Source organism: Micromonospora tulbaghiae, assembly GCF_900091605.1.
GTDB classification, from domain to species: Bacteria; Actinomycetota; Actinomycetes; order Mycobacteriales; family Micromonosporaceae; genus Micromonospora; species Micromonospora tulbaghiae.
In genome coordinates this window covers 226,050-447,965 of record NZ_FMCQ01000001.1, presented here as the reverse complement: position 1 = coordinate 447,965, position 221,916 = coordinate 226,050, and the positions used below count along the sequence as shown (strand labels likewise).

Here is a 221,916-nt window from a genome sequence, read left to right as displayed (position 1 = left end):
GCGAAGTTGTGGCAGCCGCCGAGGTAGTAGTCGTACATCCGGGCGACATTGGGTCGGTTCTCAGCCTCCGTCACCCCTCGATGTCTAGCACTCTGGGCGACACACCGCTGACCCGTCGTGTCGACGATCCGGCCGATCCCGGTCTTCACCTGGTACGACGGTGGGACACGCCGTCGCGAGGAGGTACCGATGACAGGTGGACGGGAGACCGTGGAGGTCGAGCCGGTGGTGTTCCGCGCCGTCTACGACTCGCCCGCGTCACTGCCCGGACGGCACCGGTGGACCACCCCGGAGGCGGACGTGCGACGGCTGGAGAAACTGCTGAACATGCCGGCGCGCAGCATCGGCGCGCCGCTGTGGGTCAGCGGCGACGAGCCGGACTGCCCGAAGTGCGGGCGGCGGGTCACCTGGTACGACATCGTCGCGTCCGCGCTGCACGGCGTGCACGACCACACGATGATCGCGCGGGTGATCCTCGGCGAGCGCAAGTACGTGAACACCGAGGTGCCGGACGCGATCCCCGGTGTCCACTGTGCCGACTGCCGCACCCCGATCACCGGGCTGCGCAGCTTCAAGTGCCACAACTGGGCGTACGCGTTCGAGGCGCTGGAGGAGGTCGTCGCCCGGATGTCCGGCCTGCCGGTTCAGTCGTCGCCGCCGGCCGCCTCCTGAGCGCGCCGTTCGGGACGGCGGCCGGGTGGGGCCTGCGGCTCGGGGCCGGGGTCGGGCACCGGCGGCATCGGCCGGGTGACCGGCCCGTCGCCGGTGACCCGGAGCTGATCGCCGTGGTGCCACAGCTCCACCGCGTCGTCCGGCCCGGCGTCCGGCAGCTCGTAGCGGGCCTCCCGCCCGGTGAGCGTGACCCGCAGGCGGTGCCCGTGCCGGCGCAGGTGGAACACCAGCCGGGTGATCGGCCGGGGTAGGCGCGGCTCGAACGCGAGCACGCCCCGGTCGTCGCGCAGCCCGCCGAAGCCCTGCGCCACCACCAGCCAGGCGCCGGCCAGGGACGCCAGGTGCAGCCCGTCGGCGGTCTTGTCGCCCAGGTCGGCGAGATCCTGGAACGCCGTCTCGGCGAACAGGTCGTACGCCAGGTCGAGATGCCCGACCTCGGCGGCGAGGATCGCCTGCGCGGACGCCGACAGCGACGAGTCCCGGACGGTCCGCGCCTCGTAGTAGGCGACGTTGCGCGTCTTCTCCTCGGCGGTGAACTCCCCCGGGCAGCGCAGCATGGCCAGCACCAGGTCGGCCTGCTTGACCACCTGCTTGCGGTACAGCTCCAGGTAGGGGAAGTGCAGCAGCAGCGGGTAGTCGTCCTCGCCGGTGCCGGCGAAGTCCCACTCCGGCTGCGCGGTGAAACCGGCCGACTGCTCGTGCACGCCGCGCTTGCCGTCGTACGGGACGAACATCGCGTCGGCGGCGGCCCGCCAGCCGGCCACCTCGGCGGCGTCGACGCCGAGCCGCGCGGCCACCTCCGGGCACTGTTCCACGGCGTCGGCGGCGCCGCGCAGGTTGCGCCGGGCCATCAGGTTGGTGAAGACGTTGTCGTCGACGAGCGCGGAGTACTCGTCCGGGCCGGTGACGCCGGTCAGGTGGAACGCGCCGCCGTCGTCGAAGTGGCCGTAGCCGCGCCACAGCCGGGCGGTCTCGATCAGCACCTCGGCGCCGCTCTCGGCGAGGAACGCGGTGTCGCCGGTGGTCGCCACGTACCGCAGCACCGCGTCGGCGATGTCGGCGTTGACGTGCAGGCCCGCGCTGCCGGCCGGCCAGTAGCCGGAGCACTCCCGGCCGCTGAGCGTCCGCCACGGGTAGGTGGCGCCGGTCAGGCGCAGCTCGGCCGCGCGCTCGCGGGCCTCGGGCAGGTGGGCGTGCCGCCAGCGCAGCGCCGAGCGGGCCAGCTCCGGCGCCAGGTACGTCAGCACCGGCAGCACGTAGCCCTCGGTGTCCCAGAGCACGTGCCCGTCGTAGCCGTTGCCGGTCAGCCCCTTCGCCGGGATGGTCCGGTCGCCGTCGGCGCGGCCGGACTGCAGCAGGTGGAACACCGAGAACCGCACCGCGAGTTGCAGCTCCGGGTCGCCGTCCAGCTCGACGTCGGCGGTGGCCCACGCCGCGTCGAGCGCGGCGCGCTGCTCGGCGAGCAGGGCGTCGAACCCGTCGGCCCGGGCCGCGTCCGCCTCCGCGACGACCAGGTCGGCCAGCTCACCGGCCGGGGTGCCGTCGACGTCGGCGCACTCGTACGCGGCGAACCGGGTGACCCGGATCCGCTCGCCGGGGCGTACCTGACCGGACAGCGCCAGCCGGAACCGGTCGGCGGTCACTTCGGTGCCGGTGGCGATCTCGTCGGGCGCTTCGACCCGGTGCGCGACGGCGACGGCGACCCGCTGGCCGCTGCGCCCGGTCCGGTGCACGAGCACACCGTCGAGGCCGTCGTCGCGGCGGATCTCGCCGGTGAGCGGGTCGTGGATCACCGAGGCGGCCCGGGGGTCATCGGCGCGTTCCGGCACCCGCTGGTTGGCGAGCAGATCGGCGCCGACCCGCAGCCGGACCGGCTCGTCCAGCGGCTCGGCCACCCAGTCGACGGCGGCGACCGGACGTCGGGTCAGCGAGACCAGGCGGGTGCTGCGGATGCGTACGCCCCGGCCGCCCGGCGAGATCCACTCGGTCTCCCGGTGGACCACCCCGGCACGCAGGTCAAGTTCCTGGTGGTGCCGCCGGATCGTGCCGGTCCGCAGGTCCAGCGGCTCGTCGTCGACCCAGAGCCGGATCAGTGCGGCGTTCGGCGCGCTGATCACGGTGTCGCTGCGTTCCGGGAACGCGTACCCGCTCTCCGGGTAGGTCAGCTCGTGCTGCTCGTGGAACCCGTTGAGGTAGCTGCCCGGCATCCCGCAGGGTTCGCCCTCGTCGAGCGTCCCGCGCCAGCCCACCCAGCCGTTGGCGAGCGCGAAGACGGACTCGGTCTCGCCCAGCCGGTCCAGGTCCGCGCTCGTGCGCCGGATCCGCCAACCGTCGTCGCCGTGCGGCACGTGCCCTCCCGAGTCCGAAGCCTGGACCGCCACCGAACCAGACCCGGCTGGGAGGTGGCTGGGACTCCGATACCCTTGGCTACGCCTGCCCGCACCTGCGGGTGGCCGATCACACGGTGACGAGCACCAGCGCGGCGGCGGTGCCGAGCACCAGGAACGGCCCGAACGGCAGATGCCCGGACCAGCGGACCCGCCGGGCGGCGAGCAGCACGACCCCGGCCAGCCCGGCGAGGACGAGCGCGAGCACCAGCCCGGCCACGAGCACCGGCCAGCCGTACCAGCCGAGCAGCGCGCCCGCGCCGAGCGCAAGCTTGGCGTCGCCGAGGCCGAAGCCACGCCGCCCGAACAGCAGCGTGGTCGCGGCGAATCCGCCGCCGAGCACCAGCCCGGCCAGGACCGCGCGGATCCACGGGTCCGCGCCCGGACCGGTCAGCGCGGCCACCCCGAGCAGCGCCCACGCACCGGCGGCGGCCGGCCAGGTGAGCCGGTCGGGCAGCCGGTGCGCCATCGCGTCCACGATCGTCATCGGCACCGCCCAGACGAGCCACCAGGCCAGTGCCAGCCGCGCGGCGGTTGCGCCGCCGGCGAACAGCGGCACCGCCACCGCGAACAGCAGTGCCACCTCCACCACTGCGGGCGCCGCGCCGACCCGGGCCCGGCAGGCCGGGCAGCGGGCGGCGGGGCCGAGCGCCGGCAGCGGCCGGTCCAGCCCGATCGGGGCGCCGCAGCCGTCGCACCCCGTCCGGTCCGGAGACCCCGGCGGTACGGCGTAGCGCGCCACCGCCAGCCGGAGCAGGGGTACGACCGTCAGGGCGGCGATGAGCCGGGCGCTCGGAGGTCGGGCATCGGTCACCCGTCCGGTACGCCGTACCCGTTCAGCCGTCATGCCGGATCCCCCGTCCGGTCGCCGCGCGTTCCATCGTGGAGCACGCAGAGTGATTTGTCGCTCGCGCAGATGTGACGGCCGGGGCGTACCGGGGCGTCTGATGCGACTCGGCGGCGGCGGGGGCAGGTCGTGGCGTGAGCCCCGGCGAACGGGCGGGACGGATCGGACGAGCGGCATGCTCCCCACCCATACCGGCGGCACCGCGGCGGCTCGCCGCCGCCGTCGCGGCGCGTACGGGTGAGCACACGCCCGCCGGCTCGGAGCCCTGCGGAAGCCTGCTCGTCATCGTGACGACACACACCGGCCACCACCTCCCGTCTTCACTCACCGTGTTCACGTGAATTACCTCTGTTGCATCGGCGGACGTGAGCCTATGCTCGCCCCTTGGGTACGACGCAACCCCCGATCAATTGGCGTCGGAGGCACCAGGGCACGGAATCCGCAGCGATCAGTACAGGTCAATACAAGTGGCGGCGACGGGGGCCCGGAGTGACAGTTCCGGGCGCGCTTCCGCATGCCCGGAGCGGGTCGGCGTGATCGCCCCGGGCCGGCACCGAGGAGGGATCGGCGTTGCGCACACGGCAATCCCGCCGATGGGAAATCTTCCTGCTCAGCGTTGTGCTGGTGGTCGGCTCGGCCGGCTGCGGCACCGAGCCGGAGGCGGCCACCCGTCCGCTGACCGGCCGTGCCGCCGCACCCGCCGCCCATTCCAGCGCCGAGGAGGACGCGGCCGGAAAAGCGGCCCTGGCCGCCTATTCCGGCTATCTCGACGCGTCCCGGGCAGCCAGTGCGCGCAGCGATCCGTCCCATCCCGCTCTGACCCGTTTTCTGGCTGATCCGTTGCTGACTCGGGTGCGAATGGCGATTCTCGACGCGAAGGAGCACGGCGCGATGCGTACCGGGAAACTGCTCTCCGACCCCGAGGTCGTGTCGGTCGACCTGACCGCCCGCCCGCCCACTGTCGAGATCCAGGACTGCCTGGACGCGAGCGGCTACCGGCTCGTCTACGCCAAGGACCGCAAGGCCGTACCCGGCACCCGCGGCGGGCGCTACCTGGCGACTGCCACAGCGGTCCGTTTCCCGGACGGCCGGTGGCTGGTCAACGGCGGCGCCGCGCACCAGGACCAGCCGTGCTGACCTGGGGAGGAAGGGGTGTCCCGGCCCACCCGACCCGGGCCGGGACGCCCCGCCGGCTGCTGCTCGCCGCCGGCCTGGCCGCGCTGCTGACGCTCACCGGCGCACCCGCCCGCGCCGCCGACCCCGGCGGCTCCTGCCCGCCGGAACAGACCGACTGCGACGTCTGGGACGACGACCCCGGCACGCCGGGCGGCCCGGGCGGGCCGGGTGGCGGCGGGGACAACGGCGGCGGGGGCGGCAACGGCGGCGGCACGCCGAAGTGCCAGTGGAACGGCCGGGCCATCCCCTGCTATCACGAGGTCCTCGGCTGGTTCAACAACGCCGACGGCTGCTACTACAAGCTCGCCGAGCCGCAGGACGAGGCGCCTCCCGGCAAGCAGTGGTACCAGCTCACCTGCAACGGCGGCGACATCGGCAGCCTGCGTCGGGAACTCCTCGAGGCCCCGCCGCCCGGATACGGCGCGCCGCCGGACCCGGAGGAACTGGCCCGCCGCGCGCTGGCCTCGATCTCGCTGCTCCCGCCGCGGGCCGCCGTGGCGCCCCGGCGCAGCCAGGGCCCCGGCCTGGTCGGGCTGCCCGTCTGGATGTGGGCCAGCCCGGGCACGGCGTACTTCGGGCCGCTGTCCGCGTCCGCCTCCGACCGAGGGCTGACCGTGGAGATCACCGCGAAGGTGGACCGGATCGTCTGGCACATGTCCGACGACATCGACGTCACCTGCGACGGGCCGGGCACGCCGTACCGGGCGAACGGGCCGAGGGCCGGCTCCACCTCGCCCGACTGCGGCCTCGACCAGGGCTACCCGGAGGCCGGCACCTACGAGGTGAGCGCCACGACGTTCTGGACCGTCGAGTGGTCCGGCGGCGGGGAGAGCGGCGTGATCGCCCAGAGCCGGTCCAGCGGCGTCGTCCAGGTACAGATCAACGAGCTTCAGGTGGTGACCCGATGAGTGTCGTGGCAGCCCGCAACGGAACTCCGGTGGAGGCACCCGTCGCGCCGCCGAAGGTGGTCCGGCAACGACGCGTCCGCCCCGGCCTGCTCGGCCTGGCGGTCCTGCTGATCGCGCTCGGCGGGCTGGGCGCGGCGTTCGCGGTCACGTCGGTGCGCTCCACCGGCACGTACCTGGCCGTGGCCCGGCCGGTCGACGTGGGACAGCAGCTCACCGCCGACGACCTGGTGCCGGTACGCGTATCCGGCGGACGGGAACTCCAGCCGGTGTCCGCCGACCGGATGGACGAGGTACTCGAGCTGCGGGCGGCCGTCCGGCTCACCCCGGGCACGCTGCTCACCCCGGCGCAGCTCACCGAGGCCCCGCTTCTCGGCGCCGGCCAGCAGCAGATCGCGCTGGGGCTGGAACCCGAGCAGGTGCCGGCCCGCAAGCTGCACCCCGGCGACAAGGTGCTGCTGGTCAGCACGCCCTCGAACGCGACCGGCGGCGGCTCGGAGGCGTCCCGTGGCGGCGGTACCCGGTTCGAGGGCACCGTGATCGACACCGCCACGCCGCAGAACGGTGACGTGGTGGTCTACCTGGCGCTGGCCGTACGGGACGTGCCGGCCGTCGTGGCGCTCGCCGCCGACGACCGGATCGCGCTCGTGCTCACCGAGGCCGCCTGATGGCGATCATCGCCCTGGTCTCGGCGAAGGGGTCGCCGGGCGTCACCACCGCCGCGCTCGCCGCCGCGCTGAGCTGGCACCGGCGGCTCGTGCTGGCCGAGTGCGACCCGGCGGGCGGCTCGATCCTCGCCGGTTACCTCGGCGGGGCGCTGGACGGGCCGCGCGGCATCGGCGAGCTGGCGGTGGGTGAGCTGCGCGACGGCAGCCTGGAGCACGCGTTCTGGTCCCAGCTGGTCGACCTGGACGCGCCCCGCCGCGAACGGCTGCTGCTGCCCGGTGTGGTGGACCCGGCCCAGGCCGGCAGCGTGATCCCGCTCTGGCAGCGCTTCGCCGACTACTTCACCGGGCTGGAACGGGGCGAACCGCCGTACGACGTACTGGTCGACTGCGGCCGGCTCGCGGTCGGCGGTCCACCGTGGCCGCTGCTGCGGGCCGCCGCGGTGGTGCTGCTGGTCACGCGCGCGCACCTGCCCGACCTCTCCGCCACCCGGGCCACCGCCCGCGCCGTCGAGCGGGATCTCACCGAGCACCGCGTACCGCCGGGCACGCTGCGACTGCTCGTGGTCGGGGACGGGCACGGCACCAGCGAGATCAGCAAGGCGCTGCGGCTGCCGGTGATCGCCCGCCTGCCGCACGACCCGCGTACCGCCGAGGTGCTCGCCCACGGCGGCACCGTACGGGCCAACCGGCCGCTGATGCGCGCGGCCGGCGCCCTGGAGGTGCCGGTCCGGGCGCTGCTGGACCGGCGGCGCGCCCGGCTGGCCTGGCCCGGGACGACCACACCGCGCGCGGTGACCGCGCCGAGCGTGCCGGGGGTGTCCGGTGCGGTTTGAGCCGGTCTCCCACGACCCACGCGCGCAGCAGCCGGGCGTCGTCTCCACGGTCCCGCCACTGGCCCCGCCGAACGGGCGGCACCACGTCCCCGGGGCGGTGCCCGCCGCGCCACCGGCGCCACCGCCGCGCCCCCGTGTCGACTTCGCGGTGGTCCGCGAGCTGCGCCGGGAGCTGAGCGAACGGCTCACCCACTGGCAGCGCGGACGCGAGTTCGACGCCGACGCCGAGGAGGTCGAGCGCGCCCGGCTGGCGGTCGCTGTGGTGTCCGCGTACGCCGACTCGGTACGCCGGGCCGGCACACCGATGGCCGCCGAGTCGGAACGGATGCTGCTCGACCAGGTCACGGCCGAACTCGTCGGGCTGGGCCGCCTCCAGACGCTGCTCGTCGACGACAGCATTGAGGAGGTGCACATCCTCGGCTGCGACCAGGTACGCATCACCCGGCACGGCGGCGGCGTCGACTGGGCCGAGCCGATCGCCGAGACCGACGACGAGCTGGTGGAGATCCTCCAGGCGGCGGCCCGCCGGGCCGGGGCCACCGAACGGTCGCTGTCCACCTCGAAGCCCACGCTCGACCTGCAACTGCCCGACGGCAGCCGGCTCGCCGCCGTGTTCCTGGTCAGCCACCGCCCGTACGCGGTGATCCGCAAGCACAACACGCTCGAGGTGAGCCTGGAGGACATCGCGGGCGGCCGGCCCGACCTGGACGAGATGATCGACCCGCTGCTGCGCGACTTCCTCCGCGCGTCCATGCGGGCCGGACTGAACATCATGGTCGCCGGGCTAGCCGGGGCCGGGAAGACCACAGTCATCCGCGCGCTGATGGACGAGATCCCGGCCGACGAGCCGTACGTGCTGCTGGAGGAGAGCCGGGAACTCCTGCCGGCCCGGCGCGGGCACAAACACCGGGCGGTGATGAGCTTCGAGTCCCGGGAGGGGCACGGCGAGCGCGGCGCGGACGGGCGGCCGGCGGGTGAGGTCAGCATCGCCGACCTGATCCCGGTGTCGCTGCGGATGGGCGTGCTGCGGATCATCGTCGGCGAGGTGCGGTCCCGGGAGATCGTGCCGATGCTCCAGGCGATGACCACGAGCCGCGGGTCGATGTGCACCATTCACGCGCGTACCCCCTCGGGGGTGAGCGAACGCATCATCGAGCTGGCGCTGTCGCACGGCCGGGAGATGACAGTCGACCAGGCCCGCCGGATGGCCGGCAACGCGCTCGACCTGATCGTCTACGTCACGGTCGAGGACGAGACCGCGATCGGCGGCCGCAAGCACCGCTTCGTCTCGCACGTCGAGGAGGTCATCGGCGTCGGCGAGGGCAACCGGATCACCACGACCAGCGTCTTCGGTCCGGGGCCGGACGGCCGCGCGGTCCCCCGCCACCTGCCCGAACGCATCCGCGACCAACTGCTGCGCGTCGGCTACGACGCCCGCCTGCTCACCCGGTTCGTCGAGGCCGGTGTGGGCGCGTGGCGGCGACCCCGGCACACCCGCCTCGGGGCGCGGCCGAGCGGAGGCCCGGCGTGACGCAGATCGAACTGATCGCCCTGGTCTCCGGCGCCGCCTGCGTGGCCGGGCTGGTGCTGACCGTCGTCGCGCTCGTCGGCACCCGCCGCCCGCCCGGTCCGGCAGCAGGCGCCGGGCCGGGCCTGAGCCGCCTCTGGACCGGTTCCGGCGCGAGCCGCGCCGACCAGCGCCGCTACCAGCTCCTGCTCGGCGCCGCAGTGGTCGCCGGTGCGGTGGCGTTCCTGCTCACCGGGCTGCCGGTGGTCGGCCTGCTGGTGGCGCTGGCGGTGCCGGGCGTGCCGTGGCTGTTCGCGGTCGGCCGGGCCGAGCAGCGGGCCATCGCCCGGGTCGAAGCCGTAGGCGAGTGGACCCGCCGACTCAAGGACATCTCGGCCACCGGCCAGGGACTCCAGCAGGCGATCATCGGCACCATCGCCACCGCTCCGGAGGAGATCCAGGAGGAGGTACGCACGCTCGCGGCCCGCCTCCAGGCCGGCTGGCTGGCCCGCTCGGCGCTGCTCGCCTTCGCCGACGAGATCGCCGACCCGGTCGCCGACCAGGTGGTGGCCGCGCTGATCCTGCACCTCACCGACCGGGGTGAGCGCCTCGGCGACGTGCTCGGGTCGATCGCCACCGCCGCCTCGGCCGAGGTCGCGACCCGGCGCGAGGTCGAGGCGAAGCGCACCCAGCCCCGGTTCGCGGTCCGTTTCCTCACCGGCATGACGCTGGCGACGCTCGCGTACGGGCTGGTGAACAGCGACTACATCCGTCCCTACGGGACGGTGACCGGTCAGCTCGTGATGGCGGTGCTCGGCGCGGCGTTCGTCGGGCTGCTGGTCTGGGTGCGCTCGATGAGCCAGCCGCCCCGGCCCGCGCGCTTCCTGCCGGCGCCCGACCCGGAGGAGGCGATCGCGTGAGCGCACTCAACTGGCAGATGGCGATCGCGGTGCTCGGCGGGTGCGCGGTAGGGCTCGGACTGTTCATGGTGGTCCGCGAGGCCCTGCCGGCCACCCCGGCGCTCGGCCCGGCGCTGCGCCGGCTGCACCAGCCACCCGGCCAGGCCCCGGCCGCCGGCGCCGGGCCGGACTGGCTCGACGGATTCGCCCGCTGGCTGCGCCCGCCGCACCGGCAGCTCGCCCTGCTCGACCGCACCCCGGAGCAGTACGCCCTCTCCGTGCTGCTCTCCGCGCTCGTCGGGTTCGCCACCCCGGCGGTCGCCTCGGCGGTGCTCTTCGTCGGCGGGGTGGCGCTGCCGGTGGCCGTACCGGTGGTGGCCAGTCTGGGCCTGGCGCTCGGCGCCGGTCTGCTCGCGCACCGCGCGGTCCTGGCCAAGGCGGACGCCGCCCGGGACGAGTTCCGCCAGGCGGTCTGCACCTATCTCGACCTGGTGGCATTGCAGCTGTCCGCCGCGCACGGCCCGGTGCAGTCGCTGGAGCGCGCGGCGGCGGTCTGCGACGGCTGGGTCTTCGACCGGATCCGGGAGGCGCTGCGGCTCGCCCAGCTCCAGATGCACTCGCCCTGGGACGAGCTGCAGGAGCTGGCCGAGCGGATCGGCATCCCGGAACTGGGCGACGTGGGCGCCATCATGCGCTCCTCGGGCAGCGAGGGCGCCCAGGTGCACGAGACGTTGCGGTCCCGCGCCGACTCGCTGCGCGACCAGATCCGCACCGACAACCTGGCTCGGGCCGAGGGGGTCACCAGCAAGTTGGACATCCCCGGCTCGCTGCTGGTGTTCGTCCTGCTCGGCTTCGCCGTCTATCCGTTCCTCGCCCGTCTGTGAACCCCCTTCGAGAAGGAGACGACCATGCACCTCTACGCCTACCTGTACGTGGCGGTGAGCACCCGCCTCGCCGAGCTGCGCCGGGACTCCGAGCGCGGCGACAGCCCGGTGCCGACCGCGGTGATCATCTTCGGCCTGGTGGCGGTGGCCATGGCGGTCACCGGGCTCGCCCTGGCCAAGGCGAACAACTGGATGAACGCCATCCCGAACAACACGGCGCCGCAGGCCCCGTGATGCCCCGCCCCGCCCGTACGGTCCGGAGCCGGCCGGCGTCTGCCGGCCGGCCCGCCGGCCCGCCCGGTCCGGGGCGGTTCGCCGCTGCCCTGCGTGCCCGCCTGGCCGAGGGCGAGCGGGGCGCCAACCCGGTCGAGCTGGCCGTGGTGATGCCGGTGATCCTGGTGATGCTGTTCGGCTCGATCCAGGTCGCCGTCTGGTTCGTGGCCCGGTCCACCGCGCTGAACGCCGCGCAGACCGCTGTGAACGCCCAGCGCACGATCGACGCCGGGCCGGACGCCGGACGGCAGCGGGCGATCAGCTTCCTGCAGCAGGCCGGGGACTGGCTGGTCGGCTGGGAGCAGACCGGCCCGACCTGCGTCGAGACCGCCACCGGCGTCACCTGCACGGTGCAGGGACGCTCCCTGTCGGTCATCCCGGGCGTCTCGTTCGAGGTCACGCAGACCGCGCACGGCCCGGCCGAACGCTGGACCACCGGATGAGCGCCGGGCCACGACGGGACCGGGGTTCCGTCTCGATCGAGGTGGCGGTGCTCGCGCCCGCCTTCATCGGGCTGATGGTGCTGGCCGGGGTCGCCGGGCGGACCGCGATCGCGGACGAGGCGGTGGAGTCGGCCGCCCACGACGCCGCCCGGGCCGCCTCGCTGGCCCGCAACGCCGACGACGGTGCGGAGGCCGCCGAGGAGGCGGCCCATGACCAGCTCGGCTGGGCGGGGCTGAACTGCACCGGCCCACCCCAGATCGATCTCGCGGGCTCGGTGGCCGGGACGACGACGAGCTTCGCCGCCGCGTACCAGAGCGCCGCAGGCGTGCCGGCGACCGTGACGGTCACGGTGACCTGCACCGTCTCCTTCGACGACCTGAGCGCGCCCGGCCTGCCCGGCGTGCCCGGCGGCAAGACCGTCTCGGCGAGGTTCACCTCGCCGCTGGACACCTACCGGAGCCGCGGATGACCGGGCGGGGCGAGGCGGAGAACGGCCGGGTGAGCCTGTTCCTGGCCGTGGCGATGACCGGCGTACTGGCGATCATCGGCCTGGCCTACGACGGCGCGGGTCAACTGCGCACGCTCCAGCGCGCGGACAACCTGGCCGCCGAGGCGGCCCGCGCCGGCGGCCAGATGATCGACCGCGCGCGGGCCATCGAGGGCGGCCCGAAGCAGATCGACCAGGTCGCCGCCCGCGCCGCGGTCGCCGCCTACCTCGGCGCCGCCGGCGGCGTCCAGGACCACGAGGTCGACTTTCCCGTGGTCGGCACCGAGACCCAGATCCGGGTGAGCGTGCAGATCACCTACAGCCGGGACCTGCTGAGTCTGTTCGGCGCACAGAAGACCGCCACCGTCACCGGTGAGGCCACCGCTCGGGCGCTCACCGGCCCACCGTAGGAAGGGAAGGCCGCCATGGGCGCACCCCGACGCTCCCCCGTCCGCCGCGCCGGCCAGGTTCTCACCGGCCTCGGCGCCCTCGTCGTGCTCGTCGGCGTGCTGGCCGGCGGGCCGGTCGCGTTGCTGGCGTTCGCCGGCAACCCGCTGCCGGATCATCTGCCCACGCTGGCCGAGGTCGGTACGGCGTTGACCAGCCGTGACGACGGTCAACTGTTCCTGCGCGCGCTGGCGGTGGTGGGCTGGTTCGGCTGGGCCACGTTCGCGTTCTCCGTCGTGGTGGAGCTGCTCGCGGCGGCGGTACGCCGGCCGGCGCCGAAGCTGCCCGGGATGCACCGCCAGCAGAAGGCGGCCGCCGCGCTCGTCGGTTCGGTCGCGCTGATCCTGGTCGCGAGCCCGGCCGCGGCGAGCGCCCCCGCACTGACCGCCCCGCAACCGGTGGTCGCGGCCTCGACGGTCGCAGCTCCGGCGTTCACCGCTCCGGCGGCGGCGCCGGGTGTCGCGTCACCGGCGGTGCCGGTCGCGGCGGAGACGAGCGAACCGGCCGTGTACCGGGTCGCCAAGGGCGACTACCTGGGCGAGGTGGCCGACCGTTACCTGGACGACTTCGACAGATACAAGGAGCTGGCCCGGCTGAACCGGCTCGCCGACCCGGACCGGATCCGCCCGGGTCAGCTCATCACGCTGCCGGACGGCGCGACGGATTCGGGTGCCCGGCGGCACGCCACCGGACGGATCGTGGTCACCAAGCCGGCCGAGACGGCACCCGTCAAACCCGGTGGCGGCGGTGCCTCCTCGACCACCCCGAAGGCGAAGCCCAAGCCGACGCCGCGGGACGCGACGCCCACCGTGGAGGCGCCTGTCGGTCAGCCGCCGGCCATGTCGGCGGGCGCGTCCCGGGCCACCGCGGAGGAAGGCATCAACCGTCCGCTCGCCATCTCGGCGGTGCTGGCCGTGGCGAGCATCGTGGGTGCGCAGATCGGCGCGCTGCTCGGGTTGCGCAAGCGGCCGGTGCCCGCCCGCGCGCTGTCGAGCGGACGGCACCGGCGGGACTGACTCAGGGCAGCCGGGCCTCGACCTGGCCGGACACCACGCGGCTGGGGAGCACGATCTGGTCGTTGGCGGCCGGACCGTGCACCACCTCGCCGCCGTCGAGCCGGAACGCGCTGCCGTGCCAGGGGCAGACCACGCAGGCGTGGCCGTCGATCTGCTCCACCTTGCCCTCGCCGAGCGGGCCGCTCTGGTGGGGGCAGCGCTCCAGCATCACGCTGACGTCGTCGCCGTCCCGGTAGAGGATCACCGGGACGTCGTCGATCTTCTTGGTGACCAGCTCGTGCCGGGGCAGGCTGCCCAGGTCGCCGACCCGGTGCCACCCGTCGCTGATCAGGTGCATCTCGGAGACGCTCTGGCTGGCCTGGGCGCCCTGCTTGTACGCGAGGTGCCCACCCAGGTAAGCCCCACCGCTCGCGGCGGACAGCCCCAGATAGGACAGCGTCCGGCCGAGTCCGTGGCGCCCGTTGAGCCGGGCCGCCAACGAGCCGGCGTACAGCGCCAGGCCGACCGTGTTGGCGGCGGCGTGCACCAGCCCGATCCGGCGCTGGTCGCGGGTGAGCGTGGCCCAGTCGTTGAGCCCGGCGACCGCCGCGGGCACCGCGCTGACCGTACCGAGGCCCACCAGCGCGGTGGCGGCACGGCGCTGGCCGGGCAGCAGGTCCACCACGGCGGCGGAGATCCAGGCGCCGACCGGCACCTGCACCATCGCGGGGTGCAGCGGATGGCCGAGCCACACCCCGTGCAGCGCGTCGCGCACCCGTTGCGAGCGCAGCGTGCCCTCAACGGCGCGCTGCAACCGGTCACCCACCCGGTCGAGACCGGTGGCCTGTTCGATCTTCGTCAGTAGTTCGCGCACCCGTTCCGACTTCCCGGCAGGAGAGCCCCCAAACCGGACGCCCCGGAATTCCCTCGCAGGTGCGTCGCGGGCATGCTTTGCCCATGGGGGTACGCGTCGAGCACGCCGGTGCCGTGACCACTGTGATCCTGGACCGGCCCGAGGCCCGTAACGCCGTGGACGGGCCCACCGCACGAGCGCTGGCCGACGCGTTCCGCGCGTTCGACGTCGACCCGGACGCGGCGGTCGCGGTGCTCTGGGGCGCGGGCGGCACATTCTGCTCGGGTGCCGACCTCAAGGCCGTCGGCACGCCGCGCGGCAACCGCGTCGAGCCCGACGGGGACGGACCGATGGGCCCGACCCGGATGCGACTGTCCAAGCCGGTGATCGCCGCGATCTCCGGGTACGCGGTGGCGGGCGGGCTGGAGCTGGCGCTCTGGTGCGATCTGCGGGTCGCCGAGTCGGCCGCGACGCTCGGCGTGTTCTGCCGACGCTGGGGCGTACCGCTGATCGACGGCGGGACGGTCCGGCTGCCCCGGCTGATCGGCGAGAGCCGCGCGATGGACCTGATCCTCACCGGCCGTCCGGTGCGCGCCGACGAGGCGTACGCGATGGGTCTGGTCAACCGGCTTGTCGCGCCGGGCGAGGCCCGCGCGGCGGCCGAGGAGCTGGCCGCCGGAATCGCCCGGTCCCCGCAGACGTGCCTGCGCAACGACCGGGCGGCGGTGCTGGCCGGCGCGGGGCTGCCCGAGCCGGAGGCGATGGCGGCCGAGCTGGCCTACGGCCTGGAGTCGCTCGCGGTGGACGGGGTGCGCGGCGCCGGCCGGTTCGCCGACGGTGCCGGCCGGCACGGCGCGCCGGCCGGCTGAGGCGTCACTTCAGCGCGCGCAACGCGTCCTCGATGGCGCGGTGGAACGTCGGGTACGCGTAGATCATGTGCCGGAGCTGGCTGATCGGCACCGCCGCGTGCACCGCCACGACGAGCGCGGAGAGCACCTCGCCACCGGCCGGTCCGGCCGACGTGGCGCCGACGAGGACGCCCTGGTCGGCGTCGGCGATCAGCTTGATGAACCCGGCGTTGCCGGTCTTGTGGATCCAGCCCCGGGCCGACGAGGTGAGGTCGGCGTACCCGACCTGGACGTTGACGCCGCGCTCGCGGGCCTGCTGCTCGGTGAGGCCGACCGCGCCGACCTCGGGGTCGGTGAACGTGACCCGGGGCAGCGCCCGGTAGTCGGCCACCGGGACACTGCCCGGCGCGGCAGTCGATCCGCCCGCGCTCATCGCGCCGCCGACCGCGCTGACCACGCCGGCCGCGCCGCCGACCACACTCGCGGTGCCGCTGGCGTCCGGGCCACCCTTGGTACGCCGCATGTGGTCGAGCAGGTCCGCCACCACGATGCCGGCCTGGTACATGGCGATGTGGGTGAACGCGCCCTCGCCGGTGAGGTCGCCGACCGCCCAGATCCCCCGGGTGACGTGCATCCGGTCGTTCACCGGCAGGTAGCGCTGACCGGCGTCCACCCCGACGGTGTCCAGGCCCAGTTCATCCAGGTGCGCCTTGCGGCCGGTCACCACGAGCAGCTTCTCGCCGGTGAACTCGGCGCCGTCGGCGTGCACGGTGAACGTGTCGCCGTCGTGGCCGACCCGGCCGGCCTTGACGCCGGTGTGGATCTCCACCCCGTCGGCGCGCAGCGCGTCGGCGGCGAGCGCGGACGCCTCCGGCTCCTCGGCGGCGAGCACCCGGTCGGCCGCCTCGATCACCGTCACCCGCACGCCGAACCGGGCGAAGACCTGGGCGAGTTCGAGCCCGATCGCGCCGCCGCCGAGCACCAGCAGCGACGCGGGCAGTTCCTCGACCTCGATGGCCTGGTGGTTCGTCCAGTACGGCGTGTCGGCCAGCCCGTCGATCGGCGGGACCGAGGGCCGGGTGCCGGTGCCGAGGACCACGCCGTAGCGGGCCTGGAACACCTGGTCGCCGACGTGTACCCGGTTCGGGCCGTCGAGCCGCCCGCTGCCCCGGACGAACCGGCCGCCCTTGCCGGTGAACCGGTCCACCGCCACCTTGTCGTCCCAGGTGTCGGTGGCCTCGGCCCGGATCCGCTTCGCCACCGGCGCCCAGTCGGGCTGCACCTGGGCGGACCCGGCCAGCTCGTTGACCCGGTGCGCCTCGGCCAGCGCGTTGGCCGCCCGGATCATCATCTTGCTCGGCACGCACCCCCAGTAGGGGCACTCGCCACCGACCAGGTCCCGTTCGATGCCGACCACGGTGAGGCCGGCCTCGGCGAGCCGCCCGGCCACCTCCTCGCCGCCGACGCCGAGCCCGACCACGACCACGTCCACCAGTTCCGGCTCCGCCATTCCGCAAGCATTCCGCACCTCCGGGGCACCGGCCACCGCACCGGCCCGGAATTCCCGCGCCGGTAAGAACGCGACCGCCTACCGTGGCCGCATGCACGCGCGCTTCGCCCCGGTCCGGGACTGCTTCCACGACCTGTTCGCCACCGGCCGCGAGACCGGCGCGTCGCTTTCGGTGTGGCACGACGGCGTACCGGTGATCGATCTGGTGGGCGGCACCACCGCCGCGGTTCCACCCGGCACTGTCGTACCGGCCGCCGGGGCGGACCGGCCGTGGCTGCCGGGCACGCTCGTCGACGTCTACTCGGTCGGCAAGCCGGTGGTCGCGCTCTGCCTGCTTCTGCTCGTCGACCGGGGCCGGGTCGACCTGGACGCGCCGGTCTCGGCGTACTGGCCGGGGTTCCGCGCGTCGGCCACCGTACGGCAGGTGCTCGCCCACACCGCCGGGCTGCCCGCCTTCCCGGTGCCCCGGCCCGCCGCCGCCGTCGCCGACTGGGATCTGCTCTGCGCCGACCTGGCCGCGGCCGAGCCCGAGTGGACGCCGGGCGCCGTCGCGGGCGAGCACGCCTGGACGTACGGGCACCTGGTGGGCGAGTTGGTCCGCCGGGTGGACGGGCGGCCGGTGGGCCACTTCCTGGCCGAGGAGATCGCCGGACCGTGGCGCCTGGACCTGGCCTTCGGGCTGGGTGAGGCCGACCGGCGGCGGTGCGCCGACGTGTCGTACGCCGATCCGGCCTGGCCGGACGCGATGCGCGGCGAGCCGGGCTCGTTGCGGGCGCGGGCGCTGGACAACCCGCCGGGCGGGCGCGACGTCGCGATGGTGAACAGTGACCTGTGGCGCGCCGCCGAGATCCCGGCGGTGAACCTGCACGCCACCGCCGCCGGGCTCGCCCGGCTGTACGCGGGCCTGCTCGCTGGCGGCACCCTGGACGGGGTGCGGCTGTTCAGCCCGGAGCTGGTCGCGGAGGCGACGCGGGTGCAGTACTCCGGCCCGGACCTGCTGCTGGACCGGCCGGTGGACTGGACGCTCGGCATGCAGTGGGAGCCGGACGGCAGTTGGGGCATGGGCGGGATCGGCGGCAGCAGCGCCTGGGCGGACCCGGAGCGCGGCTACACCTTCGCGTACGCGACCGCGCGGCTGGCCGACCACGACCGGGTGGAGGAGCTGGTGGAGGCGTTGCACTCCTGCCTCTGACCTCCCGTCACGTTCCGTGATTCCGGGGTGTCGTCACGCAGCGCATTCGGACGGCCGAGCAGCGGCGTCTTCCCTTTTCCGACTTTGCTCTGCAGCCATCGGCGCAGCACTGCGCTGAGCAGGGATTTCCTCGCAGGTCCGAAAACCGCACGAGGCCGGTGAGGTCACTTTCCGCAACCAATGCGGATATGGCTGCAGAGCAAAGGGGACGAGAGGCGGAAGGCCGCGGCGGGTAGGGAATGACTGAGCGTGACCCCGGCGGGCAGCGGGCCGCGACCGGGCAGCGGGCGGCGAGCAGCGAGCGGCGAGCGGCGTCAGCGGAGCCAGACCGGGTCGGTGCCGGGCACCTCCAGCGGCGGCGGGTAGTCGAGTGTGCGGCGTACCTCGTCGGGCAGCCGCCACGGCTGGTGGACCGCCTTGCCCGCCACCGACGCCAGCTCGGGCACCCAGCGCCGCACGTACGCACCGTCGGGGTCGTAGCGCTCGGCCTGCCGCACCGGGTTGAAGCCCCGGTACGGCCGGGTGTCGTTGCCGGTGCCGGCCACCCACTGCCAGTTGCCCGAGTTGTTGACCCGGTCGCCGTCGAGCAGCCGGCGGAAGAAGACCTCCAGGCCGGGCCGCCAGTCCAGCCCGAGGTGCTTGGTCAGGTAGCCGGCGGTGATCAGCCGGGCCCGGTTGTGCATCCAGCCCTCGGCGCGCAGCTGGCGCATGCCGGCGTCCACGATCGGCATGCCGGTCCGCCCCTCGGCCCAGGCGTCGAGCGCGTGCGGGTCGTCGCGCCAGCCCTCGCGCGCGCCGCGCCGGTAGGCGACCGTGGACAGGTCGGGGAAACCGGCGACCACCTGGTGGTAGAAGTCGCGCCAGCAGAGCTGCCTGACGAACGGTCCGTCCCGGTCGCCCGCCCGGTTCGCCACGGCCAGCGGCGACACGCACCCGAAGCGCAGGTACGGGCTGAGCCGCGAGGTCTCGTCGCCGGCCATGTCGTCGTGGATGTCGTCGTACCTGTCGAGGGTGGGCAGCCAGGCGGTGAGCCGGCGCGTGGCGACGGTCTCGCCCCCGGCGGCGGCATCCGGGCTGTCGCCCTTCGGTGGGTCGGGCAGTCGGCCCGGGTCGACGCCGTCGGGCAGCCGGACCCGCTTCGGTGCGGCCAGCTCGTCCCGCCACCGCACGCCCTGCCAGGCCCGGAAGTAGGGGCTGAAGACGCGGTAGTGGTCGCCGCCACCGGGGCGCAGCGCACCGGGCTCGACGATCGTCAGCCCGGGGAACACGCGCAGGAACATCCGGTGCCTGTCGCACTCGGCACGCAGGCGTCGTTCCCGGCGGTGCGCGTAGCGGCTCACGTCGGCGGAGAGGCCGATGCCCTCGGCGCCCACCTTCCGCGCCAGTGCGACCGTCTCGGCCACCGGGTCGCCGCGCCTGATCACCAGGTCGCCGCCGCGCTTGCGCAGCGCCTCGCGCAGGTCGGCCAGGCTCTGGTGCAGGAATCGGATGCGATTGGGTGAGAGCTTCTGCAACGCCGGGTCGAGCACGTAGAGCGGCACCACCCGGTCGAACGCGGCGCAGGCGGCGGCGAGCGCCGGGTGGTCGTGCACCCGCAGGTCGCGGGTGAACAGCACCACCGCCGTCCGGCCGGTCATCCGGCCAGGGCCGGTTCCAGTGCCGGGCCGGGCACCCGCACCGGCGTGCCCGACGGGGTGAGCAGCGCCCGCGCGGCCACCGCCATCCGGCGCCGCCGCGGCACCAGGGCACGGCGGACGAAGACGTCGTAGTCCTGCGCGGCCACCTCGTCGAGGATGCCGCCGTAGAGCGCGTACGCGGTGCGCATGCACGCCTGCGAGGCCGGGTCGAGCAGCGGGATGCCCGGCGCGGCGGCCACGTAGTGGGCTTGGGCGCGGGTCACCTCGTACTCGATCAGCTCGCGGATGCGCGGCGTGGTGCGGCCGGCGGCCTTGGCCGCGAGCAGGTCTTCGCGGGTGACGTCGAACTTGGCCATGTCCTCGTCGGGCAGGTAGGTCCGGCCCCGGTCGAGGTCCTCGGCGACGTCCCGGATGAAGTTGGTGAGCTGGAACGCGAAGCCGAGCTGACGGGCGGGCTCGCGGGCGGCGGCCGGGTCGGAGCTGCCCAGGATCGGCAGCATCATGGTGCCGATGACCGCGGCCGAGCCCTCCATGTAGTCGAGCAGGTCGTCGTAGGTCGGGTACGACATGACCGTCAGGTCCATCGCCATGCTGCGCAGGAACGACGCGAAGTCGCCGCGGTCCAGGTCGAACACGGCGATGGTGTGCAGCACCGCGGGGAGCAGCGGGTCGGCGACCGACGCACCGTGCAGCCCGGCGACGAATCGATCCGACCACTCGCGCAGCCGGGCCGCGCGCTCGGCGGGCGGCAGGTCCTCGGTGCGGTCGACGATTTCGTCCGCGTACCGGGTGAATCCATACAAGGCGTGCACATGCCGCCGTTTCCAGGCGGGGAGCAGCCGGGTGGCGAGATAGTAGGTACGGCCGTGACGCCGGTGCAGCTCGCGGCAACGGTCATAGGCAGCGGTCAGATCCGTGTCCATCGGCCCTCCTCAGTTTCGACGCAGCAATCGACGCAACTCGTAACCCTAGGGTACGCTCGCCCACATGGCCAACGACGCAGTTGCGGGTAATGCGCTCCGCGTCGCGCCGGCTCAGCCCGGGGCGACGGACGATCCGGTCCGCGGCGTACTGGCCGCGTTCACCAAGGACCTGATCAAGGGAGTCGACGAGACGCTGGCGGCGTTCCTGGCCGCGGAGGTCGACTCGCTCAGCGAGATCGACGCAGCGATGGGTGGTTTCGCCGCGACAGCACGCGACTGCGTGATGGCCGGCGGCAAACGCGTCCGCCCCACGTTCGCGTACTGGGGATGGCGAGGTGTGGTGGGCGGGGAGGAGCCGCTGTGCTCGGTGCTCCCGGCTCTGTCCGCGCTCGAACTGCTGCACACGTTCGCGCTGGTGCACGACGACGTGATGGACGCATCCGACACCCGGCGAGGGCTGCCGACCGCGCACCGGGCCGCCGCCGCCCGCCACCGCGCCGCCGGCCACACGGGCGACCCCGACCGGTACGGCGAAGCCGTGGCCGTACTCATCGGTGATCTCTGCATGGTGTGGGCCGACCGGCTGATGGCGCATGCGGCGGTGCCGGCGGAGCGGCTGCTCGACGTGCGGCGCTGCTACGACCAGATGCGGGTCGAGACTGTCGCCGGGCAGTTCCTGGACGTGCTCGGAGAGAACGACTCGGCGAACTGGACCGTCGACCGGGCGCTGCGTGTGGCCCGGTACAAGACCGCCAGCTACACCGTCCAGCGTCCGCTGCTGTTCGGTGCCTGCCTGGCCGGCGCCGACGCGGACGACCCGCTCATCGCCGCGTACACCCGGTACGGGCTGGCCGTCGGCGAGGCGTTCCAGCTCCGCGACGACCTGCTGGGCGTGTACGGCGACCCGGAGACCACCGGCAAGCCGGCCGGGGACGACCTGCGGACCGGCAAGCCGACCGCGCTGCTGATGCTGGCCCGGCAGCTCGCCGACCCGGCGCAGCGCCGGGTTCTGGAGCGGGCCGGCTCGGTCACCTCGGGAGACGAGGTGGACCGGCTGGCCGACGTGGTCCGGGACACCGGGGCCACGGGCCGGGTGGAGCGGATGATCTCCGACCGGGTGACCGAGGCGCTCGCCGCGCTCGGCACCGCACCGATCGACGAGACCGCGCGCACAGCGCTGACCGGGCTCGCCACCGCCGCCACGGCGCGGCGGGCATGATGAGCAACTTCGCGAGCAAGGGGGCCGGAATGCGTACCGTCAAGGGACGGACCGACCGGGTGGTCGTGGTCGGCGCCGGGCTGGGTGGGCTGGCCTGCGCGCTGCACCTGGCCGGCAGCGGCCGGCAGGTGACAGTGCTGGAACGCGAGCCGGTGCCGGGCGGGCGCGCCGGGCGGCTCAGCGTCGACGGGTACGAGTTCGACACCGGCCCGACGGTCCTCACCATGCCCGACCTGATCGCCGAGGCGCTCGGCGCGGTGGGTGAGGAGCTGACCGACTGGCTCGACCTGACCCCGCTCGACCCGGCGTACCGCGCCTACTACCCGGACGGGTCGACGCTCGACGTCATCACCGACACCACCCGGATGGCCGCCGAGATCGCCCGCGTCTGCGGCCCCCGGGAGGCGGACGGCTACCTGCGTTTCGTCGACTACGCCCGCAACCTCTGGCAGTGGGAACGGGCCGACTTCATCGAGCGCAACCTCGACGCGCCGACCGACCTGCTCACCGGCAACCTGTTGAAGCTGTTCGCCAACGGCGCCTTCCGGCGACTCCAGACGAAGATCAACCAGTTCTTCCGCGACCCGCGTACCCAGCGGATCTTCTCCTTCCAGGCCATGTACGCGGGCCTGTCGCCGCACGACGCGCTGGCGATCTACACGGTCATCGCGTACCTCGACTCGGTGGCCGGGGTGTGCTTCCCGCGCGGCGGCATCCACGCGGTCTCGCGCGGCATGGCCGGCGCGGCCGAGAAGCACGGCGTGCAGTTCCGGTACGGCACCACGGTGACCCGGGTGGAGACCGCCAACGGCCGCGCCACCGGCGTGATCACCGCGGACGGCGACTTCATCCCCGCCGACACGGTGGTGCTCAACCCCGACCTGCCGGTCGCCTACGAGGACCTGCTCCCGCCCAGCCGGCAGCGCAAGCTCACCTACTCGCCGTCCTGCGTGGTGCTGCACATCGGTTCGACGCAGGGCTATGGCAAGATCGCCCACCACAACATTCACTTCGGGCGCTCCTGGAAGGGGACGTTCGACGAGGTGATCCGCCGAGGCGAGCTGATGACCGACCCGTCGCTGCTGGTGACGAACCCGAGCCGCACCGACCCGTCGGTGGCGCCGCCCGGAAAGCACACCTACTACGTGCTCGCGCCGGTGCCGAACCTCGAACGCGCGCCGTTCGACTGGACGGGCGACCTCACCCAGCGGTACGCCGAGCAGCTCGTGACCACGCTCGAGGAGCGCGGCTACGTCGGCTTCGGCGACGGCATCGAGGTGATGGAGGCCGTCACCCCGGCCGACTGGGCCGCGCAGGGCATGGCCGCCGGTACCCCGTTCGCCGCCGCGCACAGCCTCTTCCAGACCGGGCCGTTCCGCCCGTCCAACCTGCACCGGAAGCTGGACAACGTGGTCTTCGTCGGCTCCGGCACGCAGCCGGGCGTCGGGGTGCCGATGGTGCTGATCAGCGGCAAGCTCGCCGCCGCCCGGATCACCGGGGCGATGTCGTGAGCGAGCGGGAGACCCATCTGGTCGAGCTGGTCGACGACGACGGCCGGGTGCTCGGCGAGACCACCGTGGCGACCGCCCACCAGCCACCCGGGCGGCTGCACCGCGCCTTCTCGGTGCTCCTCGTCGATCCGCAGGGGCGGGTGCTGTTGCAGCAGCGGGCCGCGGTGAAGACGCGGTTCCCGCTGCGCTGGGCGAACTCCTGCTGCGGCCACCCGCTGCCCGGCCAGTCGCCGGCCGAGGCCGCCAACCGGCGGCTCGCCGAGGAACTCGGCGTCGACCCGGTCGACCTCACCGAGGTGGGCGTCTACCTCTACTACGCCGAGGACCCGGCGACCGGACGCGTCGAGTTCGAGTACGACCACGTCCTGCGCGCCGACGTACCGGCCGACCTGGTCACGCGGCCCGACCCGGACGAGGTGGCCGACCTGCGCTGGGTCGACCCCGGCGCGGTGGTGGCCGACCTGGACGCCCACCCCCGCGAGTACGCCCCGTGGCTGGGCGGTGTGGTCAACCGGCTGTTGCACCCGACCGACGCGTCCCGGCCGGGCGTACCCGCCACCGAGGCACCGGAGCGGTCGGGTGGCCGATGAGGCGCTGAGCGCGGGGGCCGTCGCACGCCGACTGGGCGTGGCGGTCACCACGCTGCGTACCTGGCACCAGCGCTACGGTCTCGGTCCCAGCGAGCACGTACCGGGCCACCACAGGCGTTACACGCCGGCCGATCTCGCACGGCTGGAGATCATGCGTCGGCTGACCGCCGAGGGGGTCGCGCCCGCGGAGGCCGCCCGCTGGGCCCGGCAGACGCCGGCCGTGCTGCCTCCGGAGCGGCTCGGCCTCAAGGCAAGGGCCTCGACGGTACGCGACGGCGGCGGCGCCGCCATCCCGGTCGGCCGGGCCGGGCCTGCGGCGCGCGGCCTGGCCCGTGCCGCGATGCGTCTGGACTCGGTGACCATCGGCCGGACCATCACTGACGCGCTCGCCACCGACGGGGTGGTGGCGACCTGGGAAGGGCTGCTGCGGCCGGTGCTCGCCGGCATCGGGGAGCGGCATGCCGCCACCTCCGCGCTGATCGAGGTGGAACACCTCATGTCTCGGTGCGTCTCGGTGGCGTTCGCCACGGTGGCCCGGGCCCACCCGACCACGGGGCCGCCCCGGATCCTGCTCTCCTGCGCCGACGAGGAGCAGCACTCGCTGCCGCTGGAGGCGCTCGCCGCCGCACTGGCCGAGGCCGGTGTGAGTTATCGCATGCTCGGGGCCCGGGTGCCGGTGCCCGCCCTGGTGGAGGCGGTCAACCGGACCGGTCCGGCGGCCGTGGTGCTCTGGTCGCACACCCGCGCCACAGCCGACCCGTGCCAGCTCACCGCGCTGCTGACCGTCCCGCGCCGGCCGCTTCTGGTGCTTGCGGCCGGGCCCGGCTGGCGGGCCGACTCGCTGCCGGCCGGGGTGGTCCGGCCGGTGGATCTGGCCGAGGCGTTGTCGCTGGCCGTGGCGGTACGGGACTCGCTGGACCAGTCGACGACGAGCTGAACCCCTCTCCCGTTCCGGGTCGGCGTCCACTACGGTCGGAAAGTCCGTCTGACCCCGACCCCTCCGGGAGCGACGAATGCGTCCACGCGCCCTGTCGGTGCTCGCCCTGGGCCTGGTGCTCCTCGTCACCGGCTGCGGCGAAGCCGGCAAGTCACCCGAAAAGGCCGCCGCACCGCCGTCGGCCTCGGCGTCACCCTCACCGACGCCGGTGACGAAGCCCTCACCGACCCACACCACTCCCGCGAAGCCGAAGCTGCGCCCGGTGCCGAAGAAGCTGCCGGCGGGCCTGCACCGGGCCAGCGGGAGCGGCGGCGTGGCGCTCACCTTCGACGACGGACCGGATCCCCGCTACACCCCGCAGATCCTGGCCCAGCTCCGGGCAGCCCGCGTGAAGGCCACTTTCTGCGTCGTCGGCCAGCAGGCCAAGCGCTACCCGGAGCTGGTCGCCCGGATCGTCCGCGAAGGTCACCAGCTCTGCAACCACAGCTGGCACCACGACGTGAACCTCGGCCGGCGGTCCGCCGCCGAGATCCGGGCCGACCTGGAACGGACGAACGAGGCCATCCACGCCGCCGCGCCCAAGGCGCCGATCACCTGGTTCCGCCAGCCCGGCGGCCGCTGGACGGCCGAGGAGGTCACGATCGCCAGGCAGATGGGCCTGCGCCCGCTGCACTGGAGCGTCGACCCGCAGGACTGGGACCACCCACCGGCGAAGACGATCATCAAGCGGGTGAAGGGCGCCACCCGGCACGGCTCGGTCGTGCTGATGCACGACGCGGGCGGCGACCGGGCCCAGACGATGGCTGCCTGCCGGCACCTGATTCCGGACCTGAAGCGGAGGTTCGGCATCGCCCTACCGCGCTGACCTGCGGTTTTTCCCGGCCCGGCGGTCATGCCGATACCGGTTTGGTCGTCCGCGCAGGCATGACATATGCTTCTCCTGCCTCCGGCGGGGCCGGATGGGAGCAAGTCCGCTTGAAGTTGCGAGTGTGCAATGATGGCGGGGCCGCCCTCATCGTCTAGCGGCCCAGGACGTCGCCCTTTCAAGGCGGTAGCACGGGTTCGAATCCCGTTGGGGGCACGGTCCGGCTCGCGCCGGATGCAACACCAGCCAGGTCCTGTGGAGCAGTTGGAGTGCTCGCCGCCCTGTCAAGGCGGAGGTCGCGGGTTCAAGTCCCGTCAGGACCGCAAGCGCTGACGCCGCGCAGCTCCATGCGCGGCGTTCTGCGTATCGGCCCGTGCGGTAGCATGTGCCGAGCAGCACGGCCAGGTAGCTCAGTTGGTACGAGCGTCCGACTGAAAATCGGAAGGTCGGCGGTTCGACCCCGCCCCTGGCCACATAGCCTTTCGCCGGGCTACAGGAACGCCGACCAGCGGAGACGCAGGTCGGCGTTCTGCTTTTCACCCCGGCAAGCCCGTCTGTCCGGTCCGGTCGCGGCTGACGTGAGGTGATCAGCCCAGACGAGCCGCCTCCGCCCGCAGATGCTCGACAAATTGCGTGACCGCCGGCGGCGACGTCCTGCCCCGCACGGTTGCCGCGAATACCTGCCGTACCGACTCGTCGTCGGGATGCAGGCGTAGCAGGGCGATGTCCGGCGGGGTTCCGCGTACCGCCAGGGCCGGAACCAGAGCCACCCCCAGCCCGGCGGCGACGCATCCCAGCTTGCCGGTCCACTCGGCCGCGACGATGTCGATGCGCGGCGAGAAGCCGCTGGGCAGGCTTGCGCGGAGCAGGCTGTTCTCCGCGGTGGCCGAGCCCACGACGAACGCGTCCTGGGCGAGGTCCGCCAGGCGCACCGAGCGGCGGCGTGCGAGCCGGTGGTCACGGGCGACCGCGACCAGGAGCCGCTCGTCGAGCAGATGTCGCAGTTCGAATCGTTCGCGGTCCAGCTCGCCCGTGGGCGAGGTGCTGACCACTGCCACATCCGCCTCCTCCGTGAGCAGGCGCTCCAGCAGCCGCGGCGTCACGCCCTCGACCAGCGACAGCGAGATCTCGGGGTAGGCCGAGCGGAACGACGCCATCGCCCGGGGTACGAGAGCCGCGACAGCGGTCGGGAAGGCACCTACGCGCAGCCGCCCTCGGCCGAGCCCGCGCAGGCCGTCGAGGTCACGCCGGGCCGCGGCGAGCCGGTCGAGGACCGCCTCGGCGTGCGGGAGCAACTCTCGTCCCTCCTCGGTGAGGGCGACGCCGCGGGGCAGCCGGTCGAAGAGCCGAGCGCCGATGTCGGCCTCGAGCGCGGCGATCTGCCGGGAGACAGCCGACTGGGTGAAGCTGAGGGCGCGGGCGGCGGTCGTGATCGAGCCGTGCCGCGCGACGGTGCGGAACACCTCCAGCAGCTGAGTCTCCATGGCAGGCATGGTAATCGCGCATGGCAGGCATGCGAGACATTCGTTGGTCGCATTGCTTTCATCGGCCTAGCGTTACGACGTGAAGATCATCGCGGTCCTCGGGACAGGACACATGGGTACGTCGATCGCGCACCGCCTCCTGGCCGGTGGCAACCGGGTCCGAGTGTGGAATCGCAGCCCGGAGCGTTCGGAGCCGCTCGCCGCGGTCGGCGCCACGGTGGCCGCGAGCCCGTCCGCCGCGGTCGACGGGGCCGACGTCGTCGTCGTCATGCTCGCCGACGCCGACGCGGTCGAGACGGCGCTGTTCGGGCCGGACGGCGCCGCCACCGCGCTCCGACCCGGGACGGTCGTGGTGCAGATGTCGACGATCGGGCCGGACGAAGTCCGAGCAGTGGCGGGCCGGCTTCCGGCGGGCGTCTCACTCCTCGACGCCCCCGTCGGCGGCAGCGTCGACGCCGCCCGGGCCGGCACGCTGGCGATCTTCGCGGGCGGCTCCGCCGATGCCGTGGAGAGGGCGGCTCCGGTGCTCGAACAACTCGGTTCGGTCCGTCACTGCGGTCCGATCGGCGTAGGCGCCGCCGTCAAACTCGTCGCGAACACGGGCCTGGTCACGGCTGTCGCCGCGCTGCACGACGCGCTCACTGTCGCCGCGGCGCTCGGTGTCGACAGGCAGACCGCCCTCGACGTGCTCGGCCGTGGGGCCCTTGCCGGCGCGGTCGGGCGGGTCACCGCCCCGGGCGCCTCGTTCGCAGTCGCGTTGGCGGCGAAGGATGCGCGGCTGGCGCTGCGCCGCCCGGTGCCGGCTCCCGTGCTCGCGGCCGCCCTCGACCTGATGCAGGCCGCGCCGGACCAGGACGCGGATCTCTCCTCCCTCGTCTCAGCCGAACACCTGAAGGGATGCTGATGCGCCTCACCCTGGACAACCCCGCATCCGTCGCGGCCCCGTTCGGCGACCGCTTCGCGCACGTCGCCCGGATCGATGTCGGCGGCGGCGCGCTGCTGATGCTCGCCGGACAGGTCGCCGTCGACGACGACGGCGAGGTGGTGGCCCCCGGAGACCCCGGCGCCCAGGCCGAACGGATCTTCGAGATCGTGGGCGGCGTGCTCGCGGCGCACGGCGCGAGCTTCGACGACGTGCTGCACATCCGCACGTTCATGACGGACCTGGCCGACCTTCCGGCGTACGCGGCCGTCCGGCGCCGCCTCTTCCCGGGGACACCACCGCCGGCGAGCACGACTGTCGAGATCAGCAAGCTCTTCCTGCCGGGCGCTGTGCTCGAGGTCGAGGTCACGGCCGTGGTCCGGTCCCGCCAGGGGCTCGACACTCGCGCGGCGTAGCTGAACCGGCGGGCAGGATCCCCACCGGCGGACACGCCGATGGGGATCCTTGCCGTATCCGGGTCAGACGGTGGCGGGCTGCGCCGCCGTGTCCGAGGCGCAGCAGGCGCTCTCGGTCACCTTCTCCAGCTGCGGCGAGTCGGCCTTGACCGTGTAGACCTCCCACGGCTCGTCGCCGGGGCCGCGTACCCAGACCTTGTCCTGGAGCGCGTAGCAGCACTCGGTGTCGTTCTCCTCCAGGGTGATCAGGCCGGACTCGGTGAGCCGGCCGGTCGCGGCGTTGACCTCCTCGGTGGTGGACACCTCGACCCCGAGGTGGTCCATCACCGTCGGCAGGCCGGGCTCACCTTCGAGGAGTACGAGCTTCAGCGGCGGGTTCTCCACCGCGAAGTTGGCGTAGCCGGGGCGACGCTTGGCCGGCTCGACGCCGAACAGCTTGCTGTAGAAGGCCACGGAGCCTTCGAGGTCGGACACGCGCAGGGCGAGCTGGACGCGGGACATGTGAGCTCCCTGTCTAGATGCTTGTCGAATCAGGACCAACTTTGCCTTCTGTTTTGACGTCTGTCAACCTAGAGAACTGTCGAAACAAGCGCTGCCGCTTGCGTTGTTAGGTTTGCGATGCAAACCTATTTGGGTCACAGCGCATCGGCTGCCGGGAGGAACCATGCCGTCCGAGTCACCCCGCGAGGACAGTGCTCAGGAACTGCTCGCTTCGATGACCACACTCCGCCGACAGGCCCGGGCGGCTCGTCAGGCGTACTGGCTTCCGCTCCTGCTCTTCGGGGTGCTCATTGCGGCGGCCGCGCCGCTGTACGTCGAGTCGGTGGAGCCACCCCCGCTGCGCGCCGGGTCCGACGGCCCCGCACTGACCGGTCTCGGCGGCGGCTTCCTGGAGAAGTCGGCCGCTCTGGGCTGGTACTGGCTGGTCGCGCTCGTCGGCGGCTATCTGGCCGGCCTGGCCTGGTACCGCTGGCACGGCCGGCGAGCCGGCGTCCAGACCCCGACCCGGGCGTACGTCGTCGCCGGCATCGCGGGCACGCTCGTCGGCCTCGCCCTTCCGATCGTCCTGGAGTTCCTGCTGTTGAACACCAGCGCACCCCTGTCGAGCGGCACCAGTTGGCTGACCGGTCCGCTGCTCGGCCTCGCCAACCGGGGCATGCTGCCGCACCTCGTGATCGCCGTGGGTCTGGCGGTTCTCGCCCACCTCGAACGCAGCCGCAGCCTGTGGGTGGTGGTCGGTCTCTACACCGTCGTACTCGTCGCCGTGAACGCCTGGTTCCAGATCTCCGACCTGCAAAGCGGCGATCTGACCCGGTTCAGCTTCATGCTCGCCGCCATGCTCCCGGCACCGATCCTGCTGATCGGCGGGGGTCTGGCGCTCGCCGCCGCGAAGAAGCAGCACAATCGGTAACCGTGAGCACCGTGGACGATCCTCGCGCGAGCGGGCCATTCCCGACGAACGGCCTCGACGACACGGTCCACCAACGGCACCGGCTCGGCATCCTGACCATCGCCGCCGAAGGCGAGCGGGTGGAGGTGGCCTATCTCCGGGAGGCCCTCGAACTCACCGCGGGCAACCTGTCCCGGCACCTCACTGTGCTGGAAGAGGCACGCCTGATCGAGGTGGAGAAGGGTTACCACGGACGTCGTCCACGGACGTGGATCCGGATCACCCGGGAGGGACGCCAGGCCCTGCACTCCGAGATCGCCGCCCTCCAGGAGCTGCTCCGCCGCCACCAGCAGACGGCACCGACCTCCACCTCGGCCGGTCCGGACGACCGCCCACTTACGTGACGCTCTCCCCTGCTCGACCGCCCCGCCTCGGTGATCAAGGAGTTTGTGTCATCGGGAGCCGGTGAACCGGACACAAACTCCTTGATCAACGGAGTGCGGGTGGGGCGGGGCGAGGGCCGGGCCGGGGCGAGGGCCGGGCGGCGAGCGGTCAGGGTTTGGGAGGGCGGCGGTTCTGGCCGGGGCTGCCCTGGATCGCCTCCCAGACGCTTCGGCCCGCCTGCCGGAGTGCCTGTCCGGCCTGCCCCGCCAGCTGTGCCGCCTCGGCGGCGGCGCTCGCCGGCTGGCCGGTTCGCTCCGAGCCGCGCTTCTTCTCCCCGGACCGGTCGGCCGACGAGCCCTCGCCGGCGTCCGGCCCCGATCCGGCGGCACGCTCGGACTGCGCCTTCCCCTCCCGCCCGGCGCCGGACGACGGTGACGGCTCCGCCCGTCCGGCACTGGGCGGCTCGGTCCGCCCGGCATTGGGCGACGGCTCGGTCCGCCCGGCACCGGGCGCCGGTGACGGCTTCGGCCGATCGCCGCTGGACGACGGTGGCGTTGCCGGGCGCCGGGTGCCGGCTGCCGGCGAGGGCTTCTCGCGATCGCCACCGGCCGCCGGTGGCGACTCCGTCCGGGCCGGGCGCTGGGGCGGTTCGGGTGCCTCGATCGGGCCGGACACCGCAGGGCCAGCCCGGTCGACCACCTCACCGGCCGCCGGCGCCGCCCGGTCGACCACCGCCGGAGCGGTGCGCCCGACCACCTCGCCGGCCGCGGCCACCGTACGTCCGGTCTGGTCCACCACCGGCGCGGCGACACGGTGCACGTCCTCCAGGGCGACCCCGGCCGAGCGGGCCAGCGCGTCGATCAGCTGCGGGTTGCGGTCGATGGTGGTCAGCGCCCGGTCCAGGATCTGCACCAGCTTCTCCAGCCGCACCTTGAGCAGCGCCTCGGCGCGCACCCCGGTGATGTCCAGCTCGACGCCCTCCAGGTGCACCCGGACGCCGGCGTCGAGCTGGAGCAGGTTGGCCAGCCGGGCGCGCAGCGACAGGTCGGCGTCGAGCCCGTCGACCGTGAGCCGGATCTCGTCGACGGTCAGCTCCGGCACGTCGAGCAGGACGTCCGGCTCCGGGTCGCCGCCGGCCGGCGAGGTGGGCGGCTCGTAGCCGGGGTCCGGCACTGGTTCGGTGGCTCGGCTGTCGGTCATGCTCCCCGCTCTCCCATCGGTCCGGTCGGCGGCGCTTACCCGCTTTCCGGTACGGCATCCGTCGCGTCCGGCCATCGACGACACCCGTCCCGGCCGCACCTCCCGCGACCGCTGATCCCGCCGGATGCCGCTGTCGGGAACCGGAGTTCCCGGTGTCCGGAAGCGGGCGGTACGGAAGCTGCACACCGAGACATGAGCCGGTATGGTCCGGACCTATGGGACAGGAGATGGCCGATCCGGATGAGGTCCGGCAGGAATCCGACCGCTTCTCCCTCCGCAGCAGCCTGCTCGTCCCGGCGTCCGCCGAGCGGGCGTACGCCGTCTTCACCGGCGCGCTCGCCGACTGGTGGGTGCGTGAATACACCTGGTCCGGCCCGGATGCGCTCGCCGCGATCGGCATCGAGCCGCGGGCCGGCGGCATGCTCTACGAGATCGGCCCGTACGGCTTCCGCAACGACTGGGGCCGCGTGCTGACCTGGGATCCGCCTCGGCGCCTGGTCTTCACCTGGCAGATCGGCCCGGACCGGGTGCCGGTGCCGGATCCGGCGCGGGCCAGCGAGGTGGAGGTCCTGTTCCACGCCGACGGTCCGGAGCGGACCCGGGTGGACGTCGAGCACCGCTACTTCGACCGGCACGGCAGCGCGGCCGAGGGCTACCGCGAGGCGCTCACCGCGGGCTGGCACGAACTGCTCTGCCGCTATCTCGCAACGGTCGCCCGCACCGCCTGAGATCGGTCAGCCGGCGATACCGGGTGCCGCGCCGCCACCGGCCACGCCGGTGCCGCCCAGGTCGGCCCGGCGGCCGGCGTCCGCGCCGGAACCGAAGCCACCGCCCGCCAGCCGCCGTCGCGGGGCGGTGCGCAACCGGGGGTACGCCTCGGCGACGCGGCGCTGGACGCGATCGGAGCGGTCGGCGAGCACCAGTGCCGTCGAGGGCCCACCCGCCTCCGCCACCGCTTTGCTCTCGGCCGCGCGCAGTCGTTCCGCCACGACGTACGCGAACCCGGCCAGCCAGGTACGCCGGAACGCCGCCGGGTGGTCCCCGGCCGGTACGACGGCACCCGCCAGCCCGTGCGCGGCCTGCACCAGCAGCGAGGTGAACAGCAGCTCGACCCGTTCCAGGTCGCTGGCGAAGCCGAACAGGTGCATGACGAAGCCGTTGCCCTGCCGGCGGCGTACGCATCGGCAGCGCAGCGGTTCGGCGACCGCCGCGAGCAGGCCGGCCTTGTCCCGGGCGTACGGCGCGACCACCTCGACGGTCCGGTCACCGACCGGGTCGGCGGCCGGGTCGCGGGCGGCGAGCAGCGCCCGGTCGACGCCGTAGCGGGCGATCAGCTCGGTGGCCTTGGCCATGAAGGCGGCCGACTCGGCGGGTGTGCAGGCCGGGTCCTCTGCTTGGGCGAGCAGCTTGCGCACTTTGCTGAGCATCGCCTCGGACATGCACCCAGAGCTACCACAGGCGGGGTGCCGGGCCGCGCGCCGGGCTCAGTCCGAGCGGCTGCGCAGCGTGGCGATGGTCGAGCCGGCGAGCGTGAGGAGACAGTCGGGCAGCAACCCGTCGGCCGCGGCCGCCCCGAACAGCGCCTCGCCGGTGTCCGCGTCGTCGTTGGCGCAGGCGCTGACGAAGCGGGCCACCCAGCGGGTGTCGTAGTCGGCCTGGTCGATGCCGGGGAAGTCGAGGGCGGCGCCGCCGCCCGGGGTGTCGTCGCCGAGCATGGTGGCGGCGAGGCACCACGCCACTCCGTACGCCCCGGCGAGGCCGGAGCGGTCCACCACCGCGTCGAACGTGCCCACCACGCCGGCGCCGTCACCGGCGAGGGCGGAACGGAGCACGGCGGTCGCGTCGTCGTGCGTCTGCTGTGCTTCGTCGTTCACTCGCGGAACAGTATCGCCGGAGGTCAAGCGGTGACCAGGAAACGGCCCGTCGACCACGCAGAGTGATACCCGCAGTCGGGGTGCCGACGGAGCCGACTCCACAGTCCCGCATGCTGCGCGAGCACGCTAAGGTGCGCAGCGGACCTTCGCCGGAGGAAGGACGACCATGCTGAGAACACGCACGTCGCGCGCGGCCCTGTCCATGGCCTGCGCGGCGCTCCTGCTCGCCACGAGCGCCTGCGGGAGCGACGAGCCGGAGGAAACGCCTGCCACCCAGGTACGCCTCTACGGCACCGACGGCAACATGCTCAATTCGTACGCCACGGAACTCAAGGACCGGGCGGACCTGGTGAACGGGATGAAGGGCACCACGCCCCTCACTCCGCTGGCCGAGAGCTTCAAGGAACGACTACTCGCCGTAGACCCGAAGCTGGGTGACTTCCTCTACTCCGCCGAGTCGTACGACGCCGTCGTGATCAGCGCGCTGGCCGCCCAGCTCGCCGGTTCCACGGCGCCGGCCGAGATCGCCGAGCAGATCGTCGGGGTGACCACCGGCGGCGAGCGCTGCGACGAGGTGGCGGCCTGCCTCCAGCTCGCCCGCGCGGGCCGGGACATCGAGTACCGGGGTGTGTCGCTCACCCGTGCCGGGTTCACCGACAACGGCGAGCCGGCGACCGCGAGCTACGGCACCATGCACTTCGACAACCAGAAGATCGACGACAGCAAGACCGAGTTCGTCGGCGCCGGTGAGGAGTCCGGGGCGAGCACCAAGACGCCGCCGCGTGGTCGCAAGCTCCGGGACGGGAAGGCGAAGGACGCCCCGCTGGTCCTCGGCGGCCTGCTGCCGAAGACCGGTGACCTGGCGCTGGCGTACCCGCCGCTGGCCGCCGGCGCCGCGCTGGCGCTCCGGGAGGTCAACGCCGCCGGTGGGGTGCTCGGCGAGCCGGTGAAGTGGATCGAGGGCGACGACGGCACCAATCCGGAGGTCGCCAAGGCCACCGTCGCCTCGCACGTCACCAAGGGCGTCCAGGTCATCATCGGCGCGGGCGGCTCCGGCATCTCGCGGGCCGTGCTGCCGGACGTGGTGGCCGCCGGGCGGATCCTGTTCTCCCCGTCGAACACCGACGCGGGGCTGAGCGCTGTGGAGGACAAGGGCCTCTACTTCCGTACCGCCCCGCCGGACAGCCTCCAGGGTCGCGCGCTGGCCGACGTGATGCTCCGGGACGGGCCGCGCAAGATCGCGATCCTGGCCCGTAAGGACTCCTATGGCGAGGGCCTCCAGGAGAACGTCCGCTCGGAGTTGGAGAAGGCCGGTATCGGCGCGGACCGGATCAAGCTGCTGACCTACGAGCCGCCGGCCGACCCGAAGACGCCTGTCGACTTCACCGGCACCGCCAAGGAGATCAAGGCGTTCGGACCGGAGGCGCTGCTGCTCATCGGCTTCGCCGAGTCCGCGCCGGCGATCACCGCGCTCGACGACGCGGGAGTCGACATCAAGCGCTGAGCCGCACCGACGCGAAGGGCCGCACCGGAAGACACCGGTGCGGCCCTCGTCGTCTCTCGCGGGCTCAGCGCGCCCGGCGCCGGTCCAGGAACTCGGTCATCCGCCGGTGCTTCTCCTCGTCCTCGAAGAGCACCGCCTGGCTGAGCAGGTCGAGCTGCGGGTGCGCGGCCGCCGGGGCGTCCACCGCCATCTTGGTCAGCCGCAGCGCCAGCGCGGACCCCTTGGCCATCTCGTCGAGCAGGCCGTGCGCGGTGGGCAGCAGTTCGGCCGGATCGGCCACCACCCGGTTCACCAGCCCGATCCGCAGCGCCTCCTCGGCGTCCACCCGCCGGCCGGTGAACAGCAGTTCCTTGGCCCGGGCCTCACCGATCAGCGCCGGCAGCCGGTAGGTCGCGCCGGCGCCGGCCAGGATGCCCAGCCGCACCTCGGGCTGGCCGAACACCGCGCGGTCGGTGCACACCCGAAGATCGCAGGCGTACGCCAGCTCGGCGCCGCCACCCAGCGCCGGCCCGTCGACGGCGGCGACAGTGGGCATCGGCAGCGCCCGGATTCGGGCGAAGACGCCCTGGTTGATGGCGGCCAGCGCGTCCAGCCGGCCACGCTCGCGGAGCTGGGCGATGTCGGCGCCCCCGGCGAAGATGCCCGCCGTCCCGCCGGTGAGCAGCAGCAGCCGGGGACGCGCCTCCAGGTCGGCGCAGACCGCGTGCAGCTCGTCCACCAGGTCGGCGTCGATGGCGTTGCGCTTCTCCGGCCGGTCCAGCGTGACCACGAGCCGGTCGGGCGTCTCCTCGATCCGCAGCCCACTCATTTCTTCCGGCCGTCCTTCCACGTGTAGAAGCCCTGCCCCGACTTCTTGCCCAGCTTCCCGGCGGCCACCATCTCGACGAGCAGCGGCGGCGGCGCGAAACGGTCCCCGTACGCGGCCTGGAGCGTGCGCGCGATGTCGAGCCGCACGTCCAGCCCGACCAGGTCGGTCAGCTCCAGCGGGCCGATCGGGTGGCGGTAGCCGAGCACCATCGCCTTGTCGATGTCGGCCGGGCTCGCGACCTGGTCGGCCACCATCCGGATCGCCTCCAGGCCGAGCGTGACGCCGAGCCGGGAGGTGGCGAAGCCGGGCATGTCGCGTACGACGACGGGGTCCTTGCCCAGCCGGGCGGCGAGCGCGACGGCCGCCTCGGTGGTCTGCGGCGCGGTGGCCGGGCCGACCACGACCTCGAGCAGCGCCATCGCCCACACCGGATTGAAGAAGTGCAACCCGACGAAGTCGGCGGGACGGTCCAGCCCGGCGGCCAGTTCGGCGATCGGGATGCTGGACGTGTTGCTGCCCAGCAGCACCGGCCGGCGGCTCTCCGCCTCGCGCAGCACACCGCGCTTGAGGTCGAGCCGCTCGGGCACCGCCTCCACGATCACGTCGGCGCCCTCGGCCACCTCGACGAGACCGGCCCGCAGCGTGACGCGGGCCCGGTTGGCGGTGGCGGCCTCCTCGGTCAGCTTGCCGCGCTGCACGCCGCGGTCCCACAGCTCGCCGAGCCGGCGGACGGCCTCGGCGCCCCGGGCGGGGTCGACCTCGACCAGTTCGACCGCGTACCCGGCGCCGGCCGCCACGTACGCGATGCCGAGGCCCATGGTGCCGGCCCCGACGACCACAAAACGACCACTCATCGATGTCCCCTCGCCGCGGCGGGGGCGCGCGGGGTCTCCGCCGCCGGGCCCGTCCGCTCGCTCGTTCCTGCATGCGACCCTATGCATGGCCGGGCCGCCGGGGATGCGTGGGGGCGGAGCGGACGGGGTAAGGACGGCCGTCAACGCCGAAGGAAGGAACGAGATGAGCCAGGCACCGGAGAGCGCGGAGAGCACCGAGACGGTCGAGACCCGCGGCGACGAGCGGGTGGACCTGCTCCGTGCGGACACCAACAACGACGGCAAGACCGACGTCTGGGTGGTGGACACCGACGGCGACGGCAAGGCCGACCTGTTCCAGTTCGACACCGACGGTGACGGCAAGGTGGACATCACCATGGTGGACATCGACGAGGACGGCACGCCGGACGAGGTGGTCGACGGCGACGGCGGGCTGCCCCCGGAGCAGACCACCCCCACCGTCCAGGTCTGAGTGGCGCGGGGGAGCCGCCGGATCCCGGCGGCTCCCCCGCTCACCGCAGGGTCAGCGTGGCGAGGTAGTAGGGGTGGTCGGTGTCGTCCACGTCGGTCAGTCGCCACTGTGAGCCGTGAATCAGCTCGGCGAACTCTTCGGGCGAGCAGACCAGGTAGTCGAACCACTCGGTGCCGAGCAGCCGGTAGCGCAGCCGCAGCCGCAGTTGCCCGCCGATCCGGCCCCGCCGGCGGTTGCGCTCGTGGTAGGCGGTGTGCACCGGGTCGGTGGTGCCGTACGGGTCGGTGCCGTGGGCGATCACCTGGGCGCCGGGGCGGGCGAGCGCGGCGAGCGCGGCGAGCATCGCCGGGGCGCGTTCCCGCCCCTCGAACAGTCCCAGGTTGTTGCCGAGCAGCAGGAACGTGTCGTACCGGCGGCCGTCGGCGGCGTGCTCGTCGACGGTGCCGTGCACCAGGTCGCGTACGCCCCGGTGGCGGCTGACCCGCAGCGCGCCGAGCGAGGTGTCCAGCCCGGTTACCGGCACGCCGCGGTCCTGGAGGTGCAGCGCGATCCGGCCGGCGCCGACGCCGACGTCGAGCACGTGCCCGCGTACCCGGTCCACGGCCCGGTGGTCGTGCGGCTGCCACCGCTGCGGCGGGTCCAGGTAGTGCCCCGCGGGCGCGCCGTTCACCAGCCCGTCGTCGCGCTCGATGATCTCGATGACCGGGCGGGGCAGGCGACCGCCGGCCATCGGGCGCGGTCCGATCCCGGTGGCGACCGCGTACGCGTCGCGGATCATCTCGCCGAACACGTCGCCGATCTCGGGTTCCCCGGTCATGTCCGCAACGCTATCCGGGGGTCGGCGGCGCCGTCGCCGCCGTATCCTTGGCGGCGTGACCGACCTGGACCGCCTGGCTGCGGAGAAGTACGTCCTGCTCACCACGTTCCGCAAGGACGGCCGGGAGGTGCCGACTCCGGTGTGGGCGGTACGCGACGGCGACGGGCTGGCGGTGTGGACGGTGGCCGACTCCGGCAAGGTGAAGCGCATCCGGCGCGACGGCCGGGTCACTGTGGCGCCGTGCGACGTGCGCGGCCGGCCGCACGGCGAGGCGGTGCCGGGCCACGCGACGATCGCCGACCCGGAGAGCACGAACCGGGTCCGGGGGCTGCTCAAGCAGAAGTACCGGCTGATCGGGCGGCTGAGCCTGCTGGGCAGCCGGCTGCGCCGGGGTGAGGGCGGCACCGTGGGTCTGCGGATCGTGCTGGACGGACCGACCCCCGGACGCGATTAAGGGCGGCGCCGCGACGGCACCGCCCCTGATCGGAACGCCGGAGAACGCCGGTTCGTCAGTCTCCCTGGCGCTGCTGAGGGATCTGCCCCTGCAGCAGGGCCCGAACCTCCGACTCGCGGTAGCGGCGGTGGCCGCCCAGGGTCCGGATGGCACTGAGCTTGCCAGCCTTCGCCCACCGGGTCACCGTCTTCGGGTCGACACGGAACATCGACGCCACCTCGGCCGGTGTGAGTAGCGGCTCAGGTTCGTGCGTTCGCGATGCCATCGGGGTCACTCCTCCACATGTATAGACATCGGCCGGGGTCCCGCCGGCCGACGCGTCTCCCATGGTCCGGCTAGTCCCCGATGTCCGACATGGGCCGAACGGCTGAAGGTCGCTAGACGGACGGATGAACCATGCCCGATTTTTACGACTTTTATGCCGCAGAAAGTACCTTATTCGGACTCATGATCACGGTTCGTGACGCATCAGCTACGAGACACTCTCGTGTCCAAGACCACTTAGCGGGGCAAACCGGGCGTCAGTTGCAGCGCTCCAGCAGCTGCACCGCGCGCCAGCGGGCGACCAGCTTGTCGTACGCGGCGGACGCCTCCTCGGCCTCACCCCGGCCCAGTCCGGACAGTCCGGTGGCCACCAGGTCGGTCGAGTCGTCGGCTTCGAGCGTCTCGTCCGGCAGCAGTTGCACCAGGCCGCCGTAGTCCAGCTCGACCACCGAACGCGGGTGGAACTCCTCCAGCCACCGGGCCGCCTCCTCGACCGCCTCGGTGATCGGCGCCTCGCCGATCGACTTGCGCAGCACCGACAGCGCCCGGGACGCCCGGCGGCGCGCCTTGGAGATCTCGGTGCGGTAGCGCAGCGCCCGCCGCTCCGGCTCGGTCACCAGGTGCCGCTCGCCGGCCTCGAACAGCACGAACCAGCGCAGCGGCACGCCCCAGGTGGCGATCTGCTCGTGCACCCGGGGCACCCCGTGCTCCAGCACCCGGGCACCGCTGCGCCAGTCCTCCACCACGGCCTTCGCCTGCCCGGCGAGCACCGGCGGCACGAACGCGTCGGCCAGCACCGGGGGCACGCCGTCACGGGCGCTCAGCGCCGCCTCGGCGACCCGGATACGGAGGTTCCAGGGACAGACCAGCAGCGCGTCGTCGGACTCCAGGACGTACGCCTCGTCGGGCAGGTCGGGCAGCCGGGTCCAGCCGGCGCCGAGTGCCTCGATCACCGCGGTCCGCTGTCGTACCGGCCCCTCCAGCGGAGCGACGGCGCGCCCCTCGCTGATGTACCGGCGCCAGTACGACTGCCGATCCCGGTCGAAGGCGGTGAGCGGCTCGTACACGCGCAGGTATGAAGCGAAGAGCGACGGCACGGCGCGATCCTCCCACGAGACGGGACCGCCCGTCGCCGCCCTCGGGCCCGTGGCGTGACATGCGCGACAGTACGGTTCGGGCCGATATTAGGCTCAACGACACCGGCAGCATCCCGCCGGCGTGCCACCAGGTTCCGCGCCCCACAAGGACGCACACCGACACAGGAGTCAGCCATGGGCGTATTCGCCAGTACCGACGACCCCGTCTCCACAGGGCATGAGCAGGTCGTGTTCTGCCAGGACAAGCAGTCCGGCCTGAAGGCGATCATCGGGATCTACTCCACCGCGCTGGGTCCTGCGCTCGGCGGAACCCGGTTCTACCCGTACGCCAGCGAGGCCGAGGCCGTCGCCGACGTGCTCGACCTCTCGCGCGGCATGGCCTACAAGAACGCCCTGGCGAACCTCGACCTCGGTGGCGGCAAGGCGGTCATCTGGGGTGACCCCGAGCAGCTCAAGAGCGAGGCGCTGCTGCGCGCGTACGGCCGCTTCGTCGAGTCGCTCAACGGCCGCTACTACACCGCCTGCGACGTGGGCACCTACGTGGCGGACATGGACGTGATCGCCCGTGAGACCCGCTACGTGACCGGCCGCAGCGTGGAGCACGGCGGCGCGGGCGACTCCTCGATCCTCACCGCCTGGGGTGTGTTCCAGGGCATGCGGGCCGCGGCCGAGCACGTCTGGGGCAGCCCGACGCTGGCCGGCCGCCGGGTCGGCGTGGCCGGGCTGGGCAAGGTCGGCAAGTACCTGACCGCCCACCTGCTCGACGACGGCGCCGAGGTCGTGGCGACCGACGTCAACCCGCGCGCCCGGGAGTGGGCGCGAACCACCCACCCGCAGGTCACCCTGGTCGACGACACCGAGGCGCTGGTGGCCTCCGACATCGACGTGTACGCCCCGTGCGCGCTCGGCGGCGCGCTGAACGACGACAGCGTGCCGGTGCTGCGGGCGAAGGTGGTCACCGGAGCGGCGAACAACCAGCTCGCCCACCCGGGCATCGAGAAGGTGCTCGCCGACCGGGGCATCCTCTACACGCCGGACTACGTGGTCAACGCCGGTGGCGTGATCCAGGTCGCCGACGAGATCGAGGGCTTCAACTTCGACCGCGCCAAGCTGCGCGCGACCCGGATCTTCGACACCACCCGGCAGATCCTCCAGCTCGCCGACGACGAGGGCGTCCCCCCGGCGGTCGCTGCGGACCGGCTCGCCGAGCGGCGGATGGCCGAGGTCGGCCGGCTGCGCACGATTCATCTGCGGTGAAGCTCACCTCCGGGGGCGGGGTGGCGGCTCCACCCCCGGAGGCGGTGCGCGTTAAGCTGAGTTGCGGACTCTTTCGTGCCGGTATGTCCGGTGTCACGGCCAGCCCCGGGGCTTACCCCTTACCCGGTACACTTTGTGACGGCTGGACCACTGCGACGCGCAGGTCCGGTCGACGGTGACCCGAGGTGCCGAACGCTGGCATCCCCATGTACCGTAAGAGCCACGAGAGATGCCTGACGTCATCGGGGCCCGCCTTCGGGCTGCCCCGCATTCTGTGCGAGGGGGTCGAGCCATGGGGCGCGGCCGTGCTAAGGCCAAGCAGACGAAGGTGGCCCGGGAGTTGAAGTACCACTCCCCGAACACCGACCTAACCGCCTTGCAGCGCGAACTGGCGGGTAGTGGAAAGTCTGAGCACAACTTCGACGACGACTACAAAGAGTATGTCGACGACGATGACGAGGACCACGCGGACGACGACCCGGACACCTGGGCTCGTCCGGCCCGCTGACCTCCGGTCACATCTGAGCACGCGGTAACCCCCGCGTGCTCACGCATGTGCTCTGCTGAGCCGGCGTACGACCGACGATCAGGGACCTGCCGGCGCCCCGGGGTGCATGCTCCGACGCGCCGGCAGGTCCTTGATCGCGGAACCGGCCCTCAGCGCGGCCGGTTGTTCCAGTTGTAGAACGTCGGGATGTTCTCGAAGTGGTTCCACGCGCACACCGCGTTGGCGCCGTCGCCGCCCGACACCTCCGCCCGCAGCAGCCGTGCCGCCTCCGCCTCCCGAAGCAGAGCGGTAAGCCCCGCAGCCGCGTCCCGCACCCGGTCGGCGACCGCCTCCCGGTCGGTGTCACTGATGGTCTCGGGCATGCTCCAACACTCCCTCCAGTAGGCGGATCTTGCTGTTACGGCAGTGCTCGGTCTCCGTACCGTCGAAACGCCCCAGCTCGAAGTAGCGGTTGGCGGCGTGCCCGCCGCCACAGAACCCGAAGTACGCGCAGGACGCCCGGCACGCCTCCACGCCGGTGAGGAACTCGCCCACCCACGGCGTACCGGCCGCGCCGACGAGGATGTCGCGCAGTGGCGTGGTGAGCACGTTTCCGCTGGCGAAGTCGCCGTACCGGGCGTCGGTGAAGCCGGCCAGCTCCGGCGAGAGCACCACCACCGAGCCGTCGTGCCCGACCGTCGGGATCGGGTCGAGGCTCCGGGGCAGCAGGTCGTCGGCGGTGCCGGCCAGCACCGCGCCCGCGTACCGCAGCGACCACTCCACCTCACGCAGGTGGATCCGGGGATCCCGGCGCCACGCCGCCACCAGCTCCGCCCAGAACCCGGTGACAGCGCCCTCGTCGCGGGCGTTCGTCCGGGTGTTGACGCCCTCGGTCTCCTCGATGTTGACGCCGAGCACGTCGCAGCCCAGGTCGAGGAAGTAGTCGTACAGCTCGGTCGCCAGGCCGGGCTCCGGCCGCGAGACCACCGCGAGCGCCGAGAACGGCAGGTTGTGACGGCGCAGCGCCGCCACACCGGCCACGATCCGGTCGTACGCGGGACGCCCACCCCGCGTGACCCGCTCGCCGTTGCGCGCCCGCGGCCCGTCCACGCTGACGCTGACCCGGACCCGGTGCTCGGTGAAGAACGCGCACCAGGCGTCGTCGATCAGCGTGGCGTTGGTCTGCACGTGGTGCTCGACGTCGGGGCCGAACGGCGCCAGCAGCGCGGCCAGGTGCTCCCGGCCGGCCGCGAGCGGCTCCCCGCCGTGCCAGACCACCGAGAAGCGACCGCCCGCCGCCCACTGGTTCACCGACGCCGCCACCGCCTCGGCGACGGCCACCGGCATCCGCCTGTCCACCGCCCGGAAAGGGAGGTAGCAGTATGCGCAGTCGAGGTTGCACAGCGTCGTGGGCTGCATCACCACGTACGACGGGACGGCGGCGATGCCCCGCATCCCTTCGGGCGTGCGCGCAGCCATCAGCACCTCCCCCGCCTGCCTGAAAACCGAACCTCCAGGCTAGGCCGCGGCGACCGTCCGGGTGAACCCCCGGTCATGTGCCCGGCCGATCGGCGCAGGGTGATCAGCCTCGGGTGTGCTGCCCGACCATCTGCACGTTGCCGGACCCCTCGATGATCTCGCCGGCCTGCCAGGCCTCCACGCCCCGGCCGGTCAGAGTGGCGAGCGCGCGGTCGGCGTCCTCGGCGGAGACGATCGCGAACATGCCGACGCCCATGTTGAACGTCGCCTCCATCTCCGGGTCCTCGATCCGGCCCTTGGACTGGATCAGGTCGAAGATCGGCTGCGGCTTCCAGGTGGAGCGGTTCACCACGGCGTCGACGGTCTCCGGCAGCACCCGGACCAGGTTGCCGGGGATGCCGCCGCCGGTGACGTGGGCCAGCGCCCGCACCTCGGCCTCGGCGATCAGCTTCAGGCAGTCCTGCGCGTAGATCTTGGTCGGGGTGAGCAGCTCCTCGCCGAGCGTCCGCTGGCGGCCGAAGTCGTCGATCACCACGTCCAGCCGCATCCGGCCGGCGCCGAGCAGCACGTGCCGGACCAGGGAGTAGCCGTTGGAGTGCAGGCCGGACGAGCGCATGGCGATCACCACGTCGCCCACCTCGACCCGCTCCGGGCTGAGGATCTCGCTCTCCTCCACCACGCCGACGCCGGTGGCGGAGATGTCGTACTCGTCCGGGCGCAGCACGCCCGGGTGCTCGGCGGTCTCGCCACCCAGCAGGGCGCAGCCGGCGTACCGGCAGCCGTCCGCGATGCCGGCGCCGATCTCGGCGACCTTGTCCGGCACGACCTCGCCGGTGGCGATGTAGTCGAGCAGGAACAGCGGCTCGGCGCCGCAGGCCACCAGGTCGTCGACGACCATGGCGACCAGGTCGATGCCGACCGTGTCGTGGATGTCGAGCTGCTGGGCGATCACCAGCTTGGTGCCCACGCCGTCGGTCGAGGAGGCCAGGATCGGGTTCTTGTACTTCTTCGTGTCCAGCCGGAACAGGCCGGCGAAGCCGCCCAGGTCACCCATGACCTCGGGGCGCCGGGTCTCCTTGACCTTGGACTTGAGCAGCTCGACCGCGCGGTCGCCCGCCTCGATCGACACCCCGGCGTCGGCGTACGAGACCGAGCGTTTGCGCTGCGTCCGGCCGGACCCCGCCGACCAGGGCTGGCGGTCGCCGCCGGCGCCCGTCGGGCTGGATCCTGCGCCGCTGCGCTCGGACACGTGCGTCACGGTTCTCCCCTTTGTGGTTCCCGCGGGCCCGGAGCGGCCGGACCCGCGTCGGTGGTGCTACGGGTGGTGGGTCGGTGTGGCGACGAGCGGACCGGTCGGCCCGGCCGCCTCGGCGGCGACCCGGCGTCCCACTCCTTCGAGCACGTGCTTGCCGATCAGGTTCCCGGCCGGCAGTTCGATCGGGTACTCCCCATCGAAGCACGCCCGGCAGAGCCGGCTCTTCGGCTGCTCGGTCGCGGCGATGAGACCGGGCAGCGATACGTAACCGAGCGAGTCGGCGCCGATGGACCGCCGGATGCCCTCGTTGTCGAGCCCGTTCGCGAGCAGTTCGGCGCGGGTGGCGAAGTCGATGCCGTAGAAGCAGGGCCAGCTCACCGGCGGCGAGGAGATCCGGACGTGGACCTCCAGCGCGCCCGCCTCGCGCAGCAGCCGGACGATCGCCCGCTGGGTGGTGCCCCGCACGATCGAGTCGTCCACCACCACCAGGCGCTTGCCGCGTACGTTCTGCCGCAGCGGGTTCAGCTTCAGCCGGACACCGAGCGCGCGCAGCGTCTGCGAGGGCTGGATGAACGTGCGCCCGACGTACGGGTTCTTCATCAGGCCCTGGCCGTAGGTGATGCCTGATTCCTCGGCGTAGCCGATCGCGGCCGGCGTGCCGGACTCCGGCACCGGGATCACCAGGTCGGCCTCGACCGGGTGCTCCTTGGCGAGCTGGCGGCCGATCTGCACCCGCGCGGCGTGCACGTTGCGGCCCGCGATGGTGGCGTCCGGCCGGGCGATGTACACGTACTCGAAGAGACAGCCCTTGGGCTCGGGCGAGGCGAACCGGCTGGAACGCAGCCCGTTCTCGTCGATGGCGATCAGCTCGCCCGGCTCGACCTCGCGGACCACGCTCGCGCCGACGATGTCCAGCGCGGCGGTCTCGCTCGCCACCACCCAGCCGCGTTCGAGCCGGCCGAGCACCAGCGGGCGTACGCCGTGCGCGTCACGCGCCGCGTAGAGGGTCGACTCGTCCATGAAGACGAAGCTGAACGCGCCGCGCAGCTGCGGCAGCACCTCCAGCGCGGCCGCCTCGACCGACAGGTCGGGCCGGCTGGCCAGCAGCATGGTGACCAGCGAGGTGTCGTTCGTCGAGCCGTCGGAGTCGAGCCCTCGCACCGCGGCCTCGCGCTGCAACTCGGCGGTGTTGACCAGGTTGCCGTTGTGCGCCAGCGCGATGGTGGTGCCGGCGCTCGTGGCCCGGATGGTCGGCTGGGCGTTCTCCCAGGTCGAGCCGCCGGTGGTCGAGTAGCGCGCGTGCCCGATCGCGACGTGCCCGCGCAGGCTCGCCAGTGTCGGCTCGTCGAACACCTGGGCGACCAGGCCGAGATCCTTGTAGACCACGACACCGGAGCCGTCGCTCACCGCGATGCCCGCGGCCTCCTGACCGCGGTGCTGGAGGGCGTAGAGCCCGAAGTAGGTGAGGTTCGCGACCTCTTCACCCGGCGCCCAGACGCCGAAGACGCCGCACGCGTCCTGGGGGCCGGGTCGCTGGGGGTCAAGGTCGTGGCTCAGCCGGCCATCGCCTCGGGGCACCTGCCGCTCCCTCGCAGTGGGGTCTGGACTGGCCTGGCGGAGTCAGGGGGGCAGCTCCGCACGCATGGGCCGGGACCGTCGTCGGCTCTCAGTGTACGCGACCAGCAGTCGACACCGACAGTCACGAAGCGTTCGCTCCGGGTGAGAAGAGTTTGCGCTGCTTGACGCCTAAATCGGGAGGTACGGGGAGAGGTCAGCCCGGTTTCCGGAAACCCGGATGCGACCCTCAGTGACCGTTTCCGCCCACCCCTGGCGCCCGGTGGCGACCGCCAGCCAGGTCGGCGGATCCATCTCCACCACGTTCGGCGGCGTGCCGCGGGTGTGTCGTGGACCACTCACGCACTGGACCGCACCGTAGGGTGGTACGCGCACCTCCACCGATCGGCCGGGGGCGCGGTCCGCGAGGGCAGCCAAGAGCGTCCGGACCGCCTCCCGGAGCACCGGCCGTTCGGGCGTACGCCCCTCGTCCAGCGCCACCAGCGCGGCGAGTACCGCTTCGGAATAAGCGTGCGGAGAGGACACGACGGGACGATACGACCCGGCAGAAGGCCGCCTGACGGCGGCCCTGGGTAGAGATGATCCGGTCAGACAAGGCATAGTTGCCGACGGCGTTATTCGTACCGTGAGTGATCAACCTCGGCCTAGCGGCCGGCGGGGAGATCAGACCCGGAAGGCGGTGGACGTGTCAACACACCGACGTGCCTGGAAGCAGCGGGCCGGTGTGGTCGTAGCGCTGGTCTTCGGCGCCCTGCTCACCGTCCCCGCAGCTCCCGCCTTCGCCGCCAACATCATCACGGCGGACAACTCGGTCACGATCGACGCCGGTCGGAGTGGCAGTGTCAACGTGCTCGTCCGCCTCGGCGCGGACGAGACGTCTGCCGACATCGACGTGACCGGCCTGCCAGACGGGGTCACCTGCGGAAATTGCGGTCCTATCGACTTCGGGGGCCAGCAGACGAAGGCAGTGAGTCTCAGCCTGTCGGCAGCCCCCAATGCGCCGGCCGCGAACGGTTCGCAGGCGAGAATCACGGTAACTGGTGACGGCGGCCGTCAACTGCGTGTCACCGTCCGGGCTGCTGCCCCGCCCACGCCGCAGCAGCCGCAGACCGTCAAGACGGTGTCCGGCAAGGTGGTCAACGCCGAGGGCGAGCCGATCTCCGGCGCCCTCGTCATGCTCCGCGACAGCGCGGGCAAGGAACGCCGCGCCAACACCAGCGGCAACGGCAACTTCAGCTTCAGCGGCTCCGAGTCCAACCCGATCGCGCCCGGCCGGATCGACCTCGGCGCCTCCACCGACGGCGCCTCGCCCGTCGCCCGGTCGATCAACGCGAACGCCGGCCAGTCGGTGACCGGCGTCCGGCTCAGCATCCAGGTGAAGGCGTCGGCGAGCCCGAGCGCCACCCCGTCGGCGAGTGAGTCCGCGCCGCCGTCCGAGGAGCCGCTCGACGAGGAGGCGACCGACACCCCGTCGGCCGAGGCGCCCGCCGCGCAGCAGCCGGCCGCGAACGAGGACTCCGGCGGCTTCGGCTCCTGGCTGCTCATCCTGCTCGGCGGCCTCTTCGTCGCCGTCGGCGTGGGCACCATCGTGCTGCTCTACATGCGCCGCAAGAACGAGGGCGACGACGGCGACGGCGACGGTCCGGGTGGGCCGACCGGTCCGGGTGGCCCCGGTGGCGCCGCTGCGGCCGGCGCGATCCCGGCAGCCCGGGGCGCGTACCACGGCACCGACGACCAGACCCGGGTGGTGAACGGCATGGGTGCCGGGCCGTCCGCGACGATGGTCGGCGGCCCCTCGATCAGCGACGCCCCCACCATGCTCCAGCGGCCGGTGGTGGACGATGTCCCGCCGGATCCGTACGGCGCCCCGCCCGGTGCGTCCTACGGCGTCGGCGGTGGCCAGGGCGGCTACGGCTACGGCGACGACGCACCGGGCCAGGGCGGCTACGGCGGCGCAGGTGGCTACGGCAACGCGCCCTCCTCGGGCGGCGGCTACGGCAACGGCCCCTCCTCCGGTGCCGGCTACGGCAACCCGGACTACGCCGCCGGTGCCGCGGCGGCCGGCGCGGCCGGTTACGCGGCCCAGGGCGGCTACGGCAACGAGCGCTTCGACGAGCCCACCGGCCGCTACACCGGTGACAGCAACCAGTACGCGCCGGCGGCCGACCCGTACCCGACCAGCACCTACCAGCCGGAGCAGGACCGCGGCTACGACCAGGCCGGCTCGGCCTCGTACGGCCGTGGCCCGGAGCAGGGCGACGGTTACGGCGCGGGCGGTGGCTACGGCGCCACGCCGGGCGGTTACGACAGCGGCGCGACCGGCGGCTACGACAACGGCCGTCAGCAGGGCGGCTACGGCGAGCCCACAGGCGCCTACGGCAACGCCGCGACCGGCGGGTACGGCGACGCCCCGGCGTACGGCGGCGGCCGGACGGCGGGCGGCTACGGCGACGCACCGACCGGCGGGTACGACAACGCCCCCGCGGGTGGCTACGGCGACGCCCCGGCCGGCGGCTACGACAGCGGCCGCCAGCAGGGCGGGTACGGCGACGCCCCCGCGGGTGGCTACGACAAGGGCGCCGGCGGCTACGGCGACGCCCCGGCCGGCGGCTACGACAGCGGCCGTCAGCCGGGCGGGTACGGCGACGCCCCGGCGGGCGGCTACGGCAACGCCGCCGGCGGTTACGACGGCGGTCACCAGTCCGGTGGCTACGGTCAGCAGGGCGGCGGGTACGGCGACGGCTACGGTCAGGACCCGCAGGGCGGTTACGGCCACCAGCAGGGCGGCTACGGTCAGGAGCCGCCGCAGCAGCGCGGGGGCGGCTACGACAACGCCTACCCCAACGACCCGGCGCAGGCGGGCCGTGCTCGCCCGGACGGGCAGGCGGACCGTGGCGGACGACGCCTCGACTGGCTGGACGACTGACCCGCACCAGATGTGAGAACTGTGGCCGCCCGCGGAAACCGGGCGGCCACAGTCGTCAGCTCGCCGAGATCACCAGGAGCGCGCCCGCGGGACGGGAGCGGAAGCGGTGCTAGGCGGGGGCGAAGTAGCCCTGGCGGAGCACCGGCACCACGTCGGAGACACCGACCTCGGTCGCGACCGCGACGTCCTCGGCGAAGCCGCCCTCGGCGAGTTCCCGCCCGGAGACGCATCCCCGGACCGCCGCCGGCACGTCCGGTGTGCTCGCCAGCGCGGCGAGCGCCATCGCGGCCTCCACCGAGAGCCCGCCGGGCACCCCGGCGAGCGCGTCGAGCACACAGGCCGCACCGAGCTGGTCCTCCACGCACGGCCGGAGTGACCCGTCGGGCCAGCGCTCCCCGGCCGCCACCACGCCCACCGGGGCGTCCTTCGAGCCGTACCCCTCGGCGCGCAGCCAGCGCCCGACGGCGGGTGCGTTTCGCAGGCACGCCGCGACCACCGGCACGCCGGTGGCGCTCGCGGCGGCGCTGATCGCCGAACCGTTCGGCGACGGCAGCACCAGGTCGGCGACGACCGGCGCGGCCCGCAGCGCCGCCGGGGACAGCGACCACGGGTGCTCCGCCGTCATCTTCCGGCGGCCCACAGCGGCCACGGCACCCGCCCGGCGGGCGTAGTCGGCGGCCTGCTCACCCCACGGGAACGGGTGCACCCGCATGCCACGGCTCACCGCCACCTCCACGGCGGTGGTGAACGACAACACGTCCACCACCACCAGGGCGGCACAGACCCGGCCGAGTTCCGCCGCCCCGGTCAGTCCCCAGTCGAACCGGGCACCGGAGCCGGGTTGGGTGAAGACGGCCAAGGCCAGCGCCTCAGCGCTGACCCGGCGCCGGCTCACCGGAAGCCGGACCGTCGGACCCGTCGGCAGCCGCCGACTCGTCCTGGGCCGGAGTTCCGTCGACTGCCGGCGTCGCGTCGGCCGGCATCGCCTCGTCGGACGCCGCAGCGGGCGACTCGGGCTCCGCCTCGGCGGCGGGTGCGGACGCCTCGGCGTCGACCGGCGGGGTGTCCCGGCCGGCCTTGGCGATCGGCTCGGCGTCGACCTCGGCCGGGTCCACGCCGACCGGCTGCTCGGCCGTGGCCGGAAGCACAGTGGTCGTCCCGGTACGGGTCGCCTCCACCTCCACCCGGGCCGCCTCGGCCGCACCGAACAGGCGCGGGAGCGTACCGGTGTGCGCCTCACGCAGCTCGTCCAGGCCGATCCGGAACTGGCCGTGCACCTCCAGCGCGGAGGAGGCCGGGTCGGTGACGCCGACGAACTCCCACGGCACGCCCCGCTCGGCGCAGAGGGCGGTGAACGCCTTCTCGTGGCCGCGCGGCACCGACACCAGCACGCGACCGGCGGACTCGCTGAACAGGAAGACGAACGGCATCGAGCCACCGGCGAAGTGCTCCGGCACCACGACCCGGGCGCCCACGCCGCGGCGCAGGGCCGACTCGACCAGGCTCTGCGCCAGGCCGCCGTCGGACAGGTCGTGCGCGGAACTGAGGTGCCCGACCCGGGCCGCCTCGGCCAGCAGCTCGGCGAGCTGCCGCTCGCGGGCCAGGTCGACCTGCGGCGGGATGCCGCCGAGGTGCTCGTGGGTCACCCAGGCCCACTCCGAGCCGGACAGCTCGACGTGCGTCTCGCCCAGCAGGAACAGCTGGTCGTGGTCGCCGGACGGACGCGGCACGAAGCCCATCGGCACCCGGTCGGCGACGTCGTCGAGCACGCCCAGCACGCCGACCACAGGGGTCGGGTGGATGGCCGCGGCGCCGGTCTGGTTGTAGAAGCTGACGTTGCCGCCGGTCACCGGGATGCCCAGCTCCAGGCAGCCGTCCGCCAGGCCACGCACGGCCTCGGCGAACTGCCACATCACGCCCGGGTCCTCCGGCGAGCCGAAGTTCAGGCAGTTGGTCACCGCGATCGGCTTCGCGCCGGTCACCGCCACGTTCCGGTACGCCTCGGCCAGCGCCAGCTTCGTCCCGTGGTACGGGTCGAGGCGGGCGTACCGGCCGTTGCCGTCGACGGAGAGCGCGACACCGAGGCCGCTGCGCTCGTCGATCCGGATCACGCCGGAGTCCTCCGGCTGGGCGAGCACGGTGTTGCCGAGCACGTACCTGTCGTACTGCTCGGTGACCCAGGTCTTGTCGGCCAGGTTCGGCGACGCGATCATGCGCAGCACGGTCTCCCGGAGCGCCTCCGGGGTGCTCGGCCGGGGCAGCGTCTCGGCGCGGTCGGCCTGGAGCAGGATCAGGTCGGCCGGCTCGCGCATCGGCCGGGCGTACACCGGGCCGTCGTCGACGAGCGAGCCCGGCGGCACGTCCACCACGAGCTGGTCGCGCCAGGTGACGACCAGCCGGCCCGGCCGGCCGTCCGCCGACGGCGCGGTGACCTCGCCGATGGCGGTGGCCCAGACGCCCCACTTCTCGGCGGTCTTGAGCACCGCGTCGAGCTTGTCCGGCGAGACGACGAGCAGCATCCGCTCCTGGGACTCGCTGGCCAGGATCTCGTGCGGCTCCATCGAGGGCTCGCGCAGCGGCACGCGCTCCAGCCAGACCCGCATGCCGGTGCCGGCGGAGGCGGCGGTCTCGGTGAGTGCGCAGGTCAGGCCGGCGCCGCCGAGGTCCTGGATGCCGACGACCAGCTCGGCGTCGTACAGCTCCAGGCACGCCTCGATGAGCAGCTTCTCCATGAAGGGGTCGCCGACCTGCACGGACGGGCGGCGCTGCTCGCTGCCCTCGTCGAAGGTGGCGCTGGCGAGCACCGACACGCCGCCGATGCCGTCGCGGCCGGTCTTGGCGCCCATCAGCACCACGATGTTGCCGGGGCCGGTGGCGTCCTTCTTCTGGAGCCGGTCGACCGGCAGCACGCCCAGGCAGAGCGCGTTGACCAGCGGGTTGCCCTGGTAGCAGGGGTCGAAGACGACCTCGCCGCCGATGTTGGGCAGACCGAGGCAGTTGCCGTAGCCGCCGACGCCGGCAACCACGCCGGGCAGCACGCGGGCGGTGTCCGGGTGGTCGGCCGCGCCGAAGCGCAGCGGGTCCATCACGGCGACCGGGCGGGCGCCCATGGCGAGGATGTCGCGGACGATGCCGCCGACGCCGGTCGCCGCGCCCTGGTACGGCTCGACGAAGCTCGGGTGGTTGTGCGACTCGACCTTGAAGGTCACCGCCAGATCGTCGGAGACCTGGACGACGCCGGCGTTCTCGCCGATGCCGGCGAGCAGCCGGTCACTCGGCGGCGCCTTCTCGCCGAACTGGCGCAGGTGCACCTTGCTCGACTTGTAGGAGCAGTGCTCGCTCCACATGATCGAGTACATGGCCAGCTCGGCCTGGGTGGGCCGGCGGCCGAGGATGTGCCGGATCCGGTCGTACTCGTCGTCGCGGAGGCCCAGCTCAGCGTACGGCTGAAGCTCCTCCGGCGAGTCGGCGGCCCGGGGAACGGTGTCCACGCCCAGCGCCCAGTCGTCGGTCGGGCCGGCCTGCGGCACCACGCCCTGCGGCTCGCGCAGGGCCGGGTCCGGATGGGTGGTCATGACGTCTCCTTGCTGCGCTCGCCGCCGGTGCGGCGGGTGGGCCGACCGATGTTCCCGGCCACCATCACGCCGGCGCTCCCACCAGATGCTTGAGCACCGAGGTGAAGAAGCCGAGGCCGTCCAGGGAGGGGCCGGTGAGCGCCTCCACCGCGTGCTCGGGGTGCGGCATGATGCCGACGACGTTGCCGGCCTCGTTGGTGATCGCGGCGATGTCGCGCTGCGATCCGTTGGGGTTGCCGCCGACGTAGCGGGCGACGACGCGGCCCTCGCCCTCCAGCCGATCGAGCGTCGCGGGGTCGGCGACGTAGCAGCCCTCGCCGTTCTTGACCGGGATGAGCACCTCCTGGCCCGGCTGGAACGTGTTCGTCCAGGCGGTGCCGGTGCTCTCGATCCGCAGGACCTGGTCCCGGTTGCGGAAGTGCAGGTGCTGGTTGCGGGTGAGCGCGCCGGGCAGCAGGTGCGCCTCGCAGAGGATCTGGAAGCCGTTGCAGATGCCGAGCACCGGCAGGCCACCACGCGCGGCCTGGACGATCGTCTCCATCACCGGGGCGAACCGGGCGATGGCGCCGCAGCGCAGGTAGTCGCCGTAGGAGAAGCCACCGGGCAGGACGACCGCGTCCACGCCGTGCAGGTCCGGGTCGCCGTGCCAGAGCCGGACCGCCTCGGCGCCGGCGATCCGTACGGCCCGGGCCGCGTCCCCGTCGTCGAGGGAGCCGGGGAAGGTGACCACACCGACCCGGGCGGTCACGACTGCGCGCCCGCGGTCTCGTCGGCGGTGACCACGCGGACGGTGAAGTCCTCGATTACCGGGTTGGCCAGCAGCTTGTCGGCGATCTCCCGGGCCCGGTCCAGGTCCGGTTCGCCGGTGAACTCGATCTCGATCCGCCTGCCGATCCGAACCGAGGCGACGTCACTGACGCCGAGGCGGGGCAGCGCGTTTGCGACGGCCTGGCCCTGCGGATCGAGGATCTCGGGCTTGAGCATGACGTCGACTACGACGCGAGGCACGGGGCACTCCTGACTGTGTACGCAGTTGGGTGCCGGCCCAACAATCGGGCGAGCGCAGCCAGCCTACCTGGCAGATACCGCCCGGCCCGCACCGGCCGGGGGCAGTTCCGGCACCGATCGGCCCCGTCGGCGGCGCCGGACGGGCACCGTTGCCCGTTCGTTGCGGCGTCGATGCGAATTCGTTGCGCTCCGTGCTCGTAGGTGCCCCTCGGCAACACCTCCCAGCAGGCATTCTGCCGCGAAACACCCCACCTTGGACCGGTATCCGACAGCAGGCCCGCACGGCGCGCGGCGCGCGTCACGCCATCGGCGCGATTCGATCCGCATCTTGTGACAGAGGGCGGCGCGGCCGTAGCATGCATCGTCAGATGTCGATGAGTTAGATCGACGTCCCTCGCCGGCCCACCCCATCCGGCGGGTGTCACCCCCTGCCCGGCACCCCCGGGCGTCCGCGCAGAAGGAGCCCCGACATGCGCCTCCGTCCCCTGCTCGCCGTGCTGACCACCGCGCTGGCCGGCGTCCTGGCCACCGCCTCCGGTGCCACCGCCGCGCCGGCCGGCCCCCAGCCGATCATCGGCGGCGGCACCGTCTCGTCCGCGCCGTGGGCCGCGGCCGTCTTCAGCAACGGCTCGTTCACCTGCTCCGGCAGCGTGATCGCGCCCCAGTGGGTGCTCACCGCCCGGCACTGCGTCAGCGGCACCATGTCCGTGCGGGTCGGCAGCGTCTACTACGCCTCGGGCGGCGTGACCCGCACCGTGAGCGCCTCGTACACCCGCTACGACCTGGCCCTGCTGCGCCTGTCCAGCACGGTCAGCACCTCCGCCGTGTCGCTGGCCACCAGCAACCCGCCGGTCGGCTCCACCAACACCATCTACGGCTGGGGCATGACCTGCTACAGCGGCTGCGGCGCGTCGCCCCAGCTCAAGACCGCCACCGTTCAGGTGACCAGCACCAGCGTCACCGACGCGTACGGCGGCCAGGCGATCCGGAGCACCCGGGTCAACGGCAACGCGTGGCGGGGCGACTCGGGCGGCCCGCAGTTCTACAACGGCCGGCAGGTCGGCGTCGCCTCCACCGCCGACGGCTCCAGCATCCAGAACTACGGCAGTGTCGCGTACAACCGGTCCTGGATCACCTCGACGGCCGGTGTCTGACGGTTGATGCCGATGCGGCGCGGATCGGCCGGGTGCGACCCGGCCGTCCGCGCCGCGCCGTTTTTCAGCATCCGATCAGCTGAACACGGCTCGCGAACCACCCGGCCGGGGACTGACAGCATCGGAAGCGTGCTGGTCGTGACGACGGATCAACTGCCCGGCTACGAGATCCGCCAGATCCTCGGCGAAGTGGTCTCCTCGATGGCGAGGACCCGCAACCCGTACCGCGAGGGGGTCAAGAACCTGCGCGGTGGCGCCTACGACCCGTTGGCGCCGGACAACCTGACGCGGTGGCGTACCGACTCGGTGGCCCGCCTCGGCGAGGAGGCGCGCCGCCTGGGCGCGAACGCGGTGATCGGCATGCGCTTCGACAGCCGCGACTGCGGCGAGATGTGGATGGAGATCTGCGCGTACGGCACAGCGGTGATCGTCGCGCCGAAGATGCCGGACGTCATGCCGCCGGACCAGCCGGCGATCGCGGCCGAGACCGCCCACGACCCGGAGATCGCCACCGCGCCCGGCGGCATCGCCGAACCCGCGAGCGCCCCCAACCTGAGTTCCGCAGCCGAGACCCCCACCGGCCCGTGACCCACCCGTTTACGGCGTCGATCATGAAGTTGACGGCAGGAATGATCTCCCTGAGTGCCGTCAACTTCATGATCGACCCGGCAAAGGTCAGAGGATGGGGGGCGGGGAGTAGGTGGCGGCCTGGGGGTGGGCTTCCACGATCTTGGTGATTCTGGCGGTCACGCGGTTGACCTGGTCGGCGGCGGCGCCCACGAAGGCGTTGCGGTCGGCCACCAGGGTGTCGATCTCGGCCCGGGTCAGGCCCAGCCGGCCGTCCGTGGCGAGCCGGTCGAACAGGTCGTTCTCGGTCGCGCCCTTCTCCCGCATGGCCAGCGCCACGGCGACCGCGTGCTCCTTGATCACCTCGTGCGCGACTTCCCGGCCCACACCCTGGCGTACGGCCGCCACCAGGATCTTCGTGGTGGCCAGGAACGGCAGGAAGCGCTCCAGCTCCCGGTTGATCACCGCCGGGTACGGGCCGAACTCGTCCAGCACGGTGAGGAACGTCTGGAACAGTCCGTCGGCGGCGAAGAACGCGTCAGGCAGCGCGACCCGGCGCACCACCGAGCAGGAGACGTCGCCCTCGTTCCACTGGTCGCCGGCCAGCTCGCCGACCATCGACAGGTAACCCCGGATGATCACCGCGAACCCGTTCACCCGCTCCGACGAGCGCGTGTTCATCTTGTGCGGCATCGCGCTGGAACCGACCTGGCCCGGCTTGAAGCCCTCGGTGACCAGTTCCTGACCGACCATCAGCCGGATCGTGGTCGCCAGCGACGACGGCGCGGCGGCCACCTGGGCCAGCGCGGAGAGCACGTCGAAGTCCAGCGAGCGCGGGTAGACCTGGCCGACGCTGTCCAGCACCCGGCTGAACCCCAGGTGCCCGGCCACCCGCTGCTCCAGCTCGGCCACCTTGCCGGCGTCGCCGTCGAACAGGTCGAGCTGGTCGGCGGCGGTGCCCACCGGCCCCTTGATCCCGCGCAGCGGGTAGCGGCCGATCAGGTCCTCCAGCCGCTCGTACGCGATCAGCAACTCCTCCGCCGCCGACGCGAAACGCTTGCCCAGCGTGGTGGCCTGCGCGGCGACGTTGTGCGACCGGCCGGTCATCACCAGCGCGGAGTACTCGCCCGCGTGCCAGCCCAGCCGGGCCAGCGTGGCGACCACCCGGTCCCGGATCAGCTCCAGCGAGGCCCGGATCTGGAGCTGCTCGACGTTCTCGGTGAGGTCACGAGAGGTCATCCCCTTGTGCACGTGCTCGTGCCCGGCGAGCGCGCTGAACTCCTCGATCCGGGCCTTCACGTCGTGCCGGGTGACCCGCTCGCGGGCCGCGATCGAGGCCAGGTCGACCTGGTCGACCACCCGCTCGTACGCCTCGACCACCCCGTCCGGCACCGGCACACCGAGATCACGCTGGGCCTTGAGCACCGCCAGCCAGAGCCGGCGCTCCATCCGGACCTTCTCCTCCGGTGACCAGAGGGCGACCAGTTCGGGCGAGGCGTACCGGTTGGCGAGCACGTTCGGGATCGTCGTCACGTACCTCAGTCTTTCACGACGCCCGGGCCGGCCCCGGCGACGCCGGTCCCCGGTCCGGCCTGTGGGCAGGCCGGACCGGGACGCCCTCAGCCCAGCCGGATCTCCGGGTCCAGCGCGACAGCGGCCATCTCCTCGACGGTCATCAGGTGCCGGTCGGTGGACGAATGCGTCTGCACCGTCACGTGGGTGCCGTCGGCCCGCTGGACGGTCACGGAACGCAGGACCGTCCGTTCGGTCACCGGCCCGACCAGGCGCCTGCCCTCGAAGTCGCTGGCCACCACCAGCTCACCCTCGGGGCCGGTGAAGGACCGGCACTTGACCCGGCCGGGAGTGCACTCGCCCGGACCAGGCGTGTGGCCGGGGCGCATCCTGCCCACGTCGATGTTCAGGTACGACCGGACCTCGCCCCGAGCGGCGACACCCACCGCGAACCACCCGGTCATGGACTCCCACTGGAACGGCTTCACCGTCCACGGCGGCGTTTCGGTGACCGGGCCGTCCCAGGTCTTGTGGTCGCCGGTCGACCCGCCCTGCACCCACCGCAGGTCCGGCGCCTCCCGGTTGAACGCGGCCTGGAACGCCGCCTGCAGGCGCTCCGGCTCGGACCGGGCGGTGGCCGACGCGGCCGGGCGGGTGGGCGCCGGGCCGCCGGACGCACCCGGCTGCACGACCACGCCGACGCCGAGCGCCAGCGCCAGCACCGCCGTCGCCGAGGCGTACGCCCCCACCCGTCGCCGCCGACGCCGCCCCTCCCGCGCCACCAGGCCGTCCACGTCCACCGCCGTCGGCGGCGCGTCGCCGATCGCCTCGTCGAAGATCTGCCGGTACGTCATCTCTGCCTCCCGCTCTCCACTGCCGAATGTGGCGAGGCGAGCAGCCGCAGCGTCTCCAGCGCACGGGCGGCCTGACTCTTCACGGTTCCGGTGCTGACGCCGAGGATCTTCGCGGTCTCCTCGACCGACAGGTCGCAGTAGAAGCGGAGCACCACGACCGCCCGTCGCCTCGGCGCGAGCCGGCCCAGCATCTCCAGCAGCATCTCCCGCTCACCGACCGACGGCTCCCCGGCTGCCAGGTCCGCCCGGTCCGGCACCTCGTCGGTGCTCCGCTCCCGCCGCCACGGCCGGCGCCGCTCGTCCAGCCACGCGTTGGTGAGCATCCCCCGGACGTACGCGTCGAGGTTGTCCGCGCCGAGCGCCCGCCGCCAGTTGCGGTAGAGCTTGCTCAACGTGATCGACACCAGGTCGTCCGCCGTGTGCCAGTCCCGGCACAGCAGGTACGCCGTCCGGCGCAGCGGCTCCAGCCGGGCGGTCACGTAGTCGCGGAACTCCTCGTCGCGCCCGGTCACGGGGTGCCGCTCCTCGTTCGCCTCATGCCCAGGGGACGGAACGAGCCGGCACGCGGGTTGCCCGCCCGGCCGACGAACCGGGCGGGCGTCGCCCGTCAGCGCTCGAGGATCGCGGTCACGCCCTGCCCGCCGGCCGCGCAGATGGAGATCAGGCCGCGCCCGCTCCCCTTCTGATCCAGCAGCTTGGCGAGCGTGGCGACGATCCGGCCGCCGGTGGCGGCGAACGGGTGCCCGGCCGCCAGCGACGAGCCGTTGACGTTGAGCTTGTCCCGGTCGATCGAGCCGAGCGGGGCGTCCAGGCCGAGGCGCTCCTTGCAGAACTCCGGCGACTCCCAGGCGGCCAGCGTGGCCAGCACCTGCGAGGCGAACGCCTCGTGGATCTCGTAGAAGTCGAAGTCCTGGAGGCTCAGCCCGGCGCGGGCGAGCATCCGGGGCACGGCGTACGCGGGGGCCATCAGCAGGCCCTCGTCGCCGTGCACGAAGTCGACGGCGGCGGCCTCGGACCAGGAGAACCACGCCAGCACCGGCAGGTTGTGCGCCTTGGCCCACTCCTCGGAGGCGAGCAGCACGGTCGACGCGCCGTCGGTGAGCGGCGAGGAGTTGCCGGCGGTCATGGTGGCCCGCTCGGCGTCCGCGCCCGAGGCGCCGAAGACCGGCTTGAGCGAGCCGAGCTTCTCCAGGCTGGTGTCCGGCCGCAGGTTCTGGTCCCGGGTCAGCCCCAGGTAGGGGGTCATCAGGTCGTCGAAGAACCCCTTGTCGTACGCGGCGGCGAGCCGCTGGTGCGAGCGCAGCGCCAGTTCGTCCTGCGCGGCGCGGTCGACGTTCCAGCGCAGCGCGGTCCGGGCCGCGTGCTCACCCATGGACAGCCCGGTACGGGGTTCGGCGTTGCGCGGGATGTCCGGCTTGAACGGCTGGTGCGGGCGCAGCTTCGCCGCGATCTTGAGGCGTTCGCCGAGCGTGCGGGCCGAGTTGAGCTGGATCAGGGTGCGCCGCATGTCCTCGTTGACGGCGAGCGGCGCGTCGGAGGTGGTGTCGACGCCACCGGCGATTCCGACCTCGATCTGCCCGAGGGCGATCTTGTTGGCGACCAGGATGGCGGCCTCCAGCCCGGTGCCGCAGGCCTGCTGGATGTCGTACGCGGGGGTGTGCGGGTCGAGCCGGGAGCCGAGCACCACCTCGCGGGTGAGGTTGAAGTCGCGGGAGTGCTTGAGCACCGCGCCGGCCACCACCTCGCCGACCCGCTCGCCGGCCAGCCCGAACCGGGCGACCAGCCCGTCGAGCGCCGCACCGAGCATGTCGGAGTTGGACGCGTGCGCGTAGCGCGAGTTGGACCGGGCGAAGGGGATGCGGTTGCCCCCGATGACCGCGACCCGCCGGACACTCTGCACGATCGGCCTCCTCGAAACTGTTGCCCGAACCCTACTCGCCAGTAGGCTACGCCTATGACCGACAGGTACGCGAGCTTCGTCCAGACGGGGGCCGGTCGCGCGCTGGTCAAGCGCCTCGGGCTGCCCGACCCGCCCCGACTGCGCCGGCACACGCCGGGCGACCCGCTCGTTCCGGGGCCGGTCCTGCTCGGCTCCTCGGCCGGCGGCCGGATCGCCGAGCCGGCCGGCAAGATCCTGACCGCCGCCGGGGTCGAGCTGGCCGACCCGGTCGCCGCGCACGACGCCGACCGCCGCTTCGCGGCCCTGGTGTACGACGCCAGCGGCATCACCGACTCCGCCGGGCTGCGCCAGCTCTACGACTTCTTCCACCCGCAGGCCCGGTCGCTGCTGCCCAGCGGCCGGGTGATCGTGCTGGGCACCCCGCCGGCCGAGTGCGGCTCTCCCCGGGAGGCCACCGCCCAGCGCGCGCTGGAGGGCCTGACCCGCAGCATCGGCAAGGAGTTCGGCCGGGGCGTGACCGCCCAGCTCGTCTACGTGACCCGCGAGGGTGACGCCGGCACCCCGGTGAGCCTGGAGTCCACGCTCCGGTTCCTGCTCTCCGGCCGCTCCGCGTACGTCTCGGGCCAGGTCGTACGCGTCGGCACCGGCACCGCCGTCGCGCCCGCCGACTGGGACCGGCCGCTTTCCGGGCAGGTGGTGCTGGTGACCGGCGCGGCCCGGGGCATCGGCGCGGCGCTGGCGAAGGTGCTCGCCCGCGACGGCGCCCAGGTGGTGGCGCTGGACATCCCGGCGGCCGGGGACGAGCTGGCCGCTGTCGCCAACGAGATCGGCGGCAGCGCGGTGCAGCTCGACCTGACCGCGCCGGACGCGCCGACCCGGCTGGCGGAGCATCTGGCGTCCCGGCACGGCCGGGTCGACGTGGTGGTGCACAACGCGGGCATCACCCGGGACAAGACGCTGGGCCGGATGGACGCCGACCGGTGGGACTCGGTGATCGACGTGAACCTGTCCAGCCAGGAGCGCATCAACGACGTGCTGCTGGAACGCGACCTGATCCCGGCCGGCGGCCGGATCGTGTCGGTCTCGTCGATCGCCGGGATCGCCGGCAACCGGGGGCAGACCAACTACGCGACGAGCAAGGCCGGCGTGATCGGCCTGGTCGACTCGCTCTCCCCGGTGCTGCGCGAGCGTGGGATCAGCCTGAACGCTGTCGCGCCGGGCTTCATCGAGACCCGGCTGACCGCGCGTATCCCGCTGACCATCCGCGAGGCGGGACGGCGGATGAACAGCATGGCCCAGGGCGGCCTGCCGGTGGACGTGGCCGAGACGATCGGTTGGCTCTCCTGGCCGGCGAGCGGCGCGGTGAGCGGCAACGTGGTCCGGGTCTGCGGCCAGAGCCTGCTGGGGGCGTGATGGCGAAGGACCACGAGGAGGACCTGACCCTGCACGACCTGATCGAGGGCCCCACCCGCGACCTGACCTCCGCCCGAGCCGCCGCCCTGGCCCAGACCAACGCCCGCCCAGCGTCCGGCGATCATGAAGTTGACGGCACTTCTGGAGATCCACAAGGCAGCCAACCTCATGATCGGCCGAGCGAAGGGGCGGCGGGACGGCGGCGGGTCGCGCTGGACGGGTTGCCTGCGAGTGGGGCGCTCTACCGGCGTGCGCTGCTGGGAGCAGTGCCTGGGGTCGGAGGGCGGCGCGGGACGGACGTGCCGGGGCTTGAACTCGCCGTCGGCGGGGTCGCGGTGGACCAGGGGCACCTGGCGGACTACGACCGGGTTTGCGGGTTCCGGCTCACCGACCGGCTGCCGGCGACGTACCTGCACGTGCTCGGGTTCCCGCTGTCGCTGCGGCTGATGACGGGTCCGGGCTTTCCCATCCCGCTCACCGGCGTGGTGCACGTGGCCAACCGGATCACCGTGCACCGGCCGGTCGAGGTCGGCGAGAGCGTCGACTTCCACACGTACGCGGAGAACCTGCGCCCGCACGAGCGGGGCCGCCAGCTCGACGTGGTGCTGATCGGGTCGATCGGTGGCGAGGAGGTGTGGCGCGGCGTGTCCACGTACCTCGGGAAGGAGCGCGCCGCAGGCGGCGGCCCGCGGCGCGACCGGGGTGACCGCCCGGCGCCGCCGGCCTTCTCGGCCCAGTGGCGGGTGACACCCCAGGTGGGTACGGACTACGCGCGCGTCTCCGGCGACCACAACCCGATCCACACCTCGAAGCTGGGCGCGCGGCTGTTCGGTTTCCCGCGCCCGATCGCGCACGGCATGTGGAGCAAGGCCCGCTGCCTGGCCGCGTTGGAGCCGCGGCTGCCCGAGGCGTACACGGTGGACGTGTCGTTCAAGCTGCCGGTGCCGCTGCCGTCGACTGTGGCGTTCAGCGCCTCGGCGGCGGGCGCGGGCTGGGACTTCGCGCTGCACAGCGGCCGGGACGGGAGACCGCACCTGGTCGGCTCCGTGCGCTGAGTGAAAGAGGGGACTTGCCGTCCCCTCTTTTCGGCGCTAAGTTGTTCTCAGATTGAGTTGTTCTCAACCTGAGAGAGTGAGCGGCCGTGAACGAGCAGGACTTCCTCGCCGGGTACGACCCCCGGGACTACCCGGCGGTCGCGGTCACCGTCGACGTGGTCGCGCTGACCATCCGCGACGGCGCGCTGCACCTGCTGCTGATCCGCCGGGGCGCGCCGCCCTACGCGGGGCACTGGGCACTGCCCGGCGGCTTCGTCCAGCCGGACGAGGACCTGGCCACCGGTGCCCGGCGCGAGCTGGCCGAGGAGACCGGCCTCGGCGGCGAGCGGCTGCGCCGAGTGCACCTGGAACAGCTCGGCAGCTACGGCGCGCCCGATCGCGACCCGCGCATGCGGGTGGTCTCGGTCGCGCACCTGGCGTTCGCCCCCGACCTGCCCGAGCCGGTCGCCGACACCGACGCCGACGAGGCGATCTGGCTGCCCGTCACCGCGCTGACCAGCCGGCAGCTCGCCTTCGACCACGGCCGGATCATCGACGACGGCTTGGAGCGCGCCCGCTCCAAGCTGGAGTACACGCCGCTGGCCACCCGGTTCCTCGCCCCCGAGTTCACGATCACCGAGCTGCGCGAGGTCTACGAGACGGTCTGGGGCCACCCGCTGCACGCCGGCAACTTCCACCGCAAGGTGCTCTCGGTGCCCGGCTTCGTGGAGAGCACCGGCGGCAGCACCGAACGCGGCGGCGCGCGCGGCGGCCCCCGGGCCAAGCTCTACCGCGCCGGAGACGCCCGGCTGCTGCACCCGGCGCTGCTGCGCCCCGCCCGGGAGGAGACGGTGCGGTGAGGACCGATGAGGCGATCCGGCTGGTCACCGCCGCGCGCACCGACGCCGACCTGTTCGGCACGCAGGAGCCGGCCCGCCGCTACCGCGAGCTGGTCGGCGCGCTGCACCCCGACCGGCTGGGCGCGGCCGACCCGCTGGTACGCGCCGCCGCCGCCGACGCGCTCGTCACCGTCACCACCCGGTGGCGCACCCCCGCCCCGACGTACGCCGGCGACGTCGCCGACCTGCACGACCACGGGGACGGGCGGCTGCTGAAGGTGGCCCGGCACCCGGGCGACAACGACCTGATGGCCCGCGAGGCGCGCGCGTTGCGCCGGATCGCCGAGCACGGCGACGCCCGGCACCTCGCGTACGTGCCCCGGCTCGTCGACTCCTACCCGGCGCGTGACCCGTCGAGCGGGGTGCAACGGCAGGTCAACGAGCTGGTGACCGTACCCGGGCTGCACAGCCTGGACGACGTGCGCCGCGCGTACCCGGACGGGCTGGACCCGCGCGACGCGGCCTGGATGTGGCGGCGGCTGCTCGTGGCGCTCGGCCTGGCCCACCGGGCCGGCGTGGTGCACGGCGCGGTGCTGCCCCGGCACGTGCTGGTCGAGCCGGACGCGCACGGCGTGGTGCTCGTCGACTGGTGCTTCTCGGCCGAGCCGGGCGGGCTCGTGCCGGCGCTGGTGCCCGGCCACGAGGACTGGTATCCGCCGGAGGTCGCCGCGAAGCGGCAGTGCGGCCCGGGCACCGACATCGCGATGGCCACCCGCTGCATGACCTGGCTGATGGGCGACCGCACGCCGCGCGAGCTGCGCGCCTTCGCCGACGGCTGCCAGGGCACCGCGCTCGCCATCCGGCCGGACGACGCCTGGCGGCTGCTGCGCGAACTGGACGAGGTGCTGCACCGGCTGTACGGGCCGCGCACCTTCCGACCCTTCACCCTCAACCCGTAGGGAGGCTGCCATGGGCAGTGGAATCTGGTCCACCGACGTGTACGACGCCGCCGACCGTTACCGGCGCCGCACCGGCAGGAGCGCGTTCTCGTACAGCGACAGCGGCGCACGGAAGGTGCACCCGGCGCTCGACCCGCGCGACGCGCTGCGGGAGAGCCGCGACTCCGCCGAGCACCCGCAGTCGACGCCGATCGCCGTGCTGTTCGACGTCACCGGCTCGATGGGGCACGTGCCCCGGGTGTTGCAGAGCAAGCTGCCGCAGCTGCTGGGCCTGCTGCTGCGCCAGGGGTACGCCAAGGATCCGCAGGTCATGTTCGGCGCGATCGGCGACGCCACCTGCGACCGGGTGCCGTTGCAGGTCGGGCAGTTCGAGTCCGACAACCGGATGGACGACGACCTCGGCCGGATCGTGCTGGAGGGCGGCGGTGGCGGCCAGATGATGGAGTCGTACGAGCTGGCGCTGTACTTCATGGCCCGGCACACGGCCACCGACAGCTGGGACAAGCGCGGCCGGCGCGGCTACCTGTTCATCATCGGCGACGAGCTGGCGTACCCGGCGGTGAAGACCGCGGAGGTGACCCGGCTGATCGGCGACGACCTGCGGGAGGACGTGCCGGTCCGGCAGATCGTCGACGAGGTGACCGCGCGCTGGGACACCTACTACCTGCTGCCCGCCGGCAGCCACTACGCGGGCAACCGCAAGGTGCTCGACTTCTGGCGCGGCCTGCTCGGGCAGAACGCGGTCGAGCTGGACGACCTGGACGCGGTCTGCGAGACGATCGCGCTCACCGTCGGCCTCGGCGAGCAGGCCATCGACCTGGACGCCGGGCTGCGCGACCTGGACCGGGCCGGCTCCGCCGCCACCCGGACCGTGTCGAAGGCGCTGGCCCGGCTCGGCTCGGGGCGGCGCGCGGTGGCGACGCTGCCGTTCAGCCCGGCCGACGGCGGAAGCGGGGTCACCCGGCTGTGAACCACGTGATGGTGGTCGACCTCGGCTACGGCGACGCCGGCAAGGGCACTGTGGTGGACCTGCTCTGCGCCACCCGGCAGGTCCACACGGTGGTCCGGTTCAACGGGGGCGCGCAGGCGGCGCACAACGTCGTCCTGCGCGACGGGAGGCACCACACGTTCGCGCAGTTCGGTGCCGGGACGTTCCGTCCGGGCGTACGGACGCACCTGGCGCGGCACGTGGTGGTGGACCCGCTGGCGCTGGCCGCCGAGGCCGACCACCTCGCGTCGGTCGGCGTGCCCGACGCGCTCGACCGTCTGACGGTGGACGGGGAGGCGCTGCTCGCCACCCCGTACCACCGGGCCGCCAACCGCGCCCGGGAGATCGCCCGGGGAGCCGACCGGCACGGCTCCTGCGGGCTCGGGGTGGGCGAGGCGGTCGCGTACGGCCTCGCCCACCCCGACGAGGCACCCCGGGTGGCGGACTGCCGCCGCCCGGCGGTGCTGCGCCGCCGGCTGGCCGCGCTGCGCGACCGGCTCACCGCCGAGCTGGGACCACTGGACGCGCCGCCGGTGGAGGACTGCCTGCCCGCGTACGCGGCCTTCGCGCGCCGGGTGGCGATCGTCGACCGGACCTGGCTCGCGGGCGCGCTGCGCGAGGGCACCTGCGTGTTCGAGGGCGCGCAGGGGGTGCTGCTGGACGAGTGGCACGGCTTCCACCCGTACACGACGTGGAGCACCACGACGTTCGCCAACGCCGAGACGCTGCTGGCCGAGGCGGGGATGGCCGGGACCGCGCAGCGGCTCGGCGTGCTGCGGACGACCACCACCCGGCACGGTCCCGGGCCGCTGGTCACCGAGGATGCGGCGCTGCCGTTCACCGACCGGCACAACTCGGCGAATCCCTGGCAGGGCCGGTTCCGGTTCGGGCACTTCGACGCGGTCGCCCACCGGTACGCGCTGGAGGTGGCGGGCGGCGTGGACGGGCTGGCGCTGACCCATCTCGACCTGGCCGGTCCCGGTCTGCGGATCTGCCGCCGGTACGAGGACACCGACCGGCTCGTCCCCGGCCCGGCCGGTGACCTGGACCGGCAGGCCGCGCTCACCCGGCGGCTGCTGCGCGCCCGGCCGGTGCTGGACGCGGCGCCGGGCGACTGGGCGGCGACCGTCTCGGAGGCGCTGGGGGCGCCGGTGGTGCTCACCTCGCGCGGGCCCACGGCCGAGGAGAAGGAAGGGCCCCTGCTCGACGCCTTTTGCCTGAGAAGCGCCCCTGCCTGACACCGAACCACCGAGCATGGGTGCATGGGGGACGTGCTCGACCTGCTGCACCACACGGTGACCTCGCCGTGGGTGTATCTGCTGATCATCGCGGTCACCGCGGTCGACGCGTTCTTCCCGGCGGTACCGGGCGAGACGGTGGTGATCACCGCCGGGGTCTTCGCGGCGGGCGGCGAGCCGAACCTGGTGCTGGTGATCGTGACCGCCGCGTTCGGCGCGCTCGTCGGCGACCACATCTCGTACGGGATCGGGCGCGGCGGCGGCGCGCACCGGCTGGCCCGGTTCCCGGCGGACAGCAGGCGGCGGGCCAGCTCGGAGTGGGCCCGCCGGGCGGTCGACAGACGCGGCGGGATGATCCTGACCACCGCCCGGTACGTCCCCGGCGGCCGGACCGCCGTCACGCTGACCATGGGCGCGGTCCGCTATCCGGCACGCACGTTCCTGCTGTACGACGGCCTGGCGTGTGCAACCTGGGGGATCTACTGCGGGCTGCTCGGCTACTTCGGCGGCCTGGCGTTCGAGCACAACCCGCTGTCCGGGCTGCTCGCCGGCGTCGCCATCTCGCTGGCCGTCACCGGCCTGTTCGAGGCCGTCCGCTGGGGCCGGCGGCGGGCGCACCGGCGGGCCGCCGCGCCCCGCTGACCGGCGTCACGCCACCGGCGGATGCCAGCTGACGCCGCGCAGCAACTGGTCGGCGCCGAGCCAGGCCACGTTCATCATCCGGGTCGCGGTCTTCCCGGCGTCGGCCTCGGGGTGGTCGGCCAGCCAGTCGGCGAGCGACTCGCTGGCGCCGACGAGCGCGTACGAGACCACCTCCAGGTCGGTGGCGCCGACCTCACGGCCGGAGGCGCGCAGCGCGTGGTCGAGCATCCCGGCGACCACCTCGACCAGCCGGCCCCGCATGGCGGCGAGTTCGGCGGCGAACGGCTGGGAGCCGCGGGCCTGCCGGTAGAGCACCGCCCAGCCGTCCCGGTGTGCGCCGACGAAGCCGAAGAACGCACGCAGCCCGCGCCAGAGCCGCTCGTCGGCGGGCAGGTCGGGGGCGGCGGCGCCGGCGATCGCCTCCATCATCCGGGTGCTCTCCCGGTGCAGGCAGGCGATGAAGAGTTCCTCCTTGGTGCCGAGATAGGCGTAGACCATCGGCTTGGAGATGCCGGCGTCGTCGGCGATCTCGTCCATGCTGGCGGCGTGGAAGCCGCGGCGGGAGAACACCTTCACCGCCGCGTCGAGCATCTGCTGCTCGCGTACGGCCCGAGGGAGGCGCTTGAAGGTCGGCGTGCTGGACACCCTTGCGAGCATACCTACCCGTGCGTAAGGTTACGCCAGAGTAACCAAAGTGGCCCCGCCCGAGAGGTGCAATCCCCCATGACTGACTTCGACCCGGCCAACTTCGCGAACGTCGGCCCGAAGGAGTTCGCGCAGCTGGTCAAGTCCACGCCGGATGCCAAGATGGCCGAGATCATGTCCGGCGAGGCGCGCGGCAAGATCCTCAGCGAGGTCTTCAACCGGATGCCCACGCTGTTCCGCGCCGACCGCGCCGGTGCCACCAACGCGGTCATCCACTGGAACATCACCGGCCGCCCGGACGGTGGCACCGACACCTACGAGATCGTCATCGAGAACGGCACCTGCACCGCCTCGGAGACCCCGACCCGTGACCCGAAGCTGAGCCTCACCATGGGCCCGGTCGAGTTCCTGAAGATCGTCTCCGGCGGCGCCAACCCGGTGATGATGTTCATGACCGGCAAGCTGAAGGCCAAGGGCGACCTGGGCCTGGCCGCCAACATCGCCAACCTGTTCGACATCCCCAAGGGCTGACATGGCCGAGTTCTCGCTAGACCTGAACGAGGAACAGCGGGACCTTCGCGACTGGGTGCACGGCTTCGCCGCCGAGGTCGTGCGCCCGGCCGCGGCCGAGTGGGACGCCCGGGAGGAGACCCCCTGGCCGATCATCCAGGAGGCGGCGAAGGTCGGCCTGTACGGGTTCGAGTTCCTCGCCACCTGCTGGGCCGACCCCACCGGCCTCTCCCTGCCGATCGCCAGCGAGGAACTCTTCTGGGGTGACGCCGGCATCGGCCTGAGCATCTTCGGCACCTCCCTCGCGGTCGCCGCGATCTACGGCGCCGGCACCCCCGACCAGCTCGTCGAGTGGGTGCCGCAGTGCTTCGGCGACGTCGACCAGCCGGCAGTGGCCGCGTTCTGCACGAGCGAGCCGGAGGCCGGCTCCGACGTCGGCTCGATGCGTACCCGCGCCGTCTACGACGAGGCCACCGACGAGTGGGTGCTCAACGGGCAGAAGGCGTACGCCACCAACGGCGGCATCGCCGGGGTGCACGTGGTCACCGCCTCGATCGAGCCCGAGCTGGGCTCGCGCGGCCAGGCCGCGTTCGTCGTACCCCCGGGCACGCCCGGTCTGACCGCCACCCGCAAGCTGCGCAAGCTCGGGCTGCGGGCCTCGCACACCGCTGACGTCTTCCTCGACGACGTCCGGGTGCCCGGCCGCTGCCTGCTCGGCGGCAAGGACGCGCTCGACGAGCGGCTGGCCCGTGCCCGGTCCGGGCAGCGCGCCTCCGGCCAGGCGGCGATGCGGACGTTCGAGCTGTCCCGCCCGACAGTCGGCGCGCAGGCGCTCGGCGTGGCCCGCGCCGCATACGAGTACGCCCTGGACTACGCAAAGGAGCGGGTCCAGTTCGGACGGCCGATCATCCAGAATCAGGCGGTCGCGTTCGCGCTCGCCGACATGAAGATGGAGATCGACGCGGCGCGGCTGCTGGTCTGGCGCGCCTCCTGGATGGGCCGCAACAACCGGCCGTTCACCGCCGGCGAGGGCTCGATGTCCAAGCTCAAGGCCGGTGAGGTGGCCGTCTCGGTGACCGACAAGGCGGTCCAGCTCCTCGGCGGCGCGGGCTTCCTGCGCGACCACCCGGTCGAGCGGTGGTACCGCGACGCCAAGATCTACACCATCTTCGAGGGCACCTCCGAGATCCAGCGGCTGGTCATCTCCCGGGCCATCTCCGGGATGCAGATCCGCTGACCGCCGGCGGGCCGCGGCCCGACCCGTGACGACGCCTCGCGCCGTCGCGGGCCGGGCCGCCGCTCCCGGGCCGACCCGAACCGCGATCGGGCACAAGATCATGCAGAACCGGACGGCCGACCGTCCGGAGCCTGGTCGACGAACCACGAACGCGAAGGAGTTGCGCCGTGGACCTGCCGTTCATCGCCGCCACGCTGACCCGACGTGGACTGCTCGCCCCGGGCGGACCGATCCGCGTGGTCTCCCAGCTCAACGCGCTGCGCCGGTGGGGCTGGAGCCTCGCCGGGGAGCTGCGCCAGGCCGCCGCCCGCGACCCCGGTCGCGTCGCCGTGGTCGACGAGCGCGGCGCCACCATGACGTACCAGGAACTGCTCGACCGCTCCGAACGGCTGGCCCGGTCACTGCGGTCCCACCTCGGCGTCCAGACCGGCGACCGGGTCGGTGTGCTCTGCCGCAACCACCACGGCCTGATCGAGGCGATAGTGGCGGCGATGCTGCTCGGCGCGGACGCCGTCCTGGTCAACACCGGGCTGTCCGCCGCGCAACTGGTGACAGTGGCCGAGGAACAGGGCCTGCGCGTCCTGGTGCACGACGGCGAGTTCACCGAGCGCGTCCTCGGCCTCCCGGCCGAGCTGCACCGGGTCGACGAGCGGCGGCAGGAGGAGCTGATCGCCGCGGCGGTCCCCGGCGAGAAGCTCCAGCCGCCGGAGCGCGACGGGCGCACCATAGTGCTCACCTCCGGCACCACCGGCGCGCCCAAGGGCGCCCGCCGGCCCACCCCGCACGGCTTCGGCCCGCTGGTGTCCATCATCGACCGCATCCCGCTGCACGCGAAGAACACCGTGATGATCGCCGCGCCGGTCTTCCACACCTGGGGGTACGCCGCGCTTCAGGTCTCGTTCGCGCTGCGCGCCACCGTGGTGCTGCACCGCCGCTTCGAGCCGGCCGCCACGCTCGCCGCGCTCGTCGATCAGCGGTGCGACGCGATGTTCGCCGTACCGGTGATGCTGCAACGGCTGATGGAGGTCGCGCCGCCGCAGCCCCGGCCGCCGCTCAAGGTGGTGGCGGTCAGCGGATCCGCGCTGCCCGGCAACCTGGCCACCGCGTTCATGGACCGCTACGGCGACGTGCTCTACAACCTCTACGGCTCGACCGAGGTCTCCTGGGCCTCCATCGCCGGCCCACGCGAACTGCGCGCCGCGCCCACCACCGCGGGCCGGCCGCCGCACGGCACCCGGCTGGCCATCCTCGACGAGAACGGCCGGCCGGTCCGGGACGGTGAGGTCGGGCGCATCTTCGTGGGAAACGAGATGCTGTTCGAGGGCTACACCTCGGGCACCGGCCGGGAGAGCCGCGACGGCCTGCTGGACACCGGCGACCTGGGCCGGCTCAACACCGACGGGCTCCTCTTCGTCGACGGCCGCGCCGACGACATGATCGTTTCCGGTGGCGAGAACGTCTTCCCGTCCGAGGTGGAGGACCTGATCGCCCGGCTGCCGCAGGTCCGCGAGGTCGCCGTGATCGGCGTACCGGACCCCGACTACGGCCAGCGGCTGGCCGCGTTCCTGGCGCTGCGCACCGGCGAGACGCTCGACCCGGAGGCGGTCCGCGAGTACGTCCGGCGCTACCTGGCCCGCTTCTCCGTGCCCCGCGACGTGGTGTTCGTCAAGTACCTGCCGCGCAACGCCACCGGCAAGGTGCTCAGCCGGGAGCTGCGCCGCTACTTCGACTGATCGACATCGGTCAGACAACTCGGCCCTCCCGGTGCTACGGTCTCCCCCGATCGAACGGGGAGACGGGGTGTACCACAATGGACCGATTTCGGCGCCGTACCGCTCTCGGCCTCTTCGTCGGCGGGGCGTCCGCCGTCGCCCTCGGCCCGCTCGACCCGGTCTTCGGCGGCCGGCCCGGCGACTCGCCCAACCGGTTGCCGATCCCGCCGGTCTCGCCGGTCGAGCGGGAGAACCGCGCCGCCGGTGAGCCGTGGTGGCCGGAGGACGACGGTCGGGCCGCCGACGACCGCCAGCGCCAGATCCAGGGGTACGCCTCGACGACGAGCGTCGCCCACGGCGAGGAGATCGAGTTCCACGTCGCGGTCAACCCGGCCGGACGGTTCCGGATCAGCGTGCACCGCCTCGGCTGGTACGGCGGCGCGGGCGCCCGCACGATGCTGACCAGCCCCGAGCTGCGCGGCGTGCCGCATCCGGTGCCGATCGCCGACCCGGACACCGGCGTGCTCGACTGCCGGTGGCCGGTGTCCTGGCGGCTGCCCGTCCCGCACGACTGGACCTCCGGCCTCTACCAGGCGGTCTTCACCTCGGCCGACGGCTGGCAGGCCTGCGCGCCGTTCGTGGTGCGCGACGACCGGCGCCCGGCCGCGCTGTGCGTGGTGCTGCCGGTGACCACCTGGCAGGCGTACAACCAGTGGCCGCGCGACCGGCGGGTCGGCAAGAGCCTGTACGGCGGCTACCGGCCCGACGGGCGGCGCGACCCCGAGCTACGAGCCCGCGCTGTCACGTTCGACCGTCCCTACTCCGGTGCCGGCCGGCCCTTCCACTTCGACCGCGACGAGGCCGCGATCCGGTGGCTGGAACGCAACCTGTACGACGTCAGCTACGCCACCAGCTTCGACCTGCACTCCGGCCGGCTCGATCCGGCCCGGTACCGGGGCCTGGTCTTCTGCGGGCACGACGAGTACTGGTCGGCCGAGATGCGCCGGGCCACCGAGGTCGGACTGGCCGGGGGCACCAGCCTGGCGTTCCTCGGCGCGAACAGCGTCTACTGGCACGCCCGTATCCACCCCGCCGCCGACGGCCGCCCCGAACGGGTCGTCGAGTGCGCCAAGACCGACCCCCGCCGGGGGGCCGACGGCAGCGACCCGACGTTGACCTGGCGAATCCTCGACCAGCCTGAACAGGCGCTGCTCGGCGTGCAGTACAACGGCATCGTGCTGACCCCGCAGCCGCTCGTGGTGCGCGGTGCCGACAACTGGGTGTGGGCCGGCACCGGCGTGGCAGACGGCGACCGCATCCCGGGGGTGGTCGCGGGCGAGGCGGACGGGGTGCACGCCGCCCTCGCCCGGCCCGCCGGAACCACGCTCAGCTCATCGCCGTACCCGGCCCAGCAGGGCGGGCGGCGGGTCCAGAACAGCCACGTCTACGAGACGGCACGCGGCGCGGTGGTCTTCGCCAGCGGCACACTCGGCTGGACCCTGGCACTGGACCGGCAGGGGCACCGTGACCCGCGCATCGAGCGGGCCACGGCGAACGTGCTGAACCGGATGGCCGGCCGGCGCCCCGCAGCGGTCAGCCCGGGACCGTGATCCGGCCGTCCACCGCCGCCGACGCGATGTCGGTGCGGTGGTGGGAACCAGCCAGCTCGACGTCGCGTACCAGGGCGTAGGCGGCGTCGCGCGCGGCGGCCAGGTCCGGCCCGGTCGCCGTACCGCAGAGGACCCGGCCACCCGCGGAGCGCAACGTGCCGTCGGCGTCCCGGCGGGTGCCGGCGTGGATGATCCCGGCGCGGTCCGCGCCGGTGATCACGTCACCGGTACGCGGGCCCGCCGGATAGCCGTCGGCCGCCACCACGACGGTGACCGCCGCGCCGTCGCGCCAGCGCAGCGGCGGGTGCACGCCCAGCGTGCCGGTGGCGGCGGCGTGCAGCAGCCCGCCCAGCGGCGTCTCCAGCAGGGCGAGCACCACCTGCGTCTCCGGGTCGCCGAAGCGCGCGTTGAACTCGATCACGCGCGGGCCGGACGGGGTGATCGCCAGGCCCACGTAGAGCAGGCCGGCGAACGGGGTGCCCCGGCGGCGCAGCTCGGCCAGCGTCGGGTGCACCACGTCGCGCATGACGTCGTCCACGAGGCCGGGCGGGGCCCACGGCAGCGGCGCGTACGCGCCCATGCCGCCGGTGTTCGGCCCGGTGTCGCCGTCGCCGACCCGCTTGAAGTCCTGCGCCGGCAGCAGCGGCACGGCCGCCTCGCCGTCGGTCACCACGAACAGGGAGACCTCGGGGCCGGACAGGTACTCCTCGATCACCACCCGGCCGCACTCCGCGGCGTGCCGCTCGGCTTCGGCCCGGTCGTCGGTGACCACCACGCCCTTGCCGGCGGCGAGCCCGTCGTCCTTCACCACGTACGGCGCACCGAACTCGTCCAGCGCACGCGCCACCGCTGCCGCGTCCTCGCAGGTGTACGCGCGGGCGGTCGGCACTGCCGCGGCAGTCATCACGTCCTTGGCGAACGTCTTCGAGCCCTCCAGCCGGGCCGCCTCCGCGCTCGGGCCGAACACCGCGATGCCCTTGGCGCGTACCGCGTCGGCGACGCCCGCCACCAGCGGCGCCTCCGGCCCGACGACCACCAGGTCGGCCGCGACCTCGACGGCGAGGGCCGCCACGGCCGCCGGGTCGGTGGGTGTCACCTCCCGCAGCTGCGCCACGGCCGCGATCCCCGGATTGCCCGGAGCCGCGACGAGCGCCTCGACAGCCGGGTCACCGGCGAGTCCGAGCGCGAGAGCGTGCTCCCGCCCACCACCACCCACAAGAAGTACGCGCACGACCGGCATCCTACTGACCACCCCACCCCACCCCGTCGATCAAGGAGTTTGCGTCTCAGATTGAGGTGCTCGGGTCCGCAAACTCCTTGATCACCGACGCATCAGGGCGTGTTTGACTGTCTGGGGGATGTAGTCGGGGCGCAGGGTGTCGGACCAGGTGAAGCGGAGGATCCGCCAGCCGGCGTTGACCAGGCGGTTCTGCCGGAAGCGGTCCGCGTAGACGGCCTGGGGCGTCAGGTGCGGGGCCCGGCCGTCCGCCTCCGCGATCAGGCGCGCGCGCCGCCAGGCCAGATCCCCGATGCCGAGCAGGTAACCGTCCTCGTCCCGTACCGGCAGTTGCAGGACGTCCGGCGGCACGCCACCGTCGACGCACCGGAGCCGGGCGCGGGTCTCCAGGGGCGACTGGGCCCGGCCGTCCGCCTCGGCCAGGTATCCCCGCGCGGCGACCGCCCCTCGGCGTCCGGCGAGGTGCGCGAGCACCAGGGGCAGGTCGTCCTCGTCCAGGATCCCCTGGTTGAGCGCGGAGTCGAGGACACACACCGCCGGGTAGCGCCGGGCGCGTAGCAACACGTCGGCGACGGTGCGCGCCGGTGTGGTGACCGGTACACCGCCGACCCGGCACACGTCCGCATCGACGAGCGCCAACTGGTGCATCGTCAGGCCCGGCTCCGCTCGGCGCTGCACGTGCGGTCGATCCGGCGGCACCGAGACGTGGATCACCGCCGTCGGTGCAAGGCCGGCGATGCCGTGCAGTTCGGCGGCGGTACTCAGCACGGCGACCGCGCCCTGCCCGAGGCTCGCGATCGTGGCGCGGATCATGGCACGTCGCAGTGCCACCGGCGCCGGCCCGGCCGGGGAGGGCAGGTAGCAGCCGCGCGAGAGTCGCGTCCACCGTCCGGACCGGACGAGATACCTGATCTGCTCCCGGCCTAGGCCCAGGCGCAACGCCTGCCCGGCCGTCACGAACCCGCCCTGCGTTGCGGCCAGCCGCCTCAGCTCGTCGAATTCACCCACACGCGCAGGCTCCCCCGCACCACCCCACAGCCGACACCCCTGTGGACACCCCTGTGGACAACCACCCTCCCGCAGCCCGTCACGCCTCCACCCCCGTGCCCTTCACCTCGGTGATCAAGGAGTTTGTGTCCGGATCCGACGCCGAACTGAACACAAACTCCTTGATCACGAGGTGAAGGGCCGGGGGCCGGCGAGGGTGGGGGTGGGGGTGGGGTTAGGGGAGTAGGGGGTGGCGGAGGACGTTTTCTTCTCGGCCTGGGCCTACGCCTACCACGCTCACCCGGGTGCCGGTCAGCTCCTCGATACGGGCGATGTAGCGCCTCGCGTTCTCCGGGAGCTCGTCCTCGGTCCGCGCCTTGGTGATGTCCTCCCACCAGCCGTCGAGCTCTTCGTAGATCGGCGTGGCGTGGTGGAAGTCCGTCTGCGTCATCGGCATGTCGTCGAAGCGCTCACCGTTGATCTCGTACCCGACGCAGATCGGCACCTTGGGCAGGCCGGTCAGCACGTCCAGCTTGGTGACCACCAGGTCGGTGACGCCGTTGAGGCGGCACGCGTACCGGGCCACCACGGCGTCGAACCAGCCGCAGCGGCGCTCCCGGCCGGTGGTGGTGCCGTACTCGTGGCCGACCTTGCGCAGGTGCTGCCCGTTGTCGTCGAACAGCTCGGTCGGGAACGGGCCGGAGCCCACCCGCGTCGTGTACGCCTTGCTCACCGCGATGACCTTGGTGATCGCGGTCGGCGGGATGCCGGCACCCACGCACGCCCCGCCGGCCGTCGGGTTCGACGACGTGACGAACGGGTAGGTGCCGTGGTCCATGTCGAGCATGGTGGCCTGGGCGCCCTCCAGCAGCACGGTCTCGCCGCGGTCGAGCGCGTCCCAGAGCATCACCCGGGTCTCGGCGATGTACGGGCGCAGCCGCTCGGCGTACTGGAGGTACTCCTCGACGGTCTCCTCCACGTCGATCGCCTTGCGGTTGTAGATCTTGAACAGCAGCTGGTTCTTCTCGCGGAGCGCCAGCTCGAGCTTCTTGCGCAGGATGCCCGGGTCGAGCAGGTCCTGCAGGCGGATGCCCATCCGGGCGACCTTGTCGCCGTACGCGGGGCCGATGCCCCGGCCGGTGGTGCCGATGCGGGAGCTGCCCAGGTAGCGCTCGACCACCCGGTCCAGCGCCCGGTGGTGCGGCATGATCAGGTGCGCGTCGCCGGAGATGCGCAGGCGAGACACGTCCACGCCACGCTCGGCGAGCCCGTCGATCTCCTGGAGCAGCACCTTCGGGTCGACCACCACACCGTTACCGATCACGATCATCGCGCTCGGTGACAGCGCCCCGGACGGCATGAGGTGCAGCGCGTACTTCTGGCCGTCCGGCGTGATCACCGTGTGGCCTGCGTTGTTGCCGCCGGAGTAGCGCACGACGTAGTCGACCCGCTCACCCAGCAGGTCGGTAACCTTGCCCTTGCCCTCGTCGCCCCACTGGGCGCCGAGCAGCACGATCGCTGGCATCTTCTCGCCTCCAGAAGGCTCGGGTGCCAGGTGGCGACCGGTCAGCGAGCCCGGGGTGTCAGGCTAACAAGTAGTGACGGTGGGACCAGCAGGGGTTGGTCGGAAAGCAGGAGGCTCCTTCGTGTACGACGTGGTGCTGCTCACCCTCGGCTCGGAGCGGGACGCTCCCGGTGGTGGCTGCGGCAGCGGCGGCGCCTGCTGCGGCGGCGCGGACGACACCGGCTCCGAGACCGGCGAGGAACGCTGCGAGACGCCGCGCGTACCGGTGCTGGCCTGCGCGGACGAGCTGACCGCCCGGGGTGCCCGGGTGACCACCGTGACCGCCCGGTCGGACTCCGAGATCGACGAGGTGCTGGCCCGCCTCGACGGTCCGCCGCGCGCCGACGGCCTCACCTGGCCGGATTCCGACGGCAAGACCAGGCTGATCGTCGCCACGGCGAGTGACGGTCAGTTGCGCGCCGTCCTGCGCCGGCTGGTCCGCCGGTACGCTCCGCCGCCGAGTCGCCGCCCCGCGGACCTGGCCGACAGCCGTACGGTGCCCGACCTGCCCCCGGTCGGCGTACTCCCGCTCGATCCGGCCCGGTCCGGGACGGCGCGGGACCTGGCGGCACAGCTCGGGCTGCCCCGGGATCCGGCGGGTGTGGCCGCCGCGGTGCTGGACGGCACCGCCCGGCGGCTGGACCTGCTGCGCAACGACGGCGGCTCGGTGACGCTCGACGGAGCGCTGCTCGGCGCCGCCGACGACGCCGGCCGACCGCTGCACTGGCGGGCCCGGGTCGAGGTCGACGGCACGGTGCTCAGCGACGGCTCCGAGCCGATCACCGCGTGCGCGATCGGCAACGCGGGCGGGTACGCGCGCCTGGGCGAGGTGGACCTGCTGGGCGGCCCGGATCCGGCCGACGGGCGGGTGACGGTGGGCGTCGCCGTACCAGTGGTGACCCGGTCGGCGTTGGGCCGGAAGAAGGTCCGGCTGGAGGTGCGCCGGGCGCGAGGCCGCGCGGTGGCGGTGGTGCCCCGCGACGAGAAGGTGCCCTTCCTCGACGACGGCGTCGAGGGCGAGCTGAGCCGCAAGCGCTCCTGGTGGACCGAGCCGGGCGCCTGGGCGGTCTGGACGGGCTGACCTCGGTCGATCCCCACCCGGCTCGCGGCGCTGGCCGGACCGCCTATCCTCGGCGGAAGGAATGGGGAGGAACCGTGGTGCACGAGAACGACGACCGGGCCCACGTACCGGGCCGACCGCAGGTGCCGCAGCGGGACGTCGAGCCGCTCTGGCCGCCGGAGGAGACCGATGCGGCGGCGGCCGCGATCCCGCCGTGGGCGTCGGTGCCCTGGCCGCTTCCGCCGGCCGACGCTCCCACACCCGCGGCGGCGGACGTCCCGGCGCCACCGGCGCCCGCTGTCGATCTGGACCTGCCGTTCACGCTCGACCAGGCGACGGCCGGCCCGTCACCGGCCCAGCCGGTACCGGCGGCGTCCGGCTCACCGGTGGTCTCCGACGCGCCGACGACGCCTGGTGTGCCGGCCACGGCCGGCTCGCCGGCCACGGCGCCGGTGAGCCCGCCCCCGTCCACGTCGCAGGCGGCTCCCGCACCGACGACAACGCCCGCCAACGGCACCACCGGCCCAGGTACCACCGGCTCGGGTTCTGCCGGCGAGGGCACCGGGAACGGACGCACCACCTCGCCGTGGGCTCAGCCGCCGCAGCGGGCCGGCTCGGATTCCGCCACCACGCCGGACCCCGCCGACGGCACGGCTCCGCCGTCCGACGCAGCGGAGGCCGACAGCACCGCCTCCGGCCGCGCCACCGTGGCACCGCTCATGCCGTCCGACGCCCTCCCCACCGAGGGCACCGCCACGGGCCGGGCCGCTGTCGCCGGGACGCCGGCGGAGCCGACGCCGGAATCCGGCACGGGACCGGCCGGGCCGGGCGAGCCCGCTCCGGAGTCGCCGCCCCGCCTCGGGCCGTTCCCGCCGTCGCCGGGCGTTCCGGCGCAGCCGTCCGCGTACGGCACCGGCTACCCGTCGCCCGGGTACCCGCCGCAACCCGGCCAGCCCGGGTATTCGCCGCAGCCCGGCCAGCCCGGGTACCCGCCGCAACCCGGTCAGCCCGGCTGGTACCCGCCGCCCGGCTGGACGCCCCAGGCCGGCGTGCCACAGCCGGGCGGCCCGATGCCCCCGCAGGCGCCGGTGTCCGGCCCGGTGGCGCCCCCACCATCGCATCAGCCTCCGGCTCACCCGGAGCAGGGCTGGACGCCGCAGCAGGCGGTGCCCCCGACCGCCGAGGACTTCGCCCGCCGCCGCCAGGCCCGGCCGGTCGACCCGGTGGCCACCATGGGCGTACGCGCGGTGGTCAACAAGATCGGGCTGGTCCGGCTCGCGCCGGGGCGGCACGAGCAGGAGACGAAGCGCGACATCGAGATGGTCCGCCGCAACTTCGGCGGCCTGCGCCAGGTGACAGTGGTCAACCCGAAGGGCGGCGCCGGCAAGACGGTGGCCATCCTGCTGCTCGCCATGACGTTCGGCCAGAAGCGCGGCGGATACGTGCTGGCCTGGGACAACAACGAGACCCAGGGCACCCTCGGCATGCGCGCGCAGCAGGACTTCCACGCCCGTACGGTGCGGGACATGCTGCGCGACCTGGCCCAGTTCCAGGGGCCGCACGGCCGGGTGGGTGACCTGTCGCAGTACGTCCGCTCACAGGGCGAGGGCATGTTCGACGTGCTGGCCTCGGACGAGTCCGCGACCGGTGGCGAGATGCTCACCGCAGCCGCGTTCGCGGAGATCCGTGAGGTGGTCAGCCGGTTCTACAAGCTGATCTTCGTGGACACCGGGAACAACGTCCGGGCGCAGAACTGGCAGGCCGCGATGGACGCCACCGATCAGCTCGTGGTCACCATGTCGGCCCGGAACGACTCGGCCGAGACCGCCGCCCGGATGCTCGACCACCTGGAGCAGAGCGGCCGGCAGCGGCTGGTCCGGCAGGCGGTCACAGTGGTCTCGATGCCGCCGTCGCGCAAGGAGATCGACCTGCCCGCGATCCAGGCCCACTTCGCGGCGCGGACCCGGGCGGTGCTGCTGGCGCCGTACGAGCGGCTCATCGACACCGGCGAGCCGCTGCGGTACGGGCAGCTCTCCTCCGCCACCCGGGACGCCTGGCTGAAGATCGCCGCGTCGGTGGCGGAAGGGTTGTAGGACGGGCGCGACGGCCGACCACCGGAAGGCCGGCCGTCGCGGCAGTGGTCAGTCGCCGGACAGCGCGTCGCCGGCGGCCGGGTCGCAGTCGCGGAGGAACTGGGCGCACCGGGCCGCCTCGTCCGCCTCGCCGATCTCCCCCGCCGCGCGGGACAGCACGTAGAGGCAGCGGAGGAAGCCCCGGTTGGGCTTGTGCGACCAGGGCACCGGGCCGTGGCCCTTCCAGCCGCTGCGGCGCAGCTGGTCGAGGCCCCGGTGGTAGCCGGTGCGGGCGTACGCGTACGCCGTGACGACCTGATCCGCGGCGAGCGCGCGGCCGGCCAGCGCGGCCCAGGCCGCGCTGTAGGTCGGGAAACGGGCCGCGACCTCGGCGTACGCCTCGTCGGTGCCCTGCTCGGCCGCCGCCGCCAGCGCGGCGTCGGCCTCCTCGTGGGTAGGGAGCAGGGTGGCCGGTGGCTCAGGCAACAGGTTCTGCATCGCCCCATTCAACCCGCTTCGCCCTCGGGTACGCGAGGGGCCTCGCCCGTACGGCTGGCTGAACGGCTGAGGGTTTCGTCACGCCTGCGGCTGGAGCACACGTACCCGCGGCCCATGCCGCCGCCGTGGTTCTTGCACTACAAATACAGATCCGGAGCCTCCCCAGGACCCGGTTACGCAGGAGCCCGGCGGCGTGCCCGCCGGGCTCCTGTCGTACCCGCCCCGGTTTCGGCACTTGCCGTGCGGGGGCAGGATGGCCTGGTGCCGACCCCACCACCCGCGGACGTCATCGAGCCGCACGCGCCCCACGCCAACGAGATCGAGACCCGAACCGCGTTCGAGCAGCGGCTGGCCGGGGGAACCCTGGCCGGCCTGACCGTGCAGGGCCTGCGCCTCGACCTCGACCCGGTTCCCGACCTGCGCGGCGTCGACGTCACCGGCACGCTCTTCGTGGGCTGCCGCTTCGCCGGCCGCGAGGTGGGCGCGGACCTGGTCCGCCGGGGCGCCAACGTGGTCCCGCCGTTCTCCGGGCTGCCGTACCCGACTCAGCCGTCGCACCTCTACACCGCCGACGAGCTGGCCGCCGGGTTCGCCGAGGGCGGGTTCGCCGAGATGTACGACACCCGGGTGTACGCGCACTTCCGGGCGCACGGCGGCGCGCTGCCGGACGTACGCGAGGCGCTCGGTCAGCGACTGCACGACCACGGCGTGGACAACGCCCTGGCCGACGCCACCCGGTCGTGGCTGGCCGCGCACGGACCGCAGTCGGTGGTGGGCGTCATGGGCGGGCACGCGGTGCCGCGCGGCAGCGTCGCGTACCGGATGGCCGCCGTGCTGGGCTGGGAGCTGGCGCGGGCCGACCGCCTGGTGGTCACCGGCGGCGGTCCGGGCGTGATGGAGGCGGCGAACCTCGGCGCGTTCCTCGCGGCCTGGCCGGCCGAGGAGTTGTCCGCCGCGATCGACGTGCTCGCCGTCGCGCCGGACTTCACCGACCACGACCGGTACACGGCGGCGGCGCTGGCGGTGCGCAGGCGGTACGCGGACGGCCCGACGCTGCCGTCGCCCCGCCCGTCCGCACCCGGCACCGAGTGGGCCCGTTCCGGCGGGCTGGCCATCCCCACCTGGCTGTACGGCCACGAGCCGGCGAACCTGTTCGCGGGCCGGATCGCGAAGTACTTCTCCAACGCCATCCGGGAGGACACGATCCTGCGGCTGGCCCGGGGCGGGATCGTGTTCGCGCCCGGCAAGGCCGGCACCGTGCAGGAGGTGTTCCAGGCGGCCACCAAGACGTTCTACGGCACCGACGGGGCCAGCGGGGCGTACGTCTTCCTGGACCGCGCGTACTGGACCACGGAGCTGCCGGTGGAGTCGCTGCTGCGGCCGCTGTTCGCCGCGTCCCCGTTCGGCGACCTGTCGCACACGATCCACGTGACCGACGACGTCCGCGACGCCGTCCGGGTGCTGACCGCCGGATGAGACACGGAAGGCCGGCACCCGCCCGGGCACCGGCCTTCCGTTCACGCGCGAGGCGTCACTTCATGGTGGTGCCGGTGGAGCGCAGGTGCTCGCAGGCCTCGACCACGCGGGCGGCCATGCCGGCCTCGGCGGCCTTGCCCCAGACGCGCGGGTCGTACATCTTCTTGTTGCCGACCTCGCCGTCGACCTTCAGCACGCCGTCGTAGTTGCGGAGCATGTGGTCCGCGACCGGGCGGGTGAAGGTGTACTGGGTGTCGGTGTCGATGTTCATCTTCACCACGCCGTAGTCCAGCGCCTCCCGGATCTCCGACAGCAGCGAGCCGGAGCCGCCGTGGAAGACCAGGCTGAGCGGCTTCTCCTTGCCGTACTTGGCGCCGACCGCGTCCTGGATCTGCTTGAGCACCTCGGGGCGCAGCTTGACGTTGCCCGGCTTGTAGACGCCGTGCACGTTGCCGAAGGTCAGCGCCGCCATGTAGCGGCCCTTCTCGCCCAGGCCGAGCGCGTCGACCATGGCCAGGCCGTCCTCGACGGTGGTGTAGAGCTTGTCGTTGATGGCGTTCTCGACGCCGTCCTCCTCGCCGCCGACGACGCCGACCTCGATCTCGAGGACGATCTTGCCCTTGGCGGCCTCGGCGAGCAGCTGCTCGGCGATCTCCAGGTTCTCCGCCACCGGCACGGCCGAGCCGTCCCACATGTGCGACTGGAACAGCGGCTCCTGGCCGGCCTTGACGCGCTCCTGCGAGATGGCCATCAGCGGCCGGACGAACTTGTCCAGCTTGTCCTTCGGGCAGTGGTCGGTGTGCAGCGCGATGTTGACCGGGTACTTCTTGGCGACCTCGTGCGCGTACGCGGCGAACGCCACCGCGCCGGTCACCATGTCCTTCACGGACGGGCCGGACAGGTACTCCGCGCCACCCGTGGAGACCTGGATGATGCCGTCGCTCTCCGCATCGGCGAAGCCCTTGAGCGCCGCGTTCAGCGTCTGCGAGGAGGTCACGTTGATCGCGGGGTACGCGTACCGGCCGGCCTTGGCCCGGTCCAGCATCTCCGCGTAAGCCTCGGGGGAAGCGATGGGCATGTCGAACGCTCCTTACTTACCGCTCTCGGCCGTGCAGGCCGCTGTCTTCCATGGGCGCGACCGTTCCGGTCGCTCACGTCCACGGGTGCGCCGGACCGCGCTGTCCACCGCGGGCAGTATCCCGCAGGAGCGTGAGCGGGGCACAACCGGCCCGGACGCCGCTCACCGATTCTCCAGCCGGTCCGGTACGACGACGCTGATCAGCCAGCTCACCACCGCGACCACGATGGCGCCCCAGAAGGCGGCCCAGAAGCCGTCCACGTGGAACGGGAGCTTCAGCACGCCGGCGATCCAGTCGGTCAACAGGAACAGCAGAGCGTTCACCACGAGCGCGAACAGACCGAGTGTGAGCAGGTAGAACACGCAGCCGAACACCTTGATGAGCGGCTTGAGCACCGCGTTGACCACACCGAAGACCAGTGCCACCACGATCAGGGTGAGCACGTTGTTGCCGGTGTTGCGGCCGCTCACCTCCACTCCGGGCACGATCAGCGTCGCGATCCACAACGCGACCGCGGTGATCGCCAGTCGGATCAGGAAGCCCATGGCATCCATCCTGGCACCGGCCGCGCGCCGGGAGCGGGACAATCGCCGACTCCGCCGTTCCGCCCGCCACCCAGCGGTGGCCCGGAGCAGCCCGTACGGTGGTGGGGACGATGCCCGCACGGAGAACAGGGAGGGACGATGGGTCAGCCCGACGAGGACTTCGCCCCCAGTGACCACCTCGCCCCGGAGGAGCGGGATCTGGAGGCCGAGCCGGCCGACGCGGTCGAGCAGGCCACCACTGTGACCCCGGACGACACCGACGGCGAGCCGCACCGGGGCATGGAGGTCGACGACTGGGACGCCATGGAGCAGGCCCGCGTCGTCACCGCCGACGAGGACGACTACCGCTGAGCCGGCACCCGGTCACCGCAGGGCGGTGACCCGGTCCGGGTGGGCGGCGGCCCACTGGGCCAGCCGATCCGCGCGCAACGCGTCCAGGAAACCCGGGGCGAGCGTCGGATCCGGCTCGAATCCGCGACCTGTCCAGTCGTCGAAGTCCACCGGAAAGCTGAGCCCGACCGGCTCGGCGGCGGCAGCGCGGCCGCTCGCGGCCACCAGCGCCGGCAGCGACAGGTCGCCGGTGTCCGCCGTGACGGCCGGTCCGACCCGCAGCAGCAGCCGGCCGAGCTGTGCCGGGTCGGTCACCGTCCCCTGCTCCCGCAGTTGGCGGAGCAGGCCGGCGGCGTAGCGCGCCGCGTTGCGGTCCCGGTCCAGCCCGCCGTCGCGCAGGCCGTACCGCTGCCGCAGCAGGTCCACCGCCGCCGCGCCGTTCAGCCGCTGGCATCCGGCCGGGAAACGCCGCTCGGTGTGCACCGAGCGCACCGGCGCGGGCAGGCAGACCGGCACACCGCCGACCGCGTCCGTCAGCTCACGTGCTCCCGGGTACGTGAGCACCGCGCCGGCGTCGACGCGTACCCCGGTCAGCCGGGCGACCGCCTCGCGGGTCGTCCGGTAGCCGGCGGCCAGGTCGGTGCCCGAACCGGCGGCCCGGGAGAACGTCGCGTTGAGCTTCTCCGTCCCGCCCTGCGACGGCACCAGCAGGTCACGCGGGAGCGACACGAGGTAGAGCCGGCTCCGGTCGGCCGGCAGGTGCACCAGCAGGACCGAGTCGGCGCGCCGGCTGCCGGCCGACTGGTCGACGCCGACCAGCAGCAGGTTCAGCGCGCCGGCGGCCTCCGGCACCGGCGTGGGAAGCGCGGGTGCCGCCGTCGGCGCCGGCGGCCGGGGCGCCATCGCTGTGAAACCGACGAGCGCGACGGCCGCGACCGCCAGCGCCGTGCCGGCCAGGCGTACGCGCCGGCGGCGCCGACGGCGACTGATCACCGCCCGGTCGACGGCGACCCGGAGCGGGCCGACGGGCGGGGTCGACTCCTCGATGCGGGCGAACGCGGCCCGCAGCTCGTCCTCGATCATCAGCAGACCTCCACGAGTTCGGCTCGGAGGGTGGCCAGCGCGCGCGAGATGCTGGACCGGACGGTGCCCACGGCGCAGCCGAGGATTTCGGCGATCTCCCCGTCCGGCAGGTCCTCGTAGTAGCGCAGCACCAGGGCGGCGCGCTGCCGCCGGGGCAGCCGGGACAGCCAGGACCGGATCTGGTCCCGGTCCACGGCGGACTGGGCGTGGTCGGTCGGCGCGGGCACCGACTGGTCCGCCTCGCCGCGTAGCAGCACCCGCCGCGCCCACGATCCGCGCCGCCAGTCGATGAACTGGTTGGTGAGCATCCGGCGCACGTACCGCTCCGGGGCGTCGGTACGGGCCACCCGCCGCCAGTTGAGCTGGACCCGGACCATGGTCTCCTGCACCAGGTCCTGGGCCTGGTGCGGATCCCCGGTCAGCATGACCGCGTACCGCAGCAGGGCGCCCAACCGCGCGTCGGCGAACTCCTCGTACGTCACTGCACCTCCCGGTGTCCGATTGATGGACGGTCCCGGGCGGCCGGAACATTGCGGTGGCGCCGATCATCCGTTCGGTCAATATTCATGATGTGGGACAACGCGCTCCTTTAAGGAATCTTTAAGCTCCGTGGGCTCCACCTGATCACCCCACGGGAGGACCCCCACATGCTCAGCAACTCCACCCGGCGCTGGCTCGCCGGGTTGGGCGTCGCAGGCGCGTTCGTCGCCGCCTCCGCCACCCCCGGCTTCGCCGCGGACTCCGAGATCAAGCTCGGCGTCTACTTCGGCGACACGACGATCGCCACCGATTCGGACGGCAAGATCGAGTCCAGCACCGTCCACAGCTCGGCTCCGGTCGTGCTGCACGACCTCACCGTCCGCTACGACTTCACCGGCCTCGCCGGCAAGGTGACCGTCGGCAAGGATGAGGACACCTCCGCCGACTGCACCTCGCCCTCCGCGAACGTGCTCGTGTGCACGTCGCCGTGGGAGGTGGAGGTCGACGAGTGGGGCCATGGCGGGCTCTTCCCGGTGCAGATCAAGGCCACCGGCAAGGCCGCGGACGGCGACACCGGCACGATCAAGGTGACGCTGTCGGCGAACGGCTTCGACGGCGTCTCGCACGAGGCCAAGGTGCGCGTCGGTGAGGGCGTCGACCTGGCGGCCGGCCCGGAGACCACGGTGTCTGCCGCCCCCGGCAAGAGCTTCACCGCGCCGCTGAAGGTGACGAACGCCGGCGAGACCACCGCCAAGGGCGCCGCCGTCATCTTCTACAACGACTACGGCCTGAACTCCACCAAGCACTACAGCAACTGCACGTACGTCGGCGACGAGCTGCGCACCTGCCGGTTCGACGAGGAGCTTCCCGCCGGCGGTACGTTCGGCGCGACCCTGCCGTACGCGCTCGGCGCGGACAGCATGGCGCCCGGCTCCAAGTACGGCGAGATCATCTGGATGACGCCGGACGAGTTCGAGGACTTCGAGGGCTACCTCGACAACTACGACGTGACCATCGGCAAGCCGGGCACCGACGGCAAGCTGACGCTGGCCGAGGCCGCCGGCAAGGCCACGGCGCGGGGCTTCCAGGCCGACCCCCGGCCGGAGAACAACGGCACGTACCTCGAGGTGAAGGTCACCGGCAACAACGGCACCGACCTGGAGGCGCTCGGCGCCGCCGTGACCGGCAAGGCGGGCGCGACGGTCAAGGCGGCCATCGGTCTGCGCAACAACGGCCCGGCCACCCTCGACTACAGCCGTTCCGGCAGCTCGGTCACCTACCTGACCTTCGACGTGCCGAAGGGCACCACCACGACGGCCGTCCCGGAGAACTGCTTCCCGGTCAAGGGCGACGAGTGGGGTGAGCCCGGCCAGCCGGGTGGGCGTCACTACCGCTGCTACTTCGGCTCGCTGCTGAAGGCCGGCGAGACCGTCACGCTCGACTTCGGCCTGAAGATCGACAAGGTGATCGCCAACGACACCGGCCTCGTGAAGATCAACGTGCCGTGCGAGTGCGACGGTGGCTTCTACCGTGACCTGAAGCCGGCCAACGACACCGCCAAGGTCGTCGTCAACGCCGCTGCGGGTGGCGGCGACGGTGGCCAGGGCGGCGGTGACGGCGGCACGCTGCCGATCACCGGTTCCTCCACCGGCCTGATCGCCGGCGTCGGCGCGCTGCTGCTCGCCGCCGGTGCGGTCGGCTACGTGCTGACCCGTCGTCGCAAGACCCGCTTCGTAGCCTGACCCGAAGCACTCCAGGTGCCCCGTCGACCCAAGGGTCGGCGGGGCACCGCCACATAGAAGCCGAACCAACAGGCAGCACAGGTCGACGCGACCGGGACCACGTCAGGTTTCCGGGTGAGCCCGGCCCGCGCAGGGATCAAGCCTGACCGCCCGGAGCGGGCCGGGCTCCCCCGGAAACCCCCACGACAGAAACCAGAACAAAGCGAGATCATCGACAAGTGCTGCTGACCCTGACCACGACACACCGCCCGGCGACCGACCTCGGCCACCTCCTGGTGAAGCATCCGGACCGCGTGCAGAGCTTCGACCTGCCCGCCGGCGCCGCGCACGTGTTCTACCCGGAGGCGGACGAGGCGCGCTGCACCGCTGCGCTGCTGGTCGAGGTCGATCCGCTCAAGCTGGGCGGCGGCCGGAAGAACCGGGCGCCGGAGGGCTTCGCGCTCGGGCAGTACGTCAACGACCGCCCGTACGCGGCGTCGAGCCTGCTCTCGTCGGCGCTGGCGAAGGTGTTCCGCTCCGCCCTGCGGGGCGAGTCGCGCGATCGTCCCGAGCTGGCCGCGAGCGCGATCCCGCTGGCCGTACGGGTGCCGGTGCTGCGCTGCCGGGGCGGCGCCGACCTGGCGGTACGGATCTTCGCCCCGCTGGGCTGGACCGTGACGGCCGACCCGATCCCGCTCGACGAGACGTTCCCGGAGTGGGGTGACAGCCGCTACGTCGACCTGACGCTGACCGGCACGCTGCGGCTCGCCGACGCCCTCAACCACCTGTACGTGCTGCTGCCGGTGCTCGACGACGCCAAGCACTACTGGGTGGCGCCGGACGAGGTGGACAAGCTGCTGCGCGCCGGTGCCGGCTGGCTGGCCGGTCATCCGGAGCGGGGCCTGATCACGCGCCGCTACCTGGCGCACCGCCGGGCGCTCGCGGGCGAGGCGATGGCCCGGCTGACCGAGCTGCGGCTGGCCGACGAGCCGCCCGCCGACGACAGCATCGAGCCCGCCACCGGAGAAGTCGTCGCGGTGGAGGACGTCCGCCGCGCCTCGCTCGCGGTACGGCGGCGGGAGGCGGTGCTCGCCGCGCTGCGGGACAGCGGCGCGAGCCGGGTGCTGGACCTGGGTTGCGGTGGCGGCGCGCTGCTCACCGCGCTCGTCGCCGACCGGCGGTTCACCGAGGTGGTGGGCGTCGACGTGTCGGACCGGTCGCTCGGCCTGGCGGCCCGGCGGCTGCGCCTGGACCGTCTGCCGGAGCGGCAGCGGGACCGGATCCGGCTGCGGCAGTCCGCGTTGACCTACCGCGACGACCGGCTCCGGGGGTACGACGCGGCGGTGCTGATGGAGGTCGTCGAGCACCTCGACCCGCCGCGCCTGCCGGCGCTGGAGGACGCGGTGTTCGGTCACGCCCGGCCCGGCACGGTGGTGGTGACCACCCCGAACGTCGAGTACAACGTGCGCTACGAGGGGCTCGGGCCGGACCGGTTCCGGCACGCCGACCACCGGTTCGAGTGGACCCGGGCCGAGTTCGCCGCCTGGGTGGAGCGGGTGGCCGCGGCGCACGGCTACACGGCGGTGCTCGGCGGTGTCGGAGACGACGACCCGGAGGTGGGGACGCCGACCCAGATGGCGGTGCTCACCCGCGCCGACCGCGACGAACGCGCCGACCGGCGCGACCGGAACGACAGCGACGACCGGAAGGAGGCGACGAACCGATGACCGTCCTGGACATCCCCGAGCTGGCACTGGTGGCGCTCGTCGGCGTCTCCGGCTCCGGCAAGTCCACGTTCGCCCGGCGGCACTTCGCGCCCAGCCAGGTGCTCTCCTCGGACACGTTCCGCGGCCTGGTGGCCGACGACGAGAACGACCAGTCCGCGTCCGCCGACGCGTTCGACGCGCTGCACCATGTCGCCGCCATCCGGCTGCGGCGGGGACTGCTGACGGTGGTCGACGCGACCAACCTCCAGCCACACGCGCGCGCCGGGCTGATCCGGGTGGCCCGGGAGCACGACGTGCTGCCGGTGGCGATCGTGCTGGACGTGCCGGAGGCGGTGGCCTGGGAGCGTACGGAGGCGCGCGCCGACCGGACGCACGGCCGGCAGGTGCTCAACCGGATGCGCCGCGACCTGCGGCAGTCGTACGGGCGGCTGGCCCGCGAGGGCTTCCGCAAGGTGCACGTGCTGCGCGGGGTGGAGGAGATCGACGCCGCGGAGATCCGCTACGAGAAGCTGTTCAACGACCGGCGGGAGCTGACCGGCCCGTTCGACGTGATCGGGGACGTGCACGGCTGCCGTACCGAGCTGGAGGCGCTGCTGTCCCGGCTCGGCTACGTGCTGCGCCACGACGACGCGGGCCGCCCGGTGGACGCGGCGCACCCGTCGGGGCGTACGGCGGTGTTCGTGGGTGACCTGGTGGACCGCGGCCCGGACTCGCCGGGCGTGCTCCGCCTGGTGATGGGCATGGTGGCGGCCGGCCACGCGATCTGCGTGCCGGGCAACCACGAGCAGAAGCTGCTGCGCAAGCTGCGCGGCCGGGACGTCCGGCTGACCCACGGCCTGGCCGAGACGATGGAGCAGCTCGCCGCCGAGCCGCCGGAGTTCGTCGCCGGTGTGGAGACGTTCATCGACGGCCTGGTCAGCCACTACGTGCTCGACGGCGGCCGGCTCGTGGTGGCGCACGCCGGCCTGAAGGAGGCGTACCAGGGACGGGCGTCCGGCCGGGTGCGGTCGTTCGCGCTCTACGGCGAGACCACCGGCGAGACCGACGAGTACGGCCTGCCGGTGCGCTACCCGTGGGCGCGGGACTACCGAGGTTCGGCGATGGTCGTGTACGGGCACACGCCGACGCCCGAGCCGGAGTGGGTGAACAACACCATCTGCCTGGACACCGGTTGCGTGTTCGGCGGGCAGCTCACCGCGCTGCGCTACCCGGAGAAGGAGCTGGTGGCCGTCCCGGCGGTGAAGGAGTGGTACGCCCCGGCCCGCCCGCTGGTACCGGTCGCGCCGGCGCGGCCGGACACCGTGCTGGACCTGGCCGACGTGACCGGGCGGCGGCACCTCACCCACGCGTACGGGTCGCTGACCGTGCCGGCCGAGAACGCCGCCGCCGCGCTGGAGGTGATGAGCCGCTTCGCGGTCGACCCGGGCCGGCTGGTGTGGCTGCCGCCGACCATGGCGCCCTGCTCGACGTCGACTGTGGACGGGTTCCTGGAGCACCCGGCCGAGGCGTTCGCCGACTACCGCGCGGCCGGCGTCGACCGGGTCGTCTGCGAGGAGAAGCACATGGGCTCGCGGGCGGTGGTGCTCGTGGAGCGGGAGCCGGGCCGTTTGGGCGGCGGCGGCGTGCACACCCGTACCGGCAGGCCGTTCTTCGGCCCGCCGCTCGACGACGAGCTGCTGGCCCGGGTGCGCGCCGCGGTCACCACCGCCGGCCTCTGGGCCGAGCTGGGCACCGACTGGCTGCTGCTCGACGCCGAGCTGCTGCCCTGGTCGGCGAAGGCGGGCGGGTTGATCCGCGAGCAGTACGCCGGCGTCGGCGCGGCCGGGCGGGCCGCGCTGCCGGCGGTGTTCGCCGCGCTGGACACCGCCGCCGGACGCGGCCTGCCGGTGGATGCGCTGCGCGACCGGATGGCCGGCCGGGCCGCCGAGGTCACCGCCTACTCGGCGGCCTACCGGGCGTACGTCCGGCCGACCGACGGGCTGCGCGGGGTGACGCTGGCGCCGTTCGCGGTGCTGGCCGGGGCGGGGGTGAGCTACGCCGAGCGCGACCACGGCTGGCACCTGGCGCTGGCCGACCGGCTCTGCGCCGCCGACCCGGAGTTCTTCACCCCGACCCGGCGGCGGGTGGTGGACCTGGCCGACGAGTCGGCGGTGGGCGACGCCACCGAGTGGTGGCTGGCGCTCACCGCGGCCGGCGGCGAGGGCATGGTGGTCAAGCCGTACGCGGGCCTGGCCGCCCGTTCGCCGAAGGGCGCGCTGCTCCAGCCGGGGATCAAGTGCCGGGGGCGGGAGTACCTGCGGATCATCTACGGTCCCGGGTACACCGGGCCGGCGCAGCTCGCCGCGTTGCGCCGCCGTTCGCTGGGACGTAAGCGCGGGCTCGCCCTGCGGGAGCACGGCCTGGGCCTGGCCGCACTGGACGCGCTGGCCGAGGACGCCCCGCTCTGGCGCCGCCACGAGCTGGTGTTCGCGATCCTCGCCTGCGAGTCCGAGCCGGTCGACCCCCGCCTCTGACGACGACGCCCGGTCCGGCCGAAATGCCGGACCGGGCCGGGGTACCCTGTGTGGCCGTGGACACAGCAGAGAAGACCCGGATGTTCTCCGAGAGCGTGGCGCTGAACCCGCTCGACCCGAAGGACCTCATCCACACCTTCGGCATGATCGGTGTCTGGGTGATCCTCTTCGCCGAGACCGGGCTGCTCGTCGGCTTCTTCTTCCCCGGCGACTCGCTGCTGTTCCTGGCCGGGGTGGCCGCCTCCCCGGTGGCCGACGCCATCTTCGGCGACGGCACCCGCCTGTCCCTGGCCGGGCTGATGATCGGCGGGCCGCTCTGCGCCATCGTCGGCGCCCAGCTCGGGCACTGGCTCGGCGCCCGGTACGGCCGGCGCATGTTCGAGAAGCCCAACTCCCGGCTGTTCAAGCGGGAGTACGTGGAGAAGGCGGAGTACTACTTCCAGAAGTTCGGCCCGGCGAAGGCCGTGGTGCTGGCCCGGTTCATCCCGATCGTGCGGACGTTCCTCAACCCGGTGGCCGGGGTGCTCGGCATGTCGGCCCGCCAGTTCTTCGTGTGGAACGTGGTGGGTGCGGTCCTCTGGGTGGACGGCATCCTGCTGATCGGCTACCTGCTGGCCCGCCAGATCTACGACGCCATCGGCGACAAGATCGACAGGTACATCCTGCCGGTGGTCGCGCTGATCATCGTGATCTCGGTGCTGCCGATCTTCTTCGAGTTCCTCCGCGACCGGCGGGCGCGCAAGCGCGGCGAGGCGGTCGCCGTCATCACCGCGGCGACGGTGGCCGGCACGGTGGAGGCGGCCCGGGAGGGCATCGAGGAGCACCGGCCCGGGCACGGAGACGGCGGGCAGCACCGCCGCTGAGCACGTACGGACGCCGAAGGCCGGCCCTCGGGCGAGGACCGGCCTTCGACATCACTGCTCCAGCCGGGTCACACGGACGACGGCAGCCGTCACCGTGCGCTGATGGCGCCACCCCTCGCACGCCACCGGTCACCCGGTCGGGACGACCCTCGGTAGGGCCGGCCCGAAAGGTTTCAGCGAGCCTTCTTGGTAGCCCGCTTCCGCGGCGGGGTGAGCAGATCCGCGATCGTGGCGATCGCGGACGGCACCAGCCGGTAGTACGCCCAGACCCCGCGCTTCTCCCGCTCCAGCAAGCCGGCCTCGGTGAGGATTCGCAGGTGGTGGCTGACCGTCGGCTGCGAGAGGCCGAGCGGCGCGGTGAGGTCACACACGCACGCCTCCCCCTCGGGAGCCGACTGGATCAGGCTGAGCAGCCGCAGCCGAGCGGGGTCAGCGAGGGCCTTGAGGACCCCCGCAAGCCGCTCGGCGTCGGCGCGTTCGATCGGCTCGCCGGCAAGCGGCGAGATCTGAGGCATGGTCATTTCAGCCAACGCAGTTCCCACGTATTCCATCCTTCCACCAGCAGCATCGATCCGCCTGCATATCAGCAGATCCGAATCGGCAAACTTTTACGCCACAAGGCCGAGGTCAGCCAACGTATAGGCCGCCCGATAGGGCAATCCGGCGGCTCGCACCGTGTCGCCGGCACCTCGATCAACAATAACCGCCACACCCACCACCTCGGCCCCTGCCTCACGCAATGCCTCGACCGCTGTCAGAACACTTCCACCGGTGGTGGAGGTGTCCTCGACAGCGAGCACCCGCCGCCCGGAGACGTCCGGCCCCTCGATCCGGCGCTGGAGACCGTGGGCCTTGCCCTCCTTGCGCACCACGAAGGCATCGACCGCACGGCCCGTGCCCGCCGAGGCGTGCAGCATGGCGGCGGCCACCGGATCGGCGCCCAGGGTCAGCCCGCCGACCGCGTCGTACGCCCAGTCGGCGGTGAGGTCACGCATGACCCGGCCGATCAACGGAGCCGCCTCGTGATGGAGCGTGACGCGACGCAGATCCACGTACCAGTCCGCCTCGCGGCCCGACGAGAGCACCACCCGGCCGTGCACCACAGCTAGGTCAGTGATGAATTTGCGCAGGTCGTCGTGGTCGCCCATGGCCCAAGAGCGTACTTCGCAAGTCTGAGCGCCATCCTTGGGGTCTGCCCTGGTCAACCCTGCGGGCGACCGGCGGGTGGCGATGAGCGGCTACGCTGTGCGACCGTCCATCCCGGCCGGCCGCCGAACCGGCCCGGTGCGGGCCGCCGCCGGTCAGCCGCGCTGCCGACCGACCGCACCCCGGGTGTCCCGCCGGAAACCGCGTAGCAGGCGCTTCGGCGCGTACCGCAGCCCGGCCACCGCCACCTTGTACTTCCAGTCCGGGACACTCACGAACTTACCTTTATGCAGGTCAAGCAGCCCTTCAGCGACCACATCGTCGGCTCGCAACCAGGCCCAGGCGGGCAGTCGCGACATGTCGATGCCCGCGCGTTCGTGATTTCCGGTTCGGGTGTAGCCGGGGCAGAGCGCCATCACGCGTACACCGAGCGGCGCGACGGACTGGCCGATCGATTCACTGAAATTCGTCACCCACGCCTTGCTGGCCGAGTACGTGGATCCCGGCATGGGGACACCGAAGCCGGCAACGGAAGAGACATTTATCACTGCCCCACGGCCTCGCGCGATCATCGGGCCGAGGGCGGCATGGGTCAGACGCAGCACCGCGAGCACGTTGAGGCGGACCAGCCGCGCCTCGTCCGCCACCGACGAGCGGACGAACGACGTGTTCAGGCTGATGCCCGCGTTGTTGACGAGGAGCTCGATCGGCGTACCGGTGGTCAGCCGTCGTTCGACCGCCGCGCAGCCGTCCTCGGTGGACAGATCCGCCGCGATCGTCTCGGCGTCGCCACCGTGACGGCCGGTCAGCTCGGCCGCCAGCGCGTCGAGCCGGGCGGCGTCCCGGGCCACCAGGACGAGGTCCCAGCCGTCGGCGGCGAGCCGGCGGGCGAACGCCTCGCCGATGCCCAGGCTGGCGCCGGTGACCAGGGCACGGCGCCGGGAGGGGTCGGTGTCACCTGTCATCGGCGGTCCTCGGGAGGTGGCGGGAACCCACCCGGCGGCGTCGCGGGCGGGACGGACGAGGGCGGGTTCAGGCCGGGTGGCGGTCCCCAGGGCGTCGGCCCGGGGGCGGTCGCGCCGGACACGGTCGAGCCGTAGCCGGACAGCCGCAGCGGGGCGGTACGGCGGCGCAGGAACGCGCCGGACGACGGCAGCGTGAGCAGCACGGCGACCACCAGGTAGCCGAGGATCTGCGCCACCGACAGCGTCGCGTTCACCGGGATCCACCAGGACGGGTAGGCGTCCCCGACGAGCCCCAGCAGGTCGGCGGTGATCCGGTCGTCCGCGCCGAGCCGCAGCGGGACGGCCCGCTGGCCGACCAGCACCGCCAGCCCGCAGCAACCACAGAGCAGGCCCGTACCGGCGACCACCCAGGTCGCCGTGCGGGCACCGGACCGGCCGGCGAGCAGGCCGAACGCGAGCCCGACGAGCAGCAGTGCGGCGAGCACGCCGAGCACGGCGGCCAGCACTGTGGAGCCGCGCAGCAGACCGGCCACCTGGTCGATGTCGCCACCGCTCGCGCCGGTCCGCTGCGCCGCCGCATCCCGGAACCGGTCCACCGTGCCGCCGCCGACCGCCAGGTTGGCCACCGCGTACGCCACGGCGCCGACCGCCATCACCAGCAGCAGCGCCGCCGCGGCGAGGACGGTGCCCGGCCGGCGGGGTGCGGCCCGATCGGGGTACGACACGACTGATCCCTCCGGTAGGCGTCGGCTTGCAACCTACTCGGAGGGATCGTCGGCGTCGCTGCAATCCGGACGTCAACTTCCGGATGGCGGCTCCGGGTCGCGGCGCTCACCCGGCTGACCACCGGGCGCGGACGGCGGCTGGCCACCCGGCGCGGACGGCGGCTGACCGCCGGTCGACGGCGGCGTGCCGGGAGCCGGCGGGTACGACGGGTACGACGGGTCGCCCGACTGGCCCGGGTGCGACGGGTACGCCGGGTAGGCGCCACCGGGCACCGGCGGCTCCCAGCCGGCCTTGGGCTTGCGGAAGAACTCGTTCGCCTGCGGCAGCGCCAGCAGGATCAGCGCGGCCAGCAGGGCGAGCAGCGCGACCAGGCCCAGCAGCAGGTTGACCGGGGTGTACCAGGACGGCAGCGCGTCCTCCAGCCGGCGCTGGATCTCCTCCGAGCTGGGCATGTCACCGGTGGTGTTGCCACCGCCCGTCATGCCGCCGGTGAGACCGGTCAGCAGCCCGCCGCCGGTGCAGCAGAACAGGATGCCGCCCAGCACCCACGTGGTGATCCGGGAGCCGTTCTTGCCCCGGTTGTTCAACAGCGCGAGGACGACGAGCCCGGCCGCGATCAGCAGCGACACGACCGCCGTGATGATGCTGAACGCGTACGCGATGTCGGCGGCCGACTCGGCCGAGGTGCCCGCGTACGCGTCGGCGAGAACATCGCGGATCTTGCCGACGACGGCCAGTGCCACGATCAGGTTCAGCACCTGGATCGCGGCGACGAGGATGAGCAGCCAACTGGAGAGCGTCACCACGCCGGGACGCGTACGGGGCGGAGTGCCCGGAGCATCGACCATGATTCTCCCTTCCTGGATCAGATGCCCACCGTAGCGATCTTCGACCAGCTCAGCACGCCCGAATGGCTTACCTCTCGGCGGCGCGCCGCAACCGACGGTGCTCGGCGGTGACCACGCCGAGCAGCGCGAGATCGAGCGCGACGGCGGAGACCGCCCCGAACTGGTTCACGGTGAAGTTGAAGACCTGCCCGAACAGCAGGTCGACGAGCAGCGCCAGCTTGAACAGGCGGAACGCCTCGGCCCGGTTGCGGCGCAGCAGCCAGGCGGCCCACAGACCGAGCACGGCGGTGATCAGCGCGGTGGCGCTGACGCCGAGCACCGCGCCCCACTCCCGTTCCTGGTCCAGCTTCCCGGTCACGCCGTCGACGAACACCGCCACCACTGTCAGCACCGGCTCGACGACCAGGTAGACCACGACCGGCCAGACCAGCCAGCGGCGTCCGGCCGCCCAGACGGCGAGGCGCCGGGCGCGGTCCGCCGCCAGCTGCCAGAGCGGCACCGGCGGCGGTTCCCGGTGGGGCACGGCGTCCAGCAGATGCGCCATCGCCGTCTCGGTGGCCGGTCCGGTGCCCTGCACGAGCCGCAGCACGGCGATCCGGCGGCGATCGGTGAGCCCGCCCGGCAGACCGCTGAGCACCATGTCCAGCGCGTTCGCGGTGCGCTCGGCCGGGGTCAGCCGGGACCGGCCGGTGCGTCCGCGTACCGCCTGGGTGAGCAGGACCAGCAGCGCGAACGCCACGTAGATGATGGCGGCGGCGGGGGCGTAGAAGTAGTCGGTGCCGGTGGTGACGAACTTGCCCACCTCGTCGATGAACAGCCCGAAGCCGATGCCGCCGACTACGGCACCGCCGGTACGGGCGCCGCCGCCGAGGAAGACGAGCGGGATGCCCAGGCCGACGGCGAGCAGCAGGCCGCCCCAGAGGACGTGTGCGATGTGCAGCCCGCCGCCACCGAGCTGCGGATAGTCGGTGGCCTTCAGGTACGCCCGTACGGCCAGCACGGTGACCACGCCGGAGAGCACGAACGCCTGGAGGTAGGAGGCCGCCTCGACCGCCCGGGTCGGCAGCCGGCGGACCAGCCAGCCGATGCCCGGTCGGTGGCGCGGCGATTCGGGTGGCATGTCCCGAAACCTAGTAGCCGCGCCACTCCTCGCGGGCGTAGTCCAGCACCCTCGGCCGCAACAGCGTGGAGGCCGGCACGTCGATCCGGGCCCGATCGGCGGGGAACGTGCCGGCGGCGGCCAGCACCGCCGGGGTGAGGAACCGCAGCGGCGGCGGATCGTCCGGCAGCGCCAGTTCGGGCGCGACGTCACCCGGCGCGGCGAGCACGAATCCCCAGTCGCCGAAGCTCGGCACGTCGACGTGGTACGGCACGGTGGTGAAGCCCGCCTCGCGGACCGACCGCTCGATCGACCAGTACGACCGGGGCGCGAAGTAGGGCGACCCGGACTGCACGACGAGCCGCCCGCCGGGGGCCAGCACCGGCCGGATCAGTGTGTAGAACTCGATCGTGTAAAGCTTCGCGGTGGCCGTCTCGTCCGGGTCGGGCAGGTCGGCGATCACCACGTCGAAGCGGTCCGTGGCGGTACGCAGCCAGGCGAACGCGTCCAGGTTGAGCACCCGTACCCGGGGGTCGGTGAGCGACTCCCGGTTCAGCTCGCGCAGCTGCGGCTCGCGGCGGGCCAGCTCTACCACGGCCGGGTCGAGGTCGACGAGCGTCACCGAGCGAACGTCCGGGTACTTGAGGATCTCCCGCGCGGCCAGCCCGTCCCCGGCGCCGAGCACCAGCACGTCGCCGTGCGCCCCGCGCATCGCCGGGTGCACGAGCGCCTCGTGGTAGCGGTACTCGTCGATCGAGCTGAACTGGAGGTCCCCGTTGAGGAACAGCCGCAGGTCGGTGGCGGAGTGGCCGGGCTCGCGCACCGAGCGGGTCAGCACGATCTCCTGGTAGCGGCTGCGCTCGGCGTGCACCACCGGATCGCGGTAGAGCTGCTGGCGGGTGGTCACCTCGAAGTCGTGGGCGGTCACCCAGGCGTACCCGAGAAGCAGGCCGACCACGACGGCGCCGGCGCCCACACCGGCCCGCGCCCGCCGGCTGAGGTCGGCGCGGAACACGGTGAAGACGAGCACGACCCCGGCGACGGCGTTCACCGCGCCGACCACGAGCGCGCCCTTGAGCTGGCCGAAGACCGGGATCAGCAGGAACGGGAAGGCCAGCCCGCCGAGCAGCGCGCCCACGTAGTCGGCGGCGAACAGGTCGGCCACCGCGCTGCCCGCGGACTGCTCCCGGATGCGTTGCAGCATCACCATGAGCAGCGGGATCTCCGCGCCGATCAGCAGGCCGAGCACGAACGCGGTGCCGACGAGCGCCGGGCCGTACAGGTCGAGCCAGGCGAACGCGGCGTAGAGGCCGAGCACGGAGAGGCCGCCGAGCAGCGCCAGCGTCAGCTCGATCACCGCGAACGAGACCACCGCCCGGGACTGCAACGGCTTCGCCACCAGCGCGCCGACGCCCATCGCGAAGACCATCACGCCGAGCACGATCGACGCCTGACCGACCGTGTCACCGATCAGGTAGCTGCCGAGCGCGACCAGCGCCAGCTCGTACACCAGGCCGCAGGCCGCGCACACGAAGACCGCGAGCAGGACCGCCGCGCGGGCCAGGCGCCACCGCGGCCGTGCGGCCACATCGGCGGTCACTGTCTGCTCCGGGTACGTCCGGCGGCTCCCGCCCCGGCGCGCTGCGCGGGCACCCGTACCCGGTGGTTGCGGCGCTGTCGCACGCCCACGGCGAGGAACAGCGCGGCGAGCAGGAACAGGCCGACCGAGCTGAGCACGTAGATCCAGCGGTCCCGCCAGAAGTCGTTGCCGGCGTCCGGCAGCGGGGCGGCGGCTGCCGACGGCGCGGCGGTGGGTGTCGCGGCCGGCTCGGCGAGCCCGCGCTCGGCGGCGAGCAGCGGCAGGATCGTGGCGGCCCGGGTGACGGCCCAGCCCGGGTCGTCGACGAACGCCTCCTCGTCCAGCCCGAACCGGCCCAGCCGGGTCTCGATCGCGGCGAGGTCGGCGAACTCGATGTCGTCCGAGCCCTTGATCCGGATCGTGGCGGAGTCCTCCGACTCGCTGCTCGACGAGGTGTACCTGACGTTCGCGGAGACCGCGAGCCAGCGCGTGCACCCGGGAGCGTCGACGACTGTGGTGCCGTCGCCGAGGTTGGAGCCGACGCTCACCTCGTCGTACACGTCGAGCAGTTCCCAGCCGTAGCAGATGCCCTGGCTGTCGGTGGCGGCCCGGAGGATCGGCACGGTGCCGGAGCGCTCGTCGGTCGCCGGCGCGGGGACGGAGGTGTCCGAGTCGCCGCCGAACGCGCCGATGACGCAGACGACGACCACGACCCCCACGACCACGGACCAGATCACCGTCTGCGTGCGCTTGTCCTTCCCCGCCGACTGCTGTGCGGGCCTGCCGCTCATCAGATGATCGCGGCCGCGATGATCGCGCCGGTGGCGAGGTGCACGGTGGCGGAGACCCACACCGCCGGGTGCGGCTCCGGGTCCACCAGCAGCTCACCGAGCTTGCCCGGGGTGGCCACGTCGAGCAGCACGAACGCCGCCGCCATGATCACCAGACCGAGGATGCCGTACGCGGCGGCGCCGACCAGCCCCAGCGTGAAGTCGTCGTCGCTGGCCACGATCGCGGCGACCACGATCGTGCCGACCCCGAGCAGGTTCGACGAGAGCAGCAGCGCCGCGTTGCGGTTGCGCTCGGTCCAGATCAGCTCGTGGAGCTTGCCGGGGGTGGCCAGGTCGACCAGGACGTAGCCGATCGCCATCAGGACGACGCCGACCGCGCCGTAGGCGAGGGTGACCAGCAGGTCGGTGACGAGATGCTGCACAGGAGACTCCAGGGTGAGGGGGTCGGAGGGGCTACTTGCCGGAACCGGGGCCGCCGCCCCGGACCGTGCTGCCTCGGCCCCAGCCCCAGCTGTTGCCGACGACGCTGTGGTACCGGGGGTAGGCGGTGGTCATCCTCTCCAGCAGGATCACCGAGCCGACGGCGAGCGGGAGGATGACCACCGAGTCGTCGTCGTAGCGCAGGTAGACGCCGCTGCCGTCGACGTACTGGTCGGCCGGCTTCCAGGCGTCGGTGATCTGCTTGGACACCTCGCTCGGCGCCTTGTTCGAGGTGTACGCGATCGCGTTCGAGCCGATGTCCCGCCCGGAGGCGCGGGAGTAGTTGTCCTCCACGTAGCCCCGGGGCGAGAAGTTGCCGTAGAAGATCGTGAACGCGGCGATGAGCGCGCCGATGACGGCGACCGCCACGCCCACCACGAACCACCGTCGGTACGTCACAGCTCCTCCACCACCGTCTCGGTCAGGACCAGCTCGTTGGTCTGCGGGTAGGCGTGCCAGGTGCGCCAGGCGAGCACGCCGTCCGGCGGGCCGGGCCGGACGGAGAGCGCGGTGACCGCGTCCTCGTCGCCGGGGAAGACCCCGATCAGCGCGTACGGGTCGCCCGCCAGTTCGGCGCGCAGCGCCGCGACCCGGGTACGCAGGCCGTCGCCCTCCGGCCGGAGCACCGTGGCGAGGAACCGGTAGCCGGCCGTCTCGTCGTGCAGCGTGCCGGGCAGGTGCGGCGGGCGGCCGGGCAGGCAGGCGACCGTCTCGGTGAGCGTGCCGAGCACGACCTGGTGGGAGGCGCCGAGCAGGCGCAGCCGCAGCCGGGGCAGCCCGGGCAGGTCGATGTCGCGTACGGCCAGCGCCGGCAGCTCCGGGCCGCCGAGGGCCAGGCTCAGATCGGCGGCGCTGGTGTCGACGTAGGGCGCGTCCAGACAGACGAGCACGTCAGCGCACCGTCTCCGGGCCGCCCTGCGGGTAGATCATCACCTCGGCGCGGCGCAGCTCCTCGCCGAGGTTCACCTCCCAGCCGGCCTCTCCGTACGCCTCGAACGACAGCCGTGCACCGCCGGGCGCCTGGTAGTCGTAGTAGCGCATGGTGCCGTGCGGGTCGAGGCCGGTGCCCTCGGTGGCGGTGTACCGGGCCTGGCCCGACTCGTCCCAGTTGTAGCGGCGGCCGGCGATCTCCAGCGTCGGGGCGCCCGGCGTGACGGTGGCCCCCGGCTCGCTGGTCCAGAGCACCATCTCCAGGTCCGGGTCGGTCTCGACGGAGAGCCAGCGCTTCACCCCGCCCGCGTCGTCGAGCAGGTGCTCCGCCCAGCTCCAGCCGCCCTCGACCAGGTGCACCGAGCCGCGCACGGTGTACGGCACCGCGCGGATCTCGACGATGTCGCCGGGCTTGAGCGCGCGCGGGTCACCCCGCAGCGCGTCGGCGTCCCGGTCCCGGAACGGGTCGCCCGGCGCCGCCTTCGTCTTCGGGCCCGACGCCGACCGGGACTTCCGTACCGCGATGACGGCGATCACCACACCGGCCACCCCGACCAGGCACCCCAGCGTGGTTACCACGTACGCCAACGAACCGTTCACGACCGCCTCCCCCAACGTGCTCGGCGGGAACGGTAACAACCGCACGCACGCCTGATGAAGTCCTGTTCGCTGAGTGTGCGGTCAGCTACTGGTCGCCGCCGGCGAGCCGGTCGGCCGCGTATCCGCCCAGCGTGGCGCGACCCATGAGGCAGCCGGAGAACGTGGTGAACTCGCCGTCGTCGCCGCGCAGCCGCGCCCAGGCGTCCCGCCCGGCGGCCGGGTCGACCGCCTCCAGCAGCGTCGCCGCGTACGCCCGGCCGGCCGGCGAACCCTTGCGGAGCAACCTGTCGATCCGCTTGCGGGCCGCCTCCGGGTGCTCCCGCAATCCCTGTTCCAGCGTCCGGTACGCCTCGGTCGCGGGCAGGATCTGCCCCGCCAGTCCCACCCCGCCGAAGGCGAGGGTGTCCGCGTCGTCGAGTTCCCGCACGGCCGCGTCCAGTTCCCGTTCCCAGCTCCCGCTCATGCCCCACTATGTGCCCAACCCACCACCCCGCCCAACCACAAGGAAAGGCCCCCTGTTAACGCCTCCGGTAGAGGAAGGGCCCCTTGTTAACACCCACGACGCGCCCGCACCGGCGGCACGCGGGCCGCGCCGCCGGTGACCACCCGACCCCGTACCCGATCCCCTCCCCACCCCGGCCCTCCCCATTGATCAAGGAGTTTGTGTCCTCCGCGGGCTCCGGCGCGGACACAAACTCCTTGATCAAGTGGAGCAGCCCGTCTCGGTCAGGTCAGCCGGGTCGCGCCGCGCAACGGCCGCCAGGCGAATCCGCCGATCACCGCCATCGCCGCCGCGGCGACCCAGAACGGTGTGGTGATCTGCCAGGTCCCGGCCAGCAGCCCGCCGAGGAGCGCACCGAGCGCCGCTCCGCCCAGGTCGAGCAGCGCAAACACGCTGCCGACCCGCCCGCGCAGGTGGGCCGGCACGATTCGCTGCCGGACCGACGCGGCGGTGATGCCCCAGACCATGGCGTGGACGCTAAAGGTGATCAAGACGGCGGCAGCGATCCAGGGTGATGTCGTGACGGCCAGGGTCACGTGTGTGACGACCTCGACGACCAGGCCGGCACGCAGCACCGTGCCGGCACCCAACGCCCGGGTGAGCCTGGTGGCGACCGTCGTGCCGAACAGGCCACCGACTGCGAACGAGGTCAGCAGGAAGCCGTATCCGACATCAGACAGGCCCAGTCGCTGCCGGCAGTAGAGCACGAACACCGCGAATGCGGCACCGAACGCGACATTGCCCAAGCCCATGCTCACGGCGAGCGTCCGCAGCAGGCGGTGCCGCCACAGCCAGCGCACACCTCGGCCTATCTCGCCGCGCAGCGAGCCGCGCGGACGGGGTTCTTCCGGTACGGGCGCCGGTCGGATGCCGGCGATCAGAGCCGCAGCAGCCGCAAAGGTCAGTGCGTCGAGCCCGAACGGTATGGCGGCGGAGATGACGAACAACCACGCGCCCAGCGGCTTGGCGACGAACTGGTTGCCGACGGTGAACGTCGCGTACAGCCGGGCGTTGGCGGCGGGCAGTCTCTCGGGTGCGACCACCGCCGGAAGCAGGGCGCCCATCGCGGTGTCCGCGACTGTCTCACCCGCGCCGAGCAGGAACAGCACCGCGTAGACGACGGCCACGGTGACCGTCTCGGTGGCGACGGTGAGCGTCAGACCGGCCAGTGCCGCGGCGCGCAGCAGATTGACCACCACGACCAGCCGCCGCCGGTCGAGCCGGTCGACGTAAGCACCGCTGACCAGGGCGAACAGTAGCCAGGGCAGTTGTTGGACGAAGACGGCACCGGCGATCAGGGCCGGATCCTCACTGATGGAGGCCACCAGCAGAGGGCCGGCGGCCATGGTGACACCGTCACCGATGTTGGAGACCGCAGAAGCGGTCCACAGTCTGGTGAAGTCCGCGCCTAGACGCGCGGATACAAGGGCACGCAAGAAGAGCTCCTCGAGCCAGGAAGGGAAACGGTCATGAGGGACCGCTTCGCGGCGAGGAGCACCGCGCCGCCGCACCGGCGGCGAAGCGTCAGTTAGCGGCGTGCTCTCGCGGCGAAGCGGGGACCGTCAGCAGGCCGAGGCGCATCTGCGGCTCCTAACTTTCGATTGACGTTCCGGGCAGGATATTCGGCTGATGCCCGCAGCGCTGTCCGTCTCACCGGACGGCGAAGGCCCGGCCTTGAGGGCCGGGCCTTCGTAAGGGTGGGTGGGTCAGGCGGCGGTGACCGCCAGGGACTCCTTGGTGTCGGACAGGTCGACGCGGACCGTGTCGCCGTCGCGGATCTCGCCGGCCAGCAGCGCCTTCGCGAGCTGGTCGCCGATCGCCGACTGCACCAGCCGGCGCAGCGGCCGGGCGCCGTAGATCGGGTCGTACCCGTGCTCGGCCAACCAGATGCGTGCGGCGTCGCTGACGTCCAGTGTCAACCGGCGGTCCGCAAGACGGGTTCGCATCCGGTCGAGCTGGATGTCCACGATCGACCGCAGGTCCTCGCCCTGGAGCGCGGCGAACACCACGATGTCGTCGAGCCGGTTGAGGAACTCCGGCTTGAAGTGCGACCGGACCACCGCGAGCACACCCTCCCGGCGCTCGTTCTCGGTGAGCGTCAGGTCGCTGATCACCGACGAACCCAGGTTCGAGGTGAGGATCAGGATCGCGTTGCGGAAGTCCACGGTGCGGCCCTGACCGTCGGTGAGCCGGCCGTCGTCGAGCACCTGGAGCAGCACGTCGAAGACGTCCGGGTGGGCCTTCTCCACCTCGTCCAGCAGGATCACCGAGTACGGCCGGCGACGTACCGCCTCGGTGAGCTGACCGCCCTCCTCGTAGCCGACGTACCCGGGCGGGGCGCCGACCAGGCGGGCCACCGAGTGCTTCTCGCCGTACTCGCTCATGTCGATGCGGACCATCGCCCGCTCGTCGTCGAAGAGGAACTCGGCGAGCGCCTTGGCCAGCTCGGTCTTGCCGACGCCGGTCGGGCCGAGGAACAGGAAGCTCCCGGTCGGGCGGTCCGGGTCGGCGACGCCGGCCCGGGCGCGGCGGACCGCGTCGGACACCGCGCCGACCGCCTCGGCCTGACCGACGACGCGGGCGCGCAGCGACTCCTCCATCCGCAGCAGCTTGGCCGTCTCGCCTTCGAGCAGCCGGCCGGCCGGGATGCCGGTCCAGGAGGCGACCACTGCCGCGATGTCGTCCGCGCCGACCTCCTCCTTGAGCATCGCGCCGTCGGCCTGGAGCCGGGCCAGCTCCTCCTCGGCCTGCTTCAGCTCCGTCCGCAGCGCGGGGATCCGGCCGTACCGCAGCTCGGCGGCGCGTTCCAGCTCGCCGTCGCGCTCGGCCCGCTCGGCCTCGCCGCCGAGGCGCTCCAGCTCCTCCTTGGCGGTGGAGAGCTTTGTGATGTGGCTCTTCTCGGTCTGCCAGCGCTCGGAGAGCGCGGTGAGCTGCTCGCGCTTGTCGGCCAGCTCCTTGCGCAGCCGCTCCAGACGCTCGGCGGACGCGGCGTCCGGCTCCTTTGCCAGCGCCATCTCCTCGATCTCCAGCCGGCGTACCGCCCGCTCGATCTCGTCCACCTCGACCGGCCGCGAGTCGATCTCCATGCGCAGCCGGGACGCGGACTCGTCGACCAGGTCGATCGCCTTGTCCGGCAGGAACCGGTCGGTGATGTACCGGTCGGAGAGCGCCGCGGCGGCGACCAGCGCGGCGTCGGTGATCCGTACGCCGTGGTGCACCTCGTAGCGCTCCTTGAGCCCGCGCAGGATGCCGATGGTGTCTTCGATGGTCGGCTCGCCGACCAGCACCGGCTGGAAGCGGCGCTCCAGGGCCGGGTCCTTCTCGATGTGCTCGCGGTACTCGTCGAGCGTGGTCGCGCCGACCATCCGCAGCTCGCCGCGCGCCAGCATCGGCTTGAGCATGTTGCCGGCGTCCATCGAGCCCTCGCCCTTGCCGGCGCCGACCACCGTGTGCAGCTCGTCGAGGAACGTGATGACCTGGCCGTCGGAGTTCTTGATCTCCTCCAGCACGGACTTCAGCCGCTCCTCGAACTGCCCGCGGTACGACGCGCCGGCGACCATCGCGCCGAGGTCGAGCGAGACCAGCTTCTTGTCCCGCAGCGACTCCGGCACGTCGCCGGCCACGATCCGCTGGGCCAGGCCCTCCACGATCGCGGTCTTGCCCACGCCCGGCTCGCCGATCAGCACGGGGTTGTTCTTGGTACGCCGGGACAGCACCTGGATCACCCGGCGGATCTCCGAGTCACGGCCGATCACCGGGTCGATCTTGCCGTCGCGGGCGCTGGCGGTGAGGTCGACGCCGTACTTGGTCAGGGCCTGGTAGGTCTGCTCCGGGTCGGCGGTGGTGACCCGGCGGTCGCCGCCCCGGACGGTCGGGAACGCGGCGACCAGGTTCTCCTCGGTGGCGCCGGAGTTCTTCAGCGCGACCGAGACCGCGCCACCGACCCGCGCCAGCCCGGCCAGCAGGTGCTCGGTGGAGGTGTACTCGTCGCCCAGCGGCCGGGCGATCTGCTCGGCGGCGCCGATGGCGTTGACGAACTCGCGCGCCAGCGTCGGCTCGGCGATGCTCGACCCGCGCGCGGCGGGCAGCGCGTCGACCGAGCGCTGGGCGACGCGGCGCAGCTCGGCGGGGTCGGCCCCGACGGCGCGCAGCAGGCCCGCGGCGGTCGAGCCCTCGGTGTCCAGCAGTGACAGCAGCAGGTGCCAGGGCTCCACGGTGGCGTGACCGCGCTGGTTCGCCAGCGCGACGGCACCGGTGATGGCTTCGCGGCTCTTGGTGGTGAGACGTTCCGTGTTCATGGGCTCCCCCGGATCGGCGTGTCCACTGGACATGACACAACCAGAGTTGAGTCTATTCCGCTCAACTCCACCCCTGTGACCTGAGTCACCCTCATCCGGTCCGGCCGGGGAGCCGGAGGTCCGGTCGGGCGACCGATCCACCCCGCACGCAACAGGTGCGCGGCAGCGGTAGCCTCACCCGCGTGCGAGTACGTGTCGAACAGACCGCCCTGCCCGGGATCGGCGTACGTCATGATCTGATGACGGAGTCCGGCCGCCGGCTCGGCGTGGTCTCCCACCGAAATGGCCGTCGCGACCTGGTCCTCTACGACCCGGACGATCCCGACTCCTGCCAACACGACATACCTCTGACCGACGACGAGGCGGAGGCGCTCGCCGACATCCTCGGCGCGTCGCTGATGCTGGGTCAGCTCTCCGGGCTGCGCGAGCAGGCCGCCGGGCTGCTGACCGAGCAGATCGCCATCCCGGCGGGGTCGAAGTACGTCGGCAAGCGGCTCGCGGACACCAAGGCGCGCACCCGGACCAGCGCGTCCATCGTGGCCGTGCTGCGTCAGGGCGCCGTGAACGTCTCGCCCGATCCCACCTTCCGGTTCGAGGCCGGCGATGTGGTCGTCGTGGTCGGTACCCGGCAGGGGCTCGACGGCGTGACCGCGATCCTCGCCGAGACCGATCCGGACGGCTGACACGTATGCACGAAACCACAATCCTGCTCATCGAGGTCGGTGCGCTGCTGCTTCTGCTCGGCCTGCTCGGCCGGCTGAGCCGTCGCTTCGGCGTGTCGCCCATCCCCCTGTACCTGCTCGCCGGCCTGGCGTTCGGGCACGGTGGTCTGCTGCCGCTCAACGCCAGCGAGGAGTTCTTCGCCGTCGGCGCCGAGATCGGCGTGATCCTGCTGCTTGTCATGCTCGGCCTGGAGTACAGCGCGAACGAACTGGTGGGCAACCTCCGGTCCGCGGCGCCGGCCGGCGTGATCGACGCGGTGTTCAACGCGCTGCCCGGCTTCGCCTTCGCGCTCCTGCTCGGCTGGGGCTGGGTGGCGGCGGTGGTGCTCGCGGGCGTGACCTGGGTGTCGTCGTCCGGCGTGATCGCCAAGGTGCTCGGCGACCTGGGCCGGGTCGGTAACCGGGAGACCCCGGTGATCCTCTCCGTCCTGGTCATCGAGGACCTGGCGATGGCCCTCTACCTGCCGCTGGTCACCGCGCTGCTCGCCGGGGTCGGCCTGGTCAAGGGCGGCATCGCACTCGCCGTCGCGGTGTTCACCGTGGTCGTCGTGCTGGCCGTGGCCATCCGGTACGGCCACCTGATCTCCGCCGCGCTCTCCGCCAAGGATCCGGAGGCGCTGCTGCTCGGGGTCCTCGGCCTGACCCTGCTGGTCGCCGGTGTCGCGGCCAAGCTCCAGGTGTCGGCGGCCGTCGGCGCGTTCCTGGTCGGCATCGCGCTGTCCGGGCCGGTGGCGCACCACGCCACCGAGTTGCTCTCCCCGCTGCGTGACCTGTTCGCCGCGGTCTTCTTCGTGTTCTTCGGGCTGGTGACCAACCCGCTGGACATGCCGCCGGTACTGCTGCCCGCGCTGCTGCTCGCAGTGGTGACCATGGCGACGAAGGTGGCCACCGGCTACCTGGCCGCCCGCCGGGCCGGGATCGCCGAGCCCGGCCGCTGGCGGGCCGGCCTGGCGCTGACCCCGCGCGGCGAGTTCTCCATCGTCATCGCCGGGCTGGCCGTCGCGGCCATCTACCCGGTGGAGCCGAAGCTCGCCGCGCTCGCCACCGCGTACGTGTTGATCACGGTGGTGACCGGGCCGCTGCTCGCCCGCCTGCCGGACAGCCCGTGGTTCAAGCAGTGGCTGCGCAGCCGCGCCGCCGCCGCACGGCCGCCCGCACCGCTGCCCCTGGGCTCCGCCGACTGACCCGGGCCGGGCCGGATCAGCCGTGGGGCAGATCCGGCCCGGCGTTGTCAAATTGATCCCGGGAAGGTCTACCACTGCTCCGTCCAACCGCGTTAACGTTTCGGCCCAGCAGCCAGGGTCCGCGGGTGGCCTGCGCCCCCGCCAGCGCAAGCGGAAGGTCGGCCGGTGAGCGTGCAGGAAGAGACGTTCCACGGCTTCGCCAACCCGGTCGATCCCTCGCCCGCCGAACTCCGGGCGTGGGCCTATCAACCGGATTCGGTGCCGCTGACCTCGATGCCGCCCGACTGGGACCTGCTGGTCGCCGGTGACCATCTGGTGCAGACGCTGTTCGACCTGGCGATGGACCAGGGCTGCCCGGCGCGGCGGTTCACGCTGCACTGCCTCTACATCTACGCCGCCGACGGCATCCGGACGAACTTCCGCGCCCACCCCAAGCGCCGGTTCCGCAAGCTGGTCGAGCAGGCCGAGAAGTCCGGCGACGACCTGATGCGGAACTGGGCGCACAACAGCCGGGTGCTGCTCGCCCGGCCGGATCTCTTCGTCTACCGAGACTGGTGCGAGGGCGGCCTGGTCCGCGAGAACCGCCGCCTCTGACGGCCAACGGCGAACGGGCCGGGATCCCCCGTGGATCCCGGCCCGCACGTCAGCGGATCGTCAGGTCGACCCGCCCTGCTTCTTGCGCCGCTCGTCGTCCCGTGCCCGGTCCACGCCGTGGTCCGTCTGGTCGGCGAAGCGCCCTTCCTTGACCTTGTCGCTGAAGCGTCCCTCGGTGACCCGGTCGAACCGCTCGCGGACGTTCTCGGCCACCTTCTCCAGCCGTTCCTCCGCGCGCTCGGCCACCTTCTTCGCCGGTTCCGTCATGACTCCCCCCGCCAGCCCGGAATCCGCTTTGAGGCATTTGCCCCCTGCGAAAAGCGTAGTTGACCCCGCCCTGCCGTACGCCCGCTTTCCCCTGACCCGGCCCGCGAACCGCCCGGGGAACGACGAAGGCCGGCGCGGCCCCGGGGGAGCGGGGCGCGCCGGCCTTCCGGTACGAGGTCAGCGGTCGGGAGCGCGGCGCGGACGCCAGACGACGAGCGCGGTGGACGTGCGGTTGGTGGGCACGAGGTCGCCGCGGGGGAAGCCGCCGAGCGACTCCAGCTCGGCGATCCGCCGGTACGCGGCGTCGAGTTCCGCCTCCAGCCGGGCCACCCGCTGCTGCGCCTCTTCGAGCAGCCGCTCCAGCGCGATGATCCGCTTGACCCCGGCCAGGTTGATCCCGTCGTCCTGGCTGAGCCGCTGCACCTCGCGGAGCAGCACCACGTCCCGGACGCTGTACCGGCGACCGCCACCGGACGCCCGGCCGGCCTGCACCAGGCCCAGCCGGTCGTACTGGCGCAGCGTCTGGGGGTGCATCCCCGCCATCCGCGCGGCCACCGAGATCATCAAGACCTTGGCCTCGTAGGCCGGGTCACCCGAGCCGACGTACTCCTCCGACATGCCCGCTCACCTCCGCTGCCGACCTCAACTGAATCGACGTACCCGCGCGTCGAGATGTTCCCGCGCGGCGGGCGGGGTCTGCGCCGCGAAGGTCTCCAGCGCCGCCCGCGCCTCGTCCGACACCTTCGCCGGGACCACCACGTCGAGCGTGACCAGCAGGTCACCGGCGCGGCCGTCCTTGCGTACGACGCCCTTGCCGCGGGCGCGCAGCACCCGCCCGCTGGGCGTACCCGGTGGCACCCGCAGGGTCACCGTCCCGTCCAGGGTCGGTACGCGCAGGTCCGTGCCGAGAACCGCCTCGGCGTACGTGATCGGGACGTTCAGGGTCAGGTCGTCCCCGGTACGCCCGAACAGCTCGTCCGGGCGGACCTTCACCTGTACGAACAGGTCGCCCGCCGGACCGCCCCGTTCGCCGGGCTCGCCTCGGCCGGCCAGGCGGATCCGCTGCCCGTCGGCCACACCGGCCGGGAAGCGCACGTTCAGCGTGCGGGTCTTGGTGACCCCGCCGGTGCCGTGGCACTCCGGGCACTTCTCCTCGACGATCGTGCCGACGCCCTGGCAGTTGCGGCACGGCTCGGAGAAACTGAACGACCCCTGGTTGCGGGTGGTCACCCCGGCGCCGTGGCAGACCGGGCAGGCCACCGGCTGGGTGCCGGGCTTCGCGCCGTTGCCGTGGCAGGTGTCGCAGACCCCGGGGGCGCGCAGCGTCAGCGGCAGCGTGACGCCGCGTACCGCGTCTTCGAAGTCGAGCGCCACCTCGGTCTCGACGTCCCGGCCGCGGGCCGGACCGCGCGGACGCGCCGGGCCGCCGGCACCGCCGCCGGAGAAGATCGAGCTGAACAGGTCGGTGAAACCGCCGCCGCTGAACCGGTTGTCGCCACCGCCGGCGCCGCCGCCGAACAGGTCGGAGACGTCGAACGGCATGCCGCCCGGTTGCCCCGCGCCGCGCGCGCCACGCCGGAAGGCGCCGGAACCGAACAGCGAGCGCATCTCGTCGTACTCGCGGCGCTTCTTCTCGTCACCGAGGACCGCGTACGCCTCGGAGACGGTCTTGAACCGCTCCTCCGCGCCGGTGTCGCCGGGGTTGTGGTCCGGGTGCGACTCCCGGGCCAACTTGCGGTACGCCTTCTTGATCTCGTCCGAGGAGGCGGACTTGTCCACGCCCAACGCGGCGTAGTAGTCCTTCTCGATCCAGTCCTTGGAACTCACCGGTCCACCCCCTTCCACGGGTCGAATCCCGGTCGTCCCGCCCGCCCGGTGCGGGCGGGCGGGACGTCGCGGGTCGGCACTACTCCGGGTCCGCGACCGCGACCATGGCGGGCCGCAGCAGCCGCTCGCCGAGTTGGTAACCGCGCCGCATGACCTGTACGCAGGTCGGCTCCGTCACGTCGGCCGAGGTCTGGTGCGCCACCGCCTCGTGCCGGGTCGGGTCGAACGGGTCACCCTTCTCGCCGAACGCGGTCAGGCCGAACTTGGCGAGCGCGCCCGTGAGCTGCTCGGCCACGCTGCCGAACGGGCCCACCAGGTCGCCGTGCTCGCGGGCCCGGTCCAGGTCGTCGAGGATCGGCAGCAGCGCGGTGAGCACCGCCCCGGTGGCCTGCTCCTGGACCAGGTTGCGGTCCCGGTCGACCCGCTTGCGGTAGTTGGCGTACTCCGCGGTCACCCGCTGGAGGTCGCGGGTGCGCTCCTCCAGGTCGGTGCGGAGCGACTCCAGCTCGGCGCCGAACGGCGCGTCCGTGCCGGTCCCGCCGTCCGGTTCGGCTGGCGAGTCGACCACGGTCGGACCGCTGACCTCGGCCTCGCCGCCGATCTCGTCGACCACGACCTCGGCCTCCTCGACCAGCCCTTCGGCGGGCGCGTCGGCGGCCGCGTCGGCCGCCGAGACGTTGTTCGCCGGCTGCTCGGTCACCTTGCCGAGCTTGCGCTTGTCGCGGATGACGACCCGGGGTTCGTCGCCGGTGTCCTTGCCGGCGCCCGGCGCCGACCCGGTGGCACCCGGGTCGGCCGCTCGTGGCTTGTCCGTCATGCGGTTACCTCATCCCTCTGCCGTGCGAATCGTGTCCGGGACCGGATGTCACTTCTTGTCCTCGTCCACGATCTCCGCGTCGACCACGTCGTCGTCGCCACCGGCCTTCGGGCCACCGGCCGCACCCGCGCCGGCACCCGGCCCGGCCGCGCCCGGGGCGGTCTGCTCGCCCTCCTGCTGCTGGGCGTAGAGCAGCGAGCCCGCCTGCTGGGATACCTGCGCCAGCTTCTCGTGGGCGGACTTGATCTTCTCGATGTCCTGCCCGCCGAGGGCGCTGCGCAGCTCGCCGAGCGCCTCGTTGAGCTGGTCACGGTTCTCGCCGGGCAGCTTGTCGCCGCTCTCGGCGAGGAACTTCTCGGTCTGCCACTGGAGCGCCTCGGCCACGTTGCGGGTCTCGGCCTCCTCACGGCGACGCTTGTCCTCGTCGGCGTGCTCCTCGGCGTCCCGGCGCATCCGCTCGATGTCGTCCTTCGGCAGCGAGGAGCCGCCGGTGATCGTCATCTTCTGCTCCTTGCCGGTGCCCAGGTCCTTGGCGTGCACGTTCACGATGCCGTTGGCGTCGATGTCGAACGTGACCTCGATCTGCGGCACGCCGCGCGGGGCCGGCGGGAGACCGGTCAGCTCGAAGGTGCCGAGCTTCTTGTTGTAGGCGGCGATGTCCCGCTCGCCCTGGAACACCTGGATCAGCACCGACGGCTGGTTGTCGTCAGCGGTGGTGAACACCTCGGAGCGCTTGGTCGGGATGGTGGTGTTGCGCTCGATGAGCTTGGTGAAGATGCCGCCCTTGGTCTCGATGCCCAGGCTCAGCGGGGTCACGTCGAGCAGCAGGACGTCCTTGACCTCGCCCTTGAGCACACCGGCCTGGAGGGCGGCGCCGACGGCGACGACCTCGTCCGGGTTGACGCCCTTGTTCGGGTCGCGGCCGGTGAGCTGCTTGACCAGGTCGGTCACGGCCGGCATACGGGTCGAGCCGCCGACCAGGATGACGTGGTCGACGTCGGAAATCTTGATGCCGGCGTCCTTCACGGCCTGCTCGAACGGGCCCTTGCAGCGGTCCAGCAGGTCCTGCGTCATGCGCTGGAACTCGGCGCGGCTGAGCGTCACGTCGAGGTGCAGCGGGCCGGCCGAACCGGCGGTGATGTACGGCAGGTTGATGTTGCTGGTGGTGGCGGCGGACAGCTCGATCTTGGCCTTCTCGGCCGCCTCCTTGAGCCGCTGCATGGCCATCTTGTCCTGCGAGAGGTCGATGCCGTGCTCGCCGCGGAACGTCTTCACCAGGTGGTCGATGATGCGCTGGTCCCAGTCGTCACCACCGAGCTGGTTGTCACCGCTGGTGGACTTGACCTCCACCACGCCCTCGGCCAGCTCCAGCAGCGACACGTCGAAGGTGCCGCCACCGAGGTCGAAGACCAGGACGGTCTGCTCCTTGGAGCCCTTGTCCAGGCCGTACGCCAGGGCCGCCGCGGTCGGCTCGTTCACGATCCGCAGCACGTTGAAGCCGGCGATCTCACCGGCCTCCTTGGTGGCCTGGCGCTGCCCGTCGTTGAAGTAGGCCGGGACGGTGATCACCGCGTCGGTGATCTGCTCGCCCAGGTACGCCTCGGCGTCCCGCTTGAGCTTCATCAGCGTGCGCGCCGAGATCTCCTGCGGGGTGTACTTCTTGCCGTCGATGTCGACGGTCCAGTTGGTGCCGATCTCACGCTTGACCGACCGGATGGTCCGGTCGGGGTTGGTCACCGCCTGGCGCTTGGCGACCTCACCGACGAGCACCTCGCCGTTGCGGGCGAACGCGACGATCGAGGGAGTCGTACGCGAGCCCTCGGCGTTGGCGATGACGGTGGGCTCACCGCCCTCGAGAACGCTGACGCAGGAGTTCGTCGTGCCGAGGTCGATGCCGACCGCACGTGCCATGTTCGCTTCCTCGCTTCGTAACGGGTGAGCAGGTCAGACGGCCTGCCCGGCGGGCCGCCCGGAAGCGACCGCACCACAAGTTGAGTGAACTTGACTCAATAGTGCCACGCGATCGCCAATCCGCAAGTCGGGGTTGAGCCGACCTGGCGCAACCCGACCGTTACTACTGTCCGGTTGTCTTACCTTGCGTCGGTCGGGCACGCTTTAGCGGTGACGACGCATGGCGATTCCGCCACCCGTGCCGGCGCGCCCGCCGTCGCAGCCCGCACCGGAGCCACCACGGGCGACGACCAGCCTGCTCACGCCGCCGACGGCCTGCCCGCCGCGCTCACCGGCCTGCGCGCGGCGATCAGTGCGGCCCGCTTCCCGCTCGCCCTGCCCTCGGCCGAGCCGGCCCGGCACGCCGCAACGAGCCTCACCGACCAGCTCGACGACTACCTGTTGCCCCGGCTGGCCCGGCTCGACGCGCCGCTCCTGGTGGTCGTCGGCGGCTCCACCGGCGCCGGCAAGTCGACGCTCGTCAACAGCCTGGTCCAGGCGCGGGTCAGCGCGGCGGGTGTGCTCCGCCCCACCACCCGCTCCCCGGTGCTGGTGTGCAGCCCGACCGACGCGGCCTGGTTCCGGCAGGGCGAGCTGCTGCCCGGCCTGACCCGGACCACCGAGCCGAGCGAGCAGCCGGGCACCCTGCACCTGGTCACCGCACCGGCGCTGCCGCCCGGCCTGGCCTTCCTCGACGCGCCCGACATCGACTCGGTGGTCGACGCCAACCGGGCGCTCGCCGGTCAGCTGCTCGCCGCCGCCGACCTCTGGCTGTTCGTCACCACCGCCGCCCGGTACGCCGACGCCGTCCCCTGGGAACTGCTGCGCAGCGCCCGCGCCCGGGGCACCGCCGTGGCGATGGTGCTGGACCGGGTACCCCCGGAGGCCGCCGACGAGATCGCCACCCACCTGTCCGAGATGCTCGCCGAGCAGGAGCTGGGCGCCTCGCCGCTGTTCGTGCTGCCGGAGACCTGGGTGGACGGGCAGGGGCTGCTGCCGGACCGGATCACCGCGCCGCTGAGCGACTGGTTCGCCCGGCTCGCCGCCGACGCCGAGGCCCGCGCCGCTGTGGTCCGGCAGACGCTCGACGGGGCGCTCGCCGCGCTGCACCCGGTCGTCGAGACGCTGGCCGAGGCCGCCGACGAGCAGGTCACCGCCGCCGACGCGCTGGACGAGCGGGTCCAGGCCGCGTACCGGAGCGCGGCGCGGAGCGTCGACCAGGGGCTCAAGGACGGCCGGCTGCTGCGCGGCGAGGTGCTGGCCCGCTGGCAGGAGTTCATCGGCACCGGCGAGTTCTTCCGTGGGCTGGAGGCCCGCATCGGGCGGCTGCGCGACCGGGTGGTCGCGGCGGTCACCGGACGGCCCGCTCCCGCTGCGGAACTGCGTACCGCGATCGAGTCCCAGCTCGTCACGCTGCTGCGTGGGGTGGCCGCCGAGGCGGCGGAGAACGCGTACACCGGCTGGAAGGCGCACCCGGCGGGCGCGGCGCTGCTGGAACCGGACCTGGCCCACCCGTCGGCCGACCTGCCGCAGCGGGCCGAGCAGCTGGTCCGCGACTGGCAGCGCGGCGTGCTGGAGCTGGTCCGGGTCGAGGGCGGTGACCGGCGGTTCGTGGCCCGCACGGCCGCGTACGCGGTGAATGCCACCGGCCTCGCCGTCATGATCGGCGTGTTCGCCTCCACCGCCTTCATCCCCACCGGGCTGGAGGTCGCCGCGGGCACCGGCACCGCCGTGGCGGGGCAGACGGTGCTCCAGGCGATCTTCGGCGACCAGGCGGTCCGCAACCTGGCCCGTGAGGCCCGCGTCGATCTGCTCGACCGGGTCGGCAAACTGCTGGCCGAGGAGGCCGCGCGCTACCTGAGCCGCACCGAGGCCGAGCGCCCGGCGGCCAACGCCGGTGCGGCGCTGCGCTGGGCCGCCGTCGAGGTCGAGCGGGCCCGGCACCGCAGCGGCCTGTTCCCGGCCCCCGAGCAGGACGGTCTCCCGTGAGCGCGAGGAGTGAGCCGGGTTTGCGAGCCCCGCAGTCGCGAACAGAGACCGGCCCCGTGAGCGCGAGGAGTGAGCCGGGTTTGCGAGCCCCGCAGTCGCGAACAGAAACCGGACCCGTGAGCGCGAGGAAGGCATCGTGAGCAACATCGTGGGACGGATGCGCGAGGCGATGCGGGGTGAGCAGCGGGTCGACCCGGACACCCTGATCGCACGGCTGACCGCGATCCAGCGGTTCCTCGGCGCGGCGGACGGCGACGTGCCCGACGCCCAGCTCGTCGCCGCGCACACGGTGGTCGAGCGCGCGGGTGACCGGCTCGCGCTCTCCGGCCGGCACACGGTGGTCGCGCTCGCCGGCGCGACCGGCAGCGGCAAGTCGAGCCTGTTCAACTCGCTGGCCCGGCTGGACCTCTCCCCGGTGGGCGTACGCCGGCCGACCACCGGTGTCGCGCACGCCTGCGTGTGGGGCCCGCTCGACGGCGCGGTCCGGCTGCTCGACTGGGTCGGGGTGCTGCCCCGGCACCGGTTCGTCCGGGAGAGCCCGCTGGACGGCGACGACGAGTCGAACCTGCACGGCCTCGTCCTGCTCGACCTGCCCGACTTCGACTCGGTGCAGCACGGTCACCGGCTGGAGGTCGACCGCCTGCTCGGCCTGGTCGACCTCGTGGTCTGGGTGGTCGACCCGCAGAAGTACGCCGACCGCGTGATCCACACGAGCTACCTGCGCGAGTTCCACAGGCACAAGGACGTCACCGTCGTGGTGCTCAACCAGGCCGACCGGCTGCACCCCACCGAGCTGCCGAAGGTCCTCGACGACCTGCGCCGGCTGCTCGACGCCGACGGGCTGGGCGGGGTGCCGCTGCTGCCGACCGTCGCGGTGGACCCGAACGGGCTGGACGGGCTGCGGGCCGAGCTGGAGCGTACGGTCGCCGAACGGCAGGCCGCCCTGCGCCGGCTCTCCGGCGACGTGGACGCCGTGGTGGCCGATCTCGAACCGCTCGTGGGGCCGGAGCCGCCGCGCACGCGGCCCGGTGACGCCTCGGCGCAGGAGCTGACCCGGGCACTCGCCGGGGCGGCCGGGGTGCCGACCGTGGCGGCGGCGGTCGAGGGCGCGTACCGGCACCGGGCGGTGAGCAACACCGGCTGGCCGATGCTGCGGAGCTGGCGCAAGCTGCGGCCGGATCCGCTGCGCCGGTTGCACCTGCCCGGGCGGGACCCGGACGCGCCGGCGGAGAGCCTGGTCGCGGCCACGTCCGTACCCGATCCGACAGCCGCCCAGCGCTCGGCTGTCACGCTGGCGATCCGCGCGGTGGCCGACCGGTCCGGCGCCGGTCTGCCGGCGCCGTGGCCGGCCGCGGTGACCGCCGCGGCCCGGGCCCGGCAGGCCGACCTGCCGGGCGCGCTCGACCACGCGGTCGCCGCGACCGACCTGGGCATGGACCGGCGGCCCGCCTGGTGGCGGGTGGTCGGCGTGCTCCAGTGGGTGGTCACCCTCGCCGCGCTCGCGGGCCTGGCCTGGCTGGTCCTGGGGTACGCGCTGCGCCTGCTCGGTCTGCCGGAGCTGGAGCACCCGACGCTCGGCGTGGTGCCCTGGCCCACCGTCCTGCTGCTCGGTGGCCTGCTGGCCGGGCTGCTGATCGCGGCGGTCACCCGGCCGGTGGTGGGGTGGGCCGCCCGGCGGGCCCGGCGGCGGGCCGAGGACCGCCTGCTCACCTCCGTGGGCAGCGTCGGGGAGAAGTACGTGCTGGACCCGGTCTGGGCGGTGCTGGCGCGCTACGGCACAGCCCGGGACGCGCTGCGCGAGGCGGGACGGCGCTGAACCCGGCGTGCTGACCGGTGTGGGGGCGGCCGGTGCGGCGTAGGGTCGATGCATGGCCACGCCACAGACCCCCTACGACGCGGTGCTGCACGCCGCGCGCGACGTGACGAGGCTCGACTCGGCCCTGGACGCGGAGATGCTCGGCGCCGCGTTGCTGGGCAGCGTCTACGCCGTCGCGGAGCACGACCGGGAGCAGGCCGTCCGCGAGTTCGTCACCGGCTTCCTCGCCGCCACGTCCCGGCGCCGCAGCGCCGCCGCGACCACACTGCGGGCCGTCTTCGCCGCCCTGGTGCCCGACGCCGAGGGCGCAGCCCGGGTCCGGCCCGGGGCGTACGCCCCGTCGTGGGCCGGCCAGCTCGGCCGGGTGCGCGTCACGGGCGCCTGGGCCTACGGCGACGTGTACGGCGACCAGACCTCCTACCTCGCCACGTTCGCGTACGACGACGAGGAGGAGGGCGGCCCGGAGCACGCCCTGGTGGCCCTCGTCGACCACAACATCGGCATCACCAAGGACGTCTTCGTCGGCGGCCCGGCCGGACGGATCGTCGAGCAGGCGCGGGAGATCTGCACCGAGGACGAGTTCACCTGGTTCCGCACCGAGGACCCGGCTCGGATGCACGCCGAGGTGAGCCGTCACCTGGCGGTCACCGACGACCTAGCCGAGCTGCCCGCGCAGGGCTCGCTCGCCACCGATCGGGCGCTCGTGGGCGCCCGGCTGGCCGTGCTGCCGGGGCCGACCCCGCCGGCCGGTCCGGCGGTCGTGCCGCCGCCCACCGACGAGGTCCGCACCCGTCTGGTGCGCGCCTTCCTCGACTCGCCCGAGGCGACCCGGTTCGGCCTGCCCGAGGTGGCCGACGGCGAGCTGGCCTCGCTGCACTTCTGCCTCGGCCTGCTGCTCGACCACGCGGCCAGCTTCCCTGATGCCGACCCGATGCGGTGGAGCCCGATGGTCGCCGAGCTGTTCCTGCTCGACTGGGTGCACCGCCGGGCCGTGCTGGACATGGACGACGCGGCGATGCTGCCGCGGGTGCTGCGCGCCTGGGCGGCGTACGCGGCCCGGCAGCGCGGGCTGTCGCAGTCGGCGGCCGCCCGGACGGACGAGGCGATCACCGAGATGGTCCCGGAGTTCGCGCGGCTCTACAGCACCGGCGAGCGGCGCAGCCCGGCCACCGCGGCGGTGGCCCAGCTCATGGCGGACGGGGTGGACCCGGACGACCCGGAGGCGCTGAACGCCTGGATCGAGGCGAACCGCCACCGCCTCACCGACGATCCGGCCTGACCGCCCGGCCCGTGCTCACGGGCCACTACGCCGTCCGGCGCGCGGCCGAGGTCGCGCTCGGCGTGCCGTCCGGCGGCGTGGCCGTCGCTCCCGGCTCCGACGTCGTACCCGTACTCGGCTCGGACGTCGGTTCCGACGACGTGGCGGAGGGCTCGGACGTCGGCTCCGACGAGGGCTCGGAGGTGGCCGACGGCTCGGCTGTCGTGACGGACGGCTCGGGGCTCGGGCTCGGCTCGGGCGTACCCGGATGCGACGGCGACGGCGACGGTGAGGGCACCGGCGACGGGCGCGGCGGGCGGACCGGTGTGGGCCGGACCGGCGCGGACGGCGGTGGCGGCGCGGCGACCGGGCGGGACCGGTGCCGGGCGCCGAGGTCGCTGTCGTCGGGCAGGGCCGGTGCCGCCGGGAGCACCGGCCGCGCCGGGGGCACCGAGGTCACGTCGACGGCGGTCGTGGGCGTGGACGGCGCCGGGGCCTGGGTGCCCCGGGGCATCGGGATGACCACCGGGCCGACCGAGGGGGTCGGCAGGAACGGCGTGCTGGTGTCGGGAAGGGCACTGTTGCCGACGGTGGCCGATCCGGTGCTGATCGCGGCGAGGATCGGCATCGAGGCGGTGCCGGCGAGCAACGCCACGGTGAGCAGGTAGCCGCGGCTGGGACCGCCTGTTCCGGGGGCACGGTGCGCGCCCACGACCCGGCGGTACGGGGAGGCGGGCAGCGCCCGGTGCCGGCCGAGGAAGGGCGTGCCGGGTGGACCCTCTGGTTCGGACACCGGCACACTCCTCACGCACGGACGGGACGGGAGAGCACGCGCGGATATCAGGACAAATGCCGCGCGGAGGCTCATCGCCAGCTTGACCCAGTGACGCTCAGTTCACCAGCCGCAACCGCGTGTCGACACACATTTTGTACGTCGGCCGCTCTCGCCACAGCGGACAAAAGCGCTTATCCGTCATGAACCCGATGGAACCTCACCGGCGAGGGAGGCCATACTGTGGGCCCGCTCACCTCCTCTGCAATCATTCAGACACGACGGCAACGCAGCCGCCACCTCCGCGTACCCCGCGGCTGGTGCGGAACGGCGCCGGCACTCCCGGGCCTGGGTCTGTCACCGACCGACTCCGGCTCACGCCGCGCGGCAACCTCTACCGAGGTCAGGCGCGGTCGCCAGGGACCGACCCGGCACCAGCCGGGCGGGCGCACGAGGTGCTCGGCTCGGGTAACCCCCGGCGCCGGCGCAGACAGACAGGGAGAGACGGATGGCAAAGGGCGACCCCGGGGCCGCCACCCGCAGCAAGCGGGCCGCACCCCGAACCAGACGCGCCGCCGCGACCGGTGAACCGGAACTCGTACAGCTGCTGACCCCCGAGGGTGAGCGGATCGAGAGCGCGCTCGGCCCGGACGGGACCGAGTACCGCGTCGACTTCACCGACGAGGAGTACCGCGGGCTCTACCGCGACCTCGTCCTGGTGCGCAAGCTGGACGCCGAGGCCACCGCACTGCAGCGCCAGGGCGAGCTGGGACTGTGGGCCAGCCTGCTGGGCCAGGAGGCCGCGCAGGTCGGCTCCGGCCGGGCGCTGCGTACGCAGGACATGGCCTTCCCGACCTACCGCGAGCACGGCGTGCTCTACTGCCGCGGCATCGACCCGATCATGCCGCTGGGCCTGTTCCGCGGCGTCGACCAGGGCGGCTGGGACCCGAACGAGTTCAAGTTCAACATGTACACGATCGTCATCGGGGCGCAGACCCTGCACGCGACCGGGTACGCCATGGGTGTCGCCATGGACGGCAAGACCGGCGGCGAGGACGGCGAGGCGGTCATCGCCTACTTCGGCGACGGCGCCACCAGCCAGGGCGACGTCAACGAGTCGTTCGTCTGGGCCAGCGTCTTCAACGCCCCGCTGGTGTTCTTCTGCCAGAACAACCAGTACGCCATCTCCGAGCCGCTGGAGCGGCAGACCCGCGTGCCGCTGTACCGGCGGGCCGGCGGGTTCGGCTTCCCCGGCGTCCGGGTGGACGGCAACGACGTGCTCGCGTCGTACGCGGTGACCCGGCACGCGCTGGACAACGCGCGCAACGGCCAGGGCCCGAGCCTGATCGAGGCGTACACCTACCGGATGGGCGCGCACACCACCTCCGACGACCCGACCCGCTACCGCATCGCCAGCGAGGTCGAGGCGTGGCAGGCCAAGGACCCGATCGCCCGGATGAAGGCCTTCCTGACCAAGCAGAAGATCGCCGACGAGTCGTTCTTCACCGAGGTCGACGAGCAGGCCCGCACCGAGTCGGTGCACCTGCGCGAGCGCGTGCTCGCCATGCCCGACCCGCAGCCGGTGACGATGTTCGACCACGTCTACCCCAACGGCTCTCCCGAGCTGGACGAGCAGCGGGCCCGGTTCACGCAGTACATGGAGTCCTTCGAGGGGAGCGCGCACTGATGGCCACGGAGACGCTCACCCTCGGCAAGGCGCTCAACACCGGCCTGCGGCGGGCCCTGGAGAACGACCCCAAGGTCGTCATCATGGGCGAGGACGTCGGCAAGCTCGGCGGCGTGTTCCGGATCACCGACGGCCTCCAGAAGGACTTCGGCGACCAGCGCGTGATCGACACGCCGCTGGCCGAGTCCGGCATCATCGGCACCGCTGTCGGCCTGGCCATCCGCGGCTTCCGGCCGGTCTGCGAGATCCAGTTCGACGGCTTCGTCTACCCCGCGTACGACCAGATCGTGTCGCAGGTGGCGAAGATGCACTACCGCTCGCAGGGCAAGGTGCGGATCCCGATGGTCATCCGCATCCCGTTCGGCGGCGGCATCGGCGCGGTCGAGCACCACTCCGAGTCGCCCGAGGCGTACTTCGCGCACACCGCCGGTCTCAAGGTGGTCAGCTGCGCGAACCCGCAGGACGCGTACGTGATGATCCAGCAGGCGATCGCGTCGGACGACCCGATCGTGTTCCTGGAGCCGAAGCGGCGCTACTGGGAGAAGGGTCCGGTGGACCTGGAGGCGCCGATCGCCGACGCGTACCCGCTGCACTCGGCCCGGGTCGCGCGATCCGGCACCGACGCGACGGTGCTCGCGTACGGCCCGATGGTGCGCACCGCGCTCGACGCGGCCACCGCCGCCGCCGAGGACGGCCGCGAGCTGGAGGTCATCGACCTGCGCACGCTCTCGCCGCTGGACCTGACCGCCGCGTACGAGTCGGTGCGGCGCACCGGCCGCTGCGTGGTGGTGCACGAGGCACCGGGCAACCTGGGTCTGGGGTCGGAGATCGCGGCCCGGATCACCGAGGAGTGCTTCTACTCCCTGGAGTCCCCGGTGCTGCGCGTGACCGGCTTCGACACCCCCTACCCGGCCGCCCGGGTGGAGGAGGAGTACCTGCCCGACCTGGACCGGGTGCTCGACGCCGTCGACCGCACCTTCGGCTGGTGAGCGGCATGTCCCGGATCAAGGAGTTCAACCTTCCCGACCTGGGTGAGGGCCTGACCGAGGGCGAGATCCTCGCGTGGCTGGTCAAGGTCGGCGACGACATCGAGCTGAACCAGCCGATCGTCGAGGTGGAGACCGCCAAGGCGGCGGTCGAGATCCCGGCGAAGTGGGCCGGACGGGTGCAGGCGATCTTCCACCCGGAGGGGTCCACCGTCGAGGTCGGCGTGCCGATCATCGCGATCGACACCGACCCGGGCGCCGGGCCGATCGAGGAGTCGACCACCGCCACCCCGACGTCGGAGCTGCCTGCCCCGTCGGCCGCGTCGCTGGCCGCGGTCCAGGTCGCGCCCGCCGAGGGCATGGTCGAGCCGGGCCTGATCGGCGGTGTCGCCCCGGGTGGGCGTACCGCCGTGCTGGTCGGCTACGGCCCGCGCAACGCCCCGGCCAAGCGCCGCCCGCGCAAGGCTGACGCGCCGGCACCTGCTCAGGCCGCCGCCCCGGTGGCACCCGCGCCTGTCGCTCCCGCGCCGGTGGCGCCCGCTCCCGCGCCGGCGGTCAACGGCAACGGCCGGGTCTCCGGTCCGGTGCTGGCCAAGCCGCCGGTCCGCAAGCTGGCGAAGGATCTCGGCATCGACCTGGCCACGCTCACCGGCTCGGGTCCGCTCGGCTCGATCACCCGTGAGGACGTACAGCGGGCGGCGAGCGGAACCCCGGCGGCGGCCGAGCCGCAGACGGTCGCGGCACCGGCCGCGTCGGCCGCGAGCTTCGGCGCGGACCGCGAGCAGCGCATCCCGGTCAAGGGGGTACGCAAGCTCACCGCGGAGAACATGGCCCGCTCGGCGTTCACCGCCCCGCACGTCACGGAGTTCCTGACCGTCGACGTGACCCGGGCGATGAAGGCGCTGGACCGGCTGCGTGACCGGCGCGAGTGGCGCGACGTGCGGGTCTCGCCGTTGCTGCTGGTCGCCAAGGCGGTGCTGCTGGCGGTCAAGCGGCACCCGATGGTCAACTCGACCTGGGCCGGCGACGAGATCGTGGTGAAGGAGTACGTCAACCTCGGCGTCGCGGCGGCCACCGAGCGCGGCCTGATCGTGCCGAACATCAAGGACGCCGGGCGGCTCTCGCTGCGCGAGCTGGCGGACGCGATGACGGAACTGGTGCAGACCGCGAAGTCGGGCCGGACGTCCCCGGCGGACATGTCCGGCGGCACGCTCACCATCACCAACGTCGGCGTCTTCGGCGTCGACACCGGCACGCCGATCCTGCCCCCGGGTGAGTCGGCGATCCTCGCCTTCGGCGCGGTACGGGAGCAGCCGTGGGTGCACAAGGGCAAGGTGAAGCCGCGCCTGGTGACCACGCTGGGCCTGTCCTTCGACCACCGGATCATCGACGGTGAGCTGGGCTCGAAGTTCCTCCGCGACATCGGGGACTTCCTGGCCGACCCGGAGGCGGCGCTGCTCGCCTGGACCTGACGCACCACGCTCCGGTCACGGCCGGTGTGCCACGGGTGAACGCCCGGCACACCGGCCGTGACCTTTTTGGGAACGGATTCGTCGGATCCTGACGTGTAAACACCTACGATCCGTAGGTACGTGGTTCAGCTCACCTAATAATCGATGGCAACAGGCGGCCCGGTGCGCTTAAATAGAGACATCAAGGGGCTGACAACCGAATAGCCAGGAGGAGAGACCCGAGATGAGCATGATCGAGCGAATCCGCACCCGCCGCGACGCCAACCGCCGCGCCCGCGCCATCGAGCACGCGCTGCGTTCCGCCAACTCGCCCGCGGTCCGCGAGGAGCTTCTCGCCATCGCCCAGCGTCACATGAGCTGACGCCACAAACCTTTCTCACCTCCTCCAGTCCGAAGACCCGCCCGACTCCGGGCGGGTCTTCGGCGTCTCGGTATCGGTCGGCACCGGGATTCCACCTCGCTCCACCGCCCGGTACGGTTGGCACGGTCGCCAACCGGCTGACTCCGGACGGATACGAGGCAGCGAAACCCATCGACGTCGTCCGGTGACTTTCGGTGACCGCTGATGCTCCCCCGAGCGGCCTCGGGCGACCACCGGATACGGTGCGGGGAGCCCGCACGGCCGGTACCCGCCGGCGACGCCGGTAGCCATGCCGACGGTTCCCCGACCGGCATCGGCGGCCGACCTGTGATGGAGGAGGCGCACCCATGACGTCCGAGGCTCCGCACCGCCCCGGCCAGGAGCCGGGCGAGGTGTCGCCGGGCACCGGCGGACCGGTGCCGTACGGCGATCAGCCGGCGCAGCAGGACAACGGGTACAACAGCGCACCCGACCTCGGCTGGGCACCGCCCCCGCCGGCCGGTCGGCCCGCGCAGCCGGCCCCGGCCTGGGCCGCGAACGACGACCAGCCACCCGCGTGGGCCCCGCCCGCGGGCCAGCCGGTGACCGGGCGGGCGACAGCCCACGTCCCGCAGCCCGCCTGGGGCGGCAACGACCAGGACAGTCCCGCCTGGGCCGGCTCCGGTGGCCCCGCCTGGGGCAACCAGGAGCAGTCCGGCCCGGACCGCGGCGCCGAGCAGGCGCCGCCCGCCTGGGCCGCCACGCCGCCGGGCAGCCCGGCCGAACCGTCGCAGGCCCCCTGGGCCACCGAGCAGAACCGTCCCGGATGGAACTCCGGCGAGCAGCAGCCGGGATGGTCGCCGTCCGGTGACCCGGCCGCCCGCGGCACCGGTTACGTGCCCGCCCCGGCCACCGTGCCGAACGAGACCTGGGTCACGCCCGCCCCCGCGGACGACCCGCACCGCTCCGGCGGCTTCGCGCCCACCGGCGGGCAGCACGACGACGCCCCCGGTCGCGCCGGTGGCTGGGCCGCCGCCGCGCAGCCGGACGACCCGAACCGCTCCGGCGGCTGGACCCCGCGCGACGAGCAGCCCGCCGCGTCCGACGACCCGAGCCGCTCGGGCGGCTGGACCCCGCGCGAGAGCCAGCCGGCCTGGGCGCCGGGTCAGCAGACCGGCGCCACCTGGCCGCCGGCCGACCCGCCCGCCCGTGCCGCCGCCGCGGTCTCGGTGCCCGCCACCGCCCGGCCGGACAACGCCTGGTCCACTCCGGAGCAGTCCGATCAGGACAACCGCCCGGCCGAGGACAGCGGTGGCTGGCGGGCGACAGGTGGGCCGCAGCACGACGAGGGACAGCGTTCCGGCGGCTGGCCCGCTCCGCAGGCCGAGAACCGGTCCGGCGGCTGGGACGAGCCGGCCCGCACCGAGGACCCGGACCGCTCCGGCGGCTGGGCCGCCGGGCGCGCCGCGAACCCCGCCGAGGCGGCACAGCCGGGCGGCTGGGAGCCGAACCAGAGCCGGCAGGCCGGCGGCTGGGGTGACGGCGCCGCCGTACCGCAGCAGCGTGACTCCGGCGAGCAGGCCGGCGCCTGGAGCGGCGCGGCCTCCGTACCGCAGCAGCACGAGCCCGGGCGGCCGTCGGACGAGCCCGCGCAGCCCGCCTGGGGCGCCGCCGCGCCGGCCGAGGCCCGCGCGAGCGTGTCCGTGCCGGCGCCCGACGCGCCCGCCGGCTGGGGCGGCAACCAGGACGAGCGTGCGGCCCCGCCGTCGCCCGAGCCGTGGTCGCCCGCCGAGGCGTGGGGCCGGTCCGAGGACTCCGCCCCGGCCTACCAGCCCGCCCCCGCGCCGGGCATCTCTGCCGGCAACGCCGTGCCGCTGCCCGCGCAGCAGCAGCGAGTGCCGGGCGCCGCGCTCGCCGCGTCGCCGCCCACCGACCGTCCGGGCACCGAACCCCAGGGGTACGAGCCGGAGCGCGGCGACGGCACCTGGGGCGCGTCCCGTGCCGAGGAGCCGCAGTCGCCTGCCGTTCCCGGACCGCGTACCTCCCCGGAGGGCGGCCCGGTCTCGGCCAGCGCGTCGGTCCCGGTGGCCAGCCGGGTCACCCCGCCGTCCGACCAGCCGCTGCCGACCAGCGGCCCCACGCCGCAGCCCCGGGTGTACGGCCGGCCCGCGCGCCCGGAGCCCGAGGAAGCCCCCGAGCACGACGAGCCCGGGTATCCCGGCCAGGACGGGCCACCCGGCAACGGCTTCCCCGGCCCGCAGTCGCGGTCCGAGGACGTCGACGGCCCGCACGGGTACGCCGGCACGTCCTCCGCGCCCGCCGCGCCGCCGTCGTTCCCCGTCGGTGTGCCGTCCTTCGTGGACGCGCCCGGCAACACCCGCCCCGCCAACGGCGTGCACCCGGGCGGCGAGCAGCCCGACGCCGCCCGTGACCCGTTCGGCGGCCAGCAGAGCCCGTACGGCGCTCCCGGCGGCCAGGACCCGTTCGGCGGCCCGGGTGGCCGGCCGGACCCGTTCGGCGCGCCGGGCGGCCAGCCCGAGCCGTTCGGCGGCCCCGGCGGCCAGCAGGATGCGTTCGGCGGCCAGCAGGCGCCGTTCGGCAGCCCGGCCGGCCGGCCCGAGCCGTTCGGCGAGCCGGACCGGTTCGGTCCGTCCGCCGGGGGACGTGCCTCGGTCGCGGTGCCCGGCCAGGGCCCGGCGGGTGGCGCGAACGCCTTCCCGCCGCCGCCTCAGCAGGCCCCGCCGGCCTGGTCGCAGGACGGGCCCGGCGCCGAGCCGGAGCAGGGCCGCTTCGACGCGTTCAAGCCGGACGCCACCGAGTCGCAGACCGAGGCGCCCCCGCCGAAGGTGCGCAACGGCCGGGTGCTCGCCGCCGTGCTGATCGCGGCGGTGCTCATCCTCGCCGTACCGCTCGGTCTGCTGACGCTGCTCGGCAAGGTCGGCGACGACAAGCCGGCCGGTTTCGACCCGGCGGTCGGCTCCTGCGTGAAGCAGTCCGGCACGAGCGCGGCGGCCGCGGACTGCGGGGAGCCGGGCGCGTTCAGCGTGGTGTCGAAGGTGGACAACAAGGACAAGTGCGCCGATCTGTCGCAGCCCTCGGTCTCGGTCGAGAGCGGCGGCACCACGCGGGTGCTCTGCCTGAAGCCCGCCGGCCAGTAACCGCACGTACGCGGAGCGCCCATCCCTCGCGGGGTGGGCGCTCCGCGCCGTTCCGGTGTGCGTCTGTTCACCCCGGGATCGCCGCGAGCGCGCCCGGCCGGTGCGGCACGATGGGGACATGAGCGCACGCGTACGGGCACCGGAACTGCGGGGTCGGGCCTGGCTGAACACCGGCGGCAAGGCGGTCACGCTGGCCGACCTGCGAGGCAAGATCGTTCTGCTCGACTTCTGGACGTTCTGCTGTATCAACTGCCTGCACGTGCTCGACGAGCTGCGCCCGCTCGAAGACAAGTACGGCGACGTCCTGGTCGTGATCGGCGTGCACTCGCCGAAGTTCGAGCACGAGAAGGACCCGGCGGCGCTGGCCGCGGCCGTCGAGCGGTACGGCGTGCACCATCCGGTGCTCGACGACGCCGAGATGGACATGTGGCAGCAGTACGCGGCCAAGGCGTGGCCGACCCTCGCCGTGGTCGACCCCGAGGGGTACGTGGTCGCCACCATGGCCGGCGAGGGGCACGCCGAAGGGCTCGCCCGGCTGATCGACGAGCTGATCGCCACCCACGAGGCGAAGGGCACGCTGCACCGCGGTGAGGGCCCGTACGTGCCGCCGGCCGAGCCGGACACCGTCCTGCGGTTCCCCGGCAAGGCCGTCCCGCTCGACGGCGGAAATCTGCTGGTCAGCGACTCGGCCCGGCACTCTCTGGTCGAGCTGGCCGCCGACGGCGAGACGGTGGTCCGCCGCATCGGCGCCGGTTCCCGGGGCCGGACGGACGGCCCGGCCTCCGCCGCCACGTTCGCCGAGCCGCAGGGGCTCTGCCTCCTGCCGCCGCACGTGGCCGAGGTGGCCGGCTACGACGTGGTGGTCGCGGACACGGTGAACCACCTGCTGCGCGGCGTACGGCTGTCCTCCGGCGAGGTGGTCACGGTGGCCGGCACCGGGCGGCAGTGGCGCTCGACGGTCGACGACCACGCGCACGACGCCCGCGCGGTCGACCTCTCCTCTCCCTGGGACGTGGCCTGGTACGAGGACCGGGTGATCGTGGCGATGGCCGGTATCCACCAGCTCTGGTGGTTCGACCCGATCAAGCGGACCACCGGCATGTACGCCGGGACCACTGTCGAGGCGCTGCGCGACGGCCCGCTGCCGGACGTGTGGATGGCCCAGCCGTCCGGGTTGTCCGTGTCGGCCGACGGCACCCGGCTCTGGGTCGCCGACAGCGAGACCAGCGCGATCCGGTGGGTCTCCGACGGCGTGATGCACACCGCCGTCGGTCAGGGCCTGTTCGACTTCGGGCACGTCGACGGCCCGGCCGACCAGGCGTTGCTCCAGCACCCGCTCGGTGTGTGCGCGCTGCCCGACGGCTCGGTGCTGATCGCCGACACGTACAACGGTGCGGTGCGCCGCTTCGACCCGGAGACCGGCCAGGTCGGCACCGTGGCGGACGGGCTGGCGGAGCCGAGCGACCTGGTGCTCACCGGTGAGGGCGACGTCCTGGTGGTCGAGTCGGCCGCGCACCGGCTGACCCGGCTGGCGCCGGGCGCGCTGACGTCGGCCGGGGCGGGCACGGTGGACGGCCCTCGGCACCGGCTGGAACGCAAGCCGACCGACGTGGCGGCCGGTGAGCTGACGCTCGACGTGATCTTCACGCCGGCGCCGGGGCAGAAGCTCGACGAGACGTACGGGCCGTCGACCCGGCTGGTGGTCTCGGCGTCCCCGCCGGAGCTGCTGGTCGAGGGCGCGGGCACGACCACCGACCTGTCCCGCAAGCTGGTGGTCAGCGGCGACGTCGCGCAGGGGGTGCTCCAGGTGACCGCTCAGGCGGCGACCTGCGACGCCGACGTCGAGCACGCGGCCTGCCACCTGACCCGGCAGGACTGGGGCGTGCCGGTCCGGGTGGTCACCGGCGGCGCGACCCGCGTGCCGCTGGTCCTGCGGGGCCTGGACGAGTCCTGACCGTCCCGTTCAGGCGAACGGGGTGGGGGTGACCCCGGCGTCGATGAGCGCGGCGCGGACCAGCTCCGCGCAGCGCACCGCGCCGGGGGTGTCCCCGTGCAGGCAGATCGACTCGACCGGGGCGGGGATGACCGTCCCGTCCACGGCGACCAGCGTGCGCTCGACGGCCATCCGGACCGCCCGGACGGCCACCTGCTCCGGGTCGGTCACCAGTGCTTCCGGCGAGCTGCGCGGCACCAGCGTGCCGTTGGGGAGGTAGTTGCGGTCGGCGAAGCCCTCGGCCACCACACGCAGGCCGGCGCCGGCCGCGAGCTGGGCCAGCACGGTGCCGGGCTGGCAGAGCACCGGCAGCTCGTGGTCGTACCCGCTGATCGCCGCCACCAGCGCGGCGGCCTGCGATTCGTCCCGGGCCGCCGCGTGGTAGAGCGCGCCGTGCGGTTTCAGGTAGCGGACCCGGGTGCGGTACAGGCGGCAGAAGGCGTCGAGCGCCCCGAGCTGGTAGATCGTCTCGTCGCGCAGCTCGGCGAAGTCGTACGCGATGTGCCGCCGGCCGAAGCCGGCGAGGTCGCGGTAGCCGACCTGCGCGCCCACCGCGACGCCGCGTTCGGCGGCGCCGGCGCAGACCCGGTGCATGGTGGCCGCGTCACCGGCGTGGAAGCCGCAGGCGACGTTCGCGGAGCTGATCAGGTCGAGCAGCGCGTGGTCGTCGCCCAGCCGCCAGCTTCCGAATCCCTCGCCCAGGTCAGCGTTGAGGTCCATGGAACGTCACCGTAGTGCCTGGCCGGGCCTGGGCGAGCGGGGTCACGTCGTCCACCACCCCGATGACCGGGTACCCGCCGGTGGTGGGGTGGTCGGCCAGGAAGACGAGCGGCCGGCCGTCCGGCGGCACCTGCACCGCGCCGAGCACCAGACCCTCGCTGGGCAGTTCGCCGGCGACCGTGCGGGTCAGGGCCGCGCCGGCCAGCCGCGCGCCGACCCGGTTGCTGTCCGGGCTCACCGTGTACGCGCCGCGGCACAGCAGGTCCAGCGCATCGGGGGTGAACCAGTCCTGCCGGGGGCCGGGGCGCACGGTGAGCCGCAGCTCGACCGGGAGCGGCAGGGTGACGGCGAGGTCGACGGGTGCGGGTGGACCGGCCGGGGTGCCGAGGGGCAGCCGGTCCCCGTCGCGCAGCGGCGGCGGTCCGAGGCCGGAGAGCGTGTCGGTGGCGCGGCTGCCGAGCACCGGCTCGACCGCGATCCCGCCGCTGACCGCCAGCCAGGTACGCACCCCGGCCCGGGCGGGGCCGACGCGCAGCACCGCCCCGGCGGGCAACGCGAGCGGCCGTCCCACGTCCCCCGGGCGCCGCTGTGCGGCCCCGGCCCGCCACTCGACGACCACGTCGGCCGGGGCCCCGGCGAGGGCCACAGCCGCCGCCCGGGTGAAGCGCAGCGCGCAGCCGGTCATGGTGATCTCCAGCCCGGCGGCGTGCTCGTCGTTGCCGACGAGCCGGTTGGCCAGGCGCAGGGCGGCCGGGTCGAGCGCGCCGGAGCGGGGTACGCCGAGGTGCGCCCACCCGGGCCGGCCCTGGTCCTGGACGGTGGTGAGCGCACCGGCCCGCAGCACCTCGATCACGACGCGTCGGCCAGCCGGACGCGGGTGCCGGGGGTGAGCCGGGCGGGCGGATCGGCGTGCACGTCGAACAGCGGCAGGTCGGTGCGGCCGACGAGCAGCCAGCCGCCCGGTGACGCGGCGGGGTAGATGCCCGCGTACGGGCCGGCGAGCGCGACCGAGCCGGCCGGCACCCGGGTACGCGGCGTGGCGAGCCGGGGCACGGCCAGCTCGGGCGGCAGCCCGGTCAGGTACGCGAACCCGGGCGCGAACCCGCAGAACGCGACCCGGAACTCGGTACGCCGCAGCCGGTCGACGACTGCGGGCACATCGACGTGCCAGTGGTCCGCGACATGCGGAAGATCCTCCCCGTCGTACACGACAGGCACCCGGACCTCGGCGGTGGTCGCGCCGGAGGTGGCGGCCCGGGGGCGCCAGCCGGCGATCCGGGCGGCGGCCGCCTCCGGGTCCGGTACGCCGTCGAGCAGCACGGTGACCGCGCCGGGGACGATCTCGGTGGCGGTCAGCTCGCCCGCCTCGCGCCGGTGCCACAGCTCGGCTCGCCACGCCTGCACCTGCTCCGCGTGGTCGCAGTCGAGGAGCAGGGCGTGCGCCCCGACCGGCCGGATCAGCATCCGGTCATCCTCCCGCCGGGTGACGTGACGGTCCACACTACTTGCAAGTAACCTACGCCGTCGTAACCTATTGAGGTGACGACCTCCGCACCGTTCCGGCTCCGGCCGGCCGACATCGGGAAGCCGCGCATGCGCGGCTGGCTGCACGCGTACGCGTTCTTCGCCGCTCTCGTCTGCGGCATCGTGCTGTGTTCGATCGCCGCCGGCCGTCCCGGCTGGGCGCCGCTGGTGAGCTGCCTGATCTACAGCTTCACCGTGTGCGGACTGTTCGGCACCAGCGCGCTCTACCACCGGCGGGTCTGGTCCGAACGCGGCTACCAGATCATGCGCCGGATGGACCACTCGATGATCTTCGTGTTCATCGCCGGCACCTACACACCGTTCTGCGCGCTGCTGCTGGACACCCGGCAGGCCACGATCATGCTGAGCCTGGTCTGGGGCGGCGCGATCGCGGGCGTGGCGGTGAAGCTGATCTGGCCGCACGCGCCGCGCTGGGTCTCCGCGCCGCTCTACCTGGCGCTCGGCTGGGTCGCGGTGGCCATGCTGCCGCAGATCCTTCATGCCGGTGGCGTCACCGCGCTGGTGCTGCTGAGCGTGGGCGGCGCGATCTACAGCGTGGGCGCGGTGTTCTACGCGCTGCGCCGGCCGAACCCGTGGCCCACCGTCTTCGGGCACCACGAGTTCTTCCACGCCTGCACGCTCGTCGCGGCGATCTGCCACCACATCGCGATCTACTTCGCGTTGTTCGCCTGAGCCGAGCCGCGCCCGGCCGCGCCCGCACCGGCCTCGGGCCGTATCGCGCCGCGCCGGGCTCCGGACATGCGCGAGGGCCCCGCGCCGTTGCGGGGCCCTCGGGTTCGTGGGGTCAGGCCGGGTAGCCCGAGCCCGGGCGGCGCACCTCGCGGTACTCCTCGCGCACGACGCGGTCGTCACGCACCGGCACCACCGGCTCGGCGACCACCTGCTCGCGTACCGGGGCGGCCACGACCCGGCGGCGGCTGTTCCAGAAGTAGAGCGTGGTGAGCAGGCCGGCGACGCCGGCGAGCATGAGCACCCAGCCCACCACGTTGAGGTTCAGCCATCCCAGGTTGGCGTCGACGGCGAACGCGAAGATCGCGCCGAGCGCGATGAGGAAGATACTGGCACCGATGCCCATGACGTCGCCTCCTTGGCGTCCTGCTGGCGTTTCCTGCCCGCCGCGGCCATGGATGAGGTAGCGGCACACATCGACATACCCAGGCGCTTTGATCGTCAATCAGGCAAGCTGGGCGGTATGACGGACGGCAGGAACGGGCAGCGGACGCTGGTGCTGCTGCGGCACGCCAAGGCCGAGCAGTCCGCGGACGGTCCGGACGCGGAGCGGTCGCTCACCGCGCGGGGTCACGCCGACGCCGCGGCGGCCGGCGCCTGGCTGGCCCGGCAAGGGCTGCTTCCCGACGTGGTGCTCTGCTCGCCGGCCCGTCGTACCCGGCAGACCTGGCACGACGTGGCGATGGGCATGACCGGCTCGCCCCCGGAGGGCGGCCCGGCCGGTTCGGTCCCGGCGGTGCGGTACGAGGCGACCGCGTACGACGCGCACCCGGACCAACTGCTGGAGCTGGTCCGGACGGTCGAGCCGGCCGCCGGCACGGTGCTGCTCGTGGCGCACAACCCGGGTGTCTCGCTGCTCTCGGCGCTGCTCGATCCGCAGCGGGCCGACCCGGACGGGCTGCGTACCACCGATCTCGTGGTGCACCGGCCGACGACCCGCTGGGCCGAGCTGGCCCCGGGCCGAGCGCCGCTCACCGCGCGCCACACCGCCCGCGCCTGACCGGTACGACTCAGACCCGGCTGTCGTAGGCCGCCCGGTTGGTGAGTACGTCGTCCATGTGCGTCTCCGCCCAGGTCTTCAGGCCCCGGATCATCTCGTGCAGGGAGAACCCGAGGTCGGTCAGCTCGTAGGTGACCGTGACCGGCACCGTCGGCTCCACGGTTCGGATGATCATTCCGTCGCGTTCCAGGGCGCGCAGCGTCTGCGTGAGCATCTTCTGGCTGACCCCGGGAAGCGTGCGGAACAGCTCGGAGTATCGCCTCGGGCGCGGCTCGCCGGCGCAGTCCGCTCCGAACCGGTGCGAGCCGTCGCTGCGCAACGCGGCCAGCACCAGCGTGACCCACTTGTCGGTGATCCGGTCGAGCAGCTGCCGGCTGGGGCACTGGGCCAGGAACGCGTCGTACTCCGCCTTGCTCATCTGTGCTCCTGCCGCCTCGGTGAGCTACGCACTTTCAGGTGCCTACTTCCCCCCGGAAAGTTACACCCCGATAGTGGAGGCCGGGTGCCGCGATCCGGCGGCGCCCGTGACGGACGACGAGAGCCAAGAGGTACACGCATGGCCCGCACCACCCTTCCCGGCGGCAACTGGACGCTGGGCGACCTGACCGTCACCCGGTTCGGCTACGGCGCGATGCAGCTCGCCGGCCCCTGGGTGATGGGACCGCCGGCCGACCACGACGGCGCCCTGGCGGTGCTGCGCGAGGCGGTCGCGCTCGGCATCACCCACATCGACACCAGCGCGGCTTACGGGCCGTTCGTCACCAACCGGCTGATCCGGGAGGCGCTGCACCCGTACCCCGATTCGCTGCACGTCGTCACCAAGGTCGGCGCGGACCGGGACCAGCAGGGCGGGTGGCCCACCGCGCGGGATCCGGAGAGCCTGCGCCGGCAGGTCCGGGACAACCTGGAGACGCTCGGCGTGGACGCGCTCGGCCTGGTGAACCTGCGGCTGGGCGACGCCACAGGGCCGCAGCCCGGATCGCTCGCCGAGGCGCTGGACACGCTCGCCACGCTCCAGCAGGAGGGTCTGATCCGCCACCTGGGCCTGAGCAACGTGACGCCGGAACAGGTGGCCGAGGCGCGGTCGATCGCGCCGATCGTCTGCGTGCAGAACCTGTACAACCTGGCCCACCGCCAGGACGACGACCTGATCGACGAGCTGGCCCGGCAGGGCGTCGCCTACGTGCCGTTCTTCCCGCTCGGCGGGTTCACCCCGTTGCAGTCCTCGGCGTTGTCGGCGGTGGCCGAACGCCTGGGGGCGACGCCGATGGGCGTCGCCCTGGCCTGGCTGCTGCGGCGCTCGCCGAACATCCTGCTGATCCCCGGCACCAAGTCCGTCGCGCACCTGCGCGAGAACGTCGCGGGAGCCGGGCTGGCCCTCTCCGGCGACGACCTCGCCGAGCTGGACCGGATCGGCCGTTGAGACGCGGCGTCAGGACGGCGGGGCCGTCGGCGGCGGCGGGTCGGGCGGCGGCGGCATCATCGCGGTCGGATGCGAGAGCCGGTTCTCCTCCACGATGAGCGTGCGGGCCCGCTTGCGGCGGTCCTGCCAGAACCACAGCGTGGTCAGCAGGACGCCCAGCCCGGCCAGGATGAACACCCAGCCGACCGCGCGCAGGTCGATCCACCAGACGTTGGCCCGGATGGCGAAGGTCATGATCGCGCCGAGCGCGATGAGAAAGATGGCGCTACCAATGCCCATGTGCGCTGCACTCCCCCGTGCGATGGCCTTGGGCGTACTCCGGTCGTGGTCCGCGACGGTTACCCGCCACCGGGCCGCCTATCCACCCCGGCACGCGCACGGCGACGGCCGGCGGGCTGGTGCCCGCCGGCCGTCGTCATGAGGGGGAGAGTGACGTTCTAGGGGTGAAAGCCCCCGGAAGGGCTCAGAAGACCTCCTCCGGGAGGTCCATGATCTCCAGGTCGGTGCCCTCGATGATCCGGCGGTCGGCGCCGATGCGGGGCAGCACCTCGCGGGCGAAGAACCGGGCCGCGGCGACCTTGCCGGCGTAGAAGGACTTGTCGGCCGCGGAGACCTCGCCGGCCAGCGCCTTCAGCGCCACGTCCGCCTGCTTCTGGAGCAGCCAGCCGACCACCAGGTCGCCGATCGCCAGCAGGAACCGGCGGCTGCTCAGGCCGACCTTGTAGAGCGCGCGGGTGTCGCCGCCCTGGGCCTCGCCCAGCCAGCCGGTCATCACGCCGAGGATGTTCTGGATCTCGGCGAGCGCCTTGCCGAGCGCCTGACGCTCCTCCTTGAGCTGGCCGTTGCCGGCCTCGGAGGCGATGTGCTCCTGGATCTCGGCGGCGACCGCCATCAGGGCCTTGCCGTTGTCCCGGACGATCTTCCGGAAGATCAGGTCGAGACTCTGGATCGCGGTCGTGCCCTCGTACAGGGTGTCGATCTTGGCGTCCCGGACGTACTGCTCCAGCGGGTAGTCCTGGAGGAAGCCGGAACCGCCGTAGGTCTGCAGCGCCTCGTGACCGAGCAGCTCGTACGCCCGCTCCGAACCGACGCCCTTGACCAGCGGCAGGAGCAGGTCGTTGACCCGCTTCGCCAGCTTGGTGGCCTTCTCGTCACCGGCCGCCTCGGCGATCGTGACCTTGTCCTGCCAGGTCGCGGTGTAGCAGACCAGCGCGCGCAGGCCCTCGGCGTACGACTTCTGCAGCAGCAGCGAGCGGCGCACGTCCGGGTGGTTGGTGATGGTCACCCGCGGGGCGGTCTTGTCGGCCATCTGGGTGAGGTCGGCGCCCTGCACCCGGTTCTTGGCGTACTCCAGCGCGTTGAGGTAGCCGGTGGAGAGCGTGGCGATCGCCTTCGTGCCGACGAGCATCCGGGCGTACTCGATGATCATGAACATCTGGCGGATGCCGTCGTGCTTCTCGCCCAGCAGCCAGCCCTTGGCCGGTACGCCGTGCTCGCCGAAGGTCACCTCACAGGTGTTCGAGACCTTCAGGCCCATCTTGTGCTCGACGTTCGTCGCGTAGACGCCGTTGCGCTCGCCCAGCTCGCCGGTCTCGGCGTCGAAGTGGTACTTCGGCACGACGAACAGCGACAGGCCCTTGGTGCCCGGGCCGCCGACGCCCTCGACGCCGACCGGACGGGCCAGCACGTAGTGGACGATGTTGTCGCTCAGGTCGTGCTCACCGGAGGTGATGAAGCGCTTCACGCCCTCGATGTGCCACGAGCCGTCCGGCTGCTGGATCGCGCGGGTACGGCCGGCGCCCACGTCGGAGCCGGCGTCCGGCTCGGTGAGGACCATGGTCGAGCCCCACTGCTTGTCGATGAAGAGCCGGGCCCACTTCTTCTGCTCCTCGGTGCCCTCGACGTGCAGCACGTGGGCGAAGGACGGGCCGGAGGCGTACATCCAGATCGGGGCGTTGGCGCCGAGCACCAGCTCGGCGAGCGACCACCAGAGGGCGCGCGGGGCGTTGGTGCCGCCCAGGGACTCCGGCAGGTCCAGGCGCCAGAACTCGGAGTCCATGAACGCCTTGTACGACTTCTTGAACGACTCCGGCAGCGGCGCGGTGAACGTCGCCGGGTCGAAGACCGGCGGATTGCGGTCGCTGTCCGAGTAGCTGGCGGCCAGATCCTCGCGGGCGAGGCGGTCGACCTCGCCGAGGAAGCTGCGGGCGGTGTCGACGTCCAGGTCCGTGAACGGCGCCTGGCCGAGCGTCCGGTCCGCCCCGAATACCTCGAACAGGTTGAACTCGAGGTCCCGCACATTGCTCTTGTAGTGGGTCATGCTCGCTGGCCCCGCTTCCGGACAGGTGTTACCGATCAGTAACTCCAGACTGTATTACTCGCCGGTAGGCAACGACAAGCGGATCTCGGAAGTGACAGCGATTACACACTTCCCGTTCATCCGTCGGCGGCGCCGACCTCCCAGCTCGGGACCGGCGAGGCGGTGGTGCTGCGCGCGCCGACGTACTCCATCAGGACCAGCGCGATGTCGTCGTCGAGCCGGCCGTGCACCCACTCGACCAGGGCGGTCTCCAACGAGGCCAGCCCGTCGGCGACGGTGCCGTGGCCGAGCAGCCGCCAGGCACGGTCGGCGGTGGGGAAGAACTCGCCGTCCCGGCGCGCCTCGCCCAGCCCGTCGGTGAACAGCAGCAGCCGGTCGCCCGGCTCCAGCCGCTCCACCCGGGGCCGGACGACGGGCATGAAACCCAGCGGCGGCGCGGGCGCGGGCGGCTCCAGCGGGATCACCGCGCCCCGGCGCAGCAGCAACGGCGGCGGGTGCCCGCAGTTGACGATGGTGAGCGTGCCGCCCCGCTCCTCGACCAGGGCCGCCGTGACGAAGTCCTCGTCACCGACATTGCGGGCCACCGCGCGGTCCAGGTCGGTCACCACCGCGCGCAGGTCGGCCCGCTCGTACGCGACGTGCCGGTAGGAGCCGAGCACGATGCTGGCCAGACGGACCGCGTCCAGCCCTTTGCCCCGTACGTCGCCGATGATCATGCGGACGCCGTACGGGGTGTCCATCACCTCGTACAGGTCGCCGCCGATCTCGGCCGTCGCTGTGGAGGAGATGTACCGCGCCGCCACCGCGAGCGTCCCGACCTGCGGTCCGAGTGGTCGCAGCACCGCCTGCTGGGCGACCGACGCGAGCCGGGACAGCTCCGTGATCCGGTCGGCCTGGCGCTGGCGTATCGCCGCCGTGGCGGCCGCGATCGCGGTGGCCGCCCCGACAGCCGTCACGTTGACCACTGTCACCAGCGGGCTACCCCGTTCGGCGACGGCGAAGCCGATGCCGATGGCGGTGGCCAGGCCGCCGACCGCGAGCACCACCCGCCAGGAGGCCAGTGCCGCCGCGAGGAACGGCGCGACGACCATCAGCGCGAGGTAGTGCGCCGGCCGGCCGTCGGCGAGCTCCACTGCGACCACGATCGCGAGCAGCGCGAGGGCCGCGCCGAGACCGGCGCGGGATCCGGGGCTCAGCGGGCCTCGGCCCGGCTGAAAGGGTTGCGTGCGTACATCGGACAGCATGCCTGATGGACGTGAACGGGAGAATGAACCTGGCCCGTCGGTCGTGGAAGTTCTGCCCGAGTGGCCGGTCAGCCGAGCACCTCGTACCGGACGTTCACGTGGCCGAGACCGGTGGCGGCGATGGTCGCGAACGCGGCGCGGGACAGGTCCAGGCACCGGCCCTCGATGAACGGGCCACGGTCGTTGATCCGCACCACCACGGACTTGCCGTTGTCCGGGTTGGTGACCCGGACCTTGGTGTTGAACGGCAGCGTCTTGTGCGCCGCGGTGAGCGCGTTCGGGTTGAACGTCTCGCCGTTCGCCGTCATCTGACCCTCGGCGTAGAAGGAGGCGCCGCAGGAGCCGCTGTCCACGACCTTCGGGCTGCTCGTCTTCTTCGCTGTCGGCGACGGGGCGGTGGTCCGCGCCTTGCTCCGGGAGGCCGCCTGGGTGCGGCTCGCCTTCGGGCTCGCTGTGGCCTTCGGCGACGGGCTGAGGCTCGCGCTCGGCGAGGCCGACGCGCTCGGCGAGGGGGCGGCCGACGTGGGGGCGGGTGTGCTGGGCAGCGTCTCGACCGCGACCGGTGCGGCGGGCGGTTCGGCGGAGGTGAGGCGCACGGCGCCGACGGTGCCGCCGACCGCGAGCGCCACGCCGACCGCCGCGGTCGCGGCGATGGCGGCGGGCGAGGAGAACTTGCGGGTACGAAGGTGCCTAGCAGCCACCGGCCCGGTCCTTTCGTCAACTGAACAAACCGGCCCGGACCGTAACGAGAGAAGCACTTCCGAAGTCAACGTGATCATGGTGCTATGCCCGCATTTACCCTGGTACGTGTAGCCGATCACGCCACCGTCGATCGGCCGAACGGCCCACCGATCCGCCAGGATGGAAACCGTGCTGAGTCGTCGCCTGGTCGAGCTGTTCCGGTGGATCGACCCCGGGCCGGGCAGCACCCACATGGTCAGCGACATCTCCGGCTGGTGGCGCGACCCCGACGTGCTCGCCCAGGTCGGTCCGGCGCTGGCCGGGCTGTTCCCCGAGGGTCGCCCGACCGTCGTGATCGCCCCCGAGGTGACCGGGCTGCTCCTCGGCCCCCTCGTCGCGGTCGCCGCCGGAGCCGGTTTCCTGCCCGCGTACAAGGACGGTGGCGAGCGGCGTCGGATCGGACCGACGCGCTGGGCGCAGACACCCCCGGACTACCGGGGACGGCAGCTGCGGGTCGGCGTGGACGGCCGGCGGCTGAATCCCGGCGACCGGGTGCTGCTGGTCGACGACTGGGTCGACACCGGCGCGCAACTGGACGCGCTGGGCCGCGTCGTCCGCGACGCCGGGGCCGACCTGATCGGTGCCGCCGCACTGGTCACGACCTGCCCGCCCGAGGTCGCCGAGCGGCTGGGTCTGCGCGCCCTGCTCACCGGCGACCAACTGCCGTGAGACGTCGGTGAACCGGGTGAGCGACGGCGGTACGGTGCCGTAGCGTCGGCGGCATGTGGCCTCGCATCGGTGGACTGCGCGCGCTCGCCCTCGGCACGCCCGGTGAGCTGCGCACCCGACTCAACACCCTCGTGCTCTCCGGCGTGAAGACCGCCACCGCCGGGCTGGTCCAGGAGTACGACGACGAGAACGAGGAACTGGAGTACGTCGGCGAGCGACTGGTTCTGGTCGACGACGACGACGCGCTCGTCGGCGTCGTGGAGGTCACCGGCGTCGAGGTGGTGCGCTTCGCCGACGTGCCGTGGGACTTCGCCCGCGCCGAGGGCGAGGGCGACCGGTCGATCGAGGAGTGGCGCGAGGGCCACGGCGCCTACTGGGCCCGGCAGGGCACCCCGGTCACCGACGACACCCGGATCGTCTGCCTCCGGTTCCGGCTGGTCTCCACCGAGGGCAGCGTCGGCACCTAGCCGGCGCGGCGCAGCTCCGGCAGCAGCGCCGCCGCCTCCACCAGCACCGCCTCGTCACCGGCGTACCAGCTGCTGGCCCGGGGCCAGTGCGTCACCACGTCGGTGAAGCCCAGCCGGGCCGCCCGGGACACCTGCTCGGCGAGGAAGTCGGCGCTGGTCAGCGAGAACACCGGCGCCGAGTCGAGCGACAGGTAGCGGTCGAGCGTCGCCGGGTCACGGCCGGCCTGCTCCAGCGTGCGGTCCATCCGCTCGGACAGCTCCGCCACAGTGCCCCACCACGCCTCGATGTCGTCGCCGCCGAGCCCGGTGGTGACCCAGCCCTGCCCGAACCGGGCGACCAGCCGCATCGAGCGGGGACCGTTCGCGGCCATCACGAACGGCACCCGGGGCTGCTGGACGCACCCCGGGTTGTTGCGCGCGTCCACAGCGGTGAACCACTCCCCGCGCCAGGTCGTGCCGTCCTCCCGCAGGATCGCATCGAGCAGCTCGGTGAACTCGGCGAACCGGTCCACGCGCTGCCGGGGCGGCAGCGTCTCGCCGCCCAGCACGGCCGAGTCGAAGCCGATGCCGCCCGCGCCGAGGCCGAGCAGCACCCGGCCGTCGGACACGTCGTCGAGCGCCGTCACCTGCCGGGCGAACGCCGCCGGGTGCCGGAAGTTCGGCGAGGCGACGAGCGTCCCCAGCTTGACGCGGGACGTCACGCCGGCCGCCGCGGTGAGCGTCGTCCACGAGTCGAACCACGGCCCGTCGACCAGGTCACGCCAGCCCAGGTGGTCGTAGGTCCAGGCGTGGTCGAAGCCCCACTCGTCCACCTGTGCCCACCGCCGGCGTGCTTCCGACCAGCGCTGGTCGGGCAGGATCACGATGCCGATTCGCATGATCACCAGGGTACGACCCGGGTCGGACATCCCGACCCGGGTCGCGGTGGATCACGCCGCCAGATCGGCGACCACGCAGGCGATGTTGTCCGGCGCGCCGGCCGCGTACGCCAGCTCGACCAGGCGCTCGACGGCGGCCTCCGGGTCGTCCGCCTCCGCCAGCGCGGCGTGCAGCGCGCCCGGCTCCACCACTGCCGAAAGGCCGTCGGAGCAGAGCAGGTAGCGGTCTCCGGGCAGCGCCGTACGCAGCGCCAGGTCCGCCTCCACGTCCGCGCCCGCGCCGAGCGCCCGGGCCAGCAGCGCCCGCTGCGGATGCGCCCCGGCCTCGGCCGGCGTGAGCCGCCCCTGGTCGACGAGCGTCTGCACGTACGTGTGGTCCTGGGTCAGCCGGGACAGCTCACCGCCGCGCAGCAGGTACGCCCGGCTGTCCCCGACGTGCACCAGCGCGAGCCGGGTGCCGCGCCGCACGAGCGCGGTGAGCGTGGTGGCGGGCTGGTCGGTGTCGGTGGCGTGCGCGCGTACCGCCCGGTCGGCCCCGGTCACCGCGTCCGCCAGCGCGGCGAGCAGATCGGCCTGCGGCGTGTCCGCCTGCTCCAACGGCCGCAGCGCGTCCACCGCCTCCGCGCTGGCGGTGGACCCGGCCGGACCGCGTACGCCGTCGGCGACCGCGAGCAGCGACGCGCTCGCGTACGCGGTGTCCTCGTTGGAGTCGCGGACCGTGCCGGTCTCGCAGCGCGCCGCGTACCGGAAGGTGGTCTCGGACATGGTGGTGCCCCTCTCGCTGAGCCTGTCGACGAGGAGCGCGACGGCCCGGCCGCGCGCCGCGGTGTCCGCGCTGACCCGCCGCCACCAGGCGTCGAGCGCCTCGGCGGCGGCAGCGGGCGGCAGGCCGCAGACGGTACGGATCTCGGCCAGCGGCATCCCGGCCCGGCGCAGCCCGGCGATCAGCCGTGCCCGGTCCAGCTGCTCCGGCGCGTAGTAGCGGTAACCCGAGTGCGGGTCCACCGCGGCCGGGGGCAGCAGCCCGCAGTCGTCGTAGATGCGCAACGCCTTGGCGCTCAGGCCGGCCGCCCGGGCGAACGCGCCGATGGTCAGCAGTCGCACCGTGCCTCCCTCGCGCTCCTCGTGCCGGTCACCGCGACCGGCACTGATCACGCTGGGCCTTGCCGCAGGGGACGGGTCAAGGCGTCGCTGCCGCCAGTTTGGTCAGCATCCGGCCCAGGTGCGGCTCGATCGTGCCGGCCGGCGCCTCGGCCACCTCGGCCGTCGTCCACCAGCGGATGCCGGCGAACTCCACCGGATCGGGCGTGAACCGCTGGTCACGGTGGGCGGACAGCACGTACCAGAGGCTGACGTCGGTGTGCCGCTGCTCCGGCGGGCCGACCGTCTCGGTGACGGTGAGGAACGCCGGGCGCTCGCCGAACGGCGGCGCGAAGACCGCCGCCACGCCCAGCTCCTCCCGCAGCTCGCGGCGCACCGTGTCGGCCGGGTGCTCGCCGGGCTCGACGTGACCGCCGCTCGGCAGCCACATGCCCGCGAGACGGTGGTCGACCAGCAGCACCGCGCCGTCGGCCGGGTCGCGGAGCAGGAAGTACGCGACCAGATGCGGCGACGGCGTACGCGGCTTGGCCCGGCGGAAGATGTCCTCCGTGGCGGCGAGCCAGGCCAGCGCCGCCTCCCGGTGCCGCGCCTCCTGCTCGTCACCGGGTGTCAGCTCGTCGACCAGTGCCCGGATCTCGTCCCGCATCCCGCCGATGCTGCCACCCGGGTACGACACGGTCAGTCCGGCGGCAGCGGGTTGGCGTCGGCCGCCGCGCGGACGAACTCGCGTACCCGGGAAGTGGTGTTCCCGGCCGGCCACACCGGACCGCGACAGATCGGCGGCGCGTCGTGGATCGGCACGTAGGCGAGGTCGGGACGGGCGTAGAACTGGCGGGTCTGCTCGCCCACCGGCAGCACCCCGCGCCCCAGCGCGACGAGCGCGAGCATCTCGGAGAAGCTGGCGCCCACCGGCCCTCTCGGCACCGGGCGGCCCGCCGGGGTGCGGTCCGGCGTGCGGTCCTGCTTGAACGCGGCAGAGGTCATCGCCGGGTACTGCACCACCGGATGGTCGCCGAGCACCTCCAGCGACACCGACTCCTCGGCCGCGAGCGGATGGCCGGCGGCGACCGCGAGCACCCGGCGTTCGCGCATCAGCACCGGGCCGTTCGCCATGCCGTCGAAGGGGTACGAGGCGATCAGCACGTCGATCGTGCCGTCCAGCAGACTCGACCGGGTGCTGGCCAGCGGCGCCTCGTGCACGTGCACCTCGCGGTCCGGGTGGCGCTCGGTGAACCGGGCCACCGCGCGCAGCAGCACCGGCGCTGTCGACTCACCGACGTACGCCACCCGCAGCTCGCCGGTGAGCCCGCGCCCGGCGTCCACGGCCCGCTGCACCGCCGCCTCGACGCCGGCCACCAGCGGGCGCATCTCCTCGGCCAGGCGGGCGCCGATCGGGGTGAGCCGGACGACCCGGCTGGTGCGCTCGAACAGCGGCGCGCCGATGCGGCGTTCCAGCTTGCGCACCACGTGGCTGACCCGGCCGGTGCTCACCCGCAGCCGCTCGGCGGTCCGCCCGAAGTGCAGTTCCTCGGCCAGGGTCAGGAACGTCTCGATCTCGTACCGCTCCAGCACCGGAGCACCTCCGTCGTTGCCTGCGGGTCAACGATCGTAGTCCGGATCGGGCTTGGTCCCGGCGTCGCGGCGGACCAGGGTTGACGGCATGCACAACGATCTCGTGACGGTGACCGGTTTCGACCACCTCGTGCTCGCGGTGAGCGACGTCGAACGCTCGCTCGACTTCTACTGCGGCACGCTCGGCCTGGCCCCGGTGCGGGTCGACAGGTGGCGGGCCGGCGAGGTGCCCTTCCCGTCCGTACGCGTCGACGCCGGCACCATCATCGACCTGGTACGGGGCGAGCCGGACGGGTCCAACGTGGACCACTTCTGCCTGGTGGTCGAGCCGGTCGACTGGCAGCGGGTGGTCGACTCCGGGGTCTTCACCGTGCTGACCGGCCCGGTACCGCGCTTCGGCGCGCGCGGCACCGGCACCTCGATCTACGTCAGCGACCCGGACGGCAACACAATCGAACTGCGCTCCTACCCGGCCGGCGCCTAACCTGGCCCGATGCCGGAGCTGGAACGACTCGCCGCCCACCACGCACCCGCCGTGCTGCGGTTCGAGCGGGAGAACCGGGCGTACTTCGCCCGGTACGTCCCCGACCGGGGCGACGACTACTTCACCGGGTACGCCGCCCGGCACGCGGCCCTGCTGGACGAGCAGGAACGCGGCACCTGCCACTTCCACGTGCTGGTCGGCGACCACGGCACCGTGCTCGGGCGGTTCAACCTGGTCGACGTCGCAGGCGGCAGCGCCGAGCTGGGCTACCGGGTGGCCGAGCGCGCCGCCGGGCGCGGGCTCGCCGGTGAAGGCGTACGGCGCGTGTGCGAACTGGCCCGCACCGAGTACGGGCTGCGCCGGCTGGTCGCCTCGGCGGCGCTGGCGAACCCGGCCTCACTGGCGGTGCTCCGGCGTGCCGGTTTCGTGCTCGACGGCGGGGTGTCCGACTGCGAGGTGGATCTGGACGGGGAGCCCGGCCTGCGGCACGCGCTCGACCTCCGGGCGCCCTACGCGGCCGCGTCCCCGTAGGCGGGCGCGCCGGCCGGCTCGTACGTCAGTTGCAGCGTGCCGTGCGCGTGGGTGACCGACTCGGTGAGCCGCAGCGCACTCGGCACCGTCCCCTCGCCGAACAGGCGCTTGCCGGTGCCGAGCACGACCGGATACAGCCAGAGGTGGAGCCGGTCGACCAGGCCGAGGCGCAGCAGCGACTGCGCCAGGTCCAGGCTGCCGATCACGTGGACCTCGTCGTGGCGGGCCTTCATCTCGGTGACGCGCTCGGCCAGGTCACCGTTTACCAGCGACGAGTTCGCCCAGTCCAGCGGTTCGGCGAGCGTCCGGCTGGCCACGTACTTGGGCACGCCGTTGAGCAGCCCGGTGAAGGGGATGTCCGCGGGCGCCTTCGGCCAGTAGCCGGCGAAGATGTCGTACGTCTTGCGGCCCAGCAGCAGCGCGTCCATGCTGCTCGCCTGCTGGAACATCACCGCGCCGGACTCCTCGTCGAGCAGCGGCATCTGCCAGCCGCCGTGGCTGAAGCCGCCCTCGCGGTCCTCGTCGGGTTCGCCGGGAGCCTGCGCCACCCCGTCGAGGGTCAGGAACTCGGTAACGATCAACTTGCCCATGGGTCTGCTCCTCCGGTTTCCGCTTGTCCCCCGTCAGACCCGTCAACGATCCGCAACTCATCGCCGACTCCGAGGAACCAGCGACCTGAGACTGCCCGTAAGATCATTCTCTTCGGCAGGCGTACACCTCCGGAGTCCTCGAAGGCGGATTCGCCGTGATCCCCGATCGGACTGAGATACGCGGCCTCCTCGACGAGGCGCTGGCCGGTGTGGCCGTCGCGTTCCAGGGCATGACGGCCCACGAGCAGGAGTCCAACTGCGAGTGCCACTGGGGCAGCGCGGAGGAGCTGGCACTGCTGAAGACGCCGGACGTGCCGCTCGACGATGACCTGCTCGGCCGGACATACGGCACCGCGGACTGGCACTATCCCGGCCCGCTGCTGCGCCGGATCCTGCCGCAGCTGACCCAGCACCTCGTGGCGGGCGATGCAATTTCCCGGACCGGAGCGCCTGGCCTTGGATACTTCTTCGCCACCGCCCGCTGGCAGGAGTGGCCCGCCGGACAGCAGGACGCCCTGCGGGAGTTTCTGAACGCCTGGTGGCTGCATGTACTGGTCGAGCCCGACGCGAAGGTGTCCGCCCATGACGGCCTCTCCTTCCTCGCCGAGGCGACCATCAAGTTCAACCCGTGGCTGGCAGCCTGGACAGAGGCTCTGGTCGACGAGGTGACCCGCCGGCGGCTGGTCGAGGCTGTGGATGAGTGGATGTACGACCTGCGGGGCAACGCGCTCCCGTGGCCGAGTTGGCACGACGTCGACACGTGGGTTCCCGCCCTGCAACTGTTTGTCGTCCGACACGCGCCCGGCGCACTGCGGGAGCACAACGCATCGGTCGAACTGCTCGACGACGTCCGCCGGCTCGGCCTGTCCGATCCCGAGCGGTGGGCCTGACAGCCCTTCGCGGTGACGCGTCGGACACTCGGCCTGAACGCGCACGGCGCATTGCGTCATCCGATGTTCCGGGCACGGCCGGCGCAAGAAGCGGTAACGACGACTGAGGCCCCAGCCAGGAAACCTGTCCTGAGCTGGGGCTTCACGTTGGAGCCGTGGTCCGAGTGACGTCGAGGCCCTGGTTCCTGACCAGGGCCCTCTCATGTCTGTCCTCGGTCTCAGCTCCCCGGCACCGGATGAAGATGGCTGCGCAGGAAGGCGACTAGCTCGCGGCGCGCCGGCCGGGCGGCCGGCACCAGACCAGGAATGCTCAGGAAGGTGTGGGTGGCCCTCGGGTAGCAGGTCAGGCGAGCGTCGGTGCCGTCCCCGCGAAGTCGTTCGACGTAGCGGCTTCCCTGATCGGCCAGCGGGTCCAGTGCGGCTGTGACGACCAGTGTCGGTGGCAGTCCGGCGAGGTTGTCGAACTTGAGTGGTGACACACCGCGCGGGTCGAGGGTGGGTGGCACGCTCACCTTGCGGGCCGCGCGTAGCCGGGACACCGACAGAGTGGGATTGTCGGCGTTTTCCGTGACGGAGGGGTACTCGGTCATGCTCTCCGTCCAGTCCGTGCCCGGGTAGATCAGCGCCTGTGCACGTAGTGGTGGGCCGTCCTTGCGGGCGCGCAGGGCGATGAGTCCGGCGATCGTGCCACCGGCGCTCTCGCCCATGACCGCGACGGCCGCGGGATCGACACCCCACCGGGCGGCATCTTCGACGAGCCGGACGACGGTGTCGTAGCCGTCGTCGATCGGCTGGGGCAGCGGGTGCTCCGGGGCAAGGCGGTATTCCACCGAGACGACCACCGCCGGGCACCGGGCCGCGACGTGGCTGTTGAGCCAGTCGTTCTGAGCAGCGGTACCCGCGAAGAAACCTCCCCCGTGGAACGAGACGACCAGGGGCAGCTTCCGGCCGGTTCCCTTCGGTCGGTGTACCCGCAGCGTCAGGCGGCGACCCGGAAGATCGACCGAGGTGTCCTCGATGCGTGCGCGGCGGTCCGGAAGGCCGGTGATGATCCGTGCGGCACGAGACGATGCCACGCGGTTGGCCTTCTCGCGCGCGGCGATCACCTGCTCGTCGGTCAGAGCCTCCCAGTCCAGGGTGTCCCTCAGGAGCCGGGTGCCCAGTGGGGCCTTGCCTCTCATGGTGTCCTCCGGGGTGCAGAAGCTGTGGACTCACTGTCACAGCCGGTGCATGCCGGTGGATTGAACGAATGTCACGACGGGCCGCACACGGCCTGGGCGTCAGGGCCCGACGGGCCAGGCGACATCGTCGACGGCGAGGAACGGTGCGCGTGCCACGGTCGCGGGCGTCGCTCCGGTGAAGGTCATGACGTCGCGGTGGAGGTGCGACTGGTCGGCGTAACCGCTGTCCGCCGCCGCCGCTGCGGCGCTGTGACCCGCGGCGAGGCGATGGGCCGCACGATCGAACCGGATGAGCTGGGCGGCGCGCTTGGGGGTGAGTCCGACCTGGGACCGGAACCGCGTCCACAGCCGTTTGCGGCTCCATCCGACCTCGGCCGCCAGCCGCTCGACCCGCCCTTGTCCCCCGCCGGCCACCATCCGCCTCCAGCAGAAGGCGACCTCCGCATCGACCGCGCGGGCCGCCTCCTGACGTCGGGCCAGCTCCACCTCGGCGATCGCGAACCGGTCGTCCCAGGATCGCGCGGCGCGCAGCCGCTCCTGGATGCGCACGGTGTCTCGCCCCCAGAGGTCGTCGAGGGCTGTCACGGCCCCGCTCAGCTCCGATGCGGCACCCAGGACCGCGTACGCGATCACAGGCGACAGCCGCACCTGAAGGCACGCGAAGCTTCCGGCCCGGCCTCGTCCCCGAGCACCGTGGGGTGGCGCGAGCCCGGCGGTGACGCAGCCTCGCTGTTGCCGTCCGGCACCGTCGTCGACGACGAGCGGCTGATCGCCGAGGTCGAAGATCACCATGAGAGCGGGGTGCGGCACGACCTCGACCTCGACCAGGGCGTCAGCCCGATCGCTGAAACCCGCCATGGTGACCCCCGCCAACCGGCCCGGTCGTGCCGGGACCGCGATGTCCCAAGCGGGCGAACCGGAGGGCACCGGCGCGGTAGGTCGCACATCACGATGGTACGTCTCACCTCGGCCGCCTCCGGAGGTCCGCCTTGGCCTCGGCGGCGTCCCGGGGCGCGTGAGCGGCCCAGGCGGCGAGCCGCCGCATCAGGTCCGCGAGCAACGTCCGGTACTCGTGGCGCACCTGCGCATCGGTGCCCGCCAGTGTGCCTGCCGGGCGCTGGCGCGGGTGACGGGAATCGAACCCGCACTGTCAGCTTGGGAACCGTGCAAGATCCCGGATCATGGTGTCCCAGCGCCTGTCTGCGGCGGTGTCGAGTGACCTGGAGCGGCCTGCCGTCGCCTCGGATAATGGCCCACTAATCGACCTTCCTCAAACGGCTTGCCTCGTATCGGATGATGCTCAGCGATGAGGAAAACCAAAGCAGAGCGCGATCAAGACAGCCTCAGGCGACGGTTGGAGGTCCTGAAACTCCCTGTCCTGGCGCTCAAGCACCATGGATATCTCAAGCCAACGGATCTCTACGAGTGGCAGTCCGAGCCCGAGGCGGTCGGCGTGGGATCGGATGGAACGGCCTTCGCTGTCTGGCCACACCGCGAAGTCGCCGAGCGGAAGCAGGTGACGTCCCACGCAGGTGGCACCGCCATCGTCACCTCGGCGACCGTCGAGACGCCCCTGAAGGTGTCCTTCGTTCAGCCGCTGCCCGGCGGGCAACTCCTACTCGCAGCCGCCCGAAGCCGACCGGACGCCCCACCCAACGCGCAGATATGGACCAGCGAGGGCCACCTCGTTCGTGCCGGCCACCTCGGTGACGCCATCGAAGAGCTCCTGACGACGCCCTCGGGCGACATGTGGGTCGGCTACTTCGATGAAGCAATGAGCGGGAGTGGCCCCCAGACTCACGGCCTCGCCCGCTTCACGGGCGAACTCGTCCCCGACTGGCTCTACCCGGTCGACGCTGGCCTCCCCGCCATATTCGACTGCTACACGCTCAACGTCCATGGGGAGAACGCGTACTGCTGCCCGTACACCGACTTCCACCTGATCTCTGTCGCGGGCGACGTTCCGAGAGACCTGGGTCCCGCGCCCTACCGGTCAGCGGGTTGCATCCTGGTGGACGGCGCAGAGGGCGCGCTGATCGGCGGATGGGGTCCGGAGTACGACCTCGTGACGCCGCTTCGCCTCAGCCACCAAGGCGTCGAGTCAGCAGGTTGGCAGGGCCGGATCGTCCTCCCGGACGGGACGGAGGCACAGCGCCTGCGCTACACATGCCGGGGTCCCGATCTACACGCCTTCGGTGGAGGCACGTGGTACCGCCTGGCGTTGGATGATCTCACTACAGTTCGCGGCTTATGAGCAACGACAGCCGACGCAGATCGGGTGACGAGAAGGCAGTCAGGGCTGCCCGGCGCAAGCCGAGCAAGCGCAAGCGGGTTGCCGAGGGCGACGGACCGGCCGCCGAGGGGAGCTGATGGCCCGTCCCTGTTTCAGCATGACCTAGAACCACGGAAGCCCTGGCAGGACATCGGTCCTGACCAGGGCTTCCGTGCGTGGAGCGGGTGACGGGAATCGAACCCGCACTGTCAGCTTGGGAAGCTGATGTTCTGCCATTGAACTACACCCGCAGGCGGCATCACTCTACCTGACGTCACCACACCCGTGCACCCAGGTACCCCCGCGCACGAAGTTGCACGTCGGCAACATATGGGCGTTCTCAAATCTGTCGATGAGATGTAACGTCTGCCCCACGTTTCCGCACCGGCGTGACACACCCCCTGCCACGCCGTCAGAAAGAGGTGGGCCCATGGGACTCCGTCCCAACCTGCTGACCCGGCGTACCGCCGGTGTCGCGACGTCGACCCTCGCGCTACTGCTCAGCACCGCCGCCGTCGGCGTCGTCCCCGCTGCTTCGGCCTTCTCGGCCGCCCCGGCCGGTGTCTGCGCCGAGCCGGCCGACGCCCACGCCGACGAGCACGCGAACGCTCGCGTCGCGAAGGGCGGCAACGCCAAGCTGGACCCGAACCACCTGACCGCCAAGCAGGTCCGCGACCGTGAGGCCGACCTCGCCGCCGCGCAGCGCGAGCGGGCCAACTTCCGGACCGGCGCCGTCACCCCGCTGGCCACCGTGACGATCCCGGTCGTCGTGCACGTCATCCAGGAGAACAGCACCCGGGCCGGTGGCAACATCACCGACTCGATGATCAACCAGCAGATCACCGTGCTGAACCAGTCGTACGCGGGCTCGACCGGCGGCGCCGCCACCGCGTTCGGGTTCCAGCTCACGAAGATCAACCGGGTGACCAACCCGTCGTGGTACCCGATCGTGCAGGGCTCCTCCGCCGAGCGCTCGATGAAGACCTCGCTGCGTGAGGGCGGCAAGAACACGCTGAACATCTACCTCGGCGAGCTGAGCGACAGCCTGCTGGGCTGGGCCACGTTCCCGAAGCGGACGCTGGACAAGATGGACGGCGTGGTCGTGCTCAGCGAGTCGCTGCCCGGCGGCACCGCGACCAACTACAACCAGGGTGACACCGGCACCCACGAGGTCGGCCACTGGCTGAACCTCTACCACACCTTCCAGGGCGGCTGCTCCGGCTCGGGCGACAGCGTCTCCGACACCCCGGCCGAGGCGTCCCCGGCGTACCAGTGCCCGACCGGGCGGGACACCTGCTCGACCACGGGCAAGGACCCGATCACCAACTTCATGGACTACACGTACGACTCCTGCATGTACCAGTTCACCGCCGGCCAGGCGAGCCGCATGCTCACCGCGTGGAACGCCTACCGCGCGGCCTGACCCTCGCACCACGTACCGGTGCCGGCCCTGTCCTCGGACGGGGCCGGCACCGTTTCGTTCCGGGCCGGTTTCAGGCGGCCGGGCGGCGGGTGTCGAAGCCGTGCCGGCCGCGCCGGCCCTCCGCGGCCACCGGCTCCCGCCGGGCCGGTTCGGCCCCGCGCGGGTCGAGCCAGACCCGCACCTGCGGCGGGGCGGCGCCGGGCTGGGCCACCGGGTCGCGCCGCGTCAGCATCGCCGCCTCGACCGTGAACTCGAACAGCCGCCAGTCGCCCTGCGGCGACGCGCGGCCGATCCGGGCCAGCCGGGCCACGGTGGCCGGGTCGGTCACCGGCCGGGCGCGACCCGCGACGTACGCCTCGTCGTCGCTCTCCTCCGGCGGGAACGAGTGCAGCGCGTAGCGACCGTCGCGTTCGAGGTCGCGGCGTTTCGGCGAGTCGATGACGAAGCACCAGAGGCCGTCGGCGGTGAACACCGGGGAGACCGGGTGGACCCGGGGGCCGCCGTCGGCGCGGACCGTGGCGAGGTAGCCGAAGCCCGGCCCGTACTGCTGCATCAGGAGGCGGATCTCGTCGGCGAGGCGGGGCTCGTCGGCGGCGAATTCGGACCAGGAAGCCATGTGGACACTCTATCGAACACGTGTACGAAGATGTAGTGCGACACGCAGGTCACCCGTACCGGTCGCTATGGTGTTCCGATGCTGCTCTCCGACCGCGACCTGGTCTCCGAGATCAAGGCCGGCACGCTCGCGCTGGAGCCCTTCGAGCCCACGCTGGTGCAGCCGTCGAGCATCGACGTACGCCTGGACCGGCTGTTCCGGGTCTTCAACAACCACCTCTACACGCACATCGACCCGTCGATCCAGCAGGACGACCTGACCTCGATGGTGGAGGTGCCGGAGGGGCAGCCGTTCGTACTGCATCCGGGCGAGTTCGTGCTCGCCTCCACGCTTGAGGTGATCTCGCTGGGTGACCAGCTCGCCGGCAGGCTGGAGGGCAAGTCGAGCCTGGGGCGGCTGGGTCTGCTGACCCACTCGACGGCCGGCTTCATCGACCCGGGCTTCTCCGGCCACGTCACGCTGGAGCTGTCGAACGTGGCGAACCTGCCGATCACGCTCTGGCCGGGCATGAAGATCGGCCAGCTCTGCATCTTCCGGCTCTCCTCGCCGGCCGAGCACCCGTACGGCTCGGCCGTCTACGGCTCCCGTTACCAGGGGCAGCGCGGCCCGACGCCGAGCCGGTCCTGGCAGAGCTGGCGCACCTGGCCGACCCGCTGACGCCGCACCCGGGGCATCACGCCCGGGGCACCGCCGTCACCGGCGGAGCCCCGGACCACGACCTCAGCCAGGGCGGCCGTAGCTGTTGATGTCGCCGTCATCGACCCGCTTCATGGTGATGGGCTTGCCGGACTGGGAGGCGTGCACCACCCAGCCGTCGCCCACGTACATCGCCACGTGGTGCAGGTCGCTGTAGTAGAAGACCAGGTCACCGGCGCGCAGCTCGGCGCGGCTGACCCGCTTCGTCACGCCGTGCTGCTGGCGTGCGCTGTGCGGCAGCGAGACGCCACCCTTGGCCCACGCGGCCATGGTGAGGCCCGAGCAGTCGAAGTGGTCCGGTCCGGCCGCGCCCCAGACGTAGATCTTGCCGATCTGGGCGCAGGCGAACTTGACCGCCGCCCCGGCCGGGCCGCCGGGGTAGCCGGCCGGGCACGGCGCCGGGCGCAGCGGGCCGCCGCCACCCTTGCCGTACACCTTGAGCCGCAGCTTCTCCAGCTTGGCGATCTCGGCGTCGATCTGCTTCTTCTTCGCCGCGAGCTGGGCCTCGGTACGCGCCAGACCGGCGATCATCTCGTCCAGCGGCTTCTTCTTCGCCGCCAACTCGTCGCGCAGCGCCGCGACGGAGCGCACCTGCTCGTGCTGGCGGTGCGCGAAGCGGTCGAGCAGTTCCAGGCCGTTGACCAGATCGCCGGGTGAGCGGCTGCCGAGCAGCGCGTTGACTGTGGAGAGGTTGTCGCCCTTGTAGGCGTCGGCGGCGAGCCCGCCGACCTGGCCGAGCGCGGCGTCCACGCGGGCCTGGAGGGGTGCGATCTGCCGGCCGAGCGCGTCGGCCTGCTTGCGCCGCGCGGCGAGCTGCCCGCGTACGGCGTTGACCTGTTCGATGACCGGTTCGAGCTTGTTCCAGTCGCGGTCGATCTGGGCCTCGATCTCGGCGACCGAGGGTTCGGCGTGTGCCGCCGTGGCGCCGCCGGTCAGGACGACGGCGGTGCCGACCAGGGCGGCGAGGGCGGTGGTGAAGCGGGACCAGCGGGTACGCGGCACAGCCGTGGACCGGTCGACCGACCGGTTCGACGACGGCCGCTGGGCATGGAGTGCCACCGGGCGTCCGTACTCCTTCTTCCGTACCGCCTACCTGGTTAGCTGACGGATTCGGGCGGGAAGGGAGCCGCCCTACCGCATCGCTGCGGATTCACCCCAGGTACCTGGTTCCCCGGCTCGCCCGGAGGCGACTCGGCGGTGTCGGACCGTCACCGACCGGGTTGGACGGTGAGACGTGCGGCCGACGATTCACCAGAGTAGGGACCACCGTTATCGATCCGCAACTTCCAGCGCCGTGACACTCCGTACGCGATGAGGTGCCGTACCCGTGCGGAGGTGAAATTTTCTTTCAGGGCCGATTACCCACTGGAAAGGTATTGACCCTCACGGGTGTGCGGAGTGAGGGTGGAAACGCAGTGACCCCCATCCCTGTCCAGGAGGTTCGATGCACCTCTCCGCCCTGCCGTCGGGCAGACGGATACTGCTCGCCGCCGCCGTGGCCACGGCCACCGCGCTGGCGACGACCGGCCCGGTGACCGCCGCGCCGGACACGTCCGCGCCCGCGAGCGACCGGCAACAACAATACGCCGCCGCCGCGGCCGAGTACGGCGTGCCGCAGAACGTGCTGCTCGGCGTCTCCTATCTGGAGTCCCGCTGGGACACGCACACCGGGCAGCCCAGCACCAGCGGCGGCTACGGCCCGATGCACCTGACCGACGCAGCGCACATCCTCGCCGTGCCGGGCAGCGCCCACGTCGACGAGGACGAGGACCCGCGCGGCGACGACGCCCGCCCGCTCAAGCTCGACCCGGCCACGGCCGCCGCGCCGCAGCGGGAGACGCCGCTGCCGCCCGCCTCGCTCCAGACGCTCGACGCGGCCGCCGCGCTGACCGGGCTCGACGCGGGGACGCTGCGGACCGACCCGGCCGCGAACATCCGCGGTGGCGCGGCGCTGCTGGCGTCGTACCAGAAGGCTCTGGGTGGGCCGGTCGGTGCCGGCACCGATCCGGCGGCCTGGTACGCCGCGGTGGCCCGGTACTCCGGCGCGGACACCTCGGACGCGGCAGCGGCTTTCGCCGACGAGGTGTACGACCAGCTCGGCCAGGGCGCCAGCCGGACCACCGACGACGGCCAGCGGGTCACGCTCGCCGCCACCGCCGCGCAGCCGGACCGGTCCCGCCTGGCCCGGCTCGGCCTGCGCAACGCCGAGCGGCCGGACGGGCTGGAGTGCCCGGTCCGGCTGGCCTGCGAGTGGATTCCCGCGCCCTACGAGCAGCTCAGCGACGACCCGGGCGACTACGGCAACCACGACCTGGGCGACCGGCCGAAGCAGCAGAAGATCGAGTACATCGTCATCCACGACACCGAGGGCTACTTCGGCCCGAGCGTCAACCTGGTGAAGCGGGCCGACTACCTGGGCTGGCACTACACGCTGCGCTCGGTGGACGGCTACATCGCCCAGCACATCAAGACCAAGGACGTGGGCTGGCACGCCGGCAACTGGTATGTCAACGCGAAGTCCATCGGCCTGGAGCACGAGGGCTTCGCCGGTCAGGGCACCTGGTACACCGAGGCGATGTACCGCACCTCCGCCAAGCTGGTGCGCCACCTGGCGCTGAAGCTCGGCATCCCGATGGACCGGCAGCACATCATCGGCCACGACAACGTGCCCGGCATCACCGCCGCCAACGTGGGCGGCATGCACTGGGACCCGGGACCCTACTGGGACTGGTCGCACTACTTCGACCTGATGAAGGCGCCGTTCCGCAGCACCGGCACGTCCCGTACCGGCCTGGTCACCATCGACCCGGACTTCGCCACCAACCGGCCGGCGTTCTTCGGCTGCAACCAGCAGCCGCCCGGCGTCCCCAGCCCCACCCCGCCGGCGCAGCCGTGCCCGTCGCGCGGCTCCTCGTCGGTGATCCTGCGGACCGCGCCGAGCCCGGACGCCCCGCTCGTCAACGACCTCGGGCTGCGCCCGGACGGTACGCCGGACACGATGTACATCTCCGACCACGGCGCCCGCGCCTCCGCCGGCCAGACGTACGCGCTCGCCGGCCGGCAGGGTGACTGGACGGCGATCTGGTACCTCGGCCAGAAGGCGTGGTTCCTCAACCCGGCCTCCGCGCCGACGGCGAAGTGGGCCACCGGCTTCGTGGTGACCCCCCGGCCCGGCAAGGCCACCATCCCGGTGTACGGGCGGGCCTACCCGGAGCAGGCCGCCTACCCGGACACCATCCCGTACCAGGCCATCTCGCCGCTGCAGTACACGTTCGCCGCCGGCCAGCGGTACGCGGTCGGCGGGGTGCTGCCGGGCGAGTACTACCGGGCGGTCTCGTTCGACGGTTCGGCACCGGGTGACCGGACCGTGGTGCGCGGCGAGAACCGCTACGTGCAGGTCCAGTTCGGCCACCGGATCATGTTCGTGAACCTGGACGACGTGCTGATCCTGCCGTCCCCGGTCGGCGCGCCGCGCTGACCGTCACCGCACACGGGAAGGCCCCCGGTCCGTGACGGACCGGGGGCCTTCTCGTTGCCAGGAGGTGCGGGTCAGCTGACCCGGACGAAGCCGGCGAGCGGCTGGGTGTTGATGCTCGACACCTGGACCGGTTTACCGGTACGTGGCGCGTGCACCATCACCCCGTTGCCGAGGTAGAGCCCGACGTGGTGCAGGTCCGAGCCGAAGAACACCAGGTCACCGGGGCGCGCCTCGGAACGGGAGACCCTACGGCCCTCGTTCCACTGGGCGCCGGTGAAGTGGGTCAGCGAGATGCCCGCCGCCTTGTACGCGTACTGGGTGAGGCCGGAGCAGTCGAACGAGTTCGGGCCGGTGGCGCCCCACACGTACGGGTCACCGACCTGGGCGCACGCCGTCTTGATCGCGGTCCGCGCGGCGCTGCTCACCACGCCGTCGATCTTGGGGCAGCCCGCCGGGCGGATCGAGGTCACCGGGAGCATGGCGGTCAGCCGCTTGATCTCCGAGTCGATCTGCTTCTTCTTCGCCGCGAGATCGTTCTGCTGCTTGATCTCCAGCGCGATCAGCGCGTCGAGCTTCTCCTTCTGCTTGTTGTACTCGTCGCGCACCTTGAGCACACCGGCGATCTGGCGGCGCTGGTCGTCGGCGATCCGGTCCAGCATGACCAGCTGCTCGGCCAGCGTGCCCGGCTTGGTGTTCACCAGCAGCGCGCCCAGCTCCTGCGACGGGCCCTGGATGTAGTACCGGGCCGCGATGTCGCCGACCTTGTTCATGGCGAGCGTGGAGGCCAGCTCCAGCGGCACCATCTTGTCCTTCAGCGCCTTGGACTTCTTCTGGTTGGTGCGGAGCTGCGAGCGAACCTTGTTGAACTGCTCGATGGTGGGTTCGAGCTGCTCCCACTGCTTGTCGATCTGCGCGTCGATCTCGTCCACCGACGGCGCCGCGTGCGCCGGGGCGGTCAGCATTCCGGCGCCGACCGCGGCGGCCGCGACCAGGGTGACCAGACGGCGTACCACCCGTTGGAACCCGGCCCGCCGACCGGGTGGAGCGCTCGGGGCGTGACGTTGAGGGGGCGTGGTTGCCACCGGCACGGACTCCTTTGCAACCGACCGCCGGGCGCCTCGCGAGAGGGAAGTTCGAGGCAGACGACCCACAGCGGTCGGTGCCTCACATTAGGGAAGGCGTCCGATGGAATCAAGGCGACCGTTTGTTCAATCACGTATCCGCAATCGATTGCACACCAAGGGTATTCATTTCACCTCCCGACGATGGCTGTCAATACGTCGTCGAGCGTCACCACACCCATCGGCCGGCGTCCGTCGCTGACCAGCACCATGTGGCGGCGTTCGCGGCGCATCGCGAGCAGCAGATCGGCGAGCGTACGGTCCGGCGGCACCACAGCCAGCGGCCGGTAGACAGCGGCCGGCACCGGCGCCCGGCGGCTCGCCCCGGCGTACCCGAGCACGTCCTTGACGTGCACGAAACCGAGCACCCGGCGGGTGGACCGCTGCACCACCGGGAAGCGGGACCGGCCGGTACGGGTCGCCAGCACCTCCAGCGACGCCGGTGAGACGTCCTCGGCCACCGTCGTCACCGTCGACCAGGGTTGCAGCGCGTCCGCCGCGGTACGGCTGTGCAGGGCCAGCGCGCCGGTGATCCGGGCGTGCTCCTCGGCGTCCAGCAATCCCTCGGTACGCGCCTGGGAGACCAGCCCGGCCAGTTCCTCGGCCGTGAACACGGTCTTCACCGCGTCGGTCGCCTCCACCCGCCACCACCGCAGCACCTGCCGGGACGCCCACTTCATCGCCAGCAGCAGCGGCTTGGTGGCCAGGCAGAACGCCAGCATCGCCGGGCCGAGCCAGAGCGCCGACGGCTCCGGCCCGGCCAGCGTGATGTTCTTCGGCACCATCTCGCCGACCACCGTGTGCAGGAACACCACCACTGCCAGCGCGATGACGAACGACACCGGGTGCACCGCCGAGGCGGGCAGCCCCAGCGCGGCGAACGGCGACTCCAGCAGGTGGGCGAGCGCCGGCTCGGCGATCGCGCCGAGGCCGAGCGAGCAGACGGTGATGCCGAGCTGCGCCCCGGCGATCATCAACGGGATCTGGTTCATCGCCGCCAGCGCCAACCGCGCCCGCTTCGACGTCGCCGCCAGCGGTTCGATCACCGTACGGCGGGACGCGATCAGCGCGAACTCGCTGCCCACGAAGAACGCGTTGCCGAGCAGCAACACCACCGCCACGAGTAGTTCAGGCACCGTCGTCGGGCTCCTCGGGGCGCACCACCCGCACCTGCTCGATCCGGTGCCGGTCGACCTCCACCACCGTGAACTCGTACCCGGCCTCGTCGACCGTCTCGCCCGGCACCGGGATGTGGCCGAGCCGCGCCATGAGGAAGCCGCCGAGCGTCTCGTACGGCCCGTCGGGCAGCCGGAACCCGGTCTGCTCGACCAGCTCGTCGGCGCGCAGCACACCGTCGGTCAGGACGGTCCGCTCGCCGCCGGGCACTGTCAGCTCCACCGGGCCGAAGCCGTCCACCGCGTCCGGGTCGAACTCGTCGGCGATCTCTCCGACCAGTTCCTCGACCAGATCCTCCACGGTCACCACGCCGTCGGTGCCGCCGTACTCGTCCACCACGATCGCCAGGTCCGCCCCGGCGGCCTTGAGCGCGGCCAGCACCCCGTTCAGGTTCAGGCTCTCCGGGACGTACACCGGTTCCCGGGCGACGGCGGCGACTGTGGTGGCGGCCCGGCGGGCGAGCGGCACACCCAGCGCGTCGGGCACCCCGGCGACGCCGGTGACCAGGTCGAGCGTCTCCTCGTACACCGGGAACCGGGTCCGGCCGGTCCGCCGGGACGCCTCCAGCAACTCGGCCACAGTCGTGGTGGCGCGCAACGCGGTCACGTCCACCCGGGGCGTCATCGCCTCGGCGGCCCGCTTGTCGCCGAAGCGGATGGTGCGGCGCAGCAGCATCGCGGTGTCCGGCGGCAGCGCACCGGCTCGCGCCGAGATGGCGGCGAGCAGACCCAGCTCCTCCGGGGAGCGCGCGCTCGCCAGTTCCTCCTGCGGCTCCACGCCGAGGCGGCGCACCAGCCGGTTCGCGGACTCGTTCAGCAGTCGGATCAGCCAGCCGAAGGTACGGGAGAAGGCCCGCATCGGCGCCGCGGTGGCGAGCGCGGCCGGCATCGGGCGGGCCAGCGCGAGGTTCTTCGGCACCAGCTCGCCGAACAGCATCGAGATGAGCGTGGCCAGGGCCAGCGCGAGCAGGCCGGAGAAGCGTTCCGCGCCGCCGAACGGATGCAGCAGCGGCGTGAAGATCCGGGCCAGGGCGGGCTCGGCCAGGTAGCCGGTGAGCAACGCGGTGAGCGTGATGCCGAGCTGCGCGCCGGAGAGCTGGAAGGACAGCTCTCGCAGCGCGCGGCGTACCGTGACGGCCCGGCCGTCCCCCTCGTCGGCCCGCCTGTCGATCTCCGCCCGGTCGACCGTGACCAGGGCGAACTCGGCCGCCACGAAGAACGCGTTGCCGGCGGTCAGCAGCACGAAGCCGACCAGGGGCAACAGCGTCAGAAGCAGAAGGCCGTCGATGCGCGTGATTGTGGCACGCGCGCGCCGACGGCGGACCCCCGTGGCGCGCGACGGCGGCGGCACCGCATGGGTGCCGCCGCCGTCGTGGTCCGGCTCCTGCCGGGTGTACGCCTCAGCTCGCGGCCGGCGCGACCTCCGGCTCACCGGCCGGGGCCTCCGGCTTGACCGAGCGCAGCAGCACGCTCGCCACGTCGACCACCTCGACGTCCTCGCCCGCGCCCTTGCCGTTCACGCCGTCGTTGAGCATCGTCGAGCAGAACGGGCAGCCGACCGCGATGGTCTTCGCGCCGGTGGACATGGCCTCCTCGACGCGGTCCACGTTGATCCGCTTGCCGATCTTCTCCTCCATCCACATCCGGGCGCCGCCGGCGCCGCAGCAGAAGGAGCGCTCGCTGTTGCGCGGCATCTCGGTCAGCTCGCCCTGGATCGAATCGCCGAGCACCTCACGCGGCGCGGCGAAGATCCGGTTGTGGCGGCCGAGGTAGCACGGGTCGTGGTAGGTCACGCCGCCGTCGACCGGCTGCACCGGGGTGAGCTTGCCGGCACTGACCAGGTGGGCCAGCAGCTGGGTGTGGTGCACCACCTCGAACTCGCCGCCGAGCTGGCCGTACTCGTTGCCCAGGGTGTTGAAGCAGTGCGGGCAGGTGGCGACGATCTTGCGCTTGCTCTTCTCCCGGCCCTCGAACGCCTCGTTCAGCGTCTCGACGTTCTGCTGGGCCAGCATCTGGAAGACGAACTCGTTGCCGATGCGGCGGGCCGGGTCACCGGAGCAGGTCTCGCCCTCGCCCAGGATGGCGAACTTGACGCCCGCCTCGTTGAGCAGCGTGGCCACAGCGCGGGTGGTCTTCTTGGCCCGGTCCTCGAACGCGCCGGCGCAGCCGACCCAGAACAGGTACTCGAAGTCGTCGACCTCGCCGACGCGCGGCACCTCGAACCCGAGGCCCTTGGTCCAGTCCTCGCGGGTGTTCTGCGGGGCGCCCCACGGGTTGCCCTTGTTCTCCAGGTTGCGCAGCATGACGCCGGCCTCGGAGGGGAAGCTCGACTCGATCAGCACCTGGTAGCGGCGCATGTCGACGATGTGGTCCACGTGCTCGATGTCCACCGGGCACTGCTCGACGCAGGCGCCGCAGGTGGTGCAGGACCAGAGCACGTCCGGGTCGATGACGCCGCCCTCTTCGGCGGTGCCGATCAGCGGCCGGTCGGCCTCGGCGAGGGCCAGCACGTCCATGTGGGCGAGCTGCGCCTCGGTGGCCTTCTCCTCGCCGGTCAGGTCCTTGCCGCCACCGGCCAGCAGGTATGGCGCCTTGGCGTACGCGTGGTCGCGCAGGCTCAGCACCAGCAGCTTCGGCGACAGCGGCTTGCCGGTGTTCCAGGCGGGGCACTGCGACTGGCACCGACCGCACTCGGTGCAGGTGCTGAAGTCGAGCAGGCCCTTCCAGGTGAACTGCTCGACCTGGGCGACACCGAACTGGTCCTTCTCCGGGTCGGCCTCCTCGAAGTCCAGCGGCTTGCCCTCGCTGGTCATCGGGCGCAGCGGGCCCAGGCCGGAGCCGGCCGGCTTCTCCGGGTCGCGCTTGAAGAAGATGTTCGGGAAGGCCAGGAAGCGGTGCCAGGCCACGCCCATGGTGACGTTCAGCGAGATCACGATGAGCCAGGTCATCGAGATGCAGATCTTGATGAGGGCGGCCACGCTGACGCCGGCCTCCCAGTTCGGGAGCACCGAGCCGACCGCGTGGCTGAGCGGGGCGGCCCAGACCGGGTACTCGAAGTGGTCGGTGGCGACCTTGAAGCCCCGGATCACGAACCCGAAGATCAGGACCAGCAGGACGACCCACTCGACGAAGTAGCCCTGCCACATGGTCGAGCCGGTGAACCGGGAACGGTTCTCCGCGCGGCCGGGCCGGTTGCGCAGCCGGATGGCCATCAGCACCAGGATGCCGACCAGGCCGAGGATGCCGATCCACTCGGTGACCAGACCGAAGATCGTCCAGTGCCCGATGATCGGCAGCCCGCCGCCGGTCGAGACCACCTCGAAGTAGGCCTCCAGCACCAGCAGCGACAGCACGATGAAGCCGACCATCACGAACCAGTGGGCGGCGCCGACCACGCTCCACTTCAGCATGCGGGTGTGACCGGCGGTCTCCACCAGCATCTTCTTGGTGCGCGCGCCCTTGTCGCCGAACCGCTCCGGCGCGGGCTGGCCGAGCCGGATGACGGCTGTCATCTTCATGACCGCGCGTACCGCAAGCCACACCGCCACGGCGGTGATGGCGGCCGCGAGGATCGTGGTGACGATCTGGACGCTGCCCATCGAGTTGGCCTCCCGGTCTGCTGCCTTGTCCGTGCAGCCTACGCGCAAGGTTACCCAGCAGTAACGTGAGTCTTCTCGCACCAGGCCACGCCGCCCTGCGCACACCTTAGGTGGAGCGGCGTCGAAGCGCCGGGCAGGGGCGGCGTGGCGTGAGCTACGCCGGGGTGGGGCAGTGCCGGATCAGCGCCAGCGGGAGAGCAGGATCAGCGACGAGACCATCGCGCCGAAGCCGACGGCGAGGTTCCAGTAGCCCCAGCTGGCGACCGGGTACGCCTGCTCGGACAGGTAGTAGAGGACCAGCCAGCCGATGCCCACCACGATCAGCGTGACCGCCGTGACCGGCAGCCAGATGGGGCTAGGCTTGCGCGTCGACGCCGTCGCCGTCGGACGCACGTCCGTCGGCGGGGTGTACACCTTCTTCTTGCGGACCTGAGACTTGGGCACGACGCTCTCCAGAGGGGGGTACGACCTCGTCCGGCCTGACAACCGGGCGCGAGGGCGACGGTCCATGGCCAATAATGTTCGACAGCTAGCGTAGTCCCGACGGACCGTCCAGGCCACGAATGGGGCCAGGCCGGTGCACTCAGTAACCGGAAAGAGCGGACTTTCCGGGTCGAGCAGGTCGGCTCGCACCGGCGCGGGCCGGAACGAAACGACGGGAAAGGGAACGCCCGGTGGAGTACACGTCCGGCGCCGCCTCCTGGCAGAAGGTCCTCCGCCGCGCGGCAGCCGCCCTGCTGCCCCGGCGCGCCCGCCAGCGCCGCCCCGGCTGGTCCATCGGCGTACCCCTGATCGCCGCCGCGGCCGGCCTGCTCTTCACCACCACCGCCACCACCGCGGGCGGCACGTCCCTGCGCGAGGACCGCCGGCCCCAGCTCACCCAGCTGATCGAGGACCGCCGCGAGGAGGTCGCCGCCAGCGAGGCGAAGGCCGCCCGGCTCCGCGCCGAGGTGGAGGACCAGACCGCCGCGCTCGCGGGCGCCGACGGGCCGATCAAGACCGAGCGGGACCGGGCCGCCGCCAGCCGCCAGGCCGCCGGATTCACCGCGCTCACCGGCAGCGGCGTGACGGTCGAACTGAACGACGCCGACCGCCGGCCCGACCAGCCGCTGCCCAAGGGCGCCAGCAACGACGACCTGGTGGTGCACCAGGGCGACGTCCAGGCGGTCGTCAACGCGCTCTGGGCCGGCGGCGCGGAAGCCATGTCAATCATGAACGTCCGCGTGCTCAGCACCAGCGCGGTACGCTGCGTCGGTAACACCCTGCTGCTGCACGGCCGGGTGTACTCCCCTCCTTTCAAGATCGTGGCAATCGGCGATCCCGCGGAACTCCAGCGGGCGCTCGCCGCCTCTGAGGGAGTGCGGGTGTTCAAGGAAGTGGCCGACCACTACCAACTCGGGTACGTCGAGCGCGTCTCCACAGTCACCGTGCCGGCGTTCGAGGACTCCACCGCGTTGCAGTCGGCGACGGTGCCCCGGTGACCGGCGGCGACCCCCGGGAACGCGCCGGCCACGACCGCCGGGAGGAGCCGACAGCGTTCCTCCCCCGGGTCGAGCGTCCGGCCCCGGCGTCGCCGCCCCCGCTCGACCTGCCCTGGCCCGACGCCGGCCCGACCCACACCGCTCCGGCCCGGCGCGGTCCGGACGCCCGGCCGCCCGTACCGCCGCCTCCCGCCCCGCCCCGGACGGCCCCGCCGCCTTCCGGTTCGCCCCGGACCGCCCCGCCGCCGCCATGGCCGGGCAGCCAGGCCCACCAGCCACCGAGCGCCTCCCCCGCCGAGTCCGACCCCCGGTTCCGGCCGCAGGCCGGCGAGCTTCCCCCCAGGGGTACGCCCCACCCGGCCGGCCCCGCGCACCACGGCTCTGCGCAGTACGGACCCGCGCACCAAGGACCGCCGGCCCGAGGACCGGCGCCCCGGGGCGGTTCCGCCGCCGGGATGCGCCCCGCCGCGCCCGGCGACGTCCCACCCACGCCGGGTGAGCGTCCCCCTCGACCGGGGCCGTACGGGCCGACACAGCAGAACCCCGTCCGCCATCCCACCGGTGAGGCGATCCCGCCCGAGCGCGGTGGTCGCGGTGGACAGCCACCGCAGACCGGCGCCCGCCCGTGGGAGGCCGGCGGACGCCCGCCGGAGGACGGTCGGCGACCGGCGGGGGGTGGTGAACGGCCGCCCGGCGTACCCCCTCTCGGCGGGCCGACCGGCGCGGACCGCAATCCTCCGGCCGACCCCGGGGCGACGACGGTGCTGCCCGCCGTCACCCGCCCACCCGCGAACCCCCACCTGGACGCCACCGGGCTGATGGGCGCGGTGCCCCCGGCGCCGGACACCGGCGACGGCGGCGGCGGCGAGCCGCCCGCCGAGCCGCCCCGCCCCCGGCGCGGCGAGCGGGTGGTGCAGCTGCGGCCCGAGCAGACCGGCGAGGGGTACCGCAGCGTCTACTCCGAGCTGACCCGCCCCACCGTCGGCTCCCGGCTGCGCACCGTCGTGCGGGGCACCGGCGAGCTGCTGATCACCTTCGGCCTGGTGGTGCTCCTGTTCGCCGGGTACGAGATCTGGGGCAAGGCGGTCATCGTCGAGGCCCACCAGAACGACCTGAACAGCCAGCTCGCCCAGGAGTGGGGCGCGACCGCGGATCCGACCGTCGGCCCGACCACCGGTCCGACGGTGAAGCCGAAGCCGCCGGCCAAGGGGAAGCCGGTCGCCGGTCTCTACATCCCCAAGTTCGAGAAGCACTGGGTGGTGGTCGAGGGGGTCAGCCCGGAGGACATCCGGTACGCCCCGGGCCACTACCCGGACAGCGCCATGCCCGGCGAGGTGGGCAACTTCTCCGTCGCCGGTCACCGCATCCGCTCCACTTTCTGGCGGCTGGACGAGTTGAAAACCGGCGACGCGATAGTGGTCGAGACCAGGACCGACTGGCTCGTCTACCGGGTCTATGACCAGCGGATCGTCAAGCCGTCCCAGGTGGAGGTGGTCGCGCCGGTGCCCGGCAAGGCGGGCCAGAAGGCCACCGAGAAGCTGCTGACGCTCACCACCTGCAACCCGAAGTTCGACAACTACCAGCGGCTGATCATCCACGCCCGGCTGGACCACACGCAGGCCAAGTCGGCGGGCCGCCCGGCCGAGTTGGAGGCGTGAGCCGTGTACTCGTGGATCTGGCGCAAACTGCCGTTCGGGCTGCCCGGCAAGCTGATCGGCTCGCTGGTGCTGGCCACCGCCACCGTCGCGCTGCTCTGGTTCGTGGTCTTCCCGTGGGCCGAACCGCTGCTGCCCTTCGACGACGTGCAGGTCACCCAGGACTCCGGCGTACCGGGTGACGGTGGGATCACCGAACCCACCGGGCTGCCCGGCGAGGAGGAGCTGCCGTACAGCACCGAGACGAACAACGCCCCACCCTCCACCCCGAACAGGTGACAGCGATGCGCGTACTGGTGATCGACAACTACGACTCGTTCGTCTTCAACCTCGTGCAGTACCTCGGCCAGCTCGGCGCCGACTGCGAAGTGCGGCGCAACGACGAGATCGACGTCGCCGAGGTGGGCCGCGTCGGCGCCGCCGGTGTCCTGCTGTCGCCCGGTCCGGGCAGCCCGGACCGGGCCGGCATCTGCCTGGACGTGATCCGCGAGTACGCCGGCAAGGTCCCGATCTTCGGCGTCTGCCTGGGTCACCAGGCGATCGGCGAGGCGTTCGGCGCGACTGTCGCCCGCGCGCCGGAACTGCTGCACGGCAAGACCTCGGAGGTACGCCACGACGGCGTGGGCGTGCTCGCCGGGCTGCCCGACCCGTTCACCGCCACCCGGTACCACTCGCTGGCCGTACTGCCCGAGACGCTTCCCGACGAGTTGGAGGTCACCGGCCGGACCGCCTCCGGCGTGGTGATGGCGATGCGGCACCGCACGCTGCCGATCGAGGGCGTGCAGTTCCACCCGGAGTCGGTGCTGACCGAGGGCGGTCACCTGATGCTGGCGAACTGGCTTGCCGCCTGCGGCTTCCCGGCGGCGCTGGAGCGCGCCCCGGAGCTGGCCGCCGAGGTCGACGCCCGCCGCCAGGCCGCCTTCTCCCCAGCCTGACCCACCCCGCGCCTCCCCCCTCCCCGCGGCCCCGCCCACCCCTTCTTCCGTCGATCATGAAGTTGGCGGGGACAAATCGGACGCTCGGTGCCGCTAACTTCATGGTCAACGGGAGAAGCGGGGCGGAGATGCGAGCGCGGCGGCGGCCCCGGGATCGGGGACGCCGCCGCGTCGGTCGGTCAGGTGAAGGTCAGCGGTCGGTACGTGTCGGCGCGATGGTCGGGAACGGGAAGCCGCTACCGCCGCCGTTGCCGCCACCACCGTTGCCCGGCGTGCTCGGCGTCGTGCTGGGGGTGACGCTCGGCGTCGGGCTCGTGGGCTCCTCCTCGCGCGGCACGTCGACCCGGATGGTCACCCGCTCGCCCTTGGCCAGGCTGGTCCCGGCGCGGGGCGACTGGCTGCTGACCTTGCCCGCCTCGGCCGGGTCGACCTCGTCGCCCTCCTGGACCCGGACCTCGTAGCCGGCCTCCTTGAGCCGCTGCGTCGCCTGGTCCTCGGTGTAGCCGCGGACGTTCGGCACCTCGCTGACGTTGCCCCGGGAGACCTTGAGTGTCACCTTGCTGCCCTCGGCGACCGGGCTGCCCTCGTTGGGCGACACGGAGACGACCTGGTCCTTCGGCGCGCTGTCGTTCACCAGCTCCACCACGGGAACGAGTTTCTGCTCGCGCAGACGCGTCTCCGCAGCGTCCCTGGTGCTGCCCTTCAGGCCGGTGGGGATGGTGACCTGGCCCGGGCCGGTGCAGACGTTGACGGTGACCTCGGTGTCCTTCTCCACCCGCTGGCCGAACGACGGGCTCTGGTCGACCACCGAGCCCTTCTCGCACGTGGTGTTCTGCACCGGATCGCCGGCGGTGAACCGCAGCCCGGCCTGGGTGAGCGCCGCCTGCGCCTCGGCCTGCGAACGGCCCACCAGCTGCGGCACCGACACCTTCTCGTTGCCGGCCTGGTTGAGCCAGAGCGCGGTGCCGAGCGCGATCACCGCGAGCACGCCGAGCGCGGCGAACGCGGCGATCACCCAGGACGAGCTCTTGCGCTTGCCCGGATCGCCGACCCGCGCCACCGGCTGCTGGCGGGTCTGCGGGCCCATCATCTGGGTCTGCTGCGCCTGGTGGTAGCCGCCACCCGCGGCGGCGCCCATCGGCATGGTCTCGTCGGCCGGCATCACCGGGGTGGCGAGCACCGGCCGGCCGGCGGCGGCGCGGAGCAGGTCCGCCCGCATCTCGCCGGCGCTCTGGTAGCGGTTGAGCGGGTTCTTCGACAGCGCCTTGAGCACGATGGCGTCGACAGCGGGGTTGACGTCCGGGTTGATCGTGCTCGGTGTCGGCGGCTGCTCCCGTACGTGCTGGTACGCGACGCTGACCGGGCTGTCCCCGACGAACGGCGGGTGGCCACAGAGCAGCTCGAACAGCACGCAGCCGGCGGCGTAGACGTCGGAGCGGGCGTCGACCGCCTCGCCGCGCGCCTGCTCGGGGGAGAGGTACTGCGCGGTGCCGATGACCGCGCTGGTCTGCGTCATCGTGGTGGCGCCGCTGGCCAGCGCCCGGGCGATGCCGAAGTCCATCACCTTGACCTGGCCGGTCTGGGTGAGCATCACGTTCCCGGGCTTGATGTCCCGGTGGATGATCCCGTGCCGGTGGCTGAACTCCAGCGCGGCGCACATGTCGGCGCAGATCTCCAGCGCCCGGCGCGGCTGGAGCCGCCCCTCGACGCCGAGAACCTCCTTGAGGGTCCGGCCGTTGACGAACTCCATCACGATGAACGGCAGGGTCTCGCCCGTGGGCGCGGTCTCCTCGCCGGTGTCGTAGACGGCGACGATGGCCGGGTGGTTGAGCGAGGCGGCGTTCTGCGCTTCGCGGCGGAACCGCATCTGGAAGGTGGCATCCCGGGCCAGATCGGTACGGAGCATCTTGATCGCGACATCCCGCCCGAGCCGGAGGTCACGGCCGCGGTGCACCTCGGCCATGCCGCCGTAGCCCAGCAGCTCGCCGACCTGATACCTGCCACCGAGCAGGCGGGCCTGCGCTGTCATCGCGTCTCTCGTCCTTCGCTCGTCGTCGTACCGCCGCCGGCCGGCAGGAGGCGTACCTCACGACGGTACGACGTGCGGACCGGATAGTCGCCTCCGTACGGCTGCACCGCGCCGGAGGTCACGCTCACACTCGCCGGAGCGGATGCGGTAGCACCGTATTTCCGGTACAGGAACGAAATCACGCCCGAGCAGAGGATGACCAGTACGGCCACCACGATCGCGGTCGTCCACAGCCCGGACCGGGAGCGCCGGGGCGGTGCGGCGGCGGGCGGTCGTGCGTACCCCAGGGGGTTGTGCTGGGGCACGGGGCGTGGCTGCGGGACGGGGGCCGCGCCGCGCGGCGCCACCGGCGGGCGGGGCTGCGGGGCGGGGTGCGCGACCACTGCCGGGCGCGGCGCGGCGAACGGCGGGTGGGCCGGGGACACGGGCGGCCGGGGCTGCGGACGCGGGGCGGCGGCCGGCGGCTGCGGACGCGGCACGGCGGTCGGCACCTGCGCCCGCGCGACCGGCGCGGCCGGCGAGGCGGGTACGCCGGAGATCGGGTGCCCGGCGCGTGCCGCCTGGGAGAGCGCGAGCTTGGCCTGCCGGGCGATGCTCGCCAGCGCGGCGGCGCTCGGCCAGCGCGCGGCCGGGTCCTTCGCCATGGCCCGCTCCACGATCGCGCGGACCTGCGGTGGGATGTCGGGCGGAAGCGCCCGCGGAGCGTCCCGCACGTGCTTCATGGCGATTTCGAGGGGGTTGTCACCCTCGAACGGGCGGCGGCCGGCCAGGCACTGGTACGCGACTACGCCCAGCGCGTAGACGTCCGAGGCGGGGGTGGCGACCGCGCCGGTGGCCTGCTCCGGCGAGATGTACGAGGCGGTGCCGAGCACCGAGCCGGCGGCGGTGAGCTGGCCGACCAGGTCGGAGCGGGCGATGCCGAAGTCGGTGAGCACGAGCGTGCCGTTCGGCCGGACCAGCAGGTTGCCGGGCTTCACGTCCCGGTGCACGATGCCCTTCTCGTGCGCCGCGTGCAACGCGTCCGCGGCCTGCGCCAGCAACGCCATCGTACGGGCCGGGGTCAGCCGGCCCACGCGGCTGAGCGTGGCGGAGAGCGCGTCGCCCTCGACGTACTCCATCACCAGGAACGCGATGTGCTGGTCGCTGCCGAAGTCGTAGACGTCGACCACGCCGGGGTGGTTGATGGTGGCCATGGTCCGGGCCTCGCCGCGGAACCGCTCGGCGAAGCCCGGTTCGTCCAGCAGCGCCGGGAGCAGGCTCTTGACCGCGACAGTACGGCCCAGCACCTGGTCGGTGCCGCGCCACACGTCGCCCATGCCACCGCTGGCGATCCGCTCGTCGAGGCGGTAGCGGTTGCCGAGCTTCACTCCCGGGCCGAGCACGTCAGCGCCTCCCGGAGTCCGCGATGGCCGCCGCCATGATCCGGCCGGCGATGCGGGCCGCCTCGGCGCTGCCGCCGCTGCCCGCCTGCTCCAGCTCGACGCAGACCGCGGAGAGCGGCGTGCCGTCCTTGTCCAGGGCGAAGCCGATGAACCAGCCGTGGTCCGGGGTGTTCGGGCCGGACTCGGCGGTACCGGTCTTGCCGCCGACCACGAAGCCGTCGATGGCAGCCCGGCGGCCGGTGCCCTCCTTCACCACGTTCTGCATCATGTCGCGCAGGTCGGCGGCGACCTGGCCGCTGATCGGACGCCGCAGCTCGCGCGGCTGGGCGGCGTCGTAGACGGTGGTGCGGTCCGGCCCGAGCAGCTGCTTGACCAGGTACGGACGCATCTGCTTGCCGTCCTTGTTGGCCACGGCGGCGGCGATCAGCGCGCCCTGCAACGGGGTCATCCGCACGTTGTTCTGGCCGATCGACGACTGCGCCAGCGCAGCCTGGTCGGTGCTGCCGTCCGGGTTCTGCATGTCGCCGGTGCGGCTGGCCGCCACCGGCAGGCCGCCCTCGCCGAGCTGGCCGACGTTGAGGTCCTCCTGCTCGAAGCCGAACTGCTTCGCCTTCTCCTTGACCTTGTCCGAGCCGAGGCGCACGCCGAGCTGGGCGAAGCCGGTGTTGCAGGACTCGGTCACCGCCTCCCGCAGCGTCACCTGCGACTCGGGGCAGATCGACGGCGCGGCGTTGCGGATGGGCTGGCCGGCGCCGGGCGCGGTGTAGCTGGAACCGGCCGGGATGCGGGTCTGCTGCCCGACGCCGTTCTCCAGCGCCGCCGCCGCCATGATGACCTTGAAGGTGGAGCCCGGCGGCAGCGTCTCGGACAGCGCCCGGTTCGCCAGCGGCCGGCCCTTGTCCTTCTCCAGCGTGTTGTACGCCCGGTCCGCCTCGGTGCTGTTGTGACTCGCCAGCGGGTTCGGGTCGAAGCTCGGCATGGAGACGAGCGCCTGCACCGCGCCGGTACGCGGGTCGATCGCGATGGCCGCGCCCTTGGTCGCGCCGACCTGGTTGTCGTTGAGCTGCTTGTACGCCGTCTCCTGGGCCCGCTTGGAGAGCGTCAGCAGCACGTTGCCGCCACCGGTCTCGTCACCGGTGAACATGTCCTTGATCCGGCTGGCGATGAGCGCGTCGCTGGTGCCGGCCAGGAAGTCGTTCTCCACCCGCTCGATGCCGCTCGCGCTGCCGTTGACCGGCTTCCAGCCGAGCACGTGCGCGTACATCTCGCCGCCCGGGTAGGTGCGCTGGTACTTCAGCTCACCGCCGGTCTCCTTGCTCAGCGCGTACGCGGTGCCGCCGACCTCGATGTTGCCGCGCTTGCGGTCGTACTCGGCGACCTGGACCCGGCCGTTGTAGTCGCTGTTGCGGTACTCGTCGGCCTTGTAGGCCTGGATCCAGTTCAGGTTCGCGAAAAGCAGCCCGAACAGGACCATCACGACCACGCCGACGCGGCGCAGGGGGGCGTTCACGGCCGGATCACCTCCGTCGGGGCGCCGTGCAACTGCTCGGGCGGGCCACCGGCCGGCCGGGCGGCCGGGCCACCGGCGCCGGTCACCGGGCGGCGGGCGCCGTCGGAGACCCGCAGCAGCAGCGCGATCAGCAGCCAGTTCGCCATCAGCGAGGAGCCACCGGCGGACAGGAACGGGGTGGTCTGACCGGTCAGCGGGATGAGCTTGCTGATGCCGCCGACGATGACGAAGACCTGAAGGCCCAGCGTGAACGCCAGACCACCGGCGAGCAGCTTGCCGAACGAGTCCCGTACCGCCAGCGCGGCGCGCAGGCCCCGCTCCACGATCAGCAGGTAGATCACCAGCAGCGCGGAGAGACCGAACAGGCCGATCTCCTCACCGATGCCGGCGAAGATGAAGTCGGTCTGCACCTCGGGCAGCAGCGCCGGCTGCCCGCCGCCCGGCCCGGCACCGAACAGGCCGCCCGTGCCGAGCGTGAGCAGGCCCTGCACCAGCTGGTAACCCCTGTCGTACGGCTCGGCGAACGGGTCCAGCCAGATCTGCGCCCGGTCGTAGAAGTTCGCGAACGGGCCGCCGACGGTGCTGCCCAGCAGGTACGCCAGGTAGGCGCCGCCGAAGAACAGGATCAGGCCGATGAGCAGCCAGCTCACCCGCTCGGTGGCGATGTAGAGCGTCACCACGAACATGCCGAAGTAGAGCAGCGAGGTGCCCAGGTCCTTCTCGAAGATCAGGACCAGGAGGCTGATCAGCCAGACCACGAGGACCGGGCCGAGGTCACGCCCGCGCGGGAAGTCGATGCCGAGCACCCGCCGGCTGGCGAGCGAGAGCACCTCCCGCTTGCGCACCAGGTAGTAGGCGAAGAACGTGAGCAGGGCCAGCTTGGCGAACTCACCCGGCTGGATGGAGAAGAACGAGCCGAACTTGATCCACAGCTTGGCGCCGTTGATCTCGGAGAACCGGCTCGGCAGCACCGCCGGGATCATCACCAGCACGATGCCGGCCAGGCCCAGCGTGTACGCGTACCGGGACAGCGAGCGGTGGTCGCGCAGGATCGCCAGTAGCGCGGCTGCCAGCATCACCGCGAGCAGCGTCCAGGCGAGCTGCCGGCCGCCCGTACCGGCGAAGACGGCCAGGTCCTCCCGCTCGGCGGGCGTGGCCTTGGCCAGGTCGTACCGCCGCAGGAAGCCGACACCGATGCCGTTGAGCAGCGCCACCGCGGGCAGCAGCGCCGGATCGGCGTACGGCGCCAGCCAGCGGATCACCAGGTGCAGGCCGAGGAAGACCAGCCCCAGCGCGGCGGCCGGGATCCAGAAGTCGGGCGTGATCGTGTCCAGCGCCTTCGCCTCGACCATCGCCGCGTACGCCGCCACGAGCACCATGGCGAGCAGGAGCAGGGACAGCTCGGCGTTACGCCGGGACCGGGCCAGGCGTACGCCGGACTGCTCGCCCGTCGAAGCGGGCGAGGCGGCCGGTACGGCGGCTGCGGTCACGGATACGTCCTCGGGATCGAGCCGGCACTCACTCCGGCGACCGGCAACCCGCCGGGTCGGCCGGCGGAACGGTGTCGGAGGGTACGGCGTCGGGCGTGATGGTCGACGTCGGCGACGGCGCGCCGGGGGTCGGCGAGCCGGCGGGCGGCGCGGACGGTGTGGGGCTGCCGCTGGCCTGCGGGTTCAGCGCGCCCGTCGTCGTCACCGGGGTCGGGCTGGTCACACCGGGCGACGGGTCGGGCGGGCAGAGCGGCTTGAGGTTCGGGTTCGCCGGGTCCTCGCTGGTCAGCTCCGCGAGCCGGCGCTCCGCGTCCGGCTCGTTGCGGGCCTGGATGCCCTGCTTCACCCGCTCCTGGGCGGCGAGTGTGAGGTCGTCGAGCCGGGCCTCACTGCGCTCGTGCACGTTCGACAGGTCCAGCCCGGCGACCTGGCCGGGCACCCCGCGGAAGACCGCGAGCTGGCCGTCGTCGGTGGCACCGACGTAGTACTGCCGCTGGGTGTACGTCCACCCGCCGAACGCGCCACCGCCGACGATCACCGCGAGCGCCAGCACCATGGCGGCGGTACGCAGCGGCCGGCGGCGACGCCGCTCGGGCTCGTCGTCGCGGTTGTCCACCGGTTCCTCGGGCGCGGGCGGCCGGGGGGCGGACAGCGCCGAGGCGCGCGCCGCCGGGGTGGAGTCGTCGGCGGAGGTCGCCATGCCCCGGTCGCGGGCGGCGGCGCCGCCGACGATCGGGGACGCCTCGACGATGTCCTGGTCGGTGGCGTCGGCGATGATCACGGTGATGTTGTCCGGGCCGCCGCCGCGCAGCGCGAGCTGCACCAGGCGTTCCACGCACCGCTGCGGGTCGGGGTACTCCCGCATGGTGTCCGCGATGGTCTCCGCGCTGACCACGCCGGAGAGCCCGTCGGAGCAGATCAGGTAGCGGTCGCCGGGCAGCACCTGGCGGACGCTGTACTCCGGGTCGATGTCGCGGCCGTCGAGCGCCCGGGTGAGCAGCGAGCGCTGGGGGTGGCTGCTCGCCTCCTCCGCGCTGATCCGGCCCTCGTCGACGAGCATCTGGACGTATGTGTCGTCCTTGGTGATCTGCGCGAACTCGCCGTTGCGCAGGAGATAGGCCCGCGAGTCACCGATGTGGACCATGCCGAGCTTGCTGCCGGAGAAGAGGGTCGCGGTGAGCGTCGTGCCCATCCCCTCCAGCTGCGGGTTGGCGTCCACGGTGTCGCGGAGCTGCTGGTTGGCGGTGCCCACGGCGGAGCGGAGCGCGTCGACCAGGGCGTCACCGGGGACGTCCTCGTCGAGTGGCGCCATGGCACCGATGACGATGTTGCTGGCGACGTCACCGGCGGCCATGCCGCCCATGCCGTCGGCCACGGCGAGCAGCCGCGGTCCGGCGTAGACGGAATCTTGATTGCCGTCTCGGATCAGACCGCGGTCGCTGTGGGCCGCGTAGCGCAGGGTCAGAGTCATGGCCGTAATTCGAGGGAAGTGCGGCCGATCCGGATCGGCACGCCGAGGGGGACGGGGGTTGGTCCGGTGACCTTAGCGCGATCGAGATAGGTGCCGTTAGTCGATCCGAGGTCCTCGACGTACCACTGCCCGTCGCGGGGCAACAGCCGGGCGTGTCGCGCCGAGGCGTAGTCGTCGGTGATCACCAGGGTCGAGTCCTCGGCGCGGCCGATGGTGATCTGGGCCTCCCCGAGCGTGATCCGGGTACCGGCGAGCTGACCGGCGGTGACCACGAGCTGGTGGGCGGCCCGGCCGCGCTTGGCCTTCGCCGGCTTCCCCGGCTGCCCGGTCGACGCGCCGATCCCCCGCGGCGCGGCCACGAGCCGGCCCGACCTGGCGCCGGCGAAGAGGTCCCGGCGGATCACGCCGACCACCGTGAACACGAAGATCCACAGCAGGATCAGGAACCCGAACCGGGCGACGGTGATGACGAGTTCCGGCAACGCGGGTCAGCCGTCCACGCGGAAGGTCAGCGTCGTGGTGCCGAGCTGGATCATGTCGCCGGGGTTGAGGGCGACCGCCGAGACCCGCTGGCCGTTGACCATCGTGCCGTTGGTGGAGCCCAGGTCGGTCAGCACCACCTGGCCGCCGTCGAAGTCCAGCCGGGCGTGGCGCCGGGAGATGCCGACGTCGGGCAGGCGCAGGTTGGCCTGGTCGCCGCGGCCGATCACCGTCGAGCCCATCTGGAGCGGGTAGGTGCGGCCGTCGCCGGAGACCAGGCGGACGTTGCGGCCGCCACCGTGACCGGGCGGAGGGCCGTAGCCGCCACCCTGGTCGTACGCCGGGTACGCCGGGCCGGCGTCGTAGCCGCCGGGCGCGGAGACCGGGGCGACGTCCCCACCGGTGTAGACCTCGGCGGTGACCCGGAACATGCCGGTGTCCAGGCCCTCACCGCGTTCGACCTCGACGATCACGTCGCCGTAGACCGTCCACGCCTGCTCGCCGATGAACTCGGCCTGCGACTGGGCCAGCTCCTGGGCCAGCGCCGCAGCGTACGGCGCCAGCCGACTGTGGTCGTATGGCGAGAGATCGATCACGTAGCGGTTGGGCACAAGGGTGCGCCCACCGGCCAGGATCGCCTTGTGCGCCTCGGCCTCCCGCTGCATGGCGTTGAGGATCTCCACGGGGTGGACCACCCCTTTGAAGACCTTGGCGAAGGCCCCCTCGACCAGGCCTTCCAGACGCTTCTCGAAGCGTTGCAGCACGCTCACCGGCTCCTCCTCGGGTCCCGAGGCAATGATGGTATCCGGACACCGCCTCCGCAGCTCACACGCCGCTCGGCCGGCTGCCGTCGGCCCGTTCGTGACCAGGCCCGCGGACGTGCTAAAGTTTCGCCCGCCACGAGCGGTGATCGTTCGTGGCGTGGCCAGTGGACAGCGTAATATGTCCCGGCACCCGCCGCAGATGGCGGGCGCGGGATGCGATATGGTGTTCCGGGTCGTGCCACGGGGATGTGGCGGAATGGCAGACGCGCACGGTTCAGGTCCGTGTGTCCGAAAGGACGTGGGGGTTCAACTCCCCCCATCCCCACCAGAACAAGGGCTCCGCACATCGCGGGGCCCTTGCTTCGTATCGGGGCGTTCCGGACGTCACGCTATGCTCCGATGGTTTCCCTGCCTCCCACGGACCAGGAGTGGCGTGTGACTGTCGCGTTGGTGACCGGTTCCGGCGGTCTGATCGGCTCCGAGGCGGCCCGGCACTTCGCCGGACTCGGTCTCGACGTGGTCGGCATCGACAACGACATGCGGCGGTACTTCTTCGGCGAGGACGGCTCCACAGCCTGGAGCCTGGACCGGCTCGCCGCCGACCTCGGCTCCGCGTACACCCACCACGCCGTCGACATCCGCGACCGCGACGGGCTGGAGCAGGTCTTCAAGCGGTACGGCAAGGACATCGCCGTGGTGATCCACAGCGCCGCGCAGCCGAGCCACGACTGGGCCGCCAAGGAGCCGTTCACCGACTTCGACGTGAACGCCGGCGGCACGCTCAACGTGCTGGAGAACACCCGTCGGCACGCGATCGACGCGCCGTTCATCCACTGTTCCACCAACAAGGTGTACGGCGACCGGCCGAACTCGCTCCCGCTGATCGAGCTGGAGACCCGCTACGAGCTGCCCGAGGACCACCGCTGGTACGACGGCATCACCGAGGACATGTCGATCGACGAGTCGCTGCACTCGATCTTCGGCGCCTCGAAGGTCGCCTCCGACGTGATGGTCCAGGAGTACGGCCGCTACTTCGACATGAGGACCGCCTGCTTCCGGGGCGGCACGCTCACCGGCCCGGCGCACTCCGCCGCCGAGCTGCACGGCTTCCTGGCGTACCTGATGCGGTGCGTGATGGAGGGCCGGACGTACAACCTCTTCGGCTACAAGGGGAAGATGGTCCGGGACGCGATCCACTCGCACGACGTGCTGACCGCGTTCGAGGCGTTCTTCCGCGAGCCGCGCTCCGCCCAGGTCTACAACCTCGGCGGCGGCCGGCACTCGAACACCTCGCACATCGAGGCGTTCCGGATCGCCCAGGAGATCACCGGCCGTGAGGCCCGGATCAACTACGTCGAGCAGGCCCGCACCGGCGACCACCAGTGGTACGTCAGCAGCATGGCCCGGTTCGAGGAGCACTACCCCTCCTGGAAGATCACGTACGACGTGCCGATGATCCTGCGCGAGATCTACGAGGCCAACGTCGACAAGTGGGTGCCGAAGGCATGACCACCGGGACCAAGCGCAACGTGCTCGGCGTCGGGGTCGACGCCACCGACTACACCCGGGCCACCGAGGCCGTGGTGGCGGCCGCGCACGAGCGCCGCCCGCTGGCGCTCACCGCGCTCGCCGTGCACGGCGTGATGACCGGCGTGCTCGACCCGGCGCACAACGCCCGGCTCAACTCGTTCGACGTGGTCACCCCGGACGGGCAGCCGGTGCGCTGGGCGCTCAACCTGCTGCACGGCGCCGGGCTCACCGACCGTGTCTACGGGCCGGAGCTGACCCTGCGGGTACTCGCCCGGTTCGCCGAGGAAGGGCTGCCCGTCTACCTCTACGGCTCCACCGAGGAGACGCTGTCCCGGCTCGTCCCGGCGCTGGAGCGCAAGTTCCCCGCGCTGAAGATCGCCGGAGTCGAGCCGTCCAAGTTCCGTGCCGTCGCGCCGGGCGAGGACGCCGAGATCGCCGACCGGATCCGGGCCAGCGGCGCCCGCCTCGTCCTGGTCGGGCTGGGCTGCCCGCGCCAGGAGGTCTTCGCGTACGCCATGCGCCCGCTGCTGGACATGCCGCTGATGGCTGTCGGCGCGGCCTTCGACTACCACGCCGGCCTGCTGCGCAACCCGCCACCGTGGATGCAGCGCGCCGGACTGGAGTGGTTCTGGCGGCTCGGTCTGGAGCCCAAGCGCCTGTGGCGCCGGTACGTCATCCTCAACCCGGCCTACCTGGCCCGGCTCGCGGCCCAGAAGACCGGCCTGTGGAAGGCCACGCCGCCCGCGCCGGCCACCGGGCGTCCCGCCACGTTCGACGTCTGACCCCCACCCCCTACGGGCAGGGGTACGGGACGAACCGGGGTGCCGTCCCGGATTCGGCGGACGCCGAAACGGGCAAGGCTAGGGGGCATGGATGACCGTCTCGCCCTGCTGCTTCCCGTCGCCGCCGTCTGGCTCGCTGCCGGACTGGTCGCGGAGGCCCTGCCCGGGATCGACCGCGCCCGGGCGCTGCGCCGGCGTACCGGATGGTTGTCCGCCCTGGTCCTGACCGGCCTCGCGCTCACCGCGGCGGTCCTCGCCGCGGGCCTGCAGAGCGCCGGCGACACCACAGTGGACCGCGCCGCCGCCGCGCTCGGCGTCGCGGCGGTGCCGGCCGCCGCGGTGGCGGTCTGCACGGTACGGCGGGTCCGGCGGCTGCGGTCCGGCGCGGGCGCGTTCGCGGCGGCGCCGGGAACGCCCGCCCCGCACGGGCTGCGCGCGGCGGCGGCGCACCCGCTGATCGCGCTGCCGCTCCAGGCGACGGCGATCGCGGTGCTGGTGGCGGTGCTGCCGGCGGTCGGCGTCGACCTGTTCGCCGCGCCGGGCGTCGCCGGACCGGTGATCACCGTCGGGGTGCTCGGCGTGTGCGCGATCGGAGTACGCCACGCGCTGCGGCACAACCGGCTCGCCGAGCGGGCGATGCCGGCCGCCGAGGCGGTGTCAGCGCGACCGGCTCGCGCCCTGCACGTATAGCAGCTCCAGGATCGCGCGGGTCGCCTCGAACCAGCGGTCCAGCCAGCCGGGCGGAGGCACGCTGCCCTTCGGGGGCAGCTCCATCAGCAGGCCACGCAGCAGCGGATGGTCCACCAGGGACTCCTGCTGCTCGACCGGCCAGCCGCTCGGCGGGAAGGACGGCTCGGTCAGCGGGTTGGGGTCCAGCGACGGCAGCGACAGCGGCGCCGCGGCCTGCTCGGGGACGCCACCCTCGCGGGTGTCCTCGCCGTCACCGGAGACCACCTCGGTGAGGACGGTGTCCCGGCGGGCACCCCGGTACTTGCCACCGAACCGCTCGGGCTTGCCCGGGCCGCTGGTGAGGTTCTCTGAACCGATCGTCGTCATCCGTCTCGCCTGCCTTGTTCGGTTGCCGATCCGTGCGGTTCAACGAGGCGGATCGGAACTGGCGACGGGTGCCCGGCGCCGCGCGGGCACGCGGACGCGAATGGTCCCGCCCGGCGGCGCTGCCGGGCGGGACCACATCTCGGTGCCGGTCAGCTCCGGCCGAACACGCCGTTCCGGGCGCGGGCGACGAAGGCGTGCCAGTCGCCCGGAGCGAAGACCAGAGCCGGGCCGGTCTTGTCCTTCGAGTCCCGCACTCCGACCGCCCCGGTCACGTACGCGACCTCGACGCAGTTGTCGCAGTTCGGCCCGCTCTTCGAGCTCTTGAACCACGTCGCCTGCGTCAGGTCCACGGGGAACTCCTTGGTCGCCATTTCCACAGTGGCTCCTCTGCCAGTTTCGCGATATGTGCGATGGACTCCTCCGGGCGCATGGCCGCTGCTCGAATGTGATCGAAGATGAAGCTGTACTTCTGCAGTTCGTCACTCTTCTCCAGGAAGAGCCCACCCGTGGCGTTCTCCGCGTACACGACATCGGGATCACTCGGCTCCGGGAAGCTGAGAATCGTGAAGGTCCCGTCCATGCCGGCGTGCGCTCCCACCTCGAAGGGCAGGACCTGCACTGTCACGTTCGGCAGTTCGGCCACCTCCACCAACCGCTTGAGCTGGCCACGCATCACCACGTCGCCGCCAACCGGCCGGCTCAGCACCGCCTCATCGAGCACCACCCACAGATCGACCGGATCGTCCTGCGTCAACAACGACTGACGGCCCAGACGGACACGCACCCGAGTGTCGACCTGTTCGTCGGTGAAGTCCGGCCGGGCCGCCCGGATCATCGCACCGGCGTACTCCTCGGTCTCCAGCAGACCCGGCACCACCTGCTGCTCGTACGCGCGGATGGAGCTGGCCGCCGCCTCCAGGCCGACGTACGCGCCGACGAGCACCGTGCTGTACGGATGCCACCAGCCCTTCTGCCGGGCCTCCCGGGCGATCTGCACCAGCTCGTCGCTCTCCGCGCCGACCACCCCGTAGATACGGAGCATGTCGCGTACGTCGCGCGGGGTCGCCGTGGTGTGGCCGGTCTCGATCCGGGAGATCTTGGACGCCGAGCACTCCAGCTGCTCGGCGACGACTTCGATGGTGATGCCCGCCGCCTCCCGCTGCCGGCGGAGTTCCGCCCCCAGCCGGCGTCGCCGGATGGTGGGGCTGCGCCGTTCGCTCACGGTGCCGTCCATCGGCTTGCGGGACCACGCTTCACAGTCACCCGGCTACCTCCGGTCGGTCGCGCCCCGGTTCGGCTCCCACCGCTGGCGCGACCGGCGGGCGGCGGGTGTTCGTTCGCGGCAGGGGTGGTGCCGGTCGTCGACCGGCCGCGACGGGCGAAACCGGCGTCCAGTGTGCCGCTCCGATACCTGACGCTTCAAGTTTCGGCGTTTGCGTGTCCGACTCACCTATCAGCAAAAGTCGACGTGCAACTTGCATGTCGCACGTCCCTGATGCAGTCTGTCCGTATGGCACGGGTTACTCACCGTCTTCGCTTGATCTCCGGGAGTGGTGACACCACGCTCCGTGGGACGGCCGGAGGGGAGCCGTCCCGCGCCGTGCGACCTGCTCCGGAATGAAGACCCCGTCGCTGCACGCCGGCTTGGCTGCGGCGGCGGGAGCGGTAACCGGGAGCAGCCGGGTGATGGTCGGGTGGCGGTCCGCCACCGTGGGTACGGCCCGACCAGCACCGACCCACCGACCGCCGGTCCACGAGGCAGACCCCCCGTCATCGGACCGCACCGACCCCCGTTCAGCCTCGCCGGTCCCACCGGCCGACCTTCCCAGGAGCCCATGTGCTTCCCCGCTCCGGTGACGTACTGCACGTGACTCGCGCGGCGAGTGTCCAGTTCCTCCGACCGATCATGTTCCGGGTGATCCGGGTGCTCGACTGGCCGACCTACGACGGTTGGCTCTGGCTCGACGGCTACGAGTTGAACGCGGCGGGGGACGCGGTCAACCGGAGGTCGATCTTCGTACTCCAGGAGGGGTTGCGACAGCTCCAGGCCGCGCCGGCTCCGCGTCAGCACACCGTGCGGACGCCCCGCCGCCCGGTGGTCCGGACCCCGGTCCGGGTCGGCTGACCTCACGATTTCCGGTCGGGAGGGCGTGCCGTCGCCATAGAATCGGTACGCCCACCCCGGCACGTTCCACCCCGCGCGCCATGGACCCCTGAACCTGGGATGGTCATGGTCAACTTGCCCGCCGCGCGGCGGCACCACCGGTCCCGTATCGGCTATGCCCTCGGGCTCTTCCTCTTCCTCGTCACCGCGACCGCGCTTGCGCTCGCGGTACGTCATCCCGCCTTCTCCGCCACCCAGCAGCTCGCCGAGCCCGTGCCGGCCCCGGAGATCACCGTGGCCGGCGAGGAAGGCCGGACGGGATCCGACACGGCCGGGTCCGACACGGCCGACTCCGATGCCGCCGACTCCGACGAGTCGGACGACGAGGACGGCTGGGCCGGCGCCGATCCGCCGGAGGACGAGGACGGCCGGGCTGCAGGTGCCGGGGGCGGCGAGGGCGCGCTCGCCGAACGGCCGACCGACACGAACGACGACCTCAGCCGGTCACTGTTCTACTCCGGGCTGCTCGGGCTCGCCATCTCGCTGGCCGGGCTGGGCCTGGTCGGCACCCGCAGACGCCAGTGGTGAGTCGGTGCGTGGTGGGAGCGTCAGGGTGTGGTGGTCGTCGCCGGGGCCGATCCGGGGGTGCTCGGGCCGTTCGTCGGCGGCGCGGGCACGGCCACCACGATGGTGACCCGGTCGTCCTCGCCCACCGGGTAACCGGCCTCGGGATCGGTGGAGATCACCGTGCCGGCCGGGCGGTCCGACGCCCGCCGCTGCACCCGGTAGTCCAGGTCCAGCCGGTCGAGCGCCGCCCGGGCGGCCGCCTCCGGCAGCCCCACCAGCGGCGGCATCGGCACCTCGACCGGTGCGGTCGTGGCCGGCGGCGTACTCGGCGGTGAACTACTCGGCGCGGCGCTGGTCGGCGCGGCGGTCGTCGGGGCGGCGCTCGTCTGTGCCGAGATGCTCGGCACCGGCGGACCCGGATCGGAGCCCCGGTCGGCGGCCCGCAGCGCCAGCCACACCCCCGCCCCGATCAACCCGAGCAGGAGCAGCGCCAGGATGCCGAGCAGGATCGGCATCCACCAGCGGCGCCCGGCCTGCTCGTCGCCGTACCACTCGCCGCCGGGCTCGGGATAGCCCGCCGGCCGTGGTGGCGGCACACCGGCCCGACCAGACCAGGCGCCCACCGGCTCCTGCGGGGCGGTCGCGTCGAGCGGACGGCGTGAGCCGCCCTGTCCTGCCGGTCCGCCGGGCAACGGGCGGGTGGCGTCGCCCGCGTCCCGTGGTATGGCGCGGGTCGCCTCCACGTCCTCCCCGGCCGCGTTCCGCGGCATCGCACGGGTCGCCTCCGCGTCTTCCCCGGCCGTGTCGCGCGGCATGGCACGGGTGGCGTCGGCGTCCGGATCCGGGGGCAGCGCCCGGGTCGCGTCCGCGTCACCGGCGGGTGGTTCCTGACGGTCGTCGCTCATGGCACGTCCTTTCCCCACCGGGACGGGGCGCACGGCCCTCGATCGTCCACCGTAGCGGTCCCCGGCGACACCGGCTGGGATCAGCGCGCCGCGTCCGTCAGGGAGTCGGCGACGGGGAGACAGTCGGCGGCGTGGACGCCTTGTCGCCGCAGGTGAGCGTCACCTGGTCGTTCCACCGGGCGGTGCCGCCGGCCACCGGCTGCTGCGCCGTGACCGGACCCTGGCGTCCGGTGGCGTACCGGGGATAGAGCCCCGCCTCCACCAGATCGTCGGCCGCGTCGGAGCAGGACAGCGTGCCCACGTCGGGCACTGTCACGGTCGGCGCGGGCCCGGCGACCCACACGGTGACAGTGGTGCCGCGCTTCACCGGGGTGCCGGGAGCCGGTGAGGTGCGCTCCACGGTGCGTCCGGTGCCCGTACCGAACACCAGTCGCCAGCCGAGCCGGCGCTCGCGCAGATCCCGGCGGGCCTGCTCGAAGTCGACGCCCACCACCTCGGGCACCGTGAGCCCGGCCGGGGCGCTGCTGCGCGTACCGGACGGCCGGGCGGTGGTGGTGGTCGGCGGCGCTGTGGTCGCGGAGGCCGATGTGGACGCGGCACCGACCGGTGCGGTGTCGCCGCGTTCGGCCGGGCGCTCCGGCTCGCCGGCAAGGATCCACCCGACGCTGGCGCCGATCACCGCCAGCAGGATCACGGCCACGCCACCGCCGAGGAGCATCCTGCCCCGCCTCGGTCCACTGCCGTCGCCTACCGGTTCCCGCTCGTCCGTCATGCTCCCCGCCCCGATCATCGACGACCGTATCCGTTGCTGCGGAACGGTCACGGCCCGTCGTCACGACTCGCCGCGCCGACCTCGGGACGTTACGCTCCCCGGCATGGTCAGACGGGGCTGGGGAGGATCGACAGCCGCCGCGCTCGGCGTCGCCGCCGGCGCAGGCGCCGCGCAGCTCGGTTTCGGGTACGGGCTGGGCATCATCAACTGGGCGCCGGCCGGCGCGGTACGGGCCGAGGCGGCCTGGGTGGCGAGCCTCGCTTGGGCGACCTGGATCGCGGCGACATCGGTCATCGTCGGTGCGGTCTGCGCCCAGCGCCTACGCGGCAGCGACGACGAGCCGCGGGGCACGCTGCCCCGGCTCGGCCTGGCGCTCGCCGCGGGTGTCGGCGCGATCGTCACCGTTCTGCTGGTGGCGGTTCCGGCGCGGGCGGCCCGGGTGCCCGACGTCTCCGCCCCGCAGGCCGTCGCCGCCGCGTACGCGGGTGCGGGGCTGCTGCTCGGCGTGCTGCTCGCCGTCTGGGCGCTGCACACCCGGGCCGCCGCCACGAACCTGATCGCCACCACCGGCTGGCTCTGGCTGCTCGCCGTGGTGTCGGTGGTCGACGGGGTGGTCGCCGGCCGTGGCCTGACCACCGCCCAGCTCGGCATCTGGCAGATCAGCGCGGACCGTGGCGCGTTCTGGATCCGCGACTACTTCTACTGGCCCGGTGCGCTGCTGTCGGTGCTCTCCGCCCTGGTGATCGGCTTGGTGGCGGCCCGCCGAGCCGCCCGCGCACCGGAGATCCGGGTCGGCGTGGCGGCCTCCGGGGCGGCCGGACCGCTGCTCGTCGCGCTGGCGTACCTGCTGGCCGTGCCGCGCCTCGCCGGGATCGCCGCGGAACAGTTGTCGGCCCACCTGATCGCCCCGTACGCGGTGATCGCCGGCGTCGGCGGCTCGGTGGTGATGGCCGCGCTGGCCCAGCGCGCCGAGCGCCGGAGCGCCGAGCGGGTGACACTGCCACGGCAGCGCACCGGCGAGCCGGACGAGATCAGCGGGGATGCCGACCCGGCCCCCGCAGACCCGACCGAGGCGGACCCGCAGTCGCCGTCGGGCACGTCGAAGTCGGGCCGGTCGGACGCGTCGACGGGGAGCGGATCGGCTTCGGGCCTGTCAGACACCTCGGCGTCGGGCCGGTCCGTGTCGGATGGCTCCGCGTCGGGCCGGTCGACGTCTGGCCGGTCGGCATCGGGCCTCGCCGACCAGGCGACCGGGCCGGTCAAGGCGCCGGACACGTCGGTCGGGCCGAGCCGGAACACCGGCGTGGAGGACGGACCGGGCACGGCATCCGGCCGGCCGGAGACCGAGCGGGGTCGTGCCACCCGGTCCGCCACCGGCCGACGAGGCCGGGCCATACCACCGCAGCGGCAACCCGAGGCATCCGAGCAGACTGCCCCCACAGGGCCACGCGACAAGGCGCCCGACGAGGCGAACCCGAATGACGACCCCCCGTCCCCGGGCAAGCCTTCCCCAACCGACCCGCCGACCAGCGACACCACCCGCCGCCGAGGCCGCTGAGCCCTTCCCACACCCACCCAGCCGCGCCGATCTTGCAGTCGTGGCCCCTCGAATCTCCCGAATGGGAGGTTTGTCAGGGCCACAAGTGCAAGATCGACGAGCCGGAGGGCGGGCGGGGGGAAGTCAGTCGACGGGCCAGGTGTGGACGGGCTCGTTGCCGCGTTGCAGCTCGGCGTACCGCTGGACCATGTGGTGCAGCGCCGCCTCCCGGTCCAGGCCCCGGCTTCGCTCGGCCGTCCACACCGTCTCGGTCTGCCAGACCGCGCCGTTGCGGCCGGTACGGCAGCGGCCCTCGATCACGCCGAGCAGGCGGTCCCGCTCGGCCGGGGCGACACCGAACCGGTCCAGCCCTTGCGCGGCCACCGGCAGCAGCGTGTCGAGCACGAGCCTGGTGACCGGCACGTCGCCGAGCCGGGGCCAGTGCAGGACCGCTTCGATGCCGCGCCGGGCGGCGGCGTGGAAGTTCTCCTCCGCCGAGCTGAACGTCAACTGGCTCCAGATCGGACGGTCCGACTCGGCGAGGCCGCGGGCCAGCCCGAAGTAGAACGCCGCGTTGGCGAGCATGTCCACCACTGTCGGGCCGGCGGGCAGCACCCGGTTCTCCACCCGCAGGTGCGGACGGTCGTTCATGATGTCGTAGACCGGCCGGTTCCAGCGGTAGACGGTGCCGTTGTGCAGCCGCAGCTCACCGAGTTTGGGCACGCCACCGGCGTGCAGCACCTCGACCGGGTCCTCCTCCTCGCAGATGGGCAGCAGCGGCGGGAAGTAGCGGACGTTCTCCTCGAACAGGTCGAAGATCGAGGTGATCCAGCGCTCGCCGAACCACACCCGGGGGCGTACGCCCTGGGCCTTCAGCTCGTCCGGACGGGTGTCGGTGGCCTGCTGGAACAGCGCGATCCGGGTCTCCGCCCAGAGCTGCCGGCCGTAGAGGAACGGCGAGTTGGCGCCGACTGCGACCTGCACGCCGGCGATCGCCTGGGAGGCGTTCCAGTAGTCGGCGAAGCTGTCCGGCGCGACCTGGAGGTGGAACTGGAGGCTGGTGCAGGCGGCCTCCGGCGCGATCGAGTCGGTGTGCGTACGCAGCCGCTCGACGCCGTTGATGTCCAGCTCGATGTCCTCGCCCCGGGCGCCGACGATCTGGTCGTTGAGGACGCGGTACCGCTCGTTCGTGGAGAGGTTGTCGGCGACCAGGTGGCGCTCGGTGAGCGTGGGCAGGATGCCGACCATCATGATCGTCGCGTCGGACTTGGCGGCCCGCTCGTCGGCGCGGCTGAGGCTGCTGCGCAGATCCTGCTCGTAGTCGGCGAAGCCGCCGCCCTCGATCAGCCGGGGCGACGCGTTGAGTTCGAGGTTGAACTGCCCCAGTTCGGTCTGGAACAGCGGGTCGGCGATGTCGGCCAGGATCTGGTCGTTGCGCATTGCCGGTTCGGCGGCGGCGTCGATCAGGTTCAGCTCGATCTCCAGCCCGGTCATCGGGCGGTCGGCGTCGAAGCCGAAGTCGTCGAGCATCAGCGCGAAGACGTCCAGACATCGCCGGACCTTCTGCCGGTAGCGGACCCGATCCTCGCGGGAGAAGGCGCCCTGCTCGACGTCTCTGCCCATGTGCCCTCCCGGCGCCGGTGCGACGGAACCGTTCCGTTCCGCAACGCATTGTGAACCATTCGTGTGGTGGACGTAAGTGCGCCCACCCCGCCGCCCGGCTGGACGGGCGGCAGGTCTGCACCTGTACCCCGTCGCCGCGGTCACCAGCGCGTCCGGGCGGAGAACTTCACGTGACGATTCGCACCGCCGGGGCGTACACGAGAGGGGCCCGCACCGTCGGCGGACGGTGCGGGCCCCATTGGCCTGTGCCGGGCTCAGCCCTGGCGGATGGCCTCACCCTCGATCTCGATCTTGATCTTGCGGCCGACCAGGACGCCGCCGGTCTCCAGCGCCACGTTCCAGGTCAGGCCGAAGTCCTCCCGGTCGATCTCGGTGGAGGCGGAGAAGCCGAAGATGTCCTGCCCGAACGGGCTGCGGCCGACGCCCTCGAACTCCACCTCGAGCTCGACCTGACGGGTCACGCCCTTGATGGTCAGCTCACCGGCGAGCACGAACTCGTTGCCGTCGCGGGACTTCACCTCGGTGCTGCGGAACTCCAGCGTCGGGAACTGCTCCGCGTCGAGGAACTCCGGGCTGCGCAGGTGCGCGTCGCGGTCCGCCTGGGCGGTGTTGATGCTGGCCGCCTGGATGCTGGCGGTGACCGAGGACTGCATCGGGTCGTCGGTGACGGTGATGGTGGCGGTGGCGTCCGCGAACTCACCGCGTACCTTGCTGACCATCATGTGCCGCGCGACGAAGCCGACACGCTTGTGCGCGGCGTCCAGCACGTAGGTGCCGGGGGTGGGGATGGTGAGACCCTCCCAGTCGCGGGTAGTCGCCTCGGTGCTGCTGGTCATGATGCTCTCCTCTGGAGAAGATTGTTTAGGAGCCCAACGACTGACTGAGCAACTATAGTTGAGACAATATTCCCCGTGTCAAGTGTTGCTAGGATGGTGGCGTGGACCAGAACGTGTTCGACGACCCCCGGATCACTGCCGTCGGCCTGCTCGTCGAGGCGCATGCCGGGCTCGCCGCCCGGTTCGCCGCCCAGTTCGAGGAGCACGGCCTCTCCCCGGTCGAGTTCGAGGTGCTGACTCGGCTCGCCCGCTCACCCAACAACCAGCTGCGGATGACCGATCTGGCCGCGCAGACCTCGCTCTCCACCAGCGGCGTGACGCGCGTGGTGGACCGGATGGAGCGGGACGGGCTGATCTGCCGGCGCGCCTGCCCGTCCGACCGGCGCAGTTCCTTCGCGGTGGTGACCGCCGCCGGCCTGAGCCGACTGGACGACGTCCTTCCCGGCCATCTGCGGATCATCGAGCAGTGGTTCACCAGCCAGCTCGACCCGGCACAGCTCGACGGGCTGCTGGACGGGCTGCGCCGGGTACGCGACGCGGTCCATCCGGGTGCCACCGCCGGCAGCACCGAGCCGGCCGAGGACGCCGCCTGACGGTCAGCGACCTGCCGGGCACTACCCGCCGGTCACCGGCAGAACAACCGGCAGAACCGTCCGAGCGGACGGACAAACCGGTCCGTATATTCGCGAATCGGTCGTCCGACCTCGGTATTCTTCCGGCAGCGGGGGGCACCGGGGGGTGCTGGCGCGAGCGTGGAGCGAGGGGCAGCACCAGGGGGCTACTTCGCTCGCGCCACCCCCGCGCCCTCCGCCTCCCAGTGCCCTGACCGACGCTATCCGCCGGCCACTGGTGCTCATCCGGCCACTGGTGCTCATCGCCCGCGTCGGGCCGCCAGGGAGAACAGCAACTCCTCCTCCTGCGGCAGCAGGCTGACGCCGGTGACCTGCCGCGCCGCGTCCAGCCGGTCCAGCACACGCGGGTCCGCGGTGCTGACCGCCAGCCCCACGAGCGCCTCGACCAGATCCCGCCGGTCGGCGACACCTTCGGCCGCGTCCGCAGCCGCGGCGAACCACTCCGCCGCCAGCTCCCGGTCTCCCCGGTGCAGCGCCACGTGCCCCTCGATCAACCCGCGCAACGCGTCCTCGGTGCGGGCGTCCCCACCCGCGCCGGGCGGGTCGAGCATCTCCACGGCCGGTGGACGGCGCCGGCCCGGCACCGCGCCCGACGGCCACAGCTCGGCGACAGTGGCCAGCGCCTCGTCCGTGCGGCCGGCGTGGGCGAGGGCCAACCCGACCGCGCCGACCGTCCGGCGCCGCCGCCCGGGATCGCCCAGTTCCGCGAGCGCGGCGGCCACCCGGCGCCCCTGCTCGACCGCCTCGGCGAATCGGCCCTCCAGGCGGGTCAGTTCGGCCTGATCGGCCCGCGCCAGCACACGCAGGCGCTGGTCACCGCACTGCGCCGCCAGGCGATCCACAGCGGCCAGCCGCCGCCGGGCCCCGGCCAGCCGCCCTTCCCGTACGTCGTGCCAGGTCAGATGTGCCTGGGCGACGGCCATCTCGCGTACCCGGTGGTGCCGGGTGGCCGAGGCCAGCGCGGCGTCGGCCTGCTCGCGGGCCTCGTCGTGCGCGCCGAGCCCGAGCAGCAGCGCGCAGAGCACGGACCGGGCGGACAGTTCGCCGGTCACGTCGCCCGCCTCGGCGAAGACGGTCAGGGCGGCCCGGGCGGCCGGCAGTTCCTCCGCACCCGCGCCGTGTTCGGCGGCCAGCCGTGCCGCGCCCAGCATGGCCCAGGCCCGCAGCGTGGGCCGGGCACCCGCGGTACGCGGATCGGCGAGCAGCCGCCGCAGCCGGCGGCGGCCGGAGACGTCCCGCCCGCGCAGCCGCCACCACCGGGGCAGTGAGGCGGCGAGCAGGAGCGCCGTCTCCGGCGCGTGCTCGGCGGCGTACGCCAGCGCGGCCGTGATGTCGCTCGTCGCCTCGTCGAGCGCGCGCACCGAGCCGGGCATCTGCGCGCCCACCAGCCCCGGCGCGGTGCGGTGAACCAGACCAGTGATCACCGCGGCGTGCCGCATCCGGATCCGGGCGGTCTCGCCGTCGGCGTCGGCCTGCTCCGCGGCGAAGTCACGGACCGCGTCCAGCAGACGGAACCGGAACGGACCGGTGCCCCGGACGCTGAGCAGGCCCAGCTCGCGCAGCCGGTCCAGCATCGGCGCGGCGTCCCACCGCCGGCCGCCGTCGGCGAGCAGATCCTCGGCCAGCTCGACCGACCAGCGGTTACGGAACGCGGACAGCCGCCGCAACGCCGTCCGGTCGGCGGGAGTGAGCAGGTGATAGCTCGTCGCCACCGCGTCGCGCAGCGTCACCGTGCCGGTGGACGGGTCGGCGGGCTCCCAGCCGGGGCGTACGCCGGTCAGGTCCAGGACGCGGTCGCCGTAGCGGTCGAGCAGCTCGGTGACGTCGAGGATGCGTCCCCGTGCCGCCATCAGCTCGATGGCGAGCGGCAGTCCGCCGAGCCGGCGTACGAGCGCGGCGAGCGCCGGCAGCTCAGCCGGGGTGGGCGGTTCCCGGCGGACCTGGGCCAGCCGGGCGGCGAACAGCGCCGCCGCCGGCCAGCGGTCCAGGACGGCCCGGTCGGCGGGCTCGACGCCGGCCGGTGGCACGTCGAGCGGCGCGACCGGCCGGACCAGCTCGCCGGGCAGACCCGCCGGGCGACGGCCGGTCACCAGCACCCGCAGCGTCGGCACGGCGGCGGTCAGGACGCGGAGCGCCTCGGCCACCGCGTCCGGTGCCCGGTCGACGGCGTCCACGAGCAGCAGCGCCCGCCGATCGCCGATCCGGCAGGACAGGTCGGCCAGCCGGTTCACGCCGAACATCGACGCCGACGCGGCGAGCACGTCGGCGGTGTCCGAGCCCTCGCCCACGAGCACCCCGGCCACGCCCGCCGGGTGGCGGGCCGCCACCGCGTGCGCGACAGTGACGGCCAGCGCCGTCTTGCCCACCCCGGCGAGCCCCACGAGGCTCACCACCGGGTACGCGTCGAGCAGGCCGCACACCTCCGCCACGTCCCGTTCGCGGCCGAGCAGCGGTACGGGCTGGGGCAGCGCCACCGGCGGATCGTCGGCGGCGGCACCGGCGGCGGAAAGGCGGGATGCCGGGGGCCGGGCGGTGTCGACGAACTCGCGCCGCTCGTCACCGCTCAGACCGAGCGCGTCGGCCAGCAGATCGACTGTGGTGCGCTGGGGCCGGGTGGCGCGCCCCCGTTCCAGATCGCGGACCGTCCGTACGCCCACGCCGGCCCGGCCCGCCAGCTCGGCCTGGGTCAGGCCGACGGCGAGCCGGTGCCCGCGCAGCAGGTCGGACAGACCGGTACGACCGCCCGGGCCCCGCGCACGGTCATGATCCGGAGTCATGGGCACGAAGATTACGGATGGACTCCGACGCTCCACAGCCCATCGTCAACCACCCGACCGTCCACTGCCGATATCCGACAGGGCGCGATTTCGCGTGTCCTCACATGCCGAGGTCGCGTGCGATGATCATGCGCTGCACCTCGCTGGTGCCCTCGCCGATCTCCAGGATCTTGGAGTCGCGCCAGAAGCGGGCCACCGGGTACTCGTTCATGAAGCCGTACCCGCCGTGGATCTGCGTCGCCTCGCGGGCGTTGTCCACGGCGACAGTGGAGGCGTGCAGCTTGGCGATGGCCGCCTGGCGCTTGAACGGCTCACCGGCGAGCATCCGGGCGGCCGCGTCGTAGTAGGCCAGCCGGGCCGTGTGCGCCTTCATCTCCATGTCCGCGATCTTGAACTGGATGGCCTGGTAGTTGCCGATCGGCTGGCCGAACGCCTGGCGTTCCTTCGCGTACTTGATCGACTCGTCCACGCAGCCCTGGGCCAGGCCGACGGCGAGCGCCGCGATGGCGATCCGGCCCTCGTCCAGGATGCGCAGGAACTGCGCGAAGCCCCGGCCGCGCTCCCCGAGCAGGTTGGCGGCCGGCACCCGGCAGTCGTCGAACGTCAGCTCGTGCGTGTCCGACGCGTTCCAGCCGACCTTGGAGTAGCCGGGCGCGACGGTGAACCCGGGCGTACCCGACGGCACGATGATCGTGGACAGCTCCTTGCCGCCGTCCGGCCGCGTACCGGTGACGGCGGTGACGGTGACCAGCGCGGTGATGTCGGTGCCGGAGTTGGTGATGAACGCCTTCGAGCCGTTGATCACCCACTCGTCGCCGTCCAGGACGGCCCGCGTCCGGGTGCCGCCCGCGTCCGACCCGGTGCCCGGCTCGGTGAGCCCGAACCCGGCCAGCGCCTCACCGCTGAGCAGCTTCGGCAGCCACTGCGCCTTCTGCTCCTCGGTGCCGAACCGGTAGATCGGCATCGCGCCGAGCGACACCGCCGCCTCCAGCGTGATCGCCACGCTGGAGTCGACCCGGGCCAGCTCCTCCAGCGCCAGGCAGAGCGCGAAGTAGTCGCCGCCCATGCCGCCGTGCTCCTCCGGGAAGGGCAGCCCGAACAGGCCCATCTTGCCCATCTGACGGACGATCTCGTACGGGAAGGTGTGCTGCTCGTAGTGCTCGGCGATGGTGGGTGCGACCACCTCGCGGGCGAACTCCCGCACGCTGGAGCGCAGCGCCTCCTGTTCGTCGCTGAGCCGGAAGTCCATCTGATCCTCCTGGTGGGACGGCGGTACGGACGGGCCGGGCGCTCGTGACGCCGGGGCGTGGGTCGGTCGGACCCGGGGTGGGCGTGGGTCGGTCAGACCGGGGTGACGCCGTGCCGGCGCCGGGAGAAGTGCCGCTCCTTGCCGCGCGCGGCGGCGAACCGGCGTACCAGCTCGGCGCGCAGCTCGTGCGGCTCGACGATCGCGTCCACCACCAGCTCGCTGGCGAGGCGGACGACGTCGATGTCGCGCTCGTACTCCTCGCGCTTCGCGGCCACGAACGCGGCCCGCTCGGCCTCGTCCTCGATCGCCGCGATCTTGTTGGCGTAGACCGCGTTCACGGCGGCCTCCGCGCCCATCACCGCGATCTTCGCGGTGGGCAGCGCGATGGTGGCCTCCGGCTCGAACCCGGGACCGGCCATCGCGTAGAGACCCGCGCCGTACGCCTTGCGGACCACCACACAGATCTTGGGTACGGTCGCCTCGGAGATCGCCGTGATCATCTTGGCGCCGTGCCGGATGATGCCCTGCTTCTCCACCGCGCTGCCGACCATGAACCCGGGTACGTCGCTGAGGAACAGCAGCGGCACGTTGAACGCGTCGCAGAGCTGCACGAACCGGGTCGCCTTGTCGGCCGAGTCGACGAAGAGCACGCCGCCCTTGAACATCGAGTTGTTCCCGACCACGCCGACGACCTCGCCGTTGAGCCGGCCGAACCCGATGGTCAGCTCCTTGGCCCACAGCGCCTGGATCTCGAAGAAGCTGCCCTCGTCGAGCAGGCCCTTGACGTACCGGCGCATGTCGAACGCCTGCCGCTCGCTGGCCGGGACCAGCGCGGCCAGGTCGGCCTTCTCCGGCGCGTCCACCGCCTCGGCGGCCGGCGGGTCCTGCTTCCAGTTCGACGGCAGGTACGACAGGTAGGTCCGCACCACGTCGAGCGCGTCGTTCTCGGTCTTGCAGAGGAAGTGGCCCACGCCGGACTCGGCGCAGTGCACCTTCGCGCCGCCCATCGCCTCCAGCGTGGTCTTCTCGCCGGTGACCATCTCGACCATGCGGTCGGAGCCGAGGTACATGCTGGCGTTGCCGTCCACCATGGCGACCACGTCGCAGAACGCGGGGATGTACGCCCCGCCCGCCGCGCTGGGCCCGAACAGCGCGCAGACCTGTGGGATCGAGCCGGAGGCGCGGACCTGGTTCCAGAAGATCTTGCCGGCGCCGCGCCGGCCCGGGAACAGGTCGACCTGGTCGGTGATCCGGGCGCCGGCCGAGTCGACCAGGTAGACCATGGGAACGCCGGTCGAGTACGCCCGCTCGATGATCCGGATGATCTTCTCGACGGTACGCGCGCCCCAGCTGCCGGCCTTGACCGTGGAGTCGTTCGCCATCAGGCAGACCTGGCGGCCGTCGATCGTCGCGGTGCCGGTGACCACGCCGTCGGCGGGCAGCCCGTCGGCCATCGCGTTGGCGTAGAGCCCGTCCTCGACGAAGGAGCCCTCGTCGACCAGGTACGCCACGCGCTCGCGGGCGAACAGCTTCCCCTTTGCGGCGTTGGCCGCGTGGTACTTGTCCGCTCCGCCGGCGCGGGCGCGCTTGCGTAGCTGCTCCAGAGCCTCACCGTCGAGCGTCACGCCGACTCCCGTTGCCACGGCCCCCGCACAGGGCGCCCACCGACCTGAACGATCGTTAGGCTACCCCACCCGCGTCCCTCCCGGCGACCCGCCACACCGGCCCCGCCCTCGCCCCGGTGATCAAGGAGTTCGCGTCCAGTCGGCGGGCGAATCGGGACACAAACTCCTTGATCACCGGCAAGTAGAGGGGGCGGGAGGGCAGGGGTCAGGCGGGGAGGGGGGTCAGGCGGGTTCGGGGGCCGGCCCGGAGGACTCCGGAGGGCAACTTCTTGCCCACCAGGGATTCGGCCAGTTCGGCGGCCTCGATCAGGGCGTCCAGGTCGATGCCGGTGTCGACGCCCATGTCGTGCAGCATGTGCACCGCCTCCTCGGTGGCCAGGTTGCCGCTGGCACCCGGCGCGTACGGGCAGCCGCCGAGACCGCCGACGCTGGCGTCGAACTCGGTGACGCCCAGTTCCATCGCGGTGAGCATGTTCGCCAGGGCGGTCCCCCGGGTGTTGTGGAAGTGCAGCAGCACCGGCAGATGGGCGTTGCGGTCCCGTACCGCCGTGACCAGTTCACGGACGCGCCGGGGCGTACCCATGCCCGTGGTGTCGCCGAAGGCGACGCGGTCCGCGCCGTCGCGGGCGACGCGGTCGACGATCGCGGCGACCCGGCGGGGGTCCACGTCGCCCTCGTAGGGGCAGCCGAAACTGGTCGCCACGATCACCTCGGCGGTGGCGCCCGCGCCGTGCAGCAGGTCGATCAGCTCGGCGATGTCGTCGAGCGACTCGTCGGTGGAGCGGTTGACGTTGCGGCGGTTGTGCGTGTCGCTGGCCGAGACCACCACCTCGATCTCGGTGAAGCCGGCCGCGAGCGCCCGCTGCGCGCCGCGAGTGTTCGGCACCAGGGCCGAGTAGCGCACGCCGTCGACCTTCTCCGCCCGCTGCCACACCTCGTCGGCGTCGGCCATCTGCGGGATCGCCTTCGGGTGGACGAAGGAGACGGCCTCGACGCGGCGTACCCCGGTGCGGGACAGCGCGTCGAGCAGCCGCACCTTGGCGTCGGTGGGGATGGGCTCCTCGTTCTGGAGGCCGTCGCGGGGACCGACCTCACGGATGCTCACGGATTCCGGAAGTTGCGCCATCAGGTTCACCTCACTTGAGTCGAGCATGACACCGGGTGGCGTCAGCGCATCCGGGCGACGATGCCGGTGTCGTAGTCGCCGGAGAGGAACTCCTGGTTCTCCAGCAGCTCGGCGAAGAACGGCAGGTTGCACTTCGGGCCGACGATCTCGAACTGGGCGACCGCCGCCCGCGCCCGCTGGACCGCCTCCTCGCGGGTGTCCCCGGTGAGGATCAGCTTCGCCATCAGGCTGTCGTAGAACGGCGTGACCGTGTTGCCGGCGACGTAGCCGGAGTCGACGCGTACGCCCGTGCCGGACGGCTCGTTCCAGGTGGAGATCGCGCCCGGACCGGGCAGGAAGCGCTTCGGGTCCTCGGCGTTGATCCGCAGCTCGATGGCGTGACCGCGCGGCGTCAGCGCGTCCGGGTCGAACGTCGGCGCCAGGCCGGCCGCCACCCGCAACTGCTCCTCGACCAGGTCGACGCCGTAGACGTACTCGGTGACCGGGTGCTCGACCTGGAGCCGCGTGTTCATCTCCAGAAAGAAGAACTCCTGCGTGGAGGGGTCGAGCAGACATTCCACGGTTCCGGCGTTGCGGTAGCCCACCGCCTCGCCCGCGCGTACCGCCGCGGCCAGGAACCGCTCGCGCAGCTCGGGCGAGACCGCCGGGGACGGGGACTCCTCGACCAGCTTCTGGTTGCGCCGCTGCACCGAGCACTCCCGCTCGCCGAGCGCGACCACCCGGCCGTCGGCCAGGCCGAGGATCTGCACCTCGACGTGACGCACCCGGGGGAAGTACCGCTCGATCAGCACCGAACCGTCGCCGAACATCCGCTCGGCGAACGCGCGGACCTTGTCGTACTCGGTGCGCAGCGCCGCCTCGTCCGCTGCCACGCCCATGCCCATGCCGCCGCCGCCCGCGGCGGCCTTGACCATCACCGGGTAGCCGATCTCCGCGGCGGCCGCGACCGCCGCGTCCAGGTCGGTCGCCGGCTCGGTCGTGCCGGGGGCGACCGGCACGCCGGCCGCCGCCATCAGGTTCCGGGCATTGATCTTGTCGCCCATCGCGGTGATCGCGTCGGCGCCGGGCCCGACCCAGATCAGGCCGGCCCCTTCGACGGTACGGGCGAAGTCCGCGTTCTCGGACAGGAAGCCGTAGCCGGGGTGGATCGCCTGCGCGCCGGTGCTACGGGCGGCGTCGAGGATCGCCTCCACGTTCCGGTAGCTCTGCGCCGGGTTCGCCGGGCCGACGCAGACCGCCTCGTCGGCCTCGGTCACGAACGGCAGCGCGCCGTCGGCCTCCGAGTGCACCGCGATCGTCCGGATCCCGAGCCGCTTGCCGGTACGGATGATCCGCCGCGCGATCTCCCCCCGATTCGCGACCAACAACGATTCGATCATCTTCTGCACGGACGTGACCCCTTCTCGACGCAAAGCCGGGGTCTCTTCTTAACACGCGTTAAGGTACGCGCGGCGTGTCAGGTCGGTCGGTGGGCGCGAGCAGTGCCGCCAGGGTGGCGGCGCGCAGCAGTTCGGCCCGGCGCCGGCGATCCACCTCGCCGCCGAGGAACGGGGTCGAGTTCATCAGGCCGAACGCCGCGTGGGCGAGCACCCGGGCCTCGCCGTCGGGCAGGCCGGGGTGCAGCGCGGTCAGCACTGTCACCCACTCCTCGACGTACATCCGCTGGAGCCGGCGAATCCGGCGGCGCGGCTCGTCCGGGAGGCGGTCCAGCTCGTGCAGGTGCAACGCGATCACCGCCGGGTTGGCCAGCGCGAAGTCGACGTGGAAGTCGATCAGCGACTCCAGCGCCGCACGCGGGTCGCCCGGGTGACCGGCGGCGCGTTCCCGCCCGCCCGCGAGCAACCCCTCGCTCACCGGGATCAGCGCGGCGACGAGCATCGCCTCCTTGCCGGCGAAGTGGTGGTAGAGCGCCGGACCGGTGACCCCGGCCGCCGCGCCGATGTCGTCCATCGACACACCGTGGTAGCCGCGCGCCGCGAAGAGGCCGACCGCGATCTCCAGGATCTCGTCCCGCCGGGACCGGCGCCGGGCCGTACCCGCCGCCCTCCGTGCCTGCTGTTCCACCGCCACCGGACCAGCCTAGACCTCGCGTTCGAGCTGGGGCAGCCCGCGGTTACCCAACGGTCACCCCAGCCCGTCGCGTCAGTCCTCCTCGATGCCGTGCTCGGCGCGGACCTTCGCCGCATCGGCCTCCCGACCCTGCTCGTCGAGCGCGCGGGCCAGCAGCCAGGCGGCCTGCGTGGCCGGGCGGGAACCGGTGGGCAGCCCGCCGAGGACCGGGCGCAGCAACCCCTCGGCCTGCTCCGGCCGCCCGTCGCGCAGCAGCAGCTCGCCGGTCAGCACCTCGACCTGCGCCGCCTCGCCGAACGCCTCGATCGACCGCAGGCGCTCCGGCACGCCGTCCACCCGATCCAGCGCGGCGGTGAGCCGGTCCTCGCCGATCAGCACCCGGGCCACCGCGTCGGCGGCCATCGCCTGCTCGTACGTGACCACCGGCGGCTCGTCGGCCCCGACCGGGAGCGCGGCCGCCGCCTCGTCCACCCGCTCGATCGCGGCCACCGCGGCCGGCAGGTCACCGGACCAGTGCAGGGCGAGCAGTTCCCGCCGCCGGGCCCGCAGCTCGTCCACCTGGTAGCCGGCGAGCCGCCAGGCGGTCGCCGCCGCCGCGAACCGCTGCGCGGCCAGGGCGTCCCGGTCGGCGTCGTAGAGCAGGCCACCGGACTCCTCCAGCACCTGCGCCCGGTGGGGAAGATTGTCGGGCCCGTCCAGGTTCTCGGCCAGCGTGTCGAGCACCGTGAGCGCCAGATCCGCCTCGCCGAGACCCGCGTAGATACCCGACAGCATGTGCCGGCACCGGTCGGCCTCGGCCTGCGCGCCGGCCCGGTCGAGCCCGAGCACCGCCTCCTCGGCCACCTCGGCGGCCTCGGCCAGCCGCCCGGCCACCCGGTACGCCTCGGCCAGCTCCCAGCGCAGCAGCGCGTCGCCCTCCAGCCCTTGCTCGACGCAGAGGGTGACCGCCTCGGCGAGATCCTCCACCGCCTCGCCGGCCCGGTCGGCGGCCATCAGCGCCCGGCCCCGGGTCACCCGCAGCGGCAGGTGGGCGCCGGCCGGTGCGACGGACAGCGCCTCCTCACAGGCGGCCACCGCGTCGGCCGGGTCGTCGGTGGCGCGGGCGTACGCCATGCAGGCGCCGGTGAGCATCTCGGCGTCGCCCAGCTCGCCCGCCAGCCGGCGGGACCGGACCGCCGCGTCCCGGAACTCCTCGGCCCGTTCCAGCTGCTCCAGCACGTGCGTGCGGTGCAGCGCGACCCGCCCGGCGAGCCACGGATCCGCGTCCGCCTCCGCGGCGGCCCGGTCGAGCGCGTCGAGCGCCTCCGCCCACTGCTCGCGGTGCACGTGGGCCAGGGCGAGGCGATCCCAGCCGGCGGCCCGGTCACGCGGCCCGCCGTGCTCGGTCAGGTAGTCGGCCGACTCCCGGGCCAGGGCCAGCCCTTCGTCCGCGCTCTCCTCGACCATGCTGAGCAGCACACCGAGCCGCCCGGCCACCACCTGGGCGCGCAGCGGGTCCGGCACCTCCCGCCACGCGGCCAGCGCCTCCCGGTTGACGTCGACCGCCATCGGCACGCTGTCGTCGTCCTGGGACAGCTCACCGGCCCGCAGCTCCAGCCGCCACGCCCGGGTGGTCGCGGGCACGGCGGCGTCGCCGAACCGCTCGTCGTACGCGCGCAACGCGGCGACCAGGCCGTCCCGGCGGTTGGTGCGCCAGAACTCCTCGGCCAGCGCGAGCAACTCGTCGGCACCGGCGTCGGCCGGCACGGTGACCGGCGGCGCGGAGGCCACCGGAGTGTTCGAGCCGGTACGCGACGCGGGCACCGCCGGGCGGCGCAGGCTCGCGGAGAGCGGCAGGTGCTCACCGACCGGCCCGGCCGCCAGCTTGCGGGCGATCAACCCGGACTGGTGCGTGGTGCCGTTGCGGGCGTCGAAGCGCTCGGCCAGCGCGGTCGCCGTACCGGCCAGCTCGTCGGCGAGCGCCACCGCCGGCACGTCCGCGGCCGGCCGCTCACCGGAGGCGCGGCGGTGCACCGTCAGTTCCGCCGGCACGTGACGCAACGCCGCCGAGGCGGCGGCCGCGAAGTGCATCGCGGCAGCCGGGGTGGGCGCCCGGTCCAGCCAGTCCAGGTGCCGCTCGACCAGCTCCAGCGCGCGAGCCTCGTTGCCGGTCGCGGTGCAGAACTCGACGTGGTCGGCGATGTCCCACAGGTCGGCCAGGTTGCCGCGCACCCGCCGGTATGCCTCCCGGTGCGCGTCCCGCGCGGCGTCGCCACGGCCGGTCTCCCGGTAGGGGGTGAGCAGCGCGGTGAGGATCCCCTGCGGCTGCTCGCTACAGGTCAGCCGCCCGGCGAGCACCGGCTCGGCCAGCGCCACCGCCTCCTCGTGCCGGCCGTGCCGCACCAGGTGCGCGACCTGCGTGGTCGGGTCGCAACCGGCACAGTCGGACAGCGCGTCGCGGGGCGTGGTCATCCACTTGCGGTACCACTGCTCCGCCGCCTCGTCGTCGCCCAGGTGCGCGGCCACCAGGTAGCGGTGCTTGTGGACCGCCTGGAGCGAGTGTCCCGAGTCGCGGTAGCGCCGTTCCATGTCGTCGAGCACCGCGTACGTCCGGTCCAGCGGAAGCTCCGGGAACTTCACCATGGCGTTGACCATGTACTTGAAGAACCAGAGCAGCTGGTGCGTGTAGCGCTGGTGGTAGGGCTGCGGGTCCTTGTCGTACTCGGCCAGGCACCAGGAGAACGTGACGAAGGACTTCGCCGGCTCGCCGCCGTAGACGTACGCGGTGGTGCCGGTGACCCGGGCGGCGAAGGCGAGGTGCCGGTCGTCGCCCGCGTCGGCGCGGCGCAGCAACTGTTCCAGCACGGCGATCTGCCCCGGGCCGTACGGCATGGATTCGATCTCGTGGTGCATCCGCCAGAGGTCGTCGTCAGTCACGGATCTCTCCCGGTACGGCCCGGCCGAGCAGGCCGAGGAAGGAACTGTTCAGCAGTGCGGCGTCGGCCGCCCGGATCGGGTGGTGCCCGAGCAGCAGGGCCTGCCCGTAGAGCGCCTCGACGGCCAGCCCGACCAGCTCCGGGTCGGCGAGCGTGGTGACCCGTCGGACCAGCGGGTTGCGGTGGTTGAGCACCAGTTGCGGGCGGTCCGGCGGGGCGGAGGCGGCGAGCGCGTCGAGCACGCCGCCCCACAGCTCGTCGGCCTTGCCCCGGCTGGCGGCGAGCTGGTCGTGGAACGCGGCCGACCGGGACACCAGGTAGAGCGCCGGCAGCGAGACCGGGTCGTACGCCCGGATCACGACCTCGCAGCCGAGCCGTTCCAGGGCCCGCTGCGCGGCGGTGAGGAACGGCCGCAGGGCCAGCTCGGTCGCCGGGTCGAGGATCTCGAACCGGGTGGTGAGGTCGCTCGGCTCCAGCCGCTCGATCAGCACCGAGCGGTCCACCGTGGGCAGCCGCTCGATCAGCTCGGTGTCGTACGTGTAGCCGCCGTTGACCACTGCCAGGTCCTGCGCGGCGGCCACGGCGGCGAGCTGGCGGAACTCGTCCAGGCTGGCGGCGTACCGGAGCACGCCGTGCCGCTGCCGGAACTCGGCGAGCGTGAGCGTGCCGACGTTGGTGTCCATCGGCCACCACTGGTCGACCAGCCGCAGCATCTCGTCGTCGTGCATCGCGAGCGCCTTGACCCCGAGGTGGTGCACCTGGAGGAACTCCCCGAGCCGGCGCGGGTCGTGCTTGGCGAGCCGCACCAGCCAGCCACGGATCTGGTCGCCGAGCGACTCCCGGACGGAGGTGAGCAGCACGTCCTCGTAGAGCGCCTCGCGGCTGGCGGTGGGGCGCAGCTCGCTGGCGTCGACCACGCAGTGGGCGAAGAAGGCCCATTCGGGCAGCAGCCCGTCGGCGTGCTCGCTGAGCAGCATCCGCTTGAGGTAGACGCGGTGCCCGGCCCGGGCGGCCGGGTTCACCGCGGCGGGCAGGATGAACGCCACGCCGGTCAGGCCGGCCTCGGGCACCGACAGCGGCACCACGTCGAACGGGACGAACCCGAGCAGCTCCTGCGCGTACCGCTGAAGCGCGGCCCGGTCCACGGGCGCACCGGGCGTGGTCGGCCACGGCGGCGGGCCGGAGGTGGTCGGCGTGTCACCGACCCGGACGTCGACCGGCAGCAGGCCGCCGTAGAGGCGGGCCAGCTCGGTGACCGTGGGTACGCCGAGCCACTGGTCGGCGTCGCGCCGGGGCACCAGCGTGACTGTGGTGCCGGGCTCGTCCCGGGCCTGCTCCGGCTCGGCGAGCCGCACCGCGTACCGCCCGTCGGACCAGCCCGTCCAGAGCACTGTGGGCTCGTCGGCGTGCCGGGTGACCACCCGGATCTCGTCCGCCACCAGGAAACAGGAGAGCAGGCCGATGCCGAACTGGCCGAGGAACTCGTGCCGGGAGAAGCCCAGCTCGTCGCGCTTGGAGCTGCGGCCGATGGTGGCGAGCAGCTCGTGCACCTGTGCCTCGGTCAGGCCGATGCCGGTGTCGTGTACGCGCAGCGTTCCGTCGCCGGTCAGCTCCGGCGGCTCGATGCGGACCCGCGCCGGGGCCTTCGGCTCGGCGGACCGCCGTGCGGTGATCGCGTCGACGGCGTTCTGGAGCAGCTCGCGCACGTACACCCGCGGGCTGCCGTAGAGGTGATGACTGAGCAGGTCGACCACGCCACGGAGGTCCACCTGGAAGGTGCGGTCCAATCGCGCTCCCGGTTCGGATTTTCGGCGCTCACCGTACCGGTCAGCGCCGACAGTGTCCGTCCCGTTTCACCCTCGCCCCCACTCCCCGCGATCTTGCACTCTCCGCCCGGGCAAGACCGTACACAAGGGACGGCGAAGGGGCCACCACTGCAAGATCAGCGAGGTCGAGGACGAGGGCGGGAGCTCGCGGGTTCGAAGCCCGCTAGGCGAGTGGCGATGCGCCGGCGGGCCGGCGGCAGCGCGGAGACCGCTCGGAGCAGCAGGTTGCGTAGCGGGCGGAGGGGCGGTGGTGCGGCGGCCAGGCGGGTCAGGCCGGCGGCGAAACCGAGCACCTCCTCGGCGAGGGGGCGGCGGTCGGCGGCGTACCCGTCGAGGGCCTGCGGGCCGGCGGCGAGCGCGTCGCCGAGGGCGACCGCGTCCCGCAGGCCGAGGTTCATCCCCTGCCCGCCGGCCGGGCTGTGCACGTGCGCCGCGTCCCCGGCGAGCAGCACCGGGCCGGAGCGGTACGTGCTCGCGATCCGGTGGTGGATCCGGAACCGGGACGACCACGCCATGCCGGTGATCCGGTCCGGCCGGCGCGCCGGACCGCGCTCGTCGAGCAGCGCCTGGAAGTGGTGCGCCTGCGGGTCGCGCGGCGCGTCGCCCACCGTGGCGACCAGCCGGACCGTGCCGTCGGGCAGCGGCGCCCAGACCAGCGGGCCCTGCCGGGACAGGAAGAGGCTCACCTGGTCGCGCGGGAGCGCGCTGTCCACGTGTACGTCGGCGAGCAGGAACGACTCCCCGGGGTCGGCCGGGCCACCGAAGCCGATGCCGGCGAGTTCGCGGACCCGGCTGCGCATCCCGTCCGCGCCGACGATCCAGCGTGCCCGGACCGCGCGGCCGCCGTCGAAGCACGCGACGGCGCCGTCGCCGTCGAGGTCCAGCCCGGTCATCTCGTACGGCCGCAGCACGCGCCCGCCGAGCGCGGTGAGCCGGTCGGTGAGCACCGCCTCGGTCTCGGCCTGCGAGATCAGCAGCGCGTACGGGTAGCGCGACGGCAACCGGTCGAAGGGGACGGTGAGCAGTACCCGGTCCCGGTCGCGGACGCTGAACCGGGCCGAGCGCAGCCCTCGGGCGGCGAGCGGCGCGGCGATCCCGATCCGGTCCAGCACTTCGAGGGTGCCGGCGTGCACGACTGCGGCGCGCGACGTGACCGGCGGCTCGGCGAGCCGGTCGACGACCGTCGCGGTCACGCCGTGCCCGGCCAGCGTCAGCGCCACGGCCAGGCCGGTCGGCCCGGCTCCCACCACGAGGACGTCAGTGCGTTCGGGCAGCATCGCTCCACCTCCGGGCTCGGGTCAACAACCGTTTGCCAACACTTGTTGACTCCACTGTAGAGGCGATGTCAACACGTGTTGGCCTACAGTCGTGGACGTGACCGAACCCGCCACCCGCGCCCGCCGCTCGGACGCCACCCGGGCGGCCATCCTGCGCGCCGCCCGGGAACGCTTCGCCACCGACGGCTACGACCGGGCCACCATCCGGGCCATCGCCGCCGACGCCCGCATCGACCCCTCGATGGTGATGCGCTACTACGGCAGCAAGGAGGGACTCTTCGCCGCGGCGGCCGAGTTCGACCTGCGCCTGCCCGACCTGGCCGAGGTGCCGCCGGACCGGCTCGGCGAGACACTGACCCGGCACTTCGTGCGCCGCTGGGAGGCGGACGGGACACTCGTCGCCCTGCTCCGGGCCGCCGCCACCAACCCCGGCGCGGCCGAACGGATGCGCGGCGTCTTCGCCGACCAGCTCGCCGCCGCGGTGGCCCGTTCCGTCGCCGAGCCGGCGACCGCCGCCCGGCGGGCCGGCCTGGTGGCCAGCCAGATCCTCGGTCTCGCACTCACCCGCTACGTCGTCCGGTTGCCGCCGGTGGTGGACCTCGACCCCGAGGAACTGACCGCCTGGGTCGGCCCGACGATTCAGCGCTACCTGACCCAACCTTTGCCCCCGTCCCACGCGTCTGGCGGGTGACGGAGGGAGCAGCCGGATGGGGCGGAACGCGGACGACGGGCGGGCGGACTACCTCGCCTTCGTCGAGGCGCACCAGCACCGGCTGCTGCGCGCCGCGTACCTGATCTGCGGGAACCGCCACCAGGCCGAGGACCTGCTCCAGGACGCGCTGCTCAAGCTGGCGCTGCGCTGGTCGTCGGTGCGCGACGGCGACCCGGCCGCGTACGTGCGCGCCATCCTCTATCGCGACGCCGTCTCCTGGTGGCGGCGCCGGCGACGGGAGTGGCTCAGCGCGTACCCGCCGGACCGGCCGGGCGCTGACGCCGACGCGGCGCTGCGGCTCACCGTGCGCGCCGCGCTGGACCGGCTGCCACCGCGCCAGCGGGCCGTCGTGGTGCTGCGCTACTTCGAGGACCTGACCGAGGTCGCCACCGCCGAGGCGCTCGGCGTCACCGTCGGCACCGTCAAGAGCCAGTGCCACGACGCGCTGCGCCGGCTGCGCCACGTCGTACCCGCCCCCGGCACGTCCGGGGACGACCTGGTGACCGGGATGGAGGCGAACCCGTGAACGAACCCGAGCTGACCCGGCTGCTGACCCGGGCCGCCGAGGAGATCCGGCCGACCCGGCCGGCCGAGACGGGATGGGTGCGGGCCGGGCGGGTCCGCCGCGCCCGCCGGGCCGCCGGTGCCGCGGCCGTCGCCGTGGTCCTGCTCGGCGGCGGTACGACGGTGCTGCTGCACCGCTCCGGCCCGCCCCCCGCCACACCGGCCCGCCCGACCGTGACCTCGGCGCCGAGCGCACCAGTGGTGCAGCGGCCCCCGGACCGGCTCGGACAGGCGGGCGACCCGCTGGGCCGGCTCGGCGACCCGGTCGCCGACAGCCTCTCCGGCCGCCCGGTGCGCCGGGCGCTGGCGCTCTATCAGCCGATCGACCCGGAGACCGGCGAGGCCGGCCCGGTCCGGGTGCTGGGTGACGACGGCACGGTCCGGGAACTCGACGTGGTGACGCTCGCGCCCACCCGCGACGCCGGGGGCAACGAGGCCGCTCCGCTCAAGCCGGGCAGCCTGTCGCCGGACGGCCGTACCGCCGCGTTCGCCCAGACCGGAGAGGTCGTCGTGGTCGGCCTGACCGACGGCGCGGTCCGCCGCTACCCGCTCACCGGCTACCTGGAGCACGTGGTCTGGGCCGGGGACCGGCTGGTGGTCGGAGACAACGACACCGCGTACGAACTGGACCGGCGCACCGGGTCGGCACGGAAACTCCCGGTCGACCCCTGGACGCTCGTCGTGCCCGAGCCGGGCCGGCCCGGCGACCTGTTCACTGTCGGCGGCTGGTCCGGGGACGGCGGCCTGGCCGTACGCCGGTTCCCCGCCTCCGGTGGCGCGCCGGAGCGGCGGCCGGTGACCACCGATGAGCTTCCCCCCGGTTATCAGGTGAACGAGGTGTACGGGCGAGGCTGGCAGCGCGGCGACCGGATCGGCCAGGCCGGGTGGACCACCACCGCGGGCGCCCCCGGCATGATGATCGGCGCCGAGGGCGTGGCGGTGCTCGACGCCCGGACCGGGGCGGTGACCCGCCTGCTCGACCTGGGCCGCGAGGACCGGGCGAAGGGGTGCTGCGAGGTGTACGGCTGGACCGCCGACGGCGCATTGCTGCTCCGCTACGACGCCGGGCTGGCACGGTGGCGGCCGGAGACCGGCGCTGTCGACTGGGTGGCGAGCAACGTCCCCGGCCGGCTGTCGATCGCCGCCCGCTGACCGACTCGGAACGCGGCCGGAACGAGCCGGAACCGGCCGGTGCCACCGCGCGGCGACGGCGGGACCGGCCGGGACGCTCAGCGGGTCAGGCCGCCGGGCTGGTCGCCCTTCACGACGGGGGCCCGGACCAGGTTGCCCCACTCGGTCCACGAGCCGTCGTAGTTGCGCACCTGCGGGAACCCGAGCAGGTGGTGCAGCACGAACCAGGTGTGGCTGGACCGCTCGCCGATCCGGCAGTACGCCACCACGTCGTCGGACGGGCTCAGCCCGAGCTGGTCGGCGTAGATGGCGCGCAGCTCGTCGGCGGACTTGAACGTGCCGTCGTCGTTCGCGGCGGACTTCCACGGCTTGCTCACCGCGCCCGGGATGTGCCCGCCGCGCAGCGCGCCCTCCTGCGGGTAGTCCGGCATGTGCAGCATCTCGCCGGTGTACTCGCCGGGCGACCGCACGTCCACGAGCGGCCGGCCGGCCGCCACGTGCGCCATGACCTGTTCCCGGTACGCGCGGATCGGCGCGTCGTTGCGCTCCGGCACCGGGTACGAGGCGCGGGGCCGGCTCACCTTGTCGCGGGTCAGCTCCCGGCCCTCGGCGATCCACTTCTGCCGGCCGCCGTCGAGCAGCCGCACGTCCGCGTGGCCGAAGAGGGTGAAGACCCAGAGGGCGTACGCGGCCCACCAGTTGAAGTTGTCGCCGTAGAAGACGACTGTGTCGTCCCGCCCGATGCCCTTGGCCGCGCACAGCTCGGCGAAGCTCGCGGCGTCCAGGTAGTCGCGGGTGACCTGGTCGTTGAGTTCGGTGTGCCAGTCGACCTTGACGGCGCCGGGGATGTGGCCGGTGTCGTAGAGGAGCACGTCCTCGTCGGACTCGACCACCACGAGCCCTTCGTCGCCCAGGTGCTCGGCCAGCCACTCGGTGGTGACCAGGCGCTGCGGGTCGGCGTACGACTGGAGGTGGGGATGCGGATCGCTCGGCACAGGCATGATCCCCAAGGTACGCCGGATCAGCGGAGTACGGTGCCGGTCAGGCGCGGCGGTGCACCAGCCGGCCGGCGACCACGGTGGCCAGGCAGGAGCCGTCCGGGCCGAACACGGCGAGGTCGGCCCGCCCGCCGGTCACCAGCGCGGGCGGCCGGGCCACGGGCAGCACCGACACGTCGTTGCGCGCCGCGGCGGATCGCAACGCCGGATCGGTGACGTGCCGGTCGACCACCGCGGCGACGCCGAGCCGGAACAGCGCGTGCACCCGCTCGCGGGGCGTGGGCGCCGGGGGCAGCGGACCGTCGTGCACGAGCGCCGGCCCGAGCGTGCCGGCCCACCGCCGCACCCGCACCCCGGGGTACGCGCCGGACAGCTCGGCCGCCGGCACGATCGCCTCGACCCGGTCACCGGCGACCACCACGGCCAGCCCGGCGCGGGGCGGGTCGTCAGGTGTCAGCCGCAGCAGGTCGGCGGCGTGGACCGTACGCACGCTCAGTCGGCTTCGACCGGCCCGAGCACCGGCCGCTTCGCGGTGACGAAGTCGCCGGAGGACCGCCCGGTCAGCCGGCGCTTGATCCACGGCGCCAGGTGCTTGCCGGCCCAGCGCAGGTCGGCGGCGCGCGCGGCGAGCCACGGGCTGGGCGCCGGGTGCGGCGGCACCAGCAGCCACTCCTCGTCGCAGCCGACGCCGAGCGCGGTGAGCACCTGCGCGGCTACCCGGCGGTGGCCCTCCGCGGAGAGGTGAATCCGGTCGGTGCTCCAGAGCAGCGGGTTGAGGTAGGTGTCGTCGGAGTACAGGTCGACCAGGATCGCGCCGTGCCGCTCGGCCACCTCGCCGACCACCCGGTTGAGCAGCGCCACGCGCGGGGCCATCATCCGCTGGCCGGGCAGCCGGGACATCACGTCGGCGAACCGGAACAGCACCACGTCGCTGCCGCCGGACCGCAGCCGCTGCACCACCGAGTCGAAGCGGGGGACGAACGCGCCCGGATCGAAGCTGCGGCGCAGCACGTCGTTGCCGCCGGCCGCGAAGCTGATCAGGTCGGGCTTCATGGCCAGCGCGGACGGCACCTGCTCGGCCACCACGTTGGGGAACAGCCGGCCCCGGATGGCCAGGTTGGCGTACCCGAAGTCGGGACCGGCCTCGGCGGCGAGGCGGGTGGCGACCAGATCGGCCCAGCCCCGATAGCTGCCGTCCGGATATGCGTCGTCCATGCCCTCGGTGAAGCTGTCGCCCACCGCCACGTAGCTGCGCCAGCGCACGGCGCCTCCCTCAGACGTCCCGGCAGAAGTGCGTCGCACAGTCTGTCACCGCGCGGACCGGTCCCGCTGGCCCTGAGCCCCGGACGTGGCGGATGTCTCGACGTCCTGTTGACGGGAGGCACCCGACGGGACAAATCCGTCCGACACGTCCGGCGGGGCAGAATCCGCCGCCCGGACCGGGGATGATGTCTGCCGTCATCCGGCTGCGCGAAACCGTCCGGCCGGTCCCGCACCCGGCACGAGCGAGGAACCACATGACGCAGGGGCACCCACCGGCGGCGGGCTGGCCACCGCCCGGCAATGCCGACCCCCGGTACGGCGCGGCACCGCCGCCCGCGCAGCCGGCTCCGTGGGGGCCGCCGCCCCCGGCGCCGAAGTCCCGCCGTGGGCTCTGGATCGGGCTCGCGGCGGGCGCGCTCGCGCTGGCGGTCTGCGCCGGCACGGCGGTCGGCGTCGGGCTGAGCATGCGCGGCGACGACGAGGACGGCCCGGCGCCGAAGGCGGCAGCCGGCGCGAACGGCGTCACCGTCACCGACGCCGAGCTGACCGCCCTGCTCGACCGGCACAGCACGGCGCTGGCGGCGAAGGACCTGGACGGCTACCTGGCCGCGTTCGACCCGGCCCGCAAAGAGCTGGTCACCGGGCAGGCCCAGCTGTTCCGCAACCTGGCGAAGCTGCCGCTGTCGGTGGCCCGCTACGAGATGATCGAGAAGCAGGGCCGCGTGAGCGACGCCTTCGGGCAGGGCGTCACGTTCCAGCTCGACGTCTCCTTCGTGCACCAGCTGGACGGCTTCGACCCGGCACCGGTCGCCGAGTGGTACCGCTGGACGATCGTCCGCGCCGGCAAGGACGCGCCCATCCAGGTCACTGCGGTGACCGGCGCGCCGGCCGGCGGCAACGGCGACTCGAAGACCGTCTACTACCCCGGGCCGTGGGACAAGTGGCAGGAGATCCATGTCGAGCGGACCCCGTTCGCCCTGATCATCACCGACGCGGCCCGGGCCGGCGTGGCGAGGCGGTACGCCCCGGCCGTCGACAAGGCGGTGACGAACAACCTGGCCGTGTGGCGGGCCAACGCGCCGCCCGAGCCGGTGTCGGACAAGTTCGTCGTCACGCTCGCCGACGGCAAGGACGAGATGACCTCGCTCTACCGGATCGGCACCGAGAAGGCCACCGAGGCGGGCTACTCGGTGGGCATGGTCGCGGCCGAGCGCAAGGACGGCAAGGACACGATCGGCGGCACCCGAATCGTGGTGGACACCAGCGATCGTTACTTCACCCGCTCCGGCGGCGACAACGACGCCCACATGGTGTTGCGGCACGAGATCGCGCACTCCCTGATGACACTCCGCACCGACCTGGCCGCCGTGGACGAGTTCAGCAAGCTCGACGAGTGGGTGGTGGAGGGCTTCGCCGAGTACATCGCCTTCCACGGCCGCCCGCTGGCCGCCAGCGACCGCACCGCGCCGTCCCGGCAGTTGGTCCGCAACGGCTGGAACGGCGCGCTGCCCGGCAACAGCGACTGGGACAACCCCGGGATGCTGACCTTCCACTACTGGCTCGGGCACACCGCGATGAACCACCTCGCCGAGAAGCACGGCGAGCCGAAGCTGTTCCGCTTCGTCGAGGCGGTCTACGCCGGCACCCCGACCGACCGCGCCGCCCGGGACGTGCTCGGCGTGTCGCTCGACGAGTTCCGGGCCGGCTGGGCCGACTACGTCCGCGAACTGGACGGCTGACGGAAACGGGAGACGACCGATGACCTATCAGCACCAGCAGTACCCGCCGCCCGCGTACCCGCCGGTGGGCCGGCCGGGTCCGGCCGGTGCGCCGCCGGCGGCGCCGAAGCGGCGCGGGCGCGTGGCGCTGCTCGTCGCCGGCGGCCTGGTGGCGGTGCTCGCGGTCGCGGCCGGCACCGCCTACGGCGTGTCCCGGCTGGTCGGCGGCGGTGACGACGACGGGAAGAAGCTGCGCACCGCGTGGGTGCTGGACTTCCCGGAGCGGCAGCGCAACGGGCTGAAGACGTACGACGGGCAGGACATGTTCGGCGCCTGGCTGGTCGGTGACGCCGTGGTCCGGGCCCAGCCGGACGGGATCATCGCCTACCGGCTCGGCGACGGCGCACAGGCGTGGGGGGTGCCCGCGCCGCAGGCGTCCTCGCTGTGCGCGGCCGCGCAGACGCTCGCCGAGGGGCGGGGTGTGGTGGCGCTCGGTTCCGCCGACTCCTGCGACACGATCGTCGGTTTCGACGCGGCCGGCGGCACGCAGACGTGGCGGGCGACGTTCCCTGTCGAACGCCGGACGGGCCGGTCCGAGATGGTCGCCCCGGACCTGTCCGTGGCCGCCGGGCAGGTGGTCGTGCGCAGCGGCGAGAGCGTTCTCGGCTACTCCCTGGCCGACGGCAAGCGGCTGTGGCAGACCGACGCCGACCGGCTGCTGCCCGGTCGCGACTGCCGTCTGACCCAGGCGCAGGCCGCCGGGGACCAGGCGGTGGTCACCGCGCGCTGTGACGGCGACCAGGGCGCGCTGCTCGGCCTGGACCCGGCCACCGGCAAGCCGCGCTGGCAGCAGAAACTGCCCGCCGCGCAGCAGAGCGCCGGGGTGCTGAGCGTCGACCCGCTGGTCAGCCTGCCCGGCCTGGTCGGCGAGACGTTCGTCGCGCGCGACGCCGCCGGCAAGACGCGGGCCACGTTCGGCAACCCCGTCGACGGTACGCGGTTCAGCGACCTTCCGATCAACCGCTCCAACACGGTCAGCGGGCCGGAGATCCGGCCGTACCTGGCCGACGCGGACACGCTCTACCTGCCCACCGAGGCGACGAACGTCGGCGGCAAGATGCGCCAGGCCAACCAGGTGGTGGCGATCGACCTGGCCACCGGCAAGCGGCGCTGGGTGTCGGCCGGGCACACCGACGGCGAGGTGGAACTCATCCGCCTCGACGAGCAGGGCGTGCTGGCGTGGGAGGTGGGCGACCGGCGGGATCTCGCCCCGCGGCTGGTCCGCATCGACCCGGCCACCGGCACGGTGAGCGTGCTGGCCGAGGCGCCGCTGTCGGCCGGCACCGAGGGCAGCGACGCGAAGGTGCTGGAGCGCGACGGCACTGTGGTGCTGGTGCCGTGGAAGCACGTCACGGCGGACGCGGCGATCACCGTCCTGCGCTGAGAACGACGCGGGGCGGGCCACCCGTCGGTGACCCGCCCCGCGTCGCCTTTCGTCAGGCAGGCACGTAAGCCAGCAGCGGCGCCCCGCTCAGCCCCGCCGGCTCGGTCACGGTCCCGACCGGCTGGAAACGCTTGTCCAGAACGCTGATGCCGTTGTCGCGCCGGACCAGCACCGTGCCGTCGGTGCTGAACAGGATGCTCCGTACCTCGCCCGTGCCGGGCAGGTCGACCACCTTGCTGGTCCTGGTGTCGACCACCGCGAAGCTCCCGTCGTTGCGGGTCTCGTCCTTGTTGATCCAGCCGACGGCCACGTACCGGCCGTCCGCCGAGACGCTGCGCACCCGCCAGCCGTCGTAGCGGGCCGCCTGGGCCGCCGGCGGCGTGTAGCGGTAGAACGTCATCTTCGGGTCGGTCGTCGCGTACGGCCGGCCCTCGGAGACGGCGGCCCAGTTGCGGCCGTCCGGCGTCCACCACTTCAGAGTCTCGTTGCCGGCGTCGCCGTCGGCGGGCTTGCGGCTGCTCAGGTCGATGAGCGCCATGTGGCCGTCCTGCTGCACCAGCACCCGGTCGTTGGTGTTCCACACGAGCGGGTCGCCGCCGTCGCAGGGCGCCTTGCCGGAGAAGGGCGGCTCCGCCGCGATGGTGGCCCGGTCGCTGCCGTCGATCCGGGTGGTCACGAGCTTGCCGGCCTCCGCTCCGGCCGCTCCCTCCACCCAGGCCAGCCGCTCGCCGTACGGCGAGATCGTGATGGTGTTCCGGACGCAGTCGCCGCCGCCGTACGGGACGCTGGCGCTCACCCGGTCGGTACCGCCCTTGACGACGTGCACCTCCGCGGCCTGTTCGCCGAACGACAGGTAGTACCGGGTGCCGGGCAGTGCGGCGGAGGAGGCGTCCGACGGGCTCGGGGCGGCGGACGACGGTGCGGCGGCGGACGACTGCCCGGCTGCGGGGGCGGACGGCGTGGACCCGCCGTCGCCGCAGGCGCTCACGCCCACGGCGACGAACGCGGCGGCGGCGAGGGCGGCGACGGCACGTAGTCCGCGGGCGCTGGTGACGATGACGTTCACGATTCGATCCTCGGGGGTTGGTTGGTGCGCGTCTCTGATGCACTCCCAGACGTCGGTTTCGATCTGCATGGTTGCCGCCTGATCGAAAGAACTTCGGCCCGGGTCGGCGGACGCGGACAGGCCCCCGGCGCACGAAGCGCCAGGGGCCTGTAGGGGTTGTCTGAGGCGGCTCAGGGCACGTACGCCAGCAGTGCCCGGTTCCGGGTCGGTGCCGGCTCGGTCACCGTGCCGAGTGGCTTGAACTCACGGTCGAGGACCGTGATGCCGGTACCGCGCCGCAGCAGCACCGTGCCGTCGGCGCTGAACAGGATGCTGCGCACCTCGCCCGTGCCGGGCAGGTCGACCACCTTGCTGGTCTCGGTGTCGACCACCGCGAAGCTGCCGTCCCGGCGGGACGGGTCGGTGCCGATCCAGCCCACAGCCACGTAACGGCCGTCGGTGGACACGCTGCGGGCCTCCCAGCCGCCCCACTTCGTGGCCTCCTGCTCGGGTGGGGTGTAGGTGTACTGCCGCAGGTCGGTGGTGTCCGAGACGTAGGGCTTGCCGTCCGACTCGGCGGCCAGCCAGGCGCCGTCGGCGGACCAGCAGCGTTTGGTCTCCTGTCCCGGGTCGCCGACGACCTGCTTGTTGGCCGCCACGTCGTAGAGCACGGACTGGCGGTTCTTCCGCTGCACCATCAACAGGTCGTCGCCCTTCCACCGCAGCGGCCGGGCACCGAGGCAACTGATTCCCTCCGCGAGGGTCGTCGCCCCCTTCTCTCCGACGGTGGCGATCAGCAGCACCCCGTTCGCGTTGTCGGTGCTGTCCTGCACCCACACCACCCGCTTGCCGTCCGGCGAGATGCTGACGGTGTTGGCCTCGCAGCGAGAGGCGGCTTCGTGGACGACCTCGTGAACCACCCGGTCCTGCGTGCCGCGGACCTCGTGGATCCGCGACCGGGTGGACGTCTGCTGCAGGTAGTAGCGGGTACCGGCCAGCGACGACTGCGCCTGGCCCGTGGCGGTGCTCGCGTCGGCGGACGACGTGCGGGACGGTTCGGTGGAGGGCGTACGGGACGGCTCGACCGGCGGGGTGGTGACTGTGACCGACGGCCCGGCCGGCGCGGGCGCCTGGCTGTTCGGCCGGATCGCCAGTGCCGTTCCGGTCGCGGCGGCCAGCACCACGAGCGCGGCGGCGGAGGTGGCGACGGCCCGCTGGATGCCGAGCCGCCGCGAGGTACGCAGCGCCCGGTCCCGCAGGTCGACCGGGGTGACCTCCTCGGCCAGGTCGGACAGGTCGAAACGCAGTCGGTCCTGGTTCATCGGGCGGTTCCTTCCGTGACGTACAGCTCGGCGAGCTCCGGGGCCACGCTGCGCAGCTTCGCCAGCGCCTTGAACGTCTGGCTCTTGACGGTGCCGACGGTCACGCCGAGCAGTTCGGCGGCCTCGGATTCGGTGCGGTCCTCGAAGAACCGCAGGACCAGCACGGCCCGTTGCTTGGCGGACAACCGGGCCAGCGCGGACCGGAGGGTCAGCCGGAGCGTGGTCCGCTGGGCGTGGTCGGGGGTCGAGTCGCCTCCGCGCGGCTCGGGCATGTCGCCCGGCATCGACTCGGCCACCCGGCGGCGCCGCCACCAGGAGACCTGCAGGTGGTACATGATCTTCCGGGTGTACGCCTCCGCGTTGCCGGTCTCGTGCAGCCGGTTCCAGGCACGGTGGGTACGGGCGAGCGCGGACTGGACGAGATCCTCGGCCAGGTACTGGTCGCCGGTCAGCAGGTAGGCGGATCGCAGTAACGCGGGGGTGCGAGTTCGAACGAACAGGTCGAACTCATTCAGGAGAGGGTCCACACGAGCCGGTCCTTGGGGTCAGGTGGTGCATCAGCGTGATGCCTTCCGAGACGCCAGTTGTCCACGCCATGGTTGCCGCCGCCGGTGGCTCTCTTTCTCGACCGGCACCGCCGGCGTCAGCAGTCGAAGGCAGACCAGCAGATGTCGTTGCGCAGGCGCTGGTCGTCCAGGACCAGGTCGCGGATCTCCGCCGGGAGCTGGTCGCGCTGCCACCGGCACTCGTCGCGCCCGGCCGACGCGCCGAGACCGGCGGGCGCCGCCGCGCGTACCGCCTTGATCGCGTACGCGGCGGCGCCGAGTTCGTGGGCGGCCACGTGGGCCACGACGGCGGCCTGACCAGCGGCGTACGCGGCGTTGCGCGCCGCCCCGCGCAGGTCCCGGGCCGCGCCCATGGCGTGCCCGCCCGCCGCGCGCGCCTGCATCATCCCGACCTCGCCCCGCACCCAGGCCCGGGCGTGCTCGATCGCCTCGCGCGGACGCGGATCGTCCGGCCGGACCGCCTCGAACAGCCCGAGGACGTGCTCGGCGCAGGTGGCCGCCCAGAGCGCCAGCAGGTGGTGGTGCTCGTCGGTGAGCGTGCCGCCCCGGCGGATCGTGATGAACCGGGGATCGCGGATCTTCGGCAGGATCACGACGCGACCTCCGCCCCGGCGTCACCCCGGCGCAGGTCGTGATCGAGGCTGCTCATCAGCCGGGCGACCCGGCTGCCGCCGCCGGTCACCGGCGGATAGCGGCGGAGCACGTCGACGAGCACGGGCGTGGCGAGCCGCCGGGATCGTTCCAGCAGCGCCTCGCCGGCGGTCTCGTCGCCGCCCGCCTCCAGTTCGGCTACGCGCGCGGCGTTGGCGGCGGCCCGCAGGATGTGGCCGACCTGGGTGGCCTTCGCGATCGGGTGCAGGTACGCGGCCGCGGCGGCGTCACCGGCGGCGCGGGCGGCCAGGCGCGCGGCCTCGGTGGGCGCGGACCGGGCGGCCCGGTGCGCGTCGAGGGACGTGACCCGCTGGAGCTTCGTCCGGGCGGCCCCGCGCACGAACGTCCACGCCGCGTCGACAGCCGCACGGGGACGCGGGTCACCGGGAACCGCCCGCTCGTAGACCGGGAGGACGTCCTCCGCGTGCCGGACCGCGTACCGCGCCACCTCGCGCAGCTCGTCCGTCGTGAGGTCGAAGTCTCCGGACGCTGTCATGTCGCGGGCATCGTATCGGTGATGCCCCGCCGGTACGGGCCCCAGCCGACGAACCGCTCGAACAGCTCGCGCGGGGTCGGCCCGTCGTGCGGGTTGAGGCGGAACAGGTCGTGGGTGGCCTCGTGGTAGAGCCCGGACAGGTAGACGGCGAGGTCGACGGGGTGGTCCGCGTACTCGACCTTGAGCAGCAGGCGGGCCTGGGCGCAGGGCCACGGTCCCCCGCAGGCGCGGCAGAGCCAGAGCGGCCGGATCGGCAGGTGGGCCGGGTGGTCCGGCGGGTAGGGGCGGGGCCGATCGGGGTACGGCCCGAGCCGCGGTACGGGAAGGTCCATGCGTGACAGTGTGCTGACGACACCACTACGCTCGGAAGCCTTCGCGGCCGGTCCGGGGAGAGGCCGGGAGACGGGCGGCGGACTGAGGAGGGCGTGTGGAGAACGAGCCGACCGCCGAGCTGATCCGCGCGCAACTGCGGCGACTGCGGCTGCGGGCCGAGCTGAGCCAGGAGGAGTTCGGGAGACTCGTGCACTTCTCCGGCTCCCAGGTGTCGGCGGTCGAGCTGGGCCACCGGCCGCTCGACCGCTTCTTCCTCGCCCGGGCCGACGAGGTGCTGGGCACCGGCGGGCTGCTGATGTCGCTGCTCAAGCTCGCCGAGCGCGACGGCCAGCCGAGCTGGTTCCGCCCCTGGCTCGAAGCCGAACGCCAGGCGCAGCAGTTGCGCACCTACCAACCGACCCTGGTGCCCGGACTGCTCCAGACCGAGAACTACGCCCGCGCGATGATCCGCACGGATGACCTGATCACGGATGACGAGGTGGAACGGCGACTCGGAGTACGGCTCGACCGGCAGTCGCTCCTCTCCGGCCTAGGTCACCCGAAGTACATCGCCGTCATCGAGGAGTCCGTCCTGCGCCGCGCCGACGAGGGCTACCGCGGACTCATGGCCGAGCAGATCGCGCACCTCGTCGAGTGCGCCGAGCGCCCGCACGTCGACATTCACATCGTGCCGACCTCGGTCACCATGCACGTCGGCTTGGTCGGACCGTTCGCGCTGGCCCGGGGAACAGACGGCGGCTGGGTCGGTCACCTGGAGAACCAACTCGGCGGCGTCGTGGTCGACAAAGACGAGGACGTGGCTATCCTGCTGTCCAGATGGGAGAGTGTCCGCAGCGAGGCACTACCGCGCCGACAGTCGGTCGAGCTGATGAAGGACGTGATGACCTCGTGGAGCTGACCGGAGCGATCTGGCGGAAGTCCAGCCGCAGCGGCACCCAGGGCGACTGTGTCGAGGTGGCGGACAATCTGGCCGGAGTGGTCGGGGTGCGGGACAGCAAGGACCCGGCCGGGCCGGTGCTCACCTTCACGCCCGACGCCTGGCGTGCCTTCGTCCGCGTCAGGGGGAGCCGCGCGTCGCGCTGATCAGCACCGTGTGCTTGCGTACCCGGAAGGCACCTTCGGCGTCGAGGCGGGCCTGGACCGCAGCGCGGGCGGCCGCCTCCTGCTCGGCGGTGAGCGGCCCGATCATGCTCGCGATGTAGGCCACGCGGCGGGCACCACCAGCTCGTCCGGGTAGCGCTCGACCGTCACGTCGGTGAAGTGGGCGGCGACCCGGGCCGGCGCCGTCTCGGCGGTGACGTCGTTCCGGTCGTGGAACCGGACGGCCAGGTCGGGGCGCCCGATCACCGGCCCGAACGTGTTCAGCTCGACGAGGTGGTGCCGGCCGTTCACGGCGACAGCCAGCCGTCCGCCGGGACGCAGCACCCGGGCGAACTCGCGGAGCGCGGCCTCCGGGTCGTCCAGGTGGTAGAGCGCCACAGCTCGCCTGTGCCGGCGCCCACCTCCAGCACGTCGCCGGAGAGCGGCAGGCGCTCGCCCAGCCAGGCGTACCAGCTCTGCGGATTGGTGCCGTAGGAGTGCAGTGCGATGCGGGCGGTCAGGTTGCCGGTGGTCGCGGCGTACTGGCCCACGGCGCGAGCCGACGGAGTGACGCTGCCCAGGTCAGAGGTAGAGGCAGAACGGGTGGCCGGCCGGGTCGAGGTGCACCCGGACGTCGTCCTGCGGCTGGAAGTCGGCCACCGTCGCGCCCACCGACACCGCGTACGCCGAAGCGGCCTCCAGGTCGTCGACCTTGATGTCCAGGTGGGTCATCATCGGCGGATCCCCGGGACCGGCGGGCCACACCGGGCGCACGTAGGCCGGCTCGTCCTGGAAGGCCAGCCAGGTGCCGCCGGCCGGCGGGGCCAGCACCACCCAGTCGGGCTCGTCCTCGCGGCGGGGCCAGCCGAGCAGCCGCTCGTAGAACGCGGCCAGGTCCTGTGCGGACGGTGCGTCGAGCACGAAACTGCTCAGTTCCAACGTCGGTCGATCCACCATGCCACCCTTCCTACCCCGCCCCTGCGACAACCTCACCCGGCACGGGCGCGGAAAGGGATCGCCTGGTCGTCCGCTCGCGCCATAAGCTGCGGCAATGCTGCTGCGCATGTCGACCCTGCTGCTCCGGACCCTGCGCGAGGACCCGGCCGACGCGGAGGTGCCGAGCCACCGGCTGCTGCTGCGCGCCGGTTACGTCCGCCGGGCCGCGCCGGGCGGCTACACCTGGCTGCCGCTGGGCAAGCTCGTGCTGGACCGGATCACCGCGATCGTGCGGGACGAGATGACCGCGATCGGCGACCAGGAGGTGCACTTCCCGGCGCTGCTCCCGGCCGAGCCGTACCGGACCAGCGGGCGGTGGACCGAGTACGGGGACGACATCTTCACGCTCGCCGACCGGAAGGGCGCCGAGCACCTGCTCGCACCGACCCACGAGGAACTGGCCGCGCTCCTGGTGAAGGACCTGTTCACGTCGTACCGGGACTTCCCGGTGACGCTGTTCCAGATCCAGACCAAGTTCCGCGACGAGGCCCGGCCCCGGGCCGGTCTGCTGCGCGGGCGCGAGTTCCTGATGAAGGACGCCTACTCGTTCGACCTGGACGAGGCCGGGCTCCAGCAGGCGTACGACCGCCATCGGGCCGCCTACGAGCGCGTCTTCACCCGGCTCGGGCTGGACTTCACCACTGTCCACGCGATGTCCGGCGCGATGGGTGGGTCCGCGTCGGAGGAGTTCCTGGCCGCCACGCCCGTCGGCGAGGACACGTTCGTCGGCTGCACCACCTGCGACTACGCGGCGAACACCGAGGCGGTGGTGACCCGCGCCCCGGCCGCCGGTGACCCCGACGCACACCCGTCCAGCGAGGTGCACGACACCCCGGAGACGCCGAGCATCGCGGCCCTGGTCGAGCTGGCCGAGGCCCGGAAGCTGGGCGGGCGCATCGGCTGGACCGCCGCCGACACCTTGAAGAACGTGGTCCTCACCGTCCGCCGGCCCGGCGTCGAGCGGGCCGAACCGCTGGTGATCGGCCTGCCCGGTGACCGCGAGGTGGACCTCAAGCGGGTCGAGGCGGTGCTCGCCCCGGCCACAGTGGCGGTCTTCGAGGACTGGGACGCCCACCCGGAGCTGGTCCGCGGCTACATCGGACCGCAGATCCTGGCCAAGCACGGCATCCGCTACCTGGTCGACCCCCGCGTGGTCACCGGCACCGCGTGGCTGACCGGCGCGAACGAGCCGGGGCGGCACGCCACCGACGTGGTGTGCGGGCGCGACTTCGTACCGGACGGCACGATCGAGGCCGCCGAGGTACGGCCCGGCGACCCCTGCCCGGCCTGCGCCGACGGTGAGCTGACCATCCGGCGGGGCATCGAAATCGGGCACATCTTCCAGCTCGGACGCCGGTACACCGACGCGTTCGCGGTCGACGTGCTCGGCCCCCAGGGCAAGCCGGTCCGGCCGACGATGGGCTGCTACGGCATCGGCGTGTCCCGGGCGGTCGCCGCCGTGGCCGAACAGCACCACGACGACCGAGGGCTGATCTGGCCGGCCGCTGTCGCGCCGTGCGACGTACACCTGATCGCCGCCGGGAAAGGGCCGCAGCTCGACGCGGCGCTCGACCTCGGCGGGCGCCTCGCCGCGGCCGGCCTGCGGGTGCTGGTCGACGACCGCACGCACGTGTCAGCCGGGGTGAAGTTCACCGACGCCGAGCTGATCGGCATCCCGCGCGCCGTCGTGGTCGGCCGCCGCCTGGCCGAGGGGTACGTGGAGCTGCGCGACCGGGCCACCGGCGAGCGCACCGAGTTGCCGGTGGAGGCCATCGTGGAGCGCCTGCGCGACGAGGTGGGCGCGACGCGCCGCGACGGGGTGTAGCGAGCGCGCCACCGGGTACCGCAGACGGATCGACCAAAGCTTTCGGAGGCTCTCATGTTCCGCGTCAGTGACGTGATGACCAGGCAGGTGGTCTACCTCTCGGCGGAGACCCCGTTGGACGAGGCGGCCCGGGTGATGAAGGAGTCGGACATCGGCGACGTGGTGGTGACCGACGGCGCCACGCTCGCCGGCATGCTGACCGACCGCGACATCGTGGTCCGGGCGGTGGCCGAGCGCGCCGACCCCGGCACCACCACGATCGGCTCGATCATCACCCGCGAGGTGGTGATGATCGAGCAGCACTGCACGGCGAACGAGGCGGCGGCGCTGATGCGCGAGCGCAACATCCGCCGGGTGCTCGTGTGCGACAGCGATCGCAAGCTCGTCGGCATCGTCTCCCTCGGCGACCTCGCCATGCAGCTCGACCCCCAGTCGGCGCTCAGCGACATCAGTGAGGCCGCGCCGAACGTGTGAGCGCGGGCCCCGCACGTGCGGCGGGGCCCCGCCCGGCACGTCGGGTGGCGACGCGCGGCGGCGGATAGCCTCGACCCATGCCCGAGATGCCGACCAAGCTGGCCGAGATCGTCGACGAGTTCGCCGCCGCACCCCGCGACGTCGTCCTGGAGATGCTGCTGGAGTTCGCCGACGTGATCCCGCCCCTGCCGGAGGGTGTGAACCGGGAGGAGCTGGAGCAGGTCCCCGAGTGCCAGACGGCGTTCTTCCTGCGCGCCGAGGTGAACGCGGACAAGACCGTGAGCACTGTCTTCGACTGCCCGCCGGAGGCTCCCACCACCCGGGCGTTCGCCGGCATCCTCGCCGAAGGGCTGGCCGGGGCGAGCGCCGAGGAGGTGCTGGCCGTACCGGACGACCTCTACCAGCGGATGGGCCTGGCCCAGGCGATCAGCCCGCTGCGGGTACGCGGCGGCACCGCCATCCTGGCCCGGCTCAAGCGCCAGGTCCGGGAACAGATCTCCTGACCCGCGGGTTGTCGCTGGTCATGGACATCGAGATCTACGCCGACGTGGTCTGCCCCTGGTGCTGGATCGGCAAGCGCCGACTGGAACAGGCCCTGGAGTCGTACGACGGCGACGTGACGGTCCGGTTCCGGCCGTTCCAGCTGGACCCGACGCCGGTCACCGAGCCGAAGCCGCTGCTGGAGGCGCTCGGCGACAAGTTCGGCGGGCGGGACAAGGCCGAGGGCATGGCCGCGCACGTGACGGGCGTCGCCGCGGGCGTCGACCTCGACCTGCGGTTCGACCGGGCGGTGGCCGCGAACACGTTCGACGCGCACCGGCTGGTGCGGTTCGCCAGCGAGCACGGCCGCTCCGCCGAGATGGTCGAGCGGCTCTATCGGGCGCACTTCCACGACGGCGTCGACGTGGGCTCGATCGACGCGCTCGTCACGCTGGCCGGTGAGGCCGGCCTGGACGAGACCGAGGCGCGGCAGTACCTGGAGTCGAACCTGGGCCGCCGGGAGGTGGCCGCCGACCTGAGCACCGCCCACCAGCTCGGCGTCTCCAGCGTGCCCACGTTCGTGCTGGCCGGAAAGTACGCGGTCACCGGCGCCCAGGAGCCGGAGACGCTGCTCGCCGCGCTGCGCGAGGTGGCGCAGCGCGAAGCGGCGGCCTGATGTTTCACGTGGAACAAGATCGATGCGGATGAGGACCTAGGCCGGCTTGGCCAGGTCCTCCACCACCCTCGCCCCGGGCAGCGCGCCGAGCGCCGGCCCGGGCAGGGCGATCTTGCTGTGCCGTACGCCCGACCCGATGATCACGTGCGGCGTGGCGATCACCCGGGAGTCGACGAGGATCGGCCAGTCCGCCGGCAGGCCGATCGGCGTGATCCCGCCGTACTCCATGCCGCTCAACTCGACCGCCTCGGCCATCGGTGCGAAGCTCGCCTTGCGCACGTCGAGCAGCTTGCGGACCACACCGTTCACGTCGGCACGGGTGGTGGCGAGCACGACACAGGCCGCGTAGCGGGTCTCGCCGCCGCGCTTGCCGGCGACCACGACGCAGTTGGCCGACTCCTCCAGCCCCACCTGGTACGCCTCGCAGAAGGCAGCGGTGTCGGCCAGCTCGGCGTCGATCGGGGCGACGAGCACGTCGTCCACGTCCACCGGGGCCTCGCCCGGCCACGCCTGCACCACTGCGGCGACCGGCGGGGCGAGCAGGTCGAGCCGCGCCCGGGCCGGCTCCGTCTTCAGCGTCCCCATCATGCCGCGATCCTCGCACCCGCCCGGCGGGTCGAGCTGCTGGACCCCGCCCGCGCCCTTCAGTTGGGATTGGTGAGGAAGGCGTTCTCCTGGGCGAAGTCCCGGCTCTCGGTCGTGGTGAGCTGCCGGCGACGCAGCACCTCGGGACGGTTCGCCTCGGCGTCCTCGATGCCGTGCCGGACGCCGACCCGGATCACGCCGTAGAGGAAGACGAAACCGAAGACGTAGAGGACCACTGTGGTGACGAAGACCAGCATGCGGTCACCGTAGGACGGTGCGGACCCGACCGTTTCTCATCTTCCGCCGGTTCCCCCGTACGTGTCCGCGAGGTAGTCGGCCCAGGTCCGGGTACCGGCCGGCGTGGCGGTCGTGGTGAGGCCACCCGCGCGCAGCTCCCGCCCGAGCCGGCCGGGAATCCGGACCGGCAGCAGCGGACGGCGTACCCGCCGGGCCGCGAGCCAGGCCCGGGCCGCCTCGTCGAAGCGCAGCACCTCCGGTCCGCCGAAGTCCTCGACCCGGTTAGACGGCCCGGCCAGCAGCAGGACCGCGAGCCGGTCCGCCACCTCACCGCTGTCGACCGGCTGGGCGAGCACCGCCCGGTCCCCGACCAGCGGGCCGAGGCGGCTCGCGCCGCTCAGCAGCCCGGCCAGGAACTCCGGGAACTGGGTCGCCCGCAGCACGCTCCACGGCACCGGGCCGGCGGCCACCACCTGCTCGGCCGCGAGCTTGTGCCGGTAGTAGCCGAGCGGCACCCGGTCGACGCCGACGATCGACACGAAGACCAGGTGACGCACCCCGGCGTGACCGGCGGCCACGGCGAGCCGGCGGGTGCCGAGAACGTCGATGTCGTGGGTACGCCGGTTCGGCGACGAGGCGAGGTGCAACACGGCGTCCATCCCCGCGACCGCCTCCGCCAGCCCGGCGCCGGTGGCCAGGTCGGCGGTCACCCACTCGACCCCGTCCCCGGTACGCGGCCGGCGGCTCATCGCACGCAGCGTGAAGCCCTCGTCCCGCAGCCGCGGCACCGCCACCCGCCCGAGCCGCCCGGTCGCCCCGGTCACCAGCACCCGCATCGCCACTCCTCCCGCTCACACGCAGCCGCCACACCGCGGCTCCCCGGTGGGACGGGACGCCGACCCGGATCGTGACAGCCGCCCGCTCGGCAGCCCTTCACCCGATCCTGCGCCATCCGGCGGCCCGCCCGGTCCGGATCACCCCACCCCAGCCCGCACCCCCCTCGGCCCCTCCGCTCCCCTCGCCCTCCCGGTTGATCAAGGAGTTTGTGTCGGACGGCGGCCCGGAATCTCACCCGAACTCCTTGATCAACCGGGAGGGGCGGGACAGGGGCAGGGGTAACGGGTGGGGCGGTCACGTGGCGGGGCGGGGGGAGACCCGTCCGGCCAGAACCAGGCCGAGCAGGCCGCAACCGGCGGCGACGGCAAGCGTGGTCGCGTAGCTGGCCGGGCCGGGAGACGAACCGGCCGCCAGCACCGCGCCGGTCAGCGCCAGCACGGTGGCGGCGGCGAGCGAGTCGCCCAGTTGCAGCGCCGAACTGTTGCGGCCCTGCTCGGCCGGGGCGGACTGCGCCAGGGTCAGCACCGACAGCGACGGGTAGAGCAGACCCATGCCGAGCCCGGCCACCGCCCAGGAGAACACCGCAGGCAGCACCGGCAACCCGGGCAGCAGCGCCGACGCGACGCCGGCCGTACCGATCGTGATGCAGGCCAGCCCGGCCCGGGGCAGGGTGGCAGCCGAGCGGGGTGAGCCGATCCGGCCCTGGATCCACGAACCCACCGACCAGGACAGCGCCCCGACGGTCAGCACCAGGCCGGCTCCGGTGGGCGAGAAGCCGCGCTCCCGGGACAGCATCAGCGGGATCACCACCTCGGCGGCGACGAACGCCGCCGACGCCAGCGCGCGCAGCCCGATCACCGTCGGCAGTCCCCGTGCCGCGCGCAGGAAACCGGCCGGCAGCAGGTGCGGTGCGCAGGCGAGCAGCCCGGCCAGCGCCGCGGTGATCAGGCCGGCGGCGAGTGCGCCGCGCTGCTGCCCCCCGTAGTGCAGCAGTGCGGCGCTCGCCCCCGCCCCGCAGGCCCAGCCGATTCGGGCCAGCGCGCCCGCCGGCGGCCGGGTCGCCACGGTTCCGGTCAGCGCCCGCAACCCCGGCTGGACCAGCAGCGCCGCCGGGATCGCCACGGCCGGCACCGCGAGGAACACCCACCGCCAGCCCAGGTGTTCCACGATCAGTCCGGCCAGCGCCGGGCCGACGAGCGACGGCACCACCCACGCCGCGGCGAACGCGGCGAAGATCCGCCGCCGCAGCTGCTCCGGGTACGCCTGCCCGACGACCACATAGAGCGCCACCGAGACCAGTCCGGAGCCGAAGCCCTGCACCACCCGCCCGACGACCAGCACCTCCATGGTCGTCGCGGCACCGGCCACCACCAGGCCGGCGACGAACCAGGCGACACCGTGCCACATGGCCGGGCGTGGCCCGCGCGCGTCGCACCAGATGCCGGACGCGACCATCGCCACCACGCCGGAGGCGAACGAGCCGCCGAACGCCAGCGCGTACAGGCCGAGCCCGTCGAGGCTGCGCGCCACTGTCGGCATGGCGGTGCCCACCGCCAGCGCCTCGAACGCGAGCAGGGACACCAGGGCGACACTGCCCACCGTCATCGCCCGCAGGCGCGGCGACCACAGGTCGACGGGTGGATCAGCCGGTACGGCGGTGGTGCTGGTCATGGCGTTCAGCCTCGGACCTCACCCCCGGTTGAGGTCAACTGTGTCGCGCGTCTCGTCCCGCGCGGCAACGGCGGGCCGACGCCGGAAACTTCTGCCATCGAGGTGG

General features: G+C 72.9%; 221 protein-coding genes, 5 tRNA genes and 1 riboswitch (1 of these 227 cut by a window edge). Of the genes, 103 read left to right on the top strand and 123 right to left on the bottom strand.

The window, feature by feature from the left end:
• Positions 1-74, bottom strand: the beginning of a protein-coding gene (locus GA0070562_RS02160; protein WP_091414223.1) for an SAM-dependent methyltransferase. It extends 700 nt beyond the left edge of the window; only the first 74 of its 774 coding nucleotides appear in the window; its start codon is at positions 72-74; its stop codon lies off the left edge, out of view.
• A 115-nt stretch (positions 75-189) separates the two neighbouring features.
• Between GA0070562_RS02160 and GA0070562_RS02155 the strand changes: the two genes are divergently transcribed.
• On the top strand, positions 190-672 hold the full coding sequence (locus GA0070562_RS02155; RefSeq protein ID WP_091416055.1) for a hypothetical protein: 483 nt from the start codon (positions 190-192) through the stop codon (positions 670-672).
• Here GA0070562_RS02155 and GA0070562_RS02150 read toward each other — a convergent pair.
• Entirely contained in the window at positions 645-3,020 is a 2,376-nt protein-coding gene (locus GA0070562_RS02150) for a glycoside hydrolase family 65 protein (protein ID WP_091414221.1), read from the bottom strand. The genes GA0070562_RS02155 and GA0070562_RS02150 overlap by 28 nt on opposite strands.
• 109 nt (positions 3,021-3,129) lie before the next feature.
• Positions 3,130-3,906: a prepilin peptidase gene (locus GA0070562_RS02145; RefSeq protein ID WP_091414219.1), complete on the bottom strand. Its 777-nt coding sequence runs from the start codon at positions 3,904-3,906 to the stop codon at positions 3,130-3,132.
• A 570-nt stretch (positions 3,907-4,476) separates the two neighbouring features.
• Between GA0070562_RS02145 and GA0070562_RS02140 the strand changes: the two genes are divergently transcribed.
• Genes GA0070562_RS02140 through GA0070562_RS02085 form a run of 12 tightly spaced genes read left to right on the top strand, consistent with a single transcriptional unit; the run spans position 4,477 to position 13,445 of the window.
• Positions 4,477-5,043, top strand: coding sequence for a hypothetical protein (locus GA0070562_RS02140; protein ID WP_091414217.1), 567 nt, complete (start codon positions 4,477-4,479; stop codon positions 5,041-5,043).
• Positions 5,037-5,990 (top strand): hypothetical protein, encoded by a 954-nt coding sequence (locus tag GA0070562_RS02135; protein ID WP_091414215.1) that lies wholly within the window; start codon positions 5,037-5,039, stop codon positions 5,988-5,990. The genes GA0070562_RS02140 and GA0070562_RS02135 overlap by 7 nt, the downstream gene beginning before the upstream one ends.
• The gene (locus GA0070562_RS02130; RefSeq protein WP_091414213.1) at positions 5,987-6,655 is read left to right on the top strand and encodes an SAF domain-containing protein; all 669 of its coding nucleotides are present in this window, start codon (positions 5,987-5,989) and stop codon (positions 6,653-6,655) included. Before GA0070562_RS02135 ends, GA0070562_RS02130 begins: the two co-directional genes overlap by 4 nt.
• Positions 6,655-7,488: a CpaE/TadZ family protein gene (locus GA0070562_RS02125; protein WP_091414211.1), complete on the top strand. Its 834-nt coding sequence runs from the start codon at positions 6,655-6,657 to the stop codon at positions 7,486-7,488. The genes GA0070562_RS02130 and GA0070562_RS02125 overlap by 1 nt, the downstream gene beginning before the upstream one ends.
• The gene (locus tag GA0070562_RS02120) at positions 7,478-9,019 is read left to right on the top strand and encodes a TadA family conjugal transfer-associated ATPase (protein ID WP_091414209.1); all 1,542 of its coding nucleotides are present in this window, start codon (positions 7,478-7,480) and stop codon (positions 9,017-9,019) included. Before GA0070562_RS02125 ends, GA0070562_RS02120 begins: the two co-directional genes overlap by 11 nt.
• Positions 8,962-9,915, top strand: a complete 954-nt coding sequence (locus GA0070562_RS02115; protein ID WP_419781003.1) for a type II secretion system F family protein — start codon at positions 8,962-8,964, stop codon at positions 9,913-9,915. Before GA0070562_RS02120 ends, GA0070562_RS02115 begins: the two co-directional genes overlap by 58 nt.
• Positions 9,916-9,932: 17 nt before the next feature.
• Complete coding sequence (locus tag GA0070562_RS02110; RefSeq protein WP_091416047.1) at positions 9,933-10,778, top strand: type II secretion system F family protein; 846 nt, start codon at positions 9,933-9,935, stop codon at positions 10,776-10,778.
• Between the two features lie 24 nt (positions 10,779-10,802).
• A complete protein-coding gene (locus GA0070562_RS02105) occupies positions 10,803-11,012 on the top strand; it encodes a hypothetical protein (protein WP_013283462.1) in 210 nt (69 codons plus the stop codon).
• On the top strand, positions 11,012-11,494 hold the full coding sequence (locus GA0070562_RS02100; RefSeq protein WP_091416042.1) for a TadE family protein: 483 nt from the start codon (positions 11,012-11,014) through the stop codon (positions 11,492-11,494). Before GA0070562_RS02105 ends, GA0070562_RS02100 begins: the two co-directional genes overlap by 1 nt.
• Entirely contained in the window at positions 11,491-11,964 is a 474-nt protein-coding gene (locus GA0070562_RS02095; RefSeq protein WP_091414206.1) for a TadE/TadG family type IV pilus assembly protein, read from the top strand. The genes GA0070562_RS02100 and GA0070562_RS02095 overlap by 4 nt, the downstream gene beginning before the upstream one ends.
• On the top strand, positions 11,961-12,392 hold the full coding sequence (locus GA0070562_RS02090; protein ID WP_091414204.1) for a pilus assembly protein TadG-related protein: 432 nt from the start codon (positions 11,961-11,963) through the stop codon (positions 12,390-12,392). The genes GA0070562_RS02095 and GA0070562_RS02090 overlap by 4 nt, the downstream gene beginning before the upstream one ends.
• 15 nt (positions 12,393-12,407) lie before the next feature.
• A complete protein-coding gene (locus GA0070562_RS02085; protein WP_091414201.1) occupies positions 12,408-13,445 on the top strand; it encodes a LysM peptidoglycan-binding domain-containing protein in 1,038 nt (345 codons plus the stop codon).
• A 1-nt stretch (position 13,446) separates the two neighbouring features.
• Here GA0070562_RS02085 and GA0070562_RS02080 read toward each other — a convergent pair whose 3' ends face one another.
• Complete coding sequence (locus tag GA0070562_RS02080) at positions 13,447-14,298, bottom strand: Rieske (2Fe-2S) protein (protein ID WP_091414199.1); 852 nt, start codon at positions 14,296-14,298, stop codon at positions 13,447-13,449.
• A gap of 83 nt (positions 14,299-14,381) precedes the next feature.
• On the opposite strand from GA0070562_RS02080, the gene GA0070562_RS02075 reads away from it, so the two are divergent.
• On the top strand, positions 14,382-15,146 hold the full coding sequence (locus GA0070562_RS02075; RefSeq protein ID WP_091414196.1) for a crotonase/enoyl-CoA hydratase family protein: 765 nt from the start codon (positions 14,382-14,384) through the stop codon (positions 15,144-15,146).
• A gap of 4 nt (positions 15,147-15,150) precedes the next feature.
• Here the strand turns inward: GA0070562_RS02075 and GA0070562_RS02070 are convergent, their stop codons facing one another.
• Positions 15,151-16,635: a dihydrolipoyl dehydrogenase family protein gene (locus GA0070562_RS02070; RefSeq protein WP_091414194.1), complete on the bottom strand. Its 1,485-nt coding sequence runs from the start codon at positions 16,633-16,635 to the stop codon at positions 15,151-15,153.
• Between the two features lie 91 nt (positions 16,636-16,726).
• On the opposite strand from GA0070562_RS02070, the gene GA0070562_RS02065 reads away from it, so the two are divergent.
• Positions 16,727-17,827 (top strand): serine hydrolase domain-containing protein, encoded by a 1,101-nt coding sequence (locus GA0070562_RS02065; protein ID WP_091414191.1) that lies wholly within the window; start codon positions 16,727-16,729, stop codon positions 17,825-17,827.
• A 314-nt stretch (positions 17,828-18,141) separates the two neighbouring features.
• Here GA0070562_RS02065 and GA0070562_RS02060 read toward each other — a convergent pair whose 3' ends face one another.
• Positions 18,142-19,464, bottom strand: coding sequence for a cryptochrome/photolyase family protein (locus GA0070562_RS02060; RefSeq protein WP_091414189.1), 1,323 nt, complete (start codon positions 19,462-19,464; stop codon positions 18,142-18,144).
• Positions 19,461-20,387 (bottom strand): phytoene/squalene synthase family protein, encoded by a 927-nt coding sequence (locus GA0070562_RS02055; protein WP_091414187.1) that lies wholly within the window; start codon positions 20,385-20,387, stop codon positions 19,461-19,463. The genes GA0070562_RS02060 and GA0070562_RS02055 overlap by 4 nt, the downstream gene beginning before the upstream one ends.
• Before the next feature lie 64 nt (positions 20,388-20,451).
• Here GA0070562_RS02055 and GA0070562_RS02050 point away from each other — a divergent pair, with 64 nt between their 5' ends.
• From GA0070562_RS02050 to GA0070562_RS02015, 8 genes are all read left to right on the top strand, one after another.
• Complete coding sequence (locus GA0070562_RS02050) at positions 20,452-21,606, top strand: polyprenyl synthetase family protein (RefSeq protein ID WP_091414185.1); 1,155 nt, start codon at positions 20,452-20,454, stop codon at positions 21,604-21,606.
• Between the two features lie 29 nt (positions 21,607-21,635).
• Positions 21,636-23,117 (top strand): phytoene desaturase family protein, encoded by a 1,482-nt coding sequence (gene crtI / locus GA0070562_RS02045; RefSeq protein WP_175438593.1) that lies wholly within the window; start codon positions 21,636-21,638, stop codon positions 23,115-23,117.
• Positions 23,114-23,707 (top strand): isopentenyl-diphosphate Delta-isomerase, encoded by a 594-nt coding sequence (gene idi, locus GA0070562_RS02040; RefSeq protein WP_091414182.1) that lies wholly within the window; start codon positions 23,114-23,116, stop codon positions 23,705-23,707. Before crtI ends, idi begins: the two co-directional genes overlap by 4 nt.
• Entirely contained in the window at positions 23,697-24,644 is a 948-nt protein-coding gene (locus GA0070562_RS02035; RefSeq protein ID WP_091414180.1) for a MerR family transcriptional regulator, read from the top strand. Before idi ends, GA0070562_RS02035 begins: the two co-directional genes overlap by 11 nt.
• Before the next feature lie 76 nt (positions 24,645-24,720).
• Entirely contained in the window at positions 24,721-25,509 is a 789-nt protein-coding gene (locus tag GA0070562_RS02030) for a polysaccharide deacetylase family protein (RefSeq protein WP_091414178.1), read from the top strand.
• A 143-nt stretch (positions 25,510-25,652) separates the two neighbouring features.
• Positions 25,653-25,725 (top strand) — tRNA-Glu (locus tag GA0070562_RS02025).
• A 33-nt stretch (positions 25,726-25,758) separates the two neighbouring features.
• A tRNA-Asp gene (locus GA0070562_RS02020) sits at positions 25,759-25,832 on the top strand.
• 76 nt (positions 25,833-25,908) lie between these two features.
• A tRNA-Phe gene (locus GA0070562_RS02015) sits at positions 25,909-25,982 on the top strand.
• 114 nt (positions 25,983-26,096) lie between these two features.
• Here the strand turns inward: GA0070562_RS02015 and GA0070562_RS02010 are convergent.
• Positions 26,097-26,993 carry a LysR family transcriptional regulator gene (locus GA0070562_RS02010; protein ID WP_091414175.1) on the bottom strand — a complete coding sequence of 299 codons (897 nt, stop codon included), beginning with the start codon at positions 26,991-26,993 and terminating at the stop codon, positions 26,097-26,099.
• 79 nt (positions 26,994-27,072) lie between these two features.
• Here GA0070562_RS02010 and GA0070562_RS02005 point away from each other — a divergent pair, with 79 nt between their 5' ends.
• Both GA0070562_RS02005 and GA0070562_RS02000 read left to right on the top strand, forming a co-directional pair.
• A complete protein-coding gene (locus GA0070562_RS02005; RefSeq protein ID WP_139135417.1) occupies positions 27,073-27,897 on the top strand; it encodes an NAD(P)-dependent oxidoreductase in 825 nt (274 codons plus the stop codon).
• Positions 27,897-28,331 (top strand): RidA family protein, encoded by a 435-nt coding sequence (locus tag GA0070562_RS02000; protein WP_175438592.1) that lies wholly within the window; start codon positions 27,897-27,899, stop codon positions 28,329-28,331. Before GA0070562_RS02005 ends, GA0070562_RS02000 begins: the two co-directional genes overlap by 1 nt.
• Positions 28,332-28,394: 63 nt before the next feature.
• Here the strand turns inward: GA0070562_RS02000 and GA0070562_RS01995 are convergent, their stop codons facing one another.
• Positions 28,395-28,832 carry an ArsI/CadI family heavy metal resistance metalloenzyme gene (locus GA0070562_RS01995; protein ID WP_091414169.1) on the bottom strand — a complete coding sequence of 146 codons (438 nt, stop codon included), beginning with the start codon at positions 28,830-28,832 and terminating at the stop codon, positions 28,395-28,397.
• Positions 28,833-29,046: 214 nt separating this feature from the next.
• On the opposite strand from GA0070562_RS01995, the gene GA0070562_RS01990 reads away from it, so the two are divergent.
• Together GA0070562_RS01990 and GA0070562_RS01985 are read left to right on the top strand one after the other, a co-directional pair.
• The gene (locus tag GA0070562_RS01990; protein WP_225853136.1) at positions 29,047-29,742 is read left to right on the top strand and encodes a hypothetical protein; all 696 of its coding nucleotides are present in this window, start codon (positions 29,047-29,049) and stop codon (positions 29,740-29,742) included.
• Positions 29,743-29,744: 2 nt separating this feature from the next.
• Positions 29,745-30,125, top strand: coding sequence for a winged helix-turn-helix domain-containing protein (locus GA0070562_RS01985; protein ID WP_091414165.1), 381 nt, complete (start codon positions 29,745-29,747; stop codon positions 30,123-30,125).
• A gap of 148 nt (positions 30,126-30,273) precedes the next feature.
• Here the strand turns inward: GA0070562_RS01985 and GA0070562_RS30540 are convergent, their stop codons facing one another.
• Positions 30,274-31,305 carry a hypothetical protein gene (locus tag GA0070562_RS30540; RefSeq protein ID WP_254663706.1) on the bottom strand — a complete coding sequence of 344 codons (1,032 nt, stop codon included), beginning with the start codon at positions 31,303-31,305 and terminating at the stop codon, positions 30,274-30,276.
• 215 nt (positions 31,306-31,520) lie between these two features.
• Between GA0070562_RS30540 and GA0070562_RS01975 the strand changes: the two genes are divergently transcribed.
• Entirely contained in the window at positions 31,521-32,033 is a 513-nt protein-coding gene (locus tag GA0070562_RS01975) for an SRPBCC family protein (RefSeq protein WP_175438591.1), read from the top strand.
• 6 nt (positions 32,034-32,039) lie between these two features.
• On the opposite strand, the gene GA0070562_RS01970 is transcribed toward GA0070562_RS01975, so the two are convergent.
• Both GA0070562_RS01970 and GA0070562_RS01965 read right to left on the bottom strand, forming a co-directional pair.
• Positions 32,040-32,744: a DUF2786 domain-containing protein gene (locus tag GA0070562_RS01970; RefSeq protein ID WP_091414163.1), complete on the bottom strand. Its 705-nt coding sequence runs from the start codon at positions 32,742-32,744 to the stop codon at positions 32,040-32,042.
• A 45-nt stretch (positions 32,745-32,789) separates the two neighbouring features.
• Positions 32,790-33,179 carry a hypothetical protein gene (locus tag GA0070562_RS01965; RefSeq protein WP_091414160.1) on the bottom strand — a complete coding sequence of 130 codons (390 nt, stop codon included), beginning with the start codon at positions 33,177-33,179 and terminating at the stop codon, positions 32,790-32,792.
• Between the two features lie 166 nt (positions 33,180-33,345).
• Between GA0070562_RS01965 and GA0070562_RS01960 the strand changes: the two genes are divergently transcribed.
• The gene (locus tag GA0070562_RS01960) at positions 33,346-34,683 is read left to right on the top strand and encodes an ABC transporter substrate-binding protein (protein WP_091414158.1); all 1,338 of its coding nucleotides are present in this window, start codon (positions 33,346-33,348) and stop codon (positions 34,681-34,683) included.
• Positions 34,684-34,747: 64 nt separating this feature from the next.
• On the opposite strand, the gene GA0070562_RS01955 is transcribed toward GA0070562_RS01960, so the two are convergent.
• A complete protein-coding gene (locus tag GA0070562_RS01955) occupies positions 34,748-35,491 on the bottom strand; it encodes an enoyl-CoA hydratase/isomerase family protein (RefSeq protein WP_091414156.1) in 744 nt (247 codons plus the stop codon).
• Positions 35,488-36,345 (bottom strand): 3-hydroxyacyl-CoA dehydrogenase family protein, encoded by an 858-nt coding sequence (locus GA0070562_RS01950; protein ID WP_091414154.1) that lies wholly within the window; start codon positions 36,343-36,345, stop codon positions 35,488-35,490. The genes GA0070562_RS01955 and GA0070562_RS01950 overlap by 4 nt, the downstream gene beginning before the upstream one ends.
• A gap of 163 nt (positions 36,346-36,508) precedes the next feature.
• Between GA0070562_RS01950 and GA0070562_RS01945 the strand changes: the two genes are divergently transcribed.
• Positions 36,509-36,796, top strand: a complete 288-nt coding sequence (locus GA0070562_RS01945) for a hypothetical protein (RefSeq protein ID WP_013283434.1) — start codon at positions 36,509-36,511, stop codon at positions 36,794-36,796.
• Between the two features lie 40 nt (positions 36,797-36,836).
• Here the strand turns inward: GA0070562_RS01945 and GA0070562_RS01940 are convergent, their stop codons facing one another.
• Complete coding sequence (locus GA0070562_RS01940; protein WP_091414152.1) at positions 36,837-37,613, bottom strand: class I SAM-dependent methyltransferase; 777 nt, start codon at positions 37,611-37,613, stop codon at positions 36,837-36,839.
• A gap of 55 nt (positions 37,614-37,668) precedes the next feature.
• Here GA0070562_RS01940 and GA0070562_RS01935 point away from each other — a divergent pair, with 55 nt between their 5' ends.
• The gene (locus GA0070562_RS01935) at positions 37,669-38,067 is read left to right on the top strand and encodes a PPOX class F420-dependent oxidoreductase (protein WP_091414150.1); all 399 of its coding nucleotides are present in this window, start codon (positions 37,669-37,671) and stop codon (positions 38,065-38,067) included.
• A gap of 55 nt (positions 38,068-38,122) precedes the next feature.
• Here GA0070562_RS01935 and GA0070562_RS01930 read toward each other — a convergent pair whose 3' ends face one another.
• Both GA0070562_RS01930 and GA0070562_RS01925 read right to left on the bottom strand, forming a co-directional pair.
• Positions 38,123-38,332 carry a BldC family transcriptional regulator gene (locus GA0070562_RS01930; RefSeq protein WP_007073996.1) on the bottom strand — a complete coding sequence of 70 codons (210 nt, stop codon included), beginning with the start codon at positions 38,330-38,332 and terminating at the stop codon, positions 38,123-38,125.
• A gap of 256 nt (positions 38,333-38,588) precedes the next feature.
• Positions 38,589-39,428 carry a DUF8083 family protein gene (locus tag GA0070562_RS01925; protein ID WP_091414148.1) on the bottom strand — a complete coding sequence of 280 codons (840 nt, stop codon included), beginning with the start codon at positions 39,426-39,428 and terminating at the stop codon, positions 38,589-38,591.
• 174 nt (positions 39,429-39,602) lie between these two features.
• On the opposite strand from GA0070562_RS01925, the gene GA0070562_RS01920 reads away from it, so the two are divergent.
• Both GA0070562_RS01920 and GA0070562_RS01915 read left to right on the top strand, forming a co-directional pair.
• Entirely contained in the window at positions 39,603-40,685 is a 1,083-nt protein-coding gene (locus GA0070562_RS01920; RefSeq protein ID WP_091414146.1) for a Glu/Leu/Phe/Val family dehydrogenase, read from the top strand.
• A 292-nt stretch (positions 40,686-40,977) separates the two neighbouring features.
• On the top strand, positions 40,978-41,193 hold the full coding sequence (locus tag GA0070562_RS01915; protein WP_091414144.1) for a DUF3073 domain-containing protein: 216 nt from the start codon (positions 40,978-40,980) through the stop codon (positions 41,191-41,193).
• Positions 41,194-41,342: 149 nt separating this feature from the next.
• On the opposite strand, the gene amcA is transcribed toward GA0070562_RS01915, so the two are convergent.
• From amcA to GA0070562_RS01890, 5 genes are all read right to left on the bottom strand, one after another.
• Positions 41,343-41,555: a multiple cyclophane-containing RiPP AmcA gene (amcA, locus tag GA0070562_RS01910; RefSeq protein ID WP_091414142.1), complete on the bottom strand. Its 213-nt coding sequence runs from the start codon at positions 41,553-41,555 to the stop codon at positions 41,343-41,345.
• Positions 41,536-42,627: a cyclophane-forming radical SAM peptide maturase AmcB gene (gene amcB / locus GA0070562_RS01905; RefSeq protein WP_175438628.1), complete on the bottom strand. Its 1,092-nt coding sequence runs from the start codon at positions 42,625-42,627 to the stop codon at positions 41,536-41,538. The genes amcA and amcB overlap by 20 nt, the downstream gene beginning before the upstream one ends.
• 127 nt (positions 42,628-42,754) lie before the next feature.
• On the bottom strand, positions 42,755-43,909 hold the full coding sequence (gene purM / locus GA0070562_RS01900) for a phosphoribosylformylglycinamidine cyclo-ligase (RefSeq protein ID WP_091414140.1): 1,155 nt from the start codon (positions 43,907-43,909) through the stop codon (positions 42,755-42,757).
• Between the two features lie 57 nt (positions 43,910-43,966).
• Positions 43,967-45,484: an amidophosphoribosyltransferase gene (gene purF / locus GA0070562_RS01895; RefSeq protein WP_091414138.1), complete on the bottom strand. Its 1,518-nt coding sequence runs from the start codon at positions 45,482-45,484 to the stop codon at positions 43,967-43,969.
• 168 nt (positions 45,485-45,652) lie between these two features.
• On the bottom strand, positions 45,653-46,006 hold the full coding sequence (locus tag GA0070562_RS01890) for a sterol carrier family protein (protein WP_091414136.1): 354 nt from the start codon (positions 46,004-46,006) through the stop codon (positions 45,653-45,655).
• A 160-nt stretch (positions 46,007-46,166) separates the two neighbouring features.
• Between GA0070562_RS01890 and GA0070562_RS01885 the strand changes: the two genes are divergently transcribed.
• Positions 46,167-48,407, top strand: coding sequence for a carboxypeptidase-like regulatory domain-containing protein (locus tag GA0070562_RS01885; protein ID WP_091416031.1), 2,241 nt, complete (start codon positions 46,167-46,169; stop codon positions 48,405-48,407).
• Positions 48,408-48,516: 109 nt separating this feature from the next.
• Here GA0070562_RS01885 and GA0070562_RS01880 read toward each other — a convergent pair whose 3' ends face one another.
• The 4 genes from GA0070562_RS01880 to purS form a co-directional block, all read right to left on the bottom strand.
• Positions 48,517-49,266: a 2-phosphosulfolactate phosphatase gene (locus GA0070562_RS01880; protein ID WP_091416028.1), complete on the bottom strand. Its 750-nt coding sequence runs from the start codon at positions 49,264-49,266 to the stop codon at positions 48,517-48,519.
• 10 nt (positions 49,267-49,276) lie between these two features.
• A complete protein-coding gene (gene purL, locus GA0070562_RS01875; protein ID WP_091414134.1) occupies positions 49,277-51,982 on the bottom strand; it encodes a phosphoribosylformylglycinamidine synthase subunit PurL in 2,706 nt (901 codons plus the stop codon).
• A gap of 64 nt (positions 51,983-52,046) precedes the next feature.
• Positions 52,047-52,730, bottom strand: a complete 684-nt coding sequence (gene purQ / locus GA0070562_RS01870; RefSeq protein WP_091414132.1) for a phosphoribosylformylglycinamidine synthase subunit PurQ — start codon at positions 52,728-52,730, stop codon at positions 52,047-52,049.
• Positions 52,727-52,990 (bottom strand): phosphoribosylformylglycinamidine synthase subunit PurS, encoded by a 264-nt coding sequence (gene purS / locus GA0070562_RS01865; RefSeq protein WP_013473439.1) that lies wholly within the window; start codon positions 52,988-52,990, stop codon positions 52,727-52,729. Before purS ends, purQ begins: the two co-directional genes overlap by 4 nt.
• Positions 52,991-53,460: 470 nt before the next feature.
• On the opposite strand from purS, the gene GA0070562_RS01860 reads away from it, so the two are divergent.
• Together GA0070562_RS01860 and GA0070562_RS01855 are read left to right on the top strand one after the other, a co-directional pair.
• Positions 53,461-54,144 carry a S1 family peptidase gene (locus tag GA0070562_RS01860; RefSeq protein WP_091414130.1) on the top strand — a complete coding sequence of 228 codons (684 nt, stop codon included), beginning with the start codon at positions 53,461-53,463 and terminating at the stop codon, positions 54,142-54,144.
• 12 nt (positions 54,145-54,156) lie between these two features.
• Complete coding sequence (locus GA0070562_RS01855; protein ID WP_175438590.1) at positions 54,157-54,732, top strand: YbjQ family protein; 576 nt, start codon at positions 54,157-54,159, stop codon at positions 54,730-54,732.
• Between the two features lie 87 nt (positions 54,733-54,819).
• Here the strand turns inward: GA0070562_RS01855 and purB are convergent, their stop codons facing one another.
• From purB to GA0070562_RS01835, 4 genes are all read right to left on the bottom strand, one after another.
• Positions 54,820-56,244: an adenylosuccinate lyase gene (purB, locus tag GA0070562_RS01850; protein WP_091414128.1), complete on the bottom strand. Its 1,425-nt coding sequence runs from the start codon at positions 56,242-56,244 to the stop codon at positions 54,820-54,822.
• Positions 56,245-56,330: 86 nt separating this feature from the next.
• The gene (locus GA0070562_RS01845) at positions 56,331-57,077 is read right to left on the bottom strand and encodes a hypothetical protein (protein ID WP_091414125.1); all 747 of its coding nucleotides are present in this window, start codon (positions 57,075-57,077) and stop codon (positions 56,331-56,333) included.
• Positions 57,074-57,589, bottom strand: coding sequence for a SigE family RNA polymerase sigma factor (locus tag GA0070562_RS01840; RefSeq protein ID WP_091414123.1), 516 nt, complete (start codon positions 57,587-57,589; stop codon positions 57,074-57,076). Before GA0070562_RS01840 ends, GA0070562_RS01845 begins: the two co-directional genes overlap by 4 nt.
• A 95-nt stretch (positions 57,590-57,684) precedes the next feature.
• The gene (locus GA0070562_RS01835; protein ID WP_091414121.1) at positions 57,685-58,977 is read right to left on the bottom strand and encodes an acetyl-CoA C-acetyltransferase; all 1,293 of its coding nucleotides are present in this window, start codon (positions 58,975-58,977) and stop codon (positions 57,685-57,687) included.
• 54 nt (positions 58,978-59,031) lie between these two features.
• Here GA0070562_RS01835 and GA0070562_RS01830 point away from each other — a divergent pair, with 54 nt between their 5' ends.
• The 7 genes from GA0070562_RS01830 (at position 59,032) to GA0070562_RS01800 (ending at position 66,090) form a co-directional block, all read left to right on the top strand.
• Positions 59,032-60,390: a 3-oxoacyl-ACP reductase gene (locus GA0070562_RS01830; protein ID WP_091414119.1), complete on the top strand. Its 1,359-nt coding sequence runs from the start codon at positions 59,032-59,034 to the stop codon at positions 60,388-60,390.
• Positions 60,390-61,445 (top strand): MaoC/PaaZ C-terminal domain-containing protein, encoded by a 1,056-nt coding sequence (locus GA0070562_RS01825; protein ID WP_254663705.1) that lies wholly within the window; start codon positions 60,390-60,392, stop codon positions 61,443-61,445. The genes GA0070562_RS01830 and GA0070562_RS01825 overlap by 1 nt, the downstream gene beginning before the upstream one ends.
• An 86-nt stretch (positions 61,446-61,531) precedes the next feature.
• The gene (locus GA0070562_RS01820) at positions 61,532-62,284 is read left to right on the top strand and encodes an NUDIX hydrolase (protein WP_091414117.1); all 753 of its coding nucleotides are present in this window, start codon (positions 61,532-61,534) and stop codon (positions 62,282-62,284) included.
• Entirely contained in the window at positions 62,281-63,222 is a 942-nt protein-coding gene (locus GA0070562_RS01815) for a BUD32 family EKC/KEOPS complex subunit (protein WP_091414115.1), read from the top strand. The genes GA0070562_RS01820 and GA0070562_RS01815 overlap by 4 nt, the downstream gene beginning before the upstream one ends.
• 10 nt (positions 63,223-63,232) lie before the next feature.
• A complete protein-coding gene (locus GA0070562_RS01810; RefSeq protein WP_091414113.1) occupies positions 63,233-64,192 on the top strand; it encodes a hypothetical protein in 960 nt (319 codons plus the stop codon).
• Positions 64,189-65,448, top strand: coding sequence for an adenylosuccinate synthetase (locus GA0070562_RS01805; RefSeq protein ID WP_091414111.1), 1,260 nt, complete (start codon positions 64,189-64,191; stop codon positions 65,446-65,448). Before GA0070562_RS01810 ends, GA0070562_RS01805 begins: the two co-directional genes overlap by 4 nt.
• Positions 65,449-65,472: 24 nt before the next feature.
• Entirely contained in the window at positions 65,473-66,090 is a 618-nt protein-coding gene (locus GA0070562_RS01800; protein ID WP_091414108.1) for a DedA family protein, read from the top strand.
• 6 nt (positions 66,091-66,096) lie between these two features.
• On the opposite strand, the gene GA0070562_RS01795 is transcribed toward GA0070562_RS01800, so the two are convergent.
• Positions 66,097-66,735 (bottom strand): TetR/AcrR family transcriptional regulator, encoded by a 639-nt coding sequence (locus GA0070562_RS01795; RefSeq protein WP_175438589.1) that lies wholly within the window; start codon positions 66,733-66,735, stop codon positions 66,097-66,099.
• Positions 66,736-66,813: 78 nt separating this feature from the next.
• Here GA0070562_RS01795 and GA0070562_RS01790 point away from each other — a divergent pair, with 78 nt between their 5' ends.
• The 4 genes from GA0070562_RS01790 (at position 66,814) to GA0070562_RS01775 (ending at position 71,804) form a co-directional block, all read left to right on the top strand.
• On the top strand, positions 66,814-67,266 hold the full coding sequence (locus GA0070562_RS01790; RefSeq protein WP_091414105.1) for an SCP2 sterol-binding domain-containing protein: 453 nt from the start codon (positions 66,814-66,816) through the stop codon (positions 67,264-67,266).
• Position 67,267: 1 nt separating this feature from the next.
• On the top strand, positions 67,268-68,482 hold the full coding sequence (locus GA0070562_RS01785) for an acyl-CoA dehydrogenase family protein (protein WP_091414103.1): 1,215 nt from the start codon (positions 67,268-67,270) through the stop codon (positions 68,480-68,482).
• Positions 68,483-68,649: 167 nt separating this feature from the next.
• A complete protein-coding gene (locus tag GA0070562_RS01780) occupies positions 68,650-70,215 on the top strand; it encodes an AMP-binding protein (RefSeq protein WP_091414101.1) in 1,566 nt (521 codons plus the stop codon).
• Positions 70,216-70,292: 77 nt separating this feature from the next.
• Complete coding sequence (locus GA0070562_RS01775; protein WP_091414099.1) at positions 70,293-71,804, top strand: N,N-dimethylformamidase beta subunit family domain-containing protein; 1,512 nt, start codon at positions 70,293-70,295, stop codon at positions 71,802-71,804.
• Here the strand turns inward: GA0070562_RS01775 and purD are convergent.
• The 3 genes from purD to GA0070562_RS01760 all read right to left on the bottom strand — a co-directional run bounded on the left by purD (position 71,788) and on the right by GA0070562_RS01760 (position 75,553).
• On the bottom strand, positions 71,788-73,035 hold the full coding sequence (purD, locus tag GA0070562_RS01770; protein ID WP_091414097.1) for a phosphoribosylamine--glycine ligase: 1,248 nt from the start codon (positions 73,033-73,035) through the stop codon (positions 71,788-71,790). The genes GA0070562_RS01775 and purD overlap by 17 nt on opposite strands.
• 90 nt (positions 73,036-73,125) lie before the next feature.
• Positions 73,126-74,049: a type IV toxin-antitoxin system AbiEi family antitoxin domain-containing protein gene (locus GA0070562_RS01765; protein ID WP_091414095.1), complete on the bottom strand. Its 924-nt coding sequence runs from the start codon at positions 74,047-74,049 to the stop codon at positions 73,126-73,128.
• Between the two features lie 214 nt (positions 74,050-74,263).
• Complete coding sequence (locus GA0070562_RS01760) at positions 74,264-75,553, bottom strand: adenylosuccinate synthase (RefSeq protein ID WP_091414093.1); 1,290 nt, start codon at positions 75,551-75,553, stop codon at positions 74,264-74,266.
• A gap of 121 nt (positions 75,554-75,674) precedes the next feature.
• Here GA0070562_RS01760 and GA0070562_RS01755 point away from each other — a divergent pair, with 121 nt between their 5' ends.
• Together GA0070562_RS01755 and GA0070562_RS01750 are read left to right on the top strand one after the other, a co-directional pair.
• Entirely contained in the window at positions 75,675-76,673 is a 999-nt protein-coding gene (locus GA0070562_RS01755; RefSeq protein ID WP_091414092.1) for a diacylglycerol kinase family protein, read from the top strand.
• A 74-nt stretch (positions 76,674-76,747) separates the two neighbouring features.
• Positions 76,748-78,745: a chromosome partitioning protein gene (locus GA0070562_RS01750; RefSeq protein ID WP_091414089.1), complete on the top strand. Its 1,998-nt coding sequence runs from the start codon at positions 76,748-76,750 to the stop codon at positions 78,743-78,745.
• A gap of 48 nt (positions 78,746-78,793) precedes the next feature.
• Here the strand turns inward: GA0070562_RS01750 and GA0070562_RS01745 are convergent, their stop codons facing one another.
• A complete protein-coding gene (locus GA0070562_RS01745; RefSeq protein ID WP_091414087.1) occupies positions 78,794-79,222 on the bottom strand; it encodes a DUF3151 domain-containing protein in 429 nt (142 codons plus the stop codon).
• A 261-nt stretch (positions 79,223-79,483) separates the two neighbouring features.
• Between GA0070562_RS01745 and GA0070562_RS01740 the strand changes: the two genes are divergently transcribed.
• Positions 79,484-80,698: an LOG family protein gene (locus GA0070562_RS01740; RefSeq protein ID WP_175438588.1), complete on the top strand. Its 1,215-nt coding sequence runs from the start codon at positions 79,484-79,486 to the stop codon at positions 80,696-80,698.
• Positions 80,699-80,753: 55 nt separating this feature from the next.
• Here GA0070562_RS01740 and fbaA read toward each other — a convergent pair whose 3' ends face one another.
• The gene (gene fbaA / locus GA0070562_RS01735; RefSeq protein WP_091414083.1) at positions 80,754-81,776 is read right to left on the bottom strand and encodes a class II fructose-bisphosphate aldolase; all 1,023 of its coding nucleotides are present in this window, start codon (positions 81,774-81,776) and stop codon (positions 80,754-80,756) included.
• A 162-nt stretch (positions 81,777-81,938) separates the two neighbouring features.
• The gene (locus tag GA0070562_RS01730; RefSeq protein ID WP_073826809.1) at positions 81,939-82,322 is read right to left on the bottom strand and encodes a phage holin family protein; all 384 of its coding nucleotides are present in this window, start codon (positions 82,320-82,322) and stop codon (positions 81,939-81,941) included.
• Between the two features lie 138 nt (positions 82,323-82,460).
• Between GA0070562_RS01730 and GA0070562_RS01725 the strand changes: the two genes are divergently transcribed.
• A complete protein-coding gene (locus tag GA0070562_RS01725) occupies positions 82,461-82,673 on the top strand; it encodes a hypothetical protein (RefSeq protein ID WP_091414081.1) in 213 nt (70 codons plus the stop codon).
• Between the two features lie 12 nt (positions 82,674-82,685).
• Here the strand turns inward: GA0070562_RS01725 and GA0070562_RS01720 are convergent, their stop codons facing one another.
• Together GA0070562_RS01720 and GA0070562_RS01715 are read right to left on the bottom strand one after the other, a co-directional pair.
• Entirely contained in the window at positions 82,686-83,735 is a 1,050-nt protein-coding gene (locus GA0070562_RS01720; protein ID WP_091414076.1) for an LCP family protein, read from the bottom strand.
• A complete protein-coding gene (locus GA0070562_RS01715; protein WP_091414070.1) occupies positions 83,735-84,217 on the bottom strand; it encodes a SigE family RNA polymerase sigma factor in 483 nt (160 codons plus the stop codon). Before GA0070562_RS01715 ends, GA0070562_RS01720 begins: the two co-directional genes overlap by 1 nt.
• A gap of 165 nt (positions 84,218-84,382) precedes the next feature.
• Between GA0070562_RS01715 and GA0070562_RS01710 the strand changes: the two genes are divergently transcribed.
• The 4 genes from GA0070562_RS01710 to GA0070562_RS01695 all read left to right on the top strand — a co-directional run bounded on the left by GA0070562_RS01710 (position 84,383) and on the right by GA0070562_RS01695 (position 91,039).
• Complete coding sequence (locus GA0070562_RS01710) at positions 84,383-85,957, top strand: LPXTG cell wall anchor domain-containing protein (protein ID WP_091413968.1); 1,575 nt, start codon at positions 84,383-84,385, stop codon at positions 85,955-85,957.
• A gap of 218 nt (positions 85,958-86,175) precedes the next feature.
• On the top strand, positions 86,176-87,663 hold the full coding sequence (locus tag GA0070562_RS01705; RefSeq protein ID WP_091413814.1) for a 3' terminal RNA ribose 2'-O-methyltransferase Hen1: 1,488 nt from the start codon (positions 86,176-86,178) through the stop codon (positions 87,661-87,663).
• On the top strand, positions 87,660-90,176 hold the full coding sequence (locus tag GA0070562_RS01700) for a polynucleotide kinase-phosphatase (protein ID WP_091413812.1): 2,517 nt from the start codon (positions 87,660-87,662) through the stop codon (positions 90,174-90,176). Before GA0070562_RS01705 ends, GA0070562_RS01700 begins: the two co-directional genes overlap by 4 nt.
• Before the next feature lie 23 nt (positions 90,177-90,199).
• The gene (locus GA0070562_RS01695) at positions 90,200-91,039 is read left to right on the top strand and encodes a DedA family protein (protein WP_091413810.1); all 840 of its coding nucleotides are present in this window, start codon (positions 90,200-90,202) and stop codon (positions 91,037-91,039) included.
• Between the two features lie 173 nt (positions 91,040-91,212).
• Here the strand turns inward: GA0070562_RS01695 and GA0070562_RS01690 are convergent, their stop codons facing one another.
• From GA0070562_RS01690 to clpB, 15 genes are all read right to left on the bottom strand, one after another.
• Complete coding sequence (locus GA0070562_RS01690) at positions 91,213-91,590, bottom strand: ArsR/SmtB family transcription factor (protein WP_007454255.1); 378 nt, start codon at positions 91,588-91,590, stop codon at positions 91,213-91,215.
• A 57-nt stretch (positions 91,591-91,647) separates the two neighbouring features.
• A complete protein-coding gene (gene pyrE, locus GA0070562_RS01685; RefSeq protein WP_091413808.1) occupies positions 91,648-92,187 on the bottom strand; it encodes an orotate phosphoribosyltransferase in 540 nt (179 codons plus the stop codon).
• A gap of 153 nt (positions 92,188-92,340) precedes the next feature.
• Entirely contained in the window at positions 92,341-93,150 is an 810-nt protein-coding gene (locus GA0070562_RS01680) for an SDR family NAD(P)-dependent oxidoreductase (protein ID WP_091413804.1), read from the bottom strand.
• Positions 93,147-93,875, bottom strand: coding sequence for a hypothetical protein (locus tag GA0070562_RS01675; RefSeq protein WP_091413802.1), 729 nt, complete (start codon positions 93,873-93,875; stop codon positions 93,147-93,149). The genes GA0070562_RS01680 and GA0070562_RS01675 overlap by 4 nt, the downstream gene beginning before the upstream one ends.
• Before the next feature lie 72 nt (positions 93,876-93,947).
• Positions 93,948-94,724: a hypothetical protein gene (locus tag GA0070562_RS01670; protein WP_091413800.1), complete on the bottom strand. Its 777-nt coding sequence runs from the start codon at positions 94,722-94,724 to the stop codon at positions 93,948-93,950.
• 67 nt (positions 94,725-94,791) lie between these two features.
• Positions 94,792-95,790, bottom strand: a complete 999-nt coding sequence (locus GA0070562_RS01665) for a hypothetical protein (protein ID WP_175438627.1) — start codon at positions 95,788-95,790, stop codon at positions 94,792-94,794.
• A gap of 64 nt (positions 95,791-95,854) precedes the next feature.
• Entirely contained in the window at positions 95,855-97,423 is a 1,569-nt protein-coding gene (locus tag GA0070562_RS01660; protein WP_091413796.1) for a polyamine aminopropyltransferase, read from the bottom strand.
• On the bottom strand, positions 97,420-98,193 hold the full coding sequence (locus GA0070562_RS01655; RefSeq protein WP_091413794.1) for a hypothetical protein: 774 nt from the start codon (positions 98,191-98,193) through the stop codon (positions 97,420-97,422). Before GA0070562_RS01655 ends, GA0070562_RS01660 begins: the two co-directional genes overlap by 4 nt.
• Positions 98,193-98,615, bottom strand: a complete 423-nt coding sequence (locus GA0070562_RS01650) for a DUF350 domain-containing protein (RefSeq protein ID WP_030269725.1) — start codon at positions 98,613-98,615, stop codon at positions 98,193-98,195. Before GA0070562_RS01650 ends, GA0070562_RS01655 begins: the two co-directional genes overlap by 1 nt.
• Positions 98,616-98,646: 31 nt before the next feature.
• A complete protein-coding gene (locus tag GA0070562_RS01645; RefSeq protein ID WP_091413792.1) occupies positions 98,647-99,072 on the bottom strand; it encodes a DUF4247 domain-containing protein in 426 nt (141 codons plus the stop codon).
• The gene (locus tag GA0070562_RS01640) at positions 99,069-99,563 is read right to left on the bottom strand and encodes a DUF2617 family protein (protein ID WP_091413790.1); all 495 of its coding nucleotides are present in this window, start codon (positions 99,561-99,563) and stop codon (positions 99,069-99,071) included. Before GA0070562_RS01640 ends, GA0070562_RS01645 begins: the two co-directional genes overlap by 4 nt.
• Before the next feature lies 1 nt (position 99,564).
• On the bottom strand, positions 99,565-100,203 hold the full coding sequence (locus GA0070562_RS01635; RefSeq protein WP_091413789.1) for a DUF4178 domain-containing protein: 639 nt from the start codon (positions 100,201-100,203) through the stop codon (positions 99,565-99,567).
• A gap of 85 nt (positions 100,204-100,288) precedes the next feature.
• Positions 100,289-100,666, bottom strand: coding sequence for a hypothetical protein (locus GA0070562_RS01630; protein WP_091413787.1), 378 nt, complete (start codon positions 100,664-100,666; stop codon positions 100,289-100,291).
• Positions 100,667-100,929: 263 nt separating this feature from the next.
• On the bottom strand, positions 100,930-102,141 hold the full coding sequence (locus tag GA0070562_RS01625) for an MFS transporter (RefSeq protein ID WP_091413785.1): 1,212 nt from the start codon (positions 102,139-102,141) through the stop codon (positions 100,930-100,932).
• A gap of 270 nt (positions 102,142-102,411) precedes the next feature.
• Positions 102,412-105,003: an ATP-dependent chaperone ClpB gene (gene clpB, locus GA0070562_RS01620; protein WP_091413783.1), complete on the bottom strand. Its 2,592-nt coding sequence runs from the start codon at positions 105,001-105,003 to the stop codon at positions 102,412-102,414.
• A gap of 182 nt (positions 105,004-105,185) precedes the next feature.
• Between clpB and GA0070562_RS01615 the strand changes: the two genes are divergently transcribed.
• The 3 genes from GA0070562_RS01615 to GA0070562_RS01605 all read left to right on the top strand — a co-directional run bounded on the left by GA0070562_RS01615 (position 105,186) and on the right by GA0070562_RS01605 (position 107,503).
• Complete coding sequence (locus GA0070562_RS01615) at positions 105,186-105,686, top strand: cation:proton antiporter regulatory subunit (RefSeq protein ID WP_091416018.1); 501 nt, start codon at positions 105,186-105,188, stop codon at positions 105,684-105,686.
• Between the two features lie 5 nt (positions 105,687-105,691).
• Positions 105,692-106,909 carry a cation:proton antiporter gene (locus tag GA0070562_RS01610; RefSeq protein WP_091413782.1) on the top strand — a complete coding sequence of 406 codons (1,218 nt, stop codon included), beginning with the start codon at positions 105,692-105,694 and terminating at the stop codon, positions 106,907-106,909.
• Positions 106,910-107,074: 165 nt separating this feature from the next.
• Positions 107,075-107,503: a hypothetical protein gene (locus tag GA0070562_RS01605; RefSeq protein ID WP_091413780.1), complete on the top strand. Its 429-nt coding sequence runs from the start codon at positions 107,075-107,077 to the stop codon at positions 107,501-107,503.
• A gap of 60 nt (positions 107,504-107,563) precedes the next feature.
• Here GA0070562_RS01605 and GA0070562_RS01600 read toward each other — a convergent pair whose 3' ends face one another.
• The 5 genes from GA0070562_RS01600 to dnaK form a co-directional block, all read right to left on the bottom strand.
• A complete protein-coding gene (locus GA0070562_RS01600; protein ID WP_013283368.1) occupies positions 107,564-107,770 on the bottom strand; it encodes a hypothetical protein in 207 nt (68 codons plus the stop codon).
• Positions 107,771-107,947: 177 nt separating this feature from the next.
• Complete coding sequence (locus tag GA0070562_RS01595) at positions 107,948-108,388, bottom strand: heat shock protein transcriptional repressor HspR (protein WP_091413778.1); 441 nt, start codon at positions 108,386-108,388, stop codon at positions 107,948-107,950.
• Between the two features lie 24 nt (positions 108,389-108,412).
• On the bottom strand, positions 108,413-109,597 hold the full coding sequence (gene dnaJ, locus GA0070562_RS01590; protein WP_091413776.1) for a molecular chaperone DnaJ: 1,185 nt from the start codon (positions 109,595-109,597) through the stop codon (positions 108,413-108,415).
• Positions 109,598-109,676: 79 nt separating this feature from the next.
• The gene (gene grpE / locus GA0070562_RS01585) at positions 109,677-110,414 is read right to left on the bottom strand and encodes a nucleotide exchange factor GrpE (RefSeq protein ID WP_091413775.1); all 738 of its coding nucleotides are present in this window, start codon (positions 110,412-110,414) and stop codon (positions 109,677-109,679) included.
• Between the two features lie 48 nt (positions 110,415-110,462).
• Positions 110,463-112,325, bottom strand: coding sequence for a molecular chaperone DnaK (gene dnaK, locus GA0070562_RS01580; RefSeq protein ID WP_013473404.1), 1,863 nt, complete (start codon positions 112,323-112,325; stop codon positions 110,463-110,465).
• 210 nt (positions 112,326-112,535) lie between these two features.
• Here dnaK and GA0070562_RS01575 point away from each other — a divergent pair, with 210 nt between their 5' ends.
• From GA0070562_RS01575 to GA0070562_RS01535, 10 genes are all read left to right on the top strand, one after another.
• Positions 112,536-114,353, top strand: coding sequence for a GTPase family protein (locus GA0070562_RS01575; protein WP_091413773.1), 1,818 nt, complete (start codon positions 112,536-112,538; stop codon positions 114,351-114,353).
• 157 nt (positions 114,354-114,510) lie between these two features.
• The gene (locus GA0070562_RS01570; RefSeq protein WP_091416015.1) at positions 114,511-116,169 is read left to right on the top strand and encodes a GTPase; all 1,659 of its coding nucleotides are present in this window, start codon (positions 114,511-114,513) and stop codon (positions 116,167-116,169) included.
• 52 nt (positions 116,170-116,221) lie between these two features.
• On the top strand, positions 116,222-117,448 hold the full coding sequence (locus GA0070562_RS01565) for a hypothetical protein (protein WP_091413770.1): 1,227 nt from the start codon (positions 116,222-116,224) through the stop codon (positions 117,446-117,448).
• A gap of 11 nt (positions 117,449-117,459) precedes the next feature.
• The gene (locus GA0070562_RS01560; RefSeq protein ID WP_244254140.1) at positions 117,460-118,095 is read left to right on the top strand and encodes a hypothetical protein; all 636 of its coding nucleotides are present in this window, start codon (positions 117,460-117,462) and stop codon (positions 118,093-118,095) included.
• Between the two features lie 612 nt (positions 118,096-118,707).
• A complete protein-coding gene (gene pdhA, locus GA0070562_RS01555; RefSeq protein ID WP_013283359.1) occupies positions 118,708-119,886 on the top strand; it encodes a pyruvate dehydrogenase (acetyl-transferring) E1 component subunit alpha in 1,179 nt (392 codons plus the stop codon).
• The gene (locus tag GA0070562_RS01550) at positions 119,886-120,875 is read left to right on the top strand and encodes an alpha-ketoacid dehydrogenase subunit beta (protein ID WP_091413767.1); all 990 of its coding nucleotides are present in this window, start codon (positions 119,886-119,888) and stop codon (positions 120,873-120,875) included. The genes pdhA and GA0070562_RS01550 overlap by 1 nt, the downstream gene beginning before the upstream one ends.
• A 5-nt stretch (positions 120,876-120,880) precedes the next feature.
• Positions 120,881-122,344, top strand: a complete 1,464-nt coding sequence (locus GA0070562_RS01545; RefSeq protein WP_091413764.1) for a dihydrolipoamide acetyltransferase family protein — start codon at positions 120,881-120,883, stop codon at positions 122,342-122,344.
• A 223-nt stretch (positions 122,345-122,567) separates the two neighbouring features.
• Positions 122,568-122,705 carry a hypothetical protein gene (locus GA0070562_RS30135; protein WP_013283356.1) on the top strand — a complete coding sequence of 46 codons (138 nt, stop codon included), beginning with the start codon at positions 122,568-122,570 and terminating at the stop codon, positions 122,703-122,705.
• A gap of 347 nt (positions 122,706-123,052) precedes the next feature.
• Positions 123,053-125,842, top strand: coding sequence for an LppU/SCO3897 family protein (locus tag GA0070562_RS01540; protein ID WP_091413762.1), 2,790 nt, complete (start codon positions 123,053-123,055; stop codon positions 125,840-125,842).
• 118 nt (positions 125,843-125,960) lie between these two features.
• Positions 125,961-127,796, top strand: a complete 1,836-nt coding sequence (locus tag GA0070562_RS01535) for an NHL domain-containing thioredoxin family protein (RefSeq protein WP_091413758.1) — start codon at positions 125,961-125,963, stop codon at positions 127,794-127,796.
• A gap of 9 nt (positions 127,797-127,805) precedes the next feature.
• Here GA0070562_RS01535 and GA0070562_RS01530 read toward each other — a convergent pair whose 3' ends face one another.
• Genes GA0070562_RS01530 through GA0070562_RS01520 form a run of 3 tightly spaced genes read right to left on the bottom strand, consistent with a single transcriptional unit; the run spans position 127,806 to position 130,019 of the window.
• On the bottom strand, positions 127,806-128,555 hold the full coding sequence (locus GA0070562_RS01530; protein WP_091413755.1) for a LamB/YcsF family protein: 750 nt from the start codon (positions 128,553-128,555) through the stop codon (positions 127,806-127,808).
• On the bottom strand, positions 128,539-129,510 hold the full coding sequence (locus tag GA0070562_RS01525) for a 5-oxoprolinase subunit C family protein (RefSeq protein WP_372443330.1): 972 nt from the start codon (positions 129,508-129,510) through the stop codon (positions 128,539-128,541). Before GA0070562_RS01525 ends, GA0070562_RS01530 begins: the two co-directional genes overlap by 17 nt.
• Positions 129,405-130,019 carry a 5-oxoprolinase subunit B family protein gene (locus GA0070562_RS01520; RefSeq protein WP_091416011.1) on the bottom strand — a complete coding sequence of 205 codons (615 nt, stop codon included), beginning with the start codon at positions 130,017-130,019 and terminating at the stop codon, positions 129,405-129,407. The genes GA0070562_RS01525 and GA0070562_RS01520 overlap by 106 nt, the downstream gene beginning before the upstream one ends.
• 75 nt (positions 130,020-130,094) lie before the next feature.
• On the opposite strand from GA0070562_RS01520, the gene trhA reads away from it, so the two are divergent.
• Positions 130,095-130,772, top strand: a complete 678-nt coding sequence (gene trhA, locus GA0070562_RS01515; protein ID WP_091413751.1) for a PAQR family membrane homeostasis protein TrhA — start codon at positions 130,095-130,097, stop codon at positions 130,770-130,772.
• A gap of 112 nt (positions 130,773-130,884) precedes the next feature.
• On the opposite strand, the gene GA0070562_RS01510 is transcribed toward trhA, so the two are convergent.
• A complete protein-coding gene (locus tag GA0070562_RS01510) occupies positions 130,885-131,175 on the bottom strand; it encodes a DUF6458 family protein (RefSeq protein WP_091413749.1) in 291 nt (96 codons plus the stop codon).
• 117 nt (positions 131,176-131,292) lie between these two features.
• On the opposite strand from GA0070562_RS01510, the gene GA0070562_RS01505 reads away from it, so the two are divergent.
• Positions 131,293-131,829 carry a SixA phosphatase family protein gene (locus tag GA0070562_RS01505; protein ID WP_091413747.1) on the top strand — a complete coding sequence of 179 codons (537 nt, stop codon included), beginning with the start codon at positions 131,293-131,295 and terminating at the stop codon, positions 131,827-131,829.
• A gap of 10 nt (positions 131,830-131,839) precedes the next feature.
• Here the strand turns inward: GA0070562_RS01505 and GA0070562_RS01500 are convergent, their stop codons facing one another.
• Positions 131,840-132,247 (bottom strand): winged helix-turn-helix transcriptional regulator, encoded by a 408-nt coding sequence (locus tag GA0070562_RS01500; protein ID WP_091413745.1) that lies wholly within the window; start codon positions 132,245-132,247, stop codon positions 131,840-131,842.
• A 138-nt stretch (positions 132,248-132,385) separates the two neighbouring features.
• On the opposite strand from GA0070562_RS01500, the gene GA0070562_RS01495 reads away from it, so the two are divergent.
• Positions 132,386-133,252 (top strand): aldo/keto reductase family oxidoreductase, encoded by an 867-nt coding sequence (locus GA0070562_RS01495; RefSeq protein ID WP_091413743.1) that lies wholly within the window; start codon positions 132,386-132,388, stop codon positions 133,250-133,252.
• A 9-nt stretch (positions 133,253-133,261) separates the two neighbouring features.
• Here GA0070562_RS01495 and GA0070562_RS01490 read toward each other — a convergent pair whose 3' ends face one another.
• The 4 genes from GA0070562_RS01490 to GA0070562_RS01475 all read right to left on the bottom strand — a co-directional run bounded on the left by GA0070562_RS01490 (position 133,262) and on the right by GA0070562_RS01475 (position 137,517).
• On the bottom strand, positions 133,262-133,531 hold the full coding sequence (locus GA0070562_RS01490; protein WP_013283345.1) for a DUF6458 family protein: 270 nt from the start codon (positions 133,529-133,531) through the stop codon (positions 133,262-133,264).
• A 184-nt stretch (positions 133,532-133,715) separates the two neighbouring features.
• On the bottom strand, positions 133,716-135,572 hold the full coding sequence (locus GA0070562_RS01485; protein ID WP_091413741.1) for an acyl-CoA dehydrogenase: 1,857 nt from the start codon (positions 135,570-135,572) through the stop codon (positions 133,716-133,718).
• A gap of 116 nt (positions 135,573-135,688) precedes the next feature.
• A complete protein-coding gene (locus tag GA0070562_RS01480) occupies positions 135,689-136,816 on the bottom strand; it encodes a PP2C family protein-serine/threonine phosphatase (RefSeq protein ID WP_091413739.1) in 1,128 nt (375 codons plus the stop codon).
• A 68-nt stretch (positions 136,817-136,884) separates the two neighbouring features.
• Entirely contained in the window at positions 136,885-137,517 is a 633-nt protein-coding gene (locus GA0070562_RS01475) for a septal ring lytic transglycosylase RlpA family protein (protein WP_091413736.1), read from the bottom strand.
• 160 nt (positions 137,518-137,677) lie between these two features.
• Between GA0070562_RS01475 and GA0070562_RS01470 the strand changes: the two genes are divergently transcribed.
• Both GA0070562_RS01470 and GA0070562_RS01465 read left to right on the top strand, forming a co-directional pair.
• Positions 137,678-138,226, top strand: a complete 549-nt coding sequence (locus GA0070562_RS01470; protein WP_175438587.1) for a phosphoribosyltransferase family protein — start codon at positions 137,678-137,680, stop codon at positions 138,224-138,226.
• Positions 138,227-138,279: 53 nt separating this feature from the next.
• The gene (locus GA0070562_RS01465; RefSeq protein WP_091413730.1) at positions 138,280-138,693 is read left to right on the top strand and encodes an ASCH domain-containing protein; all 414 of its coding nucleotides are present in this window, start codon (positions 138,280-138,282) and stop codon (positions 138,691-138,693) included.
• Here GA0070562_RS01465 and GA0070562_RS01460 read toward each other — a convergent pair.
• The 4 genes from GA0070562_RS01460 to GA0070562_RS01445 form a co-directional block, all read right to left on the bottom strand.
• The gene (locus tag GA0070562_RS01460) at positions 138,690-139,601 is read right to left on the bottom strand and encodes an LLM class flavin-dependent oxidoreductase (protein ID WP_091413728.1); all 912 of its coding nucleotides are present in this window, start codon (positions 139,599-139,601) and stop codon (positions 138,690-138,692) included. The two genes, GA0070562_RS01465 and GA0070562_RS01460, sit on opposite strands and share 4 nt — an antisense overlap.
• A 21-nt stretch (positions 139,602-139,622) precedes the next feature.
• Positions 139,623-140,675 carry a MerR family transcriptional regulator gene (locus tag GA0070562_RS01455; RefSeq protein ID WP_091416008.1) on the bottom strand — a complete coding sequence of 351 codons (1,053 nt, stop codon included), beginning with the start codon at positions 140,673-140,675 and terminating at the stop codon, positions 139,623-139,625.
• Between the two features lie 76 nt (positions 140,676-140,751).
• Positions 140,752-141,318, bottom strand: a complete 567-nt coding sequence (locus GA0070562_RS01450) for an NUDIX hydrolase (protein WP_091416005.1) — start codon at positions 141,316-141,318, stop codon at positions 140,752-140,754.
• A 32-nt stretch (positions 141,319-141,350) separates the two neighbouring features.
• Positions 141,351-142,244, bottom strand: coding sequence for a LysR family transcriptional regulator (locus tag GA0070562_RS01445; protein ID WP_091413725.1), 894 nt, complete (start codon positions 142,242-142,244; stop codon positions 141,351-141,353).
• An 88-nt stretch (positions 142,245-142,332) separates the two neighbouring features.
• Between GA0070562_RS01445 and GA0070562_RS01440 the strand changes: the two genes are divergently transcribed.
• Both GA0070562_RS01440 and GA0070562_RS01435 read left to right on the top strand, forming a co-directional pair.
• The gene (locus tag GA0070562_RS01440) at positions 142,333-142,728 is read left to right on the top strand and encodes a VOC family protein (protein WP_091413722.1); all 396 of its coding nucleotides are present in this window, start codon (positions 142,333-142,335) and stop codon (positions 142,726-142,728) included.
• A 9-nt stretch (positions 142,729-142,737) separates the two neighbouring features.
• Positions 142,738-143,259 (top strand): GNAT family N-acetyltransferase, encoded by a 522-nt coding sequence (locus tag GA0070562_RS01435; RefSeq protein ID WP_091413720.1) that lies wholly within the window; start codon positions 142,738-142,740, stop codon positions 143,257-143,259.
• On the opposite strand, the gene GA0070562_RS01430 is transcribed toward GA0070562_RS01435, so the two are convergent.
• A complete protein-coding gene (locus GA0070562_RS01430; protein WP_091413718.1) occupies positions 143,238-143,849 on the bottom strand; it encodes a dihydrofolate reductase family protein in 612 nt (203 codons plus the stop codon). The two genes, GA0070562_RS01435 and GA0070562_RS01430, sit on opposite strands and share 22 nt — an antisense overlap.
• 155 nt (positions 143,850-144,004) lie before the next feature.
• On the opposite strand from GA0070562_RS01430, the gene GA0070562_RS01425 reads away from it, so the two are divergent.
• On the top strand, positions 144,005-144,739 hold the full coding sequence (locus GA0070562_RS01425; protein ID WP_091413716.1) for a hypothetical protein: 735 nt from the start codon (positions 144,005-144,007) through the stop codon (positions 144,737-144,739).
• Between the two features lie 218 nt (positions 144,740-144,957).
• Here the strand turns inward: GA0070562_RS01425 and GA0070562_RS01420 are convergent, their stop codons facing one another.
• On the bottom strand, positions 144,958-145,920 hold the full coding sequence (locus GA0070562_RS01420) for an alpha/beta hydrolase (RefSeq protein WP_175438586.1): 963 nt from the start codon (positions 145,918-145,920) through the stop codon (positions 144,958-144,960).
• 99 nt (positions 145,921-146,019) lie between these two features.
• Positions 146,020-146,778, bottom strand: coding sequence for a helix-turn-helix domain-containing protein (locus tag GA0070562_RS01415; protein WP_091415998.1), 759 nt, complete (start codon positions 146,776-146,778; stop codon positions 146,020-146,022).
• A gap of 448 nt (positions 146,779-147,226) precedes the next feature.
• On the opposite strand from GA0070562_RS01415, the gene GA0070562_RS01410 reads away from it, so the two are divergent.
• Complete coding sequence (locus GA0070562_RS01410; RefSeq protein WP_091413714.1) at positions 147,227-148,174, top strand: hypothetical protein; 948 nt, start codon at positions 147,227-147,229, stop codon at positions 148,172-148,174.
• 195 nt (positions 148,175-148,369) lie between these two features.
• On the opposite strand, the gene GA0070562_RS01405 is transcribed toward GA0070562_RS01410, so the two are convergent.
• Positions 148,370-148,443: transfer RNA gene (locus GA0070562_RS01405), tRNA-Gly, on the bottom strand.
• A 179-nt stretch (positions 148,444-148,622) separates the two neighbouring features.
• Between GA0070562_RS01405 and GA0070562_RS01400 the strand changes: the two genes are divergently transcribed.
• Positions 148,623-149,615 carry a zinc metalloprotease gene (locus tag GA0070562_RS01400; RefSeq protein WP_091413712.1) on the top strand — a complete coding sequence of 331 codons (993 nt, stop codon included), beginning with the start codon at positions 148,623-148,625 and terminating at the stop codon, positions 149,613-149,615.
• Between the two features lie 70 nt (positions 149,616-149,685).
• Here GA0070562_RS01400 and GA0070562_RS01395 read toward each other — a convergent pair whose 3' ends face one another.
• Positions 149,686-150,231, bottom strand: coding sequence for a pyridoxamine 5'-phosphate oxidase family protein (locus GA0070562_RS01395; protein WP_091413710.1), 546 nt, complete (start codon positions 150,229-150,231; stop codon positions 149,686-149,688).
• 78 nt (positions 150,232-150,309) lie between these two features.
• Between GA0070562_RS01395 and dcd the strand changes: the two genes are divergently transcribed.
• On the top strand, positions 150,310-150,888 hold the full coding sequence (dcd, locus tag GA0070562_RS01390) for a dCTP deaminase (protein ID WP_013283324.1): 579 nt from the start codon (positions 150,310-150,312) through the stop codon (positions 150,886-150,888).
• A gap of 63 nt (positions 150,889-150,951) precedes the next feature.
• Here the strand turns inward: dcd and GA0070562_RS01385 are convergent, their stop codons facing one another.
• Entirely contained in the window at positions 150,952-151,986 is a 1,035-nt protein-coding gene (locus tag GA0070562_RS01385) for a C40 family peptidase (protein WP_091413708.1), read from the bottom strand.
• Positions 151,987-151,999: 13 nt separating this feature from the next.
• Positions 152,000-152,134, bottom strand: a riboswitch (cyclic di-AMP (ydaO/yuaA leader).
• Between the two features lie 237 nt (positions 152,135-152,371).
• Between GA0070562_RS01385 and GA0070562_RS01380 the strand changes: the two genes are divergently transcribed.
• Positions 152,372-154,405: an N-acetylmuramoyl-L-alanine amidase gene (locus GA0070562_RS01380; protein WP_091413705.1), complete on the top strand. Its 2,034-nt coding sequence runs from the start codon at positions 152,372-152,374 to the stop codon at positions 154,403-154,405.
• 71 nt (positions 154,406-154,476) lie between these two features.
• Here GA0070562_RS01380 and GA0070562_RS01375 read toward each other — a convergent pair whose 3' ends face one another.
• The 5 genes from GA0070562_RS01375 to GA0070562_RS01355 all read right to left on the bottom strand — a co-directional run bounded on the left by GA0070562_RS01375 (position 154,477) and on the right by GA0070562_RS01355 (position 160,744).
• On the bottom strand, positions 154,477-155,487 hold the full coding sequence (locus GA0070562_RS01375; protein WP_091415995.1) for a C40 family peptidase: 1,011 nt from the start codon (positions 155,485-155,487) through the stop codon (positions 154,477-154,479).
• 170 nt (positions 155,488-155,657) lie between these two features.
• On the bottom strand, positions 155,658-156,662 hold the full coding sequence (locus GA0070562_RS01370; RefSeq protein WP_091413702.1) for a hemolysin family protein: 1,005 nt from the start codon (positions 156,660-156,662) through the stop codon (positions 155,658-155,660).
• The gene (locus GA0070562_RS01365) at positions 156,655-157,962 is read right to left on the bottom strand and encodes a hemolysin family protein (protein ID WP_091415992.1); all 1,308 of its coding nucleotides are present in this window, start codon (positions 157,960-157,962) and stop codon (positions 156,655-156,657) included. The genes GA0070562_RS01370 and GA0070562_RS01365 overlap by 8 nt, the downstream gene beginning before the upstream one ends.
• A 139-nt stretch (positions 157,963-158,101) precedes the next feature.
• Complete coding sequence (locus GA0070562_RS01360) at positions 158,102-160,300, bottom strand: (Fe-S)-binding protein (RefSeq protein ID WP_091413700.1); 2,199 nt, start codon at positions 160,298-160,300, stop codon at positions 158,102-158,104.
• 180 nt (positions 160,301-160,480) lie between these two features.
• Entirely contained in the window at positions 160,481-160,744 is a 264-nt protein-coding gene (locus GA0070562_RS01355) for a cell division protein CrgA (RefSeq protein WP_018785565.1), read from the bottom strand.
• Positions 160,745-160,974: 230 nt separating this feature from the next.
• Here GA0070562_RS01355 and GA0070562_RS01350 point away from each other — a divergent pair, with 230 nt between their 5' ends.
• The 4 genes from GA0070562_RS01350 (at position 160,975) to GA0070562_RS01335 (ending at position 164,371) form a co-directional block, all read left to right on the top strand.
• Entirely contained in the window at positions 160,975-161,781 is an 807-nt protein-coding gene (locus GA0070562_RS01350) for a DUF881 domain-containing protein (protein ID WP_091413698.1), read from the top strand.
• A gap of 761 nt (positions 161,782-162,542) precedes the next feature.
• Positions 162,543-163,439 carry a class E sortase gene (locus tag GA0070562_RS30970; RefSeq protein WP_091413696.1) on the top strand — a complete coding sequence of 299 codons (897 nt, stop codon included), beginning with the start codon at positions 162,543-162,545 and terminating at the stop codon, positions 163,437-163,439.
• 3 nt (positions 163,440-163,442) lie between these two features.
• A complete protein-coding gene (locus tag GA0070562_RS01340) occupies positions 163,443-163,715 on the top strand; it encodes a hypothetical protein (RefSeq protein ID WP_091413694.1) in 273 nt (90 codons plus the stop codon).
• Between the two features lie 5 nt (positions 163,716-163,720).
• Positions 163,721-164,371, top strand: coding sequence for an aminodeoxychorismate/anthranilate synthase component II (locus GA0070562_RS01335; protein ID WP_091413692.1), 651 nt, complete (start codon positions 163,721-163,723; stop codon positions 164,369-164,371).
• Between the two features lie 190 nt (positions 164,372-164,561).
• Here the strand turns inward: GA0070562_RS01335 and pknB are convergent, their stop codons facing one another.
• From pknB to GA0070562_RS01300, 7 genes are read right to left on the bottom strand one after another with little or no spacing between them, the layout of a single operon-like run.
• Positions 164,562-166,400: a Stk1 family PASTA domain-containing Ser/Thr kinase gene (gene pknB, locus GA0070562_RS01330; RefSeq protein WP_091413690.1), complete on the bottom strand. Its 1,839-nt coding sequence runs from the start codon at positions 166,398-166,400 to the stop codon at positions 164,562-164,564.
• Entirely contained in the window at positions 166,397-167,782 is a 1,386-nt protein-coding gene (locus GA0070562_RS01325) for a serine/threonine-protein kinase (protein WP_091413687.1), read from the bottom strand. The genes pknB and GA0070562_RS01325 overlap by 4 nt, the downstream gene beginning before the upstream one ends.
• A gap of 1 nt (position 167,783) precedes the next feature.
• A complete protein-coding gene (locus GA0070562_RS01320; protein ID WP_091413685.1) occupies positions 167,784-169,292 on the bottom strand; it encodes a peptidoglycan D,D-transpeptidase FtsI family protein in 1,509 nt (502 codons plus the stop codon).
• On the bottom strand, positions 169,289-170,782 hold the full coding sequence (locus GA0070562_RS01315; RefSeq protein WP_091413683.1) for an FtsW/RodA/SpoVE family cell cycle protein: 1,494 nt from the start codon (positions 170,780-170,782) through the stop codon (positions 169,289-169,291). Before GA0070562_RS01315 ends, GA0070562_RS01320 begins: the two co-directional genes overlap by 4 nt.
• 28 nt (positions 170,783-170,810) lie before the next feature.
• A complete protein-coding gene (locus GA0070562_RS01310) occupies positions 170,811-172,253 on the bottom strand; it encodes a PP2C family protein-serine/threonine phosphatase (RefSeq protein ID WP_091413682.1) in 1,443 nt (480 codons plus the stop codon).
• Positions 172,250-172,735: an FHA domain-containing protein FhaB/FipA gene (locus tag GA0070562_RS01305; protein WP_091413680.1), complete on the bottom strand. Its 486-nt coding sequence runs from the start codon at positions 172,733-172,735 to the stop codon at positions 172,250-172,252. Before GA0070562_RS01305 ends, GA0070562_RS01310 begins: the two co-directional genes overlap by 4 nt.
• A gap of 6 nt (positions 172,736-172,741) precedes the next feature.
• On the bottom strand, positions 172,742-173,530 hold the full coding sequence (locus GA0070562_RS01300) for an FhaA domain-containing protein (protein ID WP_026267912.1): 789 nt from the start codon (positions 173,528-173,530) through the stop codon (positions 172,742-172,744).
• A gap of 209 nt (positions 173,531-173,739) precedes the next feature.
• On the opposite strand from GA0070562_RS01300, the gene GA0070562_RS01295 reads away from it, so the two are divergent.
• The 4 genes from GA0070562_RS01295 (at position 173,740) to GA0070562_RS01280 (ending at position 176,499) form a co-directional block, all read left to right on the top strand.
• Positions 173,740-173,825 (top strand) — tRNA-Leu (locus GA0070562_RS01295).
• A gap of 71 nt (positions 173,826-173,896) precedes the next feature.
• Positions 173,897-175,006 carry an NAD-dependent epimerase/dehydratase family protein gene (locus GA0070562_RS01290; protein WP_175438584.1) on the top strand — a complete coding sequence of 370 codons (1,110 nt, stop codon included), beginning with the start codon at positions 173,897-173,899 and terminating at the stop codon, positions 175,004-175,006.
• Positions 175,003-175,809, top strand: a complete 807-nt coding sequence (locus GA0070562_RS01285) for a WecB/TagA/CpsF family glycosyltransferase (RefSeq protein WP_091413677.1) — start codon at positions 175,003-175,005, stop codon at positions 175,807-175,809. The genes GA0070562_RS01290 and GA0070562_RS01285 overlap by 4 nt, the downstream gene beginning before the upstream one ends.
• Before the next feature lie 87 nt (positions 175,810-175,896).
• Positions 175,897-176,499 (top strand): hypothetical protein, encoded by a 603-nt coding sequence (locus GA0070562_RS01280; protein ID WP_091413675.1) that lies wholly within the window; start codon positions 175,897-175,899, stop codon positions 176,497-176,499.
• Here the strand turns inward: GA0070562_RS01280 and GA0070562_RS01275 are convergent.
• The 3 genes from GA0070562_RS01275 to GA0070562_RS01265 all read right to left on the bottom strand — a co-directional run bounded on the left by GA0070562_RS01275 (position 176,467) and on the right by GA0070562_RS01265 (position 178,087).
• On the bottom strand, positions 176,467-176,865 hold the full coding sequence (locus GA0070562_RS01275; RefSeq protein WP_091413673.1) for a hypothetical protein: 399 nt from the start codon (positions 176,863-176,865) through the stop codon (positions 176,467-176,469). The genes GA0070562_RS01280 and GA0070562_RS01275 overlap by 33 nt on opposite strands.
• A 149-nt stretch (positions 176,866-177,014) precedes the next feature.
• Positions 177,015-177,236: a DUF397 domain-containing protein gene (locus tag GA0070562_RS01270; protein WP_013283299.1), complete on the bottom strand. Its 222-nt coding sequence runs from the start codon at positions 177,234-177,236 to the stop codon at positions 177,015-177,017.
• Positions 177,206-178,087, bottom strand: coding sequence for a helix-turn-helix domain-containing protein (locus GA0070562_RS01265; protein ID WP_091415989.1), 882 nt, complete (start codon positions 178,085-178,087; stop codon positions 177,206-177,208). Before GA0070562_RS01265 ends, GA0070562_RS01270 begins: the two co-directional genes overlap by 31 nt.
• Before the next feature lie 615 nt (positions 178,088-178,702).
• Here GA0070562_RS01265 and GA0070562_RS01260 point away from each other — a divergent pair.
• Together GA0070562_RS01260 and GA0070562_RS01255 are read left to right on the top strand one after the other, a co-directional pair.
• A complete protein-coding gene (locus GA0070562_RS01260; protein ID WP_091413671.1) occupies positions 178,703-178,990 on the top strand; it encodes a hypothetical protein in 288 nt (95 codons plus the stop codon).
• A gap of 99 nt (positions 178,991-179,089) precedes the next feature.
• Positions 179,090-179,557, top strand: coding sequence for a hypothetical protein (locus tag GA0070562_RS01255; protein WP_175438583.1), 468 nt, complete (start codon positions 179,090-179,092; stop codon positions 179,555-179,557).
• A 20-nt stretch (positions 179,558-179,577) separates the two neighbouring features.
• On the opposite strand, the gene GA0070562_RS01250 is transcribed toward GA0070562_RS01255, so the two are convergent.
• Together GA0070562_RS01250 and GA0070562_RS01245 are read right to left on the bottom strand one after the other, a co-directional pair.
• The gene (locus tag GA0070562_RS01250; RefSeq protein WP_091413669.1) at positions 179,578-180,441 is read right to left on the bottom strand and encodes a PASTA domain-containing protein; all 864 of its coding nucleotides are present in this window, start codon (positions 180,439-180,441) and stop codon (positions 179,578-179,580) included.
• Between the two features lie 97 nt (positions 180,442-180,538).
• The gene (locus GA0070562_RS01245) at positions 180,539-181,159 is read right to left on the bottom strand and encodes a PASTA domain-containing protein (RefSeq protein WP_225853405.1); all 621 of its coding nucleotides are present in this window, start codon (positions 181,157-181,159) and stop codon (positions 180,539-180,541) included.
• 157 nt (positions 181,160-181,316) lie between these two features.
• Between GA0070562_RS01245 and GA0070562_RS31020 the strand changes: the two genes are divergently transcribed.
• On the top strand, positions 181,317-182,771 hold the full coding sequence (locus GA0070562_RS31020; RefSeq protein WP_091413665.1) for a hypothetical protein: 1,455 nt from the start codon (positions 181,317-181,319) through the stop codon (positions 182,769-182,771).
• Positions 182,772-182,894: 123 nt separating this feature from the next.
• Here GA0070562_RS31020 and GA0070562_RS01235 read toward each other — a convergent pair whose 3' ends face one another.
• Together GA0070562_RS01235 and GA0070562_RS01230 are read right to left on the bottom strand one after the other, a co-directional pair.
• Positions 182,895-184,373, bottom strand: a complete 1,479-nt coding sequence (locus GA0070562_RS01235; protein WP_091413663.1) for a glutamate-cysteine ligase family protein — start codon at positions 184,371-184,373, stop codon at positions 182,895-182,897.
• A 254-nt stretch (positions 184,374-184,627) separates the two neighbouring features.
• Positions 184,628-185,209, bottom strand: a complete 582-nt coding sequence (locus GA0070562_RS01230) for a YceI family protein (RefSeq protein ID WP_091413661.1) — start codon at positions 185,207-185,209, stop codon at positions 184,628-184,630.
• Positions 185,210-185,310: 101 nt separating this feature from the next.
• On the opposite strand from GA0070562_RS01230, the gene GA0070562_RS01225 reads away from it, so the two are divergent.
• Positions 185,311-185,802 carry a MarR family winged helix-turn-helix transcriptional regulator gene (locus GA0070562_RS01225; RefSeq protein ID WP_091413659.1) on the top strand — a complete coding sequence of 164 codons (492 nt, stop codon included), beginning with the start codon at positions 185,311-185,313 and terminating at the stop codon, positions 185,800-185,802.
• 278 nt (positions 185,803-186,080) lie between these two features.
• Here GA0070562_RS01225 and GA0070562_RS01220 read toward each other — a convergent pair whose 3' ends face one another.
• The 9 genes from GA0070562_RS01220 to GA0070562_RS01180 form a co-directional block, all read right to left on the bottom strand.
• On the bottom strand, positions 186,081-188,618 hold the full coding sequence (locus tag GA0070562_RS01220; RefSeq protein ID WP_091413657.1) for an ATP-binding protein: 2,538 nt from the start codon (positions 188,616-188,618) through the stop codon (positions 186,081-186,083).
• Between the two features lie 100 nt (positions 188,619-188,718).
• Entirely contained in the window at positions 188,719-189,867 is a 1,149-nt protein-coding gene (locus tag GA0070562_RS01215; protein WP_091413654.1) for an acyl-CoA dehydrogenase family protein, read from the bottom strand.
• Between the two features lie 92 nt (positions 189,868-189,959).
• The gene (locus GA0070562_RS01210) at positions 189,960-191,492 is read right to left on the bottom strand and encodes an acyl-CoA carboxylase subunit beta (RefSeq protein WP_091413652.1); all 1,533 of its coding nucleotides are present in this window, start codon (positions 191,490-191,492) and stop codon (positions 189,960-189,962) included.
• A gap of 205 nt (positions 191,493-191,697) precedes the next feature.
• Positions 191,698-192,618, bottom strand: a complete 921-nt coding sequence (locus GA0070562_RS01205) for a hydroxymethylglutaryl-CoA lyase (protein ID WP_091415981.1) — start codon at positions 192,616-192,618, stop codon at positions 191,698-191,700.
• Between the two features lie 41 nt (positions 192,619-192,659).
• Positions 192,660-193,997: an acetyl-CoA carboxylase biotin carboxylase subunit gene (locus GA0070562_RS01200; protein WP_091415978.1), complete on the bottom strand. Its 1,338-nt coding sequence runs from the start codon at positions 193,995-193,997 to the stop codon at positions 192,660-192,662.
• A gap of 58 nt (positions 193,998-194,055) precedes the next feature.
• On the bottom strand, positions 194,056-194,688 hold the full coding sequence (locus tag GA0070562_RS01195; protein WP_091413650.1) for a TetR/AcrR family transcriptional regulator: 633 nt from the start codon (positions 194,686-194,688) through the stop codon (positions 194,056-194,058).
• A gap of 72 nt (positions 194,689-194,760) precedes the next feature.
• Positions 194,761-197,604: a hypothetical protein gene (locus GA0070562_RS01190; protein WP_091413648.1), complete on the bottom strand. Its 2,844-nt coding sequence runs from the start codon at positions 197,602-197,604 to the stop codon at positions 194,761-194,763.
• On the bottom strand, positions 197,597-199,390 hold the full coding sequence (locus tag GA0070562_RS01185) for an HSP90 family protein (protein WP_091413645.1): 1,794 nt from the start codon (positions 199,388-199,390) through the stop codon (positions 197,597-197,599). The genes GA0070562_RS01190 and GA0070562_RS01185 overlap by 8 nt, the downstream gene beginning before the upstream one ends.
• Before the next feature lie 155 nt (positions 199,391-199,545).
• The gene (locus tag GA0070562_RS01180; protein WP_091413643.1) at positions 199,546-200,706 is read right to left on the bottom strand and encodes an FAD-dependent monooxygenase; all 1,161 of its coding nucleotides are present in this window, start codon (positions 200,704-200,706) and stop codon (positions 199,546-199,548) included.
• Between the two features lie 91 nt (positions 200,707-200,797).
• Between GA0070562_RS01180 and GA0070562_RS01175 the strand changes: the two genes are divergently transcribed.
• From GA0070562_RS01175 to GA0070562_RS01165, 3 genes are read left to right on the top strand one after another with little or no spacing between them, the layout of a single operon-like run.
• Positions 200,798-201,397, top strand: a complete 600-nt coding sequence (locus GA0070562_RS01175; RefSeq protein WP_091413640.1) for a TetR/AcrR family transcriptional regulator — start codon at positions 200,798-200,800, stop codon at positions 201,395-201,397.
• A gap of 16 nt (positions 201,398-201,413) precedes the next feature.
• Positions 201,414-201,944 (top strand): SigE family RNA polymerase sigma factor, encoded by a 531-nt coding sequence (locus GA0070562_RS01170; protein WP_091413638.1) that lies wholly within the window; start codon positions 201,414-201,416, stop codon positions 201,942-201,944.
• On the top strand, positions 201,941-203,134 hold the full coding sequence (locus GA0070562_RS01165; RefSeq protein ID WP_091413635.1) for a hypothetical protein: 1,194 nt from the start codon (positions 201,941-201,943) through the stop codon (positions 203,132-203,134). Before GA0070562_RS01170 ends, GA0070562_RS01165 begins: the two co-directional genes overlap by 4 nt.
• A 77-nt stretch (positions 203,135-203,211) precedes the next feature.
• Here GA0070562_RS01165 and GA0070562_RS01160 read toward each other — a convergent pair whose 3' ends face one another.
• Genes GA0070562_RS01160 through GA0070562_RS01150 form a run of 3 tightly spaced genes read right to left on the bottom strand, consistent with a single transcriptional unit; the run spans position 203,212 to position 205,374 of the window.
• On the bottom strand, positions 203,212-204,114 hold the full coding sequence (locus tag GA0070562_RS01160) for a sulfurtransferase (RefSeq protein ID WP_091413633.1): 903 nt from the start codon (positions 204,112-204,114) through the stop codon (positions 203,212-203,214).
• Between the two features lie 40 nt (positions 204,115-204,154).
• A complete protein-coding gene (locus GA0070562_RS01155; protein WP_091413631.1) occupies positions 204,155-204,601 on the bottom strand; it encodes a hypothetical protein in 447 nt (148 codons plus the stop codon).
• 2 nt (positions 204,602-204,603) lie between these two features.
• The gene (locus GA0070562_RS01150; RefSeq protein WP_091413629.1) at positions 204,604-205,374 is read right to left on the bottom strand and encodes an SGNH/GDSL hydrolase family protein; all 771 of its coding nucleotides are present in this window, start codon (positions 205,372-205,374) and stop codon (positions 204,604-204,606) included.
• Between the two features lie 254 nt (positions 205,375-205,628).
• Here GA0070562_RS01150 and GA0070562_RS01145 point away from each other — a divergent pair, with 254 nt between their 5' ends.
• Together GA0070562_RS01145 and GA0070562_RS01140 are read left to right on the top strand one after the other, a co-directional pair.
• Positions 205,629-207,113: a gluzincin family metallopeptidase gene (locus GA0070562_RS01145; protein ID WP_091413626.1), complete on the top strand. Its 1,485-nt coding sequence runs from the start codon at positions 205,629-205,631 to the stop codon at positions 207,111-207,113.
• 19 nt (positions 207,114-207,132) lie between these two features.
• The gene (locus GA0070562_RS01140; protein WP_091413623.1) at positions 207,133-208,536 is read left to right on the top strand and encodes a PQQ-like beta-propeller repeat protein; all 1,404 of its coding nucleotides are present in this window, start codon (positions 207,133-207,135) and stop codon (positions 208,534-208,536) included.
• Positions 208,537-208,588: 52 nt separating this feature from the next.
• Here GA0070562_RS01140 and GA0070562_RS01135 read toward each other — a convergent pair whose 3' ends face one another.
• The 6 genes from GA0070562_RS01135 to GA0070562_RS01110 all read right to left on the bottom strand — a co-directional run bounded on the left by GA0070562_RS01135 (position 208,589) and on the right by GA0070562_RS01110 (position 212,948).
• Positions 208,589-209,671, bottom strand: coding sequence for a hypothetical protein (locus GA0070562_RS01135; protein ID WP_091413621.1), 1,083 nt, complete (start codon positions 209,669-209,671; stop codon positions 208,589-208,591).
• Between the two features lie 101 nt (positions 209,672-209,772).
• Positions 209,773-210,903, bottom strand: a complete 1,131-nt coding sequence (locus GA0070562_RS01130) for a hypothetical protein (protein ID WP_091413618.1) — start codon at positions 210,901-210,903, stop codon at positions 209,773-209,775.
• Positions 210,900-211,430 carry a SigE family RNA polymerase sigma factor gene (locus GA0070562_RS01125; protein ID WP_091413615.1) on the bottom strand — a complete coding sequence of 177 codons (531 nt, stop codon included), beginning with the start codon at positions 211,428-211,430 and terminating at the stop codon, positions 210,900-210,902. Before GA0070562_RS01125 ends, GA0070562_RS01130 begins: the two co-directional genes overlap by 4 nt.
• 116 nt (positions 211,431-211,546) lie before the next feature.
• Positions 211,547-212,062, bottom strand: coding sequence for a putative immunity protein (locus tag GA0070562_RS01120; RefSeq protein WP_091413613.1), 516 nt, complete (start codon positions 212,060-212,062; stop codon positions 211,547-211,549).
• Positions 212,059-212,616 (bottom strand): putative immunity protein, encoded by a 558-nt coding sequence (locus GA0070562_RS01115; RefSeq protein WP_091413611.1) that lies wholly within the window; start codon positions 212,614-212,616, stop codon positions 212,059-212,061. The genes GA0070562_RS01120 and GA0070562_RS01115 overlap by 4 nt, the downstream gene beginning before the upstream one ends.
• Entirely contained in the window at positions 212,613-212,948 is a 336-nt protein-coding gene (locus GA0070562_RS01110; RefSeq protein ID WP_091413609.1) for a hypothetical protein, read from the bottom strand. Before GA0070562_RS01110 ends, GA0070562_RS01115 begins: the two co-directional genes overlap by 4 nt.
• Positions 212,949-213,043: 95 nt before the next feature.
• On the opposite strand from GA0070562_RS01110, the gene GA0070562_RS01105 reads away from it, so the two are divergent.
• A complete protein-coding gene (locus GA0070562_RS01105) occupies positions 213,044-213,847 on the top strand; it encodes a DUF5753 domain-containing protein (RefSeq protein WP_091413607.1) in 804 nt (267 codons plus the stop codon).
• Positions 213,838-214,032, top strand: a complete 195-nt coding sequence (locus tag GA0070562_RS01100) for a DUF397 domain-containing protein (RefSeq protein WP_091413606.1) — start codon at positions 213,838-213,840, stop codon at positions 214,030-214,032. The genes GA0070562_RS01105 and GA0070562_RS01100 overlap by 10 nt, the downstream gene beginning before the upstream one ends.
• Here the strand turns inward: GA0070562_RS01100 and GA0070562_RS30525 are convergent.
• Genes GA0070562_RS30525 through GA0070562_RS01090 form a run of 4 tightly spaced genes read right to left on the bottom strand, consistent with a single transcriptional unit; the run spans position 214,007 to position 214,986 of the window.
• Positions 214,007-214,156 carry a hypothetical protein gene (locus GA0070562_RS30525; protein WP_244254988.1) on the bottom strand — a complete coding sequence of 50 codons (150 nt, stop codon included), beginning with the start codon at positions 214,154-214,156 and terminating at the stop codon, positions 214,007-214,009. The two genes, GA0070562_RS01100 and GA0070562_RS30525, sit on opposite strands and share 26 nt — an antisense overlap.
• Positions 214,135-214,428 carry a class I SAM-dependent methyltransferase gene (locus GA0070562_RS30520; protein ID WP_254663703.1) on the bottom strand — a complete coding sequence of 98 codons (294 nt, stop codon included), beginning with the start codon at positions 214,426-214,428 and terminating at the stop codon, positions 214,135-214,137. The genes GA0070562_RS30525 and GA0070562_RS30520 overlap by 22 nt, the downstream gene beginning before the upstream one ends.
• Positions 214,338-214,580 (bottom strand): hypothetical protein, encoded by a 243-nt coding sequence (locus GA0070562_RS30515; protein ID WP_244254987.1) that lies wholly within the window; start codon positions 214,578-214,580, stop codon positions 214,338-214,340. Before GA0070562_RS30515 ends, GA0070562_RS30520 begins: the two co-directional genes overlap by 91 nt.
• Positions 214,581-214,611: 31 nt before the next feature.
• Positions 214,612-214,986: a VOC family protein gene (locus GA0070562_RS01090; RefSeq protein ID WP_091413604.1), complete on the bottom strand. Its 375-nt coding sequence runs from the start codon at positions 214,984-214,986 to the stop codon at positions 214,612-214,614.
• Positions 214,987-215,080: 94 nt separating this feature from the next.
• On the opposite strand from GA0070562_RS01090, the gene GA0070562_RS01085 reads away from it, so the two are divergent.
• The 4 genes from GA0070562_RS01085 (at position 215,081) to GA0070562_RS01070 (ending at position 218,480) form a co-directional block, all read left to right on the top strand.
• Positions 215,081-216,850, top strand: a complete 1,770-nt coding sequence (locus tag GA0070562_RS01085; RefSeq protein ID WP_091413602.1) for a proline--tRNA ligase — start codon at positions 215,081-215,083, stop codon at positions 216,848-216,850.
• Positions 216,851-216,904: 54 nt separating this feature from the next.
• Positions 216,905-217,324 (top strand): CBS domain-containing protein, encoded by a 420-nt coding sequence (locus GA0070562_RS01080; RefSeq protein ID WP_091413599.1) that lies wholly within the window; start codon positions 216,905-216,907, stop codon positions 217,322-217,324.
• 77 nt (positions 217,325-217,401) lie between these two features.
• Positions 217,402-217,827, top strand: coding sequence for a SufE family protein (locus GA0070562_RS01075; RefSeq protein WP_013283255.1), 426 nt, complete (start codon positions 217,402-217,404; stop codon positions 217,825-217,827).
• Between the two features lie 20 nt (positions 217,828-217,847).
• Positions 217,848-218,480 (top strand): DsbA family oxidoreductase, encoded by a 633-nt coding sequence (locus GA0070562_RS01070; RefSeq protein WP_091413597.1) that lies wholly within the window; start codon positions 217,848-217,850, stop codon positions 218,478-218,480.
• Between the two features lie 36 nt (positions 218,481-218,516).
• On the opposite strand, the gene GA0070562_RS01065 is transcribed toward GA0070562_RS01070, so the two are convergent.
• The 4 genes from GA0070562_RS01065 to GA0070562_RS01050 all read right to left on the bottom strand — a co-directional run bounded on the left by GA0070562_RS01065 (position 218,517) and on the right by GA0070562_RS01050 (position 221,810).
• Positions 218,517-219,065: a YbaK/EbsC family protein gene (locus GA0070562_RS01065; protein ID WP_091415974.1), complete on the bottom strand. Its 549-nt coding sequence runs from the start codon at positions 219,063-219,065 to the stop codon at positions 218,517-218,519.
• Between the two features lie 59 nt (positions 219,066-219,124).
• On the bottom strand, positions 219,125-219,322 hold the full coding sequence (locus GA0070562_RS01060; protein ID WP_091413595.1) for a hypothetical protein: 198 nt from the start codon (positions 219,320-219,322) through the stop codon (positions 219,125-219,127).
• A gap of 36 nt (positions 219,323-219,358) precedes the next feature.
• Positions 219,359-220,138 carry an SDR family oxidoreductase gene (locus GA0070562_RS01055; RefSeq protein WP_091413593.1) on the bottom strand — a complete coding sequence of 260 codons (780 nt, stop codon included), beginning with the start codon at positions 220,136-220,138 and terminating at the stop codon, positions 219,359-219,361.
• Positions 220,139-220,433: 295 nt separating this feature from the next.
• Entirely contained in the window at positions 220,434-221,810 is a 1,377-nt protein-coding gene (locus tag GA0070562_RS01050; RefSeq protein WP_091413591.1) for an MFS transporter, read from the bottom strand.
• Positions 221,811-221,916: the final 106 nt, after the last annotated feature.

Excerpts from the sequence above, each read along its gene's own strand:
- GA0070562_RS02155 (WP_091416055.1), top strand. The coding sequence starts at position 190 with ATGACAGGTGGACGGGAGACCGTGGAGGTCGAGCCGGTGGTGTTCCGC.
- GA0070562_RS02145 (WP_091414219.1), bottom strand. The coding sequence starts at position 3,906 with ATGACGGCTGAACGGGTACGGCGTACCGGACGGGTGACCGATGCCCGA.
- GA0070562_RS02130 (WP_091414213.1), top strand. The coding sequence starts at position 5,987 with ATGAGTGTCGTGGCAGCCCGCAACGGAACTCCGGTGGAGGCACCCGTC.
- GA0070562_RS02125 (WP_091414211.1), top strand. The coding sequence starts at position 6,655 with ATGGCGATCATCGCCCTGGTCTCGGCGAAGGGGTCGCCGGGCGTCACC.
- GA0070562_RS02110 (WP_091416047.1), top strand. The coding sequence starts at position 9,933 with ATGGCGATCGCGGTGCTCGGCGGGTGCGCGGTAGGGCTCGGACTGTTC.
- GA0070562_RS02105 (WP_013283462.1), top strand. The coding sequence starts at position 10,803 with ATGCACCTCTACGCCTACCTGTACGTGGCGGTGAGCACCCGCCTCGCC.
- GA0070562_RS02100 (WP_091416042.1), top strand. The coding sequence starts at position 11,012 with ATGCCCCGCCCCGCCCGTACGGTCCGGAGCCGGCCGGCGTCTGCCGGC.
- GA0070562_RS02095 (WP_091414206.1), top strand. The coding sequence starts at position 11,491 with ATGAGCGCCGGGCCACGACGGGACCGGGGTTCCGTCTCGATCGAGGTG.
- GA0070562_RS02090 (WP_091414204.1), top strand. The coding sequence starts at position 11,961 with ATGACCGGGCGGGGCGAGGCGGAGAACGGCCGGGTGAGCCTGTTCCTG.
- GA0070562_RS02085 (WP_091414201.1), top strand. The coding sequence starts at position 12,408 with ATGGGCGCACCCCGACGCTCCCCCGTCCGCCGCGCCGGCCAGGTTCTC.
- GA0070562_RS02075 (WP_091414196.1), top strand. The coding sequence starts at position 14,382 with ATGGGGGTACGCGTCGAGCACGCCGGTGCCGTGACCACTGTGATCCTG.
- GA0070562_RS02070 (WP_091414194.1), bottom strand. The coding sequence starts at position 16,635 with ATGGCGGAGCCGGAACTGGTGGACGTGGTCGTGGTCGGGCTCGGCGTC.
- GA0070562_RS02065 (WP_091414191.1), top strand. The coding sequence starts at position 16,727 with ATGCACGCGCGCTTCGCCCCGGTCCGGGACTGCTTCCACGACCTGTTC.
- GA0070562_RS02060 (WP_091414189.1), bottom strand. The coding sequence starts at position 19,464 with ATGACCGGCCGGACGGCGGTGGTGCTGTTCACCCGCGACCTGCGGGTG.
- GA0070562_RS02055 (WP_091414187.1), bottom strand. The coding sequence starts at position 20,387 with ATGGACACGGATCTGACCGCTGCCTATGACCGTTGCCGCGAGCTGCAC.
- GA0070562_RS02050 (WP_091414185.1), top strand. The coding sequence starts at position 20,452 with ATGGCCAACGACGCAGTTGCGGGTAATGCGCTCCGCGTCGCGCCGGCT.
- crtI (WP_175438593.1), top strand. The coding sequence starts at position 21,636 with ATGCGTACCGTCAAGGGACGGACCGACCGGGTGGTCGTGGTCGGCGCC.
- GA0070562_RS02030 (WP_091414178.1), top strand. The coding sequence starts at position 24,721 with ATGCGTCCACGCGCCCTGTCGGTGCTCGCCCTGGGCCTGGTGCTCCTC.
- GA0070562_RS02010 (WP_091414175.1), bottom strand. The coding sequence starts at position 26,993 with ATGGAGACTCAGCTGCTGGAGGTGTTCCGCACCGTCGCGCGGCACGGC.
- GA0070562_RS02000 (WP_175438592.1), top strand. The coding sequence starts at position 27,897 with ATGCGCCTCACCCTGGACAACCCCGCATCCGTCGCGGCCCCGTTCGGC.
- GA0070562_RS01995 (WP_091414169.1), bottom strand. The coding sequence starts at position 28,832 with ATGTCCCGCGTCCAGCTCGCCCTGCGCGTGTCCGACCTCGAAGGCTCC.
- GA0070562_RS01990 (WP_225853136.1), top strand. The coding sequence starts at position 29,047 with ATGACCACACTCCGCCGACAGGCCCGGGCGGCTCGTCAGGCGTACTGG.
- GA0070562_RS30540 (WP_254663706.1), bottom strand. The coding sequence starts at position 31,305 with ATGACCGACAGCCGAGCCACCGAACCAGTGCCGGACCCCGGCTACGAG.
- GA0070562_RS01975 (WP_175438591.1), top strand. The coding sequence starts at position 31,521 with ATGGGACAGGAGATGGCCGATCCGGATGAGGTCCGGCAGGAATCCGAC.
- GA0070562_RS01970 (WP_091414163.1), bottom strand. The coding sequence starts at position 32,744 with ATGTCCGAGGCGATGCTCAGCAAAGTGCGCAAGCTGCTCGCCCAAGCA.
- GA0070562_RS01960 (WP_091414158.1), top strand. The coding sequence starts at position 33,346 with ATGCTGAGAACACGCACGTCGCGCGCGGCCCTGTCCATGGCCTGCGCG.
- GA0070562_RS01955 (WP_091414156.1), bottom strand. The coding sequence starts at position 35,491 with ATGAGTGGGCTGCGGATCGAGGAGACGCCCGACCGGCTCGTGGTCACG.
- GA0070562_RS01950 (WP_091414154.1), bottom strand. The coding sequence starts at position 36,345 with ATGAGTGGTCGTTTTGTGGTCGTCGGGGCCGGCACCATGGGCCTCGGC.
- GA0070562_RS01945 (WP_013283434.1), top strand. The coding sequence starts at position 36,509 with ATGAGCCAGGCACCGGAGAGCGCGGAGAGCACCGAGACGGTCGAGACC.
- GA0070562_RS01940 (WP_091414152.1), bottom strand. The coding sequence starts at position 37,613 with ATGACCGGGGAACCCGAGATCGGCGACGTGTTCGGCGAGATGATCCGC.
- GA0070562_RS01930 (WP_007073996.1), bottom strand. The coding sequence starts at position 38,332 with ATGGCATCGCGAACGCACGAACCTGAGCCGCTACTCACACCGGCCGAG.
- GA0070562_RS01920 (WP_091414146.1), top strand. The coding sequence starts at position 39,603 with ATGGGCGTATTCGCCAGTACCGACGACCCCGTCTCCACAGGGCATGAG.
- GA0070562_RS01915 (WP_091414144.1), top strand. The coding sequence starts at position 40,978 with ATGGGGCGCGGCCGTGCTAAGGCCAAGCAGACGAAGGTGGCCCGGGAG.
- amcA (WP_091414142.1), bottom strand. The coding sequence starts at position 41,555 with ATGCCCGAGACCATCAGTGACACCGACCGGGAGGCGGTCGCCGACCGG.
- amcB (WP_175438628.1), bottom strand. The coding sequence starts at position 42,627 with ATGCGGGGCATCGCCGCCGTCCCGTCGTACGTGGTGATGCAGCCCACG.
- purL (WP_091414134.1), bottom strand. The coding sequence starts at position 51,982 with ATGACCACCCATCCGGACCCGGCCCTGCGCGAGCCGCAGGGCGTGGTG.
- GA0070562_RS01860 (WP_091414130.1), top strand. The coding sequence starts at position 53,461 with ATGCGCCTCCGTCCCCTGCTCGCCGTGCTGACCACCGCGCTGGCCGGC.
- GA0070562_RS01855 (WP_175438590.1), top strand. The coding sequence starts at position 54,157 with ATGCGGCGCGGATCGGCCGGGTGCGACCCGGCCGTCCGCGCCGCGCCG.
- GA0070562_RS01845 (WP_091414125.1), bottom strand. The coding sequence starts at position 57,077 with ATGACGTACCGGCAGATCTTCGACGAGGCGATCGGCGACGCGCCGCCG.
- GA0070562_RS01830 (WP_091414119.1), top strand. The coding sequence starts at position 59,032 with ATGACCGACAGGTACGCGAGCTTCGTCCAGACGGGGGCCGGTCGCGCG.
- GA0070562_RS01825 (WP_254663705.1), top strand. The coding sequence starts at position 60,390 with ATGGCGAAGGACCACGAGGAGGACCTGACCCTGCACGACCTGATCGAG.
- GA0070562_RS01810 (WP_091414113.1), top strand. The coding sequence starts at position 63,233 with ATGGGCAGTGGAATCTGGTCCACCGACGTGTACGACGCCGCCGACCGT.
- GA0070562_RS01800 (WP_091414108.1), top strand. The coding sequence starts at position 65,473 with ATGGGGGACGTGCTCGACCTGCTGCACCACACGGTGACCTCGCCGTGG.
- GA0070562_RS01790 (WP_091414105.1), top strand. The coding sequence starts at position 66,814 with ATGACTGACTTCGACCCGGCCAACTTCGCGAACGTCGGCCCGAAGGAG.
- GA0070562_RS01785 (WP_091414103.1), top strand. The coding sequence starts at position 67,268 with ATGGCCGAGTTCTCGCTAGACCTGAACGAGGAACAGCGGGACCTTCGC.
- GA0070562_RS01775 (WP_091414099.1), top strand. The coding sequence starts at position 70,293 with ATGGACCGATTTCGGCGCCGTACCGCTCTCGGCCTCTTCGTCGGCGGG.
- GA0070562_RS01760 (WP_091414093.1), bottom strand. The coding sequence starts at position 75,553 with ATGCCAGCGATCGTGCTGCTCGGCGCCCAGTGGGGCGACGAGGGCAAG.
- GA0070562_RS01745 (WP_091414087.1), bottom strand. The coding sequence starts at position 79,222 with ATGCAGAACCTGTTGCCTGAGCCACCGGCCACCCTGCTCCCTACCCAC.
- fbaA (WP_091414083.1), bottom strand. The coding sequence starts at position 81,776 with ATGCCCATCGCTTCCCCCGAGGCTTACGCGGAGATGCTGGACCGGGCC.
- GA0070562_RS01730 (WP_073826809.1), bottom strand. The coding sequence starts at position 82,322 with ATGGGCTTCCTGATCCGACTGGCGATCACCGCGGTCGCGTTGTGGATC.
- GA0070562_RS01725 (WP_091414081.1), top strand. The coding sequence starts at position 82,461 with ATGGGTCAGCCCGACGAGGACTTCGCCCCCAGTGACCACCTCGCCCCG.
- GA0070562_RS01720 (WP_091414076.1), bottom strand. The coding sequence starts at position 83,735 with ATGATCGAGGACGAGCTGCGGGCCGCGTTCGCCCGCATCGAGGAGTCG.
- GA0070562_RS01710 (WP_091413968.1), top strand. The coding sequence starts at position 84,383 with ATGCTCAGCAACTCCACCCGGCGCTGGCTCGCCGGGTTGGGCGTCGCA.
- GA0070562_RS01700 (WP_091413812.1), top strand. The coding sequence starts at position 87,660 with ATGACCGTCCTGGACATCCCCGAGCTGGCACTGGTGGCGCTCGTCGGC.
- GA0070562_RS01695 (WP_091413810.1), top strand. The coding sequence starts at position 90,200 with ATGCCGGACCGGGCCGGGGTACCCTGTGTGGCCGTGGACACAGCAGAG.
- GA0070562_RS01690 (WP_007454255.1), bottom strand. The coding sequence starts at position 91,590 with ATGGAATACGTGGGAACTGCGTTGGCTGAAATGACCATGCCTCAGATC.
- pyrE (WP_091413808.1), bottom strand. The coding sequence starts at position 92,187 with ATGGGCGACCACGACGACCTGCGCAAATTCATCACTGACCTAGCTGTG.
- GA0070562_RS01680 (WP_091413804.1), bottom strand. The coding sequence starts at position 93,150 with ATGACAGGTGACACCGACCCCTCCCGGCGCCGTGCCCTGGTCACCGGC.
- GA0070562_RS01670 (WP_091413800.1), bottom strand. The coding sequence starts at position 94,724 with ATGGTCGATGCTCCGGGCACTCCGCCCCGTACGCGTCCCGGCGTGGTG.
- GA0070562_RS01655 (WP_091413794.1), bottom strand. The coding sequence starts at position 98,193 with ATGAGCGGCAGGCCCGCACAGCAGTCGGCGGGGAAGGACAAGCGCACG.
- GA0070562_RS01630 (WP_091413787.1), bottom strand. The coding sequence starts at position 100,666 with ATGAGCGGGAGCTGGGAACGGGAACTGGACGCGGCCGTGCGGGAACTC.
- clpB (WP_091413783.1), bottom strand. The coding sequence starts at position 105,003 with ATGAACACGGAACGTCTCACCACCAAGAGCCGCGAAGCCATCACCGGT.
- GA0070562_RS01610 (WP_091413782.1), top strand. The coding sequence starts at position 105,692 with ATGCACGAAACCACAATCCTGCTCATCGAGGTCGGTGCGCTGCTGCTT.
- GA0070562_RS01600 (WP_013283368.1), bottom strand. The coding sequence starts at position 107,770 with ATGACGGAACCGGCGAAGAAGGTGGCCGAGCGCGCGGAGGAACGGCTG.
- GA0070562_RS01595 (WP_091413778.1), bottom strand. The coding sequence starts at position 108,388 with ATGTCGGAGGAGTACGTCGGCTCGGGTGACCCGGCCTACGAGGCCAAG.
- grpE (WP_091413775.1), bottom strand. The coding sequence starts at position 110,414 with ATGACGGACAAGCCACGAGCGGCCGACCCGGGTGCCACCGGGTCGGCG.
- dnaK (WP_013473404.1), bottom strand. The coding sequence starts at position 112,325 with ATGGCACGTGCGGTCGGCATCGACCTCGGCACGACGAACTCCTGCGTC.
- GA0070562_RS01570 (WP_091416015.1), top strand. The coding sequence starts at position 114,511 with ATGCGCGAGGCGATGCGGGGTGAGCAGCGGGTCGACCCGGACACCCTG.
- GA0070562_RS01565 (WP_091413770.1), top strand. The coding sequence starts at position 116,222 with ATGGCCACGCCACAGACCCCCTACGACGCGGTGCTGCACGCCGCGCGC.
- pdhA (WP_013283359.1), top strand. The coding sequence starts at position 118,708 with ATGGCAAAGGGCGACCCCGGGGCCGCCACCCGCAGCAAGCGGGCCGCA.
- GA0070562_RS01550 (WP_091413767.1), top strand. The coding sequence starts at position 119,886 with ATGGCCACGGAGACGCTCACCCTCGGCAAGGCGCTCAACACCGGCCTG.
- GA0070562_RS01545 (WP_091413764.1), top strand. The coding sequence starts at position 120,881 with ATGTCCCGGATCAAGGAGTTCAACCTTCCCGACCTGGGTGAGGGCCTG.
- GA0070562_RS30135 (WP_013283356.1), top strand. The coding sequence starts at position 122,568 with ATGAGCATGATCGAGCGAATCCGCACCCGCCGCGACGCCAACCGCCGC.
- GA0070562_RS01540 (WP_091413762.1), top strand. The coding sequence starts at position 123,053 with ATGACGTCCGAGGCTCCGCACCGCCCCGGCCAGGAGCCGGGCGAGGTG.
- GA0070562_RS01535 (WP_091413758.1), top strand. The coding sequence starts at position 125,961 with ATGAGCGCACGCGTACGGGCACCGGAACTGCGGGGTCGGGCCTGGCTG.
- GA0070562_RS01530 (WP_091413755.1), bottom strand. The coding sequence starts at position 128,555 with ATGGACCTCAACGCTGACCTGGGCGAGGGATTCGGAAGCTGGCGGCTG.
- GA0070562_RS01520 (WP_091416011.1), bottom strand. The coding sequence starts at position 130,019 with ATGCTGATCCGGCCGGTCGGGGCGCACGCCCTGCTCCTCGACTGCGAC.
- GA0070562_RS01510 (WP_091413749.1), bottom strand. The coding sequence starts at position 131,175 with ATGGGCATCGGTGCCAGTATCTTCCTCATCGCGCTCGGCGCGATCTTC.
- GA0070562_RS01505 (WP_091413747.1), top strand. The coding sequence starts at position 131,293 with ATGACGGACGGCAGGAACGGGCAGCGGACGCTGGTGCTGCTGCGGCAC.
- GA0070562_RS01500 (WP_091413745.1), bottom strand. The coding sequence starts at position 132,247 with ATGAGCAAGGCGGAGTACGACGCGTTCCTGGCCCAGTGCCCCAGCCGG.
- GA0070562_RS01495 (WP_091413743.1), top strand. The coding sequence starts at position 132,386 with ATGGCCCGCACCACCCTTCCCGGCGGCAACTGGACGCTGGGCGACCTG.
- GA0070562_RS01490 (WP_013283345.1), bottom strand. The coding sequence starts at position 133,531 with ATGGGCATTGGTAGCGCCATCTTTCTCATCGCGCTCGGCGCGATCATG.
- GA0070562_RS01485 (WP_091413741.1), bottom strand. The coding sequence starts at position 135,572 with ATGACCCACTACAAGAGCAATGTGCGGGACCTCGAGTTCAACCTGTTC.
- GA0070562_RS01480 (WP_091413739.1), bottom strand. The coding sequence starts at position 136,816 with ATGCTGTCCGATGTACGCACGCAACCCTTTCAGCCGGGCCGAGGCCCG.
- GA0070562_RS01470 (WP_175438587.1), top strand. The coding sequence starts at position 137,678 with ATGGAAACCGTGCTGAGTCGTCGCCTGGTCGAGCTGTTCCGGTGGATC.
- GA0070562_RS01465 (WP_091413730.1), top strand. The coding sequence starts at position 138,280 with ATGTGGCCTCGCATCGGTGGACTGCGCGCGCTCGCCCTCGGCACGCCC.
- GA0070562_RS01460 (WP_091413728.1), bottom strand. The coding sequence starts at position 139,601 with ATGTCCGACCCGGGTCGTACCCTGGTGATCATGCGAATCGGCATCGTG.
- GA0070562_RS01450 (WP_091416005.1), bottom strand. The coding sequence starts at position 141,318 with ATGCGGGACGAGATCCGGGCACTGGTCGACGAGCTGACACCCGGTGAC.
- GA0070562_RS01440 (WP_091413722.1), top strand. The coding sequence starts at position 142,333 with ATGCACAACGATCTCGTGACGGTGACCGGTTTCGACCACCTCGTGCTC.
- GA0070562_RS01435 (WP_091413720.1), top strand. The coding sequence starts at position 142,738 with ATGCCGGAGCTGGAACGACTCGCCGCCCACCACGCACCCGCCGTGCTG.
- GA0070562_RS01430 (WP_091413718.1), bottom strand. The coding sequence starts at position 143,849 with ATGGGCAAGTTGATCGTTACCGAGTTCCTGACCCTCGACGGGGTGGCG.
- GA0070562_RS01420 (WP_175438586.1), bottom strand. The coding sequence starts at position 145,920 with ATGAGAGGCAAGGCCCCACTGGGCACCCGGCTCCTGAGGGACACCCTG.
- GA0070562_RS01415 (WP_091415998.1), bottom strand. The coding sequence starts at position 146,778 with ATGGCGGGTTTCAGCGATCGGGCTGACGCCCTGGTCGAGGTCGAGGTC.
- GA0070562_RS01410 (WP_091413714.1), top strand. The coding sequence starts at position 147,227 with ATGAGGAAAACCAAAGCAGAGCGCGATCAAGACAGCCTCAGGCGACGG.
- GA0070562_RS01400 (WP_091413712.1), top strand. The coding sequence starts at position 148,623 with ATGGGACTCCGTCCCAACCTGCTGACCCGGCGTACCGCCGGTGTCGCG.
- GA0070562_RS01395 (WP_091413710.1), bottom strand. The coding sequence starts at position 150,231 with ATGGCTTCCTGGTCCGAATTCGCCGCCGACGAGCCCCGCCTCGCCGAC.
- dcd (WP_013283324.1), top strand. The coding sequence starts at position 150,310 with ATGCTGCTCTCCGACCGCGACCTGGTCTCCGAGATCAAGGCCGGCACG.
- GA0070562_RS01380 (WP_091413705.1), top strand. The coding sequence starts at position 152,372 with ATGCACCTCTCCGCCCTGCCGTCGGGCAGACGGATACTGCTCGCCGCC.
- GA0070562_RS01360 (WP_091413700.1), bottom strand. The coding sequence starts at position 160,300 with ATGGGCAGCGTCCAGATCGTCACCACGATCCTCGCGGCCGCCATCACC.
- GA0070562_RS01335 (WP_091413692.1), top strand. The coding sequence starts at position 163,721 with ATGCGCGTACTGGTGATCGACAACTACGACTCGTTCGTCTTCAACCTC.
- pknB (WP_091413690.1), bottom strand. The coding sequence starts at position 166,400 with ATGACAGCGCAGGCCCGCCTGCTCGGTGGCAGGTATCAGGTCGGCGAG.
- GA0070562_RS01310 (WP_091413682.1), bottom strand. The coding sequence starts at position 172,253 with ATGACTCTGACCCTGCGCTACGCGGCCCACAGCGACCGCGGTCTGATC.
- GA0070562_RS01290 (WP_175438584.1), top strand. The coding sequence starts at position 173,897 with ATGGTTTCCCTGCCTCCCACGGACCAGGAGTGGCGTGTGACTGTCGCG.
- GA0070562_RS01285 (WP_091413677.1), top strand. The coding sequence starts at position 175,003 with ATGACCACCGGGACCAAGCGCAACGTGCTCGGCGTCGGGGTCGACGCC.
- GA0070562_RS01280 (WP_091413675.1), top strand. The coding sequence starts at position 175,897 with ATGGATGACCGTCTCGCCCTGCTGCTTCCCGTCGCCGCCGTCTGGCTC.
- GA0070562_RS01275 (WP_091413673.1), bottom strand. The coding sequence starts at position 176,865 with ATGACGACGATCGGTTCAGAGAACCTCACCAGCGGCCCGGGCAAGCCC.
- GA0070562_RS01270 (WP_013283299.1), bottom strand. The coding sequence starts at position 177,236 with ATGGCGACCAAGGAGTTCCCCGTGGACCTGACGCAGGCGACGTGGTTC.
- GA0070562_RS01255 (WP_175438583.1), top strand. The coding sequence starts at position 179,090 with ATGGTCATGGTCAACTTGCCCGCCGCGCGGCGGCACCACCGGTCCCGT.
- GA0070562_RS01250 (WP_091413669.1), bottom strand. The coding sequence starts at position 180,441 with ATGAGCGACGACCGTCAGGAACCACCCGCCGGTGACGCGGACGCGACC.
- GA0070562_RS01245 (WP_225853405.1), bottom strand. The coding sequence starts at position 181,159 with ATGCTCCTCGGCGGTGGCGTGGCCGTGATCCTGCTGGCGGTGATCGGC.
- GA0070562_RS31020 (WP_091413665.1), top strand. The coding sequence starts at position 181,317 with ATGGTCAGACGGGGCTGGGGAGGATCGACAGCCGCCGCGCTCGGCGTC.
- GA0070562_RS01235 (WP_091413663.1), bottom strand. The coding sequence starts at position 184,373 with ATGGGCAGAGACGTCGAGCAGGGCGCCTTCTCCCGCGAGGATCGGGTC.
- GA0070562_RS01230 (WP_091413661.1), bottom strand. The coding sequence starts at position 185,209 with ATGACCAGCAGCACCGAGGCGACTACCCGCGACTGGGAGGGTCTCACC.
- GA0070562_RS01220 (WP_091413657.1), bottom strand. The coding sequence starts at position 188,618 with ATGACTCCGGATCATGACCGTGCGCGGGGCCCGGGCGGTCGTACCGGT.
- GA0070562_RS01215 (WP_091413654.1), bottom strand. The coding sequence starts at position 189,867 with ATGGACTTCCGGCTCAGCGACGAACAGGAGGCGCTGCGCTCCAGCGTG.
- GA0070562_RS01205 (WP_091415981.1), bottom strand. The coding sequence starts at position 192,618 with ATGGCGCAACTTCCGGAATCCGTGAGCATCCGTGAGGTCGGTCCCCGC.
- GA0070562_RS01200 (WP_091415978.1), bottom strand. The coding sequence starts at position 193,997 with ATGATCGAATCGTTGTTGGTCGCGAATCGGGGGGAGATCGCGCGGCGG.
- GA0070562_RS01180 (WP_091413643.1), bottom strand. The coding sequence starts at position 200,706 with ATGCTGCCCGAACGCACTGACGTCCTCGTGGTGGGAGCCGGGCCGACC.
- GA0070562_RS01170 (WP_091413638.1), top strand. The coding sequence starts at position 201,414 with ATGGGGCGGAACGCGGACGACGGGCGGGCGGACTACCTCGCCTTCGTC.
- GA0070562_RS01160 (WP_091413633.1), bottom strand. The coding sequence starts at position 204,114 with ATGCCTGTGCCGAGCGATCCGCATCCCCACCTCCAGTCGTACGCCGAC.
- GA0070562_RS01145 (WP_091413626.1), top strand. The coding sequence starts at position 205,629 with ATGACGCAGGGGCACCCACCGGCGGCGGGCTGGCCACCGCCCGGCAAT.
- GA0070562_RS01140 (WP_091413623.1), top strand. The coding sequence starts at position 207,133 with ATGACCTATCAGCACCAGCAGTACCCGCCGCCCGCGTACCCGCCGGTG.
- GA0070562_RS01135 (WP_091413621.1), bottom strand. The coding sequence starts at position 209,671 with ATGCAGATCGAAACCGACGTCTGGGAGTGCATCAGAGACGCGCACCAA.
- GA0070562_RS01130 (WP_091413618.1), bottom strand. The coding sequence starts at position 210,903 with ATGAACCAGGACCGACTGCGTTTCGACCTGTCCGACCTGGCCGAGGAG.
- GA0070562_RS01115 (WP_091413611.1), bottom strand. The coding sequence starts at position 212,616 with ATGACAGCGTCCGGAGACTTCGACCTCACGACGGACGAGCTGCGCGAG.
- GA0070562_RS01110 (WP_091413609.1), bottom strand. The coding sequence starts at position 212,948 with ATGGACCTTCCCGTACCGCGGCTCGGGCCGTACCCCGATCGGCCCCGC.
- GA0070562_RS01090 (WP_091413604.1), bottom strand. The coding sequence starts at position 214,986 with ATGGTGGATCGACCGACGTTGGAACTGAGCAGTTTCGTGCTCGACGCA.
- GA0070562_RS01085 (WP_091413602.1), top strand. The coding sequence starts at position 215,081 with ATGCTGCTGCGCATGTCGACCCTGCTGCTCCGGACCCTGCGCGAGGAC.
- GA0070562_RS01080 (WP_091413599.1), top strand. The coding sequence starts at position 216,905 with ATGTTCCGCGTCAGTGACGTGATGACCAGGCAGGTGGTCTACCTCTCG.
- GA0070562_RS01075 (WP_013283255.1), top strand. The coding sequence starts at position 217,402 with ATGCCCGAGATGCCGACCAAGCTGGCCGAGATCGTCGACGAGTTCGCC.
- GA0070562_RS01070 (WP_091413597.1), top strand. The coding sequence starts at position 217,848 with ATGGACATCGAGATCTACGCCGACGTGGTCTGCCCCTGGTGCTGGATC.
- GA0070562_RS01065 (WP_091415974.1), bottom strand. The coding sequence starts at position 219,065 with ATGGGGACGCTGAAGACGGAGCCGGCCCGGGCGCGGCTCGACCTGCTC.
- GA0070562_RS01060 (WP_091413595.1), bottom strand. The coding sequence starts at position 219,322 with ATGCTGGTCTTCGTCACCACAGTGGTCCTCTACGTCTTCGGTTTCGTC.
- GA0070562_RS01055 (WP_091413593.1), bottom strand. The coding sequence starts at position 220,138 with ATGCGGGTGCTGGTGACCGGGGCGACCGGGCGGCTCGGGCGGGTGGCG.
- GA0070562_RS01050 (WP_091413591.1), bottom strand. The coding sequence starts at position 221,810 with ATGACCAGCACCACCGCCGTACCGGCTGATCCACCCGTCGACCTGTGG.